This window comes from Micromonospora coriariae (assembly GCF_900091455.1).
Classification (GTDB): domain Bacteria; phylum Actinomycetota; class Actinomycetes; order Mycobacteriales; family Micromonosporaceae; genus Micromonospora; species Micromonospora coriariae.
The window spans coordinates 3866031-4092269 of sequence record NZ_LT607412.1; the positions used below are offsets into that span (position 1 = coordinate 3866031).

At 71.7% G+C, this 226239-nt stretch carries 216 protein-coding genes, 3 tRNA genes, 3 rRNA genes and 1 pseudogene (2 of these 223 running past the window's edge); 132 read left to right on the forward strand and 91 right to left on the reverse strand.

Annotation, left to right across the window (positions count from 1 at the left end; translation table 11 throughout):
* Positions 1 to 3266 carry the 3' portion of an NAD-glutamate dehydrogenase gene (locus GA0070607_RS18115; RefSeq protein ID WP_089019262.1) on the forward strand. It extends 1816 nt beyond the left edge of the window, so 3266 of the gene's 5082 nt are visible here — the last part of the coding sequence; its start codon lies beyond the left edge, outside the window; it ends in the stop codon at positions 3264 to 3266.
* 70 nt (positions 3267 to 3336) lie between these two features.
* Here GA0070607_RS18115 and GA0070607_RS18120 read toward each other — a convergent pair whose 3' ends face one another.
* Both GA0070607_RS18120 and GA0070607_RS18125 read right to left on the reverse strand, forming a co-directional pair.
* Positions 3337 to 4035, reverse strand: a complete 699-nt coding sequence (locus GA0070607_RS18120) for a class F sortase (protein ID WP_089019263.1) — start codon at positions 4033 to 4035, stop codon at positions 3337 to 3339.
* Position 4036: 1 nt separating this feature from the next.
* Positions 4037 to 5251 (reverse strand): putative sodium/potassium/calcium exchanger, encoded by a 1215-nt coding sequence (locus GA0070607_RS18125; RefSeq protein WP_089021920.1) that lies wholly within the window; start codon positions 5249 to 5251, stop codon positions 4037 to 4039.
* 591 nt (positions 5252 to 5842) lie between these two features.
* Here GA0070607_RS18125 and GA0070607_RS18130 point away from each other — a divergent pair.
* Complete coding sequence (locus GA0070607_RS18130; protein ID WP_089019264.1) at positions 5843 to 7621, forward strand: glycoside hydrolase family 6 protein; 1779 nt, start codon at positions 5843 to 5845, stop codon at positions 7619 to 7621.
* A 119-nt stretch (positions 7622 to 7740) separates the two neighbouring features.
* Here GA0070607_RS18130 and GA0070607_RS18135 read toward each other — a convergent pair whose 3' ends face one another.
* The 5 genes from GA0070607_RS18135 to GA0070607_RS18155 all read right to left on the reverse strand — a co-directional run bounded on the left by GA0070607_RS18135 (position 7741) and on the right by GA0070607_RS18155 (position 11957).
* Positions 7741 to 8127, reverse strand: a complete 387-nt coding sequence (locus GA0070607_RS18135) for a hypothetical protein (RefSeq protein WP_089019265.1) — start codon at positions 8125 to 8127, stop codon at positions 7741 to 7743.
* A 117-nt stretch (positions 8128 to 8244) separates the two neighbouring features.
* Positions 8245 to 8553, reverse strand: a complete 309-nt coding sequence (locus GA0070607_RS18140; protein ID WP_089019266.1) for a hypothetical protein — start codon at positions 8551 to 8553, stop codon at positions 8245 to 8247.
* A gap of 15 nt (positions 8554 to 8568) precedes the next feature.
* Entirely contained in the window at positions 8569 to 10230 is a 1662-nt protein-coding gene (locus tag GA0070607_RS18145) for a sodium:solute symporter family protein (RefSeq protein WP_089021921.1), read from the reverse strand.
* 192 nt (positions 10231 to 10422) lie between these two features.
* Entirely contained in the window at positions 10423 to 11352 is a 930-nt protein-coding gene (locus GA0070607_RS18150) for a hypothetical protein (protein WP_089019267.1), read from the reverse strand.
* A gap of 11 nt (positions 11353 to 11363) precedes the next feature.
* Complete coding sequence (locus GA0070607_RS18155) at positions 11364 to 11957, reverse strand: hypothetical protein (protein ID WP_089019268.1); 594 nt, start codon at positions 11955 to 11957, stop codon at positions 11364 to 11366.
* 250 nt (positions 11958 to 12207) lie between these two features.
* Here GA0070607_RS18155 and GA0070607_RS18160 point away from each other — a divergent pair, with 250 nt between their 5' ends.
* From GA0070607_RS18160 to GA0070607_RS18195, 8 genes are all read left to right on the forward strand, one after another.
* Positions 12208 to 13698, forward strand: coding sequence for a catalase (locus GA0070607_RS18160; protein WP_089019269.1), 1491 nt, complete (start codon positions 12208 to 12210; stop codon positions 13696 to 13698).
* A gap of 241 nt (positions 13699 to 13939) precedes the next feature.
* Positions 13940 to 16573, forward strand: coding sequence for a nitrate- and nitrite sensing domain-containing protein (locus GA0070607_RS18165; RefSeq protein WP_408630838.1), 2634 nt, complete (start codon positions 13940 to 13942; stop codon positions 16571 to 16573).
* Positions 16573 to 16995 carry a roadblock/LC7 domain-containing protein gene (locus GA0070607_RS18170; RefSeq protein ID WP_089019270.1) on the forward strand — a complete coding sequence of 141 codons (423 nt, stop codon included), beginning with the start codon at positions 16573 to 16575 and terminating at the stop codon, positions 16993 to 16995. The genes GA0070607_RS18165 and GA0070607_RS18170 overlap by 1 nt, the downstream gene beginning before the upstream one ends.
* Positions 16985 to 17374 carry a DUF742 domain-containing protein gene (locus GA0070607_RS18175; protein WP_089021922.1) on the forward strand — a complete coding sequence of 130 codons (390 nt, stop codon included), beginning with the start codon at positions 16985 to 16987 and terminating at the stop codon, positions 17372 to 17374. The genes GA0070607_RS18170 and GA0070607_RS18175 overlap by 11 nt, the downstream gene beginning before the upstream one ends.
* Positions 17355 to 17957: a GTP-binding protein gene (locus GA0070607_RS18180; protein ID WP_089019271.1), complete on the forward strand. Its 603-nt coding sequence runs from the start codon at positions 17355 to 17357 to the stop codon at positions 17955 to 17957. Before GA0070607_RS18175 ends, GA0070607_RS18180 begins: the two co-directional genes overlap by 20 nt.
* A 138-nt stretch (positions 17958 to 18095) precedes the next feature.
* Positions 18096 to 19133, forward strand: coding sequence for a lactonase family protein (locus GA0070607_RS18185; RefSeq protein ID WP_089019272.1), 1038 nt, complete (start codon positions 18096 to 18098; stop codon positions 19131 to 19133).
* A gap of 165 nt (positions 19134 to 19298) precedes the next feature.
* Complete coding sequence (locus GA0070607_RS18190; RefSeq protein WP_089021923.1) at positions 19299 to 21056, forward strand: substrate-binding domain-containing protein; 1758 nt, start codon at positions 19299 to 19301, stop codon at positions 21054 to 21056.
* A gap of 218 nt (positions 21057 to 21274) precedes the next feature.
* On the forward strand, positions 21275 to 22759 hold the full coding sequence (locus GA0070607_RS18195) for a sugar transferase (protein ID WP_089019273.1): 1485 nt from the start codon (positions 21275 to 21277) through the stop codon (positions 22757 to 22759).
* Positions 22760 to 22777: 18 nt separating this feature from the next.
* Here GA0070607_RS18195 and GA0070607_RS18200 read toward each other — a convergent pair whose 3' ends face one another.
* Positions 22778 to 23908 (reverse strand): PP2C family protein-serine/threonine phosphatase, encoded by a 1131-nt coding sequence (locus tag GA0070607_RS18200; RefSeq protein WP_089019274.1) that lies wholly within the window; start codon positions 23906 to 23908, stop codon positions 22778 to 22780.
* A 97-nt stretch (positions 23909 to 24005) separates the two neighbouring features.
* Between GA0070607_RS18200 and GA0070607_RS18205 the strand changes: the two genes are divergently transcribed.
* On the forward strand, positions 24006 to 24608 hold the full coding sequence (locus GA0070607_RS18205; RefSeq protein ID WP_089019275.1) for a MarR family winged helix-turn-helix transcriptional regulator: 603 nt from the start codon (positions 24006 to 24008) through the stop codon (positions 24606 to 24608).
* 58 nt (positions 24609 to 24666) lie between these two features.
* Here GA0070607_RS18205 and GA0070607_RS32400 read toward each other — a convergent pair.
* Both GA0070607_RS32400 and GA0070607_RS18215 read right to left on the reverse strand, forming a co-directional pair.
* Positions 24667 to 24822, reverse strand: a pseudogene (locus GA0070607_RS32400) (SpoIIE family protein phosphatase); the annotation flags it as partial.
* Between the two features lie 269 nt (positions 24823 to 25091).
* The gene (locus GA0070607_RS18215; protein WP_172899058.1) at positions 25092 to 26330 is read right to left on the reverse strand and encodes an ROK family transcriptional regulator; all 1239 of its coding nucleotides are present in this window, start codon (positions 26328 to 26330) and stop codon (positions 25092 to 25094) included.
* A gap of 75 nt (positions 26331 to 26405) precedes the next feature.
* Between GA0070607_RS18215 and xylA the strand changes: the two genes are divergently transcribed.
* Genes xylA through GA0070607_RS18230 form a run of 3 tightly spaced genes read left to right on the forward strand, consistent with a single transcriptional unit; the run spans position 26406 to position 30514 of the window.
* On the forward strand, positions 26406 to 27593 hold the full coding sequence (gene xylA / locus GA0070607_RS18220; protein WP_089019278.1) for a xylose isomerase: 1188 nt from the start codon (positions 26406 to 26408) through the stop codon (positions 27591 to 27593).
* An 8-nt stretch (positions 27594 to 27601) separates the two neighbouring features.
* Positions 27602 to 29032, forward strand: coding sequence for a xylulokinase (gene xylB, locus GA0070607_RS18225; protein ID WP_089019279.1), 1431 nt, complete (start codon positions 27602 to 27604; stop codon positions 29030 to 29032).
* A 57-nt stretch (positions 29033 to 29089) separates the two neighbouring features.
* Positions 29090 to 30514 (forward strand): MFS transporter, encoded by a 1425-nt coding sequence (locus GA0070607_RS18230; RefSeq protein ID WP_089019280.1) that lies wholly within the window; start codon positions 29090 to 29092, stop codon positions 30512 to 30514.
* Between the two features lie 57 nt (positions 30515 to 30571).
* Here GA0070607_RS18230 and GA0070607_RS18235 read toward each other — a convergent pair whose 3' ends face one another.
* The 5 genes from GA0070607_RS18235 to GA0070607_RS18255 all read right to left on the reverse strand — a co-directional run bounded on the left by GA0070607_RS18235 (position 30572) and on the right by GA0070607_RS18255 (position 36875).
* Positions 30572 to 32245: a glycoside hydrolase family 13 protein gene (locus GA0070607_RS18235; RefSeq protein ID WP_089019281.1), complete on the reverse strand. Its 1674-nt coding sequence runs from the start codon at positions 32243 to 32245 to the stop codon at positions 30572 to 30574.
* Positions 32246 to 32338: 93 nt separating this feature from the next.
* Positions 32339 to 33385, reverse strand: a complete 1047-nt coding sequence (locus GA0070607_RS18240) for a LacI family DNA-binding transcriptional regulator (RefSeq protein ID WP_089019282.1) — start codon at positions 33383 to 33385, stop codon at positions 32339 to 32341.
* Between the two features lie 66 nt (positions 33386 to 33451).
* Complete coding sequence (locus tag GA0070607_RS18245) at positions 33452 to 34417, reverse strand: carbohydrate ABC transporter permease (protein ID WP_089019283.1); 966 nt, start codon at positions 34415 to 34417, stop codon at positions 33452 to 33454.
* A 1-nt stretch (position 34418) separates the two neighbouring features.
* The gene (locus GA0070607_RS18250) at positions 34419 to 35465 is read right to left on the reverse strand and encodes a carbohydrate ABC transporter permease (protein WP_089019284.1); all 1047 of its coding nucleotides are present in this window, start codon (positions 35463 to 35465) and stop codon (positions 34419 to 34421) included.
* A 66-nt stretch (positions 35466 to 35531) separates the two neighbouring features.
* On the reverse strand, positions 35532 to 36875 hold the full coding sequence (locus GA0070607_RS18255; RefSeq protein ID WP_089019285.1) for an ABC transporter substrate-binding protein: 1344 nt from the start codon (positions 36873 to 36875) through the stop codon (positions 35532 to 35534).
* Between the two features lie 275 nt (positions 36876 to 37150).
* Here GA0070607_RS18255 and GA0070607_RS18260 point away from each other — a divergent pair, with 275 nt between their 5' ends.
* A complete protein-coding gene (locus tag GA0070607_RS18260; RefSeq protein WP_089019286.1) occupies positions 37151 to 37924 on the forward strand; it encodes a M23 family metallopeptidase in 774 nt (257 codons plus the stop codon).
* A gap of 55 nt (positions 37925 to 37979) precedes the next feature.
* Here the strand turns inward: GA0070607_RS18260 and GA0070607_RS18265 are convergent, their stop codons facing one another.
* The 5 genes from GA0070607_RS18265 to GA0070607_RS18280 form a co-directional block, all read right to left on the reverse strand.
* Positions 37980 to 38474 carry a TspO/MBR family protein gene (locus GA0070607_RS18265; RefSeq protein ID WP_089019287.1) on the reverse strand — a complete coding sequence of 165 codons (495 nt, stop codon included), beginning with the start codon at positions 38472 to 38474 and terminating at the stop codon, positions 37980 to 37982.
* A gap of 189 nt (positions 38475 to 38663) precedes the next feature.
* Positions 38664 to 38807, reverse strand: coding sequence for a GPGG-motif small membrane protein (locus GA0070607_RS32785; protein WP_007464364.1), 144 nt, complete (start codon positions 38805 to 38807; stop codon positions 38664 to 38666).
* Positions 38798 to 39574: a metallophosphoesterase family protein gene (locus GA0070607_RS18270; protein ID WP_089019288.1), complete on the reverse strand. Its 777-nt coding sequence runs from the start codon at positions 39572 to 39574 to the stop codon at positions 38798 to 38800. Before GA0070607_RS18270 ends, GA0070607_RS32785 begins: the two co-directional genes overlap by 10 nt.
* 10 nt (positions 39575 to 39584) lie before the next feature.
* Positions 39585 to 39860 (reverse strand): BON domain-containing protein, encoded by a 276-nt coding sequence (locus GA0070607_RS18275; protein ID WP_089019289.1) that lies wholly within the window; start codon positions 39858 to 39860, stop codon positions 39585 to 39587.
* Positions 39857 to 40669, reverse strand: a complete 813-nt coding sequence (locus tag GA0070607_RS18280) for a nucleotidyltransferase family protein (protein WP_331716422.1) — start codon at positions 40667 to 40669, stop codon at positions 39857 to 39859. Before GA0070607_RS18280 ends, GA0070607_RS18275 begins: the two co-directional genes overlap by 4 nt.
* Here GA0070607_RS18280 and GA0070607_RS18285 point away from each other — a divergent pair.
* Positions 40605 to 41357 (forward strand): dTMP kinase, encoded by a 753-nt coding sequence (locus tag GA0070607_RS18285; RefSeq protein ID WP_231929971.1) that lies wholly within the window; start codon positions 40605 to 40607, stop codon positions 41355 to 41357. The genes GA0070607_RS18280 and GA0070607_RS18285 overlap by 65 nt on opposite strands.
* On the opposite strand, the gene GA0070607_RS18290 is transcribed toward GA0070607_RS18285, so the two are convergent.
* Positions 41342 to 42034 carry an SDR family NAD(P)-dependent oxidoreductase gene (locus GA0070607_RS18290; protein ID WP_089019291.1) on the reverse strand — a complete coding sequence of 231 codons (693 nt, stop codon included), beginning with the start codon at positions 42032 to 42034 and terminating at the stop codon, positions 41342 to 41344. The two genes, GA0070607_RS18285 and GA0070607_RS18290, sit on opposite strands and share 16 nt — an antisense overlap.
* 320 nt (positions 42035 to 42354) lie before the next feature.
* Here GA0070607_RS18290 and GA0070607_RS18295 point away from each other — a divergent pair, with 320 nt between their 5' ends.
* The 3 genes from GA0070607_RS18295 to GA0070607_RS18305 all read left to right on the forward strand — a co-directional run bounded on the left by GA0070607_RS18295 (position 42355) and on the right by GA0070607_RS18305 (position 45622).
* Positions 42355 to 43269, forward strand: a complete 915-nt coding sequence (locus tag GA0070607_RS18295; RefSeq protein WP_089019292.1) for a MurR/RpiR family transcriptional regulator — start codon at positions 42355 to 42357, stop codon at positions 43267 to 43269.
* On the forward strand, positions 43266 to 44222 hold the full coding sequence (murQ, locus tag GA0070607_RS18300; RefSeq protein WP_172899059.1) for an N-acetylmuramic acid 6-phosphate etherase: 957 nt from the start codon (positions 43266 to 43268) through the stop codon (positions 44220 to 44222). The genes GA0070607_RS18295 and murQ overlap by 4 nt, the downstream gene beginning before the upstream one ends.
* A gap of 410 nt (positions 44223 to 44632) precedes the next feature.
* Positions 44633 to 45622, forward strand: a complete 990-nt coding sequence (locus tag GA0070607_RS18305; RefSeq protein WP_089019293.1) for a sigma-70 family RNA polymerase sigma factor — start codon at positions 44633 to 44635, stop codon at positions 45620 to 45622.
* Between the two features lie 73 nt (positions 45623 to 45695).
* Here the strand turns inward: GA0070607_RS18305 and GA0070607_RS18310 are convergent, their stop codons facing one another.
* Positions 45696 to 46670 carry a C40 family peptidase gene (locus tag GA0070607_RS18310; protein ID WP_089019294.1) on the reverse strand — a complete coding sequence of 325 codons (975 nt, stop codon included), beginning with the start codon at positions 46668 to 46670 and terminating at the stop codon, positions 45696 to 45698.
* A gap of 541 nt (positions 46671 to 47211) precedes the next feature.
* Here GA0070607_RS18310 and GA0070607_RS18315 point away from each other — a divergent pair.
* A complete protein-coding gene (locus tag GA0070607_RS18315) occupies positions 47212 to 47694 on the forward strand; it encodes a DUF6232 family protein (RefSeq protein WP_231929972.1) in 483 nt (160 codons plus the stop codon).
* Positions 47695 to 47743: 49 nt separating this feature from the next.
* On the opposite strand, the gene GA0070607_RS18320 is transcribed toward GA0070607_RS18315, so the two are convergent.
* Positions 47744 to 48070, reverse strand: a complete 327-nt coding sequence (locus GA0070607_RS18320) for a DUF3817 domain-containing protein (RefSeq protein ID WP_089019296.1) — start codon at positions 48068 to 48070, stop codon at positions 47744 to 47746.
* A gap of 26 nt (positions 48071 to 48096) precedes the next feature.
* Positions 48097 to 48531: a hypothetical protein gene (locus tag GA0070607_RS18325; RefSeq protein WP_197701106.1), complete on the reverse strand. Its 435-nt coding sequence runs from the start codon at positions 48529 to 48531 to the stop codon at positions 48097 to 48099.
* Between the two features lie 130 nt (positions 48532 to 48661).
* On the opposite strand from GA0070607_RS18325, the gene GA0070607_RS18330 reads away from it, so the two are divergent.
* The 3 genes from GA0070607_RS18330 to GA0070607_RS18340 are packed head-to-tail and all read left to right on the forward strand — an operon-like array spanning position 48662 to position 49938.
* The gene (locus GA0070607_RS18330) at positions 48662 to 49006 is read left to right on the forward strand and encodes a DUF6158 family protein (RefSeq protein ID WP_089019298.1); all 345 of its coding nucleotides are present in this window, start codon (positions 48662 to 48664) and stop codon (positions 49004 to 49006) included.
* A complete protein-coding gene (locus GA0070607_RS18335) occupies positions 49006 to 49341 on the forward strand; it encodes an SRPBCC family protein (protein ID WP_089019299.1) in 336 nt (111 codons plus the stop codon). The genes GA0070607_RS18330 and GA0070607_RS18335 overlap by 1 nt, the downstream gene beginning before the upstream one ends.
* Before the next feature lie 57 nt (positions 49342 to 49398).
* Complete coding sequence (locus GA0070607_RS18340; RefSeq protein WP_089019300.1) at positions 49399 to 49938, forward strand: DUF1360 domain-containing protein; 540 nt, start codon at positions 49399 to 49401, stop codon at positions 49936 to 49938.
* Positions 49939 to 49993: 55 nt separating this feature from the next.
* On the opposite strand, the gene GA0070607_RS18345 is transcribed toward GA0070607_RS18340, so the two are convergent.
* The 3 genes from GA0070607_RS18345 to GA0070607_RS18355 all read right to left on the reverse strand — a co-directional run bounded on the left by GA0070607_RS18345 (position 49994) and on the right by GA0070607_RS18355 (position 51852).
* Positions 49994 to 50188: a hypothetical protein gene (locus GA0070607_RS18345; protein WP_089019301.1), complete on the reverse strand. Its 195-nt coding sequence runs from the start codon at positions 50186 to 50188 to the stop codon at positions 49994 to 49996.
* 23 nt (positions 50189 to 50211) lie between these two features.
* Complete coding sequence (locus tag GA0070607_RS18350; protein ID WP_408630914.1) at positions 50212 to 50445, reverse strand: hypothetical protein; 234 nt, start codon at positions 50443 to 50445, stop codon at positions 50212 to 50214.
* 312 nt (positions 50446 to 50757) lie between these two features.
* Positions 50758 to 51852 carry a 3-deoxy-7-phosphoheptulonate synthase gene (locus GA0070607_RS18355; RefSeq protein ID WP_089019303.1) on the reverse strand — a complete coding sequence of 365 codons (1095 nt, stop codon included), beginning with the start codon at positions 51850 to 51852 and terminating at the stop codon, positions 50758 to 50760.
* 263 nt (positions 51853 to 52115) lie between these two features.
* Between GA0070607_RS18355 and GA0070607_RS18360 the strand changes: the two genes are divergently transcribed.
* Positions 52116 to 52331, forward strand: a complete 216-nt coding sequence (locus GA0070607_RS18360; RefSeq protein WP_089019304.1) for a hypothetical protein — start codon at positions 52116 to 52118, stop codon at positions 52329 to 52331.
* Here GA0070607_RS18360 and GA0070607_RS18365 read toward each other — a convergent pair.
* Complete coding sequence (locus GA0070607_RS18365; RefSeq protein WP_089021925.1) at positions 52298 to 53053, reverse strand: phosphodiesterase; 756 nt, start codon at positions 53051 to 53053, stop codon at positions 52298 to 52300. The two genes, GA0070607_RS18360 and GA0070607_RS18365, sit on opposite strands and share 34 nt — an antisense overlap.
* Before the next feature lie 101 nt (positions 53054 to 53154).
* Here GA0070607_RS18365 and GA0070607_RS18370 point away from each other — a divergent pair, with 101 nt between their 5' ends.
* The 7 genes from GA0070607_RS18370 to GA0070607_RS18400 all read left to right on the forward strand — a co-directional run bounded on the left by GA0070607_RS18370 (position 53155) and on the right by GA0070607_RS18400 (position 60898).
* Positions 53155 to 54447: a M16 family metallopeptidase gene (locus tag GA0070607_RS18370; RefSeq protein ID WP_089019305.1), complete on the forward strand. Its 1293-nt coding sequence runs from the start codon at positions 53155 to 53157 to the stop codon at positions 54445 to 54447.
* Positions 54444 to 55787, forward strand: a complete 1344-nt coding sequence (locus GA0070607_RS18375) for a M16 family metallopeptidase (protein WP_089019306.1) — start codon at positions 54444 to 54446, stop codon at positions 55785 to 55787. The genes GA0070607_RS18370 and GA0070607_RS18375 overlap by 4 nt, the downstream gene beginning before the upstream one ends.
* Before the next feature lie 241 nt (positions 55788 to 56028).
* The gene (locus GA0070607_RS18380) at positions 56029 to 57054 is read left to right on the forward strand and encodes an aspartate-semialdehyde dehydrogenase (RefSeq protein ID WP_089019307.1); all 1026 of its coding nucleotides are present in this window, start codon (positions 56029 to 56031) and stop codon (positions 57052 to 57054) included.
* Positions 57055 to 57188: 134 nt separating this feature from the next.
* Positions 57189 to 57629: a PPOX class F420-dependent oxidoreductase gene (locus GA0070607_RS18385; protein ID WP_089019308.1), complete on the forward strand. Its 441-nt coding sequence runs from the start codon at positions 57189 to 57191 to the stop codon at positions 57627 to 57629.
* A gap of 180 nt (positions 57630 to 57809) precedes the next feature.
* Entirely contained in the window at positions 57810 to 58226 is a 417-nt protein-coding gene (locus GA0070607_RS18390; protein WP_074313909.1) for a CBS domain-containing protein, read from the forward strand.
* Between the two features lie 240 nt (positions 58227 to 58466).
* A complete protein-coding gene (locus GA0070607_RS18395) occupies positions 58467 to 58838 on the forward strand; it encodes an SCP2 sterol-binding domain-containing protein (RefSeq protein WP_089019309.1) in 372 nt (123 codons plus the stop codon).
* Complete coding sequence (locus GA0070607_RS18400) at positions 58838 to 60898, forward strand: amylo-alpha-1,6-glucosidase (RefSeq protein WP_089019310.1); 2061 nt, start codon at positions 58838 to 58840, stop codon at positions 60896 to 60898. The genes GA0070607_RS18395 and GA0070607_RS18400 overlap by 1 nt, the downstream gene beginning before the upstream one ends.
* 53 nt (positions 60899 to 60951) lie before the next feature.
* On the opposite strand, the gene GA0070607_RS18405 is transcribed toward GA0070607_RS18400, so the two are convergent.
* Positions 60952 to 61593, reverse strand: coding sequence for an alpha/beta hydrolase (locus GA0070607_RS18405; RefSeq protein WP_089019311.1), 642 nt, complete (start codon positions 61591 to 61593; stop codon positions 60952 to 60954).
* A gap of 123 nt (positions 61594 to 61716) precedes the next feature.
* Between GA0070607_RS18405 and GA0070607_RS18410 the strand changes: the two genes are divergently transcribed.
* The 3 genes from GA0070607_RS18410 to GA0070607_RS18420 all read left to right on the forward strand — a co-directional run bounded on the left by GA0070607_RS18410 (position 61717) and on the right by GA0070607_RS18420 (position 64147).
* Positions 61717 to 62469, forward strand: coding sequence for a lysophospholipid acyltransferase family protein (locus GA0070607_RS18410; RefSeq protein ID WP_089019312.1), 753 nt, complete (start codon positions 61717 to 61719; stop codon positions 62467 to 62469).
* Positions 62470 to 62553: 84 nt separating this feature from the next.
* Positions 62554 to 63162 (forward strand): isochorismatase family protein, encoded by a 609-nt coding sequence (locus GA0070607_RS18415; RefSeq protein ID WP_089019313.1) that lies wholly within the window; start codon positions 62554 to 62556, stop codon positions 63160 to 63162.
* A 4-nt stretch (positions 63163 to 63166) separates the two neighbouring features.
* Complete coding sequence (locus GA0070607_RS18420) at positions 63167 to 64147, forward strand: GlxA family transcriptional regulator (protein ID WP_089019314.1); 981 nt, start codon at positions 63167 to 63169, stop codon at positions 64145 to 64147.
* Here GA0070607_RS18420 and GA0070607_RS18425 read toward each other — a convergent pair.
* From GA0070607_RS18425 to GA0070607_RS18445, 5 genes are all read right to left on the reverse strand, one after another.
* Positions 64029 to 64751 carry a hypothetical protein gene (locus tag GA0070607_RS18425; protein ID WP_157743175.1) on the reverse strand — a complete coding sequence of 241 codons (723 nt, stop codon included), beginning with the start codon at positions 64749 to 64751 and terminating at the stop codon, positions 64029 to 64031. The two genes, GA0070607_RS18420 and GA0070607_RS18425, sit on opposite strands and share 119 nt — an antisense overlap.
* A 72-nt stretch (positions 64752 to 64823) precedes the next feature.
* A complete protein-coding gene (locus tag GA0070607_RS18430; protein WP_089019315.1) occupies positions 64824 to 65537 on the reverse strand; it encodes a response regulator transcription factor in 714 nt (237 codons plus the stop codon).
* On the reverse strand, positions 65510 to 66730 hold the full coding sequence (locus GA0070607_RS18435; RefSeq protein WP_089019316.1) for a hypothetical protein: 1221 nt from the start codon (positions 66728 to 66730) through the stop codon (positions 65510 to 65512). Before GA0070607_RS18435 ends, GA0070607_RS18430 begins: the two co-directional genes overlap by 28 nt.
* A complete protein-coding gene (locus GA0070607_RS18440; protein ID WP_089019317.1) occupies positions 66720 to 67898 on the reverse strand; it encodes a sensor histidine kinase in 1179 nt (392 codons plus the stop codon). Before GA0070607_RS18440 ends, GA0070607_RS18435 begins: the two co-directional genes overlap by 11 nt.
* Before the next feature lie 118 nt (positions 67899 to 68016).
* Entirely contained in the window at positions 68017 to 68412 is a 396-nt protein-coding gene (locus GA0070607_RS18445) for a VOC family protein (protein ID WP_089019318.1), read from the reverse strand.
* Between the two features lie 170 nt (positions 68413 to 68582).
* Here GA0070607_RS18445 and GA0070607_RS18450 point away from each other — a divergent pair, with 170 nt between their 5' ends.
* From GA0070607_RS18450 to GA0070607_RS18465, 4 genes are all read left to right on the forward strand, one after another.
* Positions 68583 to 69557: a hypothetical protein gene (locus tag GA0070607_RS18450; protein ID WP_089019319.1), complete on the forward strand. Its 975-nt coding sequence runs from the start codon at positions 68583 to 68585 to the stop codon at positions 69555 to 69557.
* 98 nt (positions 69558 to 69655) lie between these two features.
* The gene (locus GA0070607_RS18455; protein ID WP_197701107.1) at positions 69656 to 70498 is read left to right on the forward strand and encodes an MBL fold metallo-hydrolase; all 843 of its coding nucleotides are present in this window, start codon (positions 69656 to 69658) and stop codon (positions 70496 to 70498) included.
* A gap of 289 nt (positions 70499 to 70787) precedes the next feature.
* Positions 70788 to 71222 carry a VOC family protein gene (locus tag GA0070607_RS18460; protein WP_089019320.1) on the forward strand — a complete coding sequence of 145 codons (435 nt, stop codon included), beginning with the start codon at positions 70788 to 70790 and terminating at the stop codon, positions 71220 to 71222.
* Between the two features lie 51 nt (positions 71223 to 71273).
* Entirely contained in the window at positions 71274 to 71819 is a 546-nt protein-coding gene (locus GA0070607_RS18465) for an alpha/beta hydrolase (RefSeq protein WP_089019321.1), read from the forward strand.
* Between the two features lie 105 nt (positions 71820 to 71924).
* Here GA0070607_RS18465 and GA0070607_RS18470 read toward each other — a convergent pair whose 3' ends face one another.
* On the reverse strand, positions 71925 to 72602 hold the full coding sequence (locus tag GA0070607_RS18470) for a peptidase associated/transthyretin-like domain-containing protein (RefSeq protein WP_157743176.1): 678 nt from the start codon (positions 72600 to 72602) through the stop codon (positions 71925 to 71927).
* A gap of 390 nt (positions 72603 to 72992) precedes the next feature.
* Complete coding sequence (locus GA0070607_RS18475; protein WP_089019323.1) at positions 72993 to 73523, reverse strand: hypothetical protein; 531 nt, start codon at positions 73521 to 73523, stop codon at positions 72993 to 72995.
* A 177-nt stretch (positions 73524 to 73700) separates the two neighbouring features.
* On the opposite strand from GA0070607_RS18475, the gene GA0070607_RS18480 reads away from it, so the two are divergent.
* Entirely contained in the window at positions 73701 to 73934 is a 234-nt protein-coding gene (locus GA0070607_RS18480; protein ID WP_231929974.1) for a GntR family transcriptional regulator, read from the forward strand.
* A gap of 260 nt (positions 73935 to 74194) precedes the next feature.
* Here the strand turns inward: GA0070607_RS18480 and GA0070607_RS18485 are convergent, their stop codons facing one another.
* Together GA0070607_RS18485 and GA0070607_RS18490 are read right to left on the reverse strand one after the other, a co-directional pair.
* Positions 74195 to 74539, reverse strand: coding sequence for a hypothetical protein (locus tag GA0070607_RS18485; protein ID WP_089019325.1), 345 nt, complete (start codon positions 74537 to 74539; stop codon positions 74195 to 74197).
* Between the two features lie 519 nt (positions 74540 to 75058).
* Positions 75059 to 75131, reverse strand: a tRNA-Arg gene (locus tag GA0070607_RS18490).
* 158 nt (positions 75132 to 75289) lie between these two features.
* Here GA0070607_RS18490 and GA0070607_RS18495 point away from each other — a divergent pair.
* Positions 75290 to 75997: a hypothetical protein gene (locus GA0070607_RS18495; RefSeq protein ID WP_089021927.1), complete on the forward strand. Its 708-nt coding sequence runs from the start codon at positions 75290 to 75292 to the stop codon at positions 75995 to 75997.
* Between the two features lie 45 nt (positions 75998 to 76042).
* Here the strand turns inward: GA0070607_RS18495 and GA0070607_RS18500 are convergent, their stop codons facing one another.
* Both GA0070607_RS18500 and GA0070607_RS18505 read right to left on the reverse strand, forming a co-directional pair.
* Positions 76043 to 77110 carry an alpha/beta hydrolase gene (locus GA0070607_RS18500; RefSeq protein ID WP_172899060.1) on the reverse strand — a complete coding sequence of 356 codons (1068 nt, stop codon included), beginning with the start codon at positions 77108 to 77110 and terminating at the stop codon, positions 76043 to 76045.
* A 98-nt stretch (positions 77111 to 77208) separates the two neighbouring features.
* Positions 77209 to 77640 carry an HPF/RaiA family ribosome-associated protein gene (locus GA0070607_RS18505; protein ID WP_089019327.1) on the reverse strand — a complete coding sequence of 144 codons (432 nt, stop codon included), beginning with the start codon at positions 77638 to 77640 and terminating at the stop codon, positions 77209 to 77211.
* A 306-nt stretch (positions 77641 to 77946) separates the two neighbouring features.
* On the opposite strand from GA0070607_RS18505, the gene ssb reads away from it, so the two are divergent.
* The 3 genes from ssb to GA0070607_RS18520 all read left to right on the forward strand — a co-directional run bounded on the left by ssb (position 77947) and on the right by GA0070607_RS18520 (position 81693).
* Positions 77947 to 78738, forward strand: a complete 792-nt coding sequence (gene ssb, locus GA0070607_RS18510) for a single-stranded DNA-binding protein (RefSeq protein WP_089019328.1) — start codon at positions 77947 to 77949, stop codon at positions 78736 to 78738.
* Positions 78739 to 79090: 352 nt separating this feature from the next.
* Positions 79091 to 80155: a cobalamin biosynthesis protein gene (locus tag GA0070607_RS18515; protein WP_089019329.1), complete on the forward strand. Its 1065-nt coding sequence runs from the start codon at positions 79091 to 79093 to the stop codon at positions 80153 to 80155.
* Entirely contained in the window at positions 80152 to 81693 is a 1542-nt protein-coding gene (locus GA0070607_RS18520; protein WP_089019330.1) for a cobyric acid synthase, read from the forward strand. Before GA0070607_RS18515 ends, GA0070607_RS18520 begins: the two co-directional genes overlap by 4 nt.
* 48 nt (positions 81694 to 81741) lie before the next feature.
* On the opposite strand, the gene GA0070607_RS18525 is transcribed toward GA0070607_RS18520, so the two are convergent.
* Positions 81742 to 82143 (reverse strand): rhodanese-like domain-containing protein, encoded by a 402-nt coding sequence (locus GA0070607_RS18525; RefSeq protein WP_089021928.1) that lies wholly within the window; start codon positions 82141 to 82143, stop codon positions 81742 to 81744.
* A 358-nt stretch (positions 82144 to 82501) separates the two neighbouring features.
* On the opposite strand from GA0070607_RS18525, the gene GA0070607_RS18530 reads away from it, so the two are divergent.
* From GA0070607_RS18530 to GA0070607_RS18550, 5 genes are all read left to right on the forward strand, one after another.
* Entirely contained in the window at positions 82502 to 83158 is a 657-nt protein-coding gene (locus GA0070607_RS18530; protein ID WP_172899201.1) for a uridine kinase family protein, read from the forward strand.
* 74 nt (positions 83159 to 83232) lie between these two features.
* Positions 83233 to 84378 (forward strand): M48 family metallopeptidase, encoded by a 1146-nt coding sequence (locus tag GA0070607_RS18535; protein WP_089019332.1) that lies wholly within the window; start codon positions 83233 to 83235, stop codon positions 84376 to 84378.
* A 36-nt stretch (positions 84379 to 84414) separates the two neighbouring features.
* Positions 84415 to 85767, forward strand: a complete 1353-nt coding sequence (locus GA0070607_RS18540; protein WP_172899202.1) for a dipeptidase — start codon at positions 84415 to 84417, stop codon at positions 85765 to 85767.
* Between the two features lie 77 nt (positions 85768 to 85844).
* A complete protein-coding gene (locus GA0070607_RS18545) occupies positions 85845 to 86051 on the forward strand; it encodes a hypothetical protein (RefSeq protein WP_074313863.1) in 207 nt (68 codons plus the stop codon).
* A gap of 84 nt (positions 86052 to 86135) precedes the next feature.
* Positions 86136 to 87728, forward strand: coding sequence for an ATP-dependent DNA ligase (locus GA0070607_RS18550; protein WP_172899062.1), 1593 nt, complete (start codon positions 86136 to 86138; stop codon positions 87726 to 87728).
* A gap of 28 nt (positions 87729 to 87756) precedes the next feature.
* On the opposite strand, the gene GA0070607_RS18555 is transcribed toward GA0070607_RS18550, so the two are convergent.
* A complete protein-coding gene (locus GA0070607_RS18555; RefSeq protein ID WP_089019335.1) occupies positions 87757 to 88578 on the reverse strand; it encodes an SURF1 family cytochrome oxidase biogenesis protein in 822 nt (273 codons plus the stop codon).
* A gap of 172 nt (positions 88579 to 88750) precedes the next feature.
* Here GA0070607_RS18555 and GA0070607_RS18560 point away from each other — a divergent pair, with 172 nt between their 5' ends.
* Both GA0070607_RS18560 and GA0070607_RS18565 read left to right on the forward strand, forming a co-directional pair.
* On the forward strand, positions 88751 to 90154 hold the full coding sequence (locus GA0070607_RS18560; RefSeq protein WP_089019336.1) for a cobyrinate a,c-diamide synthase: 1404 nt from the start codon (positions 88751 to 88753) through the stop codon (positions 90152 to 90154).
* The gene (locus GA0070607_RS18565) at positions 90151 to 90720 is read left to right on the forward strand and encodes a GNAT family N-acetyltransferase (protein ID WP_089019337.1); all 570 of its coding nucleotides are present in this window, start codon (positions 90151 to 90153) and stop codon (positions 90718 to 90720) included. The genes GA0070607_RS18560 and GA0070607_RS18565 overlap by 4 nt, the downstream gene beginning before the upstream one ends.
* Before the next feature lie 10 nt (positions 90721 to 90730).
* Here the strand turns inward: GA0070607_RS18565 and GA0070607_RS18570 are convergent, their stop codons facing one another.
* On the reverse strand, positions 90731 to 92863 hold the full coding sequence (locus GA0070607_RS18570; RefSeq protein ID WP_089019338.1) for a transglycosylase domain-containing protein: 2133 nt from the start codon (positions 92861 to 92863) through the stop codon (positions 90731 to 90733).
* A 121-nt stretch (positions 92864 to 92984) separates the two neighbouring features.
* Here GA0070607_RS18570 and cobC point away from each other — a divergent pair, with 121 nt between their 5' ends.
* The 3 genes from cobC to cobA are packed head-to-tail and all read left to right on the forward strand — an operon-like array spanning position 92985 to position 96408.
* Positions 92985 to 94088 carry an Rv2231c family pyridoxal phosphate-dependent protein CobC gene (gene cobC, locus GA0070607_RS18575; protein ID WP_089019339.1) on the forward strand — a complete coding sequence of 368 codons (1104 nt, stop codon included), beginning with the start codon at positions 92985 to 92987 and terminating at the stop codon, positions 94086 to 94088.
* A complete protein-coding gene (gene cobT, locus GA0070607_RS18580; protein WP_089019340.1) occupies positions 94088 to 95182 on the forward strand; it encodes a nicotinate-nucleotide--dimethylbenzimidazole phosphoribosyltransferase in 1095 nt (364 codons plus the stop codon). The genes cobC and cobT overlap by 1 nt, the downstream gene beginning before the upstream one ends.
* Entirely contained in the window at positions 95179 to 96408 is a 1230-nt protein-coding gene (gene cobA / locus GA0070607_RS18585) for a uroporphyrinogen-III C-methyltransferase (RefSeq protein ID WP_089019341.1), read from the forward strand. Before cobT ends, cobA begins: the two co-directional genes overlap by 4 nt.
* A gap of 88 nt (positions 96409 to 96496) precedes the next feature.
* Here cobA and otsB read toward each other — a convergent pair whose 3' ends face one another.
* Entirely contained in the window at positions 96497 to 99058 is a 2562-nt protein-coding gene (gene otsB, locus GA0070607_RS18590) for a trehalose-phosphatase (protein ID WP_089021929.1), read from the reverse strand.
* A gap of 41 nt (positions 99059 to 99099) precedes the next feature.
* Positions 99100 to 100500, reverse strand: a complete 1401-nt coding sequence (locus GA0070607_RS18595; RefSeq protein WP_089019342.1) for an alpha,alpha-trehalose-phosphate synthase (UDP-forming) — start codon at positions 100498 to 100500, stop codon at positions 99100 to 99102.
* 318 nt (positions 100501 to 100818) lie between these two features.
* On the opposite strand from GA0070607_RS18595, the gene ettA reads away from it, so the two are divergent.
* The 4 genes from ettA (at position 100819) to GA0070607_RS18615 (ending at position 104410) form a co-directional block, all read left to right on the forward strand.
* On the forward strand, positions 100819 to 102495 hold the full coding sequence (ettA, locus tag GA0070607_RS18600; RefSeq protein WP_089021930.1) for an energy-dependent translational throttle protein EttA: 1677 nt from the start codon (positions 100819 to 100821) through the stop codon (positions 102493 to 102495).
* A 12-nt stretch (positions 102496 to 102507) separates the two neighbouring features.
* A complete protein-coding gene (locus tag GA0070607_RS18605; protein ID WP_089019343.1) occupies positions 102508 to 102954 on the forward strand; it encodes an acyl-CoA thioesterase in 447 nt (148 codons plus the stop codon).
* A complete protein-coding gene (locus GA0070607_RS18610; protein WP_089019344.1) occupies positions 102951 to 103694 on the forward strand; it encodes a serine/threonine-protein kinase in 744 nt (247 codons plus the stop codon). Before GA0070607_RS18605 ends, GA0070607_RS18610 begins: the two co-directional genes overlap by 4 nt.
* A gap of 131 nt (positions 103695 to 103825) precedes the next feature.
* Positions 103826 to 104410 (forward strand): type III secretion system chaperone family protein, encoded by a 585-nt coding sequence (locus GA0070607_RS18615; RefSeq protein ID WP_089019345.1) that lies wholly within the window; start codon positions 103826 to 103828, stop codon positions 104408 to 104410.
* A 33-nt stretch (positions 104411 to 104443) separates the two neighbouring features.
* Here GA0070607_RS18615 and GA0070607_RS18620 read toward each other — a convergent pair whose 3' ends face one another.
* The 6 genes from GA0070607_RS18620 to GA0070607_RS18645 all read right to left on the reverse strand — a co-directional run bounded on the left by GA0070607_RS18620 (position 104444) and on the right by GA0070607_RS18645 (position 111421).
* Positions 104444 to 104872, reverse strand: coding sequence for a globin (locus GA0070607_RS18620; protein ID WP_089019346.1), 429 nt, complete (start codon positions 104870 to 104872; stop codon positions 104444 to 104446).
* Between the two features lie 97 nt (positions 104873 to 104969).
* Positions 104970 to 106346: an MFS transporter gene (locus GA0070607_RS18625; protein WP_089019347.1), complete on the reverse strand. Its 1377-nt coding sequence runs from the start codon at positions 106344 to 106346 to the stop codon at positions 104970 to 104972.
* A gap of 234 nt (positions 106347 to 106580) precedes the next feature.
* Complete coding sequence (locus GA0070607_RS18630; protein WP_231931175.1) at positions 106581 to 107603, reverse strand: mechanosensitive ion channel family protein; 1023 nt, start codon at positions 107601 to 107603, stop codon at positions 106581 to 106583.
* Positions 107604 to 107727: 124 nt separating this feature from the next.
* Positions 107728 to 108915, reverse strand: a complete 1188-nt coding sequence (locus tag GA0070607_RS18635) for an MFS transporter (protein WP_089019349.1) — start codon at positions 108913 to 108915, stop codon at positions 107728 to 107730.
* Positions 108915 to 110342 (reverse strand): hypothetical protein, encoded by a 1428-nt coding sequence (locus GA0070607_RS18640; protein ID WP_089019350.1) that lies wholly within the window; start codon positions 110340 to 110342, stop codon positions 108915 to 108917. The genes GA0070607_RS18635 and GA0070607_RS18640 overlap by 1 nt, the downstream gene beginning before the upstream one ends.
* A complete protein-coding gene (locus tag GA0070607_RS18645; RefSeq protein ID WP_157743177.1) occupies positions 110342 to 111421 on the reverse strand; it encodes a substrate-binding periplasmic protein in 1080 nt (359 codons plus the stop codon). Before GA0070607_RS18645 ends, GA0070607_RS18640 begins: the two co-directional genes overlap by 1 nt.
* A gap of 334 nt (positions 111422 to 111755) precedes the next feature.
* Here GA0070607_RS18645 and GA0070607_RS18650 point away from each other — a divergent pair, with 334 nt between their 5' ends.
* Positions 111756 to 112292, forward strand: coding sequence for an HNH endonuclease (locus GA0070607_RS18650; RefSeq protein ID WP_074313833.1), 537 nt, complete (start codon positions 111756 to 111758; stop codon positions 112290 to 112292).
* 3 nt (positions 112293 to 112295) lie between these two features.
* On the opposite strand, the gene GA0070607_RS18655 is transcribed toward GA0070607_RS18650, so the two are convergent.
* From GA0070607_RS18655 to GA0070607_RS18665, 3 genes are all read right to left on the reverse strand, one after another.
* Positions 112296 to 113132 carry a class F sortase gene (locus GA0070607_RS18655; RefSeq protein WP_089019352.1) on the reverse strand — a complete coding sequence of 279 codons (837 nt, stop codon included), beginning with the start codon at positions 113130 to 113132 and terminating at the stop codon, positions 112296 to 112298.
* Between the two features lie 12 nt (positions 113133 to 113144).
* Entirely contained in the window at positions 113145 to 113666 is a 522-nt protein-coding gene (locus GA0070607_RS18660; protein WP_089019353.1) for a hypothetical protein, read from the reverse strand.
* A 105-nt stretch (positions 113667 to 113771) separates the two neighbouring features.
* The gene (locus tag GA0070607_RS18665; RefSeq protein ID WP_089019354.1) at positions 113772 to 114236 is read right to left on the reverse strand and encodes an Lrp/AsnC family transcriptional regulator; all 465 of its coding nucleotides are present in this window, start codon (positions 114234 to 114236) and stop codon (positions 113772 to 113774) included.
* Positions 114237 to 114383: 147 nt separating this feature from the next.
* Here GA0070607_RS18665 and GA0070607_RS18670 point away from each other — a divergent pair, with 147 nt between their 5' ends.
* The 14 genes from GA0070607_RS18670 (at position 114384) to GA0070607_RS18735 (ending at position 127270) form a co-directional block, all read left to right on the forward strand.
* Positions 114384 to 115286, forward strand: coding sequence for a tryptophan 2,3-dioxygenase (locus GA0070607_RS18670; protein WP_089021931.1), 903 nt, complete (start codon positions 114384 to 114386; stop codon positions 115284 to 115286).
* Positions 115262 to 116584, forward strand: a complete 1323-nt coding sequence (gene kynU, locus GA0070607_RS18675; RefSeq protein WP_408630839.1) for a kynureninase — start codon at positions 115262 to 115264, stop codon at positions 116582 to 116584. Before GA0070607_RS18670 ends, kynU begins: the two co-directional genes overlap by 25 nt.
* Complete coding sequence (locus tag GA0070607_RS18680) at positions 116581 to 117918, forward strand: FAD-dependent oxidoreductase (RefSeq protein WP_089019356.1); 1338 nt, start codon at positions 116581 to 116583, stop codon at positions 117916 to 117918. Before kynU ends, GA0070607_RS18680 begins: the two co-directional genes overlap by 4 nt.
* A 23-nt stretch (positions 117919 to 117941) precedes the next feature.
* Entirely contained in the window at positions 117942 to 119423 is a 1482-nt protein-coding gene (locus GA0070607_RS18685) for a 2-hydroxymuconic semialdehyde dehydrogenase (RefSeq protein ID WP_089021932.1), read from the forward strand.
* Between the two features lie 22 nt (positions 119424 to 119445).
* Positions 119446 to 120243 (forward strand): 2-keto-4-pentenoate hydratase, encoded by a 798-nt coding sequence (locus GA0070607_RS18690; protein WP_089019357.1) that lies wholly within the window; start codon positions 119446 to 119448, stop codon positions 120241 to 120243.
* Entirely contained in the window at positions 120240 to 121172 is a 933-nt protein-coding gene (locus GA0070607_RS18695; protein ID WP_269458385.1) for an acetaldehyde dehydrogenase (acetylating), read from the forward strand. Before GA0070607_RS18690 ends, GA0070607_RS18695 begins: the two co-directional genes overlap by 4 nt.
* Positions 121169 to 122242, forward strand: coding sequence for a 4-hydroxy-2-oxovalerate aldolase (gene dmpG / locus GA0070607_RS18700; protein ID WP_089019358.1), 1074 nt, complete (start codon positions 121169 to 121171; stop codon positions 122240 to 122242). The genes GA0070607_RS18695 and dmpG overlap by 4 nt, the downstream gene beginning before the upstream one ends.
* The gene (locus GA0070607_RS18705; protein ID WP_089019359.1) at positions 122239 to 123012 is read left to right on the forward strand and encodes a 2-keto-4-pentenoate hydratase; all 774 of its coding nucleotides are present in this window, start codon (positions 122239 to 122241) and stop codon (positions 123010 to 123012) included. Before dmpG ends, GA0070607_RS18705 begins: the two co-directional genes overlap by 4 nt.
* The gene (locus GA0070607_RS18710; RefSeq protein WP_089019360.1) at positions 123009 to 123431 is read left to right on the forward strand and encodes a RidA family protein; all 423 of its coding nucleotides are present in this window, start codon (positions 123009 to 123011) and stop codon (positions 123429 to 123431) included. The genes GA0070607_RS18705 and GA0070607_RS18710 overlap by 4 nt, the downstream gene beginning before the upstream one ends.
* A complete protein-coding gene (locus tag GA0070607_RS18715) occupies positions 123428 to 123952 on the forward strand; it encodes a 3-hydroxyanthranilate 3,4-dioxygenase (RefSeq protein WP_074313809.1) in 525 nt (174 codons plus the stop codon). Before GA0070607_RS18710 ends, GA0070607_RS18715 begins: the two co-directional genes overlap by 4 nt.
* Positions 123952 to 124953: an amidohydrolase family protein gene (locus tag GA0070607_RS18720; protein WP_089019361.1), complete on the forward strand. Its 1002-nt coding sequence runs from the start codon at positions 123952 to 123954 to the stop codon at positions 124951 to 124953. The genes GA0070607_RS18715 and GA0070607_RS18720 overlap by 1 nt, the downstream gene beginning before the upstream one ends.
* A 90-nt stretch (positions 124954 to 125043) precedes the next feature.
* Positions 125044 to 126507 (forward strand): amidase, encoded by a 1464-nt coding sequence (locus tag GA0070607_RS18725; RefSeq protein WP_089019362.1) that lies wholly within the window; start codon positions 125044 to 125046, stop codon positions 126505 to 126507.
* Between the two features lie 48 nt (positions 126508 to 126555).
* Positions 126556 to 126876: an aa3-type cytochrome oxidase subunit CtaJ gene (ctaJ, locus tag GA0070607_RS18730; protein WP_456299219.1), complete on the forward strand. Its 321-nt coding sequence runs from the start codon at positions 126556 to 126558 to the stop codon at positions 126874 to 126876.
* The gene (locus GA0070607_RS18735) at positions 126863 to 127270 is read left to right on the forward strand and encodes a DUF5130 family protein (RefSeq protein ID WP_089019364.1); all 408 of its coding nucleotides are present in this window, start codon (positions 126863 to 126865) and stop codon (positions 127268 to 127270) included. The genes ctaJ and GA0070607_RS18735 overlap by 14 nt, the downstream gene beginning before the upstream one ends.
* A gap of 81 nt (positions 127271 to 127351) precedes the next feature.
* On the opposite strand, the gene GA0070607_RS18740 is transcribed toward GA0070607_RS18735, so the two are convergent.
* Positions 127352 to 127915: a Uma2 family endonuclease gene (locus tag GA0070607_RS18740; RefSeq protein ID WP_089021934.1), complete on the reverse strand. Its 564-nt coding sequence runs from the start codon at positions 127913 to 127915 to the stop codon at positions 127352 to 127354.
* An 83-nt stretch (positions 127916 to 127998) separates the two neighbouring features.
* Positions 127999 to 130545, reverse strand: a complete 2547-nt coding sequence (gene pepN, locus GA0070607_RS18745; RefSeq protein WP_089019365.1) for an aminopeptidase N — start codon at positions 130543 to 130545, stop codon at positions 127999 to 128001.
* A gap of 221 nt (positions 130546 to 130766) precedes the next feature.
* Here pepN (GA0070607_RS18745) and GA0070607_RS18750 point away from each other — a divergent pair, with 221 nt between their 5' ends.
* From GA0070607_RS18750 to GA0070607_RS18765, 4 genes are all read left to right on the forward strand, one after another.
* Positions 130767 to 131393, forward strand: a complete 627-nt coding sequence (locus GA0070607_RS18750; protein ID WP_089019366.1) for a mycothiol-dependent nitroreductase Rv2466c family protein — start codon at positions 130767 to 130769, stop codon at positions 131391 to 131393.
* A 195-nt stretch (positions 131394 to 131588) separates the two neighbouring features.
* Positions 131589 to 132203 (forward strand): hypothetical protein, encoded by a 615-nt coding sequence (locus GA0070607_RS32405; protein WP_157743178.1) that lies wholly within the window; start codon positions 131589 to 131591, stop codon positions 132201 to 132203.
* An 84-nt stretch (positions 132204 to 132287) separates the two neighbouring features.
* On the forward strand, positions 132288 to 133487 hold the full coding sequence (locus GA0070607_RS18760) for a DUF1015 family protein (protein WP_089019368.1): 1200 nt from the start codon (positions 132288 to 132290) through the stop codon (positions 133485 to 133487).
* An 88-nt stretch (positions 133488 to 133575) separates the two neighbouring features.
* Positions 133576 to 134043: a ribose-5-phosphate isomerase gene (locus GA0070607_RS18765; RefSeq protein WP_089019369.1), complete on the forward strand. Its 468-nt coding sequence runs from the start codon at positions 133576 to 133578 to the stop codon at positions 134041 to 134043.
* A 198-nt stretch (positions 134044 to 134241) separates the two neighbouring features.
* On the opposite strand, the gene GA0070607_RS18770 is transcribed toward GA0070607_RS18765, so the two are convergent.
* Positions 134242 to 134583, reverse strand: coding sequence for a hypothetical protein (locus tag GA0070607_RS18770; RefSeq protein WP_089019370.1), 342 nt, complete (start codon positions 134581 to 134583; stop codon positions 134242 to 134244).
* Positions 134584 to 134721: 138 nt separating this feature from the next.
* On the opposite strand from GA0070607_RS18770, the gene GA0070607_RS18775 reads away from it, so the two are divergent.
* Entirely contained in the window at positions 134722 to 135267 is a 546-nt protein-coding gene (locus GA0070607_RS18775) for a hypothetical protein (protein ID WP_089019371.1), read from the forward strand.
* A 184-nt stretch (positions 135268 to 135451) separates the two neighbouring features.
* Here GA0070607_RS18775 and GA0070607_RS18780 read toward each other — a convergent pair whose 3' ends face one another.
* The 3 genes from GA0070607_RS18780 to GA0070607_RS18790 form a co-directional block, all read right to left on the reverse strand.
* Positions 135452 to 135790, reverse strand: a complete 339-nt coding sequence (locus GA0070607_RS18780; RefSeq protein ID WP_089019372.1) for a hypothetical protein — start codon at positions 135788 to 135790, stop codon at positions 135452 to 135454.
* A 10-nt stretch (positions 135791 to 135800) separates the two neighbouring features.
* On the reverse strand, positions 135801 to 137948 hold the full coding sequence (locus GA0070607_RS18785; RefSeq protein WP_089019373.1) for a M14 family zinc carboxypeptidase: 2148 nt from the start codon (positions 137946 to 137948) through the stop codon (positions 135801 to 135803).
* Between the two features lie 595 nt (positions 137949 to 138543).
* Positions 138544 to 139491, reverse strand: a complete 948-nt coding sequence (locus tag GA0070607_RS18790; protein WP_089019374.1) for a hypothetical protein — start codon at positions 139489 to 139491, stop codon at positions 138544 to 138546.
* Positions 139492 to 140636: 1145 nt separating this feature from the next.
* Between GA0070607_RS18790 and GA0070607_RS18795 the strand changes: the two genes are divergently transcribed.
* From GA0070607_RS18795 to GA0070607_RS18800, 3 genes are all read left to right on the forward strand, one after another.
* Positions 140637 to 141047 carry a hypothetical protein gene (locus GA0070607_RS18795; protein WP_089019375.1) on the forward strand — a complete coding sequence of 137 codons (411 nt, stop codon included), beginning with the start codon at positions 140637 to 140639 and terminating at the stop codon, positions 141045 to 141047.
* Positions 141048 to 141491: 444 nt separating this feature from the next.
* Positions 141492 to 142211 carry a hypothetical protein gene (locus GA0070607_RS32410; protein WP_157743179.1) on the forward strand — a complete coding sequence of 240 codons (720 nt, stop codon included), beginning with the start codon at positions 141492 to 141494 and terminating at the stop codon, positions 142209 to 142211.
* Between the two features lie 550 nt (positions 142212 to 142761).
* Positions 142762 to 143946 (forward strand): epoxide hydrolase family protein, encoded by a 1185-nt coding sequence (locus GA0070607_RS18800; protein ID WP_197701299.1) that lies wholly within the window; start codon positions 142762 to 142764, stop codon positions 143944 to 143946.
* Between the two features lie 279 nt (positions 143947 to 144225).
* Here the strand turns inward: GA0070607_RS18800 and GA0070607_RS18805 are convergent, their stop codons facing one another.
* Positions 144226 to 145116: a DUF1963 domain-containing protein gene (locus GA0070607_RS18805; protein ID WP_089019377.1), complete on the reverse strand. Its 891-nt coding sequence runs from the start codon at positions 145114 to 145116 to the stop codon at positions 144226 to 144228.
* Between the two features lie 11 nt (positions 145117 to 145127).
* Between GA0070607_RS18805 and GA0070607_RS18810 the strand changes: the two genes are divergently transcribed.
* Complete coding sequence (locus GA0070607_RS18810; RefSeq protein ID WP_231929975.1) at positions 145128 to 145556, forward strand: tyrosine-type recombinase/integrase; 429 nt, start codon at positions 145128 to 145130, stop codon at positions 145554 to 145556.
* 91 nt (positions 145557 to 145647) lie between these two features.
* Here the strand turns inward: GA0070607_RS18810 and GA0070607_RS18815 are convergent.
* Positions 145648 to 145721: transfer RNA gene (locus GA0070607_RS18815), tRNA-Gly, on the reverse strand.
* A gap of 289 nt (positions 145722 to 146010) precedes the next feature.
* Here GA0070607_RS18815 and GA0070607_RS18820 point away from each other — a divergent pair.
* The 5 genes from GA0070607_RS18820 to clpX all read left to right on the forward strand — a co-directional run bounded on the left by GA0070607_RS18820 (position 146011) and on the right by clpX (position 150591).
* A tRNA-Pro gene (locus GA0070607_RS18820) sits at positions 146011 to 146084 on the forward strand.
* A gap of 145 nt (positions 146085 to 146229) precedes the next feature.
* On the forward strand, positions 146230 to 147576 hold the full coding sequence (gene tig, locus GA0070607_RS18825) for a trigger factor (protein WP_089019379.1): 1347 nt from the start codon (positions 146230 to 146232) through the stop codon (positions 147574 to 147576).
* A gap of 194 nt (positions 147577 to 147770) precedes the next feature.
* A complete protein-coding gene (locus GA0070607_RS18830) occupies positions 147771 to 148412 on the forward strand; it encodes an ATP-dependent Clp protease proteolytic subunit (RefSeq protein ID WP_074313787.1) in 642 nt (213 codons plus the stop codon).
* Between the two features lie 10 nt (positions 148413 to 148422).
* Positions 148423 to 149085, forward strand: a complete 663-nt coding sequence (locus GA0070607_RS18835) for an ATP-dependent Clp protease proteolytic subunit (protein ID WP_074313786.1) — start codon at positions 148423 to 148425, stop codon at positions 149083 to 149085.
* A gap of 210 nt (positions 149086 to 149295) precedes the next feature.
* Entirely contained in the window at positions 149296 to 150591 is a 1296-nt protein-coding gene (gene clpX / locus GA0070607_RS18840) for an ATP-dependent Clp protease ATP-binding subunit ClpX (RefSeq protein ID WP_074313784.1), read from the forward strand.
* Between the two features lie 24 nt (positions 150592 to 150615).
* Here clpX and GA0070607_RS18845 read toward each other — a convergent pair whose 3' ends face one another.
* A complete protein-coding gene (locus GA0070607_RS18845) occupies positions 150616 to 151242 on the reverse strand; it encodes a helix-turn-helix domain-containing protein (RefSeq protein WP_089019380.1) in 627 nt (208 codons plus the stop codon).
* 41 nt (positions 151243 to 151283) lie between these two features.
* Here GA0070607_RS18845 and GA0070607_RS18850 point away from each other — a divergent pair, with 41 nt between their 5' ends.
* Both GA0070607_RS18850 and GA0070607_RS18855 read left to right on the forward strand, forming a co-directional pair.
* Positions 151284 to 152117: an EamA family transporter gene (locus GA0070607_RS18850; protein ID WP_089019381.1), complete on the forward strand. Its 834-nt coding sequence runs from the start codon at positions 151284 to 151286 to the stop codon at positions 152115 to 152117.
* Positions 152118 to 152155: 38 nt separating this feature from the next.
* A complete protein-coding gene (locus GA0070607_RS18855; protein ID WP_089019382.1) occupies positions 152156 to 152953 on the forward strand; it encodes a carbon-nitrogen hydrolase family protein in 798 nt (265 codons plus the stop codon).
* A 4-nt stretch (positions 152954 to 152957) separates the two neighbouring features.
* Here the strand turns inward: GA0070607_RS18855 and GA0070607_RS18860 are convergent, their stop codons facing one another.
* A complete protein-coding gene (locus tag GA0070607_RS18860) occupies positions 152958 to 153182 on the reverse strand; it encodes a hypothetical protein (protein ID WP_089019383.1) in 225 nt (74 codons plus the stop codon).
* Positions 153183 to 153815: 633 nt separating this feature from the next.
* On the opposite strand from GA0070607_RS18860, the gene GA0070607_RS18865 reads away from it, so the two are divergent.
* The 3 genes from GA0070607_RS18865 (at position 153816) to rrf (ending at position 159018) form a co-directional block, all read left to right on the forward strand.
* A 16S ribosomal RNA gene (locus tag GA0070607_RS18865) occupies positions 153816 to 155332 on the forward strand.
* 375 nt (positions 155333 to 155707) lie between these two features.
* Positions 155708 to 158816: ribosomal RNA gene (locus GA0070607_RS18870) — 23S ribosomal RNA — on the forward strand.
* 85 nt (positions 158817 to 158901) lie between these two features.
* Positions 158902 to 159018 (forward strand): 5S ribosomal RNA (gene rrf / locus GA0070607_RS18875).
* Together the 16S, 23S and 5S rRNA genes form the textbook arrangement of a ribosomal RNA operon.
* Before the next feature lie 90 nt (positions 159019 to 159108).
* Here the strand turns inward: rrf and GA0070607_RS18880 are convergent.
* On the reverse strand, positions 159109 to 159795 hold the full coding sequence (locus GA0070607_RS18880; protein WP_089019384.1) for a hypothetical protein: 687 nt from the start codon (positions 159793 to 159795) through the stop codon (positions 159109 to 159111).
* A 71-nt stretch (positions 159796 to 159866) separates the two neighbouring features.
* On the opposite strand from GA0070607_RS18880, the gene GA0070607_RS18885 reads away from it, so the two are divergent.
* From GA0070607_RS18885 to GA0070607_RS18895, 3 genes are read left to right on the forward strand one after another with little or no spacing between them, the layout of a single operon-like run.
* Complete coding sequence (locus tag GA0070607_RS18885; RefSeq protein WP_089019385.1) at positions 159867 to 162485, forward strand: valine--tRNA ligase; 2619 nt, start codon at positions 159867 to 159869, stop codon at positions 162483 to 162485.
* Complete coding sequence (locus GA0070607_RS18890) at positions 162482 to 163816, forward strand: bifunctional folylpolyglutamate synthase/dihydrofolate synthase (RefSeq protein WP_089019386.1); 1335 nt, start codon at positions 162482 to 162484, stop codon at positions 163814 to 163816. Before GA0070607_RS18885 ends, GA0070607_RS18890 begins: the two co-directional genes overlap by 4 nt.
* On the forward strand, positions 163813 to 164250 hold the full coding sequence (locus GA0070607_RS18895) for a DUF4233 domain-containing protein (RefSeq protein WP_089019387.1): 438 nt from the start codon (positions 163813 to 163815) through the stop codon (positions 164248 to 164250). The genes GA0070607_RS18890 and GA0070607_RS18895 overlap by 4 nt, the downstream gene beginning before the upstream one ends.
* 24 nt (positions 164251 to 164274) lie before the next feature.
* On the opposite strand, the gene GA0070607_RS18900 is transcribed toward GA0070607_RS18895, so the two are convergent.
* Complete coding sequence (locus GA0070607_RS18900; protein ID WP_089019388.1) at positions 164275 to 165690, reverse strand: VOC family protein; 1416 nt, start codon at positions 165688 to 165690, stop codon at positions 164275 to 164277.
* Positions 165691 to 165831: 141 nt separating this feature from the next.
* On the opposite strand from GA0070607_RS18900, the gene ndk reads away from it, so the two are divergent.
* A complete protein-coding gene (ndk, locus tag GA0070607_RS18905; RefSeq protein WP_089019389.1) occupies positions 165832 to 166257 on the forward strand; it encodes a nucleoside-diphosphate kinase in 426 nt (141 codons plus the stop codon).
* 16 nt (positions 166258 to 166273) lie between these two features.
* Here ndk and sigJ read toward each other — a convergent pair whose 3' ends face one another.
* The 7 genes from sigJ to GA0070607_RS18935 all read right to left on the reverse strand — a co-directional run bounded on the left by sigJ (position 166274) and on the right by GA0070607_RS18935 (position 171592).
* Entirely contained in the window at positions 166274 to 167200 is a 927-nt protein-coding gene (gene sigJ / locus GA0070607_RS18910; RefSeq protein WP_331716423.1) for an RNA polymerase sigma factor SigJ, read from the reverse strand.
* Positions 167149 to 167580 carry a carboxymuconolactone decarboxylase family protein gene (locus GA0070607_RS18915; RefSeq protein WP_408630915.1) on the reverse strand — a complete coding sequence of 144 codons (432 nt, stop codon included), beginning with the start codon at positions 167578 to 167580 and terminating at the stop codon, positions 167149 to 167151. The genes sigJ and GA0070607_RS18915 overlap by 52 nt, the downstream gene beginning before the upstream one ends.
* A gap of 350 nt (positions 167581 to 167930) precedes the next feature.
* Positions 167931 to 168719 carry an ABC transporter permease gene (locus GA0070607_RS18920; protein ID WP_089019391.1) on the reverse strand — a complete coding sequence of 263 codons (789 nt, stop codon included), beginning with the start codon at positions 168717 to 168719 and terminating at the stop codon, positions 167931 to 167933.
* 10 nt (positions 168720 to 168729) lie between these two features.
* Positions 168730 to 169503: an ABC transporter permease gene (locus GA0070607_RS18925; protein WP_231929977.1), complete on the reverse strand. Its 774-nt coding sequence runs from the start codon at positions 169501 to 169503 to the stop codon at positions 168730 to 168732.
* Positions 169500 to 169700, reverse strand: a complete 201-nt coding sequence (locus tag GA0070607_RS33415) for a hypothetical protein (protein ID WP_231929978.1) — start codon at positions 169698 to 169700, stop codon at positions 169500 to 169502. The genes GA0070607_RS18925 and GA0070607_RS33415 overlap by 4 nt, the downstream gene beginning before the upstream one ends.
* A 32-nt stretch (positions 169701 to 169732) precedes the next feature.
* Positions 169733 to 170509, reverse strand: coding sequence for an ABC transporter ATP-binding protein (locus GA0070607_RS18930; protein ID WP_231929979.1), 777 nt, complete (start codon positions 170507 to 170509; stop codon positions 169733 to 169735).
* Between the two features lie 60 nt (positions 170510 to 170569).
* On the reverse strand, positions 170570 to 171592 hold the full coding sequence (locus tag GA0070607_RS18935; protein ID WP_089019393.1) for an ArsR family transcriptional regulator: 1023 nt from the start codon (positions 171590 to 171592) through the stop codon (positions 170570 to 170572).
* A gap of 377 nt (positions 171593 to 171969) precedes the next feature.
* Here GA0070607_RS18935 and ileS point away from each other — a divergent pair, with 377 nt between their 5' ends.
* Both ileS and GA0070607_RS18945 read left to right on the forward strand, forming a co-directional pair.
* On the forward strand, positions 171970 to 175116 hold the full coding sequence (ileS, locus tag GA0070607_RS18940) for an isoleucine--tRNA ligase (RefSeq protein ID WP_089019394.1): 3147 nt from the start codon (positions 171970 to 171972) through the stop codon (positions 175114 to 175116).
* 163 nt (positions 175117 to 175279) lie between these two features.
* The gene (locus tag GA0070607_RS18945) at positions 175280 to 175969 is read left to right on the forward strand and encodes a lysophospholipid acyltransferase family protein (RefSeq protein ID WP_089019395.1); all 690 of its coding nucleotides are present in this window, start codon (positions 175280 to 175282) and stop codon (positions 175967 to 175969) included.
* Between the two features lie 55 nt (positions 175970 to 176024).
* Here the strand turns inward: GA0070607_RS18945 and GA0070607_RS33420 are convergent, their stop codons facing one another.
* Positions 176025 to 177401, reverse strand: coding sequence for a hypothetical protein (locus GA0070607_RS33420; protein WP_231929980.1), 1377 nt, complete (start codon positions 177399 to 177401; stop codon positions 176025 to 176027).
* Positions 177402 to 177508: 107 nt separating this feature from the next.
* On the opposite strand from GA0070607_RS33420, the gene GA0070607_RS18955 reads away from it, so the two are divergent.
* The 8 genes from GA0070607_RS18955 (at position 177509) to GA0070607_RS18990 (ending at position 187042) form a co-directional block, all read left to right on the forward strand.
* Positions 177509 to 179485, forward strand: coding sequence for a TIGR03960 family B12-binding radical SAM protein (locus GA0070607_RS18955; RefSeq protein ID WP_089019396.1), 1977 nt, complete (start codon positions 177509 to 177511; stop codon positions 179483 to 179485).
* Positions 179486 to 179652: 167 nt separating this feature from the next.
* Positions 179653 to 180372 (forward strand): TIGR03936 family radical SAM-associated protein, encoded by a 720-nt coding sequence (locus tag GA0070607_RS18960; RefSeq protein ID WP_089019397.1) that lies wholly within the window; start codon positions 179653 to 179655, stop codon positions 180370 to 180372.
* 131 nt (positions 180373 to 180503) lie between these two features.
* Positions 180504 to 183548: an Rne/Rng family ribonuclease gene (locus GA0070607_RS18965; protein ID WP_089019398.1), complete on the forward strand. Its 3045-nt coding sequence runs from the start codon at positions 180504 to 180506 to the stop codon at positions 183546 to 183548.
* Between the two features lie 133 nt (positions 183549 to 183681).
* Positions 183682 to 184200, forward strand: coding sequence for a hypothetical protein (locus GA0070607_RS18970; RefSeq protein WP_089019399.1), 519 nt, complete (start codon positions 183682 to 183684; stop codon positions 184198 to 184200).
* Positions 184201 to 184366: 166 nt separating this feature from the next.
* Positions 184367 to 184681 carry a 50S ribosomal protein L21 gene (gene rplU, locus GA0070607_RS18975; protein ID WP_074313742.1) on the forward strand — a complete coding sequence of 105 codons (315 nt, stop codon included), beginning with the start codon at positions 184367 to 184369 and terminating at the stop codon, positions 184679 to 184681.
* 11 nt (positions 184682 to 184692) lie between these two features.
* On the forward strand, positions 184693 to 184947 hold the full coding sequence (rpmA, locus tag GA0070607_RS18980; protein ID WP_074313740.1) for a 50S ribosomal protein L27: 255 nt from the start codon (positions 184693 to 184695) through the stop codon (positions 184945 to 184947).
* Positions 184948 to 185040: 93 nt separating this feature from the next.
* Complete coding sequence (obgE, locus tag GA0070607_RS18985) at positions 185041 to 186522, forward strand: GTPase ObgE (RefSeq protein ID WP_089019400.1); 1482 nt, start codon at positions 185041 to 185043, stop codon at positions 186520 to 186522.
* Between the two features lie 70 nt (positions 186523 to 186592).
* Positions 186593 to 187042 carry a GNAT family N-acetyltransferase gene (locus tag GA0070607_RS18990; protein ID WP_089021937.1) on the forward strand — a complete coding sequence of 150 codons (450 nt, stop codon included), beginning with the start codon at positions 186593 to 186595 and terminating at the stop codon, positions 187040 to 187042.
* Between the two features lie 24 nt (positions 187043 to 187066).
* Here the strand turns inward: GA0070607_RS18990 and GA0070607_RS18995 are convergent, their stop codons facing one another.
* Together GA0070607_RS18995 and GA0070607_RS19000 are read right to left on the reverse strand one after the other, a co-directional pair.
* Entirely contained in the window at positions 187067 to 187726 is a 660-nt protein-coding gene (locus GA0070607_RS18995) for a DUF6766 family protein (RefSeq protein WP_089019401.1), read from the reverse strand.
* Positions 187727 to 187798: 72 nt separating this feature from the next.
* Complete coding sequence (locus GA0070607_RS19000) at positions 187799 to 188290, reverse strand: DUF4383 domain-containing protein (RefSeq protein ID WP_089019402.1); 492 nt, start codon at positions 188288 to 188290, stop codon at positions 187799 to 187801.
* 230 nt (positions 188291 to 188520) lie between these two features.
* Here GA0070607_RS19000 and GA0070607_RS19005 point away from each other — a divergent pair, with 230 nt between their 5' ends.
* From GA0070607_RS19005 to GA0070607_RS19015, 3 genes are read left to right on the forward strand one after another with little or no spacing between them, the layout of a single operon-like run.
* Complete coding sequence (locus GA0070607_RS19005; RefSeq protein WP_089019403.1) at positions 188521 to 189291, forward strand: hypothetical protein; 771 nt, start codon at positions 188521 to 188523, stop codon at positions 189289 to 189291.
* Between the two features lie 31 nt (positions 189292 to 189322).
* Entirely contained in the window at positions 189323 to 189790 is a 468-nt protein-coding gene (locus GA0070607_RS19010) for a phage holin family protein (RefSeq protein WP_089019404.1), read from the forward strand.
* Positions 189787 to 190437 (forward strand): DUF3618 domain-containing protein, encoded by a 651-nt coding sequence (locus GA0070607_RS19015; RefSeq protein WP_089019405.1) that lies wholly within the window; start codon positions 189787 to 189789, stop codon positions 190435 to 190437. Before GA0070607_RS19010 ends, GA0070607_RS19015 begins: the two co-directional genes overlap by 4 nt.
* A gap of 64 nt (positions 190438 to 190501) precedes the next feature.
* Here the strand turns inward: GA0070607_RS19015 and GA0070607_RS19020 are convergent, their stop codons facing one another.
* Complete coding sequence (locus tag GA0070607_RS19020; protein WP_231929981.1) at positions 190502 to 191572, reverse strand: glycosyltransferase; 1071 nt, start codon at positions 191570 to 191572, stop codon at positions 190502 to 190504.
* A gap of 246 nt (positions 191573 to 191818) precedes the next feature.
* Here GA0070607_RS19020 and GA0070607_RS19025 point away from each other — a divergent pair, with 246 nt between their 5' ends.
* Positions 191819 to 192457: an SRPBCC family protein gene (locus GA0070607_RS19025; RefSeq protein WP_089019406.1), complete on the forward strand. Its 639-nt coding sequence runs from the start codon at positions 191819 to 191821 to the stop codon at positions 192455 to 192457.
* Positions 192454 to 193623: a zinc-dependent alcohol dehydrogenase gene (locus tag GA0070607_RS19030; protein WP_089019407.1), complete on the forward strand. Its 1170-nt coding sequence runs from the start codon at positions 192454 to 192456 to the stop codon at positions 193621 to 193623. Before GA0070607_RS19025 ends, GA0070607_RS19030 begins: the two co-directional genes overlap by 4 nt.
* 55 nt (positions 193624 to 193678) lie before the next feature.
* Here GA0070607_RS19030 and GA0070607_RS19035 read toward each other — a convergent pair whose 3' ends face one another.
* Complete coding sequence (locus GA0070607_RS19035) at positions 193679 to 194926, reverse strand: cytochrome P450 (RefSeq protein ID WP_089019408.1); 1248 nt, start codon at positions 194924 to 194926, stop codon at positions 193679 to 193681.
* Positions 194927 to 195187: 261 nt separating this feature from the next.
* Here GA0070607_RS19035 and GA0070607_RS19040 point away from each other — a divergent pair, with 261 nt between their 5' ends.
* Positions 195188 to 195595 (forward strand): hypothetical protein, encoded by a 408-nt coding sequence (locus GA0070607_RS19040; protein ID WP_089019409.1) that lies wholly within the window; start codon positions 195188 to 195190, stop codon positions 195593 to 195595.
* 105 nt (positions 195596 to 195700) lie between these two features.
* Here the strand turns inward: GA0070607_RS19040 and GA0070607_RS19045 are convergent, their stop codons facing one another.
* Positions 195701 to 195919 (reverse strand): DUF397 domain-containing protein, encoded by a 219-nt coding sequence (locus tag GA0070607_RS19045; protein WP_089019410.1) that lies wholly within the window; start codon positions 195917 to 195919, stop codon positions 195701 to 195703.
* Between the two features lie 69 nt (positions 195920 to 195988).
* Here GA0070607_RS19045 and pepN (GA0070607_RS19050) point away from each other — a divergent pair, with 69 nt between their 5' ends.
* Complete coding sequence (pepN, locus tag GA0070607_RS19050; protein WP_089019411.1) at positions 195989 to 198505, forward strand: aminopeptidase N; 2517 nt, start codon at positions 195989 to 195991, stop codon at positions 198503 to 198505.
* A 46-nt stretch (positions 198506 to 198551) separates the two neighbouring features.
* Here the strand turns inward: pepN (GA0070607_RS19050) and GA0070607_RS19055 are convergent, their stop codons facing one another.
* Together GA0070607_RS19055 and GA0070607_RS19060 are read right to left on the reverse strand one after the other, a co-directional pair.
* Positions 198552 to 199766, reverse strand: a complete 1215-nt coding sequence (locus tag GA0070607_RS19055; protein WP_089019412.1) for an FAD-dependent monooxygenase — start codon at positions 199764 to 199766, stop codon at positions 198552 to 198554.
* Between the two features lie 160 nt (positions 199767 to 199926).
* A complete protein-coding gene (locus GA0070607_RS19060) occupies positions 199927 to 200589 on the reverse strand; it encodes a PadR family transcriptional regulator (protein ID WP_089019413.1) in 663 nt (220 codons plus the stop codon).
* Positions 200590 to 200781: 192 nt separating this feature from the next.
* Between GA0070607_RS19060 and nadD the strand changes: the two genes are divergently transcribed.
* The 5 genes from nadD to GA0070607_RS19085 all read left to right on the forward strand — a co-directional run bounded on the left by nadD (position 200782) and on the right by GA0070607_RS19085 (position 204238).
* Positions 200782 to 201378 (forward strand): nicotinate-nucleotide adenylyltransferase, encoded by a 597-nt coding sequence (gene nadD / locus GA0070607_RS19065; protein WP_089019414.1) that lies wholly within the window; start codon positions 200782 to 200784, stop codon positions 201376 to 201378.
* A 110-nt stretch (positions 201379 to 201488) separates the two neighbouring features.
* Positions 201489 to 201896 carry a ribosome silencing factor gene (gene rsfS / locus GA0070607_RS19070; protein WP_089019415.1) on the forward strand — a complete coding sequence of 136 codons (408 nt, stop codon included), beginning with the start codon at positions 201489 to 201491 and terminating at the stop codon, positions 201894 to 201896.
* Positions 201893 to 202522 carry a histidine phosphatase family protein gene (locus GA0070607_RS19075; protein ID WP_089019416.1) on the forward strand — a complete coding sequence of 210 codons (630 nt, stop codon included), beginning with the start codon at positions 201893 to 201895 and terminating at the stop codon, positions 202520 to 202522. The genes rsfS and GA0070607_RS19075 overlap by 4 nt, the downstream gene beginning before the upstream one ends.
* A gap of 83 nt (positions 202523 to 202605) precedes the next feature.
* Positions 202606 to 203460: a DegV family protein gene (locus GA0070607_RS19080; protein ID WP_089019417.1), complete on the forward strand. Its 855-nt coding sequence runs from the start codon at positions 202606 to 202608 to the stop codon at positions 203458 to 203460.
* Positions 203461 to 203464: 4 nt separating this feature from the next.
* Positions 203465 to 204238, forward strand: a complete 774-nt coding sequence (locus GA0070607_RS19085; RefSeq protein ID WP_089019418.1) for an SDR family NAD(P)-dependent oxidoreductase — start codon at positions 203465 to 203467, stop codon at positions 204236 to 204238.
* 25 nt (positions 204239 to 204263) lie between these two features.
* On the opposite strand, the gene GA0070607_RS19090 is transcribed toward GA0070607_RS19085, so the two are convergent.
* Together GA0070607_RS19090 and GA0070607_RS19095 are read right to left on the reverse strand one after the other, a co-directional pair.
* Positions 204264 to 204509: a flavin reductase gene (locus tag GA0070607_RS19090; protein ID WP_089019419.1), complete on the reverse strand. Its 246-nt coding sequence runs from the start codon at positions 204507 to 204509 to the stop codon at positions 204264 to 204266.
* Entirely contained in the window at positions 204506 to 204775 is a 270-nt protein-coding gene (locus GA0070607_RS19095) for a hypothetical protein (protein WP_089019420.1), read from the reverse strand. Before GA0070607_RS19095 ends, GA0070607_RS19090 begins: the two co-directional genes overlap by 4 nt.
* Before the next feature lie 280 nt (positions 204776 to 205055).
* Here GA0070607_RS19095 and GA0070607_RS19100 point away from each other — a divergent pair, with 280 nt between their 5' ends.
* The 6 genes from GA0070607_RS19100 to GA0070607_RS19125 all read left to right on the forward strand — a co-directional run bounded on the left by GA0070607_RS19100 (position 205056) and on the right by GA0070607_RS19125 (position 211095).
* Positions 205056 to 205823 carry a DUF5753 domain-containing protein gene (locus GA0070607_RS19100; protein WP_089019421.1) on the forward strand — a complete coding sequence of 256 codons (768 nt, stop codon included), beginning with the start codon at positions 205056 to 205058 and terminating at the stop codon, positions 205821 to 205823.
* Positions 205820 to 206014 carry a DUF397 domain-containing protein gene (locus GA0070607_RS19105; protein WP_089019422.1) on the forward strand — a complete coding sequence of 65 codons (195 nt, stop codon included), beginning with the start codon at positions 205820 to 205822 and terminating at the stop codon, positions 206012 to 206014. Before GA0070607_RS19100 ends, GA0070607_RS19105 begins: the two co-directional genes overlap by 4 nt.
* A 208-nt stretch (positions 206015 to 206222) precedes the next feature.
* Positions 206223 to 207038 carry a ComEA family DNA-binding protein gene (locus tag GA0070607_RS19110; protein ID WP_089019423.1) on the forward strand — a complete coding sequence of 272 codons (816 nt, stop codon included), beginning with the start codon at positions 206223 to 206225 and terminating at the stop codon, positions 207036 to 207038.
* Between the two features lie 41 nt (positions 207039 to 207079).
* Entirely contained in the window at positions 207080 to 209455 is a 2376-nt protein-coding gene (locus GA0070607_RS19115) for a ComEC/Rec2 family competence protein (protein ID WP_089021939.1), read from the forward strand.
* A 240-nt stretch (positions 209456 to 209695) separates the two neighbouring features.
* On the forward strand, positions 209696 to 210676 hold the full coding sequence (holA, locus tag GA0070607_RS19120) for a DNA polymerase III subunit delta (RefSeq protein WP_089019424.1): 981 nt from the start codon (positions 209696 to 209698) through the stop codon (positions 210674 to 210676).
* Positions 210673 to 211095 (forward strand): hypothetical protein, encoded by a 423-nt coding sequence (locus tag GA0070607_RS19125; RefSeq protein ID WP_089019425.1) that lies wholly within the window; start codon positions 210673 to 210675, stop codon positions 211093 to 211095. Before holA ends, GA0070607_RS19125 begins: the two co-directional genes overlap by 4 nt.
* Before the next feature lie 87 nt (positions 211096 to 211182).
* On the opposite strand, the gene rpsT is transcribed toward GA0070607_RS19125, so the two are convergent.
* The gene (gene rpsT, locus GA0070607_RS19130; protein ID WP_089019426.1) at positions 211183 to 211449 is read right to left on the reverse strand and encodes a 30S ribosomal protein S20; all 267 of its coding nucleotides are present in this window, start codon (positions 211447 to 211449) and stop codon (positions 211183 to 211185) included.
* 185 nt (positions 211450 to 211634) lie between these two features.
* Positions 211635 to 212621, reverse strand: coding sequence for an aminoglycoside phosphotransferase family protein (locus GA0070607_RS19135; RefSeq protein WP_231929982.1), 987 nt, complete (start codon positions 212619 to 212621; stop codon positions 211635 to 211637).
* Positions 212622 to 212682: 61 nt separating this feature from the next.
* Between GA0070607_RS19135 and GA0070607_RS19140 the strand changes: the two genes are divergently transcribed.
* The 7 genes from GA0070607_RS19140 (at position 212683) to GA0070607_RS19170 (ending at position 219850) form a co-directional block, all read left to right on the forward strand.
* Positions 212683 to 213219 carry a DUF4240 domain-containing protein gene (locus GA0070607_RS19140; protein WP_089019428.1) on the forward strand — a complete coding sequence of 179 codons (537 nt, stop codon included), beginning with the start codon at positions 212683 to 212685 and terminating at the stop codon, positions 213217 to 213219.
* 123 nt (positions 213220 to 213342) lie between these two features.
* Positions 213343 to 215220, forward strand: a complete 1878-nt coding sequence (gene lepA, locus GA0070607_RS19145) for a translation elongation factor 4 (RefSeq protein ID WP_089019429.1) — start codon at positions 213343 to 213345, stop codon at positions 215218 to 215220.
* Between the two features lie 429 nt (positions 215221 to 215649).
* On the forward strand, positions 215650 to 215934 hold the full coding sequence (locus GA0070607_RS19150) for a GlsB/YeaQ/YmgE family stress response membrane protein (RefSeq protein WP_074313648.1): 285 nt from the start codon (positions 215650 to 215652) through the stop codon (positions 215932 to 215934).
* A gap of 298 nt (positions 215935 to 216232) precedes the next feature.
* Entirely contained in the window at positions 216233 to 216517 is a 285-nt protein-coding gene (locus GA0070607_RS19155; protein ID WP_089019430.1) for a GlsB/YeaQ/YmgE family stress response membrane protein, read from the forward strand.
* Between the two features lie 233 nt (positions 216518 to 216750).
* Entirely contained in the window at positions 216751 to 218040 is a 1290-nt protein-coding gene (locus tag GA0070607_RS19160) for a sugar ABC transporter substrate-binding protein (protein WP_089019431.1), read from the forward strand.
* Positions 218037 to 219023: a carbohydrate ABC transporter permease gene (locus tag GA0070607_RS19165; protein ID WP_089019432.1), complete on the forward strand. Its 987-nt coding sequence runs from the start codon at positions 218037 to 218039 to the stop codon at positions 219021 to 219023. Before GA0070607_RS19160 ends, GA0070607_RS19165 begins: the two co-directional genes overlap by 4 nt.
* Complete coding sequence (locus tag GA0070607_RS19170) at positions 219020 to 219850, forward strand: carbohydrate ABC transporter permease (RefSeq protein WP_089019433.1); 831 nt, start codon at positions 219020 to 219022, stop codon at positions 219848 to 219850. Before GA0070607_RS19165 ends, GA0070607_RS19170 begins: the two co-directional genes overlap by 4 nt.
* Before the next feature lie 34 nt (positions 219851 to 219884).
* On the opposite strand, the gene GA0070607_RS19175 is transcribed toward GA0070607_RS19170, so the two are convergent.
* The gene (locus tag GA0070607_RS19175; RefSeq protein WP_089019434.1) at positions 219885 to 220199 is read right to left on the reverse strand and encodes a winged helix-turn-helix domain-containing protein; all 315 of its coding nucleotides are present in this window, start codon (positions 220197 to 220199) and stop codon (positions 219885 to 219887) included.
* The gene (locus GA0070607_RS19180; protein ID WP_231929983.1) at positions 220196 to 220675 is read right to left on the reverse strand and encodes a hypothetical protein; all 480 of its coding nucleotides are present in this window, start codon (positions 220673 to 220675) and stop codon (positions 220196 to 220198) included. The genes GA0070607_RS19175 and GA0070607_RS19180 overlap by 4 nt, the downstream gene beginning before the upstream one ends.
* Positions 220676 to 220810: 135 nt before the next feature.
* Here GA0070607_RS19180 and GA0070607_RS19185 point away from each other — a divergent pair, with 135 nt between their 5' ends.
* Complete coding sequence (locus GA0070607_RS19185) at positions 220811 to 221446, forward strand: MOSC domain-containing protein (RefSeq protein WP_089019435.1); 636 nt, start codon at positions 220811 to 220813, stop codon at positions 221444 to 221446.
* 58 nt (positions 221447 to 221504) lie between these two features.
* Here GA0070607_RS19185 and GA0070607_RS19190 read toward each other — a convergent pair whose 3' ends face one another.
* The 4 genes from GA0070607_RS19190 to GA0070607_RS19205 all read right to left on the reverse strand — a co-directional run bounded on the left by GA0070607_RS19190 (position 221505) and on the right by GA0070607_RS19205 (position 225442).
* Positions 221505 to 222416, reverse strand: a complete 912-nt coding sequence (locus GA0070607_RS19190) for a hypothetical protein (protein ID WP_089019436.1) — start codon at positions 222414 to 222416, stop codon at positions 221505 to 221507.
* 127 nt (positions 222417 to 222543) lie between these two features.
* On the reverse strand, positions 222544 to 223446 hold the full coding sequence (locus GA0070607_RS19195; protein WP_089019437.1) for a phytanoyl-CoA dioxygenase family protein: 903 nt from the start codon (positions 223444 to 223446) through the stop codon (positions 222544 to 222546).
* A gap of 223 nt (positions 223447 to 223669) precedes the next feature.
* Positions 223670 to 224524 carry a hypothetical protein gene (locus GA0070607_RS19200; protein WP_408630840.1) on the reverse strand — a complete coding sequence of 285 codons (855 nt, stop codon included), beginning with the start codon at positions 224522 to 224524 and terminating at the stop codon, positions 223670 to 223672.
* A gap of 132 nt (positions 224525 to 224656) precedes the next feature.
* On the reverse strand, positions 224657 to 225442 hold the full coding sequence (locus GA0070607_RS19205; RefSeq protein WP_089019439.1) for an enoyl-CoA hydratase-related protein: 786 nt from the start codon (positions 225440 to 225442) through the stop codon (positions 224657 to 224659).
* A 19-nt stretch (positions 225443 to 225461) separates the two neighbouring features.
* On the opposite strand from GA0070607_RS19205, the gene hemW reads away from it, so the two are divergent.
* Positions 225462 to 226239: the 5' portion of a radical SAM family heme chaperone HemW gene (gene hemW / locus GA0070607_RS19210; RefSeq protein WP_172899203.1), read on the forward strand. 446 nt of this gene lie beyond the right edge of the window; 778 of the gene's 1224 nt are visible here — the first part of the coding sequence; it begins with the start codon at positions 225462 to 225464; its stop codon lies beyond the right edge, outside the window.

Genomic DNA, 226239 nt, shown 5'->3' on the forward strand with positions numbered 1-226239 from the left:
CGCCGTACGAGGCGATGAAGGACCTGGCCAAGCTGGAGCTGCTGGAGGAGCCCGGCCAGCTGGAGATGCACCTGTTCCGCAAGCAGCTCGCCCCCCGGCCCGGCACCCGCGTCCCGGGCGCCGACCTGGTCGAGGCGATGGACGTCCGGTTCAAGGTCTACCGGTACGGCGAGCCGATGATGCTCTCCGCGGTACTGCCGGTGCTGCACTCGCTCGGCGTCCGCGTGGTCGACGAGCACCCGTACGAGGTGGACCGGGTCGACGGCCGGGTGTACCTGTACGACTTCGGCCTCATGCTGCCCGAGGGGCACCAGGAGCTGGCCGAGGTGCGCCCGCACGTGGAGAACGCGTTCGCGGCGGCCTGGCGCGGCGAGGCCGAGGTGGACCGGTTCAACGAGCTGGTGCTGCGCGGCGGGCTGACCTGGCGACAGGTGGTGGTGCTGCGGGCGTACGCGAAGTACTTGCGGCAGGCCGGCACGGTCTTCTCGCAGGACTACATGGAGCAGACCTTCATCGCGTACCCGAAGGTCGCCGCGCTGCTGGTGGAGCTCTTCGAGACCCGGTTCGCGCCGGGTGAGCTCAGCACGGAGCAGCGCCAGCAGCGCAGCGGTGAGCTGGTGGAGACGATCCGGGCCGCGCTGGACGACGTGGCCAGCCTCGACCAGGACCGGATCCTGCGCTCGTACCTGACGCTGATCGAGGCGACCCTGCGGACCAGCTTCTACCAGAAGCCGGTCGGCGGGCGGCCGAAGGCGTACGTGGCCTTCAAGCTCGATCCGCAGGCCATTCCGGACCTGCCGGCCCCGCGGCCGAAGTTCGAGATCTTCGTCTACTCGCCCCGGTTCGAGGGCGTGCACCTGCGGTTCGGGCCGGTGGCCCGGGGCGGGCTGCGCTGGTCCGACCGTCGGGAGGACTTCCGCACCGAGGTGCTCGGCCTGGTCAAGGCGCAGATGGTGAAGAACACAGTGATCGTGCCGGTGGGCGCCAAGGGTGGCTTCGTGCTCAAGCAGAAGCCGGGCGACCGGGACGAGGCGGTTGCCTGCTACCAGGAGTTCGTCGGCGCGATGCTGGACGTCACGGACAACATCGTCAGCGGGCAGATCGTGCCGCCCGTCGACGTGGTCCGCCACGACGGCGACGACCCGTACCTGGTCGTGGCGGCGGACAAGGGCACCGCCACGTTCTCCGACATCGCCAACGAGATCTCCAAGGCCCACAACTTCTGGATGGGCGACGCGTTCGCCTCCGGCGGTTCGGCGGGCTACGACCACAAGAGGATGGGCATCACCGCCCGGGGCGCCTGGGAGTCGGTCAAGCGGCACTTCCGTGAGCTTGGCCTGGACACCCAGGCCCAGGACTTCACGGTGGTGGGCGTCGGCGACATGTCCGGTGACGTGTTCGGCAATGGGATGCTGCTCTCCGAGCACATCCGGCTGGTGGCCGCCTTCGACCACCGGCACATCTTCCTGGACCCCGATCCGGACGCGGCCACCTCGTACGCCGAGCGCAGGCGACTGTTCGAGCTGCCCCGGTCGTCCTGGGAGGACTACAACCCCGAGCTGATCTCGGCCGGTGGCGGCATCTTCTCGCGTACCGCCAAGTCCATCCCGATCACTCCTCAGGTCCGGGCGGCGATCGGCCTGGACGACGACGTCACGCAGATTTCGCCACAGGAGCTGATGAAGGCGATTGTGACGGCGCCGGTGGACCTGTTCTGGAATGGCGGCATCGGCACGTACGTCAAGGCGTCCAGCCAGACCAACGCCGAGGTGGGCGACAAGTCCAACGACGCGATCCGGGTGGACGGGCGCAGCCTGCGCTGCCGGGTGGCCGGCGAGGGCGGCAACCTGGGCTGGACCCAGCTCGGTCGGATCGAGTACGCGTTGACCGGTGGCCGGATCTACACCGACTTCATCGACAACGCGGCCGGCGTGGACACCTCCGACCACGAGGTGAACATCAAGATCCTGCTGAACACCGCGGTCGCCGACGGGGAGCTGACCACGGCCGCCCGGGACGAGCTGCTGGCCGAGATGACCGACGAGGTCGCGGAGCTGGTGCTGCGGGACAACTACGACCAGGCCCGGGCGATCAACAACGCCCAGGCCCAGGCCGCCTCGCTGCTCCCGGTGCACCGACGGATGATCAACGATCTGGAGCGCTCCGGTGCGTTGGACCGGTCGCTGGAGGCGCTGCCGCCGGACGAGGAGTTGGCGGTCCGCAGCGAGTCCGGGCTCACCGCGCCGGAGTTCGCGGTGCTGCTCGCCTACGTGAAGATCGTCCTGGAGCGGGAGATCCTCACCGAGGGGCTGGCCGACGAGGAGTGGACGACCGATGTTCTGGTCAACTACTTCCCGACCCCGATGCGGGAGCGGTTCGCCGACCGGATGGGCCGGCACCGGCTGCGCCGGGACATCGTCACCACGGTGTTGGTCAACGAGGCGATCAACCGGGGCGGCATCTCGTTCGTCTTCCGAGTGGTCGAGGAGACCGCGGCCAGCGCCGCCGACGTGATCCGCGCCTATGTGGTGGTCAGCGAGGTCTTCGGTCTGCGTGAGCTGTGGGACGCGGTCGAGGCGCTGGACAACAAGGTCGCGCCGGAACTGCAGACCAGCGTCTACCTGGACACCCGGCGGCTGCTCGACCGCGCGGTGCGGTGGCTGGTGTCCAACCGGCGCTCGCCGATCGACGTACCGGGTGAGATCGCCCGCCTGCGGGACGGTGTCGCCCGGTTGCTGCCGGGCCTGGAGGAGCTGTTCTACGGCAGCGAGCGGCAGTCCATCGCGGCGCACATCGACTCGATGACCGAGCGTGGGCTGCCCCGGGAACTGGCCGAGCAGGCGACCCGGCTGATGTACAGCTTCGGCCTGCTGGACGTGGTGGAGACCGCGACCCGCAGCGGTCGGGACGTGGGCGAGGTGGCCTCGGTCTACTTCGTGCTCTCCGACCTGTTCCGGGTGGACTCGCTGCTGTCGAAGATCTCCCTGCTGCCGCGCGAGGACCGCTGGCAGACGCTGGCCCGGATGGCGCTGCGCTACGACCTGTACGCCGCGCTGGCCGCGCTCACCGCGGAGGTGCTCGACTCCACCCCGGATGAGCTGCCGCCGCACGAGCGGGTGCAGCAGTGGGAGCAGTCGAACGCCACCTCGATCCACCGGGCACGCCGGGCGATGGGGGAGTTCGACGAGTCGCGGGCGGATCTCGCCGCCCTGTCCGTGCTGCTGCGCCAGATCCGCACCCTGGTGCGGACCTCCGCCGCCGCCTGAGTCGGTACGCCGGACACGGTCCGGCCGATCGGGGTGACCCGATCGGCCGGACCGCTTCCGCTGGTGCCGGTCACTCCGCCAGGGTGGCGAAGACGACCACGTTGTCCGGGTAGCTCTTGACGGCCTGGTCGAACTGACCGCCGCAGGTCACGACCCGCAGGCCGGGCCGGTCGTTCGGCCCGTACACCAGCTCGGTGGGGAAGGACGTCTTCGGGTACGACTTCACCGAGTCGACCTTGAAGGCGACCGGTTGGTTGTCCGCCCGCCGCACGGTGATGGTGTCGCCGGGGACGAGAGAGCCGAGGTCGAAGAAGACGGCCGGACCGAGCTTCGCCGAGTCCACGTGCCCGACGATGACAGCGTTACCGGTTTCGCCGGGGCTCGGGCCCGGTTCGTACCAGCCGGCCCGGTCGGCCTGCTCCAGCGGGGGGACCTGGACTGTGCCGTCCGGGTTGGTGCCCAGCGACATGAGCGTCGCGTTGACGCCGATCTTGGGGATCTCGATGCTGGTCGGGGCCGAACGCTTCAGTCCGGTTGGAACGTCCCCGTCGACGGGCTCCCCGTCGGCCGGTGGGACGGTGCCGGTGACCGCCGGCCCGGTGACCTCGGGACCGGCCTGGGCCAGCGGCTGCGGCGGGCGGGGAGGTGGCGTGGTCTTCAGCGCGGCGCCGATCATGCCGGCACCGATCATGGCCAGGGTGACGACGACGACCGCGCCGGCGGCGCGCCACGGTTTCCCGTGACGGCCGCCGGCCCGTGTCGTCGTCACGTCAGACGAGCGAACCATCGGTCCGCCGACGACGCATCAGCACGATCCCGCCCAGCGCGGCAGCGCCGAGCAGGCTCGCCCCACCGGTGGCCAGGCCACGGTCGGTGCCGGTGCTCGCGCCACCGTCACCACCGTCGACCCCGCCGTGGGGCAGCACGACGAGCTCACCCTCGCCGCACGAGCCCTTGAGCTCGTAGCGACCCGGGCGGGCGTCCTTGTCGACCTTGGCCTCGCCGTAGTAGACGAAGTCCCGCTTGTTCTCCCAGCGGTCCTCGTCCCGGCTGTCCTTGCCGTAGTCGCCGCCCTCGTCGTGGCCGTTCTCCTTGGACTCCCAGCCCTTGTCCGAGCCGTACTCGTCGGAGCCGCCCTTGTCCGAGCCGTACTCGTCGGAGCCGCGCTCGTCCGAGCCGTACTCGTCGTGGCCCTTGGAGTCCGAGCCCTTGTCCGAGCCGTACTCGTCGGAGCCGCGCTCGTCCGAGCCGTACTCCTCGTGGCCCTTGGAGTCCCAGTCCTTCTTGTCCTCGTCCTTGGACTCCCAGTCCTTCTTGTCCTCGTCCTTGGAGTCGCGGCCTTCCTGGCCGTGCTCCTCGCCCTTCCAGTCCTTGCTGTCCTCGTCGCCGTGAGCGTCGGCCGCGGCGCCGCCACCCTGGCCGCCGTTCTCGTCCTTGCCCTCGTAGTCCTTGCCGTTCTCGTCCTTGCCGTGCTCGTCCTTGCTGTTGTCGTCCTTGCCCTTGTCGTCCTTGCCGTGCTCGTCCTTGCCGTTCTCGTCCTTGCCGTTGTGGTCCTTGCCCTTGTCGTCCTTGCCGTGCTCGTCCTTGCCGTTCTCGTCCTTGCCGTTGTGGTCCTTGCCCTTGTCGTCCTTGCCGTGCTCGTCCTTGCCGTTCTCGTCCTTGCCGTTCTCGTCCTTGCCGTCGTGGCCGGAGGAGTTCTCCTCCTCGCGCCAATCGCCCTTGTCGTCGTGCACCGGCTTGAGCTTCACCTTGCCGGTGACCTTGGACCACACGAACGCGTGCTCCTGGCGATCCGGGCAGATCTCGAGGAGCTTGACCTCTTCGCCGGCCTTGACGACGTGCGGCTTGGCGAGAACCTTGCCGTCACGGTCCTTGCCACCGTCGTGGTGCCCATCGGCGAACGCGATCCCCGGCGTGAACACCAAGAGCGCCGCACCGCCGAGCGCGGCGCCCGCAACGACCTTCCCGAGCATCTTCTTAGCCATGACCTGCGTCACTCCATCCCTGTTGTCCTGAGCCCGGCGACAACCGAGCTAAGACCGACGTTAGACCGTTTCATGAACTATGAAGGGAAACATTCGTGTTTTGACCTTTACTGCTGGTAAGCGGTAAAGGGGTGCTACGCGGCTTTCTCCCCGCCGAACGCGGTGTGGGAGCGCAACATCGGGTTGTGGGTGAGAGAAGGGGTTCCGCGCCCGCCGTGTCGGCCCGGCCGCGTCATCCGGTAGCGGCGGCGCGGTTCCGCTCGTGCCGGTCGCGCGGTCTCGCAGGTATCGTCCGAGTCGGGCCTCCGAATACATCGAGCCATTGCCATGGAAGCGCTCCCATGCAAGAATCGGCGCACGCGGTTCGGGGAGCCCCACCGCGCAGGCAGCGGAGTCGAGGGCAACCGGTCCGCCGGACGACATCCCGCCGCCGACCGACCGCTTGCCGGTCGTTCACCACCACCACCGCCCGTCCGGGTCGGGCACCCCCGAAGAATCCCGTTGGCGCCGGCGGCCGTCCGTGCAGGACGCCCACCGGGCCGTCTCGCCGGGCCGTACGCGAGCCCGGTCTCGCCCAAGGAGATCAGTGGCATGAATGTGTGGAGAAGGCTGTCCGGCCCACGCCGGGCAATCGCGCTCGCCGGCGCGGGCGTCCTGGTCGCCGGCGGGTTGGTGACGATCCCCGTCACCGCGGCGCAGGCCGCGACCCAGTGCGACATCGCCTACTCGGCGAACGAGTGGCCCGGTGGCTTCACCGCGAGCATCACAATCAAGAACGTCGGCGACCCGATCAACGGCTGGACGCTTGGGTGGACCTTCCCGAACTCCAGCCAGCGGGTGCAGCAGGGCTGGTCGGCCGAGTTCACCCAGTCCGGCAGCCAGGTCACCGCGCGCAGCCTGTCCTACAACGGCAGCCTCGCCACCGGCGCGTCGACGAGCATCGGGTTCAACGGCGCGTGGAGCGGCAGCAACCCCAAGCCGACCTCGTTCACCCTCAACGGAGTGACCTGCAACGGTGGCACCACGCCGCCGACCACACCCCCGCCGACGACCCCGCCCCCGACCACGCCTCCGCCGACCACACCCCCGCCGACCACGCCGCCGCCCACCGGTAGCAAGGTGGACAACCCGTACGCCGGGGTCCGGGGGTACGTGAACCCCGAGTGGAAGGCCAAGGCGGACGCCGAGCCGGGCGGCAGCCGGGTCTCCAACAACCCGACCGCTGTGTGGCTGGACCGGATCGCCGCCATCAACGGCACCCCGGACAGCAGCTCCAACGGCGCCTTCGGTGTGCGCGACCACCTGGAGGAGGCGCTGCGCCAGGGCGCCGGCTACATCCAGTTCGTGATCTACAACCTGCCCGGCCGGGACTGCGCCGCGCTCGCCTCCAACGGTGAGCTGGGCCCGGACGAACTGCCCAAGTACAAGGCCGAGTACATCGACCCGATCGCCGCGATCCAGGGCGATCCGAAGTACCGGAACATCCGGATCATCAACATCATCGAGATCGACTCGCTGCCCAACCTGGTGACCAACACCTCCGGGCAGGCCGGCGGCACGGTCATGTGCGACACGGTCAAGGCCAACGGCGCATACGTCAACGGCGTCGGTTACGCCCTGGCGAAGCTGGGCGCGCTCGGCAACGTCTACAACTACATCGACGCCGCGCACCACGGCTGGATCGGCTGGGACAGCAACTTCGGCCCGACCGCCGACATCCTGAAGTCCGCCGCGGTCGCGTCCGGCAGCACGGTCAACAACGTGCACGGGTTCATCGTCAACACGGCGAACTACTCGGCGCTGCGCGAGCCGTACGTCAAGATCACCGACTCGGTGAACGGCACTTCGGTGCGACAGTCCAAGTGGGTCGACTGGAACTTCTACGTCGACGAACTGTCCTTCGCCCAGGCGTTCCGCGACAAGCTGGTCCAGGTCGGCTTCAACTCCGGCATCGGCATGCTGATCGACACCTCCCGCAACGGCTGGGGCGGCACCGCCCGGCCCACCGGACCGGGCGCGACGACGAGCGTGGACACATACGTCAACGGCGGTCGGATCGACCGGAGGCTCCACCTGGGCAACTGGTGCAACCAGGCCGGCGCCGGCCTCGGCGAGCGGCCCCGGTCCAACCCGGAGCCGGGCATCGACGCGTACGTCTGGGTGAAGCCCCCGGGCGAGTCGGACGGCTCCAGCCGGGAGATCCCGAACAACGAGGGCAAGGGCTTCGACCGGATGTGCGACCCGACGTACGGCGGTAACGCCCGCAACGGCAACAGCCCATCCGGAGCGCTGCCTGACGCGCCGATCTCCGGCGCGTGGTTCTCCGCCCAGTTCCAGGAGCTGATGCGCAACGCGTACCCGGCGCTCTGACCGGATCGCTCCCGCACCCACCCGCCGCGGGCGGTAGGTGAGGCACTGCCGGCGGCAGGTTCCCCGGGTCCCCGGTCCGACCGTGACGGTCGGACCGGGGACCCCCTCGTGGGCCCTGCTCAGGGCACTGTGCGCTCGATCGCCGCCCGACCCTGCTCGGCCAGGTCGTGGCGGGCCTTGTCCAGGTTCTCCGGGGTGAGGTCCTGCCCGCGGGCCATCACCAGATCCTCCGGCTCCCAGGGCTGTTCCGCGCCCGTGCGGATGTTGTCCCCGCCGGCGCCGGTGCCCGTTCCGGTCGCCCCGGTGCCGGCAGCGTACGGGTCGCCGAGCAGGTCGTCGGTGCCAGGCGCGAGGTCGTCCGGCCGGGTGCGGGGCTCACCGAAGGCCGGGGTGTCCCGGTCCGGGCCGCCCCCGGTCCGCAGCTGCGGGACGGTGCTGTCATCGTCCGCCGCCGCGGCCATCTCCGGGCTCTCCTCCAGCGGCGGTCGGCGGTCGCGATCGGTCATGGTGCTGCCTCCTGTGTCCGACACGTTGCCTGATCCCCCTCGCGTACCCCCTCGGGCCGCGCCCATGCCCCCCGGGTGGCCGACGCGCGCTGACCACCCGGCGCGCGGGGCTGCCCGTCAGCTACCGGGATCCTTCTCGTTCGGGGCCGGCGGCTCGGCCGGGCGCAGCCACTGCCAGAGCAGCATGAGCAGACCGAAGGCGAGCATCACCAGGCCGGCCCACAGGTTGATCCGGACGCCCTCGGCCTTGTCGATCTCGGCCCGGCTGTCGAAGACGCCGATCAAGGTCACGATGACCCCGTACGCCACGAAGAGCCCACCGATCACCCGGCGGATGTCGAACAGTCGCGCGGCGGCGGAGCGGCGCTGCTCCGCCTGGGTCTCGTCGATCAGCGGGTCCTGTGCCGGCTGGCCTTGGTTGTCCATCTGCCGACCCCTTTCCTAGAAGACCGGGATGTAGAAGAGGGCGGCCAGCACGACCGCGATCACACCCAGCAGCACGGGGGAGCGGTACCAGGCGGCATCCCCGGCGAGCACGTCGCCCTTCAGGTCGACACCGCCCATGCCGTAGACCAGCCCGCGCAGCTCCTCGTCGCGTTTGGGTGCGGTGAGCGGGGTGATGATCGCGGCGACCACCACCGCCGTGACGAACGCGAGGCCGGCACCCCAGAAGCTCTCCTCCAGGTCGGAGTTGAAGTCGACCACGCCGCCCTTGTAGAGCAGGTAGAGGCTCAGCGACACCAGGGTGCCCAGCAGCAGCGACCAGAAGCCGGCCAGCGCGCTCATCCGCTTCCAGAACATGCCGATGATGAAGGTGGCGAACAGCGGCGCGTTGAAGACGGAGAAGAGCGCCTGGATGTAGTTCATGATGTTGCTGAACCCGGCCGCGATGAACGCGGTGCCGATCCCGATCACCACGGCCGCGACGGTCGCCCACCGGCCGATCCGGAGGTAGTACTCGTCCGACCGGTCGCGGCGGACGTACGCCTGCCAGATGTCGTAGGTGAAGACGGTGTTGAAGCCGCTCACGTTGGCCGCCATGCCGGCCATGAACGAGGCGAGCAGGCCGGTGACCGCCACGCCGAGCACGCCGTTGGGGAGCAGGTCGCGCATCAGCAGCGGGATCGCGTTGTTGTACTGCAGGTCGCCGCTCTCCGCGCCGAGGCCCTTCACCGTCACCAGGGCCACCAGGCCGGGGATGACGGTGACCAGGGGGATGAACAGCTTCGGGTACGCGGCGATGATCGGCGTACGCCGGGCGGCGCTCATGTTCTTCGCCGACAGCGCCCGCTGCACCTCGGCGAAGTTCGTCGTCCAGTAGCCGAAGGAGAGCACGAAGCCGAGACCGAAGACGATGCCCAGCCAGTGCGCGCCGAGCGGGTTGTTGGTGGTGCCGGTGTCCTGCCAGGCGTGCAGGCCCGCCTCCCCGAGCTTGGAGTCGCGGACCGCGTCCATCAGCCCGGACACCCCGCCCACCTTCACCAGGCCGATCACGGTGACCGGGATGAGGCCGGCCAGGATGACGAAGAACTGGAGCACCTCGTTGTAGATCGCCCCGGACAGGCCGCCGATGGTGATGTACGCCAGCACGATGGCCGCGCCGACCACGATCGCGGTCCAGAGCGGCCAGCCGAGCAGGGCCTGCATCACCAGGGCCAGCGCGTACAGGTTCACCCCGGCGATCAGCACCTGGGCGGCCGCGAAGCTGAGCGCGTTCAGCAGGTGGGTGGGGCGGTTGAACCGCAGCCGCAGGTACTCCGGCACGCTGCGGACCTTGGATCCGTAGTAGAAGGGCATCATGACGATGCCCAGGAAGACCATCGCCGGCACCGCGCCGATCCAGTAGTAGTGGACAGTCATCGCGCCGTACTGGGCGCCGTTCGCGGCCATCCCGATGATCTCCAGCGCGCCCAGGTTCGCGGAGACGAAGGCCAGCCCGGTCACCCAGGCCGGCAGGGACCGGCCGGAGAGGAAGAAGTCGACGCTGGTGCGGATCGCCCGGCGGGCGGCGAAGCCGACCCCGAGGACGGTGAGGAAGTAGAGGGCCAGGATGAGGTAGTCCAGGCCGTTCATGTCGAGCCGAAGACCTCCGCCGTCGTCCATCACCGTCACCCCTAATCCGCCCGTTTGATGCGCGCGCCCTATTACCCCGGACGGGCGATTTCACGCCTGCTGTCGTGTCCCGCCGTGTTCCGGCCCCCTCGGGCGATCCGGCGCGGCGAACGCGTGCGGATGAACCGCCCGGCCGTACGCGGGCACCCCGGCCGGCTGGCCGGGGTGCCCGTGGTGTGTCGCTCAGCGACCCAGCACGCGGTCCAGGAAGTCCCGGTAGCGGCGTACCGCCATCCGCAGCTGCTCGGTGTCCGCCGAGCCGGCGTCCTGCCATCCGCCCAGCGCGTTCTTCTGCGCGGCCAGCGCCGACGCGAGCGCCTGGATGGCCTCCTCCACCAGCGACTGCGCCTCGCCGGCCGCGGCCTGCGGATCGTCCACGAAGCGCAACTGCACGTCCCGCCAGCGGTCCCGGAAACGCTGCGCCGCGTCCGCGTCGAGGAGGGTGGCGGGCTCGGCCGCCACGGTCGACCCGGCGGGTCGCGACGTACCGGCCGACTCCAACGAGGTGCCGGTGCCACCGGCGGCGAGCACCGGGTCGGCGTCCGGCGAGACGGCGTCCGGGTCGACCATCTCCGGCGTGGCGCTGCCGTAGGCGGCCGCGTCCGGGTCACCGCCCGGCGGGGTCAGATCACTGCGCCGCTCGGGACCGTTGTCCGTGCTGCCCGGCGGGACGACGGTCCGGGTGGACGTGTCCGCGTCGGCCCGGGCGTCGTCGGTCTCCGCATCGGTGCCCCGGCGGTGCAGTTCGGCGGTGGGGTCGGCACGCAGACCCTCACGCTCGCCGCCCTCGGCGCCGTCGCCGGGCTGGGCGGTTCGCTCGGCCCGGGGGTCCGGCTGGTCCTCCGGGCGCGGGCTGGCCAGCGCGGACGCCGCCACCGCATCGGCCACCGTGGTGGCGCCGAAGGTGGTCGGCAGCGGCCCCGGCTCATGGAACCCGCCCTCGTCGGTGCGGTCGTCGGCGGCGGACGGGTCGTCGAAGGTGCCCCGGTCGTCCAGCGCGTCCTCGGGCACGTCCGCGCGACCGGCCCGGTCGCCGGCCGGCGGCACCGGCACGGGCCCGGACCGGACGGCCTCCGGATGGTCGTTGCTCACCTGCTGCTCTTCCTGGCGCATCGGTGGCCTCCTCAGCGGCTCGTGGCGTCGTGCGGGGTGTCCGGGTGGCGCTGTTCGGGCGGGCGGTGGCCGACCGGCTCCTCGCCGAGCAGGTCGGCGAAGAGTGCCCGGTAGTGCACGACCGCCTGACGCAGCTCCTCGGTGCTGGCTTCGCCCCGGGAATTACGCAGGTGGATCTCGTGCGCGTCCCGGTAGTTGGTCAGCGTGCGGGCGTGGTCGACGGAGAGATGGGCGATCTGGTCGGAGAAATCCCCTGTCGGATAGCCCTGTTCCTCGATGAGCCGGGTGACCAGCTCATCCGCGTCGCCCACGGTCTCGCGCGGCGAGTCGACGAAACGGACCTGAAGCTCCTCCCAGGCGGCGGCGTAGCGGGCCCGGGACTCCAGGCTGAGCGGCGTGAGCGTGAGCTCGGCGTGCCGGCGTTCGCGGTCGCGCAGCTCGCGCTCCGCTGCGGACCGGCTGTCCTGCTCCGCCACCACCCGGTCGTACTCCGGCCCGAAACGGCCGCGGAGCGCGCGGCGCCGGCCGAGCGTCCGGACGGCCACGACCAGTGCCGCGATGGCCAGCACGACGAGCACGATGACGACTATCTGCGTGGGCGACATGGCTCCTCCTTCGTCACCTCGTATTCCCTCGGCGCACTGATCGCCAATCCCGATCCGGGGCACTTTCCTCATCGGTCCGTGTCCGGTGTCGTGGGAGGTGCCTGGGATCGGGCGATAACGAGGGCCACAGCACGGGATCCGGCCGAAACTTGACTCGTTCCAGAAAACGCGCTTGGGTGGGTTGGCGGGGCCTGCTGCGCCGGTCCGCCCCGGCCGGGGGCCCGGCGCACCACAGATCTGGAGGAGAGCGATGAGCGACCCACAGGACAGCAAGCCGACCCTCACCACCCGGCAGGGTCACCCCGTGCACAACAACCAGCAGCAGCGGACGGTCGGTTCGCGCGGCCCCGCCACGCTGGAGAACTACCACTTCCTGGAGAAGATCAGCCACTTCGACCGCGAGCGCATCCCGGAACGTGTCGTGCACGCGCGCGGCTTCGTCGCGCACGGCGAGTTCGTGGCGTACGGGACGATCGGTGACGAACCGGCCGCGACGTACACCCGCGCCAAGCTGTTCCAGACCAAGGGCAGGAAGACCCCGGTCACCATCCGGTTCTCCACCGTCATCGGCGGCCGGGACTCCTCCGAGGCCGCCCGCGACCCGCGCGGCTTCGCTGTCAAGTTCCGCACCGAGGACGGCAACTGGGACATGGTGGGCAACAACCTGCAGGTCTTCTTCATCCGGGACGCGATCAAGTTCCCCGACGTGATCCACGCGCTGAAGCCGGACCCGGTGACCTTCCGTCAGGAGCCGAACCGGATCTTCGACTTCATGTCGAACACGCCGGAGTCGATGCACATGCTGACCTGGCTCTTCTCCCCGTACGGCATCCCGAAGAACTACCGCACCATGCGGGGCTCCGGGGTCAACACCTACCGTCTCGTCAACGCCCAGGGCGAGGGCGTGCTGGTCAAGTTCCACTGGATGACCCAGCAGGGCGAGCACAACCTGACCCAGGCCGAGGCGGACGCCATCCAGGCCACCGAGCTGGGCCACGCCTCCAAGGACCTCTACGAGGCGATCGAGCGCGGCGAGTACCCGCAGTGGGAGCTCAACGTGCAGATCATGAGCGACGACGAGCACCCGGAGCTGGACTTCGACCCGCTCGACGACACCAAGATCTGGCCGGAGGAGCAGTTCCCCTACCTGCCGGTGGGCATGATGACGCTCAACCGCAACATCACCGACCACCACAACGAGAACGAGCAGATCGCCTTCGGCACCGGTGTGCTCGTCGACGGAATCGACTTCTCCGACGACAAGATGCTGGTCGGCCGCACCTTCTCCTATTCGGACACCCAGCGCTACCGGGTCGGCCCGAACTACCTTCAGCTGCCGGTCAACCGGCCCCGCGAGGATGTCCAGGTCAGCACCAACCAGGGTGGCGGCCAGATGGCGTACGGGGTGGACAACCGGGGTGGCAACCCGCACATCAACTTCGAGCCGTCCTCGGTCGCCGGTCTCCAGGAGGCCGACGAGTCCTACCGGGAGTACCGCCCGTTCGTCTCCGGGCAGGTCATGAAGGCCCCGATCGAGCGGCAGAACAACTACTCCCAGGCCGGCCGGCGCTTCCGCGAGATGGCGGACTGGGAGCGCGACGACCTGATCCTCAACCTGACCACCCTGCTGGCCCAGTGCGACAAGCACATCCAGGAGAAGATGGTCTGGCACTTCAGCCAGTGCGACGAGAACTACGGCCGGCGGATCGCCGAGGGGCTCGGCATCGCCGCCGACGCCTGATCCGTACCGCACCACCACGAGCGCCCCGCCGGTCCGCCGGAGGGGCGCTCGTCGTACCGGGTGGATCTCATGTCGGAGCGTCCATGTTGGCGCGACAGGCGGTAGTGCAACGCCGCGTGATTACGTATCCTGCCCAAGGCGCCCGCGCCGGTGCCCGGCCACCATGGCCGGGCGCAGCCGGCCGGCGCGTTGCCCGGCGGTGCCGGCGCTACTCCTGCCACCCCTGCACGGGCGAGGTCTGATGAGAACCCGCGACTGGCCGATCCGCTCGAAGCTGACCGCATTGGTCGTCGCGCCGGTGACCGCGCTGCTGGCGTTGTGGATCTTCGCCACCACACTGACGTTCGGTCCCGCCCTGAACCTGCTCTCCGCCCGCACCCTGCTGTACGACCTGGGCCGCCCCGGCGAGGTCGTGGTCACCGAGCTGCAACGCGAGCGCCGGCTCTCGGTGGTGCAGCTCGCCGGCACGACCGAGCTGCCAGCCCTGACCGAGCAGCGGCAGCGCACCGATCGGGCGGTCGCCGAGCTGCGCCGCCGGGTCGACGGGGAGGAGCTGCGCGACGCCGCCGACGACCTGCTCGACGCCCGGGTCGACCAGCTGGTCACCGCCCTTGCGGCGCTGCCGGCCGGCCGGGACTTCATCGACGACCGCGAGGTGGACAGGGCGGGCGCGATCGGCCTCTACAGCGGCATGATCTCCTCGGCCTTCCAGGCGTTCGCCGGCATGGCGAACCTGACCGAGCCCAACCTGAACCGGGAGGCGCTGGCGCTCACCGCGCTGGGCCGCTCGCGGGAGCTGCTCGGCCAGGCCGACGCCCTGCTGGCCGGCGCGCTGGCGGCGGGCCGGTTCGCCGAGGGGGAGCACACCCAGCTCGTACAGGCCATCGGCAACCAGCGGTGGCTCACCGAGAGCGCGGTGGCCGACCTGCCCGAGGCGGGCCGGGCCGCGTACCAGCGGCTGACCGAGGGCGCGGCGTTCACCCGCCTGCGCACCATGCAGGACGCGCTGGTCGTGGCCAACCGGTCCGGCCGGCCGCCGGTGGACGCGGCGACCTGGCAGGCCAGCCACGACGCGGTGCAGCAGCAGCTCCGCGACTTCGAGCTGGCCGAGGCCGACGGGCTCACCGACCGCTCGGTGCCGATGGCGGTCCGGATCCTGGTCCGGCTGGCCGCCGCCGGGGTGCTCGGGCTCGTCGCCGTGGTGATCTCGGTCCTGGTGGCGCTGCGGGTCGGCCGGACCCTGGTCCGACGGCTCAGCGGGGTCCGCACCGCCGCGCTGGAGCTGGCCGAGCACCGGCTGCCGGACGTGGTGACCCGGCTGCGTCGTGGTGAGCAGGTCGACGTCGCCCGGGAGGCGCCCCCACTGGAATACGGCCACGACGAGATCGGCGAGGTCGGACGAGCCTTCACCGAGGTGCAGCGCACAGCGGTCCAGGCCGCGGTCGACGAGGTCACCCTGCGCCGGGGGCTCAACGAGGTCTTCCTCAACATCGCCCGGCGCAGCCAGAGCCTGGTGCACCGGCAGCTGCACCTGCTGGACCGCATGGAGCGGCGCGCCGAGGACCCGGACGAGCTGGCCGAGCTGTTCCAGGTGGACCACCTGGCCACCCGGCTCCGCCGACACGCCGAGGACCTGGTCATCCTCGCCGGCTCCGCGCCGGGCCGGGGCTGGCGCAACCCGGTCGCGATGGTGGATCTGATCCGGGGCGCGAGCTCCGAGGTCGAGGCGTACGACCGGGTGGACATCGCCGCCGTGCAGCCGGCCGGCGTGCTGGGCCGGGCCGTCGGCGACGTCATCCACCTGCTCGCCGAGCTGATCGAGAACGCCACTGCCTTCTCACCGCCGGACACCCGGGTCACCGTCACCGGGGAGCAGGTGGCCAACGGGTACGCGCTGGAAATCACCGACCAGGGGCTGGGGATGTCCGCGGCGGCGCTGGAGAGCGCCAACGTCCGGCTCGCCAGCTCGCCCGAGTTCGACCCGGCGCAGAGCGCCCGACTCGGTCTCTTCGTGGTGGCCCGCCTCGCCGCCCGGCACGGGGTGCGGGTGCGGCTGCGCCCGTCCGGGGAGGGCGGGGTGACCGCTGTGGTGCTGGTCCCCACCGACCTGATCACCAGCGAGCCGCCGGCCGGCCCCGATCCGGCCGGGTTGGGCGCCGCGCCAGCCGGCCCGGACCGGCGGCTGACCCGGACCGGTCGGCGCGCTGCCGTGCCCCGGCCCCGCGCCGGCCGCAACCGGTCACTCACCGCCCCGCTCACCGCCGGAGCCCCGCCCGCCCGACCCACCGGCACACCCGTGCCGGACCCGGCGCACGCGAACGGGTCGGGCGCCAACGGGTCAGGCGATGGCGGGCCGCCGCCGACCGGGCCGGCCACGTGCCGCGGGTCAGATGACGGCGCGGACGACCGGGTGCCATCCGAGGGCGAGGCGGTGGACGAGCTGGACGGGTTGCCTCGCCGGGTGCGGCGGCGTACCCCCGCGACCCGGCCCCGGTCGACTGTCACCGACACCCCGACGCCCCGATCACCCGAGGAGGTGCGTCGGGTGATGGCGGCTCTCCAGGCCGGCACCGCCCGGGGCCGCGCCACCGTCGTCACCCCGGCCGCCCCGGCGGGCCCGGTCACCGCCCCGGCAGGTCCCGCCTCGGCCGGTCCCGACCAGGCGACGCCGGGAGACCCCGCCAGCCCGGCCGGCGCGGGTCCGGGTCTCGGGCCGGTCGCCGGCCCGGGGCCGGACCCAGCCGCCGGCCCGGGGCCGGACCCAGCCGCCGGCCCGGGGCCGGACCCAGCCGCCGGCCCGGGGCCCGCCCCCGCCGCCGCCCCCGCACCCGAGGCGGCCTCCGAACCCGTGACCGCGACTGAGAGGGACGCCTAGTGCCGCATTCGACGAAGCAGAGCGCCGGCCTCGACTGGCTGCTCGACGAGTTGGTGGAACGGGTACCAGCGGCCCGGGAGGCGGTGGTGCTCTCCGCCGACGGGCTGCTGCTCGGCTCCTCCGCCGCGCTGGAGCGCTCCGACGCCGAGCACCTCTGCGCCCTCGCCGCCGGCTTCTCCAGCCTGGCCCGGGGCGCGAGCCGGCACGTGGACGGTGGCCCGGTCCGGCAGACCGTTGTGGAGATGGAGTCGGCGTACCTCTTCGTCACCGCCGCCGGACAGGGCACCTGCCTGGCCGTGGTGAGCGACGCCGACGCGGACATCGGCCTGGTCGCGTACGAGATGGCGATGCTGGTGATCCGGGTGGGGGAGAATCTCACCGCGCCGGCCCGATCGTCGGCGGGTGCCGGTGATGCGAACTGAGCCGCCCGGGCCGCAGCACGAGTGGCTGGACGGCGACGCCGGCCCGGTAGTGCGCCCGTACACCCTCACCGGCGGCCGGGTACGCTCCGCCGTCGATGGCTTCGACCTCGTCGCGTTCGTCCTGGCCGGGTCGGATCTCGACCCGGCGGCAGACCCGCAGCTGCTCCCGGAGCACCGGCGGCTGGTCGCGCTGGCCCGCCGGCCGGTGTCGGTGGCCGAGCTGGCGGCCGAGCTGGACCTCGCGGTCGGGGTGGTCCGGGTGCTGCTCGGCGACCTCCACGCCCGGGGCCTGGTCGCGGTGCACGAGCCGCCGGCCGCCGGCCACCTTCCCGACAACGACATCCTCAAGGCGGTGGTCAGTGGACTTCGTGCGCTATGACCATGCGGGCTCCGGCACCACCATCCCGCTGGCACTGAAGATCCTCATCGCCGGGGGCTTCGGGGCCGGCAAGACGACGCTGGTGAGCGCGTTGAGCGAGGTCCGGCCGTTGCAGACCGAGGAGGTGCTGACGGGCGCCGGGATCGGCACCGACGACATCTCCGGGGTGGAGGGAAAGTCGACCACCACTGTGGCGATGGACTTCGGCCGGATCACCATCAACGACGATCTCCAGGTCTACCTGTTCGGCACCCCGGGCCAGGACCGGTTCTGGTTCCTCTGGGACGAGCTGGCCTTCGGCGCGCTCGGCGCGGTGGTGCTCGCCGACACCCGGCGGCTGGCCGACTGCTTCCCCTCCATCGACTACTTCGAGCAGCGGGGCATCCCGTTCGTGGTGGGCGTGAACTGCTTCGACGACTCCCGCCGGTTCAACCTGGAGACCGTACGCCGGGCGCTGGACCTCGACCCGGACGTGCCGATGGTCCTCTGCGACGCGCGGGACCGGCAGTCCGGCAAGCTGGTGTTGATCTCCCTGGTCGAGCATGTGGCCCGGCAGCGCGGCGAGCCGGTGCCGGCCGCCTGAGTCGCCGCCGCCCACGACCGGGCGGTGCCGGCCGGGTTCTGCACGGCACGGATCCCGGGCCGGAAAGCCGGTTAACGGGCCGGCAGCGCGGGCAGCCTCTGGTTGGATCGACGCAGGAAGCCGGCGGAGGGGTTGGACGTGAGTGGTCAGGTCGAGGTCGTCCACATCGGGAGTTACACCGGGCAGAGCGGAGGGCGGGGCAGCGGCATCGTCGCGGCCCGCCGTGACCCGGCCACCGGGGAGCTGACACCGCTCGGCACGGTCGCGGTCACCCCGTCCCCCTCCTTTCTGGCCCGGCACCCCACCCACCCGGTGCTCTACGCCGTCAACGAGCTGACGGACGGGGAGGTCAGCGCCTGGCAGGTCGGCCCCGACGGGGCACTGGATCCGCTCGGCAGCTGGTCGACCGGCGGCGCCGAGCCCTGCCACCTGGCCGTGCTGCCCGACGGAGGGCACCTGGTGGCGGCCAACTACGGCGGCGGCAGCGTCGCGGTCTTCCCGCTCGACGCGCGGGGCGTGCCCGGAGAGCGCACGGACCTGGTGGTGCACGAGGGGCACGGCGCCGACCCGGAGCGCCAGGAGCGGGCGCACAGCCACATGGTCTCCCCGGGCCGGGGCGGAGGGCCGCTGCTCGCGGTCGACCTCGGCACCGACTCGGTCTACCGGTACGACCTGGACGGCGCGAGCGGGCGGCTGGTGCCCCGCGGGCCCCGGATCCGCACGGCGCCCGGCACGGGCCCCCGGCACCTGGCCCGCCACCCCGACGGGCGGCGCTGCTACCTCGTCGGCGAGCTGGACGCCTCGGTCACCGCGTACGAGCTGACCGACGACGGCGCGCTGCACCAACGCGGCCGGGTCGAGGCGAGCGAGCGCGCCGGCCATGTCCAGCCGTCGGAGATCGCTGTCGCCCCGGACGGCCGGTTCCTCTACGTCGCCAACCGGGGAGTGGGCACCATCGCCGTCTTCGACCTGACCGGCGAGCTGCCCGAGCTGGTGGCCGAAGTGGACACCGGTGGCGAGTGGCCCCGGCACTTCGCGTTGATCGGGGAGCACCTCTACGTCGCCGATGAGCGGGCGGACATGGTGCGGGTCTTCCGGCGCGACGCCGACACCGGCGTCCCGGCGCCGATCGGCGAGCCCGTGCCGGTGCCGAGCCCGACCTGCGTGCTGCCGTGAGCCGCGCAGACGCGAGGGCGAGACGCGAGGGTGACACCGATTTGGCAACACCACGGGGCTGCCTCATCACTCTGTGTTGCTAAACAGCGATCAACTGTTTCTCCTCCGTAACTTTCGTCCGAACGGATGTGGCAGACAGGGCCCCTTGTACGCAAGATGGTCACCGTGTCAGCAGGCCGCCATCGCATGCGTTCGAAACTCCATCTAGCAGCCGCCGCCGCTACGGCGACGGTGCTGGTCGTCACGACCGGCGTCTGGTTCGGCTATCGGGAGCTGATTCAGCCCAGCTGTTCGGGGGAGATTCGGCTCGCCGTGGCAGTCGCCTCCGAGCTGGCGCCGGCGGTGGACGCCGCCGCGTCGCAGTGGGTCAAGGACGGCGCCGCGGTAGGCGGTACCTGCATCCGGGTGGACGTCTCCGCGTCCGACCCGGTCGACGTGGCCGCCGTGGTGGCGGCCAAGCACGGTGCGGTTCTGGCCGGCGTCGGGCAGGCCAGCGGCACCGCCGTCACCCCGGACGTCTGGGTACCGGACTCCTCGACCTGGCTGCTGCGGTTGAAGAAGGACGCCACGGCGTTCGCTCCGACCAACAGCGCCTCCATCGCGCGCAGTCCCGTCGTCGTGGCGATGCCCGAGCCGGTGGCCGGCCGGCTGGGCTGGCCCAAGAAGAAGTTCACCTGGACGGACCTGCTCAAGCAGGTCAACAACCCGGGCACCCCGCTGCGCACCGGGATCGTCGAGCCGACCCGGGACGCGGCCGGCCTGTCCGGCCTGCTCTCGCTTACCGCGGCGGCCAGCGCCGCCGGTGGCGACGCCCAGCGCAACACCGTCGGTGCCCTGCGGGCGCTGGCCACCGGGCGTTCCTCGCTCCGCAACGACCTGCTGGCCCGTTTCCCGACCGCCACGGACCCGACGTCCATCGCCAGCGGCCTCGGCGCGGCGGCTCTGTCCGAAGAGGACGTGATCGCCTACAACAGCAAGGAGCCGCCGGTAAAGCTCGCCGCGCTCTACATGGAGCCGGCGCCGATGCCGCTGGACTACCCGTACGCGGTGCTGCCCGGCATCGAGCCCTCCAAGGCCTCGGCGGCCCGGGTGCTGTACGAGCTGCTCACCACCCGCGCGTTCCGTGACCGGCTGGCGGCGCAGTCGCTGCGCGCGCCGGACGGCAACTGGGGCGCCGGCTTCAAGGCGCCGCAGGGTGCGCCGAGCCCGGCCGGCGGCGCCTCGACCGCGCCGGCCGCCGGCGGCACCGCCGCGGGTGGCCTGGACCCGTCCGCGATACAGCGGGTCGTCTCCAGCTGGTCGATCGCCACCCAGTCCGGCCGGATGCTGGCCGTCGTCGACGTCTCCGGCTCGATGAAGGCAGCGGTGCCCAGCGCCAACAACCGCAGCCGGGAAGAGGTCACAGTGGACGCGGCCCGCCGCGGCCTCGGCCTCTTCGACGACTCCTGGTCGATCGGCCTGTGGACCTTCTCCACAAAGCTGGTCGGCAGTCGGGACTACAAGCAGCTGATCCCCATCGGCCCGCTCTCCGCCCAGCGGGCCCAGCTGGAGGGGGCGCTCGGCGCGATCAAGCCCTCCAGCGGCGACACCGGCCTCTACGACACCACGCTCGCCGCGTACCAGGCGGTGCAGGAGGACTGGCAGCCCGGCCGGGTCAACTCCATAGTGCTGTTCACCGACGGCAAGAACGAGGACACCAACGGCCTCAGCCAGGCCCAGTTGCTCGCCAAGCTGAAGCAGATCGCCGACCCGGAGCGGCCGGTCCAGGTCATCATGATCGGTATCGGCGAGGGCGTCAGCAAGGCCGAGCTGGAGTCGATCACGAAGGTGACCGGTGGCGGCAGCTTCGTCACCAAGGACCCGAGCGAGATCGGCAACATCTTCCTCAACGCCATCGCGCTCCGCCCGCCGGCGCCGCGCTGACTCGAGGCACAGGCAGGAAGGGGTCCGCCGTACCGCCAATCCGGTACGGCGGGCTCCTTCTCGCAGCCCTCGACAGTTGAAGAAAAGTGACGGCAATACGTCGGAAGTAATCGGCGGTCATAGTTGTCAGGGCAGGATGGCGACGTGTTCCGGCACTGTCGGTCCGCCTCCGGTCCGACCCGTCGGCCGGGGCCGTCCTGAACAGAGTGGGAGGGCCGGTGACCGCAGCGACACTGTCGACCCCCGCGAGCAGGTCGGGAAAGCCTGCCGGCCGTCCGGCCGGGCTGGTGACGCGCGCCGACGAACGGTCGTACGTCCGGGTCCTGGTGGTGCTGGACACCACCGTTCTCATCGTCGCGCTGCTCGTCGGGTACGTCACCCGGTTCGGTGACGACGAGCCGAGCGGCTCGGACATCCCGTACGTGCTGGTCGCGCCGGGCCTGGTGCTGGCCTGGCTGATCTCGCTCAAGGCGCTCGGCTGCTACGACGACCGGGTGATCGGCTACGGGGCGGACGAGTACCGGCGGGTCAGCTCGGCCAGCCTGCGGCTCGCCGGTGCGATCGCCATCGCCGGGTACATCGCCGACGTCGGCGTCTCCCGGGGCTTCCTCGGCATCTCCTTCGCGGTGGGCACCGTCGGGCTGGAAGTCGCCCGCTTCGCCGCCCGCAAGCGTCTGCACCGGGCCCGTTCACGTGGTGCCGGCTGGTCCCGGAAGGTGCTGGTGGTCGGCGACACCGCGCACGTGCTGGAGCTGGTGCACACGTTGCGCCGGGAGCCGTACGCCGGCTACCACGTGGTCGGCGCGTGCATCCCGGACGCGCTGCTGGCACCGGTGGCGCAGCGGTTGGGCGACGTGCCGGTGGTGGGATCGTTCCGTGGCATCCCGGAGGCCGCCACCGCGATCGGCGCGGACACGGTCGCGGTGACGGCCTCGGGAGAGCTGACCGCCGCCCGGTTGCGCCGGCTCGGTTGGCAGCTGGAGGGGACAGGCGTCGACCTGGTCGTCGCGCCCGCGCTGACGGACGTCGCCGGCCCGCGGATCCACACCCGCCCGGTCGCCGGGCTGCCGCTGATCCACGTCGAGGCACCCGAGTTCCGTGGTGCACGAAAGCTGGTCAAGGGCTTCGTCGACCGGTTCGTCTCGTCGCTGGCGCTCGCGCTCCTGCTGCCGCTGATCGCGATCATCGCCTTGGCCATCAAGCTGGACAGCCGGGGCCCGGTGCTGTTCCGGCAGGTCCGGGTCGGTCGGGGCGGCCAGGAGTTCGGCGTGTTCAAGTTCCGGACCATGGTGGTGAACGCCGACGCGCTGCTCGCCGAGCTGGCCGCCCGCAACGAGACCGACGGCCTGATGTTCAAGATGCGCGACGATCCCCGGGTCACCCGGGTCGGCCGGCTGCTGCGCAAGTGGTCGCTCGACGAGCTGCCCCAGCTGGTCAACGTGCTGCTGGGCCAGATGAGCCTGGTCGGGCCGCGCCCGCCGTTGCCCTCCGAGGTGGCCCGCTACGACGGCGACGTGGCCCGGCGGCTGCTCGTCAAGCCCGGCATGACCGGTCTGTGGCAGGTCAGCGGCCGGTCCGACCTGAGCTGGGAGGACGGCATCCGGCTCGACCTCTACTACGTGGAGAACTGGTCCCTCGCCGCCGACCTCACCATCCTCTGGAAGACCTTCGGCGCCGTGGTGAACAGCCGCGGCGCGTACTGACCGTCGGCCGCCGGCCGGTCACGGCTGCGGGCCGGTCCAGTCCAGGCAGACCACCACCGCGTCGTCGACCAGGTCACCGGAGACGAACGCGCGCAGGTCACCGATCAGCGACCGGACGGCGTCCAGCGGCTCCATCGGGCCGGTCCGGCGCAGGAACCGGTCCAGCGCCGTCTCGCCGTAGCGCGTGTGCTGCCCGGTGGCCTCCACCACCCCGTCGCTGACCACGAAGATCCGGTCGCCGCGCTCCAGCGGGAACCGCTGCTCGTGGTAGTCGGTCGCCTCGAACATGCCGAGCGGGAACTGTGCCTCCAGCGGCTGCTCGGTGACCTTTCCCTCGCGCAGCAGGACCAGCCGGGGTGAGCCGGCGTCGACCACCGTCAAAATCCCGGAGCGCAGGTCCAGCTCCATCAGCAACGCGGAGAGGTGCCGTTCACCCCGGTACTCGTCGTAGAGCGCCTGGTCGGCGAGGGCGGCCTGGTCGGCCAGGCCGAGCCCGGCCCGGCGGGCGTTGCGCAGCGCGTGGGTGGCCAGCGAGGTGAGCAGGGAGGCCGCGACGCCCTCACCGGTGCCGTTGATGGTGGACAGCCAGAGCCGCTGCCCGTCGTCGGACCAGTCGAAACTGTCGCCGCGCACCGTGTACGCCGGCTCCAGCTGCCCGGCCAGACTGAACGAGGGCCGGATCCGGCTGCGGCCCGGCAACAGGTCCCACTGCATCTCCGCCGCCAGGGTGAGCCGCTGGCTGCGCCGCGCCGCGCGGTAGACGTCGGTGCCGGCGGCGACGGCGGCGAGCTCGTGGGCGAGCGCCGTGGCGATGTCGGCCAGTTCGCCGAGGATGGCCGTGTCGTCCGGGACCGGTGCCACTCGCAGCACCCCCCGACGTTCGCCGCGCATGCTGATCGGGAGCCAGGCGGTGCCGGCGGCGAGCACCGGCGACTGGTGGTCGAACGCACGCCAGGCGGGGTGCCCGGGACCCGTGACGGGGTCACCCTCGGTGAGGGGCAGCAGCTCCGAGAGCCGGTAGTCGACCTGGTACAGCTCCGTCTCGGTGATCCCGTACGACCGGGCAAGAACGTCGCCGACGCCGCCGACGAGACGGTCGGCAGGTGTCTCGTTCAGGGTACGTCGTGCCCGATTGACCGGTTCGCTCATCACCGCTCCCTTGATCAAAGCTCGACCACCAGTGGGTTCGGAGTAGTCTCGGGCCACCATGGCCGAACTGCACGGTCCGCCGGACCCTGAGACGAGTATGGCTGCCGCTCTGGACGCGGCGGCTGCTGCCCTGTTGACCCTGTGGGAGTCGGCTCGGGAGGGGACCGCCAGCCGAGTGTCCGGAGCGCAGCTACGGGCTGTGATGGTCGTCGAGCTGTACGACGGGATCAACCTGCGCCGGCTCGCCTCCCGACTCGGCATGCTGCTCAGCTCCGCCAGTCGGCTCTGCGACCGGTTGGTCGCCGCCGGAATGCTGGAGCGTGAGCCGGGCCGTTTCGACCGGCGGGAGATCGCCCTGCACCTCACCCCCGAGGCCCGCCGGCTCCTCGCCGAGCTGCGGGCCGAGCGACAGGCGCAACTCGCCGTCGTGCTGGACGGGATGAGTCCCGCGGGTCGCACCGCACTGCTGCACGGGATGCGGGAATTCGACGAGACCGCCCGCCGGCAGCAGGCGCAGACGTCGGCGCCGGGCGGGCCGGACGACCTGGATCGCCCCAGCGGGCGGGCGGGCGACTGGTCGGAGGACCCGGACCGGCCGGGCCGGGCGGTGTGGACGAACGCGGCGGATGGCCACGACCGGACGGTGGACACGCATCGGGAGTCGTCGACCGGGGAACCGCCGGTGGCACGGACCGCCTGACCCGGCGGGCCGAACGGTCTACCCACGTCGAGTGTCCGGGCGCCGGGGCTGCCGTCGGTCACGCCGACGCGCACACGGCCAGCATCGCGACATCGTCGTGGGCCTGCCCGTCCTGCCATTCGTCGACCAGCTGAAGCAGCCGGTCGACCAGCGCGGCCGGTGGCAGCCCGCTGGCCGAGGCGAGCGCGGCGCGCAGCCGGTCCTCGTCAGCACGGCCTCGGCGAGCCCGTCGAGCAACTCGCGGGCCAGCCGGGGGTCGGCCGGCAGCGGGTGGTCGGTGGGCTGCCGGGCCGGTTGACGGGAGGAGGCCTGATCGCCGCCGACCGGACCGGCGATGCCGCCCCGCCGGGTCGTGGTCACCGCCCGACGCCGGCCCGCGTTTGACGACCTGTACGCATGCTGTTCGTGGACTCCTCGCCCGGGATCATTTGCCTGAGAGCAAGCGTACCGAGCCCCGGTGACGGACGCCCGAGCGAACGCCGGTCAGCCGGAGCGGGACAGCCAGCCGGCGGGTCGAGCGACGATCTGGCGTACCACCGAGCCGGCCGCGCCCACCACGGCGGCCTCCGCGCCGAGCGTCGCCGGTCGGACCGTTACCGGCGACCAGGCGGCGGTGAGCACGCGGCTGGCGATCTCGGCGAGGACCGGGGGGCACAGCCAGGGCGCCAGCGGGGCGTAGCCGCCGCCGAGCACGACGGTGTCCAGGTCCAGCAGGTTGACCACGCCGGCCACCGCGACACCGAGCGCCGTCCCGGCGTCGTGCAACGCCCGCAGCGCGTCCGCGTCGCCAGCCTCGGCAAGCTCGGCCAGTCGCACCGTCGCGGTGTCCGCGGGAAGCTCCGCACGGGCCAACCCGGCGGCGGCCACGATCGCCTCCTGGCCGGCGTACTGCTCCAGGCAGCCCTGCCCGCCGCACCGGCACGGGCGGCCCTGCGGGTGGACCGGGAGGTGCCCGATCTCACCGCTCCACCCGCGTACGCCGCGGAACAGCGCACCGTCCAGCACGATTCCGGCGCCGATGCCGACCTCGCCGGAGATGTGCAGGAAGCTGGCCGGGCCGGGTGGCCGGGAGTGCAGCTCGCCGAGAGCGGCGAGGTTGGCCTCGTTGTCCACCACCAGCGCCGGTACGCCGGGCACCCGCTCGGTCAGCGGCGGATGCCCGGCGAGCAGCGCCGGCACCGGCACGTCACGCCAACCGAGGTTCGGTGCGAGCCGGACCAACCCGGCACCGTCCACCAGGCCCGGCACGGCGAGCGCCGCCCCGGCCAGGGTGAGGCCCTGCCGGGCGGCGTCGGCGCGGGCCTGCGCGGCCATCTCGACCAGTCGGGCGAGTGCCTCGGCGGGGGCGACCGGGCGCAGGTCGGCCCGGTGCACTGTGCGGTGCCGGACCTGGCCGGAGAGATCCACCACGCAGACCGCCAGGTAGTCGACGTTGACCTCCAGGCCGAGTCCGGCCGGCCCCTCGTCGGCCAGCACCAGACCCCGGGCCGGGCGGCCGGCGCCGGCCCGGGGCGCCGGGTCGGCCTCGCCGACCAGCCGGCCGGCGAGCAGGTCCTCGACCACCGCGGAGACGGTGGCCCGGGTCAGGCCGGTCGCCGTAGCGAGGTCGGCCCGGGACGGGGGACGGTCGGCGGCGGCGATCCGGCCGAGTACCAGGGCGAGGTTGAGTTCGCGCAGGCTGCCCTGACGGACCGCGCCGGCCGGAGCGTTGGTGGGGCTCACCCCTTGACAGTGCCACAGGCCGCGCAAATAATTCAATCGTTGAACAAATAGTGGACGACACACCCGGAGGCCCTCATGGCACCCCGTCCCACCCCCGCCGACAAGTTCTCCTTCGGGCTCTGGACCGTGGGCTGGCAGGCCCGTGACCCGTTCGGTGACGCGACCCGCCCGGAGCTGGACCCGGTCGAGGCAGTCAACCGACTCGCCGAGCTGGGCGCCTACGGGGTCACCTTCCACGACGACGACCTGGTCCCGTTCGGGGTCGACGCCGCCACCCGCGACCAGCACATCGCCCGGTTCCGCAAGGCCCTCGACGAGACCGGCCTGGTGGTGCCGATGGTCACCACCAACCTCTTCAACCACCCGGTCTTCAAGGACGGCGGCTTCACCAGCAACGACCGCGACGTCCGCCGGTACGCGCTGCGCAAGGTGCTGCGCAACGTCGACCTGGCCGCCGAACTGGGTGCGAGCACCTTCGTGATGTGGGGCGGCCGGGAGGGCTCGGAGTACGACGTCGCCAAGGACGTCCGCGCCGCCCTGGACCGCTACCGCGAGGCGGTCGACCTGCTCACCCAGTACGTCATCGACCGGGGCTACAACCTGCGCTTCGCGCTGGAGCCCAAGCCGAACGAGCCGCGCGGCGACATCCTGCTGCCGACCGTCGGGCACGCGCTCGCCTTCATCTCCCAGCTGGCCCACCCGGAGCTGGTCGGCCTCAACCCCGAGGTCGGGCACGAGCAGATGGCCGGGCTCAACTACGCCCACGGCATCGCCCAGGCGCTCTGGCAGGGCAAGCTGTTCCACCTGGACCTCAACGGCCAGCGCGGCGTCAAGTACGACCAGGATCTGGTCTTCGGCCACGGTGACCTGATGAACGCGTTCGCCCTGGTGGACCTTCTGGAGAACGGCGGCCCGAACGGCGGCCCGACCTACGACGGGCCCCGGCACTTCGACTACAAGCCCTCCCGCACCGAGGACATGGACGGGGTGTGGGCGTCGGCGGCGGCCAACATGAGCACGTACCTGCTGCTCAAGGAGCGGGCCGCGGCGTTCCGCGCCGACCCCGAGGTGATCGAGGCGCTGGCCGCCAGCAAGGTCGGCGAGCTGGGCACCCCGACGCTGAACCCCGGCGAGGGGTACGACGACCTGCTCGCCGACCGGTCCGCCTTCGAGGAGTTCGACGTCGACGCGGTGGCCGCCCGGGGCTTCGGCTTCGTCCGGCTCAACCAGCTCGCCGTCGAGCACCTGCTCGGCGCCCGCTAAGGCCCGCCATGCCGCTGGTCGCGGGCGTTGACTCGTCCACACAGTCCTGCAAGGTGGTGATCCGGGACGCGGAGACCGGTGCCCTGCTCCGGCAGGGCCGGGCGCCGCACCCGGACGGCACCGAGGTCGACCCGGAAGCCTGGTGGCAGGCGCTGCGCAGCGCCGCTGACCAGGCCGGCGGTTTGGCCGACGTGGCGGCGGTCTCCGTCGCCGGCCAGCAGCACGGCATGGTCTGCCTCGACGAGGACGGCCGGGTGGTCCGCCCGGCGCTGCTGTGGAACGACACCCGCTCCGCCGACGCCGCCGCCGATCTCGTCGAGGAGGCCGGCGGCGGCGCGGCGGGGCGCCGCTTCTGGGCCGAAGCCTCCGGCAGCGTGCCGGTGGCCAGCTTCACCATCACCAAGCTGCGCTGGCTGGCCCGGCACGAGCCGGAGCTGGCGGCCCGGGTGGCCGCCGTCTGCCTGCCGCACGACTGGCTGACCTGGCGGCTGGCCGGCGCGCCCGGGCTGGCCGCGCTGCGGACCGACCGGGGCGACGCCAGCGGCACCGGCTACTGGTCGCCGGCCACCGGTGGCTACCGGCTGGACCTGCTGGAGCGGGCCTTCGGCCGACGGCTGGCGGTGCCCGAGGTGCTCGGTCCGGCCGAGTCGGCCGGCACCCTGGCGGCCGGGGAGCTGGGTGGGCCGGGCGGCGCGTTGCTCGGCGCGGGCACCGGCGACAACGCCGCCGCCGCGCTCGGTGTCGGTGCCGGCCCGGGTGACGTGGTCGTCTCGATCGGCACCTCCGGCACGGTCTTCAGCGTCGCCGACGTTGCGGCGGCCGACGACAGTGGCGCGGTGGCCGGCTTCGCCGACGCTGCCGGCCGCTTCCTGCCACTGGTCTGCACGCTCAACGCCGCCCGGGTGCTGGACGCCGCGGCCGCGATGCTCGGCGTCAACCTGGACGAGCTGGCCGAGCTGGCGCTCTCCGCTCCGGCCGGGGCGGACGGGCTGGTGATGGTGCCGTACCTGGAGGGGGAGCGGACGCCGAACCGCCCGTTGGCCACCGGCGCGGTGCACGGGCTGACCCTGCGCACCTCGACCCCCGCGCACCTGGCCCGGGCCGCCGTCGAGGGCATGCTCTGCGCGCTCGCCGACGGCCTGGACGCGTTGACCGCGCAGGGCGCCACCGTCCGCCGGGTCATCCTGGTCGGCGGCGGGGCCCGGTCGGCCGCGGTGCGCCGGATCGCGCCGCAGGTCTTCGGCTGCCCGGTGGTCGTCCCGCCGGCGGGGGAGTACGTCGCCGACGGCGCCGCCCGGCAGGCCGCCTGGGTCGCCCTCGGCGGGGACGCGCCACCTCAATGGACGCTCCAGGGCACCGAGGAGTACGTCGCCGAGCCCGTGCCCGCCGTCCGTGACCAGTACGCCGCCGCCCGGGGGTTGGTTCTCGACCGCCGCTGACCGGCGGCACCCACCCGCGTGACGACCTCGTCGGCCCGGTCTGGTTGGCTGCCGGTCATGACCGTGACCAGTGCCGGGCCCCGGCGGGCCCGTGGCGGCGGCCCGGCGCACCGGTTGTACAGCGTCGTGGTGTTCGTGCTGCTCGCCTCGCTGGACAACGTGGCGATCGGGCTGGTCCCGCCGCTGTACGGGCCGATCGCCGACGCGTTCGACGTGTCCGGGCGGCTGCTCGGCCTGGTCACCGCTGTCAGCTTCCTGGTCAGCGCGGTGGCCGCGGTCGGCTGGGCGTACGTCGGTGACCGGACCAACCGCAAGCCACTGCTGATGGTGGGCACGCTGCTCTGGGCGGCGGGCACCGGCGGGAGTGCGCTCGCCGGCGGCTACCTGACGTTCCTGGCCGCGCAGCTCGTCGCGGCGGTCGGTCTCGGCGCGGTCGGCTCGGTGGGCTTCTCGGTGGTCACCGACCTGATCTCGCCGACCCGGCGGGGGCTGGTGATGAGCTTCTGGGGGCTCTCCCAGGGCGTCGGCACGCTGGCCGGCACGCTGGTCGGTGGGCTGCTCGGGGCGACCGACTGGCGGCGACCGTTCCTGGTGTTGACCGGTGTGGGCCTGGCCGCCACGGTGGCCTACCTGTTCACGTACGACATCCGGCGCGGCCAGAGCGAGCCGGAGCTGGCCCACGCCCTGCACGAGGGCGCCGAGTACGACTACCGGATCAGCCGTGCCGACCTGCCGCGGATCCTGGCCCGACGGACCAACCGGTGGCTGATCCTGCAGGGCCTGACCGCGCAGGCGGCCTTCGGCTCGCTGGTCTGGCTGCCGGTGCTCTTCGCCGAGCGGGCCGAGGCGCAGGGCTACTCGGAGTCGACCGCTGTGGTGGTGGGCAGCGTCTTCGCCACGCTGTTCCAGCTCGGAGGGGTGCTCTCCATCGTCGGCGGGCTGATCGGTGACGCGGTGCAGCGGCGTAACCCGGGGGGCCGGGCGCTGGTCGCCGCGGTCGGCATCCTCGCCGCGCTGCCGTTCTACCTGGTGCTGTTCTTCGTGCCGGTGAGCATCGACGTGCCGGACGGCGGCAGCACCGGATCGGTGGTCGGTGCGGTCCTGTCGAGTGTGTTCACCGAACCGTCGGTCGGGCTGAGCCTGCTCACCGCGGTGGTGGCGCTCGCGCTGACGTCGGCCAACTCGCCGAACTGGTTCGCGCTGATCGCGGACGTGAACCCACCGGAGCACCGGGGGACGGTCTACAGCCTGGGCAACCTGGTCAACGGGGTCGGTCGGGCCGCCGGCAACGGGTTGGTCGGGGTGGCGTTCCAGGGCCTGAAGGTCGCCTTCCCGCCGCCGCTGAACTTCGCCGTCGGGCTGGCCGCGTTCCAGCTCTTCTTCATTCCCACCGGCGTCATGTACTGGCTCGCCTCGCGGACCTCACCGGCCGACATCGAGAACGTGCACGACCTCCTGCACACCCGCGCCGACCGCCTGTAAGGAAGGGCCCCCTGTTAACGCCAGGCGTTGTACAGGGGACCCTTCCTAACGTCTGGGTCAGGCGCGCACCCAGACCGTGACGTCGGTCGGGACCGCGCCGTCGTCGTCCAGCGGTGCGCTTGTGGCGAGCAGTTCGGCGCCGGCCGGAACCGGCACCGGGGCGGCGCCGAAGTTGGTCAGCACTGTCAGCTCGCCGTTGCGGAAGGTCAGCACCTCGTCGCCGGAGGACAGCCACTCCAGCGTGCCGCGGCCCAGCCCGTAGGCGCGGCGCAGCCGCAACGCCGTGCGGTACAGCTCGTACGTCGAGCCGGGCACGTCGCGCTGCCGGTCCAGCGCGTACTCCGCGAACAGCGGGGGTTGCGGCAGCCAGCTGGCGTCGGTCGGCCCGAAGCCGTACGACGGGGCGTCGGCCTCCCACGGGATCGGCACCCGGCAGCCGTCCCGGCCGCGCTGAGTGTGCCCACTGCGCGCCCAGGTCGGGTCCTGCCGGGCCTCGTCGGGCAGCGTGGTGTGCTCGGGCAGGCCCAGCTCCTCACCCTGGTAGAGGTAGGCCGAGCCGGGCAGGGCGAGCATCAGCAGGGTGGCCGCCCGGGCCCGGCGCAGGCCGAGCGCGGCGTCCGGCTGCGGGTCGCCGATGCCGATGCCGTTGGGCCGGGCGGTGCCGATCGGCAGGCCCAGCCGGGAGGCGTGCCGCACCACGTCGTGGTTGGACAGCACCCAGGTCGTCGGCGCGCCGACCGAGTCGGTCGCCTCCAGCGAACGGGTGACCACCGCGTACTGGGCCGGCGCGGTCCAGGCGGCCAGCAGGTACTCGAAGTTGAACGCCTGATGCATCTCATCCGGGCGGACGTAGCGGGCCAGCCGCTCGGCCGGCTCCACCCACGCCTCGGCGACCAGTACCCGCTCACCCGGGTAGCTGTCCAGGAGCTGCCGCCACTGACGGTAGATCTCGTGCACGCCCTCCTGGTCCCACATCGGCGGGCGCGGCTTGTCCACCTCGTTGCCGGACAGAATCTCCTGTGGCTCCTGCCAGTCGGCCAGGTCTGCCTGCTTCACCAGACCGTGCGCCACGTCGACCCGGAAGCCGTCCACCCCACGGTCCAGCCAGAACCGCAGCACGTCCAGGAACTCCGCGTGCACCTCCGGGTTGTCCCAGTTGAGGTCCGGCTGCCCCGTGTCGAACAGGTGCAGGTACCACTGGCCGGGCTTCCCGTCCGGGTCGACCGTCCGGGTCCAGGCCGGGCCGCCGAAGACGCTCTGCCAGTCGTTCGGCGGCTGGTCGCCGGTCGGGCCCAGGCCGTCGCGGAAGATGTACCGGGACCGTTCCGGGCTGCCGGGCGCGGCGGACAGCGCGGCCTGGAACCAGCGGTGCGCCGAGGAGGTGTGGTTCGGGACCAGGTCGACGATCACCCGCAGGCCGCGGGAGCGGGCCTCCGCGATCAGCTTGTCCGCGTCGGCGAGGGTGCCGAACAGGGGGTCGACGTCCCGGTAGTCGGCCACGTCGTAGCCGGCGTCGGCCTGGGGGGACGGGTAGAACGGGGAGAGCCACACCGCGTCCACGCCTAGTTCGACCAGGTGGTCGAGGCGGGCGGTGATGCCCGGCAGGTCGCCCACGCCGTCGCCGTTCGAGTCGGCGAACGAGCGGGGGTAGATCTGGTAGATGGCGGCCTCAGTCCACCAGCCGGTGACCGGGTGACCGGAGGGGGTCTGCTGCGTCGGATCGGTGTTCAGGGTCGTCTCCCGTGTCGAGCCGTGTGTGGACTGCCGGGTGCTGCTGCCGGCCGCGTCGCCGCCAGCCGCCGGCCGGCGGCGGATGGTTGGAGTTCAGTGTGCCCGGGGCGGTGCGGTCGATTCCCGGACCACCAGCCGAGTGGGCAGGATCACCGGGGTGTCGCAACCGGGGGTCCGTTGACCGACGATCGGGCCCAGGTTCCGGGCCCCGAGCGGGTCGAGCAGCATCCGGGCGGCCAGCCGGCCCTGCTCGGCGGCGGGCTGGGCGATGGTGCTGAGCCCGAGGACGCCGGCCAGGTCGTGATCGTCGATGCCGATCACGCTGACGTCCTGGGGTACGCGCAGCCCGGCGTCGCGCAGCGCGGTCATCGCGCCCATCGCCATCTCGTCGCAGGCGGCGAGGATCGCGGTGGGCGGTTCGCCCCGGGACAGCAGTTCGGCCGCCGCCCGGTTGCCGCCGTCGATGGTGAAGGTCGACTCGACGTCCAGGCTCGGGTCGGGGCGCATGCCGGCGGCCCGCAGCTCCTCCTGATAGCCCCGGCGTCGGTCCAGGTGGGTGGTGAAGGCCAGTTCGTCGTCGGGGTCGCCGGAGATGTGCGCGATCCGGCGGTGGCCGAGGTCGAGCAGGTGGCGGGTGGCGGTACGGGCGGCAGCGACGTCGTCGATCCGTACGCATGGCCAGTTGGCCACCCTGGTCCCCGAGCTGATGGTCACGCCGGGCAGGTCGAGGGCGGCCAGCGCGGTCAGGTCGGCGGGGCGCAGCGGCGTGGCGACCAGCATGATGGCGTCCACCCGCTTGTGCAGGTTGGCGGTACGCAGCACCCGCTGGCGGACCTGCTCCCGGCCGCCCAGGTTGTAGAGCAGCAGGTCGTACCCGGATTCGTGGAGGAACTCCTCGACGGCCTCGACGACCGTGCTGAAGAACCATCGGGTGATCCGGGGGACCACCACCGCGACCGTGCCGGTGCGTCCACCGGCGAGCCGGGACGCGCTCGGCGAGACCTCGTAGTCGAGCTGCTCGGCGGCTGCCAGGACCCGGCGCCGGGTGGCGGCGGAGACCGTCGGCAGCCCGCGCAGCGCCCGAGAGACGGTGGCCGTGGACACTCCGGCCAGCCGGGCCACATCATCAATCTTCGTCACGGTTCCCCCGCTCGGTACCCGGCGCCCGCCGCCGCCCGAGGGGCCAGGCGGCGGCGGGCGAGCGGGTCAGCCCTTGACGCTGCCGGCGAGCAGGCCTCGCACGAAGTAGCGCTGCAGGGACAGGAACACGATGAGCGGTACGACGATCGACACGAACGCCCCGGCGGTCAGCCGCTGCCATTCGTTGCCCCGGGTGCCGGCCATCTCGGCGAGCCGGACGGTGAGCGGGGCGGTCTCGTCGCCACCACCGGCGAAGATCAGCGCGACCAGCAGGTCGTTCCAGACCCAGAGGAACTGGAAGATGCCGATCGCCGCCAGCGCCGGGGTGATCAGTGGCAGCACGATGGTGCGGAAGATCTTCGGGTGGGTGGCGCCGTCGACCCGCGCCGCCTCCATCAGGTCTCCGGGTAGCTGCGAGATGAAGTTGTGCAGCAGGTAGACGGCGAACGGGAGCGCGAAGCAGGTGTGCGCGAACCACACCTGGGCGAACTTCTGTTCGTCGACCAGGTCCCAGGCCGGCATCAGGGTGACGCCGCCGAGGGTGACGCCGGTGGAGAAGAACTTCAGCAGCGGCACCAGCGCCATCTGCAGGGGCACGATCTGCAGCGCGAAGATCGCGATGTAGGCCCAGTCCCGACCCCGGAAGTTGATCCAGGCCAGCGCGTACGCCGCCAGGGAGGCGAAGGCGAGCGGGAAGAGCACCGACGGGATGGTGATCGCCAGGGAGTTGATGAAGTAGCTGGCCAGCTGCCCGGACGACGATGACCGGCCGAACAGGACCTGCTGGTAGTTCTCCAGGGTGAACTGCGGGTTGGTGAAGGCGGTCCACCAGCCGGTGGTCTTGATCTCGTCCTCGGGCCGGAGCGAGGAGATGAAGAGGCCGAAGGTCGGGATGGTCCAGACCACCGCGATGACGATCGAGATGAGGGTCGCGGTGCGGCTGTTCAGCCGCTTGCGGACCCGCCCGGCGGTGGTCTTCGGTCCGTCGGTCTGCTGGGTGCCGACGGCGATCGTGGGCGTGGCAGTGGTCATCTCAGCCCTCCCGCTGCTGACGGAGGTTGCGGATCTGGTAGATCACGATCGGGATGACCAGGATGAAGAGGAAGACCGCGAGCGCGGAGCCCTGCCCGTTCTCGCCGTACCGGAACGCCTGGTTGTACATCTCGTTGGCGATCACGCTGGTGTCGTAGTTGCCGTTGGTAGCGGTCCGGACGATGTCGAAGACCTTGAGCGTGGCGATCGAGAGGGTCACCACCACCACGATCAGCGCCGGTCGGATGGTCGGCATGGTGATCTGCCAGAACATCTGCCACGGGCTGACTCCGTCGAGCCGGGCGGCCTCCACGATGTCGCCGGGGATGGCCTTGATCGCGGCGGAGAGCACCACCATGGCGAAGCCGGCCTGGATCCAGACCATGATGACGATCAGGAGCAGCGTGTTCAGCGGTGATTCCAGCAGCCACTGCTTGGGCTCGCCGCCGAGGCTGACCACGATGTGGTTGAGCAGGCCGATCTGGTCGCCGTCGCCGCGGTAGGCGTAGACGAACTTCCAGATGATGCTCGCGCCGACGAACGAGATCGCCATCGGCAGGAAGATCAGCGACTTGGCGACGGCCTCGAACCGGGCCTTGTCCACAAGCACGGCGTAGATCAGGCCGAAGCCGGTCGCCACCAGCGGGACCAGGATCACCCAGATCAGGCTGTTGGTCAGCACCCGGATGATCGAGCTGTCGGAGAACATCCAGCTGTAGTTGGCCAGGCCCACCCACTCGTTGCTGTCCTTGTCCATCAGGGAGAGCAACGTGGTGCGGATGGCCGGCACGACCAGCCCGATGGTGAGCAGCAGCACCGTCGGCAGCATGAAGAAGAGCGCGAAGAGCCCTTCCCGTTGCTTCGGGCGCCGGGGGAGCGGGGCGCCGCTGGCGGACGCGGCGACGAGCTGCGCCTCCCGACGGCGGGCGAACCAGGCCGGCACCACGTCGAGGAGCAGGAGCAGACCGCCCACCACCGCGACGAAAGCGATCAGCCCGTACATCAGCATGAGGAACTTCGGCTGTTCCTCCGCGAAGTCGAACTCCATCGACCCTCCCAGGTCCAGATCCGCCGGTGGGCCGGTCCGCGGGTGCGGACCGGCCCACCGTTCAGATCACTTCCAGCTGCTCTCGATGCCCTGGAGCACCGACGCGGTGTCCTTGCCGTTGATCCACTCGACCATGCCCTTCCAGAACGTCCCCGCGCCGACGGCGGCCGGCATCAGGTCGGATCCGTCGAAGCGGAACGTGCCGGTCTTGTCCTGCAGGATCTGGACGGACAGCTTGTCGATCGGGCTGGCGACGTTGGCGATGTCCAGCTTGTTGTTCGCCGTGACCCAGTTGCCGAGCTTCGCGCGGCTGTTGACGTACTCGCTGGAGGCGAGGTAGGTCTGCACCGCCTGGACCTCGGGACGGTCGGCGTACGCGACGACGAACTCGCCCGCGCCCAGCACCGGCTTGCCCTTGGCCGGGTCGATGGCCGGGAAGTAGAAGGCGAAGGCGTCGCCGTCCTCGGCCACCTTGGTGCCCTCAGGGAACTGGTTGGCGTAGAACGACGCCTGCCGGTGCATCGCGCACTTGCCGGTGGTGACGGGCAGGCCGGCCTCACCGAAGGCGGTGGTGCCGATGCTCTTCACACCGCCGAAGCCGCCGTTCATGTACTTCTCGTTCTTCAGGATGGCGCCGGCGCGGTTGACCGCGTCGACGATCCTCGGGTCGTTGAACGGGATGGCGTGGGTGGTCCACTGGTCGTAGACCTCGGGGCCCTGCGTACGCAGGACCACGTCCTCGATCCAGTCGGTGGCCGGCCAGCCGGTGGCGTCACCGGACTCGATGCCGGCGCACCACGGCTTGATGCCGCTCGCCGCGATCGTGTCGCTGAGCTTGATCATGTCGTCCCAGCTGGTCGGGACCGTCCAGCCCTTCTCCTTGAAGAGCTTCGGCGAGTACCAGACGAAGGACTTCACGTTCGCGCCGAGCGGCACGCCGTAGAGGGTGCCGTTGACGGTGCCGTACTTCAGCCAGTCAGCCGGCAGGTTCTGCTCGGCCATGGTCTTGGTGTCGGCCCCGAGGGACTTCAGCTTGCCGGCGTCGGCGAACCGCTTGACCAGACCCGGCTGAGGCACGAACGCCAGGTCGGGCGCGTTGCCGCCGTCGACCCGGACGGGGAGCTGCGCCTCGAACTCGGCGTTGCCCTCGTAGTCGATCTCGATGCCGGTGCAGTCGGTGAACTGCGACCACGACCGCTCCAGCAGGTCGGCCTCGGCGTCACGGATGGACGCGTAGATGGAGACCTTCTTGCCGTCGTGGCCCTCGTACTTGTCGTATGCGGCGCACTCCGCGGAGCTCGCGTTGCTGCTCTTCTTGTCGTCGCCGGTACCGCAAGCGGTGGCGCTGAGCGCCAGCCCCAGTACGCCGGCGATCACGAAGGCCTGGCGTGGTCTGGTAAAGACCGCCATGCCGTCCTCCTTTCTAGCCGGCGCGGTCGTGCTCAGAGGCCCGGCGCCGGTCCCGATGGGCGTGCACACATGTAAGCGCTTGCATCCGGTCCGGTCCAGCCCCTGTCAGACACGAGCGAGTAACAATCCGGAAACCTCCCGGCCGCCCTCCCGGCCGCCCTCCCGGCCGCCCCGTGGGCGCGCTCCCGGGCCAGATCTCCGACTCTTTCGAAGAATGACGATATCTGTCAGGCTGAGCCCACTGCATCGAAGGTTTTCGACATAGGAGGAGCTGTATGCGTAAGCGGTGGATCAGCCTGCTGGTGACGGGCCTGCTCGTCGGGGGAGTCCTGGCTCCGGCCAGCCCGGCGCTGGCCGCGCCGACATTCAAGGTGCCGTTCCCATGCGGCCAGTCCTGGTCCGGGCAGACCCGGTCGGACCACAGCCCGGCGTACGCCGTCGACTTCAACCGCACCGACGACCTCGGCGACCCGGTGGTGGCCAGCGCCCCCGGCACCGTCGACCGGGTGACCGACCTGGGCGGCACCAGCTACGGCAAATACGTCCGAATCAACCACGGTGGCGGTTACAGCACGTACTACGCCCACCTCAACGGTTTCAACGTGTCGGTCGGCCAGACGGTCGGCTACGGCAAGGTGCTCGGCTGGGTCGGCAGCACCGGCGGCTCCACCGGCCCGCACCTGCACTACGAGCAGCGCCTCAACGGCAACGACATCCAGGTGCGGTTCAACGGCACCCTCGGCCTGTACTGGGGCACCAGGAGCTACACCAGCGACAACGGGTGCGGCTCGGGCACCGGCAACGGCACGGTCAACACCAGCGGCACCCCGCTGACCGTCCGCTCCGGCCCGGGCACCGGGTACGCCTCCGTCGGCACCGTCGCCGACGGCACCCGGGTGACCATCGCCTGCCAGACCAGCGGCACCACGGTCACCGGCACCTACGGCACGAGTTCGATCTGGGACCGGATCGGCGCCGGTCGCTTCATCGCTGACGCGTACGTGTACACCGGTCACGACGGCTACATCCCGGGCGTGCCCCGCTGCTGAGCGGTTCGACGACCACGGTTCCCCGGCGGGTGCCGCCCGCCGGGGAACCCGTCGGTCAGGAGTTCAGCCGCCAGATCGACAGGTTCAGTGCGGCGGCGAACGTGACCCAGGCCCAGTAGGGCAGCAGCAGCGCCGCCGCGACCCGGGAGACCCGGGCGAACAACGCCACGGTGAGCCCGATCGCCAGCCACATCGCCACGATCTCGGCGAACGCCAGCCCGTACTGCCCCGCGCCGAAGAACAGCGGGGTCCAGATCGCGTTGAGCACCAGCTGGGCGGTCCACGCCCAGAGCGCGGGCCCGAAGCCGACCCGACGCCAGACCAGCCAGCCGGCCACCGCGATCAGCGCGTACAGCACCGTCCAGACCGGGCCGAACAGCCACGAGGGCGGCGCCCAGCCGGGCTGCCGCAGGCCGGCGTACTCGTCGGTGGTGCCCCGCACCCCCAGCCCGCCGATCGCGGCCGCGACGAAGACCGCCGCCGCGAAGCAGGCGAGCGCCCAGCGGGACCGTCGACCGGAGGTCGGCGGCACGTCCTGCGATGTCTCCACGGTCGAGATATTTCCGCCTGGCCGGCGGTCAAACCGTCGCGCGGACCCCGCTCGGCCCGCAAGGGCATCCCGGGGCCGGCGCCCTTGGACAGCACGGCGCCGGGACCGCCACGTCCGGTGCTCCTGTCGGGAGGACGGAGCTCCGGCCGCGGCGACCCCGGCGGGTCCCGGTATTACGAGGTACGGACGTCAATTGAAGATGCTGACACCACCCGGGCCGACCAACAGCCCGACGACGATGAGGACGATGCCCCACAGGATCTGCCGGCGGAACAGCGCGAGGATGCCGGCGACCACGAGTACGACTGCGAGAATCCAGAGAATCAGCTCCATGACCTCTGACTACCCGAGCGTCCGATCGGAGAAACCTGGTCGCTCTCGTGATGATCGCCGACATGGAAGACGCTGTAGGCCTGCTTGATCACCGGGTGCGCGACGTTACGTACCCGTACCCCACCGGGAGTTGTGCCGCGCTCGGTGCCGGCGTGCGCGTGCCCGTGCAGAGCCAGCGCGGTGGGCGCCGAGTCGATAGCCTGCCCGAGCTGGTACGAGCCGAGGAACGGGTAGATCTCCAGGGGCTCGCCGGCCAGCGTGTCCGGCACCGGTGAGTAGTGGGTGAGCGCCACCAGCAGGTCGCAGTCGAGCGACCGCAGCGCCGTACCGAGGCGGTCCGCGCTGTCATTGGTGGTGTGGACGAACGCCTTCATCTCCGGCTCGCCGAAGTCGCTCGCACACCGCCCGGCGAATCCGCCGCCGAAGCCCTTGACGCCGGCGATGCCGAGTCGGCCGCCCGCGCAGTCCAGCACGACGCCGTTGCCCTCCAGCACGGTGATGCCCGCGTCCTCGAGCACCTTGACCACCTGCGGCACCTGGTCACACTGATGGTCGTGGTTGCCCAGCACGGTCACCACCGGCACGTCCAGCCCGCCGAACTCCTGGGCCACGCAGCGCGCCTCCGACTCGGTGCCGTGCCGGGTCAGGTCCCCGGCCAGCAGGAGCACGTCGGCGCAGTCCGGCAGCTCCTCCAACGCCGGGCGGAACCGGCCGACCACGTCCTCGTCCAGATGCACGTCGCCCACAGCGGCGATCCGGATCACCATGAAGCCTCCCTCAGGGCAGTTGCTCGATCTCCGTGGGCGCCTGGGCGCGGATCACCCCGATGTCGCTGGTGATCGGCACGTCCGGGAAGCGCTCGGCCACTCGGCGCAGGATCTCCTCGCGCCGGTGCGGGCTCTCCACCTCGCCGTAGAGCACGAGGGCGCGTTCCCGACGGACCACTGTGATTCCCTGTTCGGCCACGGCGGGATCCTCGGCGAGCAGCCGGTGGATCTCGGCCTCGACGTACTCGTCGGGTGGTCCGGCGCCGCTGTCGCGATGGTGGGTCACGGTGTCCCCTCTCCTGCCGGGGTGCCGGTTTCCGGCACCACCTCCAGCCGGTCCAGCAGCACCAGGAACGCCTCGGCGTACGGCGAGTGCTGCGTCTCCTTGCGTACCCGTTCCCAGTCGATCTGCTCCCGCAGTGACCGGGCCAGTGGCAGGCCACGGGCGAAGTCGCAGTAGTGCTGGGAGAAGCTGAGGAGCTTGTGCACCATCAGCTGGGTGGCGGACAGGACCGGCATGTGAATCGCGTCCACCGGCCGGACGACCGTGTCGGCGAACGTCTCCTCGGTCACCGGCGTCTCGATCGGCCGGTGGATCAGATCGACCATCCGCCCGTCGTCGAAGACCTTCACCAGCCAGTCCTCCGGCGGACGCTCAGCGACGAAGCCGGCGGCCACCAGGGCCTCCAGGGCTCGCTCGACGTCGGCCTCCCGGATCAGGAAATCGACGTCGTGATCGCTGGAGTGACCACCGTGGGCGTAGACGGCGAAGCTGCCACCCAGCGCGAACGGGATCTCGGACTGCTTGAGCACGGCGGCGACCTTCTTCAGGGTGTGCACCAGACTCTCGTCCCCGCGCTCAGCCATCTGGTTCTCCCGTCGGTCGTGTTGGTGGACAGGCGGTTGGATTCGAACTCCCGTACCCGGCATTCCGGTCGTCCACACCTGGCCCGGTCGCGGGCGGGTGCGAACAGGGATCAAGCACCACAAACTGCGCAGGCTGGAGCGCAGGTCGGATAACCTGTCGAGGGTGGCGAGATCATCGGGGACGCGACGCGGCAGGACCCGGTTGCGCACAGTGGCCCTGATCGGCATCGACGGTTCGGGCAAGACCACACAGGCGCACCGGCTGGCCGCCGCGTTGACCGCCGCGGGCCGCCCGGCCACCTACCGCCGCAACGCCAGCGGGCGCCGCTGGCTCGGACGGCTCGCCCACCGGCTCGGCCGCCCCGACGCCCAGCGACTCGTCGGGCGCGACGGCGTGCTGGCGGTGGAATCCGTGCTGCGCTGGCTCGCCATCGCCGCCGCCCTGCTCAGCTGCCTGCTCACCGGCCGGACGGCGGTGATGGATCGCTACTCGGCCTGCCAGTACGCCAGCATCCGCGCGCACGGGGGGCACCGCTGGGAGCGGCTGGCCCGGGCCGGTTACCGGTTCTTCCCCACACCGCAGGTGACCTTCCTGCTCGCCGTCGACCCGGCTGAGGCGTACCGGCGGATCGAACAGCGGGGCACCGACCACGAGACGATGGGCTGGCTGACCGCCGCCGACACCGCCTACCGCGCCCTACCCGAATATCCGACCTTCGTCCTGGTGGACGCGGGCCGCCCGGCCGAGGAGGTGACCGAGCAGATTCAGGCGCACCTGGCGACCTGGCTGCCGCCGTCCGCCCGCCCCGGCCCGAGCCGTCCGCCCGCCGAACCGCCGCCGTCCGACGTGCCGGCGGCGGGGGAGCGGACCAGCCGCACGGCTGCCGGGCCGCTGGTGGGTCAGGCCCGTCCGTAGACCGGGACGGTGGCGCCGCTGGTCGGCGCGGACTCCCCGGACGCCAGGAAGCGGATCACCGGGGCGATCTCGGCCGGGGCCACCCAGCGGGAGTGGTCGGCGTCGGGCTGAGCGGCACGGTTCGCCGGTGTGTCGATGATGCTGGGCAGCACGGTGTTGCAGCGCACGTTGCGGGACCGGTACTCGACCGCGACCGCGTTGGCGAAGGCGAGCACCGCGGCCTTGGCCGTGACGTAGCCGGCCGCGCCGGGGAACGGGGCGACCGCCGCGCGGGCCGAGACGCAGACCACGGCCCCGCCACCGGCCGCCACCAGGTGGGGCAGCGCGGCCTGGGTCACCAGGTAGGTGGGCCGCAGATTGGCGGTGAGCATCCGCTCGAACTCCTCGACCGGCGTCTCATGCACCAGCCCGCCGCTGGCGTAACCGCCGACCAGGTTGACCACCGCCCGCAGCGGCGCCGCCGGTTCGCCGGCGGCGGCCTCGACGGCCCGCGCCGCGCCGGCCGGGTCGGTCAGGTCCGCGACGAGCCGGACCAGCCCGTCGGCCGCCGGCTCCGACCGGGGCCGGGCTCCCCGCTCCGGTACGACCACCCGCCAGCCGGCCGTCAGGAAGGCGGTGGTGACCGCCCCGCCCAGCCCGCCCGTGCCCCCGGTGACCAGCACACTGCGCTCCGCCATGCGGCACACGCTAGCGCCGCCCCGGTCCGTTGACCGCCCCGACCCGCTCCGCCGCGTCCACGCCGTCCGGTCGGCTCGGGTCGACGCGTCGGCGGGGGAGCCCTGCCCGGTGTGGCTGGTCGGGGACGCCGTACGGTCTGGCCAGGCCCGGTTTTCGGTGCGCCCCGAGCCGTCCGGCAGGTTGACCGGGCCCGGCGGGGGAGGTGGCACGGTCCCGGCGGTGGCACGCTTGGCCTGACGGGCTCGCCCGATCGGCGGTACTTTCCCCAACACGTGGAGTCATGGTTGACGCTCACGCCTCGTGAAAGTAAGTTTCATCCGTGGCGAAGAGTCCGAAGATTTCTGCGAGTCACGAGCCCGGTGGGCTGATCGTCCACATCAGCGGGCTGCTGCCGTCGCTGTCGCCTGCTGAGCAGCGGGTCGCCCGGTTGGTCGTCGCCGACCCGGCTGCCGCCGCCCGCCGGACGATCACCGATCTCGCCACCGCAGCCGAGACGTCCGAGGCGACGGTCATCCGGTTCTGCCGTTCGGTGGGCATGGACGGTTACCCGCAGCTGCGCATCCGGCTCGCCGCCGAGGCCGCCCGCCGGGTCGAACCACCGGACGCCCGGGTCGTCGGCGGTGACATCCCGCCCGGCGCCGACCTCGCCCAGATCATCGCCACCATCGCGTTCAACGACGCCCGCGCGGTCGAGGAGACTGCCGAGCAGCTCGACCCGGCCATCTGTGAGCAGGTGGTCGAGGCGATCGCCGGCGCCGGCCGGATCGACATCTACGGTGCCGGCGCCAGCGGCTTCGTCGCCTCCGATTTCCAGCAGAAGCTGCACCGCATCGGCCGGATCGCCTTCTACTTCCCGGACGTGCACACCGCGCTGACCTCGGCCGCGCTGCTCGGCCGGGGCGACGTGGCGGTCGGCATCTCGCACACCGGCACCACCTCTGACGTGATCGAGGTGCTGGAGCAGGCCCGGACGCGGGGCGCCGTGACCGTCGCGCTGACCAACTTCCCGCGCTCGCCGATCACCGACGTGGCCGACTTCGTGCTGACCACCGCCGCCCGGGAGACCACCTACCGCTCCGGCGCGACGGCCAGCCGATTGGCCCAACTCACCGTGGTCGACTGCCTGTTCGTCGGAGTGGCCGCGCGCAACCGGTCCCGGGCGCGCAAGGCGCTCGAAGCGACCGCCGAGGCCGTCCTGTCGCACCGGGTGGGTGCGAATCGGAGGCGGGGATGACGGCCGGTGCGGTGGAGCCGGACGAGGACATGCCAGCACCGCCCGCCCGCCCGACTGTCCGGGTGGGCGCCCCCACCGAACGGCGCAACCCGCTCAGCGCCGACCTCGACCTGATGTCGACCCGGGACGTACTCACCGTGATCAACGAGGCCGATCGGCGCGTGCCCACGGCGGTCGCCGCGGTGCTCGACGAGATCGCCGCCGCAGTCGACCTGGCGGTCGCGGCGCTGCGCGACGGCCACCGGGTCCACTACTTCGGTGCCGGCACCTCGGGCCGGCTGGCTGTGCTCGACGCGGCCGAGCTGGCCCCCACCTTCAACTCGCCTCGGCACTGGTTCTGCTCGCACCTCGCCGGCGGGCCGGACGCCATGTGGCAGGCCGTGGAGGATGCCGAGGACGACGACCGGGGCGGCGCGGCCGATGCGGCCGGATGTGTGCGCGCGGGTGACCTCGTGGTCGGTCTCGCCGCCAGCGGACGCACCCCGTACGTCCTCGGGGCGCTCGCCGCGTCCCGCGCCAAGGGCGCCTCGACCGTGCTGCTCTGCGCCAATCCGGAGGCGGAGGCGGCCCGATCGGTCGACGTGTTCATCGGGGTGGACACCGGACCCGAGGTCGTCACGGGGTCGACGCGCATGAAGGCGGGCACAGCGCAGAAGTTGGTGCTCAACGCGTTCTCGACCGCCGTCATGGTGCGCCTGGGTCGCGTCTACTCGAACCTCATGATCGACATGGTGGCGACGAACGCGAAGCTCCGGGGGCGGATGATCTCGATCCTGGTCGAGGCCACCGGCTGCTCGGAGGAGGTCTCCCGGCGGGCCCTCAACGAGGCCGACGGCGATCTGAAGACCGCCCTGGTCTCACTGGTCTCCGGCGCCGAGGTCGCTGCCGCGCGGGCCGCGCTGGCCCGCTCCGCCGACCAGGTTCGCGGCGCCCTCGCCCTGCTCGCCACCTGACCCCAACCGCCCGAGTCGACGGCGGGAAGCGAACCGGGCTTCGGATTGTTCATCTTGCCGAGGGGTAATAACACCCTCGTGGATGAACCGACCGGTCCACCGGTGCGTATCTGGCAGTGACCAGGATCGCACCGCGGTGGTGACCCGGGTCGCTGTGCCCCCGCGGCGGGCGGTGTTGCCATGGTGCGGGCGTTCGGCGATTCGTCGACCCGCCAACCCGTACGTGGTGCCCAGCGGCGAGCCACCCGACGGGTGCTGACAGCAAACATGGACCGTGCTCTCAGCTACTACTCAGGCATTCGTGACACTTTCGACTCACGACATGGAATCCCCGACACGTCTCATCTGTTGTGTAGGTGTCAGCGCCGGTGGGCACAGCGGAAGTTACCGGGGGGCTGACGGACGTGGGGATGGCAAGGAACCGGGCAACCGGCGCGAGCGAGGGGACCGTGGGCAACGTGGACAAGAACATCGGCATGCGCACCGATCAGGTGGCCGAGGAGCGCGACCTGGTCGGCGTCTACCTGCACGAGATCTCCCGGACGCCACTGCTGGACGCCGCCCGGGAGGTCGATCTCTCCAAGGCGATCGAGGCCGGCCTCTACGCCGAGCACCTGCTCGCTGAGGATCGCGTCCCGGCCGGTGTCGACCGGGACGACCTGGAGCGGCTGGTCGTCGAGGGTGACCGGGCGAAGGATCTCTTCATCCGCGCCAACCTGCGGCTGGTCGTGTCGATCGCCCGCCGCTACGTGCGCTCGGGCATGCCCATGCTGGACCTGATCCAGGAGGGCAACACCGGCCTGGTCCGGGCGGTCGAGAAGTTCGACTACGAGCGTGGCTACAAGTTCTCCACCTACGCCACCTGGTGGATCCGCCAGGCGATCAGCCGGGCGATCGCCCAGCAGGAGCGCACCGTCCGACTGCCGGTGCACCTGGTGGAGGACGTCAACCGGATGCGCAACGTGGCCCGCCAGCTCACCCGTGAGCTGGGCAGCGACCCGGAGCCGGAGCAGATCGCGGCATCGCTCGGCGTCACCGTCGAGCGGGTCAACGAGCTGCGCCGCTGGTCGCAGGACACCGTGTCGCTGGACACGCCGGTCGGCGACGACGGCGACACCAAGCTCGGCGACCTGGTCGCCGACACGGACGCCCCGTCGCCGGAGGACATCGTCCTCTCCGGGCTGGAGCGGCAGCGCATCGAGGGGCTGCTCAACCACCTCGACGACCGGTCGGCCGGCATCATGCGGGCCCGCTACGGGCTGGAGGACGGCCGCGAGCACTCGCTCACCGAGGTCGCGTCCCGGTTCTCGCTGTCCCGCGAGCGGATCCGGCAGCTGGAGATCCAGGCCCTCGGCCGGCTCCGTGAGCTGGCCCGCGCGGAGGGCCTGCAGGCAGCCTGACCCGGTAGTAATGAACGGCGAACGGCCGGCGTCCGATAGGGGGACGCCGGCCGTTCGCCGTATCCGCTCGCGGCTACCGGACCCGGCCGTAGCCCTGGATGGGCATCATGTTCATGCCCCGCTTGAGCACGTTGCGGCCGGCACTCGGTGCGTCGATAACCTGGTTGCCGCCCACGTAGAGGGCGACGTGCCCGAGCCCGCTGTAGAAGACCAGGTCTCCCGGGCGCAGGTCACTCCGGCCGATGTGGGCGACCGCCCCCCACTGCATCCGGGTGTTGTGCGGCAGCGACTTCCCGGCCGCCCGCCAGGCGGCGGAGGTCAGCCCGGAGCAGTCGTAGCCGTTCGGCCCGTCGGCCGCCCAGACGTACGGCTTGCCCAGCGCGCCGTAGGCGTAGCGCACCGCGGTGCCGGCCGCGCCGGCGATGGCGGGAACGTCTCCGGCCTCGGCCGCCGGCTTGGGCGAGGGGCGCTCGGTGGGCGCCCCGTACGCCTGCCGGCGCAGCTCGTACAGCCTGGTCAGGTCCCTCTCGATCTGCTTCTTGGCCGTCCCGAGCTGACGGGCCTGCGCGGCCTGCCGGGTCAGCGTGGCGTCCAGGCGGTGCTTCTCGTCGAGCAGCCGCTTCTGGCTGGCGGTGAAGCCGGAGATGCGTTCCTGCCGCTGACGGGTGAGCTGGTCGAGCGCTCCGAGCCGATCCAGCAGCGCGGCCGAGCCGCCGGGACGCAGCAGCGCGTCCGCGGTACGCAGCTCGCCGCTCTTGTAAGCGGTGTTGGCCAACTCGGCGACGTCGGCCCGGCTCTGCTCGGCCTGCTGTTCCAGCGGGCCGATGCGGGCCTGTAATCGGGCTGCCGAGGTCTTGTTGGACTTGATCTCCTCGGCGAGCTTGTTGTACGACTCGACGACCCGCTCCAACTCGGCCGAGGACGTCTCGATCCGGCGGGTCAGGTCGGCGGGGGACGGCTCCGCGTGGGCCGCCGCCGACGGGGCGATCAACGCGGCCGACATGCCGGCGAGCGCCATGGTGCGCAGCAGGGTTCTCAGGGATGACAAGAGCGAAAGGCCCCTCTCCCACGGCCGCCGACGGGGCTGCTGACGCCCTCGGCGACACCGGCCGGGGCCATCCGGGCGGACGGCACTGGGCCGGACCGGCTCGCCCAACCTAACCCGGGACGGCTGTCGCCCGCAGTTGAAGTAGTGGCGAATGTTGGCGTTGTGGCCGGTAGTGCCGCTGCGCTCGATGAAATCCAGCGAGGCTGCTGGCGCTGCACGGACCGATCGATATGCCGCTCTCGTCGCCAAATGGCAGGTTTGTGACCTTCGTCGTTCTCGGCGTATGCCGCCGGATACCTGCGCTCCATAACCGATAAAACCTGAAATGGATGCTGTTTCTCGACGATGTCCGCCGGACGAGCGAGCTGTCGGAAGCCGGTAAATGGCCCGGCGGGCTGGCGGCGCCCGAACACAATGAACACCGGAGCCGGGAATCCCGTCGACAGGCAGCGATGCCTGCGACCTGCGGGCCAGCCCGGCGAACCGCCCCACGGGAGGAACCGTGAATCGTGAAGGCGCAGCCACGCGACCGCAGCGAACGGTGCCCGGTGCCAGGTCCACCCTGCTGTACGCGCGGCCCGGCATCATCGTGACCGTCGACCGGTTCACCGTCGGCCGGACCAGTTACCGGATCGCCGACCTGACCCACCTACGCACCACCCGGGGTCCACACGACCGGATCGCCGTCCGGGCGGTCGCGATCACCGCCGCCATGCTCGGCGGCGTCGGGCTGCTGCTCGGCTTCACCGGCGGCCTGCAACGGCTGACCGCCGGGGCGTACCTCATCCTCGGGGCGGTGTTCCTGCTGCCCGCGGTGCTGGCCCTGGTCGGCGATCGCTGGCGCCCGCCCCCGCACGAGCTGTGGGGATGGCACCGGGGCGCGGAGGTGCTTCTGTTCAGCGCCGACGACGAGCGCCAGTTCGGCCAGGTCACCCGGGCGCTGCTGCGAGCCCGGGAAGTGAACCGGTACGGCGGCTGGGCGGATCCGCTCGCCTCGGCGGACCCGTGGCGACCCAGCCGCTGACCCGCCTGCCCCGACACGGGCCCGTGCCGGGGTGCCGACGATCGGCCGCTCAGCTGGCGACCGGCTCCGGCGTACGCTCCGTCGGGCGGGCCAGCCACCCGGTGACCCGGCGCTCGGCGTAGAACGAGACGAACGGCACAGTGCCGGCCAGCATCACCAGGAGCATCCGCTTCAGCGGCCAGTCGGCCCGGCGGCTCAGGTCGAACGCGGCCACCAGGTAGATCATGTAGAGGAAGCCGTGTGCCGGCCCCACCGTCTCCACCACGACCGGGTTGTCGAACGCGTACTTCAGCGGCATGCCGATCACGACAAGCAGGATCAGCACCACGCCCACGATCCAGGCGATCACGCGGTACCGGGTAAGGGCTGCGCCCACCTTCGTCCGTCCTTCCGAGCCCCGGCTCAGCCGGGATAGTCACCGGGCCGGGCGCCCGGATTGGCGTTCAACCATGACAGGTAGTCGTTGTAGGCGGCCAGGTCCGTGTCGTCGGCAGCCTCGCCGCCCGCGGCGACCCGGGCGACCCGCACCGGTCGGCGTACCGCCGGACGGGACCCTGCGGTCCCGGCCGGCACCGCCTCGGCGACCGGCGCGTCGGCGGGGTCGGCCGGCGGTTCGGCGGCGACCGCCGCCTTCCGGCGGGCCAGCCGCACCTCGCGCCACCAGACGTAGACCACGAAGCCGGCGAAGATCGGCCACTCGACCGCGTATCCCCAGCTCAGGCTGTTGCCGGCGGTGGCCCGGCTGATCTGCCACCAGCCCAACCCGAGGAAGCCCACGACCAGCACGACCATGGCCACGTGACGCGCGATCCACGCCGGGGTCCAGAGCCACCTCATGGCGTCGAGGGTACCGGGGAGCGGGCGCGTCTCCGACACCGTGTCGTAGTTGTCGCGCGTCCGGGATGGTTTGGCGACACCCGGTGTGGGCATCCGTCTAGACGCCAGCCCAAACGAGACCAGGGGGGCGATGATGACCGGATCGGTACGCGAGGACGGCTTTCCGTCCAGTGGCGGCAGGGACATGAGCCCCGAGCAGCGGGTGCCGGAGTGGGGCGGCGACCAACTCGCCGACCCGGCGGACGTCGGCGGGGAGCTCGACGGTGACGCGCTCGGCGTCGACCCGACGGAGCTGAGCGACGAGGATCTGACCCGCGAGATGCACAGCCTGCACCGCACCCGGCTGGACACCCTCCGGCACGCGGCGGACTCCGCGCTCGCCAACCACCTGCGACGCACGGCTGAACTCGAGACCGAGTACCTGGCCCGCCACCCGGGCCGGGAGGTGGACCCGAGCCGCCTGCGGGACGCCTGATGGCGGCGCGTGCCGTGCGTGGCATGTCCGCCCCGCCCGAGGTGGTCTTCAATACGGCCACCGACCCGGCCCGGGCCTCGGCGTGGCTGCCCGAGCCGTTGCGCGGCGATGGCAGCCCCGCCACGGAGATCAGCAATGAGGAGCTGCGGGCCCGCTGGGGCGGCGACGACGCTGACTGGTCCGCGGAGATCCGGGTGGAGCCGGCGGACTCCGGCGGGGCCCGGATCCAGCTCGACCTGGCCGACGCCTCGGGCGGCGCTGCACTGGACGAGCTGGCCGACGAGGCGCTGAGCAACCTGCTGCGCGAGGTCGCCGACAACCTCCAGGCCGGCTGAGATCGCGGCCACGCGGGAGGGCTGCTCCCGCACCACAACGACACGTGAGGAGACCGGGTGACCGGCATTGGCCTGCGACAGAAGGCGGCCCGGCTGCGCCGGGCGTACGCGCCGCACGAGCACCGCCCACTCGGCGGCTACCTGGCGGCGATGGGCACCTACGCCGGGGTGACCGGTGCCATCGCCGGCCTGGTCAAGGTGACCGGGCGGCCGGTGCCCGAGCGGCCCGCCCCGGCCGACGTGGTGCTGCTCTCCATCGCCACGCACAAGCTGAGCCGGCTGCTGTCCAAGGACGCGGTGACCAGCCCCTTGCGGGCGCCTTTCACCCGGTACGACCACCCGATCGGCAGCGGGGAGGTGATGGAGCAGGTCCGTGACTCGGGCAGCTCCACCCGGCACGCCATCGGCGAGTTGCTGAGCTGCCCGTTCTGTCTGGCGGTCTGGGTGGCCACCGGGCTGACCGGTGGCCTGGTCCTCGCGCCCCGGCTGACCCGGCTGGTCGCCACCGCGCTCACCGCGGTCGCCGCGTCCGACTTCCTGCAGATGGCGTACGCGACCGCGCAGCAGGCCGCCGAGGGCGGCCACGACGACGACTGATCCGCGGACGAACGAAGAGGGGGCCGGCGGATGCCGGCCCCCTCTTCCGTAAGCGTCAGCGCTGCATGCCGGACCAGCCGTGCGGCGACTCCGGCTCCCGTTCGTCCTCGTCCGCCCCGGTGATGATGTCCCGGTCCACCGCCGTGCGGTCGTGTTCGTTGGCGAAGTCCGGCTCGGGCGTGGTGTCCCTGCCCTTCGGCGGTTGACCCAGCGCCGGCACCTTCCCGTCGTGGTCCTCGTGATGCGTCATGTCGGTGTCCCTTCTGCGGTCGCTCACGCGACGGAACCGCCCAGCAGGTCACTGGCCTCGTCCACCGCATACTCGCCCTCGGGCAGCGAGTCGATCCGGGCGAGCAGGTCCGCGGGGAGGTCGGCGGCCACCGCCCGGCGGTAGATGTCCGCCTGGGTGACCCGCTCCTGACCCCGGTAGATGTCGTCGAGCAGGTCGTCGAGAGCCCGGGTGTCCGGCTCGCCGGCCACGGATGCGTCGTCGGTCACGCTGATCAGCTACCCGGGCCGGATTCGGTCAAACGTCACGCCAGTGACCCGTCCGCGGCCTCCCGGCCGTCGCGATTCTGGCCGGCCAGGTCCGGGTGTGGAGACAGCGCCGCCCCCGGCCGGTGGCCGGGGGCGGCGCTGGTGTCGGTGTGCAGGTCGCCTCTCGGCGAGTGGCACTACGCGGCTCCAGCCGGACGGTATTCCGCGAAGGCTATTTGGGTGAGGCCCGGGGACACTGGACACACCGACACCTCAGTCAACGGGCCGACCCCCGAAGCTGTTCCGTCCACCGCCGTGTCCGCCGTCACAACACCTGGCGGGTCAGGCGGGGGTCGGCAGGGTGGCCCGGCGGGCCCGGACGGCGGTGGCCAGGTGGTCGAGCACCTCGGCGGTGTCGTCCCAGCCGAGGCAGGCGTCGGTGACCGACTGGCCGTACACCAGCTCCCGGGTGGGGTCGAGGTCCTGCCGGCCGGGCAGCAGGAACGACTCCAGCATCACGCCGGTGATCCCACGTTGGCCGCCGGCCAGCTGGGCGGCCACGTCCGCGGCGACCAGCGGCTGGTTGCGGTGGTCCTTGCCGCTGTTGGCGTGGCTGGCGTCGATCACCAGACGCTCCGGCAGCCCGGCCGCGCGGAGCAGGTCCAGGGCGCCGGCCACCGACTCCGCGTCGTAGTTGGGCCGGCCGCCCCCGCCGCGCAGCACCAGGTGCCCGTCGGTGTTGCCCCGGGTGTGCATGATCGCCGGGGTGCCGGAGAAGTCGATGCCGGGGAAGACGTGCGGTACCCCGGCCGCGCGGATCGCGTCCACGGCGGTGCCGATGCTGCCGTCCGGGCGGTTCTTCATGCCGATCGGCATGGACAGGCCGGAGGCGAGCTGCCGGTGCACCTGGCTCTCCACAGTGCGGGCACCGATCGCGCCCCAGGCCACCGTGTCGGCGATGTACTGCGGCGTGATCGGGTCGAGGAACTCGCAGCCCACCGGCAGTCCGAGGCGTAGTACGTCGAGCAGCAGCGCCCGGGCCCGTCGCAGGCCGGTGTTGACGTCCCCGCTGCCGTCCAGCCCCGGGTCGTTGATCAGCCCCTTCCAGCCCACCGTGGAGCGCGGCTTCTCGAAGTAGACCCGCATGACGATCAGCAGGTCGTCGGCGAGCCGGTCGGCGGCGGTACGCAGCCGCTGCGCGTAGTCGAGGGCGGCGGCCGGGTCGTGCACGGAGCACGGGCCGACCACCACCAGCAGGCGGTCGTCCTCGCGGTCCAGCACCCGACCCACCGCGCGTCGGCCGGTCAGCACGGCCGAGGCGAGCGGGGCGTCCAGAGGCAACTCGTGGTGCAGCAGCGCGGGCGTGGTCAGCGGCACGACACGGTCGATCCGCTGATCGCTGACCCGATCGGTCTCCGGGGTCGTCACGGTGGGCATCCTTCCGCCGACCGTGCCCGGGGCCGGTGCCCGGGACGAGCCGGCTGCTCGTACGCAAAAGGGCAGGAACGACAGCTCCTGCCCAGCCGGCTCGGTCCGTGGTGACGTCAGATCATGGTGAAGTCACCGGCGTGCGAGCCGGCTGCCTAAACCATCGATACGAACGCGTCACGAGGTCAGCCTACCCGACGGGCGGCGGGACCCGCACAACCGAGCGGCGGAACACCGCGTGCCGGGGCCGGGGTCGGGGTAACAGGGGTGCCATGACTGACGAGCAGAGCGACCAGGACCGGGTGGAGTCCCGTGCGCACCTCCTGCCGGAGGAGGCCGCGGTCGGCAGCGACGACCCGGAGGCGCAGGCCGACGCCATCCTCACCGAGTCGGACATCCGCGAGGAGGACCAGAACGCGGCGCCGGACACGGTGCTGGAGCACCGCACCTCCGATCAGACGGTGGTCGCGTCCGAGCCACCGGACTGAACGGTTGCTCCGCGCCCTCGGCGTGACCCCCGGTAGGTCTGCTCCCGCAGCCAGGCCAGCGGGCCGGCCGCCCACAGCCCGGGCGGCAGGTTGCGCACCGGGTCGAAGGCGAGCGCGGCGTCCTCCCGAGCGCTGAGCTGCGCACCGATGCTGACCTGCCCGACCGGCCGCCACGGTCCCACTGCGGACGCGACCGCGAGCACCAGGCGCGGCGCGTCCGCCCGGGTCGCGGCGGCCACCGCGGCCAGGCTCCGGCCGAGGTCGACCGAGTCGGGGTCGGCCAGCGCGGCCAGCCAGAGCCGGCGCCGACCCGCCCGGTAGCACATGATCGTGCTGTACGTCCCGGCGAAGCGACGTCGGGGCAGCGGCAGGTTCCGCAGCGCCGGGGCCGCGCCGCTGGAGCTGACCAGCAGGTCGAACGGGCCAGCGTCGGCGTGCACGCGCACCGCCAGGCCCAGCACGTCCGGCCAACTGCCGGGCGTCGGCACCCCCTTGGAGAGCCGAACGGTGGCCCGGTAGCGGCCGGGGTCGTCGAGCAGGCCGACCCCGGTGGGAGGTCCGGGCGTACCCCAGATCATCACCTCGCCGGAGAACGAGCGACCGGCCGGATGCAGCAACCGGCCGCGGCGCAGCCGGGTCAGTGCGGCGGTGGCGCGTACGACGGCGGTGGCGACCCGGCCGGCGGTGCGGGACGCGGGCGGGGGAACGGGCGGCGCGGGCATGCCCCACCGGTACCCCGAACGGCCGGCTCGATGCCGGCGGGTCGGCTCGCCGACCGACCGCACGTCACCTTTCCACCCGCGAGATCGGATAGCGTCGTCCCATGCCCGACAGCGGTTACCCCTGGCCCATCGAGACGTCCCGACTGGACAACGGCCTGCGCGTGGTGGTGAGCGAGGACCGCACCGCCCCGGCGGTGGCCGTCAACCTCTGGTACGACGTCGGCTCCCGGCACGAGCCGGCTGGGCAGACCGGCTTCGCCCACCTCTTCGAGCACCTGATGTTCGAGGGCTCGGTGAACGTGGCGAAGACCGAGCACATGAAGCTCATCCAGGGCTCCGGTGGTTCGCTCAACGCCACCACCAACCCGGACCGGACCAACTACTTCGAGACGGTCCCGGCCGAGCACCTGGAACTGGCGCTCTGGCTGGAAGCCGACCGGATGGGCGGCCTGGTCCCCGCGCTGACCCAGGAGACCCTGGACAACCAGCGTGACGTGGTGAAGAACGAACGCCGGCAGCGCTACGAGAACGTCCCCTACGGCGACGCCTGGCTGCGGCTGCTGCCGCTGCTCTACCCGCCGGGTCACCCCTACCACCACGCGACGATCGGCTCGATGGCCGACCTCAACGCCGCCGACCTCGCCACCTTCCAGGCGTTCCACCAGACGTACTACGCGCCGAACAACGCGGTGCTCACCGTGGTCGGCGACGCCGAGGCCACCGAGGTGTTCGCGCTGGCCGACAAGTACTTCGGCGCGCTGCCCGCGCGCGACGACATCCCGCCGGCACCGGACGGCCGGACCGTCCCGGCGACCGGGCGGCCGGCCGTGGAGAAGGTGACCGCCGACGTGCCGGCACCCCGGGTGTACGTCGCGCACCGCGGCTACCCGTTCGGCAGCGCGGGGTACGACGTGCTCACCGTGCTCGCCACCGTGCTCGGCAGTGGCCGGGGCAGCCGGCTCTACCAGCGGCTCGCCGACGGTGAGCGGATCGCCCAGCCGGACCTGGTCGGCGCGTACGGGGTGGACCTGGCGCACGCCCCGGCGCCGCTGATCGCCACCGCCACCGCCCGCCCCGGCGTGAGCGCCGAACGGCTGGCCGAGGGGCTGACCGAGGTCGTCGACGAGCTGGCGACCGTGCCGGTGACCGCAGCCGAGCTGGACCGCGCGAAGGCGTTGCTGAGCACCGCGTGGTGGCGTCAGATGTCGACAGTGGATGGTCGTGCGGACACGCTCGGCCGGTACGCCACCCAGTTCGGTGACCCGGCCCGGGCCGCTGACCGGCTGCCCGCCTGGCTCGCGGTGACCGCCGAGCAGATCGCCGAGGCGGCCGTCGACGTGCTCGGCGCGGCCGACCGGGTGACCCTGACCTACCTGCCCGAGGAGACCCCATGACGCTGATCGCCGACCGTCCCGGCCCGGGTGCCGCCCGCCCGTACCGGTTCCCGCCGGTGGTTCGCCGCGCCGTGGCCGGCGGTCAGGTGGTCGCCGCGCACCTGCCCGGGCAGAACCTCGCCGTCGCGCTGCTGCTGCTCGACGCCGGCGCCGGTCGGGAGCCGACCGGCAAGGAGGGGCTGGGTGGGGTGCTGGCCAAGGCACTGGAGGAGGGCACCGCGCAGCGGGACGCGACCGCGTACGCGCTGGCCATCGAGGCGCTCGGCACCGAGCTGGTGACCGGGCTGGACTGGGACTCGTTCCAGGTCAGCGTCCAGGTGCCGGTCGACCGGTTGACCGCCGCGGTGCAGCTGCTCGCCGAGGCCGTGCGGACGCCCCGACTGGACCCGGCCGACGTCCGGCGGGTTCGCGACGACGAGGCCAACGCGCTGCGGATGGACTGGGCGAACCCGGGCCCGCGCGCCGACGCCGCGTTGCGCGCGGACCTGTTCGGGGCCCAGAACCGGTGGGGGCGCCCGATGTACGGCGACCCGGAGTCGGTGGCCGGGCTGGACGTCGAGGACGTGACCGTCTTCCACTCCGAGTGGTTCCTGCGGCCGGGCACCCTGGTCGTCGCCGGTGACCTGGACCGGATCGACCTGGACGCGCTGGCCGCCGCGGTGTTCGCCGGCACCGGCGGGGGCCCGGCGGACCGGGGTGGCCCGATCGAGGTGCCGGTGCGCACCGGCCGGCGCATCATTCTGGTGGACCGTCCGGGCTCGGTGCAGTCCACGCTGCGACTGGGCCACCCGGCGCCGCACCGGGCACACCCCGACCACGTGCCGATGACGCTCGCCGGCACGGTCCTCGGCGGGGCGTTCACCTCCCGGCTCAACCACCTGATCCGCGAGGTGCACGGCTACACGTACGGCATTCGGGGTGACTTCGCCTCGTCCCGCCAGTTCGGCCGGTTCGCGGTCAGCTCCGGGGTGCAGACCGCGGTGACCGCGCCGGCCCTGGTCGAGGCGGTGGGCGAGATCACCCGTACCCAGGTCGGCGGGGTGACCGAAAACGAGCTGGCGGTGGCCCGCTCCTGGCGGGCCGGGCAGCTCTCGGTCGAGTTGCAGAGCCCCCGGGCGATCGCCTCCGCGCTGACCACGCTGGTGGTGCACGACCTGCCGGACGACTACCACGCCCGGCTGCGCGAGGAGTTGCTCGCCGCCGACGTGGACCAGGTCTCCGCGGCTGCCGCCATCCACCTGCACCCGGACGCGTTGACCCTGGTCATCGAGGGCGACGCCGCCATCATCCGCGACGACCTCACCGCCGCCGCCCTGGGCGAAATGATCACCCCCGCCTGACCCCGCCCTCCTCCTCCCCCTCGTGCCCCCTCGTCCTTCTCGTTGATCATGAAGTTGTTGTCACCCGGTACGGCGTGTCGTGACAACAACTTCATGATCAACGGTGGGAACGCGGGGGGAGGGTGGAGGAGGGGGGTGGGTGGGTGGGGGCGGGGTGGGGGTGGGGTGTGGGTGTGATGCGGGACCCGGGGGGTGGGAAAGGGCTCCCGGTTGTGGGTGCGGGCTGGGTAGCCTCGCGGGCATGAGGATCGGCATTGTGGGGGCCACCGGCCAGGTCGGTGGCGTGATGCGGCGGGTGCTGGCGGAGCGGGATTTCCCGGCGGAGCAGGTGCGGTTGTTCGCCTCGGCGCGGTCCGCCGGGCGTACGCTGCCGTGGCGCGACGGCGAGGTCACCGTCGAGGACGCCGCCACCGCGGACTACGCCGGGCTGGACATCGTGCTCTTCTCGGCCGGCAAGGGCACCTCGCTCGAGCTGGCGCCCCGGGTCGCCGAGGCCGGTGCCGTGGTGATCGACAACTCCTCGGCGTTCCGGATGGACCCGCTGGTGCCACTGGTGGTCGCCGAGGTCAACCCGCACGCCGCCGCCGATCGCCCGAAGGGCATCATCGCCAACCCCAACTGCACCACGATGGCCGCGATGCCGGTGCTGCGCCCGCTGCACGCCGAGGCCGGCCTGGTCGGCCTGGTCGTCTCCACCTACCAGGCGGTCTCCGGCGCCGGGCTGGCCGGCGTCGCCGAGCTGGACGAGCAGGTTCGCAAGGTCGCCGAGCACGCCTCGGGGCTCGCGTTCGACGGGTCGGCCGTGGAGTTTCCCGCGCCGCGCTCGTTCGCCGAGCCGATCGCCTTCAACGTGCTCCCGCTGGCCGGCTCGATCGTCGACGACGGCTCGTTCGAGACCGACGAGGAGCAGAAGCTCCGCAACGAGAGCCGCAAGATCCTGGAGATCCCCGACCTGAAGGTCTCCGGCACGTGCGTCCGGGTGCCGGTCTTCACGGGCCACTCGCTCCAGATCAACGCCCGGTTCGCCCGGCCGCTCACCCCGCAGCGGGCGCACGAACTGCTCGAAAGCGCGCCCGGAGTCGCGCTGACCGCCGTGCCGACGCCGTTGCAGGCGGCCGGGCAGGACCCGACCTACGTGGGCCGGATCCGCGCCGACGAAACCGTCGAGTACGGCCTCGCGTTGTTCTGCTCCAACGACAACCTGCGCAAGGGCGCCGCGCTCAACGCCGTGCAGATCGCCGAGCTGGTCGCCGCCGAGCGTCGCTGACCGCCGCCGTCACGTCGGGCCCCCGCCGGCTGCCGGCGGGGGCCACCGGGTGCGTGAGCCGTGGCTCGGCGGCCGCGGCAGCCCCCCGGTCGTGCTTGGATGGACGAAGCCGACCCTGCCACCTGGAGGATGCCGTGCCGGACGACCGGACCCAGCAGGCGTTGACCGACCTTATCGCCGGCCGCTCGATGGGCGTGCTCGCGACGATCAAGCGGGACGGGCGGCCACAGCTGTCCACTGTGATCTACTCCTTCGACCGCGAGGCGGGGCTGATCCGGGTCTCCGTCACCGACGGTCGCGCCAAGACCGCCAACCTGCGCCGCGACCCCCGAGCCAGCTTCCACGTGGGCAGCGAGGACGGCTGGGCGTACGCGGTGGTCGAGGGGCGCGCCGAGCTGACCCCGCCGGCCGCCGAATCGGGCGACGCCACAGTCGAGGAGCTGGTGGGGCTCTACCGGTCGCTGCGCGGCGAACACCCGGACTGGGATGACTACCGTCGGGCCATGGTCGCCGAGCAGCGGCTGGTGCTGCGCCTGCACGTCGAGCGCATCTACGGCATGCCGCCCCGCGGCTGACTGGCTGTCCCTTCCCGGTCGGCCCGGCTCGACAGGCGAGGTCGCGCCGACGGTGTGGGGCGGGCCCGCCGTACCCGGCGCAGGGCAGCGGCGTCGGAACCATTGCCCGGTGGGTAGCACGTGTTACCCCGCCCCGGGCCGCGGGTAGACGGGCCGTGCCGACACCGAGAGGGGAGCACCATGACAACGGTCGGAGAGTTCATGACGACCCGGTTGGTGACGATGGACGGCAACGACACACTCATCGCGGCCGCGCAGGAGATGCGTGACAGCGCGATCGGTGACGTGGTGGTGACCGACGGCGACAGCGTGGTCGGGATCGTCACGGACCGGGACATCACGGTCCGGGGTGTCGCGGAGAACATGGATCCGGGCTCGACCCGGCTGAACCAGATCACCACCCGCGATGTGGTCACGGTGAGCCAGTACGACGACGCGGTCGCGGCTGCGGACCTGATGCGCACCTACGCCGTACGCCGGTTGCCGGTGATCGACGACGGGCGCCTGGTCGGCCTCGTCTCGATGGGTGACCTCGCGGTCGAGCGTGAACCGCAGTCGGTGCTGGCGGACATCAGCGCCGACGATCCGAACAACTGACCCGTCCGCCGCGGGCGCGCCGGCTCTCCCCTTTCGGGGAGGGCCGGCGTTGCGCTGGCTGGAGCACCCCCGGCGCGAGCGCGGCGACAGCGGCCGCCTCGGCGGCCTCACCCGATTCGGGCGAGGTTGATCGGAGAACCGGCGGGGACCCGTGCCGGGACGTGCAACGCCGGTCCTGCGCGCCACGCGAGCGCGGCGGGCGGAATCCCGGGCGGCGCAACTGGGGGAGGAGTGGACCCGATGGTGGACGCGACCACGAGGTTCTTCGAGGACCTGGACCGGCGGGGGTACGAACCTCGGCTGGCGAAGGCCTCCGGGACACTGCGCATCGATTTGCACCAGGGGGCGCAGACCCGGCACTGGCTGCTGAGGATCGACCACGGCCGGCTGGACGTGAGTCAGGAGGATCGGGAGGCCGACACGGTCATCGGAACCAGCCCGGAGCTCTTCGACGACATCGCCACGGGCCGCGAGCACGGCCTTGCCGCCCTGCTGCGGGGGGACATGACGGTGGTGGGTGACGCCCGGTTGGTGGTTCAGGTGGAGCGGATCTTCCCGGGTTCCCCGGACGCCATCGGGCCGCGCCACCGATTCGCCGGGGAGGTGCACTGATGGGACAGAGCAACACGATCCGGATCCTGGACGGCAACACCTTCGTCGTCTGCGAGGACACCGGCGACATCGAGGCGACACCGAGTGAGCCGACCGGGCTGTTCTCCATCGACACCCGCTTTCTGTCCACCTGGGTGCTGACCGTGAACGGCGAGCGGCTCAACTCGCTCTCCTTCGACGACCTCCAGTACTTCGAATCGCGGTTCTTCCTGGTGCCCGGGATGGCCACGCACTACATCGACGCAAAGTTGTCGATCATCCGGGAACGTGCGGTCGGCGGCAGCTTCCGGGAGCAGATCACCATCCTCAACCACGACGAGAAGCCGGTGGATCTGGAGATCCGGATGGAGGCGGCGTCGGACTTCGCCGACCTGTTCCAGGTCAAGGACGAGATCCTGAACAAGAAGGGCGAGATCTACAGCGAGGTCGAGGCGGACCGGTTGCGGTTGGGCTACCGCCGGGGCAACTTCCGACGGGAGACGATCATCTCCTCGTCCGTGGCGCCCCGCTACGACAGCAAGGGATTCGCGTACACCGTCCACCTGGAACCCAACGAGCAGTGGGACACCGCGATCGACGTCCAGACGCAGGCGATCGGGCCCGGGGACCGGGACCTGCGGATCGGGCTGCGGGTGCACGGCGGCGAGCGGCTGGCCCTCCAGCACGACCTGGAGAAGTGGATCGCGGACGCGCCCAAGGTCAACAGTGAGCATGGCCGGGTGTCCAGCACGTACCAGCGCAGTCTGATCGACCTGGCGGCGCTGCGCTTCTCGCCGCTGTCGCTCGGCGGCGCCACCCTGCCGGCCGCCGGCCTTCCCTGGTTCATGACGATGTTCGGCCGGGACAGCATCCTCACCTGCCTGCAGACGCTGCCGTTCACCCCGCAACTGTCGAAGACCACGCTGCGGATCCTGGCCGCACTCCAGGGCAGCCGGTTCGACGACTTCCGCGACGAGGACCCCGGGCGGATCCTGCACGAGATGCGCTACGGCGAAACCGCCGCCTTCGAGGAGCAGCCACACTCGCCGTACTACGGCTCGGTGGACGCGACACCGCTGTTCGTCGTGCTGCTCGACGAGTACGAGCGGTGGTCCGGGGACGTCGCACTGGTCAAGGAGCTGGAGCAGGAGTCCCGGGCGGCGCTGAAGTGGATCGACAGCTACGCCGACCTGATCGGCAACGGCTACATCTGGTACGAGCGGCGCAACACCGACACCGGCCTGGAGAACCAGTGCTGGAAGGACTCCTGGGACTCGATCTCCTACTCCGACGGCACGCTGCCGCCGTTCCCCCGGGCCACCTGTGAGGTGCAGGGGTACGCGTACGACGCGAAGGTCCGCGGGGCGCGGCTGGCCCGGGAGTTCTGGGGTGACCCGGAGTTCGCCGACCAGTTGGAGCGGGAGGCGGAGGAGCTGAAGCAGCGGTTCAACCGCGACTGGTGGGTGGCCGACGGCGAGTACTACGCCCTGGCCCTGGACCCGGACGGTCGCCAGTGCGACGTCCTCAGCTCGAACATCGGTCACCTGCTGTGGAGCGGGATCGTCGAACCCGAGCGGGCCGAGAAGCTCGCGCAGCACCTGGTCGGGCCGCGTCTCTTCACCGGGTGGGGGGTGCGGACGCTGGCCGAGGGAGAGGCACGGTACAACCCCATCGGCTACCACAACGGCACGATCTGGCCGTTCGACAACTCCTTCATCGCCTGGGGTCTGCGCCGGTACGGCTTCACCGAGGAGGCCGCCACTATCGCCAGCGGCATCCTGGACGCGGCAACCTACTTCGACGGGCGGTTGCCGGAGGCGTTCGGCGGCTACCCGCGGGAGCTGACGAAGTTCCCGGTGGAGTACCCGACGGCTTGCAGCCCGCAGGCATGGTCGACAGGTACGCCGCTGCTGCTGCTGCGCACAATGCTCGGCCTGGAACCACACGAGGGGCACCTGGCGGTCGATCCACAGTTGCCGAGGGGAATGGGCCGTATCGAGGTGCTGGACATCCCGGGCCGCTGGGGGCGGGTGGACGCGTTCGCCCGGGGCCGGATCGACCTCCAGGAGCTCTCCGACTGACGCGCCGCGCCCGGGCCGGTCCCCGTCGGGGGCGGCCCGGGCGGTCAGTGTGGTCAGCCGGGCGGCAGCACGGTGTCCAGGAAGGCGGCGGCCACCGCGAGCAGGTCCGGTCGGTCCAGCTCGAGCGCGTGGCCACCGTGTGTCACCCAGCTGTGCACCGCGTGCCCGGCGGCGAGCAACGCACCGGTGAACCGGACGGTCTGGCTCACCGGGACCGCGCTGTCGGCCGTTCCGTGCACCAGCAGCACCGGCACCCGGTTGCCGACATGGGTGCCGACCGTGGCGTCGACGGTGGCCGGGTCGCCGGTCGCGGGCGGGTGGCCGAGCAGGTCGACCCACGGATCGTTGCCGGCGCGCAGCCGTACCCATTCGGGGTCGAGCGGGTCCACGGCCGGCCAGTACGCCAGCACCCCGGCCACGTCGTCCGGCCGGTCGATGCCACGCAACCCCGCCTGGAGGGCGAGCATGGCCCCGGCCGAGTCGCCACCCACCAGCAGTGGCAGGCCGTCGTCGCGGGCGCGCCGGGCCTCCTCGCGTACGTCGGCCAACTGGGCCGGCCAGTGCGCCTCGTGCACCAGTCGGTAGCGGGCCGGCACCACCCGCAGCCCGTGCACGGCCAGAGCCGCACCGTCCTCGTCCGCCCGCCCGCGCCAGCCACCGCCGTGGATCCAGAGCAGCACCGCTCGTTCCGTCATTCCGCCATCCTGCGACCAGGTCCGACGGGCGGCCAAGGGGATCCGCCGAGGGCAGAATGAACAGCGCCGTTCCGACCGGTCTCCACCCAGGCGCCCCTCAGTCGGGCAGGGTAGATTCTGCGAATGCCGGAGTTCGTGTACCCGCCCGTTATCGCCGTCGCCAAGACGATGTTTCGTGTCCTCGACCTGAAGATCACGATCGAGGGCGCCCACCACGTACCGCGTACCGGCGGGGCGGTGCTGGCCAGCAACCACGTCAGCTACCTCGACTTCATCTTCGCGGGGTTGGGCGCGAACGCGTCGGGTCGTCTGGTCCGGTTCATGGCCAAGCAGTCGGTCTTCGCGCACAAGATCTCCGGTCCGCTGATGCGTGGAATGCGGCACATCCCGGTGGACCGGCAGGCCGGGGCCGCCTCGTTCCGCGCCGCCGTGGCCGCGCTCAAGCGTGGCGAGGTCGTCGGCGTCTTCCCGGAGGCGACGATCAGCCAGTCCTTCACCGTCAAGGAGCTCAAGAGCGGCACCGTCCGGATGGCCCGGTCGGCGAAGGTGCCGGTGCTGCCGGTCGCGCTGTGGGGCACCCAACGCCTCTGGACGAAGGGACGCCCGCGCACCCTCACCCGCCGGCACACGCCGATCAGCATCCTGATCGGCGAGCCGATCGACCCGGCGGATTTCCCGGACCCGAACGTGCTGGCCGCCGAGTTGACCACCCGCCTCAGTGCGCTCGTCGACCGGGCGCAGCGGGAGTACCCGGACGCGCCGGCCGGCCCGGACGACACCTGGTGGCTGCCGGCGCACCTGGGCGGCAGCGCGCCGACTCCGGAGGAGGCCGCTGCCCTGGACGCCGCCGCCGAGCACCGCACTCCCAGCGCCTGACTGCCTCGGCGGTGGCCGGATCGTTCCGCATCCGGGCATGATGGTGTCTGCCGTCGGGGCGGTCCTGCGGTCAGGATCGGAGCCATGAGCAGAGCAGCACTCGTCGTGATCGACGTCCAGGAGTCCTTCCGTCAGCGCCCGATCTGGGCGTACGGCTCCAACCCCGACCTGGTCCGGCAGGTAGACCGGCTGGTCGCCGCCGCCCGTGAGCGTGGCGACCTGGTGGTCTGGGTCCTGCACTCGGAGCCCGGCACGGGCGGGCTCTTCGACCCGGCCCTCGGGCACGTGCGGCTGATCGACGGGCTGGTCCCGGTCGAGGGCGAGCCGACGTTGGTCAAGACCGCGCACAACGCCTTCACCACCACCAACCTTCAGCAACTGCTCACCGTGGCCGGCGTGCACGACCTCACCGTCTGCGGCATCCGCACCGAGCAGTGCGTCGAGACCACCACCCGGGTCGGCGCCGACCTCGGCTACCGGATGACCTTCGTCACCGACGCCACGCTGACCTTCCCCATTCCGCACCGGGATCTGCCGGAGACCGCCACCGTCGAGGAGATCCTCGCCGACCCGCGCACCCTGACCAACGAGGAGATCGTCACCCGCACCGAGTACGCGCTGGCCGGCCGCTTCGCCACCATCGCGACGGTGGACGAGTTGACCGGCGCGACCTACGCCGGCGCCCGGGGCTGACCGAGTGACCCGGGTCGTCTTCCTGCTGGTCCCGCAGTTGCACCTGCTGGACCTCGCCGGGCCGGCCCAGGTCTTCTCCAGCGCCGCCGACCTCGGCTACGACTACCGGCTGCACTACGTCGCCGAGCGGGAGCAGGTGCCCACCGTGCAGGGCGTACCGCTGGTCGCCGACACCCGTTGGCCCGAGCTGACCCCGGACGACCTGGTGCTGGTGCCGGGCTGGCGGCCCGCGGCGCACGGGCCGCAGGGGCCGGTTTCGCCCGTCGACCTGCGGCGGTTGGCCGATCATCACGCCGCCGGCGGCACCGTGGCCAGCGTCTGCGCCGGCGCGTACGCCCTCGGCCGGGCCGGCCTGCTCGACGGCCGGCGCTGCACCACTCACCACGAGGTGCAGGACGACCTGGCCCGTCGGCATCCGGCGGCGCGGGTGGTCCGCGACGTGCTGTACGTGGTCGACGACCGGGTGGTCACCTCGGCCGGCATCGCCAGCGGCATCGACGTGGCGCTGCACCTGGTGGCCACCCGGCACGGCCCGGCGGTCGCCGCCCGGATCGCCCGCACGCTGGTCGTCTACGCGCGGCGCAACGGGCACGAGCAGCAGGCCAGCGCGATGATGCGACACCGCTCGCACCTCTCCGACGCTGTCCACCAGGTGCAGGATCTGATCGACAGCCGGTACGCGGAGCCCCTGCCCCTGGCCGAGCTGGCCGCCGCCGGTGGCGTGGCCGAACGGACGTTGACCCGGCTGTTCCGCGCGACCACGGGGCTCACGCCGCTCGGCTACCAGCAGTTGCTGCGGGTGGAACGCGCCGAGCACCTGATCGGGCACGGCGCGACGGTGGAGGCCGCCGCGCGGACCGTCGGCTTCACGGACGCCCGGATGCTGCGCCGCCTGCGAGCCCGCCCCACCGGGTCGGCTCCGGCCCGGAACGGTAGTAGTCGTCCCGGGATCGGAACTCCACCGGCAGCGAGCCGGGCAGCGTGACCCGGGTTTCTCCGGTGAGCAACGCGGCGCCTTCCCGCAGCAGCAGCACGTCACGCTCCTGCGCGGAGAGGTCGACCAGTTGCGGGCGGGTGAGCCGGAACATGGCCACCGCCCGGCGGACCTGCCGGGCCAGCGCGATGACCTCTTCGGCCGGGCCGCCGAGGGCCAGCGCCGGTTGTTGGATGGTGCGCAGCGCGTCGCAGACGATCAGCAGCTGCTCCGGCCCGTCCGGGCCTCCCGGCGGCAGCTCCAACCGGGACGGCCACTGCCAGCGGATCTGCCCGCTCATCAGGCCGGCGGGCCGGCCCGCCGGCCGGCGCGGGGGCGTCTCGTCGGCGACCAGGGACAGCTGCGCCCCGGTGCCGACCCAGCAGATTCGTTGGTCGGTGACGGTCACCGACACCGGCCCCGGGAGCCGCCAGCCGCGCCGCGCCTCGGTCGGCCCGAGCAGGTAGCCCGAGACCAGCAACCGGTAACGGCCGAGCACCTTCTCGCCGGGCACCGGTCGCAGGGCGTAGCGGCGGTCCAGGATGGGCCCCGCATCGTCGTCCGGCGCGTCGAACCGGTGGGGACCGATGAAGAAGGGGGACGCGTCGGCGTGCATCGTCACGACCTCCCGGGTCAGCTTGGTGTGCGTTGAGCCTCGCGGATCCGGGGGGCCGTGTCATGACGCCCGTTAGGGGGTCGGCCGGTCGTGCGTCGCCTGTGACCGGTAGATGCCGATCTCCTCCGGGCGGACGAGGCCGTCCTCGATCGCCCGGGCGAGCAGCGCCGCCTTTGTGGCGGCCGGCCGCCCCGCTCGGGTGTACTTGATCCGCGCACGGTCGACGTACTGCTTCACGGTGTGTTCGCTGATCTGCATCCGGCGGGCCACCGACGCCTTGGACATCGACTGGAACCAGAGCAGCAGCGCCTCGCGCTCCTTGTCGGACAGCATCGGCCGGTCCGGCCGCGGGTCGCCGACCATCGCGCCGGCCAGCGCGGGCGGCACGTACGGGCGGTCGCTCGCCGCGGCCAGAACGGTCGCCACGCAGTGCTCGCGGCCCTCGTGCTTGGCCAGGAAGGCCACCGCCCCGGCGTCCAGCGCGGCGAGCATCGTCTCCGGGTCGGTGTGCTCGGAGTAGACCACCACCCGCCGTCCGGTGGCGCTCAGCTCGGCCAGCTTGTCCAGCGCCATCCGGCCGTGCAGTCGCAGGTCGAGCAGGACCACGTCGGCATCCGGCGCCGCCCGCAACACCTCGTCCGGGTCGTCCCCGGTGGACAGCACGGTCAGCCTCGGCTCGCTGGCGAGCCAGGCGCGGACGCCCTCGACAACCACCGGGTGGTCGTCGACGATCGCCACGCCGACCGGTCGGTCGCCGATCATCTCCGCCACCGGGTCTGCGCCCATCTGATGTCCCCGTCCCGTTCGTAGAGGTGCCGCACCGGCCCGTCGTCGTGCTCCCCGGGCGGCGGCCCGGTCGCCTCCGGCCCGTCCCGGTCCGGTGTGACCAGGCTGACCACGACCTCGTCCCGACCGGAGACGACTGTCAGTCGGGCCCAGCCCCGGGCGTCGGCGAGGATGCCGGTGAGCGGGTCGGCGAGCCGGCGGCGGATCTCCACCGGCAGTGGTGGCGGGTTGCCGATGGTGACCAGATCGATCGGCAGCCCGTTGCGTTCGGCCAGGTCGGCGGCCGCGCGCAGCTCGTGCAGCAGCGGGTCGGGCACGTCGTCGGATTCGGCGATCAGGCGGCGCAGCCGGGCCGCGGCCAGCACGCACCGGCGCTGCACCTCCGGGTCGTCCGGGTCGGCCTGCCCGTCGGCCAGTTCGCCGAGCACCCGCCCGGCCGCCGCACCGACCAGGGCGAGCCGGTTCCGGCGCTCCCGCAGGCCCTGTTCGGCGGCGTCCCGTTCCGCGGCCATCGCGTGCATGGCGGCCGCCGAGGCGGCCCGTTCGCGGGCCAGGCCGACGATCGTCACGCCGCCCACGAAGACCGCCACCGGCAGTGAGAAGGTGCCGTAGACGTACATCGCGTAGCGGGCCAGGTCGGCCGGCTCGTGGCCGTGCCCGAGCACGGCGACCAGGGCGATCAACGCGTGCGTGGTCAGCAGCGCGACGAGCCCGGTGACCCGCCGACCCCACATCGCCAGCAGGAAGAACCAGCCGAGGGTGCTCCACACCCAGTTGGCAGCGGCGAACAGTTGTCGTTCACCAACCGCGGCGAAGACCGCCGCGTCGACGGCGAGCAGCAGCCCGGCGAGTGGCCACGGCGGCAGCTGCGCTCCGCGCAGCAGCCGCATCCCGGCCACCACCCCGGCGACGGCGACCAACAGCCAGCCGCCGAGCACCACCGCCGGCGCGGCGAAGTCCGCGCGGGCACCCAGCACCGCCGGCAGCCCGATCGCGACGTGCCAGGCCAGCGCGATCGCGACCGAGACGATCCGGGCACCCCGGTCGGAGGCGTGCGCCACGGCGGCCGGCGCGGCGAGCACAGCCGTGGGTGCCGGGCCCCGGGGCGCCGGCACGCTGGCCCGGCCCGGCTGCGGATCCGTGGCCCTGGGTGCCGTGGTGCGGTCCGTCGAGGCGCCGAGGTCAGCCGACACCGGGCCACTCCAGCCGGATCGTGGTGCCCGCGCCGGGGGCGGAGCGGACCTCGGCCCGCCCGCCGACCGCCGCCATCCGGCCGCGGATCGACTCGCGCAGCCCGTACCGATGTGGAGGGACGCCGGCCGGGTCGAAGCCGGGGCCGTCGTCGATCACCTCGACCACGACGGCGATTCCGTCTCGGGTCATCCGCAGCGTGACGTGCGCGCCCGGCGCGTGCCGGACCACGTTGGACAGCGCCGCGTAGGCGCTCTCGGCGACCGCGTCGGCCACACCGGCGGGCACCGCGCACGGCGCCAGCTCCAGGCTCACCCGCAGCTCGGCGAGGCGGTCGGGCACCGTCCGCAGCCGCCCGTCCAGGGGCACCGGGCCGTCGCCGGGCACCGGGCCGGCGTCGGTCAGCGCGACGAGGGTACGCAGATCGGCCGCGCACCGCTCGCGCAGCGCGGCGGACGGCCCGGGCACCGCACCGAGCCCCACCATGGTCAGCGTGCCGAGGACCGTGTCGTGCAGGTCGCGGTTCTGCCGCCGCTCGGCCTCCCGGGCGGCCCGGGCGATCAGGGTGTCCCGGGTCAGCCGCTGGTGCTCGGCGAACGCCCGGTCCGCCCGCCCGATCCTGCGGCGCATCACCGCCACCATCATCGCCGTGCAGGCGGTCTGCACCAGCAGGGTGGCCGCATGCGCCCGGGCCTCGGCGGGATTGCCCGCCGCGTGCGCCCCCGCCGCGTACGTGGCGGTGACCAGCAGCCCGGCCGGGACCGACCAGCGTGCCGGGGCGGTGGCCTGTGCGTTGATCACGGTGGTGCTGGCCAGCACCGCGATCCAGCTGCCCTCGCCGGGCAGCACCCCGGGCGCCACCAGGCGGGGGATGAGCAGGCAGGCCACCGCTGTGACGGCGACGTCACCGGCGACCAGGGCCGGGGTGATGCCGTGGCGCATCGCGCGGCCGGCGTACCAGAGCGACCAGCCGGTCAGCGCGGCCACGCCGGGCAGGAGCAGGGCGGGCTCGACCGGTGGGGTACGCACCGACAGCGCCACCACCGCGCCGACCAGCCCGCAGGTGAGCCGCAGCAGCGCCGGCAACGTGGTGAAGATGAGGCTCAACGCGCCGCCGGCTGGATTGTCCAGCGCGGGCGGCGACGCGGTCGGGGTGGCAACGGCCGGCATCGGGAAGTGTCCTTCCGACAACGACCCGATCCGGGTCCGCGGGGCGGAGATCGACATCGGAGAATAGCATGGCCGATGGCAAGCAATCACCCCTTGTGCCCGGAGTGTCGCCGATGTGTCACTCCGTGCTGCGCGGCTGGAGCAGGTCCCACCGATTGCCGTACAGGTCGGCGAAGACCGCGACCGAACCGTACGCTTCGTGCCGCGGCTCCTCCAGGAACCGCACCCCGGCCGCGACCATCCGGGCGTGGTCCCGAGCGAAGTCCTCGGTGTACAGGAACAGGCCGACCCGACCGCCGGTCTGGTCGCCGATCCGCGCCCGCTGCTCGGCGCTGCTCGGCCGGGCCAGCAGCAGCGCCGTCTCCCGGGCACCCGGCGGGCGGACCACCACCCAGCGCGAGCCGTCCGGGCGCGCGGTGTCCTCCACCAGCTCGAAGCCGAGGCCGCCGACGTAGAAGTCGATCGCCTCGTCGTACTCCCGCACCAGCAGCGCGACAAGTCCCAGATGTGCCATCGGGTCATCATGCCGGGCGGTCGCAGGGCAATCCCGATCAGCGTTCGGCGGATGTGAGCTGGCACGCCGGCCTCGGTCGCCCCTTCGGAACCGGACGCTGTTCAAGCCCGTCCCATCACTGGTGGAGAGGCGGTGAGAGCCGGATGCGCTCGGGCGGGACGGTACTGGCTGTGGGGCTGCTGGGCGTGGCGCTGGTCGGCTGCGCGGGCCGGGACACCGGGCGTGGCGCGGGAGACGATCCCGGCCCGGCCCGGATCATGGGGAAGTGGACCTCCTGCGCCGAGGCGGCCCCACGGGCCGGCGCCGGGGTGGTGCTTCCGGCGCCGGACAGCGCTGAGCCGGTGCCGACCGCTGAGGATCCGGCGATCGGGCGGATCGACCCCGCGTTCACGCCGGTCGCCGTGGTGCTCTGCGGCCGCGAGATTCGACCGCGCCCCGGTGGCGGTGCGGAACAGGTCGTTACCGAGCGGCGTGCCGACGAGATCGGCGCGCTGGTCGGCGCGCTGCGCCTGCCGGACCGCCGGCCGGACGGAGAGATCATCTGCACTGCCGACATGGTCGTCCCGCCCTGGTTGGCTCTGCTCGACGAGCGGGGTCGGTGGCTGCGCCCGTACCTGCCGACGGACGTCTGCGGCAAGCCCCGCGCCGAGGTGCGCGCGGCGCTGGACGGGCTGCGGCTGACCACGGTGGACAGCCGTACCGTCGGGCCGGTCGGATCCCCGGCGGCCGAGGCCGCCGGCTGCGCGCAGCGGTGGGCGGACATGGTGTGGGTGGAGACCACGACCGGGCGAACCGCACCGCCCGCGCCGGCGACGGTCCCGGCCGCGGAGCCGCTGCGCCTCTGCGTCTATGAGGTGCCCGCGTCGGAGCGGGGCGGTGGCAAGCCGGCGGGTGAGTTCGCGTACGGCGGGCCGCTGGCGCCCGAGCGGCAGGCGGCGGTGCTCCGCGCACTGGCCACCGCCGGACCGGCGACGGCGTGTGTCACCGCGGCGTCCCGCTTCGCGGTGCTGCGGCCACTGGGCGGCACCGGCGGTCCCGACCGGTACGTGGAGCTGGACGGCTGCCGACGCTTCCTGGTCGTGCCGCCCACCGGTGGGGCGCAGCTCGGGCAGGGCGACGCCACGCTTGTCGAGCTGCTGAGCTGAGCGGGCCCAGGTTGGCTCTTTCCGTGATCCCGCCCGGAGCGGCGTGGCGGTCTGCTGGACTGGGACGGGGAGCGTGCCGGGTGGGGTGAGGAGCAGCCGTGGGTTCGTTGGCCTGGACAACCTATGTCGCCCCGGCCAAGCCGGTCGTGTCCACCGACCTGCCGCCCGGCGAGAGCCGCGAGATGTGGTCGCCCACCAGCTCCACCCTGATCTACGGAGACCGCGACGCCGTCCTGGTCGACGCGTTGCTGACCCTCGACGAGGGCCGGGCCCTGGCCGACTGGGTCGCGGCGTGCGGCAGGAACCTCACGACGATCTACATCACCCACGCCCACGGTGACCACTTCTTCGGCGCGGCCGCCGTGCTGGAGCGCTTTCCCGGGGCGCGGATGGTGGCGCCGGTGAGCGTGGTGGACAAGATGCACGACCAGTTGGGGGAGCGGTGGCTCAACGGTGTCTGGCGCAAGGGTTTCCCCGAGCAGATCGCCGAGCTTCCACCCGTCGCCGAGCCGCTGGAGGACAACACCATCGACCTTGAGGGGGAGCAGTTGGTGGCGGTCGAGACCGGCCGCACCGACACCAACGGCACGAGCGTGCTGCACGTACCGTCGCGCGGTCTCGTGGTGGCCGGCGACGTGGTCTACAACGACGTCCACATATACCTCGGCGAGGCCGGACACGGCGGGATCGCGGCCTGGCTCGACGCCCTCACCATCGTGAACTCGTTGCGGCCGTGCGTGGTGATCGCCGGCCACAAACCCAGTGGTGCCGACGACGACCCGCACGACGTCGAGGAGACCGCCAGCTACCTGCGGGAGGTCCAGGCCGCCGCGGAGCGGACGAAGAGCGCCGAGGAGTTGTACGACGCGATCATCGAGCGCTACCCGGACCGGATCAACCGCGCCGTGGCCTGGAAGTCCGCCCACGCGCTCAAGAGCTGACCCGTTCGACCGAGGCCGCCGGCTCCACCTCAGGTTGGGCCGCGCGGCCAGGGCACCGCCAAAGGTGCCAACGGTGATCGACTCGACATCGGCGATATGGGGATATCCCCGCGCCGCGACACCCCAACGTCGGCGATACGGAGTCGATCAACCTCGCAGCGGCCGATGCGAGGCCGCGAGAAGGAACGAGACGGAGGCCGGCGTCGAGATCCTCAGCTCCTCAGCGCCGATGCCGGTCTGGCGAGGCGCGTCTCCGGTGAAAGTCAGAGGAGCCGACTACGGTCGCGGCATGGGAGCCAGCATTGACCTGACGCTCGACTCCACCGACGCCCAGGTTCTCGCCACATTCTGGAAGACGGCCCTGGGCTACGTCGACGAGCCGCCGCCCGCGCCCTTCGCCACCCGTGCGGAGTGGCTCGCGCAGTTCGACCTGCCAGAGGATGACGTGGCCGATGACGGCGCGTGGCTGTGCGATCCGGACGGCATCGGTCCCCGCCTTTCGATCCTCAACGTTCCCGAGCCCAAGACGGCGAAGAACCGGCTGCACATCGACATCCGGGTGCCCGGCCACGGCGGCCCCGACGAGCGGTGGGCGCGGATCAGGGCGGAGTCGGAGCGCCTGGTGAAGGCGGGCGGGAGTGTCCAGGAGATCGTCGATGGCCACCACGTGGTGATGGCCGACCCGGAGGGCAACGAGTTCTGCGTGGCCGCGGCCTCAGCGTGAAGGCTGGCTCCAGCGCCACGCGCCAGCACCGTTCCGGGTAGCGTCGGCGGCGTGGCTGACGCAGTCGTGATTCCCGGCCGCATGTTCGGACCTGGTGCGCCTCTCCTGATGTATGCCGGCGACGTCGCCGAACAGCGCGGTGCGACGGTGCACAGACACGCGTGGTCCGAGGAGCCGGCACGGCCGGACGCCCCGGAGATCGAAGGCTGGGTACGCGGCCAGATCGCCCCGCTGATCGACGCCGTCGGTGGTCGCACACTGCTGATCGCCAAGTCGCTCGGCACCAACGCGGCAGCCATCGCCGCCGAGAGGTCCCTGCCCGCGGTGTGGCTCACGCCCGTGCTCACCCTGCCGTGGGTGGTCGAGGCACTCAGCCGGGCGACCGCACCGTTCCTCCTCGTCGGTGGCACGGCCGACAAGCTGTGGGACGGTGACACCGCCCGCCGGCTGTCACCTCACGTGCTGGAGGTGCCCGAAGCGGATCACGGGATGTACGTACCCGGTCCGTTGACGGAGTCGATCGCTGTGCTCAGCCGGGTAGTGGTCGCCGTGGACGAATTCCTCGACGGGATCGGCTGGCCGGGTGCCCCGACCTAGCCTTGTCGCCCCCGCTCCGGGTCAGGACCGCACAATGCCGGAGGCAATGGCCCCGGCGCTCAGCGCCGGGGCCATCAGGTAGGTCGATCTAACCGCTACCGGTCGTCAGTTCACCGACTCGGGGAACAGGTACAGGTCGAACCACAGTCCCTGACCGTCAACCTCCAACTGCTGGCTGCTGCCCGAGAGGCTGGGCGGGCCGGCGTACGTGCCGGTGAGCGTGTAGAGGCCCGGGTCGACGGCGAACTGAAAGCCGCCGTCGGGGCCGGTGACAGCCTCGATCCCGACCGGCTCCAGCCGGATCGTCGCCCCCGCCAGCGGCAGCCAGGTGGAGGTGTCGATCGCCTGGCCCCGGAGGCTCCACATGACGGACACCGTGAAGGATCCCTGCGCCAGGGGACTGAGCCGGCCCCGGCGGTCGACCGCCACCGCGTACACCGGACGCTCACCGCTCACGTTGCCGACGTCGATCGTCACAGTGGCCGCACCATCACGCCCCGACCGGACCACGCTGCTCAGGTCGGTGCCGCCAACGCTGTACCGGTAGCTGGCCACCGAGGTGTCACCGTTCGCGTCGAACCTGATGGCAAGCTGGCCGCCTTCCACCACGCTGTCCCCGTTCGGGAAGCTGATCGACGGCTGGAGGGGAGCCTTCGTCTTGACCGAAAGCGTGACGGCCGCAGATGCGGGCGGCGCCAGCAGCGTCGAACCGACGGCCAACAGCACCAGTGACGCGGTCATAGCAACGAGCCCACGGCGAGTAGAACGCTTACGCGTACCCATTCAAGCTCCCGAATTCTCAGAATGTCACAGCGTGGTCAAGCTAGTCGGCAAGATGATCTCCGTCAACGTCTTCGCAATCCGGGAGTGGCCCGCTGTTTCCGGCTGTACGGAAGGCTGTGCGGCCGGCCGAGGGGCGTTGATGTGCACCTCGGGGTCGTCCGGCCGTGGCCACGGAAACCCTAGGCTGACGCCACGTCGGTCGGGCACAACGTGATTGACCTAGACGAGCACGATCGCCAGCCGGCGCTGTCGGGCCGAACCGCCCCTGTCCGCCTCGGGACCAAACGACGGTGGAACGTAGGGCGCAGTTGCAGTACGCGAACCGCAGGTACCGGGGCCGCCTAGCTCACCACCTGCGGCCCCGAATGCTGTGCGGGTCGGTTAAATGCGCTACGTCCAGCGCCCGCCGTTGCGGGTGGCCTTGGTCATGTCGATCAGGTTGCCCAACCGGTACCGCAATACCCGCGCCTGCCCCACGGAGAGCAGGAGGCAGGCCGTGGCGCTGCCCTCCACGCTGGTCAGGGCAACCATGGGCGCGGCGGCCGGGTGCAGGGCTTGCACCAGGGCCACGTCAACGATGAACGCCTCCGGCCGGTTGGTGTCCAGGTGCAGGGCTGGCGAACGGTGTCGGCCCCTGCGCGCGCAGTCGCCCCGGTCGCACCAGCGCGGGTGGGTCAGGTCGGCGGGCTCGGTGGCAAGGGTGCCGGTCGGATAGACGTGCACGTAGCCGCAGGGCCGATCCACGTCCGGTGCCATGCCGACCGGATGGGCGTCCATCCCGGCCTTAACCACCACGGCGGTGACGTGGATCGTGTGCGCGGCACAGGTGTACGCGCAGGCGTCGAGGGAGTCGGCGGTGTACAGCTCGATGCGGACGGTCGCTGGTTCTCCGCAGGCGGGCGGGGTGGGTAGGGTGCTCACGGGTCGCCTCCTAGCTAGGCGATCAAGGCCCTCGGTCAGCGGCGCAATCGCTGGTCGGGGGCCGCCTTGGTTTTGGCCATGACAAACGTACAGTCGATGTACGTCTAGTGACTAGACGTCTAGAGGCTGGACAACCCCGAACACGTACAGATCATGTGCGTGTCTACGCTCCCGCCCATGACGAGCCCGCTGTCCAATGTGCCGATCTATCGGCAGTTGGCGGACCTGCTCGCGGAGCAGATCGAGGAAGGCAAGCTGCGCCCCGGGCAGCCGTTGCCGAGTGAGCTCCACTTGCAGCAGACCTACGGCGTAGCGCGAGGCACGGTGCGGATGGCCATGCGCGAGCTACGCGACAGGGGCTTGGTCGTCACCGTGCACGCGCGGGGCACCTTCGTTGCCGAACAGGGCTGACCACTGCTGACGCGGTTGTACCGGGGCTGTACCGGGCGATATCGGAGATCATCCATGAAGGGGTTTCCGCTGGTGGCGGGTGCGCCGGGCAGGATTCGAACCTGCGGCTTTGGGATTAGAAGAAGATCGCGGATGGCTGATTGGGTGGCTGCACACCTGGTCAGCCCATCCGTCGTTGTCGGGTGGCGTCGGCGTCAGCCGGTGGTCTTGGCTGTACGACTGGCTGTACAGCGCTCAGTCCTCGCGGCGGCCGCAGGGCACTAGGTGCGCTCGTAACCGCAGATGTCGTGCAGCCAGTGATCGAGATAGCGCTCGACCGCACAGCGGTCCGCCTGGTCCACGCCAAGCCAATCCTGCGCTGCCTGCCTCATTGCGGCTTCAGCCTGGTCCGCCTCGTCCGGCTTCAGCTCCACCCAGTCGGTCAGGGCTCCCCATAAAGCGCAGAGATTCCCCGCAAGCTCCCCCGCCTCGACTGCGCGTCCAGCCTCCTCCCACAGCCGCAAGCCAGCCGCGTACACGTCACTCGCCTCGCCCACTTCTGTTGCCAGGAGGTGCATGCGAGCAAGGAACGCCGGCTGCTCGGGGATCGGAGGGACCTGCATCATGCGGGAACCATAAGGTCTTAAAGCGGATCTCCTCGTCGGGCAGTCGTAGACCTTCCAGGGAGGCTGGTAGCCCTTGTGGTGTCCGTCGAGGTGATCTGCGGCGGCATCTCTGAGGAGGGCCGGGGTTTGGGGCAGAGCCCCGAGGTCCTCTCATCGTGTCGTCCCTCAGCGTGGCCGGCTGGCCCGGCCGATGCCGGCCGGAGGTCGCCAGCAGGCCGGGGCCGGGCCGTCGCGGCCCGCTTGCGGGCCGCCTTGATTGGTTGCGTCTGCACGACCTGCGGCACGCCGCCGCCACATTCCTGCTCGTCTCCGGTGCCTCGCCCCGGACCCGTGACGAAGGTGCTCGGTCACAGCCAGATCGGGCTGACGATTGAACACCTACGCCCACGTCCTGCCGGAGATTGAGCGGGCGGCCGTGGACGAGGCCGCGAAGCACCTCTTCGGGTGACTTGGCTGTACGGGAGCCGTGATGATCGCTAGGACCCGGAGCGGAAAGCCGCTGACCTGCGGTGAGGTGGGTGCGCCCGGCAGGATTCGAACCTGCGGCCTTGGGATTAGAAGTCCCCTGCTCTATCCGCTGAGCTACGGGCGCGCGGCGTGGGTGTCGCGCCCAGAGGGTACCGCCGACCCGCCGGCCGACGGGGAAAAGGGTGCCCGCGTCCACGTTGCCGAGCAGGGTCTCACGGGGACCCGGTGACCGGCATCCGGGTTCCCACGGACCGACCCGGCGCGGGCCCGTACCCTCGGCTGGTGCTGCTGGACCCCGACGCGGAGAACGACGTCGCCTACGAGCTGTGCCAGATCGTGGGCCGTGCCATCCTGCCGTACCGGTCGTCGGACGCCACCGACCGGCGCTTCGGCACCGCGTTCTTCTTCCAGGGCACCGAGGACCCGGTGGGGGAGTCGCTGCTGACGGCGGCCGACCTGGTGGGCACCCCCGGCGGGGAGCTGAGTCTGCGGGCGAGTGTCACCGAGCCGGCCGGGGTCGCACCGGACGCCGTCGCGGAGGCCGAGATCAAACCCGGCTGGGCGCGCTTCCCCGGCGACGGCATCGCGGTGCTGCCCACCGGTGGGTTGCACCGGTACGCCGGTGACGGCGGCTGGCGCTGGCGGGTGCAGCCGGTGCCCGCCGGGATCGCCGCCGGGCCCGAGGTGGTCGCCCGCCTCGGCACCGACGCCAGTTCCGCTTTCGTGCTGGCCCATGGGGTACGCGAAGACGGGTCGCGGCCACTGGAGGTGGCCATCGAGCGGGTGGTCCGCGACGGGGACGCCGTGCGGATCACCACTGAGCTGCCATCGGGGTACGTCGGGGCGCCGGTCTTCGTCGTGCAGGCGGACGCGGCCGGGGAGGCGTCGCTGTACTGCCTGGGCCTGGTGCTGCCCGGTGTCGGCGGTCACCCGGTGGCGACCTTCGACCGGATCAGCGCCGTCCTCCCGCCCGCGTCCGGCGACGACTGAGGCACGCCGCTCGGCGGGTGGTGTGGCGGGCGTGGTCGGGCCGGGTCAGCCGCCGGTCGTCGCCGCACCTTCTGGATCGGACGCCGGACGCCGGCTCTCCGGCAGCTGCACGGCGTCCTCGCTCGACTCGTCCTCGGCCGCCACGTCGTCGGCCGGGGCGGTGGGGCCGGCGGCGAGGAACGCCTCGGCCCACCTGCCGACCTCGTCGAAGACCTTCGCGCGTACGGCGGGGCCGGAGAGCGTGAGGTCGTGCAGCCCGCCGTCGAAGCGGGCCAGGGTGACGTGCCGGCCGAGGCGGGGCGCATACCGGACCATGTGCTCCACGTCCAGCACGGCGTCGGCAAGGGTGGCGTTGTCGTGCCACTTGGTGCCCCGGAACGAGCGGGTCGAGCAGGCCAGCAGCACCGGCACCTGGATGTCCAGCCCGGCGCGCAGGCGGCGTTGGCCGGTGCGGATCGCGTTCAGCCAGCCGGCCCGGACCGGGAACCCGGCCAGCGGCTTCCACGCCAGGTCGTAGGTCCACTCGCCCCGGTGGTCGGCGTGCAGGCTCTCGCCGTACACCGTGCCCAGCCCGAACGGCACGATGCGGTGCGGCGCCCTGCGGCCCAGCCGGGAGACGGCGGCCGCGAGGGGTCGGCGCACCGCCCAGGGGGCGTTCAGGTCGAAGAAGGGGCTGTTGAGCACGAGGCCGTCGACGGTGCCGGCGTCGCGGCGGGCGTCCGCCCAGAGCGAGGTGATCAGGCCGCCGGTGGAGTGGCCCATCGCCAGCAGGGTGTCGTGCCCGTCGTCCTTGCGGATGATCTCGGCGGCGGCGTCCAGCTCCGGGAAGTAGTCGCTGATGTCGCTGCAGAAGTTCGGGGTCTGGTGCGGGAGCAGGCTGCGACCGTACTTGCGCAGGTCGAGGGCGTAGAAGTCCCAGCCCCGCTCGGCGAAGAAGTCGGCCAGGTGGGTCTGGAAGAAGTAGTCGACGAAGCCGTGCACGTAGAGCACCGCCCGCCCGGTGGGGCGCTCGGCCCGCCGCCGGACCACTGTCGCGACGACCGGGCCCTCGTCGTCGGTGCCCAGGTCGATCGTCTGCCGCTCGTACGGCGGCCCCAACACGTCCGGTTCCACGTTCGCGACGCTACGCCGCCAAGCTACCCGGCGGTAGCCCCGGGATCCGGCCGCCCCGACCGGCCATGCCAGCCGGCCGGGGCATACCGGGGTACGCGTCAGACGGTTTCCGCGTCGGCACGGCTCGGGTCGGCGTCGGGGAGTGCCTCAGCCGGATCGACCTCATCCTGCGGCTGGCTGACGTCGCGCAGGTGCTTGTTGTGCCGAGGCTCCTGACGGGTCTTGGCGTCGTTGAGCCGCCGGCGCAGGTCGTCGCGGACGTCGTTGAGCGCCGCGTGCAGGTCCTCCTCGCCAGAGGTGGTGACGATCTTCTGCCGGCCGGCGATCCAGCACTCCAGGGTGACCTTCTGCCCCCGCGCCTCGCGGTCCTTCACCGACACCTCCAGCTCGGTGGCGTCGGCGTGGAAGCCGGCGAGCCGGGCATCGAGGGTGGCGAACTGCTCGGCGATCCAGGCGCGGTCGCCCTGTGAGAACCCGGCGCCCACCCGCAGGCACTCGGCCACGGTGGCCGGGTTCGTCACGGCGCTCATCGCCGCGCCTCGCAAGCGGTTGCGGAGCCGATCGTGGTGATCATCATGGCGCTGACCTCTCGTCGACGTGGAGCTGTTCGGTCGTGCTTGATCAAGTCCATACCCAGTTCGGTCGGACCCGGAAACCGCTGACGCCCCTCCGGGCGGGTCGGCCGTACCACATCCGGGCCTGATCAGGGAGTTGTCCACAGGTGGCGTCGTTGTCCACAGGCCGTGGGTTGGGTGCTGGCGAGGACCGTCCGCAGCGCCGAGGCTCGGTGTCGAGTCGACTCGCGCTGGCAGGCCCCCGATCCCCCTGGAGGGACGATGTTCGACACTTACGTGACAATCGTCGGCAATGTGCTGACCACGCCCGAGTGGCGGCGTACCACCCAGAGCAACACCCTGGTGGCCAACTTCAAGGTCGCCTCCACCGCCCGCCGGCTCGACCGCGACAGCGGCCGCTGGGTCGATGGCAACTCGCTTCGGGTCCGCGTCAACTGCTGGCGCAGGCTCGCCGAGGGGGTGGCCTCCTCCGTGATGGTCGGCGACCCGGTGGTGGTCTGCGGCCGGCTCTACACCCGCGACTGGACCGACGACGCCGGCAACCACCGCACCCTCTACGAGCTGGAGGCCGTCGCCGTCGGCCACGACCTGTCCCGGGGTCGGGCCCGGTTCCTGCGCAACCGCCCGAGCATGACCACCAGCACGACCGAGGACGCGGAGGCCGAGAGCCGGGTGCACGGTGAGCCCACCGAGCCGGTGCCGGCCGGGCAGACGCCCGTCCTGCCCGACCCCCGCCCGCTGGACGACGACTTCGAGCTGCCCGACTTCGGCGCGGCGCAGTCCGGTCCGTTCACCGCGGTGGGCCCGGTCGACGACGACGCTTCCCTCAGCGCCGGCGGCGCGCGGGGCGGCGACGCCGACGGCCCGGCGGGGCTCGACGACGACGAGTTGGCCCTCCCGCCCGGGGCGGACGACGAGCAGCCGGACGACGACCAGCCGGACGACGACCAGCCGGACGACGAGTTGGGGCCGGTGCCGGACGAGGGCCGGCCGGAGCCCACGCCCTCCGGTCGGGGGCGGCGTGGCCGGGGGCGGGTCCCGCAGCCGGCGTGACCTCTCGGCTCCGCCATCCCGGCTGTCTGGGACGACGGCCGGGATGGCGGCCAGGCGGCGGCGCGACCGCTTGGCGGCGGCGCGACCGGTGTGCGGGCGGCACCGGTGCGCGGGTGCTCCGGCGGCACGTCACGAACGGGGGCGGGGTGGCGACGCGATCGGCGTTGTCACCCCGCGTGACGCCCGTGGCTCGGCCGCCAACGCCCGGCGCCGCCCTGCGGCCGGCCTCTGCCGCACCCGCGACCGCCCGCTGCCCGGCGCGGCGAGCAGGTTGGGCGGGGTGGTCGGGGCGTGCCGGGCCGGGCTGGTTCACGGGACGCTCGTCTAGGCTGGCCGGCCGGAGGTGGTGCGCGTGCGACGGACAGCGCCGGTGGCGAACGCGGTGGGGCTGCTGGCCGGGTACGCGCTGGACAGGCTGCTCGGCGACCCACGCCGGTGGCACCCGGTGGCCGGCTTCGGGCAGGCCGCCGGCGCGCTGGAGCGGCGGCTCTACCGACCGGACCGGACGGCCGGGGTGCTGTTCACCGCGCTGGCCGTTGGTGGGCCGGTGCTGCTCGGGGCAGCCGCCGCGGTTGCCACCCGACGCCGGCCGGTGACCCGGGCGGTGCTCGTGGCCGCCGGCACCTGGACCGTGCTGGGCGGTCGCACCCTGCGGCACGAGGCCACCGTCATGGGTGCGGCGCTGCGCGACGGCGACCTGCCCGCCGCCCGGCGACGCCTCGGTCACCTCTGTGGCCGGGACCCGTCGACCCTGGGCGAGTCGGAACTGGCCCGGGCCACCGTCGAGTCGGTCGCGGAGAACACCTCCGACGCGGTGGTCGCCCCGCTGGTCTGGGGCGCGGTCGCCGGCCTGCCCGGGCTGCTGGGCTACCGCGCGGCCAACACCCTCGACGCGATGGTCGGGCACCGGTCGGCGCGCTACGCGCGGTTCGGCACCCCGGCCGCCCGGCTGGACGACCTGCTCAACCTGGTGCCGTCCCGGCTGACCGGGCTGCTCACCATCGCGGTCGCGCCGGTCGCGAACGGCGACCGGGAACGCGCGTGGCGGGTGTGGCGGCGCGACCGCAACGACCATCCGAGCCCCAACGCCGGTCAGTGCGAGGCGGCGATGGCCGGCGCGCTGGGGGTACGCCTCGGCGGCCGCAACGTCTACTTCGGGCGCTCCGAGGTGCGCCCCTTCCTGGGCGACGGTCCCCGCCCCGAGGCGCGGCACCTCAGGCGAGCCGCCCGGATCTCCGGCGCGGTCGGCCTGGCCGCCCTCGGGCTGGCCGCCGCGTACCCGTTGACCGTCGGACGTCTGGCCGCCGCCGTCGGGCGACGCGGGTTGAGCGCGGCCGCCGGGCGGCGCGGGCCGGCCGGTGCTGTTGCCCGGCGCGGGCTGCGAGCCGTCGTGGCGGGCCAGGGGAGCGGGCGGTGAGCGGTGGGCTGCTGGTCGCCGGCACCACGTCCGACGCCGGCAAGAGTGTGCTCACCGCCGGCATCTGCCGCTGGCTGCACCGGCAGGGCGTGAAGGTGGCGCCGTTCAAGGCGCAGAACATGTCGAACAACTCGGCGGTGGTGGTCGGGCCGGACGGGCGTGGTGGCGAGATCGGCCGGGCCCAGGCCATGCAGGCTGCCGCCTGCGGCATCGCCCCCGACCTGCGCTTCAACCCGGTGCTGCTCAAGCCGGGCAGCGACCTCGCCAGCCAGGTCGTGCTGCTCGGCGAGGCGGTCGACACGATCACCGCCGGCACCTTCCGGCAACTGCGTCCCCGGCTCGCCCAGACCGCGTACGCGGCGTTGGCTGAGCTGCGGGATGCGTACGACGTGGTGATCTGCGAGGGTGCCGGCAGCCCTGCCGAGATCAACCTGCGGGCCGGGGACTACGTCAACATGGGCTTGGCCCGGCACGCCAACCTGCCCGCGATCGTGGTCGGCGACATCGACCGGGGTGGCGTCTTCGCCTCGATGTTCGGCACTGTGGCCCTGCTCGACCCGGCCGACCAGGCGCTGATCGCCGGCTTCGTGATCAACAAGTTCCGGGGCGACCTCGGCCTGCTCCAGCCGGGGCTGGACATGCTGCGCCACGTCACCGGCCGCCCCACGTACGGGGTGCTGCCCTGGGCGCTCGACCTCTGGCTCGACGCCGAGGATTCGCTCGCCTACGGTCGGGTGCTCGGTCGCCCGGCCGCCCCGCACGGCACCGAGTGGCTGGACGTGGCCGTCGTCCGGCTGCCCCGGATCAGCAACGCCACCGACGTGGAGGCGCTGGCCACCGAGCCGGGCGTCCGCGTACGCCTCACCGTCGAACCAGCCGAGCTGGCCGCCGCCGACCTGGTCGTCCTGCCCGGGTCCAAGTCGACAGTGGCGGACCTCGCCTGGCTGCGCGAGACCGGCCTCGCCGACGCGGTCCTGGCCCACGCGGCGGCCGGCAAGCCGCTGCTGGGTCTCTGCGGCGGTTTCCAGATGCTCGGGCGCGCGATCCACGATCCGGTGGAGAGTCGCCAGGGCAGTGTGCCGGGCCTCGGCCTGCTGCCCATCGAGATCACCTTCGATCCGCGCAAGACCGTCCGGCAGTCGGTGGGCACCGCCCACGGCGACCTGCCGGTCCGGGGCTACGAGATCCACCACGGGTACGTCTCGCAGACCGACCCGACCCTGACCCCGCTGCTGACCGGGAGCGACGGTGCCGGCGAGGGCGCGGTGCTCGGCGTGGTGCACGGCACGCACTGGCACGGGGCGTTCGAGTCCGACGGCTTCCGCCGCCGCTTCCTCACCGAGGCGGCCCGGCTGGCCGGTCGCACCGGGTTCCGGGTCGCACCCGACACCAGCTTCGCCGCCGCCCGGGAACGCTCCCTCGACCTGCTCGGCGACCTGGTGGAGGAGCATCTGGACACCGACGCCCTCTGGCGCCTCATCGAGACCGGCCCGCCCCCCGGCCTCCCATTCATCCCACCCGGTCCGCCACCGGCCTGACCGGCGACGCCGCCCGCCCGGTCACCGCGTCCCCGACTCGCACCGCCGTCAGTGGCGGACGTCGGCGGGGCGGTCGGTGGTGGGAAGGCCGGCGGCGAGCCACGCGTCGACACCACCGATCATGTCGGTGGCCCGGAGCAGCCCGAGCGTCTGCAGGCTGGCGGCGGCCAGGCTGGAGCTGTACCCCTCCCGGCACACCAGCACGATCTCCCGGTCGTAGCCGGTGGCCTCCGGGATGCGCCATTCGCTGGCCGGGTCGAGTCGCCACTCCAGCACCGTCCGGTCGATGACGACCGCCCCGGGCAGGTCCCCCTGGTCGCGGCGCTGCGTCTCGGTACGGGTGTCGACCAGCAGCGCGCCGCCGCGGACCGCCTCGACGGTCTGCTGCGGAGTCAGTCGGTGCAGCCCGGCGCGGGCCTGTTCGAGCAGGGCGTCGACGCCGGGGCTCATCACGTCTCGGAGCACCACCCGATCATGCCGATTCGGGTGCGCGTCGGGCGGCGAACGGGCCCCGCATCACCCGTCGTCGCCCCAAATCCCTCGGACGTGACGGTGCCCGGCCGTGGCGGTCAGCCGGACGTGTCAGCCCGGCCCAACCTGGCCGCTGATTCGGCGTGATCGACTCGGTTTCCCCGATCTCGCGGTATCCCTGTCGGCGGACACCGCGATATCAGCGATCTGGAGTCGATCACCCTGACCTGCGCCGGCGGCGGCATACTTCGGTGGTGTCCGAACCAGCCGGCCGAGGGCCGCTCCTCGACGGCATCCACCATCCCGCCCTGAGGCGGCCGGAACACGCGAGGCTGCGCTGAGCCCCGAAACCGGCCGGCCGGAAGCAAGCCCGCCCGTGGCGGTCGTCGAGGCGTACGCCGAGCTGGCGCGCCGGGTGCTCGCAGGCCCGGCACGGTTGGGTCGGACCCGGCTGGTCGCGGTCGACGGGCCGAGCGGCGCGGGCAAGAGCCGGTTCGCCGCGCACCTCGCGGACGCCCTGGCGGCGCTGCCCGGCGCTGCCCGACCGCCTGTGGTGCACACCGACGACCTGCTCGACGGCTGGGACGACCAGCTCACCTTCTGGCCCCGGCTCGACGAGTGGGTGCTGGGCCCGCTGCGTGCGGGGCGGCCCGGCTCCTACCGGCGCTACAGCTGGGTGCGGCGATGCTTCCTGCCCCGCCCGGTCCCGGTGCCGGCCGCGCCGGTGCTGATCCTGGAGGGGGTCAGCGCGGCGCGCGCCGCCGTTCGGCCGGAATTGACTCTGGCCGCCTTCGTCACCGCCCCCGCCTCGTTGCGGCTGACCCGCGCGGTCGCCCGCGACGGGCCGGAGATCCTGCCCGAGCTGCGCCGCTGGCACGCCGGGGAACGTGCGCACTTCGCCGCCGACGACACGGCCACCCGGGCCGACCTGGTGGTCGACGGCGCGCCGAGGTTGCCGCACGACACGGACCGGTACTACGTGCGCATCCGCTGAGCGGGGCATGGACGTGTGCCACCGGCTGCGGCACGATGCGAGGAGACTCAGGCGCGGCGAACGGGGGACTTCTCATGTCGACAGCGGATTCGCCCGCGCGGCGCCGCATCACCCTCACCGGCATCAGCTCGCGGGCCTGGGAGCATCCGGCCGACCGGGGCGCCCTTGTCGCGTTGCGTGAGCTGCGGGGTTTCGACGACGTGGTGCGGGCGTTCTTCGGCATGTGGAACGAGCGCGGCTTCCGGCTCTCCGTGCTGGCCTCGGGCATCCGGGTCGACCACCGGCAGTACCCGGCGGTCTGGCAGCGCTACACCGAGGCCGCCGCTGCGCTCGACGTCGCCGAGCTTCCTGAGCTGTACGTGACGCATTCGCCCTGGCTGGGCGCCGAGGCGGTCGGCCTGGACCGGCCGTTCATCGTGCTGAACTCCGCCTGCGTGCAGCAGTTCGACGAGGACGAGCTGCGCTGTCTGCTCGGCCATGAGCTGGGGCACGTGGGCAGCGGGCATGCCGTCTACAAGACGATGCTCATGATCCTCACCCGCTGGGCGGCCAACCTGAGCTGGTTGCCGGTCGGCGCGTTCGCGCTGCGCGCGATCATCGCGGCGATGCTGGAGTGGTGGCGCAAGGCGGAGCTCTCCGCCGACCGGGCCGGTCTGCTCGCCGGGCAGGACCCGGCGGCCGCCCTGCGGCTGCTGATGAAGCTCGCCGGCGGGGGCGACCTGTCCCAGATCGACACCACCGCATTCCTCGAGCAGGCGGCCGAGTACGCCGGTGGCGGCGACCTGCGGGACAGCCTGCACAAGATCCGGATGACCGCGTGGAGCACGCACCCGGTGCCGGTGGCACGCGCCGCCCAGCTGCGGCAGTGGATCGACTCCGGGGCGTACGGGCGGGTGCTGGCCGGGGACTACCCGCGCCGCGACGACGACGGGTCGACCAGCGTCTCGGAGGAGATCAAGGCGGCGGCCGAGTCGTACCGGGAGGAGTTCAGCCGGTCGACCGATCCGCTGGTCGGGCTGCTGCGTCGGCTCGGCGACGGCGCCAGCGACGTCGGCGAGTGGGTGGGCGGCACCGCGGGCCGGGCCCGTTCCTGGATGGACGCCGCCACCGAGGCCGCAGGCCGCGCGCACCGGGCCGGCCGGACCGCGCCCGGCGCGACGGCGGGCGCCGGCCCGGCGGGAGCCGGTGACAGTACGGGCTCGGCCGGCACGTCGGGGTAAGGCCGGCATACGATGCCGGTCATGACCACACCGATCATGTCCGAGTCCCAGGTGCGGGCCGCCGTCGAGCGGGAGATGCCCGGCGTCCGGGCCGACCTGGAACGTCTCGTCCGCATCCCCGGCATCGCCTTCGAGGGCTTCGACCACTCGCACGTGGAGCGCTCCGCCGAGGCGGTCGCCGAGCTGCTGCGCGGCTGTGGCCTGGACGTCGACATCGTGCGTTCCGGCGGGCAGCCCGCGGTGATCGGCCGCCGTGCCGCGCCGGCCGGTGCGCCCACCGTGCTGCTCTACGCCCACCACGACGTGCAGCCGGTAGGCGACCGGTCGCTGTGGGAGTCCGACCCGTTCGAGCCGGTCGAGCGGAACGGCCGGCTCTACGGTCGCGGCGCGGCCGACGACAAGGCCGGCATCATGGCGCACATCGCGGCGCTGCGCGCGTACGGTGACGCGCTGCCGGTCGGCGTGGTCCTCTTCATCGAGGGCGAGGAGGAGTACGGCTCCGACTCGCTGGAGCGGCTGCTCGCCGAGCACCGCGACGAGATCGCCTCGGACGTCATCGTGATCGCCGACTCCGGCAACTGGGACATCGGCGTACCGGCGCTGACGACCTCGCTGCGCGGCATCGTCAACTGCTTCGTCGAGGTCCGTACGCTGGACCACGCGGTGCACAGCGGCATGTTCGGCGGTGCCGTCCCGGACGCGCTCACCGCGTTGGTCCGGCTGCTGGCCACCCTGCACGACGACGCCGGTGACGTGGCGGTGGACGGGCTGGTCGGCCGCGAGGGCGCCACCGTCGACTACCCGGAGGACCGGATCCGGGGCGAGGCCGGGCTGTCCGAGGGCGTGCAGTTCATCGGCACCGGCCGGATCACCGACCGGCTCTGGACCAAGCCCGCGCTGGCGGTGCTCGGCATCGACGCGCCGTCCACCGGCGAGGCGCCGAACGCCCTGGTCCCGTCGGCGAAGGCGAAGCTGAGCATCCGCCTGGCCCCGGGCGACGACCCCAAGCGGGCGTACGCGGCGGTGCGCGCGCACCTGGAGAAGCACGCGCCGTGGGGCGCGCAGGTGACGGTCTCCTTCGAGCACGACGGTGACCCCTGCGTGATCGACGCGTCCGGGCCGATGTTCGACGCCGCCCGCTCGGCGTTCCGGGAGGCCTGGGACGGCACCGACCCGGTGGACATCGGCGTCGGCGGGTCGATCCCGTTCATCGCCACCTTCCAGGAGATGTTCCCGAAGGCGGCGATCCTGGTCACCGGTGTGGAGGACCCGCACGCCCGGGCGCACGGCCCGAACGAGAGCCTGCACCTCGGGGAGTTCGCCCGGGTCTGCCTCGCCGAGGCGCTGCTGCTGGGCAAGGTGGCCGCGGCGGGCTCGAACACGCCATAGGTGTCGGAACCGTAACTTCCGGTCTGATCTGGGAGTTTGCGGTGTGTCGGGCGCGGGGCTGTTATAGCCTTTCGAACATGAGTACGAACGAGGTGATGGCCCGGTTGGGGGCCGCCGTCAGCGCCCTGGGGGATGTCGACGTCTCCGCGTGGTCCGAGGACACGCTCAAAGAACAGCTCGGCGAGCTCTCCGCCGCCCTGGTCGCCCTCGACTCGGTGCTCTCCCGGGTCGCCGGCGAGGTCCGCGCCCGGGGGCTGCGCATCGAGGAACCCGTCTCCGCCTGATCCGCCGTCCACGTGGTCGGCGGCGTCCTGCCGACACCGCCCGGGCACGGCAATGCCCGGGCGGTGTCGGGGGCGACTGGCAGGATGAGTCTCGTGCGGTTCCTCGACCTGGCAGCCACGTCCGCCGCCGTCGGCGCCACCAGCGGCCGGCGTGCCAAGGTGGAGTTGCTCGCCGACGCGCTGCGCCGTCTCGACCCGACCGAGGTGGAACCCGGCGCCGGCTATCTCGCCGGCGAGCTGCGTCAGCGACAGACCGGCGTGGGTTATGCGAGCCTGCGTGACCTGCCGCCGCCGGCTGCCGAGCCGACGTTGACCGTGGCCGCCGTCGACGCGGCCATCGAGCAGATCGCCGCTGTGCGGGGCGCGGGCTCGCAGGCCCGACGCCGAGCGCTGCTCGGGGCCCTCTACGCGGCGGCGACGGCCGAGGAGCAGCGGCTGCTCACCAACCTGTTCAGCGGTGAGCTGCGGCAGGGCGCCCAGGCCGGGCTGCTCGCCGACGCGGTGGCGCGGGCCGCCGAGGTGCCGGTGGCGGCGGTCCGTCGAGCCCTGCTGCTCGCCGGTGACCTGCGCGCGGTGGCGGTGGCCGCGCTGGCCGGAGGTGCCGCCGAGCTGGCCGGGTTCGGCCTGCGGGTCGGCCGGCCGCTGGCGCCGATGCTCGCCCAGAGCGCCCCTTCGGTCGATGAGGCGCTGGCCGCGACCGGCACGCCGGCGGTGGTCGACGTGAAGCTCGACGGCATCCGCATCCAGGTCCACCGGTCCGGCGCCGACATCGCCGTCTTCACCCGCAGCCTCGACGAGATCACCAGCCGGGTGCCCGAGGTGGTCGCCGCGGTCCGCGCCCTGCCCGGCCGGGAGCTGGTGCTCGACGGCGAGGCGATCGGCCTGGACGAGACCGGCCGCCCGCTGCCGTTCCAGCAGACGTCCAGCCGGGCCGCCCGGCGCACCACGCCCAGCACCACGGGGCGCACACCTGTCGCCCCGGCGGTGCTCGCGGCCGCCGCCAGCGCCGGCGAGACCGTGCTGACGCCGTACTTCTTCGACCTGCTGCACCTCGACGGCGAGGATCTGATCGACCTGCCCGGCCGGGAGCGGTGGGCGGCCCTCGCCGGTGCGGTGGACGCGTCGCTGCTGGTCGGGCGGCTGGAGGTCGACAACCCGGAGCAGGCGGGGGCGGCGTTCGCCGCCGCCATCGACGCCGGCCAGGAGGGCGTGGTGGTCAAGGCGCCGGACGCGCCCTACGACGCCGGTCGGCGCGGCTCGGCCTGGGTCAAGGTCAAACCCCGGCACACCCTCGACCTGGTGGTGCTCGCCGTCGAGTGGGGCAGCGGCCGGCGGCAGGGTTGGTTGTCCAACCTGCACCTCGGTGCGCGGGACCCGCGCACCGGCGACTTCGTGATGCTCGGCAAGACGTTCAAGGGGCTCACCGACGAGCTGCTGCGCTGGCAGACCGAGCGCTTCCTCGACCTCGCGGTGGAGCGCGGCGACTGGGTGGTCCGGGTCCGCCCCGAGCAGGTGGTGGAGATCGCCTTCGACGGGGTGCAGACGAGTTCGCGCTATCCGGGCGGGATGGCGCTGCGGTTCGCCCGGGTGGTGCGGTATCGCGACGACAAGTCCGCCGCCGAGGCGGACACCATCGACGCGGTTCGCGCCATCCACGCCGGCCGTCCCACCGGCTGACCGGCCGCACCGGCCGCAGGCCAGGCGGTCAGCCGGACGCGCTCGGCGCCGGCTCGGCGGCCCGGTCCACAGGTGTCGAGGTGGTGCCGATGCCGGCGGCCCGGCGGGCCTCCCGGCGGGCCACCCAGCCGTAGCCGAACAGGGCCATCACGGCGAAGAGCCACCACTGCACGACGTAGCCGAAGTTCTGCCAGTTGTTGGTGTGCCCGACCGGCACCGCCTTGAACACCGGGTCGGCCGCCGGGGTCTGCTCGTCCAGCAGCAGGTAGGCGCCGTACACCGGGTAGGGCAGTTCGCGGGCCAGCTGAGACACCCCGACCCGCCGGGTCTCCAGCCGCCCGTCGCGGCGGTTCACCGCGCCGGCGCCGCTCTCGGTCTCGTGCACCCGGCCGACCACCGTCACGTCACCGGTCGGCGTGGCGGGCACCGTCGGCTGGGCCATCGCCCCACCCGGCGCCGGCGGGACCCAACCCCGGTCCACCAGCAGCGCCGTGCCGTCGGCGAGCACCAGCGGGGTGAGCACCTCGAAGCCGACCCGGCTGTCCACCGTCCGGCCACGGACCAGGACGATGTTCGTCGGGTCGTACCGGCCGCTGACGGTGACCCGCGTCCACACCTTGTCCTCGGCGGGGGCCGGGCCGGCCGTCCCCGGGCCGCCGGCGGGAGCGCGCAGCGCCTCGGCCAGCGGAGCCGCGGCCATCCGCAGGCCGGCGTCGATCCGCTCGTTGATCTCGGTGCGCCCCCGGTAGCGGTCCAGCTGCCAGTTGCCGAGCAGGACCATGACCGCGGACGCGACCAGGGTCAGGGCGAGAGCGCCCAGCCAGCGTGGGCTCAGCAGGAACCGGTACACGCACCGAGGCTACCCGTATGACCGGCGCCACTGACCTGGACCGGGCCGTGACGGCCGAACCGGCCCCGATCGGCGGTGCTCGCGTGTCGCGCGGGGCGGGTATCGTCACGCGGACGGACCGGTCCAACCGGTCCGCCGTCGCGTACCCGCCGCCGCCCGCGAGGAGTCGATGATGACCGTCGTGCCGCGCCTGGTGCTCAGCGCGCCGTCCTCCGGGCACGGCAAGAACGCGCTGGCTATCGGGCTGCTCGCCGCCCTCGCCGAGCGGGGTGTCGACGTCGCCGGGTTCAAGCTCGGTCCGGACCACGTCGACGCCGCCTACCTCGGCCTCGCCTCCGGTCGGCCGGGCCGGGTGATCGATCCCCGCCTGGTCGGCGTCGACCGGCTCGCTCCGCTGGTCGCGCACGGCGCCGAGGGCGCCGGGCTCGCCGTGGTGCAGGGCAGCATGGGCCTGTACGACTCGGTCGGCGGACGCCCGGAGCAGGAGTCGACCGCCGCCGCGGCGGCCGCGCTGCGCAGCCCCGTGGTGCTCGTGGTCGACGTGGCCGCGATGGGCCAGTCGGTGGCCGCCCTGGTGCACGGTTTCCGCTCGTACGACGAGCAACTCTGGCTCGGCGGGGTGATCCTCAACCGGGTGGCGTCGTCGCGGCACGAGGGGATGCTGCGCGAGGCGCTGGATGACGTGAACGTGCCGGTCTACGGCGCGCTGCGCCGGCAGGACCTGCCGGCGGTACTGCCGTCGCGCCGGCACGGTGTGGTGCCGGTGGTCGGCGGGTCCGCCGACGCCGCCCGCGCGGTCCGCCGGCTGGGCGAGGCCGTCGCCGCCACTGTCGACCTGGAACGGCTGCTGGGGCTGGCCCGCTCCGCTCCGCCGCTGCCGGCCTCGGCGTGGTCGCCGGAGGAGGCGCTCGGTCCGGTGACGGCCCCGGCGGACCGCCCGCTGGTGGCGCTCGCGGGCGGGCCGGGCGGCAGCTTCAGCCACCCGGAGACCGCCGAGCTGCTGCGGGCCGCCGGCGCCGAGGTGGTCACGATCGATCCGCTGCGCGACGAGGCGCTGCCCGCCGGCACCCGCGCGCTGGTCGTCGGCGGCGCGCTGCCCGAGGCGTACGCCGAGCAGCTGTCCGCCAACCGGCGGCTCTGCATCGCCGTGGCCGAGTTGGCGCGCACCGGGCGTCCGGTGGTCGCCGAGGGCACCGGCCTGCTCTGGCTGGCCCGGGAGCTGGACGGGCTGCCGATGTGTGGCGTGTTGGACGCGGTAGGCGTCAGCCGGGACGGCCTGGTGGTGGGCTACCGCGAGGCCACCGCCCAGACCGACAGCGTGGTCGCCGCGCGCGGCACTGTGCTGGTCGGGCACAAGGAGCACCGGGCGGTGCTCACCCCGCGATCCGGTCAGCGCCCGGCGTGGAGCTGGGACGGCGGCACGCCGGAGGGTTTCGTCTGGCGCAACGTGCACGCCTCGCAGCTCACAGTGCACTGGGCCGGCCACCCGGCGACCGCCGCCCGGCTGGTCGCGGCGGCGGCAGCCGACCCGGCGGCCGAGCCGGTGCCCGTGGAGCCCGGCGGGGTGCCGGCGTGATCGGTCAGGTGGCGGTGCGCCGCTTCCCGGCGCTGACCGTCTCCACCCCGCGCACCGAGGTGCGGCGGCACACCGCGGCCGACGCGGCGGCGGTCGGGGAGATCTTCGCCGACAAGCTGACCCGGCGCTGGCTGCCGCTGGCCGACGACTCCGGGCCGATCGACGGGCACGCCTGGTGCACCGACCTGGCCCGGCAGCGGCGCGACAGCGGTGACGGGGACCACTGGGCGGTGCTCCGCCGGGAGGACGGCCAGGTGGTGGGCTCGCTGTGGACCCGGCGCACCGACTGGGGCGCCCGGGCCACCGAGATCTCCTACGCGATGGCGCCGCACGCGCGCGGCTTCGGCCTGGCGGCCGAGGCGGTGGACGCGGTGGCCATCGCGCTGATCCTGGAGCACGGCTTCCAGCGGGTCGAGCTGCGGGTGGCCCCCGGCAACCTGGCCTCCCGCCGGGTCGCCGAGAAGGCCGGCTTCAGCTACGAGGGCCTGCTGCGCAACGCCGGTTTCGTCCGCGGCGGCCGGGTGGACCTCGAACTCTGGTCGTTCGTCGCCGCCGACCTGCGCTGACCCTCGCCGGTCACCCGACGATGGCGTCCGAGGGTGGGGTGAACTGGCGGGTCGGTTGACCCTTCAGACCGTCGCGCAGGGTCTCCGCGACCGCCGCGATCGGGATCTGGGACTGCCCGTCGCCCACCGCGTTGAACGGGTTGTCCGGGTCGGAGATGAAGCTCGCCGCGGCCAACTCCGGGGTGTAGCCGACGAACCAGGCGGACCGGGTGCTGTCGGTGGTACCGGTCTTGCCGGCCACCGGGCGGCCGACCGTACCCCGGACGCTGTCGGCGGTGGACCAGCCGCCGCAGCCCCCGCGCGCCGGGGTGTCCCCGGTCGGGCAGCGGGCGGCGTCGGTGGCCGCGCGGGCGGCGTCCGCGCTGACCACCTGCCGGCAGCGCGGCTTGGCCACCTCGCGCTCGATGCCGCTGGCGGTGGCGTATGTGGTCGGCGTGCCGTCCCGGTTCATGATCGCCTGCACCGGGATCGCCTCGCAGTACCGGCCGTCGGCGGCGATGGCGGCGTACGCGTTCGCCATCTCCAGCGGGGTGGCGTCGGAGACGCCCAGGGTGAACGCGCCCCACTTCTTCGCCTTGGTCGGGGACGCCTGCTCCCGGTCGACGTCGGTGCGCCAGCGCAGCCCGAGCTGTTCGGCCAGTCGGACCGCCCGGTCCGCGCCGACCTGCTCCTCCAGCCACACGAAGTACGTGTTGACCGACTTGCCGAAGCCGGACCACATGGTCTGCTGCCCGGTCATCGCGCCACTGGCGTTGGAGGGCGCCCAGCCGTCGTAGACGGCCGACTTGTAGCGGTACGGAGCGTTGAACGATGTGGAGAGCGTCATCCCCGAGTCCAGCGCGGCCAGCATCGGGAACATCTTGAACGTCGACCCGGCCTGGTAGCCCGGCAGGTCACCGCCGCCGAGCAGCGGCGCCACAGTGTTCGGGTAGTTGGCCTTCACCTTCGGCCCCGCCTCGGGGTTGGAGCTCTGCGGATTCTCGCTCAGGTCCAGCGAGTACGTCCGGTTCACCGCCATCGCCTTCACCCGCCCGGTGCCCGGTTCGGAGACCACTATGCCGTTGGCGAACGGGCTGCCGGTGCCCTCCTTGGCGCCGACGTTCTTCTCGGCCGCCTCCTGGATCTTCGGGTCGATGCTGAGCACGATCCGGTAGCCGCCCCGACGCAGCTTGTCCATCCGTTCCAGCCGGTTCGCGCCGAACGCGGGCTGCGCGCTCCACCAGTTCTTCAGGTAGTCGCAGGCGAAGCCCCAACTGTTGTACTTCTCCGACACCGCGGCGCAGTCGTTCGGGGGGCTGGTCAGCTTCAGCCGGATCGGCTCGGTCTTCGCGGCGGCGGCCGAGTCGGGGGAGAGGTAGCCGAGTTGGCTCATCCGGTCGAGGACGTAGTTGCGCCGCCCGGTGGCCTCCTTCTGGTCGGAGTCGGCCGGGTCGTACTCCGACGGCGACTTGACCAGCCCGGCGAGGGTGGCCGCCTCGACCGGGGTGAGGTCCTTCGGGGTCTTGGAGAAGAAGATCTCGCTGGCCGCGTAGATGCCGTACGCCCGGTGCCCGAAGTACGCCGAGTTCAGGTAGCGCTCCAGGATCTGCTCCTTGCTCATCTCCTTCTCCAGGTCCAGCGCCATCCGCATCTCCTTGACCTTGCGCAGGCTGGTCTGCTGGGTGGCCTCCTGGACCTCCTTGGGTGTGGTAGCGCTGTCCCGCAGGGCCATCCGGACGTACTGCATGGTCAGGGTGGAGGCACCCTGCGAGACGCCGTTGGAGCGGGTGTTGGCCACGAAGGCCCGTGCCACGCCCTTCGGGTCGACGCCGTGGTGCTGGTAGAAGCGGGAGTCCTCGGCGGCGACGATCGCCTGCTGGATGTTCGGCGACATGTCCGACAGCTTGGTGTACTGCCGGTACTCCTCGTAGAACATCGTCAGCACGGTCTTGCCGTCCGGGGCGTAGAGGTACGAGGTCTCGGCGGGCAGGGCGGTGGCCAGCAGCCGGGTCTTCTGCTCCACGGCGTGCGCTGTGGCCTTCGCGCCGAGCCCGGTGACGGCGACCAGCGGGTACGCGGCGGCGGCGATCACGATGCCGGCGATCAGCCCGGCGCGGAGGAGAGGGACGAGTCGACCAGCGGCAGCAAGGGGTCGGTTGCTCACGTGGCCAAGTTATGACATTTCCGATTCGTACATGAGAAGAACTCATAAACCGGCGGGTGGTGACGCGGCTTACGCGGAGATCAGCTGTCCCATCGGCGACCTTCCCGGCAGGATCGCGGACATGCGTGATCAGCCGAGCGGAGTGGCACCGGACGCCGGGACCGGACCGGCCGCGGTTCCCGAGCCGGACCTGGGGCACCACGGCGACGCGGAGGTCGGTGCCGGCCTGGTCGACCTCGCCGTGAACGTCCGCCAGGCACCGCTGCCGGACTGGCTGGCCGGGCCGATCACCGCCACCCTCACCGACCTGGGCCGCTATCCGGACCCGGCGCCGGCCCGGGCCGCGGTCGCCGCCCGGCACCGGCGTCACCCGAACGAGGTACTGCTCACCGCCGGCGCCGCCGAGGGGTTCGTGCTGATCGCCCAGGCGCTGCGCGGCGTCCGTCGGCCGGTCGTTGTGCACCCCCAGTTCACCGAGCCGGAGGCGGCGCTGCGGGCCGCCGGGCACCGGGTGGAGCGGGTGCTGCTGGACCCCGCCGACGACTTCCGGCTCGACCCGGACCGGGTGCCCGCCGACGCCGACCTGGTGATGATCGGCAACCCGACGAACCCGACCTCGGTGCTGCACCCGGCGCGCACCCTGGCCGCGCTGGCCCGACCGGGCCGGGTGCTGGTGGTCGACGAGGCGTTCGCCGACACCACCGCCGTACCCGGGCGACCCGGCGAGCCGGAGTCGCTGGCCGAGCGGCGCGACCTGCCCGGGCTGCTCGTGGTGCGCAGCCTCACCAAGACCTGGGGCCTGGCCGGCCTGCGCATCGGCTACCTGCTCGGCGCGCCGGAACTGCTGTCCCGGCTGGCCGCCGTCCAGCCGCTCTGGGCGGTCTCCACGCCGGCGCTGGCCGCCGCGTCGGCCTGCGCCACCCCCGTCGCGGTCCAGGCCGAGCGCGCGATCGCCGCCGAACTCGCCGCCGACCGCGACCACCTGACCGCCCGCCTGGCCGACCTGCCCGGCGTACGCGTCGTCGGCCGCCCGGCCAGCGCGTTCGTGCTGCTGCACCTGCCCGGAGCGGACCGCGTCCGGGCGGCCCTGCGCGCGCGTGGCTGGGCGGTACGCCGGGGTGACACGTTTCCCGGGCTCGGCCCGGACTGGCTACGCGTGGCGGTGCGCGACCGGACCACCACCGACGCGTTCATCGAGGTGCTGCGCGAGACCATGGAGGCATGATGCTGGAGACCACGATCGCGGCGATCCAACCGCCGGACGAGTCAGCGATGGCCGACGCCCGCGCGCTGCACGGCCGGCTCACCAAGCCGGCCGGCTCCCTGGGCGCGCTGGAGGAGCTGTCGGTACGCCTCGCCGGCCTGGCCGGTGCCTGCCCGCCGCCGCTGCCCGAGCCGGCCGCGGTGGCGATCTTCGCCGGGGACCATGGGGTGCACGCCCAGGGGGTGACCCCCTGGCCGCAGGAGGTCACCGGGCAGATGATCGGGAACTTCCTGGCCGGCGGTGCGGTGGTCAACGCGTTCGCCCGGCAGGCGGGCGCCTCGGTCACCGTTGTCGACGTCGGCGTGGCCACGCCGCTGCCCGTCCAGCCGGTCGTTGAGGCGTCCGGCCCGGTCGTCCTCGACCCGTCCACGCCCCGGCTGGTCGCCGCGTCGGTTCGCCGGGGCACCCGGGATCTCGCGGTGACCGCCGCGCTCACCCGGGACGAGGCGCGGGCGGCGGTACAGACCGGCATCCGGATCGCCGACGGGTTGATCGACGCCGGGGCGGGCATCCTGCTCACCGGCGACATGGGTATCGGCAACACCACCCCGGCCGCCGCGCTGATCGCCGCCTTCACCGGCGCCGACCCGCTCGACGCCACCGGCCGGGGCACCGGGGTCGACGACCCCACGTACGCCCGCAAGGTGGCGGTGGTGCGGGCCGCGCTGGCCCGGCACGCGCCCGACCCGGCCGACCCGCTGGGTGTGCTGGCCTCCGTCGGCGGCCTGGAGCACGCCGCGCTGGCCGGGCTGATCCTGGGCGCCGCGGCGCGCCGTACGCCGGTGCTGCTCGACGGGGTGATCGCGGTCTCCGCCGCCCTCGCCGCCGCCGCGTTCGCCCCGGACGCGGTCAGCGCCATGGTCGCCGGCCACCGCTCGGCCGAGCCGGGCGCGACGGTGGCGCTGCGCCACCTCGGCCTCGACCCGCTGATCGACCTGGGGCTGCGCCTCGGCGAGGGCACCGGGGCGTTGCTGGCGCTGCCGGTGGTCACCGGCGCGGTCCGGGTGCTGCACGAGGTGGCCACCTTCGACTCGGCGGGCGTGGCCGAGAAGTGAGCGCCAGCCCGTACCCCCTCGGCCTGCGGCTCGACGGGCGGCGGGTGGTCGTGGTGGGCGGTGGCGCGGTCGCCACCCGGCGGGTGCCCGCGCTGCTGGACGCCGGCGCGGACGTCCTGCTGGTGGCACCGGAGCTGACCCCGGCGCTGCGCGCCCGGGCGGACGCGGGCCGGTTGCGCTGGGTGCCCCGCCGATTCGAGCCGGATGACCTGGACGGGGCGTGGCTGGTCCAGGTGGCGATCGACGACCCGGTCGCGGCCGCCTCGGTGAGCGCCGTCGCCGCCGAGCGCCGGATCTTCTGCGTCCGGGCCGACGACCGCCTGGCGGCCACCGCCTGGACTCCGGCGGTGACCCGGCACGGCCCGGTCACCGTGGCGGTGCTCGGCGGCGGCGACCCACGCCGCGCGATGACCGTCCGCGACGCCATCCGTGACCTCCTGAGTGCAAGGAAGGGCCCCCTGTTAACGCCTGCGGTAGAGGAAGGGTCCCTTCCTAACACTGGCGGGCGGGTGGCACTGGTCGGGGCGGGACCGGGTGACCCGGAGCTGATCACTGTGAAGGGCTGGCGGCTGCTGACCGAGGCGGACGTGGTGGTCGCCGACCGGTTGGTGCCCGGACTGCTCCTGGACGAGCTACGCGCCGACGTCGAGCTGGTGGACGCCTCGAAGATCCCCTATGGACCGTCCCGGGCCCAGGAGGAGATCAACCGGATCCTGGTGGACCGCGCCCGGTCCGGCGCCCTGGTGGTCCGGCTCAAGGGCGGTGACCCGTACGTCTTCGGCCGGGGCGGCGAGGAGCTGTTGGCCTGCGCGGCGGCCGGCGTACCGGTGACCGTGGTCCCCGGGGTGACCAGCTCGATCGCCGCCCCCGCCGCGGCCGGTATCCCGGTCACCCACCGGGCGGTGGCGCACGAGTTCACAGTGGTCTCCGGGCACGTCGCGCCCGACGCACCGGCCTCGCTGGTGCGCTGGGAGGCGCTCGCCGGGTTGCGAGGCACCCTGGTGATCCTCATGGGGTTGAAGAACCTCGCCGCCATCACGGCCACGCTGATCGCACACGGCCGGTCTCCGCAGACGCCAGCCGCCGTCGTCCAGGAGGCCACGACGGGCGCCCAGCGGGTGCTGCGGTCGACGCTCGGCGCGGTGGCCGCCGACCTGCTCGCCGCCGACCTGCGCCCGCCGGCGGTCGTCGTGGTCGGCGACGTGGTGCACGCGCTGGACACCTGACGGCAGCCGGCCTCAACCAGTCGCAGCCCGGGGACGGACGACGGGCCGGAGCAGAACAGCTCCGGCCCGTCGTTGAACTGGCTGTCGACTACTGCTTGAGCATGTTGTCCAGCAGCAGGGCGCACCGGATCAGACCGAGGTGGCTGTACGCCTGCGGGTGGTTGCCCAGCCCGCGCTCGGCGAGCGGGTCGTACTGCTCGGGTAGCAGCCCGGTCGGGCCGGCGGTGAGCACCATCTGCGCGAACAGCTCCTCGGCGTCGGTGCGGCGGCCGGTGCGCAGGTACGCCTCGATCAACCACGCCGTGCAGATGTGGAAGCCGCCCTCGCGGCCGGGCAGGCCGTCGTCCCAGTGGTAGCGGTAGACGACCGGGCCGCTGCGCAGGTCGGCCTCGATCCGGAGCACAGTGGACAGGAAGCGCGGGTCATCGCCCGGAAGCAGGCCGGAGAGCCCGATCCAGAGCGACGAGGCGTCCATGTCCTCGTCGCCGTACGCGACGCTGTACGCCTCGACCTCCTCGTGCCAGCCGTGCTCCAGGACGTTGGCGGCGATCCGGTCGCGGAGTTCCTTCCAGTCGGGCCGGTCCTCGCCGCCGTGCTGGCGCATCACGTGCAGCGCCCGGTCGACGGTCATCCAGCACATCACCTTGGAGAAGACGTGGTGCCGGGGTGGCAGACGGGCCTCCCAGATGCCGTGATCGGGCTCGTGCCAGCGGCGGCGGACCGCCTCGACCATGTTCTCCAGCACCCGCCACTCGTCCTCGCGGACCGAGCCGCGGGCATCGGCGACGGCCGCGATCAGGTCGGAGATCGGGCCGAAGACGTCCAGCTGGAGCTGGTGGTTGGCGAGGTTGCCGACCCGGACCGGCCGGGAGCCGGCATACCCGGGCAGGGTGTCGATGACCGCCTCGGCGCCCAGCTCGTAGCCGTCGATGGTGTAGAGCGGGTGCAGCCGCTCGGGGTGACCGCCGGTGCGTTCGATGCAGCCGTCCACCCAGAGCAGCAGCGCCTCGGCCTCCTCGATGGAGCCCAGGTCGACCAGCGCGCGGGCGGTCAGCGCCGCGTCGCGGAGCCAGCAGTAGCGGTAGTCCCAGTTGCGGACGCCGCCCAGCTCCTCGGGGAGCGAGGTGGTCGCCGCGGCCAGGATCGATCCGGTCGCCTCGTGGCACAGCCCGCGCAGGGTGAGCGCGCTGCGGGCGACCAGGTCGCGGGCGGTGGACGGCAGCCGCAGCGAGGCGACCCAGTCCTTCCACGGCTGCTCGGCCGCGGCCTGCCGGTCGTGGATCGGCACCCGATGGTGCTCCAGGCTGTGCGTGGCGAAGCGCAGCTCCAGCACGACCTGCCCGCCGGCGGCGGAGAGGTCGACGACCGCCTTGGCGGTCTCGTAGCCGCCGTCGTTGTTGACCTGCCACTCCACCCCGGGGGAGTAGAGCGCGACCGGCTCGTTGGAGCCGAGCACCAGCAGGCCGTCGCCGAGTGGCTGCAACTGCACGGCGACCTGACCGAACTCGGGCCGCGGGGCGAACTCCAGCCGAACCCGGCCGCTGCCGGTGAGCACCCGGACCAGCGTCGAGTCGCCGGTGATCACCGCGGGGCCGTCCGGGGTGGTCTCCCGGGCCGGCTTGTCCAGCCAGTCGGTGACGGTGAGCCCGGACCAGCGGGTCTCCACGGTCATCGTGCCGGAGCGGTAGCGCTGGCCCAGCGGGATGCCGCCGCGTTCCGGGACGATGCTGAAGTGGCCGGCAGGGCTGCCGCCGACCAGGTCGGCGAAGATCGCCGCCGAGTCCGGCTTGGGGTGGCACAGCCAGCTGACCTTGGCATCGGGGGTGAGCAGCGCGACGGTGCGGCCGTTGGCCAGCATGGAGTGCCGCTCGATCGGCACCGCCCGCTCGCCGAACAGCCAGTGCCGGCGGGTCTCCAGCAGCAGCCCGAGCGCGCGGGCCGCTTCGATCGGCTCGGCCACCCGGTAGCCGGCCTGGGTCTCCCCGGGGCCGATCTTGATGCCGAGGTCCGGGCCGTGCAGGTTGCCGAACGCGTTCTCGTCGGTCACGTCGTCACCGATGAAGAGCACCGCGCTGGCCGCGAGCTGGGTCCGCAGCTGGTCGATCGCTGTGCCCTTGTGGGTGGCCACCACGGAGAGCTCGATGACCTCCTTGCCCTGCGTGACCGTGACGCCGTCGAAGGTGGCCGGCCCGTTGCGTACCGCCTCGATGGCAGCGGCGGCGATCTGCGGAGCGACCCCCCGGGTGTGCACGGCGACGCTGGCCGGCTTGCGTTCCAGCCGGATGCCGGGGTGCTCGGCGGCGATCTCGCGCAGCGCGTTTCGCACCCGGGTGCGCACCGCGACCAGCTCGGGGGACAGCCGCTCGACGAAGCCGATGTCGAACTCGGAGCCGTGGCTGCCGACGAGGTGCACCTCGCTGGGCAACCGGGAGAGTGCGGCCAGGTCGCGTAGCGCCCGGCCGGAGATCACCGCCACGGTGGTCTGCGGCAGCGAGGCGAGCGCGCGGATCGCGGCCACCGACTCGGGCAGCGGTACGGCCGTGCTCGGATCCTCCACGATCGGCGCCAGCGTGCCGTCGTAGTCGCAGGCGATCAGGAGCTGGGGGACCCGGGCGATCCGGCCGATGGCGGAGCGCAGCTCGGGGTCCATCACCCCGGTGGCCGTCGCCGCTCCGTCGTTGACGGACGTGTTCACGCGGCCTCCGCCTCGGAGACTCCAAGCTCGGAAAGGAAAGACTTGGCCCAGTGCCCCACGTCGTGGGTACGCAGGTGGCGTTGCATTGTCCGCATCCGGCGGCGTGCCTCGGTTTTCTCCACGTGCACGGCCCGGAGCAGGGCGTCCTTGACCGCGTCCGGGTCGTGCGGGTTACACAAAAAGGCCTGGCGCAGCTCGGTGGCGGCGCCGGCGAATTCACTGAGCACGAGCGCGCCACCCTGGTCGGCGCGCGATGCGACGTACTCCTTGGCCACCAGATTCATTCCGTCTCGCAGCGGGGTCACCATCATGACGTCGGCAGCGACGTACATCGCGGCCAGTTCACTGCGACTGTACGACTGATGCAGGTAGTGCACCGCCGGCACGCCGACCCTGGCGAATTCACCATTAATCCGACCGACTTCGCGCTCCACCTTGACCCGAAGCGCCTGGTAGTGCTCGACGCGTTCCCGACTCGGCGTGGCCACCTGCACCATAACCGCGTCCGGGACTGTCAACTTTCCGTCAGCCAGCAGCTCGCGGAAAGCCTTGAGCCGCAACTCGATGCCCTTTGTGTAATCCAGCCGGTCCACGCCCAGGATTATCGTCTTCGGGTCGCCCAGCTCGGCCCGAATCTGCTTGGCCCGGGCCTGTACCGCCGGGTCGGCGGCCATCCGCTCCATCTCCTGGGTGTCGATCGAGATGGGGAAGGCGCCCGCCTTCACCTGCCGACCGTCGACCTGGATCATCTGCCCCTCGTAGCGGAGCCCGAGCAGGTGCCGGGCCAGCCGGACGAAGTTCTGCGCGGCCAGCCGCTGCTGGAAGCCGACCAGGTCGGCGCCGAGCAGGCCGCGAAGGATCTCGGTGCGGAACGGCATCTGCATGAACAGCTCGATCGGCGGGAACGGGATGTGCAGGAAGAAGCCGATCCGCAGGTCCGGTCGCAGCTCCCGGAGCATCGCCGGGACCAACTGGAGCTGGTAGTCCTGCACCCAGACCGTCGCGCCCTCGGCCGCGACGTCCGCCGCGGCCTCCGCGAACCGCGCGTTGACCAGGCGGTACGCCTCCCGCCAGCGGCGCTTGTAGGCCGGCGTCTCCACCGCGTCGTGGTAGAGCGGCCAGATCGTCGCGTTGGACTGGCCCTCGTAGTAGCGCTCCAACTCCTCGGCGCTCAACGGGACCGGGTGCAGCCGGATGCCCTCCAGGTCGAACGGCTCGGGGGCGGCACCTGTGCCGCCGGCCCAGCCGACCCAGGTCCCCTGGTGCTCGGCGAGCACGGGATGCAGCGCGGTGACCAGCCCGCCGGGGCTGCGTCGCCACTGCCGTCCCTCGGGTGTGCTCACCTCGTCGACCGGCAGGCGGTTCGCCACTACGACAAAGGAGCTACGGACGGTCACGATCGGCCACCTCCGGGTACTGACGGGTCCACCGCGATGAGCGTACTGAGCGTAGCTGCGGCCTCTGTTGCCTCGTGCCGGAGTTCCGTACCCGCTCCGCGAGGGCTGAATCGGAATCGTGATCTTGTTGACAGGGTGGTTCGGTGAGCGGCACGACGTACTCCTGGGGCGGGGTGATGTGGGCGAAGCGGGCCGTACCTGTCAGGATTGACGATGGCGTGCGCGCGGCCGGCTTCCGGCCGGCGGCGGCGGGCGGAGGTCGCAGCCCGCGCCGCGCCGCCGATCATGCGACAGCAACCGACGGAGGTAGCCCGCACCGTGGCCCAGTACATCTACGTCCTGGAAAAGGCGCGCAAGGCGCACGGCGACAAGGTCGTGCTCGACAACGTGACGTTGAGCTTCCTGCCGGGGGCCAAGATCGGTGTGCTCGGCCCGAACGGCGCCGGTAAGTCCAGCCTCCTCAAGATCATGGCAGGGTTGGACAAGCCGAGCAACGGCGAGGCCCGGCTGATGCCCGGCTACACCGTCGGAATGCTCGCGCAGGAGCCCCCGCTCAACGACGCCAAGACCGTGCTCGGCAACGTCGAGGAGGCGGTCGCCGAGACCAAGGCCAAGCTGGAGCGGTTCAACAAGATCGCCGAGCAGATGGCGACCGACTACTCCGACGAGCTGATGGAGGAGATGGGCAAGCTCCAGGAGGAGCTGGACCACCTCGACGCCTGGGACGTCGACTCCAAGCTCGAACTGGCCATGGACGCCCTGCGCTGCCCGCCGCCGGACGCCGACGTGACCCAGCTCTCCGGTGGTGAGCGCCGCCGCGTCGCGCTCTGCAAGCTGCTGCTGGAGGCGCCCGACCTGCTGCTGCTCGACGAGCCCACGAACCACCTGGACGCGGAGAGCGTCTCCTGGCTGGAGCAGCACCTGGCCAAGTACGCCGGCACCGTCATGGCGATCACGCACGACCGGTACTTCCTCGACAACGTGGCCAACTGGATCCTGGAGCTGGACCGCGGCCGCACCTACCCGTACGAGGGCAACTACTCCACGTACCTGGAGAAGAAGGCCGCCCGGCTGGCCGTCGAGGGTCGCCGCGACGCCAAGATGAAGAAGCGCCTCACCGAGGAGCTGGAGTGGGTCCGCTCCAACGCCAAGGCCCGGCAGACCAAGTCCAAGGCACGCCTGGACCGGTACGACGAGATGGCCACCGAGGCGGAGAAGACCCGGAAGCTGGACTTCGAGGAGATCCAGATCCCGCCGGGTCCGCGCCTGGGCAGCACGGTCATCGAGGCGCACAGTCTCAGCAAGGGCTTCGGCGACCGGCTGCTGATCGACAACCTGTCGTTCTCGCTGCCCCGCAACGGCATCGTCGGCATCATCGGCCCGAACGGTGTCGGCAAGACCACGCTGTTCAAGACCATCGTCGGGTTGGAGGAGCCGACCAGCGGCGAGGTCCGGGTCGGTCCCACCGTCTCGCTGTCGTACGTCGACCAGAACCGGCAGGGCCTCGACGGCGACAAGACCGTCTGGGAGGTCGTCTCCGACGGGCTGGACTACCTGATGGTCGGCAAGGTCGAGATGCCGTCGCGGGCGTACATCGCCGCGTTCGGCTTCAAGGGACCGGACCAGCAGAAGCCGACCAAGGTGCTCTCCGGTGGCGAGCGCAACCGGCTCAACCTGGCGCTGACGCTCAAGATCGGCGGCAACGTCATCCTGCTCGACGAGCCGACGAACGACCTGGACGTGGAGACCCTCTCCAGCCTGGAGAACGCGCTGCTGGAGTTCCCCGGCTGCGCCGTGGTCATCTCCCACGACCGGATGTTCCTGGACCGGGTCGCCACGCACATCCTGGCGTGGGAGGGCGACGACCAGAACCCGGCGAAGTGGTTCTGGTTCGAGGGCAACTTCGAGGCGTACGAGAAGAACAAGATCGACCGCCTCGGCGCGGAGGCCGCCCGGCCGCACCGGGTGACCTACCGCAAGCTGACCCGCGACTGACCGGCCGAGACGGTGTCTGACCGGTTCGTCTACCACTGCACGCTGCGCTGGTCCGACCTGGACGCGTACGGCCACGTCAACAACTCGCGCTTCCTCACCCTGTACGAGGAGGCGCGGGTGGCGTTGATGTTCGCCGGCGGCCGGGCCTGGGGGGTCGGGTCGTTCGCCGACGGGGTGGTGATCCGCCGGCACGAGGTCGACTACCTGCGCCCGGTCGACTACGCGCTGGGCCGGGCCACCGCGGAGGCCGCGCCCACGGTCCGGATCGAGCTGTGGGTGGAGGAGATCCGGGCCTCCCGGTTCACCGTCGCCTACGAGCTGTACGACGGCGAGGTGCTGGCCAGCCGGGCCCGCTCGGTGCTGGTGCCGTTCGACCTGACCCGCCAGGTGCCCCGGCGGATCACCGCCGAGGAGCGGGAGTTCCTGCTCACCTACGCTCCGCAGGGCGGCGTGGCGTGACCCGGCCGGACACGGCTGGGCCGGACCGGGCGGCGGCGTCGCCGCCCGGGCACGGCCTCACCGGGGTGGCCGACGCGGGTGCCTTCCTGGCCCGGCTGGTCCGGCTGGATCCGGTGGCGCCGGTCCGGCTGCGGCCGGCCGGTGCCGCCGGCCGGGTCGCCCTCTGGGCCCGGCTGCCGTGGCAGGTGCTGGTGGTCCGGACGGTGGACGGCGGTCCGGCCGACGGCGCGTCCACGGACGTCACGGTGGCGGCCCCGGAGCTGCTGGCGGAGCTGGAGCGTGGCGGCGCGGCCCTGCCGGCCCGCCGGGACGCGCAGTGGCGGTGGCCGCTGCCGCCGGCCCGCAGCGAACCGGTGGAGGCGCTGCCCGCCGCCGACCTGTGGCGGATCGCGGGCGCGGCGGCCGGCACCCTGCGTGCCGCGAGCGAGCACGGCGTCGCCGGTCGCGCGGTGGGCCAGCGCGCGCTGCGCGACGCGCTGCTCGACCACGTGGCCGTGCTGGTCACTCCGGACGACCCGCCTGCTCCGCCGGTGGAGGTGCCGCAGCGACTGGTGCAGGGGCTGATCCGGATGGGCTTCCTGGGCACGGCCGACCGCCCGACGGGCGCGCCCGCCGAGGCCGCCGTCCAGGTGCGGGTCGCCGGCCGTTGGGTCGGCCTGGTGGGACCATACGGAGCGGCTTGGTTGCAGAAGGCCACGGATCTCGCCGTCACGCCCCTGGTGACTCGTCCGAACGGATGACCCCTGGTCATTCTTCTGGGCTGGTGCGGTCGTTGGGGGGATGCTTCAACCCGGCTGTCCGGGTACCGTCCATCCTCGGATCCAACGCACCGTAGGCGGCTGGATCCGCTGGGGAGTGAGGTGCGCGAGCGATGCCGTGGTGGTCATGGCGCCCGGGTCCCGCTGAGGGCGGCGATCCGGAAACCCGAAGCGGGATCACAGTGGAGAGCGCGGTCCGGGTCGGGCCGCCCAGCCCTCGCCAGCCGGGGGACGACTGCCCGAGCAACGAGCGGCCCGTGCTGACCGAGATGCCGGCCACCGTCGAGCCGGTGAGCCTGCGCCGGGTGTGCGACGCGCTCGATCTGCTCGACGTGCGGTACCTGGCCGACGGCGACGGCAACCTGCTGGCCATGTGGGAGCGGCACGCCGTGCTGGTCACCCTCGAGGGGCCGGAGGACGAGATCCTGGTGATGCGGGCCCGTCCGCACGCCACTGTGCCGCCGGACTGGGCTGACCGGGCCTACCGGGTGGTCAACGAGTGGAACCACACCCGTCGGTTCTGCAAGGCGTACATCGGTGATCCCACCGAGCGCGGGCAGTTACCGATCTACGCCGAGCTGCAGGTGCCGCTCGCTGCCGGCACCCACGACGCACTGCTGGTCGAGATGCTCGACTGCGGCGCTGCGGTGGCCACCAGCTTCGTGGACTGGCTGCACGACGAGGGCGCGCTGCTCTGAGGCTTCCGCCCGGCGGGCGCCTTGACGGGCCCGTCAGGCGCCGTCGGCCGGTTCGTCCATGGCGTTGACCATGAAGTGCGCGGCCCGCTCCAGGTAGTCCCAGAGCGCGCCGGCGATCTCCGGCTCCAGGTCGAGCCGGTCCACGGCGCGGCGCATGTGCCGCAGCCAGGCGTCCCGCTCGGCCAGGCCGATGCGGAACGGCGCGTGCCGCATCCGCAGCCGGGGGTGCCCCCGCTGGGCGGAGTACGTGTTCGGGCCGCCCCAGTACTGCATCAGGAACAGGGTCATCCGGTCCGCCGCCGGGCCCAGGTCCTCCTCCGGGTACATGGGCCGGAGCAGGGGATCGGTGGCGACGCCGGCGTAGAACTCGGCCACCAGCTTGCGGAAGGTGGGCTCGCCGCCGATCGCCTCGAAGAGGGTTGTCGACGCGCCGGGACGGTCGGATTCGCCTGCGGGGTTCACCGTTCCATCCTGCCAGGTGTGGGTCGCGCCAGCCCGACCCGGACGCCGTGGGTCGGGTCACGCCGGCCCGCTCCCGTTGGCGCCCGCAGGGGCCGGCTCAGGTGACCGCGTGCCGGCGACGGCCGTCGCCGGCACGCGGCTCGGGGCCCGCCCCCGTGCCGTCGGCGCTCGGGCTGTCCGGGCCCGGCGACCCGGCGTTGGCCGCGGTCGCTGCCGCGATCGTCCCGTCCACCGTCTCCTTGTCCGGCCACCGCAGCGCGGCCACCGTCATCAGCAGCACCCCGGCCGCGCTCCACAGACCGACCACCAGCGGGATTTCGAACCGTTCGGCGAGCAACCCGGTGAGCAGTACCGCCACACCCTGGATGACCTGCACGCCGGTGGCCATCACGCCGAATGCGCGGGCCCGGAAGATGGCGGGCAGCGCCTGGACGAACAGCCCGTTGGCCATCGGCAGCATGCCGGCGACCGCGAACCCGCAGAGGGCCGCGAGTAGAGCCACCACCAGCGGCGGCGGGTCGAACAGCGCCGGCACGAGGACCAGTGGGGCGAACACGGCCAGCGGCCGCATCAGGGCCAGCCGGCGGGCCGGGCCGAACAGTCGGCTCACCAGCAGCCCGCCGAGGATGAAACCGACCGGGTTGGCCGCCATGATCACCGCCTGCGCCACACCCGCGTCCAGGTCGCCGCCGGCGTCCTTGTTGGCCCACGCCGCGGCCAGCCCCTCCGGAACGATCGAGAAGAGCATCGCGCTGAAGACCAGCACCGCGATGGCCCGCAGCACCGGTGTGCCGAACACGATCTGGAATCCCTGGGCGGTCTCGCGGAGCAGGTGGCTGCGGTGCGCGGTGGTCATCAGTGGGGCCCGGTCGCGGACGCCCAGGCGGACGATCAGCGCCGAGGCGGCGAAGGTCACCGCGTTGATCAGCAGCGCGAGGGCCGGGTCGATCGCTGCGACGGCGGTGCCGAGCAGGTAGCCGACGACCTGGGCCGCCTGCCCGATGCTGCTGTTCAGCGACAACCCGACCACCAGCCGGTCACCGGCGAGGATCTGCGGTATCAGGGCGGACTTCGCCGCCTGGCTGGGCGGGTTGGCCAGCGTAGCGGCGAAGATCAGCAGCAGCACCGCCGGGACGGGCAGGTTCGGAATGGCGATGAGCAGCATCAGCGCCATCCGGATCACGTCACACGCCACCATCACCCGCCGGTACGGGTACCGCTCGGCCAGCGCGGCGAGCAGAGGCCCACCGAGCAGCCAGGGCAGGTAGCTGACCGCGAAGGCGGCGGCGGAGAGCGCGACGGATTCGGTCTGCTGGTAGACGAGCAGGGTGACGGCGGCCTTGGCGACGTAGTCACCGATCCACGAGAGGGTGCCGGCCGTGAGGACCGTCCGGAACTCGCGTTGGTCGAACACCTCGCGGAAAGTGGCCGGGCCTTCCGCGGAAGGTCGCTCGTCGGGCACCGTCGCCTCCATCGGTCCCCGGAGAGACCGCTCGTGGCAGCCCGGCCGGGAACACTCGTCAGATCTACGGATCAGCGAGGATGTGATCACGCTCCGGCGGGAACGCGTGCTCCGGATTTTGCCCGATCGTCTGACAACTAGCTAGCGCGAACGGATCGTTCGTCGCATCCCCGACTGAACGAACGGACGATACCTGAGGGGCCGGGTGGCTCGCGACCCCTGGATTCGCGGGCATTACCCGCCGGGTCAGGTCGCACCGCCCTGACCAGTTTCGCCGTCGGCCAACGGCCGGTTCGGTAGACCCGGGTAAATGCGCGAGGAGGCGATCTGCGCGGTGATCCCCGAGTTCTCCAGCGCCTCCGCCAGCCGCTGGCGCAGTTCCCGTCCCACCGCGAACTGCCCGTCGGCGGTGGTCTTCACCACAGTCCGGATCACGGCGCCGTCCACCGTCATCTGTTCGACGCCCAGCACCTCCGGCGCCTCCACGATCTCCGGCGACAGCTCCGGGTCCACCGCCACCGAGGCGGCCGCGGTCCGCAGCACGGCGGTCGCCTCCTCGGTGCCGCTGAAACCGATCGGGAGGTCCACCACCACCAGGGCCCACCCCTGGCTCTTGTTGCCCACCCGGACGATCTCGCCGTTGCGGATGTACCAGAGCACGCCGCGACCGTCGCGCACAGTGGTGACCCGCAGCCCGACCGACTCGACCACACCGGTCGCCTCGCCCAGGTCGACGGTGTCACCCACGCCGTACTGGTCCTCGATCAGCATGAACAACCCGGCGATCAGATCCTTGACCAGGCTCTGCGCGCCGAAGCCCAGCGCGACGCCGGCGATCCCGGCGCTGGCCAGCAACGGAGCCAGGTCGAAGCTGAACTCGCGCAGGATCATCAGCAGCGCGATGCCGAAGACGAACGCGGTGGTCAGGCTGCGTAGCACCGAGCCGATCGCCTCGGCCCGCTGTCGACGCCGCTCCGGCACGAACTCGGTCGGGTTGGCCGCGGCGGTGGGCACCCGTTCGCGCAGCGGCCGCAGCATCGTCGGCACCGCGCCGTCGGTGGTGGTCCGAACCAACCGGTTGATCGTCCGGTGCAGCGCCCAGCGGGCGACCATCGCCAGCGCCACGATCAGCAGCACCCGCAGCGGCTTGAGCAGGATCCAGTAGCTGCCCTCGGCGAACCAGGCCGAGTGGGTCATGCGGTACAGGAACTCGCAGGACGTGCTGCCCTGACAGTTCACCGACCTGGTGGTGGACAGGGCAGGGGGCATCAGGCTGGCGGCACTCACCCTGTCTTCGTACCGCAACGGGTCGGCGCGGCCACCGGCGACCCACCGGCCGGGTGATCTGCCGCAGCCCGCTACGGACGGGCGTCCGCCGTGCCGGTGCCGCCGCTCAGCGGTCGGCTGCGGGGCGGGCGGCCACCCGGATCCGGCGGATTCCCGGCACCGCCAGGCCGATCAGCAGCACCCCTATGCCGGCCCAGATCCCGAACGCGAAGGTCGTGGAGTGCCGTTCCGCCAGCATCCCGAGACCGGGGCGGGCCACGGCGATGCCGACACCACCGACACAGGCGATCACCCCGAAGATCGTGGCGCGTACCGCTCGCGGGGTGACCTCGTTGGTGAAGACCTCCAGCACCGTCAGGCCGAGGGTGTAGCCGAATCCCATGATCGGCAGGAAGAGGAACGGGCCGAGCCGGTCCATCTGGTTGGTCGCCACCAGCGCGGCGAGGATGAGGAGGAACGCGGCGCTCAGCGCACCCGCGCGGTACGCCGGGCGGACGTATCCGGCGACCAGCCCACCGAGCGCCGAGGCGGCCGCGAACACCCCGTACATCCATCCGGTGACCTGCGCGGACAGACCCAGATGCAGCGCGAGTGGCTGGAAGAGGATGCGAGCGCTCCAGCCGAACAGCAGCAGCAGCGCGCCCAACCGCACGGCCCGGCGTACCCGGGGGTCGGCTGCCGCGCCCCGGATGTCCGCCAGCACCGAGGAGAGCGTGGCGACCACCCGTGAGCCGGCGATCTCCGGCAGCGTGTACGCGAGCAGGAACGCGACCGCGGCCAGTACGGCGGTGACGGCGAACGGGAGCCGGTGGTCCACGTCGTACAGGTAGCCCGCGGCCAGCAGCGAGACGAGGACGGACACGTTGCCGACAGCCCGCACCAGCCCGATCGCCCTGGCCGGGTCGATGTCGAGCGGGTCCTGGGCGCACAGTTCGTACAGATAGGTGCTGGCGGCGCCGGACGACAACGCCCACAGCACACCCCAGAGCACCCATGCTCCGAACAGCACCTGCACGGACCGGATCTGCGTGATGACGGTGAAGGTCAGCACCGTCGCACCGGCCAGCGCCAAATAGGTGGCGCGCCGCCCGACCCGGTCGGCGACCAGCCCCACCGGGAACTCGCAGATCACCGAGACGATCCGGAACGCTCCGTCGGCGAGTACCGCAGTTGCCAGAGGGAAGCCCAGGTCGAGCAGGTAGATCAGCCAGATGGGAAACCAGAACTGCACTTCGAGCAGGAACTGGGTGATCGCCAGCGTCCGGATCGGGCGGCTGCGCAGGGCTGTTCGCATCAGGTCCGGTCGCGCCGGAAGAACAGATACATGATCACCAGGAGCAGCGACACCATGCCGGATGTGATCAGGACGGCGTCCGCCGGCTGCCCGGCGATCCACGCCATGATCGACGAGCGGCCCAGGTCGTGGACCGCCATGCCCGGGTCGCTGGTCATCGAACGCCCGAACTCGGTCACCGCGAGCGCCGTACCCAGGATCGACGTCACGCCGATACCCAGCAGGATGAGGTCGGTGAACATCGCCGAACGAGCCGTACGCCGTGTGGCGAGCTCGGCCAGACGCCGGTCGCAGACCTCGATCTTGAACCGGACCGGCTGGGCCAGCAGGCTCTCGTAGTCCCAGAACTCGAGGATGGCGTCCATCTCCGCCCGTACCGCGCGCTTGAGGTACTTCGACAGGTCCTGGCGCTCCATGATGATCAGCTCTGCGCGCCGGCTCAGCCCCAGCAGGTTCCCCTTCAGCTGTTCCAGTTCCCAGCGCGAGTCTGCCGCCGCCGAATCCGCGAGGATCTTCGACAGTCGGGTGTCGATCCGATCCAGCGCGCCGTAGAACACCTGCGCGTAGCGCAGGGCGTCCCACTGGTCGCGGAACGGGTCACCGGGCAGCATCCGGCCGCCCACCCCGGTGCGGTCCAGGAAGATGTAGTTCAGCCAGCGGACCAGGTGCTCCAGGTCGCCGTCGAGCAGCCGGTCCGCCGGGTCACGGACGTCGTCGGCGATCACCACGTCTTTGATCCAGTGCCGGGTCACCGCATCGGCTCCCGGTTCGGCCGGGTCGAGTACGAGGCTGCGGGTGACCCAGAGCGGTTCGCCGAACTCCGCCGTCAACGGGTCGCCCTCGGGGGTCGCCGCGGCCAGGATCCGGTTGTCCCGGTCGGCCGCACGCAGCAGGCGCAGCAGCGGGTCCAGGTACCGCGCGACGATCTCGCGCGCTGTCCGCTCACCCATCGCCACCGCTCGGGCCTGGAGTTCGTCGAGGCGGCTCGCCAGGCCATCGGTGTGCTCGGTGGGCCGCGGATCAACGTCCGCCAGCATCTCCAGCAACATCAGGCCGTGGTCGTACAGCCGGAAGCTGATCTCGATGACCCCGGCATGCGGGGCGGTGGTGACGCCGCCGAACACACCCGGCAGGTGCTCCGGGTCCAGCGTGCCGGTGAGGACGTGCATCGTCCGCCCGATGGCATGGTCATCGATGGTGCGGTAGAGGTTCAACGAACGTGTGGCCCGGGTGTGTTCCAGCACGACGGACGGGGGACGCCAGGGCACGTCCGCCACCGGGCCCGGGGCCAGTCCCGCCAGCAGCTCGTCCACCGCCGGCTGCTGGTCGGCCCAGAAACCCGCGTACCCGTGCGGATCGCGCAGAGACGCACCGGGTACGGCGTAGTAGTCCACGACGACCGGAGCCAGGATCCGTAGCTGGATCATCACGTTCCCGGATCGAGCTGGAGTGCACGGGCATCGACGTGCAGCACCCGGCCCTGCGCGGGGCCGTTGGTGATCTTCACCTGGACGAGGACCTTCGCCGGCGGCGGGCCGCCGGTTCCGACGAACGCCTCGGGCCAGGCCAGCACTCGGGCCCTGGTGCCCTTCGGGGCGAGCAGAACCGTCCTGCCCTCCTGGTCGAGGAGTTCCACCAGACCTGACGGGCCGACCGGAGTCAGGGTCACCTCGTGGAACGCGGACGGTTCGAGCCCGGCGACGATGTCCTCGTACTCCTGGCTCTGGCGCATCTTCGCGAGCACTCCGTTGAACTTCGCCATCACCGAGGCGGCCTCGTTGGTGTCCGCCATCATGAAGTGCAGGCCCTGCACCGAGTGCACCAGCCGGTTGTCGCCCGGAAGGTGACCGAAGTCGTCGGCGTCGGCGGCGAAGGACGGGTCGGCGAGCACCGCCTGACCGGGGAGCAGCCCCTCGGCGAGCAGGTCGATCCGGCCGTCGGCGAGCGCCCGGAAACCCTCCAGGGTCGATCCGAACTCCACGAATTCCGGAACCGCCGACTCCAGCTCGTCCCAGTAGTCGTACCCGGCGATGCCGCCCACCCGTAACGCACCGAGGTCGCCGGCGGACGAGACCTTCGGCTCGCCGTTGCGGCGGTTGTAGAACAGCACGTACTCGAAGTCGATCAGCGGGTCGGAGAGGAGGAACCTGGTACGCCGTGACTCGCTGGCCACCAGCGGAAACGCCCCGATGGAGGCCGCGGAGGAGACATTTTCCTCGGCCAGGGACCAGGACGTGTACCTGACCTCGGGGGAGTATCCGGACCGGCTGAGCAGTTCCACGACCAACTCCGTGACCGGCCCGCCGCCGGGCAGATCGGGACCCACGAACGGTGCCCACGCACCGCTGGAGACCAGCACGGCCCGGGACGGTGCGGCGGGGGAACCGCGCAGTCCGACGGCCACGATCCCCGTGGCCGCGACCACCGCCCCCAACAGGACCAGCGTCGGCGCCCAGCCCCGAAGCGGCCGCAGCAGGGCGGCCAGTCGGCGCGAGTTCGGGGTCACGACCGGCGATCTTATCCGGGCCGATCCATACCCGGGCACCGCCGACCAGGCCGGGCCCCGGTGCGCGTGGTGGCTCTGAGGGCCCGCCCGGCGTAACGGTATGAGTACGACCGTCGGGCAACGGAGGGTTCGCCCAGGCCGGAGCGCCGATGCGTCCCGGTCCGGGTGATCCGCCTACCAGATGCAAGATTAGTACGTGCAATCCGGGGTCCGATCAGGGACTATTGGCGCAACGGACGTCGGTGATCGGACCGGCGTCGACCGTGTGGGTCGTCGTGCCCCACTCCGGTCGGCGGCGGCGCCCAGCAGCCGCTGAACCGGGAGGGTGAGCGCGATGCCTGACATACGACCCACTGTGGGCTCCGGCGCGTTGGTCCTCAACGCCACCTACGAGCCGCTGTGTGTCGTCTCGGTGCGTCGAGCCGCGATCCTCGTTCTGTCCGCCAAGGCGGTCTGCGTCGCCGATGGTGACGGCATCCTGCACAGCGCGCGGGACGCGCTCCCAGTGCCGTCGGTCGTCCGGTTGACCCGCTTCGTCCGGGTTCCCTACCGCACCCACGTCGGGCTGTCCCGCCGAGCGATCTTCGCCCGGGACGGGTGGCGGTGCGCCTACTGCCGAGGCCCGGCGGAGACCATCGACCACGTCTTCCCGCGGAGCCGGGGTGGCCGGCACGCCTGGGAGAACGTGGTCGCCGCGTGCGCGCGGTGCAACCACACCAAGGGCGACAAGACCCCGGCCGAGCTGGGTTGGCGGCTGCACGCCCTGCCGGCCGCGCCGAAGGGCACCGCGTGGCGGGTGCTCGGACACCGCGCCCCCGACCCGCGCTGGGCCGACTGGCTCGACCTGCGAGAGCCCGAAGCCGCCGCCTGACCCTCAACCAGACCGAGCCTTGACCAACGAAGCGAACACCACCACGTTGTCCGAGTAGCCGGTCTCACCGCCGACCCAGCGGCCGCCGCAGGTGATCAGCCGGAGGCTCGGGCGGCTGAAGTCGCCGTACACCTCGTCCACCGGCAGCCGCCCCTTGTCGAACCGCTCCACCGAATCGACCTCGAAGACGGCGACCCTGTGGTCGGAGCGGGTGACCTCGATCTGATCGCCGGAACGCAGCTCCCGCAACTGGTGGAAGACCGCCGGCCCGCTGGTGGTGTCCACGTGCCCGACGATCACCGCCGGGCCGTACTGGCCGGGCGTGGGGCCCTGGTCGTACCAGCCGGCCTCCTGGGCACGGCCCGCGTCCGGCACGGCGATGGTGCCGTCCGAGGCGATGCCCACGTCATGCACCGGCGCCTGCAGGTCCAGCGTGCGGATGGCCAGACCCGTCGGGCGGCTGGCCGGCAACACCGGAAACTTCTTCGGCGGCGGCCGCAGGCCGGCGCTGAGCCGGTCGGGCAGCATGTTGATCCCGGTCACCTGCTCGACGCCGAGCATCGCCACGATCAGCACCATCAGCGCGGCGACGGCCAGCACCGGCACTCCCGGCCCGGTGCCCAACCGCCGCCGGGCCAGCGGCGAGGAGGCCGGGCGGCGTGGCGGCAGCGGGCGGGCCGCCGGGTCGGTGGTGGTGACGCTGGCCGACACCGCCTGCCCCGCGACCCGACGCAGCCGGCCGGAGGCGCGGGCCAGCAGCCGGCCGGAGGCACGTAGCCTCGCCCCGGCCCGGCTGCGGGCACCGCGGTCCGGCCGCGCACGCGCGGTTCTGCGGCTCATGGCTGATCCGGCTCAGGAGCCGGCCCCGGTCCGGCGCCGGCCCCCGGTCATGCCGAGCACGATCGCGGTGGCCACGAGCGCGACCCCGCCGAGCACCAGTAGCGATCCGGTGCCGCGACCGCCGGCCGTGCCGCCGCCCCCGGTCGCCGGCCCCTTGCTGGGTGAGGCCATGTTCAGCACGGTCAGCATGGCCGAGGCCGTCTGGCCGTTCTGGCAGCGCAGTTCGACCGGGTAGTCGCCGGGCTGCTTGTTGCCCGGGACTGTCACCTCACCGGTCAGGAACCCCTTGTCCGGTCTGAGCATCACGTGCCCGAACGCGTCGGAGTGCACGTTGGCCTGCTCGTTGTTGTTGTTGTCGCAGCTCGCCCGGATGTTGACCCGGCTACCGGCCTGGACGCTGTTCGGCGTCACCTCGATGAAGGTGTTCTCGCCGGCACGTGCCGGTGAGACCGACATCAGGACGAATGCCCCGACCAGCCCGACAAGTGTCAGGGCGGCCGAGAGCGCGCGGTTGATCGTGCGAAGACCCTGCATGATTTCCCCCTCCCGGCGACAACCGCCGGAACCCTCCCCTGGGCACCGCGCTGATTTCCCGCTGGCCCGGGGGCAAACCCGCAGGCGGGCAGGGTGCGGGCGGGGTCAGCGGTGGCGAGAGGTGGTGCCGGCGGACGGCAGCGGGGTGATCGGCTGCCAGTCCAGTGGGGAGGACAGGACCATCGTGCTCGACGGCTGGCCGTACGGGGCGAGTCGGTCGATGACTGCCTCGAACTCGCCGATCGAACCGGCCGCCACCTTGAGCATGCTGCACGCGTCCCCGGTGATCCGGTGGATCTCCAGGATCTCCGGCCAGCCGGCGACCGCGGGGTCGTGCAGGATGCATCGCGCGCCGTAGCAGGACATCCGGATCAGGGCGACCACTGTGCGACCGGCCCGGGTCAGGTCGACCTGGGCGTGGTATCCGGTGATCACCCCGGCCTCCTCCAGCCGTCGGACCCGCTCGGCGACCGCGGGTGGGGACAGGTGCACCCGCCGGGACAGCTCGCTGAAGGAGAGCCGCGCGTCGGCCTGCAACTCACGCAGCAGCGCCCAGTCCATGTCGTCCACGCTCAGACCTTACTTTCGTGAACCTAATTCGCCCAGCTGCCTTTGGTTCGGCAGATGAACTCGGCAAGAGCCGTTGATCCGGCATTCCGCAGGCCGGTCTGGCCACGAGATCATGACGTCGGCCAGTCCGGGGGAGGGAGACGAATGGTGGATCAGACGGAGCGGCGGGCGCCGAACCGCGCCGCCACGGTACGACCGGTGACCCCGCGGCAGCGGGCCGCCCGCGCCGCGCGCAACGGCGGTGAGCCGACGTTGGAGTTCGCCGAGTTGGTGCCGTACGACGCGTACGTGCAGGCGAGCGCCCTGCACCAGTTGCAGCGCCCGCTCAGCACCGACCCGGGTGAGATGTCCTTCCTCATGGTCAGCCAGATCATGGAGCTGTACTTCGGGCTGACCTGTCACGAGCTGCGGGAGACCCAGCGACTGCTGCGCGCCGACCGGGTCTGGGACGCGCTGGCCCCGCTGCGGCGCGCCACGCTGCACCTGGAGGGGCTGAACGCCGCCTGGCAGGGCCTGCGCTGGATGACGCCGGCCGACTTCAACCGGTTCCGCAACCTGCTCGGCGAGGGCTCCGGCTTCCAGTCGGCGATGTACCGGCAGTTGGAGTTCCTGCTCGGGCTGCGCGACCCGGCGCTGATCCGGCCGTTCCGCCGGCAGGCCGAGGTGTACGCCGAGCTCAGCGCCGCCCTCGCCAGCCCGAGCCTCTGGGACGACGTGCTCGCGCTGCTCGCCCGGCGTGGCTTCGACCTTCCCGCCGACCTGCTCGACCGGGACGTCGCGGTCGAGCACGACCCGCAGCCGTCGGTCGAGGCGGCCTGGGTACGGATCTACGCCGACGCCGGCCCGGACAACCACCTGCGGCTGCTCGGCGAGGCGTTGAGCGCTGTCGCCGAGGAGTTCGGCGACTGGCGGTGGAACCACGTCAAGGCGGTGCAGCGGACAATGGGCGCCAAGGTCGGCAGCGGCGGCTCCGCCGGACTGGCGTGGTTGCAGCGCAGCATGGCCCGGGTGGTCTTCCCGGAGCTGTGGTCGGCCCGCACCGCGATGTGACCGGAGAGCGAGACACCCCTGTGCACACCCCTGAAGGAGAGGCGTACCGCCTCGACGAAGCCGACCCGGGCCATCGGCACCTGTTCCACGTGCCGCCGGCCGACGGCGGCAGCCATCCCGAGTCGGCGTACCTCGCCGGCAACTCGCTCGGCCTGCAGCCCCGGGCCACCCGCGACGAACTCCTCGCCGACCTGGACGCCTGGCGGCGGCTCGGCGTCGAGGGGCACCTGGAGGCGGAGCGGGCCTGGCTGCCGTACCACGAGCTCCTGACCGCTCCGGCGGCCCGACTGGTCGGCGCCCGGCCCGCGGAGACCGTGGTGATGAACTCGCTCACGGTCAACCTGCACCTGCTGATGGTCAGCTTCTACCGCCCGGCCGGCGCCCGCACCCGCATCGTCATCGAGGACGCCGCGTTCCCCTCGGACAGCTACGCGGTGCGCAGCCAGGCGCGGTTCCACGGCCTGGACCCGGACGAGACCGTGGTCCGGCTGCGCCCGCGCCCCGGCGAGGACGCCCTGCGCACCGAGGACGTGACCGGATACCTGGCCGCCGAGGGCGACCGGGTGGCGCTGGTGCTGCTCGGCGGGGTCAACTACCTGACCGGCGAGCTGCTGGACATTCCGGCGATCACGGCCGCCGGCCGGGCGGCCGGAGCGGTGGTCGGTTGGGACCTGGCGCACGCGGTCGGCAACGTGCCGCTGGCCCTGCACGACTGGGACGTCGACTTCGCCGCCTGGTGCTCCTACAAGTACCTGAACTCGGGCCCGGGCGCGCTGGCCGGTGTCTTCGTGCACGAGCGGCACCTCGGCGACCCTGACCTGCCCCGCTTCGAGGGTTGGTGGAGCACCGCGGCGGCCACCCGGTTCGAGATGACCCCGGTGTCCCGGCCGCCGGCCACGGTGGAGGCCTGGCAGATCTCCAACCCGCCCATCTTCGCGATGGGCCCGGTGCGCACCTCGCTGGAGCTGTTCGACGCGGTCGGCATGCCGGCGCTGCGCGCCCGCAGCCTGCGGCTCACCGGCTGGCTGGAGCGGCTGCTCGACGAGGTCACCGCCGACCGGCCGCTGCGCGTCATCACCCCGCGCGACCCGGCCCGGCGGGGCTGCCAGCTCTCGGTGCGGATCGGCGCCGGCAGCGCCGCCGAGCTGACAAAACGCCTGCGGTACGAGCACGGCGTGATCGCCGACGCCCGGGAGCCGGACGTCGTCCGGTTCGCCCCGGTGCCGCTCTACTCCACGTACCTTGACTGCTGGCGAGCCGCGGCCGCGCTGGCCGCGACGGTCGGGGCGACGTCATGACCGCCCGGCGTGACGAGATCGCGATCATCGGCGCCGGGCTTGCCGGTTGCCTGGCCGCCTGCTTCCTGGCCCGGCGCGGTCACCCGGTGGCGCTCTACGAGCGCCGACCGGACCCGCGCACCGGCACGGCGGAGCGGGGCCGCTCCATCAACCTGGCGCTCTCCGAGCGGGGGCTGGACGCGCTGCGCCGGATCGGCCTCGACGAGCAGGTGATGACCGACGCGCTGCCGATGCGCGGCCGGATGATCCACCCCGTCGAGGGGGAACCGCAGTTCCAGTCGTACAGCGCGGCCGGCGACCGGGCGATCAACTCGATCAGCCGGGGTGCCCTGAACAACGCCCTGCTGGACGCGGCCGCCGAGCTGCCCGGCGTGCGGATCGTCTTCGACCACCGGCTGGTCGGGCTCGACCCGACCGACGGCGGCCTGACCTTCGACACCCCGCACGGCCCGGTCACCGCCAAGGCGTCGGTGGTGCTCGGAGCCGACGGCGCGGGCTCCGCGGTACGCGGGCAACTGCTGGCGCACGGCCTGCTGAGCGAGAGCGTGGACTTCCTCGACTACGGCTACAAGGAGCTGACCCTGCCCCCGTTGGGCGGGGATTTCGCGCTGGAGGAGGACGCACTGCACATCTGGCCGCGCGGCACCTCGATGATGATCGCGCTGCCCAACCCGGACCGCTCCTTCACCTGCACGCTGTTCTGGCCCAACCAGGGCGCCGGCAGCTTCGCCTCGCTGGACCGCCCGGACGCGATCGAGCGGCACTTCGCCCAGCACTACCCGGACGTGATCCCGCTGGCGCCGGACCTGGTGGACGACTACCAGCACAACCCGGTGGGCGTTCTCGGCACGGTCCGCTGCACACCCTGGCAGGTCAACGGGACGGTCGGCCTGCTCGGCGACGCCGCGCACGCCATCGTGCCGTTCTACGGCCAGGGCGCCAACTGCGCCTTCGAGGACGTGGTGGAACTGGACCGCTGTCTGGACGAGTGCGCCGACGACTGGGCGGCGGCGCTGCCACTGTTCCAGCGGCGGCGGCAGGAGAACGCCGAGGCCATCGCGAGGATGGCGTTGACCAACTTCGTGGAGATGCGGGACAAGGTCGCTTCCCCGGTCTTCCAGCTCGGCCGGCGGGTGGAGCACGCACTGGAACGGGCGCTGCCCGGCCGGTACGTTTCCCAGTACGAGCTGGTGTCCTTCTCCACCACCCCGTACGCCGAGGTTCGCCGCCGGGTCCGCCGGCAGCACCGGGCGCTCGGCGTGCTCGCCGGCGGCGCCGCGTTGCTGCTGGTCGGCGCGATCGGCGCGGCGCTCAGCCGAGGGAGGCGCGCATGACCGGCAACTGGGATCCGCGACTGATGGACGGCCGGGCGCCGGCCGGGCCACCGCGGCTGCGCAACTTCGTCGCCGGCGACTTCGTCGACGGCGGGTCGACGTTCAGCAAGGTGAGCCCGGTGACCGGCGAGCAGGTCTTCGAGGTGGTCGAGGCGTCGAAGTCCACAGTGGACGACGCGGTGGCCGCCGCCCGGGCCGCGCTGCGCGGGCCGTGGGGCCGGATGGGCGAGCGGGAGCGCGCCGAGGTGCTGCGCCGGGTCGCCGACGAGCTGGAACGCCGCTTCGACGACCTGGTCACCGCCGAGGTCGCCGACACCGGCAAGTCCATCGCACAGGCCCGCACGCTGGACATCCCTCGGGGCGCGGCGAACTTCCGGGCGTTCGCGGAGATCGTGGCGACCGCGCCCACCGAGTCGTTCACCACGGTCACCCCGACCGGCGGTCGGGCGCTCAACTACGCGGTCCGCAAGCCGGTCGGCGTGGTCGCGGTGATCGTGCCGTGGAACCTGCCGCTGCTGCTGCTCACCTGGAAGGTGGCCCCCGCGCTGGCCTGCGGCAACGCCGTGGTGGTCAAGCCCAGCGAGGAGACGCCGGCCTCGGCGACGGTGCTCGCCGAGGTGATGGCCGCCGCCGGCGTACCGGCCGGGGTGTTCAACCTGGTGCACGGGTTCGGGCCCGACTCGGCCGGAGAGTTCCTCACCCGGCACCCCGGGGTGGACGCGATCACCTTCACCGGCGAGTCGGCCACCGGCGGCGCGATCATGCGGGCCGCCGCCGACGGGGTGAAGGCGGTGAGCTTCGAACTGGGCGGCAAGAACGCCGGCCTGGTCTTCGCCGATGCCGACCTGGACGCCGCGGTGGCCGGTTCGGTGCGCTCCAGCTTCACCAACGGCGGGCAGGTCTGCCTCTGCACCGAGCGCATCTACGTCCAGCGTCCGATCTTCGAGGAGTTCACCGCCCGGCTGGCGAAGCGGGCCGGCGAACTGGCGTACGGCTGGCCGGCCGACGAGGCGACCGCCACCATGCCGTTGATCTCCCATCAGCATCGGGCCAAGGTGCTCGGCCACTATGAGCTGGCCCGCGCCGAGGGCGCCCAGGTGCTGACCGGCGGCGGCACGCCCACGTTCGGTGACGCCCGCGACGGCGGGTCGTACGTGCAGCCGACGGTGCTCACCGGGCTCGGCGCGGACGCCCGCACCAACCGCGAGGAGATCTTCGGCCCGGTGGTGCACGTCGCGCCGTTCGACACCGAGGACGAGGCGTACGCCCTCGCCAACGGCACCGAGTACGGACTGGCGGCGACCGTGTGGACCCGGGACGTGGGCGTCGCGCACCGCGCCGGCGCCCGGCTGGACGCCGGCATCGTCTGGGTCAACACCTGGTTCCTGCGCGACCTGCGCACCCCGTTCGGCGGGGTGAAGGCGTCCGGCATCGGCCGTGAGGGCGGCGTGCACTCGTTGAACTTCTACTCCGAACTCACAAATGTCTGCGTGGACCTGTCGTGAGCCACCGCAGCGAGGAGCGGGCATGAAAGCTGACATCGAGGCCGCGAACCGGGAACTGGCCGAGGCCCGCACCACCGGCAAGCCGTGCCCACCGCTGCGCGGCCGGCTGCTGGCGGAGGGCGACGTCGAGTCCGCGTACCGCGTGCAGCAGCTCCAGGCGCGGGCCTGGCAGGGCCAGGGCGAGCGCCGGGTCGGCGCGAAGATCGGGCTGACCTCCCGCGCGGTGCAGGAAAATTTCGGGGTCTTCCAACCGGACTTCGGCATGCTGACCGACGCGATGGCCGTCGCCGACGGTGCCGAGGTGGCCATCGACCGGCTGCTCCAGCCGCGGGTCGAGGCCGAGATCGCGTTCGTGCTCGGCAAGGACCTGCCGGACCCGCGGATCACCACCGTCGACCTGGTCCGCGCCGTTGACCACCTGCTGCCGGCGATCGAGATCGTCGACTCGCGGATCGCCGCCTGGGACATCTCCATCGTGGACACGGTCGCCGACAACGCCTCCAGCGGGCTCTTCGTGCTCGGCACCACGCCGCGCCGGCTCGCCGACGTCGACCTGCGGCTCTGCGGGATGGTGCTGGAACACGCCGGTGAGCCGGTCTCGGTGGGCGCCGGCGCGGCCTGCCTGGGCAACCCGCTGCACGCCCTGCACTGGCTGGCCGGCACCCTCGCCCGAGCCGGTGACCCGCTGCGCGCCGGAGACGTGGTGCTCTCCGGGGCGCTCGGCCCGATGGTGCCGGTCACCCCGGGCGCCGCGTACGAGGCGCGGATCTCCGGGCTCGGCTCGGTGCGCACGAGTTTCAGCAAGGGAGACAGCCAGTGACCGGCGTGGCGGTGCTCGGTTCCGGAAACATCGGCACCGACCTGATGATCAAGGTGCTGCGGCTCAGTGACCAGCTGCGGATGGTGGCGATGGCCGGCATCGATCCGGCCTCCGACGGCCTGGCCCGCGCTCGCCGGCTCGGCGTGGCCACCACCGCCGACGGAGTGGACGGGCTGGTCGCGATGCCCGAGTTCGCCGACGTCGAGCTGGTCTTCGACGCCACCTCGGCCGGCGCGCACCGGCGCCACGACGAGGTGCTGCGCGCCCACGGCCGCACGGTGGTCGACCTGACCCCCGCCGCCCTCGGCCCGTACGTGGTGCCGCCGGTCAACCTGGACGAACACCTGCACGAGCCGAACGTGAACATGGTGACCTGTGGCGGGCAGGCGACAGTGCCGATCGTCGCCGCGGTGCGCCGGGTCACCCCGGTGGCGTACGGGGAGATCGTCGCGTCGATCGCGTCCCGCTCGGCCGGGCCGGGCACCCGGGCCAACATCGACGAGTTCACCGAGACGACGGCCCGGGCCATCGAGGTGGTCGGCGGCGCCGAACTGGGCAAGGCGATCATCGTGCTGAACCCGGCGGACCCGCCGCTGCTGATGCGCGACACCGTCTACTGCCTCTGCCCGGACGCCGACGCCGACACCGCCGCCATCGCCGCCTCGGTCGCGGAGATGGTGGCGACCGTGCAGGAGTACGTCCCCGGCTACCGACTCAAGCAGGACGTGCAGTTCGACCGGGTGCGGGCGTACCTGCCGACGCTCGGGCGTCAACTCACCGCCCTGCAGGTGTCGGTCTTCCTGGAGGTCTCCGGTGCCGGTCACTACCTGCCGGCGTACGCCGGGAACCTGGACATCATGACCTCCGCCGCGCTGCGTACCGCGGAGCGGCTGGTCGCGCTGCGCTCGTCGGAGGTGACCGCACGATGACGGACCTGTACATCCAGGACGTGACGCTGCGCGACGGCATGCACGCCATCGCCCACCGGTACACGGTCGAGCAGGTGCGCACCATCGCCGCCGCGCTGGACGCCGCCGGGGTGGCCGCGATCGAGGTGGCGCACGGCGACGGGCTCGCCGGCTCCAGCGTCAACTACGGCCACGGCGCCGCGAGCGACGCCGAGTGGATCTCCGCTGCCGCCGAGGTGCTCACCACGGCGAAGCTGACGACCCTGCTGCTGCCGGGCATCGGCACCATCGCCGACCTGAAGGCCGCGAAGGCCCTCGGGGTGACAAGCGTCCGCATCGCCACCCACTGCACGGAGGCGGACATCTCCGCGCAGCACATCTCCTGGGCGCGGGAGAACGGCATGGACGTGGCCGGGTTCCTGATGATGTCGCACATGAACGACCCGGCCGGGCTGGCCGGGCAGGCCAAGCTGATGGAGTCGTACGGGGCGCACTGCGTCTACGTCACCGACTCGGGTGGCCGGCTGCTGATGTCCGACGTGGCGCAGCGCGTCGACGCGTACCGGCAGGTGCTGGAGCCGGAGACGCAGATCGGCATCCACGCCCACCACAACCTGTCCCTCGGGGTGGCCAACAGCGTGCTCGCCGTCGAACACGGCCGGGTCACCGGGTCCGCCCCGGCCGGCGCCGACGCGGCGCACGGCCGGACCGTGCGGGTGGACGCCTCGCTGGCCGGGATGGGCGCCGGTGCCGGTAACGCCCCGCTGGAGGTCTTCGTCGCGGTCGCCGAACTGCACGGCTGGCGGCACGGCTGCGACGTGTTCGCGCTGATGGACGCCGCCGACGACCTGGTCCGTCCGTTGCAGGACCGGCCGGTCCAGGTGGACCGGGAGACGCTCTCCCTGGGGTACGCCGGGGTCTACTCCAGCTTCCTGCGGCACGCCGAACGGGCCTCGGCGAAGTACGGCGTCGACGTCCGGTCGATCCTGGTCGAGCTGGGCCGGCGCCGGATGGTCGGCGGCCAGGAGGACATGATCGTGGACGTGGCGCTGGACCTGGCTGGTCAGCGCGAGGAGGAAGTGACCCGATGATCGGCGTGGACACCGCGGGTATCGCCGCGAAGCTCGGCGCGGCGGCGGACACCGCCACCCCGATTCCGCAACTCGCGGCCGAGGTGGGGCTGGACGTGCCGGGCGCCTACGGGGTGCAGGCGGCGCTGGTGCAGCGCCGGCTGGACGCCGGCGAGCGGCTGGTCGGGTTGAAGATGGGCCTGACCAGCAAGGCGAAGATGGCGCAGGTCGGCGTGGACGAGGTGATCTGGGGGCGGCTCACCGACGCGATGCGGGTGCCGGACGGCGGCGTCGTCGACCCGGCCGCGTACATCCACCCCCGGGTCGAGCCGGAGGTGGCGTTCCTGCTGGACCGGCTACCCGAGCCGGGCGAGCAGGTCGGCGACTTCGCCTCGGCGGTCCGCGCGGTCGCCCCGGCGATCGAGCTGATCGACTCCCGGTACGCCGACTTCCGGTTCTCCCTGCCGGACGTGATCGCCGACAACACCTCGGCCGCCGCGTTCGTGATCGGGCCGTGGTCGCCGGTGCCGGACGGGCTGGACAACCTCGGCGTGTTGCTGGAGGTCGACGGGCGGGTCGTTCAGGTCGGCTCGACGGCGGCGATCCTCGGTGATCCGCGCCGGGCGCTCGACGAGGGCATCCGGCTGGCCGGCCGGCACGGCGTGCGCCTGCAGTCCGGCTGGGTCTTCCTGGCCGGCGCCGCCACCGCCGCGGTGCCGCTGCGTCCCGGTGCGCATGTGCGGGCCGTGGTGGAGAAGCTCGGCACGGCGTCGCTGCGGGCTTCCTCATGACCGCCCGGGTCGTGGCCGGCAAGGCCACGCCGCGGGGGGCGTTTCCGCACGTCAAGGTCGCGGGCGGGTTCGTCTTCGTCTCCGGTACGTCGTCGCGGCGGGCGGACAACTCGTTCGCCGGCGTCGAGGTGGACGAGTTCGGGACGACGAACCTCGACATCCGGGTGCAGACGCGCGCGGTCATCGAGAACGTCCGGGACCTGCTGCGCTCGGTCGGTGCCGACCTGCCCGACCTCGTCCAGGTGACGTCGTACCTGGTCAACATGAATGACTTCGGTGGTTACAACGAGGTGTGGGCGGAGTTCTTCGACGCGTCGGGGCCGACCCGCACCACTGTGGCGGTGCACCAGTTGCCGCACCCGCACCTGCTCATCGAGATTCAGGCCGTGGCCCTTCTTCCCTCGGGAGGTCAGTCGTGAGTGAGATCGCCGAGCCGTTCAGTTTTCCGGGCTGGATCGCGGAGAACCAGCACCTGTTGAAGCCGCCGGTCGGCAACAAGGAGATGTTCCCCGGCGGCGACGACTTCATAGTGATGGTGGTGGGCGGGCCCAACCAGCGCACCGACTTCCACGTGGACCCGTACGAGGAGTTCTTCTACCAGGTCAAGGGCAACATGCACATCAACCTCATGACCCCCGAGGGGCCGCGTACGGTGCACGTGCGCGAGGGGCAGATGTGGATGCTGCCGCGCAACACCCCGCACTCGCCGCAGCGGCCCGAGGCCGGTTCGATCGGTGTCGTGGTCGAACGGGTCCGCGAGGAGGGCACGCTGGAGACGTTCCAGTGGTACTGCCCGGAGTGCGGGCACAAGGTGCACGAGGTGGAGTTGCAGGTCCGGGACATCGCCGCCGACCTGCCGCCGGTGTTCCAGGCGTTCTACGCCGATGAGGCCGCACGCACCTGCGCCAACTGCGGCACGCTGCACCCGGGCAAGGGCTGATGCCCGCAGGCATCGTCGACGTGCACACGCACGTCGTACCGAAGGGATGGCCGGACCTCGGCGCCGCGTGCGGCGGGTCCGGCTGGCCCTGGCTGCGGGTCGACTCCGAGCGGGCCGCGATGATCATGGTGGGGGAGTCGGAGTTCCGCCCGGTCGGCGCCGAGTGCTGGGACGCGGCGAGCCGACTGGCCGACATGGACGCGGACGGCGTGGACGTGCAGGTGGTCTCGCCGACACCGGTCTTCTTCAGCTACGACCGCCCCGCCGACCAGGCCGTGAAGGTCGCCCGGATCTTCAACGACCTGACCCTGGAGGTCACCGCGGGCGGCGGCGACCGGCTGCTGCCGTTCTGCCAGGTGCCGTTGCAGGACCCGGACGCCGCCTGCGCCGAGCTGGACCGCTGCCTGGCCGCCGGGCACGTCGGCGTGGAGATCGGCAACCACGTCGGCGACCGGGACCTGGACGACGCCGGCGTGGTCACCTTCCTCCAGCACTGCGCCGAGGTGGGCGCGCCGGTCTTCGTCCATCCGTGGGACATGCCGGGCGGCCCCCGGCTGGACCGGTGGATGGCCCGCTGGCTCACCGGGATGCCCGCCGAGACGCACCTGTCGGTGCTGGCGATGATCCTGGGTGGCGTCTTCGACCGGGTGCCGGAGACGTTGCGGATCTGCTTCGCGCACGGCGGCGGCAGCTTCCCGTTCTGGCTCGGCCGCGCCGACAACGCCTGGCACCGCCGTGGCGACCTGGTCCGTGGCGCGTCGGCAGCTCCGCCGAGCAGCTACGTCGACCGGTTCAGCGTGGACTCGGTGGTCTTCGCGCCGCCCGCGCTGCGCCTGCTGGTCGACACGATGGGAGAGGACCGCGTGCTGGTCGGGAGCGACTATCCGTACCCGTTGGGCGAGCGGCCGGCCGGCGCGGTGGTCCGCGCGGCCGACTTCCTCACCGCCGGCCAGCGCGACAAGCTCCTCGCCACCAACGCCCTGCGCTTCCTGCACGGCTGAGCGCGGTCGCCCTCCCCACTACGGCGGCCGGTAGCCGATCGTCGGCGCGTGACGAGTGCACCGGAGGCCGGCGGCCGGCAGGATGACGGCATGGCCGACATGCACGACCTGACCGCGTTGGAGCAGGCCGCCGCGATGGCACGCGGCGAGCTGTCCAGCGTCGACCTGGTCGAGCACCACCTGCACCGGGTGGCGGCGATCGGCGACACCGTGGGCGCGTTCGTCACTGTCACTCCGGAACTGGCCCGGGAGGCCGCTCGCGCGGCCGACGCCGTGCCAGCCGAGAGCCGTGGCCCGCTGCACGGCGTACCGACCGCGATCAAGGACCTCACACTCACCGCCGGGGTCCGCACCACCTTCGGGTCGGCCGCCTTCGTCGACTTCGTCCCGCCGGTCGACGCCGACGTGGTCCGGTTCATCAAGGCCGCCGGTCTGGTGAGCCTGGGCAAGACGACCACCTCCGAGCTGGGCTGCTCGCTCTACTCGGAGGGCCGGGTCGCGCCGCCGGCCCGCAATCCGTGGCAGCTCGCGTACACCGCCGGTGGGTCCAGCGGCGGCGCGGCGGCGGCTGTCGCGGCCGGGTTGGTCCCGGTCGCGCAGGGCTCCGACGGCGGCGGCTCACTGCGTATCCCGGCGTCGCTCTGCGGCCTCGTCGGCTACAAACCCAGCCGCGGCCTGGTCTCCGGCGGGCCGCTCGGCTCCGGCGCTTTCGGCCTGCCCACCAGCGGGCCGCTCGGCCGGACCGTGACGGACGTCGCCGCGCTGCTCGACGTCATGGCCGTGCCGGTGCCCGGCGAGCCCTACCTGCCGCCGGCCGCGCCGCCCGGCGGCTACCTGGCCGCCGCCCGCCGGGCCGAGCCCGGCCGGCTGCGGATCGGCCGGTTCACCACCCCGATGCTCGCCGACGAGCCGGTGCATCCGGACTGCGTGGCCGCCGTGGACCGGGCTGCCGCGCTGCTCACCGCGGCCGGTCACGAGGTGGTCGAGGTGCCCGCGCCGCTCGGGCCCGAGGCGTGGCCGCTGTTCGAAGTCATCTGGTACGTGCTGGCGCTGGCTCCGGTGCCACCGCAGCGGGAGTCGGAGCTGCTGCCGCTGACCCGCCTGCTGCGGGCCCGGGGCGCCGAGGTCTCCGCCGGCGCCCTGGCCGCCACCCTCGGTGAGTTGCAGGCCCAGGTTCGCCTGGGCGCCCGCCGCACCGCCGGCTGTGACCTGCTGCTCTGTCCCACCCTGGCCACACCGCAGGCACCCGTCGGCTGGTTCACCGCGGACGGCGACCCGGCGGCCGATTTCGACAGGCAACGCCGGTTCTCGCCCTACTGCGCCATCTTCAACGTCACAGGCGATCCCTCCGTGTCTCTGCCGCTGGGCACCACCACCGACGGTCTGCCCGTCGGGGTGCTGCTCACCGGCCGGTACGGCGACGACGCGCGACTCATCGCGGCCGCTGCGCAACTGGAGAACTCGAGTGACCAACGGGATCGGCACCCCGCAATCTGGCGGGCCGTCGACTCCGCTAACGTGAATGGCGACGGAGTCGACCGATCGCCATCATGATCGTTCATCCGACCCGGTTGTTCGAGGTCCTTCTTCCGCCTGGGGGCGTTGGGATTGTCTGTTACCGAGACGTTGCTGGTCTTCGTCGGCATCCCGGTGGCCGCGGTGCTGGTGATCGCCGGCCTGGCGTACGCCGGTGGCCGCGGCGGTGGTACCGGCGGTGGTGGTGGCTCCAAGCGCTACCGCCCGGGCCGACCCTTCGACTTCACTCCGGTCTGGTTCCTGGGCCGGCCGGAGCAGCTGGCCGACTCGGCCGGCACCGCGCTGGCGGCGGGCGCGCAGGCGCCCGCGCTGACCAGCCACAAGCTTGAGCAGGCCAGCGTTGAGGCGCCGGCCGGTGGAACCGGAGGCGCAAGTGACCGTTGGTGAGGAGCAGGCCGGGACGGGAAATCCGCCCGAGGTGCTGGACGGGCCGTTCTCGACCCGCCAGTTGCTGCGCATCGACGAGGCGCTACGCCTGGCCGACCAGGGCACCGGCCTGGTCTTCTCGATCTTCGTCGGCAGCCTCGACGAACCGGTCCGGGAGCACGCCCAGCGGCTGCACCGGCAGCTCGCCAACCCGGACAGGTCGGTGCTGATCGCGGTGTCGCCCAACCAGCGGCAGCTGGAGATCGTGACCGGACGGCACGCCCGCAAGCGCATCCCCGACACGTACGTCAAGCTGGCCGCGCTCTCCATGGTCGGCGCGTTCAGCGGGGGCGACCTGGCCGGCGGCATCATCAACGGCCTCGACCAGCTCGCCAGCCACGCCGGCAAGGGCTGACCCGCGTACGACGAAGCCCGGCCCGCGATCATCGGGCCGGGCTTTCGTGTTTCCGGGTGCACTTTCGTGTTTCCGGGTGCATCAGCGCGGCCAGGCGCTCGGGTCCAACCTCATAGTCCACGGCTCATCCACGGTCACCGCGTCGTCCGGACCAATGGTGCCGACCAGGTCGTAGTGCACGTCCTTGACCAGGCGGTAGCGGTAGATGATTGGGCCGAAGTCGCCTCGCTCCACACGCCAGTAGTGCGGAATCCCCGCTTCAGCGTAGAGACCGGGTTTGGTGAAGCGGTCATGCCGGCGGCTCGTCGGCGACTCCACTTCGACAACGAGACTGACGCCCTGCGGTTGATGCCAACGCACACCACGTGGGGTGTTTGGCTTCAGCACCGTCACATCCGGGATCAGGTTGCCCGACGGGAGCCCCAGCCCGATCTCACGAATAATCCGCCACCCATCTGGTGCCGCAGACCCGATGGCCGTCCGAATGCTGTCGGCCAGCTCGTGGTGATCGTCGTCGGCCGGTGGGGTCACGTGCAGGCTCCCGTCGATGATCTCGTAGCGGTTCCCATCCTCGGGAAGGTTGAACAGGTCCTGCTCGCGCCACGCGCGCGCAAGGGGCCGCCACTCGTCGGTCGGCTGTGCCATCACGTCCACCTCCTACCGTCACGATAACGTCAGGGGCCGGCGCGGGCTCACACCCACGCCGGCCCCGGGCCGGACAACGCTGCTCAGGCGATCTGGGCGTCCTTCGCGCGGGCCTTGAGCGCCCGCATGACACCGTCACGGCCCTCGGCGACCAGTCGGCGCAGCGGGCCGGGGTGCCCGTCGCCGGCCAGCCACGCGTCAGTGGCCGCCACCGTGTCGTCCTCCACCAGGTAGGTCGGGTACGCCAGCTGGGCGAACTCCTGCGCCGGCTCGCTGTCCCGGGTGGCCCACACCTGGCCGACCGCCGCGAAGTACCGCTCCCGGTACGGGGCGACCAGCTCCACCTGCGCCGGGTGGGCGAAGCCCTGCAGCAACGCCCGGTGCCGCCAGTTGGGCAGCGCGTCCGGGCCGGTCAGCAGCGCCCACACGGCGGCCTTGTTCTCGGTGGTCGGCACCAGCGCGTGCGCGTACGCGGCCTCCCGCTCGCCGCTGGCGGTGCGGTCACCGGCCAGCTCCGCCTCGATCTCGGCCGCGCCGGCCGCGCCGTTCGCCACCAGCGCGCCGAGCACCGTCCACCGCAGCTCGGTGTCCACGGTCAGCCCGGCCGGCACGCCGGAGCCGTCCAACCAACCGCGCAGGGTGGCCAGGTCCTCCTCGGAGCGAGCCGCCGAGGCGTACGCCCGGGCCCAGGCCAGCTGGAACCCGCTGCCCGCCTCGGCCGCCGCGAGCGCGTCCCGCGCCGTACGGGCCAGCTCGGCCCAGCCGGTCGGCGCCCAGGCGGGGTCGGCGTACAGGGTGAGCGTGGTGGTCGCCTGCCGCAGGGTGGCGGTGACCAGGTTGATGTCGGTCTCGGCGGGCAGCCCGCTGACCACCAGCGCCACGTAGTCCCGGGCCGCCAGCTCGGCGTCGCGGGTCATGTCCCACGCCGCGGTCCAGCACAGTGCCCGGGCCAGCGACGACTCGAAGCCACCGATGTGCTGCACCACAGTGGCCATCGACCGGTCGTCGAGGCGCAGCTTGGTGTAGCTCAGGTCGTCGTCGTTGAGCAGCAGCACGTCGGCCGCGCGGACGCCGCGCAGCTCGGCGAGGTCGGTCCGCTCGCCGGTCACGTCCACCTCGTGCCGCTCGCGGCGGACCAGCCGCCCGTCGGTCAGGTCGTACAGGCCCACGCCGATCCGGTGCGTCCGCATCGTCGGGTACGCGGCCGGCGCCTCCTGCCGGACGACGACCTGCTGGTACGTGCCGTCCGCGCCGATCGTCACCTCCGGGCGCAGCGTGTTGACCTGCGCGGTCTCCAGCCACTGCGCGGCGAACTTGCGCAGCTCCCGGCCCGAGGCCGCCTCCAGCTCGGTGAGCAGGTCGTCGAAGGTGGCGTTGCCCCAGGCGTGCTTGCCGAAGTACGCCCGCAGCCCGGCCACGAACGGCTCCTCACCCACGTACGCGACGAGCTGCTTGAGCACGCTCGCGCCCTTGGCGTAGGTGATGCCGTCGAAGTTGACCTCCACGGCCTCCATGTCCGGCATCTCGGTGTAGACCGGGTGGGTGGAGGAGAGCTGGTCCTGCCGGTAGCCCCAGTTCTTCCGGATGGACAGGAACGTCGTCCACGCCTCGGTGAAGCGGGTGGCGTTGGTGTTGCACCAGTGGCTGGCCCACTCGGCGAATGACTCGTTCAGCCACAGGTCGTTCCACCAGCGCATGGTGACCAGGTCGCCGAACCACATGTGGGCCATCTCGTGCAAGATCGTGTTGGCGCGCTGCTCGTACTCGAAGTCGGTGACCTGCGAGCGGAACAGGTAGTGCGACTCGGCGTGCGTCACGCAGCCGAAGTTCTCCATCGCGCCGGCGTTGAAGTCGGGCACCCAGAGCTGGTCGTACTTCGGCAGCGGGTAGCGCACCCCGAACTTCTCGTGGAAGAAGTCGAAGCCCTGCTTGGTGATCAGGAACAGGTCGTCCGTGTCGAGGTAGGGCGCCATCGACGCCCGGCAGAACGCGCCCAGGTCGATGCCGTCGTGGGTGTCGCGCACCTCGTGGTACGGCCCGGCGCAGAGCGCAGTGATGTACGTGCTCATCCGGGGCGACTCGGTGAAGTGGAGGGTCTTGAGCCCCTCACCCGCCGGCTCCTCACGCTGCACCGGCATGTTGGACACCACCCGCCAGTGCGCCGGCACGGTGGCGTGCCAGGTGTACACGCTCTTCAGGTCCGGCTGGTCGAAGCAGGCGAAGACCCGCTGCGCGTCGGCCGTCTCGAACTGGCTGTAGAGGTACGTCTCGCCGTCCACCGGGTCGACCGTGCGGTGCAACCCCTGACCGCTGTTGGAGTAGCCGAAGTCGGCCTCGACCACAAGGGTGTTCTCGCTGCCCAGCCCGGACAGGGTCAGGCCCTTCTCGGCCGACCAGTCGGACAGGTCGACCGGAGCCCCGTTCAACGTGGCGGAACGCACCGCGTCGGCGGCCACCTCGATGAACGTGCTCGCGCCCGGCTCGGCGCAACGGAATCGGACCTCGGTCGTCGACCGGAACGTGCGGCCGCCGGCCAGCACGGCGGTCGACAGGTCCAGACTGATGTCGTACCCCGTCACGTCGAGCAGGCGTGCCCGCTCGGTCGCCTCCACCTGCGTCAGGTTGCGCACTCCCGGCACTGTTCGTCTCCATCCCACATCTCGCCGTACGCCCGGCGGCGCCCGTTTGCCGACCGCTCGTGGCGGCCGGTCCGGATCCGAGTCTTCCACGTACCGGCAGCCGGCGGTGGCCGAGGTCACGCTCTGATTCGGGTGCCAGCCGGAGCGGGCCGGGGTGAAGATTCGTGGAGACGCCGGATCGCCGGCGCCACCTGTCGCGAAGGGACCTCACCGTGACCGAACGTGTCGCCGTGGACATGTGGTTCGACCCGGCCTGCCCGTGGGCGTGGATCACCTCGCGCTGGCTGCTCGAGGTCGAGAAGGTCCGTGACGTGGACATCCGCTTCCACGTGATGAGCCTGGCCGTGCTCAACGAGGGCCGGGACGAGTTGCCCGAGGAGTACAAGGAGTTCCTGAAGACCGCCTGGGGACCGGTGCGGCTCTGCATCGCCGCCGAGCAGCGGTACGGCGGGGATGTCCTCCGCAAGCTCTACACCGCGCTCGGCACCCGGATCCACCTCGACAAGGAGGAGCGGGGTCGGGAGCTCTACGTCGCCGCGCTGGCCGACGCCGACCTGGACCCGGCGCTGGTCGAGGCCGCCGACAGCACCGAGTACGACGAGGCGCTGCGGGCCAGCCACGAGGCCGGTATGCGGCCGGTCGGGCAGGACGTGGGCACCCCGGTGATCCACGCACCCGGCCCGGACGGCGGGCAGGTCGCGTTCTTCGGCCCGGTGATCACGCCCGCCCCGAAGGGGGAGGCCGCCGGCCGCCTCTGGGACGGCGTACTGCTGGTCGCCGGCACGCCGGGCTTCTACGAGCTCAAGCGCACCCGCGAGCAGGGCCCGATCTTCGACTGATCCACGACCACCACGCGCCCCCGTTCCGGACACCGTCGGCTGCCCGGGCGGGGGCGCGTCGCGTCGGACGCGGGGTGCGCCGCCGGGGGCCGGGAACGGTCACGGCGTCACCGGTGGGCGGGCGGCCTCGTTTCCCTCGGTGTCCGCCGCAGCGACCCGCAGGGCCGCACCCCGCAGCTCGTGGAGGCAATCCCGATGGCCAAGCACCGTGCGTCCGGTGACGATCAACTGACCCGGCAGGGGGTGATCGAGACTCCCGGCGCGGCCTACTGGTCGGTCGACGACTCCCGCTGGCGGGTGGTCCGTCCCGACCTTCCCGCCCACCTGGTGGACCTGCTCGCCCCGCCCATCGTGGTCGGCGTGGCCCGGGTCCCGGTCACCTCCCGCCTGACCCCGCCCGCCGACAGCACGCCGGCGGATGGTCCGGCGCCGCTCGCGGTGCCCGTGCTGGACGTCCAGGTCACTCCCGCGCCGTCGTCGGCCGCGCCGGCCGTACCGTCGCCGGCCGTACCGTCGTCGCCCCCGCCGGCCCTGCCGTCGTCGCCCGCGCCGTCCCTGCCGTCGGCGGCCGCGCCGGCCGAACCCGCGCCGCCTCCGCCGGCACCCGCCGCCCCGCGTCCGGTACCGACGCCGCCGCCGAACCCGCGACCCGTCCCCGCGCCGCCGCACGAGCCGCGCCCCGTGCCGGGGCCGCCCGCCGCGCCGCGCCGCAACGCGACCACCGGGCCCGCCGCGTCCGGCCGGCGGGGCAACGGCGGGTCCGCCGTCGCCGGCCGGCACCGTCGGGGCGCATCCGGCCGCGCCGGCTGACCGCTGCGGCCCGGCGCTTTCATCTGGTGGACGCCGCGCGGGTCCCCGCTACCGGCGACACCGTCGCCGGTAGCGTCAGCGGACATGACGGTCGTACATCCGATCGCCCGGGCCTGGATCACCACCGGCGGCACCGGCGCGCAGAACTACGACGAGTTCGCCGACGACGCGGAGATCACCGCGATCATCGAGGCGAACCCGCACAGTGCCCTCGGCATCGAGATGCCGCACCGAGCGCCGGAGAGCCAGGGGAAGTCCTTCCTCGACGCGCTGCCGGACGCGGTGGCCCGACTCGCCGAGGCGAAGGCCGACGGCAGTTACACCCCCGCCGAGCAGGTGGTGGTGCTCTACCGGATCAGCGCGCCGGACGACGACCCGGCGTACGGGCTGTTCGCGATGGTGGACACCGACCAGATCTCCACCCGGGCCGACGAGCCCGGCCTGGTCATCCGCAACGAGGACGTCTTCATCGCCAAGGTGCGTGAGCGGGTGGCGCTGGCCGAGTCGCTCGGCCACCTGCTCTCACCCGTACTCCTGCTCCAGACGGGGCGCGGCGACGAACTGCACGCCGCGCTCGCGGCCGCGACCGAGGCGGCCGGCGCGCCCGCCGCCACGGACACCGACCAGGCCGGGCGCACCCACGCCATCTGGCTGCTCGGCCCCGGCCCGGAGCAGGACGAGCTGACCGGCCTCGCCGGCGGCGGGGACCTGGTCGTCGCCGACGGCAACCACCGCAGCCTGGCCGCCCAGACCGGCGGGCTGCCGCGCTTCCTGGCCGTGGTGACAACGCCCGCCTCGGTCGCCATCCAGCCGTACAACCGGCTGGTCAGCGAGCTGACCACCACGCCGGACGAGCTGCTGGACCGGCTGCGCGCGGCGGGCGCCGAGATCGAGCCGATCGACGGCCCGGTCGAGGTCCCGGCGGCCGGCGGCACCGTCCACCTCCGGCTGCCCGGCCAGGGGTACGCGGTGCGCCTGCCCGGCACCGCCGGCGACCGCCTGGAGAACCTGGACCACGCCCTGGTCGAGCGGCTGCTGCTGCGCGACGCGCTGGGCCTGGACCCGGGCGACAAGCGGATCACCTACGTCGGTGGCGACTACCCGGCGAGCTGGCTCACCGGGGAGGTCGACGCCGGGCGGGCCGAGCTGGCGATCCTGATCGCGCCGGTGACCGTCGCGGACTTCGTCGCGGTGAACCTGGCCCGGGAGAAGATGCCGCGCAAGAGCACCTGGTTCACCCCGAAGGCGCGCGGCGGCCTGGTGGTCGCCGAACTGCCCCGCTGAGCGACCGGCCGCACGGCCGTGTGACGAACCCGGCTCGGGGACGCCGCCCCTGCGGCGTCCCCGCCCACGGCCTGACAGACTTCCCGGTATGCGCGTCTACCTGGGATCCGACCACGCCGGTTTCGAGTTGAAGGTGCACCTGGCCAACCACCTGGCCAAGCAGGGGTACGACGTGGTCGACGTCGGCCCGCACAATTACGACCCGGACGACGACTACCCGACGTTCTGCCTGCACACGGGCGACCGGGTGGTGGCCGACGAGACCGGCCTCGGTGTGGTCATCGGCGGTTCCGGCAACGGTGAGCAGATCGCCGCGAACAAGGTCGCCGGGGTCCGGGCCGCGCTGGCCTGGAACGTCGAGACCGCTCAGCTGGCCCGCCAGCACAACGACGCGAACGTGGTCGCGGTGGGCGCCCGCCAACACACCCTGGACGAGGCCACCGCCATCGTCGAGGCGTTCCTGAACACCCCGTTCTCCGGCAACGAGCGGCACGCCCGCCGGATCGCCCAGGTGGCCGCGTACGAGCAGACCCGCCAGCTACCCGACCTGCCCTAACCACCGCCCCTCCCGCCCCCGCGCCCCCGCCCGCGCCCCGCGGCGCTGCCCACGCTCCCTTGCGCGTCGATCTAGGGCCAATCGCTGTGGATGGAGATCCACTAGTGACGATTCCCCCTAGATCGGCGTGCGGTGGGCGCGCGGCGGGCGGCGCGGCGGGCGGCGTGCGGCGGGTGGCGGGTGGGGGTGGGGCACGCGTCAGCGTGGCGAGCGGGGGAGGTCTTCGCGGGGCACCCAGTTGCGCCGGACGACCACCACCCGGGCCTCGGCCTCAGCCAGGTCGTCGTCGGTGGGGCGGGCCCCGTCCCGGGCGCGCAGCGCGGCGCTCAGCCCGACCTGCGACGAGCCGGAGCCGACCAGCCCGCGCAGACCCCGCTCACCGTCGCGCTCGTCGTTGGCCGGGCCCCGACGGCGGGGCGGTGGATCAGCGCCGTCGTGCACCGCGGCGGTGCTGGCCGTCGGGCCGTCGGCACCCTGCCCGGCCGGCTCGGAGCCGGGGTGGTGGCGCAGCCGCCGTCGTCGTCGGTCCGGGTCGCCCATCAGCCGACCGTACCTCGTCGGGTGTGGGATTCGGCACCGTCGTGCCGGCCCGCGTCAGACGGGCTCGGCGACCGATTTGCCGGCTGGCTACCCTCGGATCCAGGCGCCGGTGGTGTCGCCGGCCAGGGGGAGGACGAGATGGCAGACCAGACGCAGCCGTGGGCGGAGCGGACCGTGGAGGTGCCACCGCAGGCCGGCGTCGGGGTGCCGCCGCAGCGGGACGGGTTCCGCCGGGGCGTCGCTCCGGTGGGTCAGCCGCGCGACCCGCGCACCGAGCCGTTCCCGACCGTCGAGCAGACCCCGACCGGCACCGGCTGGGCGGACGGCCCGGAGCCGCGCCGGCCGCTGAGCTGGCGTCTCGCGCAGCTGCGCCGCGGCGGCGAGTGGAGCGCGGCGGCCGGGCTCTTCGCGTTCGTGTGCTGGGGGATCTGGGCGCTCTCCGGCCAGGGCGACCTGACCGGCCCGCTGCTGGTGCTGGTGCTGAGCCTGCTGGTGGCGGTCGGTCTGTTCGCGCTGGCCCGGCTGGTCGGCAGGGTGGTGCTGGAGCGGCAGCTCGGGCGGGTCCGGCGCAGCGCGCGGGGCGCGCATCTGGCCACCGCGGTCTTCCTCGCCGGCCTCGGGGTGGCCTGGCTCCAGCAGACGGAGTGGGTCGTCTCGGTCTGGAACTGGATCTCCTCGAACTGATTCGGGTACGCCCGGGCGGGTCGGCCAGCGCCGCCCGCCCGCGCGTCCGTTCGCGGCACGCCGCGACACCGGTCGTCTCCCCACCAGGCTGGGCCGCTGCTTACCCGGCCGGCCACGGTTCATCCGTGGCCGGCCGGTCCGACTGACGCGACGGAGGGACCTGCTCGGTCCGGCGGTGCGGCGGTCAGTGGGTGCCGCCGTGCCCCTGGGCGTCGGCACGCGGCGAGGCGACCCGAGCGGCAGGGTCCTCGACGCCGGGCTCGCCGCCGTCCGGGGCGACCATCCCGTCGTAGTTGTAGAGCGGTCGGCCGTCCTCGTGCTTGGTGGTCTTGATGTAGCGGTGCATCATGCCGTCGATCTCCAGCTCGACGAGGGCGTCGCCGCCGGTGTCGTGGGTGCTGCCGTCGCGGGGCCCGCCAACCAGGTGTGCCGTGTTGTTCGTGTCCATGAAGAGGCCGTACCCGGCGGTCACGGACCGGAAACGGCCGGCGGTGCCGCGCCCGAGGACACCCGGGCGCGGCACCGGCGGAAGGTCAACGGGCGGCGGGTTGGGCGGCCGCGTAGTCGCGGGCCACCCGGACCAGCTCGACCAGGCCACCGGCGTACTCCTGCGACTCGCCGTGTGCCTCGTCGAACGGCGGCTGGAAGCCGACGCCCTCCCACTGGCCGGTGGTCGGGTTCCACCGGTCGTTGCCGACCTCGAAGTCCCAGGCGAAGATGCCCAGCTCGTAGTAGAGCTGGTCGGCCGAGTTACCGGCGGCCGAGTAGAGCACGTCGGCGACCGGGCCGGTCTGCGACGGCCAGGTGACCGTCCCGCGCTCCTGCGCGATGGCGCCGACGATCCGTCGCGCGCTGTCCAGGAACATCTTCGACTCGTCGATCGACGGCCGCGGGAGGGTGACCCGCCCGTCGGCCCGGTACGCCCCCGGCGGCCACATGAAGTACCCGCCGTAGGAGTGCACGTTCATCGCGAACTTGATGTTCGGGTGGGCCTGGGCGAGCGCGACCACGTTGCGGCTCTCCGCCTCGGACAGCTCCGCGCTGCCCGCGTAGTTGCCCGAGAGGCAGTTGGCGCTGGCGCCCACATAGCCGTCGAAGTAGGACCCGACGGTGTAGTTGCGGTTGACGTCGACGCCCCACGAGGTGCGGTACCGCGGGTCCCGGGTGGGCCCGGTGCAGTGGTTGACCAGGTTCTTGCGCTGGAAGTTGTAGTCGTTGAACGAGTAGTTCGCGCCGTCCGGGTTGACCGTCGGGATGACGAACACGTCGACCTGCTCCAGCAGTTCGCGGGTGGCCGGATCGGTGCGGGCGTTGGCCAGCATCCGCTCGGCGAACTCCAGCGTCACCAGCGGCGTGGCCCACTCCCGGGCGTGTTCCTGGGAGTACGCCAGCACCCCGACCCGGGAGCCGTCCCGGTGTACGCCGAGGCGCAGCGCCTGGACCGTCCACGGCTTCGCCGGCACCTCGGTGCCCTGGAGCCCGTCGTCGAGCCGGGCCGGACCGGCGACCGGCATCGGCAGCCCGGCAGAGCCGTCCTCGACGGTGGCCCGGAACCGGTTCGGCTGGCGGGCGTTGATCGCCGCCGCGACCTCGTCGGTGGTGCTCACCGTCTTGCCGGCGGTGTCGGTGGCGAGCGTGACCGTGAGGACGCGGTCGCGGTAGCTGACGGTCAGCGGCCGGTTCCGCCGGCCCGGGTCGACCGTCCGTACCTGCACGCCGTTCATGCCCTGATCGCCGAAGCGGACCGACTCGACCACCACGGCGGACACCGCCGGGTCGCCCAGGTACGCGACGGCGTTGCGCCGGTACCCCTGGGTCCGGTTCGGCAGGTTGATCACGTCCACCAGGCCCCGGTACTGGCGAGCCAGCCGCTTGATCCGCGCCTGGATGTCCACCGGCGTCAGGTACGCGTCGATGAAGTCCTTCTGGTAGCCGGCTGGCAGCGGCGGCGGGGTCGCGTTCGGCCAGAGGGCCGGTGTGACCGCGCGGCTGACCCCGCCGAGGCTGGAGGTGGCGGTCAGCTGGACCGGCCGGTTCGGCACCGGCTGGGGGAGCGCGTAGTGGTACTGGTACTCGCCGGAGTCCTCGAACCGGGACAGCGGGAACGACCCGGTGGTGCCGTCCGCCGTACGCCAGCTGACGGTGATCTCCACGTCCGGGTCGTCGGTGGCGGTGGTGGCCACCTGCGCCTGCAGGAACGTCTGCCCGCTCGTGGTCCACCAGTACGCCTGCTGCACCTGGAGGGTGTCCACCGCGGCGGCGGCCGTGGTCCGCTGGCCGGAGGCGGAAGCGCGCAGCCCGGCGGCGGTGCGGGCCTGAGCCGCGCGGACGCTCTCGGCGTGGTGCCGGCTGCCGTCCCCGGCGCGCTGCACGATCTGCACGGCGGTCGCGCCCTGCGCGGTCAGGTCGGCGAGCTGGGCGCCGGTCAGCACCAGGTCGGCGAGGATCCGTCCGTCCCGGGCCCGGGGTCGGTTGGCCAGGTCGGCTCCGGTGGCGACCAGGCGGTCGAGCTGAGCCTGATCGCGGAGCTGCACCCGGACCAGGGCGGTCTCGGTGGCGGTCAGGGTGATCGGTGTGGCCGGGGCGGCGGGTGCCGCGGTGCCCTGGCCGGGATGGGACAGTACCGCGCTGACCAGGATCGCTGTGGTCGCGGCAGCTGTCCACCGTCGTCGGACGATCATGTGCCCTCCTGACGGACGTCAATGGGTCTGGTCCTTACACCAGTCCATAGATCGACAGCTGTCAAGGGAATGATCGGTAAGTACCACGTACGGGCGTCGCTCCGGACCGCCGCCGAAATCCAGGGACAGCGTCGCGGCGGGAAGCGTCGTAGGCTGTGCGGCCGGCGGTCGGGCAGAGCATGAGACGTTCAAAGCCTCTGCCCGTTCCCCAGGGCGAGCACCTGATGGAGTGACGCGACGTGGCATCTCAGAGGACACTCACGAACCGGGCTGGTCGTCGTCGGCCGGCGATCGCCGTCGCGCTGTGCGGAGGCCTCGCCGCGATCATCGCCCTCCTGGTGGGAATCCCCAGCGTGACCGGTGGCGGCTGGGGTGTCCTCAACTCCCCGCAGTCATCCTCTTCAGCTGCGCCCCAATCAGGGCCGACCGCGCAAGCGGCCTCCGACAGGCCGGTGCCCGCGGCGCAGGTCATCAAGGCTTGCGTCGGGGGCAGGCTTGACTCAGCATAAGGTGACGCTGATGAATGCCATACCGGACTGTCTAGTCCTGGAGGTCATCCGCGGCGGTGGCGGGCGGTGGGTTGAGCGCAGCGTGCTTAGAACGCGGCGAGCAGCGCCGGCAGGTCGGAATCGGCCTGGGTCAGTACGTGTATACCGCCGACGACGGTGAGCATGCGCATGCAGCCGTCGACCTCGATGTAGACGTAGTCGCCTCGGTTGACCACCGCGGATAGCGACACGAATCTCGTTGCATGGGCCGTGCAGGGTTTGGCGGGTGTCGACCACACCAACCTTCCGTTGAGTTCGGCCACACGATCGGACGGCACCTTGCTGCCACGCTCGAACTCGGCGATCGTGGGGTCGCCCTGCCGCGTGTCCGACATCCGATAACGGCAGACCACGGTCAACGTTGCGAGTTCGGGGGCGGGCAGGCCCACCGGCGGAGACGGCAGATACTGGCCGTCCTCACGCTCCTGCGGGGACGGCCGGAACTCGTCACGCCAACGCTGCTGGCAGCCGGCCTTCGCCGCCGCCCCAGAGATGATCTGTTCGACGACCCTGGTGCGAACCACCGTCAACCGCAGCGCCTCGCCGGCGTCGAGCACCTCGACCCTGGGCAGGCCGCAGTCGTTGACCGGGACACCAGGCCGCAGCCAACGCCCGTCCCGATCGAGCAGAACCAACCACGGCGGGTTTCGGCTGCCGTCCCCACAACCTTCGCCCGATCGCGGCTCGTCCGGCAGACGCAGCGCCCCAACGATCGCACCGATATCGTCGACGCGGCTCTCAACCTCGACGCGGTCACGGCCGCCATCTGGCTGGTCTCGCTCCTCTCGCGCGCAGACCACCGCGGACACCGGGTGGAACCCGTCGCCGAGCAGCGCCGGATACCGACCCCAGTCGTCGGCGTTCGGCTCGAACTCCTCCGCACACGACGTCCAGGCAGCATGGATCACCGGCTCGCGATCCCGAGGCGGAGAGTAGCCGGTACTGGCCGGAAGGTTGCCGCAGCCGGCGAGGATGGCCACGGCGAGCACGAGCACAGGGGCACATCTCAGCACACCGCTAAGACGCGACCCGGCACGCATCCGTTCCAACCTCCCACCCGATGCCTCCGGCGGCAATGGCCGGGGAGCAAACAGGCGTACGCCACGCGGGTCGCGCAACCCTGGCCGCTTCCTCCTTGCCGTGGTCACGTCCAACAGCATCGGGTAGGCAGCAGACGATCTGCAACAGTGACTGGCGTTCCTTTCCCAGCTCGCCGGACGATCGCATAGACCTAGGCATTACGAGATCAAGTTTCCGACTCGCCTACCTGGCCAACCGTTGGTTGAGCTGCGATTTGCCTTCCGGCATCTCTCAGGTCGGGCGCTCATCTGACCTGGGCCTTCGTGTGTCAGTGGGCGACGAGAATCGAACCCGCACCGTCGGTTTGGAAGAGCGTGCTCAACCGGTCGTGATGCCCGAAACGCCTGCGGCCGGCGGCGGAGCTGGTTGCCCCTCGTGCCCGCTCATGACCGCTGGGCGCCACGGTTACTGGCCCATGGATGGCCCGTGATGGCCTTGGGATTAGAAGAAGATCGCGGATGGCTGGTCGGGTGGGGACCTCCCTGGCCAGGCAGTCCGTCGTCGTCCGTTGGTGTCGGCGGTTGGCGGCGGTCTTGGCTGTACCGAAGGCTGTACGGCCACACGGTTTAGGAAGTGTGGACACGGATGGAAGTCATTCGGCAGCGACCCGGATTGACCTGCATCGCCATTCCGGCAGTCACGTCCAGGAGCTGACCGGAGTTACCCCTCGGGTCCCGTGCCTACGGGCACGCACGCACGGGCACGACGATCAAAGCGCCAGCAGTACCGGGTTGGGGCGGAGTACCGGGCGAATGTGCGCTGTAACGTGCGCGTCATGACGTTGCCGTTCCGGCCCGCCGTGCCGGCCGTCGCCGATCCTCCAGTCGCCAGTGCGGGTGCTACCAGAAGGGGAGGCGGCCGCCGACTTGCCATGCCCGATGCTCGTCCCCCGCGGACGCCCCCTTCGAGGGGCCGTTGGCGGCTCCTGGTCGCCGGGACGCTAGCTGTCGCACTGTGCGCTGGGTATCTGTCGGCCACCCTCGGCCATCGCCTCGATCACGGCAGCTCGTGGTGGCACGGGGCTGACGCGGAGTCCCGCACGGAAGGGCCGAGGACGGAGGTGCGGTTCTCGTTCAATCCGGGAGGGCAGATCACGTTCGGCGCGTCCATCCGCAATCCCGGTCCGTCGCCGGTCACGATCACCGGCATCGCGGTCGATGACGGTCCTGCCGATCAGCATGTGTTCAAGGTCGCGCGCTTGGCGGCAAACCATGCCGTCGACGACTCCACTGCCGTCGCGTTCTACCCGGCTACGGCGGCACCGTTCCGGTCGATCAGGGTGGGAGCGGGCATGGAACTGCCGGTCTTCGTAACGATCACGATCCCGGACGTAGAGCAGTCTCCCGGAGGAGGGCTGTTCTTCGATGACCTCGCGGTCGACTACGACGTGCTCGGACTGCCTCGCCACCAGCGGGTGCCGATGGGCTTCCGCTTGTTTGTCCACTCTCCAAAGGGCTATGTCCCCGGCTGACCGGCGAAGGCCGGAAACCGCCCTGGGAGGTGGCAGGGTGATTGCGGCCTAAAGGGATCTCCTCGTCGGGCAGTCGTAGACCGTCCAGCCTCCTCGGGCGGGGACAAGGTGGAGCGCAAGGGGCGGCCATAGCAGCTAATGGCCCACGGATGGCCCGCAAGATCGGGGCGGGGGGAGTGGCCGACCGGCCCAGGATCGGGGGACGCAGCCTCTGACCTGGGCCGGAGGCTGTTGGAGCGGGCGACGGGAATCGAATCCGCACCGTCAGTTTGGAAGGACGAAGATCATGGCCGACAAGGACCTGGTGGGCCAGGCCAGCCGCAGGGCGTGGGGACCGTTCGTGCCCGCTGATGACCGCCGGGGGTACGGGCTACTGGCACGTGGATGGCACGGCAACCTACGGACAACTACTCGTGGGCAGTTCCCCCTGGCATACTGCCGGCCGTGAAACCGATCCTTCGCCGTTGGCTCGCGGTAGGGCTTCTGGTTGCCGCCGCGGTGATTGTTGCTGTGACGGTCATCGCGAACCTGGACGGGGTCGGAGGGTTCGCTTGGCGTTGCGACGAAGGAGGGCAGCTGTGCTTGAGCCCCAAGCGAGGGGGGCACATCTACCTGCGGCCATTGGCCCATCCGCTTCTGGGTACCGCGCTCGCCGCCGGCCTAGTTGCGGCAGCCGCTCAACTGGCTGTTAAGCACCGCATTTCACGTCTCGCCTCACAGACAGTCGCGGCGGTCGTAGCTGTCGCAGCTCTGCTTCTCGGTCTGCCCGAATCCCTCGGTCCCCGGCTCGAAGCGTCCAGGGATGCGGTCGTGGCAACCTCTCCCAACTTCACGCTCGTGTCGTACCGAGTGCCCGGCCTCTTCAGTTCGGGAAGCGTATTGCTGAGACTGCAAAGCCGGGAGGGCATCGCCAGCCGCGAGAGTAGCGAAAGTCTGGCCTGCTTCATGGCGGAAAGGTCTGATGCCGGACCGGAATGGCTGTTCGGCCGGGCCAGCTTCGTGGACAACGACGAGATTGCACTGTCTGCCAAGGACGGGACCACGTGGCGGGTTCACTTCGACACGAAGGCCCTCTCATCGGTGAACCCGGTCGACAGATGCACCGATGCACCAGATCCTGCAGCTGACTATGACGGTTCTGGCAGTAACACCAGCGAGGATTAGAGCGGATCTCCTCGTCGGGCAGTCTCCGACCGTCCGGCCTCCCCGGACGGGGACCAGGTGGAGCGCCCTACCGGACGAACGACCTGGGCCCCGTCCGGGGAGGCTGGTAGCCCATGTGGTGCCCGGCGAGGTGATCCGCGGCGGCATCTCTGAGGAGGGTCGGGGTTCGGGGCGGAGCCCCGAGGTCTTCAAGGTCCTGTCGTCCCCAAGCGTGGCCGGCCGGCCCGGCCGATGCCGGCCGGAGGTCGCCAGCAGGCCGGGGCCGGGCCGGCGCGGCCCGCTTGCGGGCCGCCTTGATCCTTAAGAGGTTAATTCGGCAACGCGACGCGGTCGAGCCTTGTCCTCCGTCGACTGATGGCGACACACGTCCGCCAACTGATCCGCCACGGCCGGCACGCGGAATGCGGCAGATCCGTGCATCTGATCTTGGTTGAACGGCCGGCGTGCCGCGAGTGCCGGTCGACGGTTGGTCTGGGGCGAGGATGCCCTGCGCCGGCGGGGACATGTCCGACATACCATGCACGATATGATCACCGCAGCCGACGACGCGATCCATTCGTTTCGCATCGCCATCTCACAACGCGATCTGGACGATCTCCACGAGCGCCTCGACCGCACCCGCTGGCCCGACGAACTGCCCGGTGTGGGCTGGGCATACGGGGTCCCGCGCGACTACCTCAAGGAACTCGCGCGCTACTGGCGGCACGACTACGACTGGCGGTCTGCGGAGGCCGAACTGAACCAATGGCCCCAGTACACCACCAGCATCGACGGTGCGACCATTCACTTCGCTCACCTCCGCTCACCCGAGCCGGACGCGACCCCGCTGCTCATGACGCACGGCTGGCCCGGCTCAATCGTCGAGTTCGCCAAGGTCATCGGCCCGCTCACCGACCCGCAAGCGCACGGCGGCGATCCCGCTGACGCCGTACACCTCGTGCTCCCGAGCATCCCGGGCTTCGGCCTGTCCGGGCCGACGACGCAGACAGGCTGGGAGTTCAAGCGGGTAGCCGCCGCGTTCGCCGTGCTCATGGAACGTATCGGATACGAGCGGTACGGGGTGCAGGGTGGCGACTGGGGAGCAACCATCTCCCGAGAGCTCGGCCGCACCCGACCCGACCGGGTCATCGGCGTGCACCTCAACCTGCTGCCCAACTCGTTCCAGGCTCAGGAACCCGTCCCGCACGAGCTGGCGGCCCTGAGCCCGAAAGAGCGCGAACGCACGCTGGCCTCCTGGGAACGCATAAAGGCCTGGAGCCGCGAGCGCCAGGGATATGCCGACCTTCAGTCCACCCGCCCACAGACGCTGGCATACAGCTTGACCGACTCGCCAGTGGGCCAACTGGCCTGGATCGTCGAGAAGTTCAAGGAGTGGACCGACTCGAAGGACCGCCCAGAGGACGCCGTCGACCGCGACCAGATGCTCACCAACGTGATGCTCTACTGGCTGACCGGCACAGCCGGCTCCTCCGCCCGCATCTACTACGAACGGGCACACGCCGACTACTGGGGAAACCCCCCGGAACCGTCGACCGCACCAACCGCGCTGGCAGTCTTCCCGCAGGACAACTTCATCCCACTACGGCACATCGCGGACCGTACGAACGACATCGTGCAATGGACGGAGCACGACCGCGGCGGACACTTCGCAGCGATGGAGCAACCGGGACTCCTCGTCAACGACATACAACGGTTCTTCCGGACGCTTCGCGAGACCGAGACCGCACCCGTCTGACGGCCCCCAAAATCACTACGAGCGATAGGCCTCGACCCTTGACTCCGTGAGGCTCAAGGCGCCGGCGGGGCACTGGCCGACCGCCGTCAGCCGGCAGCGCAGGAACGAATCAACCGGCGGCTGTACCTGCCAGCCCCCGATCAGCACTTGAGTTACCAACTGGATCGGCGAACGGACTCTGGCGGCGCTGCACGCACATCGGCAATAGCGGATGCCCAGCAATTGACGTCGGCATCGCCGGCAACGCAGATCGTGGCCGTACACGGCGCCGCCGGTGTTCTATGGAATCAACTCAGCCACGGAAAGTGCTTCGTCCAGTCGACCAGCGGCCAGGTCGTCGTGACGGATCACGAAACTCCCGTCACTTCGGTAATAGAGCTCGTTATCTACGGGAAAGTGGGCGAGCGACACCCACTCACTCGTCAGCCGGTGCGTTTCCTTCTCCACATGGGAATACCATTTCGCGACCGGGATGACGATCTCGCCAGTCTTCTCGCGCCACGCGAGGGTCTGCTCCGCAAAACTCTTGATTACCTCCTCGTCGGCATACCCGCCGATATAGGCGCTGGCGTACCCGTTGTCAGGCGGCCAGAGATCGTTGGCCAGAGCACAGAGTTCGTCCAGGTGCGGCAGGTCACGCTCGAGGTCACGGGCCAACTGCTGCTGGAAGGGCGACAGGTCGTCCTCGTCCTCATCCTCCTCGTCCTCGTCGTCCGCCCCGAACCAATCGGGGAACTCCGCGCGCAGCGTGGCGACGATGTCGTACTGCTTGCCGACGAACGCGTCGTCGGTGGATCCTGTCGCCACCTCGGTATCGGTACCGGCCGGCACATACACGACTCGCCCGCACCTTCGCTCCCCGGTGGCAGCGGCCTGCTCGTGGTTCAGGAAGAACAGCAGCGAGCCGTCTGCCGGCAGGCCGAAGCCGTCGACTCTTGGCAGCGCCGCACAGTCGACCGAGAAGATGAACGGCAACGGACTGACCCCGTCGGACGGCCAGTCCATGCCCACCGGCAGCCGGGGCAACCCACCGAACTGCCCGACCGGAACACCGCCGGATCCCCCGCTCAACCGGATCGACAAACGGAGGTGCTGGATGAACCGGCTGACCTCGTCGTCCGGGATGCCCAACGCGAGCGCTGCACGACGAAGCTGCCCCTGATGATCCATAGCGCAACATGGTGCCACGAGGGCGAGCCCGGCGACCGGGTGCCCCACGGCCCGCACGCGACGTTGTCGCGCTGCCGGCTGCCGCGGTTGAGTCCCTGCGCGAGCACCTGGCCGACCATGTCGAAGACGGCCCCGATGCGCTGATCTTCACTGGTGCGAAGGGTGCGCCGCTGCGTTCCGGCAACTTCGGGCGGGCCGTCAAATGGGCCAAGACGGTCGACTCGGTGGGCCTGGCCGGCTTTCACTTCCACGACCTACGCCATACCGGCAACACCCTCGCCGCCGCCTCCGGGGCCAGCACACGAGAGCTGATGCACCGCCGGGGACACGCGACCATGCGGGCAGCCCTGATCTACCAACACGCCACCAGCGAGCGGGACCGCGAGATCGCCCAGGCGATGGATCGGCGCATAGCCGGAAGTGGTCGACGTCGGCCGTGAATGGCACGCGGATGGCACGCAAGATCCAGAGTGGGAGAGAAGCGACCGGCCCAGGTGCCGCGATCATGCGGTCTACCTGGGCCTTCGTGGATGGAGCGGGCGACGGGAATCGAACCCGCACCGTCAGTTTGGAAGACTGAAGCTCTACCATTGAGCTACGCCCGCGCTCAGCCCCGCCGAAGCAGGACGCGCCGACAGCGTACCCAATCGCCGTGCCGCCCGCGCAGCCGCCACCGCCGCGCGCCGCCCCCGCGTGCCGCGCTCCAAGATCCGCGCAACATCAGGGATTTAGGGGCCTCAGCGCGCCGGGAGGCAACGCTTTCCCTGAAGTTGCGCGGATCTTGGCTCGGGAGACCGGCGGGGAAGCGGACGGGGGGTTTTGGGGAATGTGTCCGGGTGAGAGGTGGCCCCGGCACGTCCGGGGCACGCCGACGGCATAGACTGCACGTCGCCACGGGGTGTGGCGCAGCTTGGTAGCGCACTCGCTTTGGGAGCGAGGGGCCGTGGGTTCAAATCCCGCCACCCCGACTGTCGTCCGCGGCCGGGTCGCCCCGGGTGCCGCCGAGTTTTCCGCGCGGTCCCCGGGCGCTGCCGGAGCGTCAGGCCGGCTCACCTACACTCGATGGGCTGAATCACGCCCAGACTCAACTGAGATCCGTCAAGGAGTACGCCTGTGAAGAGCACCGTCGAGACTCTGAGCCCGACGCGCGTGCGGCTCGCCATCGAGGTGCCGTTCGTCGAGCTCGAGCCGAGCCTCAAGAAGGCGTACCGGGAGATCGGTTCGCAGGTCCAGGTTCCCGGCTTCCGCCGGGGCAAGGTGCCGACCGCGGTGATCGACCAGCGGGTGGGCCGGGGCACCGTCCTCAACGAGGCGGTCCAGGACGCCATCCCGGACAACATCCTCACCGCGGTGCGCGAGCACGACCTGAAGACGCTGGGGCGTCCCGAGGTCGAGATCACCGAGTTCAACGACGGTGACTCGCTGAACTTCACCGCCGAGATGGACGTCCGTCCGGAGATCACCCTGCCCGACGCGTCGACCATCGAGGTGACCGTCGACGAGCTGCAGATCGACGAGAGCGAGATCGACGAGCAGGTGAAGAACCTGCGGGAGCGGTTCGCCACCCTGAAGACCGTCGAGCGGGCCGCCGCCGAGGGCGACTACGTCCAGATCGACCTGAACGCGACGGTCGACGGCGAGGACGTGCCGGGCGGCCAGGCGAGCAACATCTCCCACGAGGTGGGCAGCAAGCAGCTTCTGCCGGGCCTCGACGAGGCCGTGGTCGGTCTCGCCGCCGGCGAGAGCACCACCTTCACCACCCAGCTGGTCGGCGGCGACTTCGCCGGCCGGGACGCCGAGGTGGCGGTGACCGTGCGGACGGTCAAGGAGAAGGAGCTGCCCGAGCTGAACGACGAGTTCGCCCAGATGGCGAGCGAGTTCGACACGATCGAGGAGCTGCGCGGCGACCTGCGCGCCCGGGTCACCCAGGGCAAGCAGGTCGAGCAGATCTACGCGGCTCGGGACAAGGCCCTGGCGCAGCTGGTCGAGGCCGCCGAGGTGCCGGCGCCGGAGGGTGTCGTCCGCGAGGAGGTGGCCAGCCGCAAGCAGGCGATGGTCGACCAGCTGGAGCGGATCGGCGCCTCCATGGAGGAGTACCTCGCCGCCGAGGAGAAGACCGAGGAGCAGATCGACGCCGAGCTGACCGAGGCGGCGACCGAGGGCGTCAAGGTGCAGCTGCTGCTGGACACCCTGGCCGACGCCGAGGACGTGCAGGTCTCCGACGACGAGTTCGGCCACGAGATCGTGCACCGGGCCCAGCGGGCCGGGATGGCCCCGCAGCAGTACTACGACCAGCTGGTGCGCTCCGGCGCGGCCGGCGCGGTCTTCGGTGACGTGCGGCGGGGCAAGGCGCTCGCGGCCGTCATGGAGCGGATCACGATCAAGGACTCGGCCGGCAACGAGGTCACCCTCGACGCGCTGCGCGCCGCCAACGAGGCGGAGCACAACCACGAACACTGATCGTCGGGTGCGGCCGCCGTCCGCCGCTGTGCGGTGGACGGCGGCCGAGTCCATTCCGGGGTACGCCCGGAAGCCCGCGCCGCGGGTACGCCCGACGCAGCTGCGCTGAGAGCGAACAGTGCCCCGACCGGGACTCTGCCGCCCCGTACAGCGGTTAGTGTCGGGAAAGACGGTACGGAGAGCGAAGGGCTGCCATGACCGACATGCACATCCCCAAGAAGTCGCTCCGGGCGATTGACGCGCGCGGTGGCGACTCCATTGGCAACCTCGACGACTCGGTCTACAACCGGTTGCTCAAGGAACGCATCATCTTCCTGGGCAGTGAGGTGACCGACCAGGTCGCCAACCGCATCTGCGCGCAGCTGCTGCTGCTCGCCGCGGAGGACCCGGACCGCGACATCAACCTGTGGATCAACTCGCCGGGTGGCTCGGTCTACTCCGGCATGGCGATCTACGACACCATGCAGTTCATCGACAACGACGTGTCGACCGTGGCGATGGGCATGGCTGCCTCGATGGGCCAGCTGCTGCTCTGCGCGGGCACCAAGGGCAAGCGGTACGCCCTGCCCCACGCCCGGATCATGATGCACCAGCCGTCCGGTGGTCTGGGTGGTACGGCGTCCGACATCGCCATCCAGGCGGAGCAGATGCTCTACACGAAGCGGATGTTCCAGGAGCGGGTCGCACACCACACCGGTCAGAGCCAGGCGCAGATTGAGGCGGACTCGGACCGGGACCGTTGGTTCACCGCCCAGGAGGCCATGGACTACGGCTTCATCGACAAGGTGATCATCGGGGCCGCTCAGGTTCCGGATGGCGCCGGGACCCTGAGCTGAGGAGCTGACGATGACCGATCTGAGCTTGCCGCCCCAGTTCGCGGCCGTGCACAACCGTTACGTGCTTCCGTCGTTCGTCGAGCGCACGTCGTACGGGGTCAAGGAGTCGAACCCGTACAACAAGCTCTTCGAGGACCGGATCATCTTCCTCGGCGTCCAGGTGGACGACGCGTCGGCCAACGACGTGATGGCCCAGCTGCTGACGCTCGAGGGCACCGACCCGGACCGCGACATCATCATGTACATCAACTCGCCGGGTGGCTCGTTCACCGCGATGACGGCGATCTACGACACCATGCAGTACGTCCGTCCGGACATCTCCACCGTCTGCCTGGGGCAGGCGGCCAGCGCGGCGGCGGTCCTGCTGTCGGCCGGCACTCCGGGCAAGCGGATGGCGCTTCCGAACTCGCGGATCATCATCCACCAGCCGGCCACCGAGGGCGGCTACGGGCAGGGTTCGGACATCGAGATCCAGGCCCGGGAGATCCTGCGGATGCGGACTCAGCTGGAGGACATGCTCTCCCGCCACTGCAACCGCCCGATCGAGCAGGTCCGCAAGGACATCGACCGGGACAAGATCATGACGGCCGAGGAGGCCAAGGAGTACGGCCTGGTCGACACGATCCTGACCAGCCGCAAGAAGGGTCTGCTGGCGGCCAACGCCGCCCGCTGAGCAGTACCGGGTCAGAGGTTGGCCGGGGCGTCGTTCCCGGCCGACCTCTGACACACCCGTTTTGGGGGTCGGAGAATGCCCCGCCAGCGGGTAACGTCGGGTCCGTACCGCTTCGCCGGTTGGGCCGGTGGGGTGAACGAAGCCGGACGGCGCGCAGCGTCCGCAGGGTCAGGGCCGGGTCTCCGGCCGATGAGTGCAGGGAGAACGTAGGTGGCACGGATCGGTGACGGCGGCGACCTACTGAAATGCTCCTTCTGCGGCAAGTCGCAGAAGCAGGTGAAGAAGCTCATCGCGGGGCCTGGGGTCTACATCTGCGACGAGTGCATCGATCTCTGCAACGAGATCATCGAAGAGGAGCTGGCCGAGTCCGGCGAGGTGAAGTGGGAAGAGCTTCCCAAGCCGATGGAGATCTGCCAGTTCCTCGACAACTACGTGGTCGGGCAGGATCAGGCCAAGAAGGCGCTCGCCGTCGCGGTCTACAACCACTACAAGCGGATCCAGGCCGAGGCGGCCGGCGCGCCGGGCTCCGGCAGTGACGCCGTCGAGCTGGCCAAGTCCAACATCCTGCTGCTCGGCCCGACCGGGTGCGGCAAGACCCACCTGGCGCAGACGTTGGCCCGGATGTTGAACGTCCCGTTCGCGATCGCCGACGCCACCGCGCTGACCGAGGCGGGTTACGTCGGCGAGGACGTGGAGAACATCCTCCTCAAGCTGATCCAGGCCGCGGACTACGACATCAAGCGCGCCGAGACCGGCATCATCTACATCGACGAGGTCGACAAGATCGCCCGCAAGTCGGAGAATCCGTCGATCACCCGGGACGTCTCCGGCGAGGGTGTGCAGCAGGCCCTGCTCAAGATGCTGGAAGGCACTGTGGCCAACGTGCCGCCGCAGGGCGGGCGCAAGCACCCGCACCAGGAGTTCATCCAGATCGACACCACAAATGTGCTGTTCATCTGCGGTGGCGCGTTCGCTGGTCTGGATCAGATCATCGAGTCCCGCACCGGGCAGGGTGGCACCGGCTTCGGTGCCCGGCTCCGGTCGGTGTCCGACCGGTCGACCGATGACATCTTCAGCCAGGTCATGCCGGAGGACATGCTCAAGTTCGGGTTGATCCCCGAGTTCGTGGGCCGGCTGCCGGTGATCACCAACGTGCGCAGCCTGGACCGCAGCGCCCTGGTGCGGATCCTCACCGAGCCGCGCAACGCCCTGGTCCGGCAGTATCAGCGTCTCTTCGAGCTGGACGGGGTCGAGCTGGAGTTCGACGAGCCGGCACTCGAGGCGATCGCCGACCAGGCCATGCTGCGGGGCACCGGCGCCCGCGGCCTGCGGGCCATCATCGAGGAGGTTCTGCTCTCCGCGATGTACGAGGTGCCGAGCAACCCCGACGCCGCCCGTGTGCTGATCACCCGCGAGGTGGTCCTGGAGAACGTCAACCCGACCATCGTGCCCCGCGAGTTCACCGGCCGTCGTGCCCGGCGGGACCGCGAGGAGAAGTCGGCCTGATCGTCCTCGCGTCGCGCCGGCCGCTCAGTCCTGACGCGGCCGGCGCGAGCGGGTCCGGCGATCCCACTCGCCCGACGGGGTGACGGTCACCATCATCAGCCGGGCCGGTTGGTCGGTGTCGTTGCGGTAGCCGTGCTCCCGGTCGGCGTGGAACTCGATCGTCTCGCCGGCCCGGACGGGGTGGTCCTGCCCGTCGACGCGGACGACGATCGCGCCGATCAGCACGTGGAGGACTTCCCGGGTGCCGCGCGGGTGGTCGGGGGAGCGGTGTGCCTCGCCGGGTTCCAGCCGCCAGTCCCAGAGCTCGACCAGGTCCGGTTCGCCCAGCCCACTGAGCAGGTGGGCGGTGCCACCTCGTTCGCCCTGCCAGAGCACGGGCGCGTCGGCGACGGGGGTGATCTTGACGGGCCGTTCCTCGTCCGGCTCCAGCAGGCGGGCGATGTTGACCCCGAACGCGTCGGCGACGCGGCAGAGCGTGCCGACGCTCGGGTTGGTGCGCGCGCTCTCGATCTGCACGAGCATCCCCTTGCTCACCCCCGACCGGCCGGCCAGCTCCTCGAAGGACCAGCCGCGTGTGGCGCGTAGCTCGCGTACCTGCCGGGCCACCGCGGCGGTCACCGCGCCGATGCGGCCCGCTCCGGTCTCGGTCATTGAACTATCCTTCACGGTCAGTATTGTGATACGACTGTCGCATGCTACCCATTCTCCTGGCAGCGGTGTCCGCCGTTGCATTCGGCACGGCCGACTTCTCCGGCGGGAAGGCGTCACGGCGGGCCGATCCGATCGCCGTCACGGTGGTCTCCCAGCTGCTCAGCGTCCCGCTCTTGATCGTTCTGGTGCTGGTCGTGCCCGGGACCCCCACCGTCGGCGACATCGCCTGGGGGCTGGTCGCCGGGGTGGCCGGCGCGGCCGGGGTCATGCTGCTCTACCGCGCTCTTGCCGGCGGGATGATGGCCGTGGTGGCGCCGGTCACCGCGATCACCGCGGCGGTGGTGCCGATCGTCGCCGGCCTGTTCACCTCGACGTTCCCCGGCGCTGCCGCGCTCACCGGCGCCGGCCTCGCCGTGCTGGCGATCGCACTGGTCAGCCTGGGCGAGGGTGGTAGCCGGCGGGCGGTCCCGGCGCGGCTGGTGGGGCTGGCGCTGGCCGCCGGGGCGCTCTTCGGCGTCTTCTTCACGCTGCTCGGCCAGGCTGGCGAAGGGGCCGGCATGTGGCCGGTGGCGGCCGTACGGGCCAGCTCGATCGCGTTCGGCCTCGCGCTGGCCGCAGGCACCGGCGTGCGACTCCGGCTCGGGCGACGCGTCCTGGTGTGGGCCGCGGTAGCCGGCCTGCTCGACAGTGCCGCGAACGCGCTCTTCCTCGCGGCCGCCGCCCGGGGTCACCTGAGCATCGTCGCGGCGATCGCCGCGCTCTACCCGGCCAGCACGGTGCTGCTCGCGCTCGCCGTCGATCGGGAGAGATTGCGACCGGTGCAGGTCGCCGGGCTCGGCTTCGCCGCCGGAGCCCTGGTGCTGGCCAGCATCTGAGGCTGCCGGTGCGGCCCCTTCGGCCGTACCCTTGGCCCATGCGCGTCGCCGTCTGCCAGCTGAACGCCCGGGATGACCGCAAGGCCAATCTGGCGGCCGCGGAGGTCCTGCTGGAACGCGCCGCCGCCGGCGGCGCGGACCTCGCGGTCCTGCCGGAGTACGTCGACTACCTGGGCCCCGCCGCCGGGTTGCCCGAGCCGGAGCCGGTGGACGGCGAGGTGGGCAGCTTCTTCGCCGGGATCGCCCGGCGACTCGGCATCTGGCTGGTGGCCGGGTCGTTCCACGAGGCCGGCCCCGACCCGGAGCACACCTGGAACACGTTGCTGGTCTTCGACCGGTCCGGCAGCCTGGCCGCGAGCTACCGCAAGATCCACCTGTACGACGTGGAGATACCCGGCCGGGTCTCCTACCTGGAGTCGGCGAGCGTCGCCGCAGGTGACCAGCCGGTGGTGGTCGACATCGAGGGGCTCCGGGTGGGCCTGTCGATCTGTTACGACCTGCGCTTCCCGGAGCTCTACCGGCGCCTGGCCACCGAGGGTGGCGCCCAGTTGCTCGTGGTCCCGGCGGCGTTCATGCTGCACACCGGGCGGGACCACTGGGAGGTCCTGCTGCGGGCGCGGGCGATCGAGAACCAGTGCTTCGTCGCGGCCGCCGGCCAGACCGGTGACCACGAGCCCGGCCGCACGTGTTTCGGGCGCAGCATGGTGGTCGACCCGTGGGGCACCGTCCTCACCCAGTTGCCGGACGGCCCCGGAGTGTCCGTGGTCGACCTCGACCTCGACCGGCTCGCCCAGATCCGGGCCGAGCTGCCCAGCCTGGCCAACCGTCGGCTCTGAGCCCTCAGCCCTCCAGCAGGACGCCGATCGCCGCGAAGCCCGCGATGACCGCGGCGGTCACCAGCAGTGCGGTGGTCATCCGGGAGCGGCCCCGCCGGGCCAGCCGCCCCACCGAGAGCACCAGGACGACCAGGACGACCGCGCCGATCACCACCTGCCAGAACGGCAGGAGGAGGCCGAGCAGCGCCTCCTCGGCGTGCACCGTGACGCCGAGCCCGGGCTCATCCATGCCTGACACTCTGGCACGCCGGTGGTCCCCGCGTCGCGGGCTACGCGGGGACCACTGCCACCCCTTCGGCCAAACCAGTGATGAACCCTGATTTGCCTTCTCCGGGCCGTCCGCGTAACTTTCTCTCTGCACGGGGGAGGCCGGACAAACCGGCCGAGAGCGGGCGCCAGGCTCGTGGCGGAAACGCCGAGCGAGACTGAGGATCGGGCGGTGCGGATTCACTCCGGAGACGGGGTTGCAGACGCGAAGCCGACCGGGTAGAGTTCTGAAGCCGGCAGGAGCCGGGCGGAGAGCCGCGAAGCGGTGATCGGCCGGTCTGCGGCTTCCCACGACAGTAACGACCGCCGGGTACGGCGTGCGTCATCGTGGATCAGGACGAACCAAGTTGATCACCTCGGACACGAGGTTGACAATGAAAGTTCGACCAAGTAAGTTTTAGCGGTTGCCCCGAAACGGGGCCCCACGAGTGGGGCTTTTGATCGGTGTGTGGTTGTTCTTTGAGAACTCAACAGGGTGCTTGAAAAGCCAGTGCCAATTATGATTTATACCCCGGACTGGTGATCCTTTTGGATTGCTGGTTGGGATTCCTTTGGCAACATTTGTTTGTTGTCAGGATGCTGTTCAACTAATTTTTTGTTGGAGAGTTTGATCCTGGCTCAGGACGAACGCTGGCGGCGTGCTTAACACATGCAAGTCGAGCGGAAAGGCCCTTCGGGGTACTCGAGCGGCGAACGGGTGAGTAACACGTGAGCAACCTGCCCCAAGCTTTGGGATAACCCCGGGAAACCGGGGCTAATACCGAATATTACCTGGCCTCGCATGAGGTTGGGTGGAAAGTTTTTCGGCTTGGGATGGGCTCGCGGCCTATCAGCTTGTTGGTGGGGTGATGGCCTACCAAGGCGACGACGGGTAGCCGGCCTGAGAGGGCGACCGGCCACACTGGGACTGAGACACGGCCCAGACTCCTACGGGAGGCAGCAGTGGGGAATATTGCACAATGGGCGGAAGCCTGATGCAGCGACGCCGCGTGAGGGATGACGGCCTTCGGGTTGTAAACCTCTTTCAGCAGGGACGAAGCGTAAGTGACGGTACCTGCAGAAGAAGCACCGGCCAACTACGTGCCAGCAGCCGCGGTAAGACGTAGGGTGCGAGCGTTGTCCGGATTTATTGGGCGTAAAGAGCTCGTAGGCGGCTTGTCGCGTCGACTGTGAAAACCCGCAGCTCAACTGCGGGCCTGCAGTCGATACGGGCAGGCTAGAGTTCGGTAGGGGAGACTGGAATTCCTGGTGTAGCGGTGAAATGCGCAGATATCAGGAGGAACACCGATGGCGAAGGCAGGTCTCTGGGCCGATACTGACGCTGAGGAGCGAAAGCGTGGGGAGCGAACAGGATTAGATACCCTGGTAGTCCACGCTGTAAACGTTGGGCGCTAGGTGTGGGGGGCCTCTCCGGTTCCCTGTGCCGCAGCTAACGCATTAAGCGCCCCGCCTGGGGAGTACGGCCGCAAGGCTAAAACTCAAAGGAATTGACGGGGGCCCGCACAAGCGGCGGAGCATGCGGATTAATTCGATGCAACGCGAAGAACCTTACCTGGGTTTGACATGGCCGCAAAACTCGCAGAGATGTGAGGTCCTTCGGGGGCGGTCACAGGTGGTGCATGGCTGTCGTCAGCTCGTGTCGTGAGATGTTGGGTTAAGTCCCGCAACGAGCGCAACCCTCGTTCGATGTTGCCAGCGCGTTATGGCGGGGACTCATCGAAGACTGCCGGGGTCAACTCGGAGGAAGGTGGGGATGACGTCAAGTCATCATGCCCCTTATGTCCAGGGCTTCACGCATGCTACAATGGCCGGTACAATGGGCTGCGATACCGTGAGGTGGAGCGAATCCCAAAAAGCCGGTCTCAGTTCGGATCGGGGTCTGCAACTCGACCCCGTGAAGTCGGAGTCGCTAGTAATCGCAGATCAGCAACGCTGCGGTGAATACGTTCCCGGGCCTTGTACACACCGCCCGTCACGTCACGAAAGTCGGCAACACCCGAAGCCGGTGGCCCAACCCCTTGTGGGAGGGAGCCGTCGAAGGTGGGGCTGGCGATTGGGACGAAGTCGTAACAAGGTAGCCGTACCGGAAGGTGCGGCTGGATCACCTCCTTTCTAAGGAGCACCATCCGGTGAAAGCCGGTATGGAGCCCGCGCTGCCCGACTGTGGTGGCGGGGTGCTCAGATGGCGGAGACACTGGTGAGTTTTCTGCCGGCAACGGCCGGGACTGCTTAGTACAGCCACCTTCGGGTGGTGGGAACGGTGGGTTCTGGTGCGGCTGGGGGATGGCGTAGAGCACCCTGTTGGGTCCTGAAAGAACAACCATTGGTTGTCTCTTTCGGAGAGCCTGAAGCGAAACGTGTGTTTCGTGGGCTGCCAGGCATGGCCTGGTCTCGCATACCGATCACTGTGGTGGTGCTGGTGTGGGGCTGTGGGGTTGTGGGTTGGTCGTTTGTTGAGAATTGCACAGTGGACGCGAGCATCTTTGTGGTCAAGTTGTCAAGGGCGAACGGTGAATGCCTTGGCACCAGGAGCCGATGAAGGACGTGGGAGGCCGCGATAGGCCTGGGGGAGCTGTCAACCAAGCTGTGATCCCAGGGTGTCCGAATGGGGAAACCTGGCACCAGTCATGTGGTGTCACCCACACCTGAACACATAGGGTGTGTGGAGGGAACGCGGGGAAGTGAAACATCTCAGTACCCGTAGGAAGAGAAAACAATTTAGTGATTCCGTGAGTAGTGGCGAGCGAAAGCGGATTGAGGCTAAACCGGCTGCGTGTGATACCTGTCAGGGGTTGCGTGGTCGGGGTTGTGGGACCCTGCTGAACAAGCTGACACTTGTTCGAGAAGTTACAAAGTCAGTGGCTAGTCGAACAGTCTGGAATGGCTGACCGTAGACGGTGAAAGTCCGGTAGGTGAAAGTTGCTGACCTTCTGTGGGTGTTCCCGAGTAGCGGCGGACCCCTGAAATCTGCCGTGAATCTGCCAGGACCACCTGGTAAGCCTAAATACTTCCTGGTGACCGATAGCGGACGAGTACCGTGAGGGAATGGTGAAAAGTACCCCGGGAGGGGAGTGAAATAGTACCTGAAACCGTTCGCCTACAATCCGTCGGAGCCTTGCGGGGTGACGGCGTGCCTTTTGAAGAATGAGCCTGCGAGTTAGTGGCATGTGGCGAGGTTAACCCGTGTGGGGGAGCCGTAGCGAAAGCGAGTCTGAATAGGGCGATTCAGTCGCGTGTCCTAGACCCGAAGCGGAGTGATCTAGCCATGGGCAGGCTGAAGCGCGGGTAAGACCGCGTGGAGGGCCGAACCCACCAATGTTGAAAAATTGGGGGATGACCTGTGGTTAGGGGTGAAAGGCCAATCAAACTCCGTGATAGCTGGTTCTCCCCGAAATGCATTTAGGTGCAGCGTCGCGTGTTTCTTGCCGGAGGTAGAGCACTGGATGGTCTAGGGGGCCCACAAGCTTACCGAAATCAGCCAAACTCCGAATGCCGGTAAGTGAGAGCGCGGCAGTGAGACTGCGGGGGATAAGCTTCGTAGTCGAGAGGGAAACAGCCCAGATCACCAGCTAAGGCCCCTAAGCGTGTGCTAAGTGGAAAAGGATGTGGGGTCGCATAGACAACCAGGAGGTTGGCTTAGAAGCAGCCACCCTTTAAAGAGTGCGTAATAGCTCACTGGTCAAGTGGTTCCGCGCCGACAATGTAGCGGGGCTCAAGCACACCGCCGAAGCTGTGGCATTCACATTTTAACCTCGCTTGGACTTGATTCCTTGTGCAGGTGTGTGGATGGGTAGGGGAGCGTCGTGCCGCGAGTGAAGCAGCGGGGTGACCCAGTTGTGGACGCGGCACGAGTGAGAATGCAGGCATGAGTAGCGAAAGAAGGGTGAGAAACCCTTCCGCCGGATGACCAAGGGTTCCAGGGCCAGGCTAATCCGCCCTGGGTGAGTCGGGACCTAAGGCGAGGCCGAGAGGCGTAGTCGATGGACAACGGGTTGATATTCCCGTACCCGCGAAAGAGCGTCCCTGATGAACCTCGTTGTGCTAACCACCCGAGCTGCCTGATGTCTTCGGACGGATGGTGGTGAGCGTGGGAACCTGATGGGTAGTAGTCAAGCGATGGGGTGACGCAGGAAGGTAGCTGAGCCCGGCCGGTGGTTGTGCCGGGGTAAGCGTGTAGGCCGTGGTGTAGGCAAATCCGCACCACATGAAGGCTGAGACGTGATGCCGAGCCGATTCAGGTGAAGTCAGTGATCCTATGCTGCCGAGAAAAGCCTCTAGCGAGTTCTTAGCGGCCCGTACCCCAAACCGACACAGGTGGTCAGGTAGAGAATACCGAGGCGATCGGGCGAACTGTGGTTAAGGAACTCGGCAAATTGCCCCCGTAACTTAGGGAGAAGGGGGGCCGGAGACGTGAAGCCCCGCGCGGGTGGAGCGTTGTATGGCCGCAGAGAGCAGGGGGAAGCGACTGTTTACTAAAAACACAGGTCCATGCGAAGAAGTAATTCGATGTATATGGACTGACGCCTGCCCGGTGCTGGAACGTTAAGGGGACCTGTTAGCTCTTCGGGGCGAAGCGGAGAACTTAAGCGCCAGTAAACGGCGGTGGTAACTATAACCATCCTAAGGTAGCGAAATTCCTTGTCGGGTAAGTTCCGACCTGCACGAATGGCGTAACGACTTCCCCACTGTCTCAACCACAGGCCCGGCGAAATTGCAGTACGAGTAAAGATGCTCGTTACGCGCGGCAGGACGGAAAGACCCCGGGACCTTTACTATAGCTTGACATTGGTACTCGAATTAGCTTGTGTAGGATAGGTGGGAGCCGGTGAAGTCCATACGCCAGTATGGGTGGAGGCAATCTTGAAATACCACTCTGGTTGATTTGGGTATCTAACTTCGGACCGTTATCCGGTTCAGGGACAGTGTCTGGTGGGTAGTTTAACTGGGGCGGTTGCCTCCTAAAAGGTAACGGAGGCGCCCAAAGGTTCCCTCAGCCTGGTTGGCAATCAGGTGTTGAGTGCAAGTACACAAGGGAGCTTGACTGTGAGACTGACAGGTCGAGCAGGGACGAAAGTCGGGACTAGTGATCCGGCACTTGCGAGTGGAAGCGGTGTCGCTCAACGGATAAAAGGTACCCCGGGGATAACAGGCTGATCTTCCCCAAGAGTCCATATCGACGGGATGGTTTGGCACCTCGATGTCGGCTCGTCGCATCCTGGGGCTGTAGCAGGTCCCAAGGGTTGGGCTGTTCGCCCATTAAAGCGGTACGCGAGCTGGGTTTAGAACGTCGTGAGACAGTTCGGTCCCTATCCGCCGTGCGCGTAGGATACTTGAGAAGGGCTGTCCCTAGTACGAGAGGACCGGGACGGACGAACCTCTGGTGTGCCAGTTGTCCCGCCAGGGGCACGGCTGGTTAGCTACGTTCGGAAGGGATAACCGCTGAAAGCATCTAAGCGGGAAGCCTGCTTCAAGATGAGGTATCCCACCCACTTTGTGGGGTAAGGCCCCCAGCTAGACGACTGGGTTGATAGGCCGGAAATGTAAGCCCGGTAACGGGTTCAGTTGACCGGTACTAATAGGCCGAGGACTTGACTACTAAGCTGCTACGCGTCCACTGTGCAACTCTCGATGAACGAACAACAGACCCGTGGTATGGGTGTTGTTTGATATGTCGATAGAGTTACGGCGGTCATGGCGGAGGGGAAACGCCCGGTCACATTCCGAACCCGGAAGCTAAGCCCTCCAGCGCCGATGGTACTGCACTCGTGAGGGTGTGGGAGAGTAGGACGCCGCCGGACAAACATTGGTCAGGGCCACCCCCTTTCGGGGGTGGCCCTGACGCATATCCGTACCCAAAAAGCACCTCAGCCGGCGACGCCGGCCAAGGTTCAGTCCCGGGTCTGCATGCCGGCGCGCAGGTTGCGGAGCAACGCCCCGGCGTCGGTGACCGACCGCCCCGGGAACATCGCCATCACCACGCTGCCGTGGTCCGCCCAGCCACACACCGCGAAGTCGCCGCCCTCGCCGCTGGTGTTGCCGCACTTCATCACGCCGCCCAGCTCGCCCGCGGACACCTCGCGCACGCCGGTCACCGTGCCGGTCTCGTCGGACATCAGGCCGAAGAGACTGTCCAGGTCCCGCTCCGGCTGCCAGAGCAGGGTGGTGCCCCCGAAGATGAGCACCGACCGCTTGTCGTCGGCCGGATCGCGGTAGACCGTGCCGAAACTGCGGTCCAGCTCGATGTCCGCGGCCAGGCCGCTGCGCAGGTAGTCCGCAGTGCTCTTCGCGCGTTCGCTGTCGTCCCGGGTCAGGCCCGCCACCCGGTCCGGCGAGGTCAGCCGGGTGTCCTTCTGCTGCACCATCCTCCAGCCGCCGGCGCCCAGCACGCCCGCACCGGCCAGGCCGACGACCAGCGCGACGGCCCAGCCGATCCGGCGCCGGCGGGACCACCCGCCACGCGGCTCGTCGGGGTCGCCCCCGCGGTCCCGGGTGCTCAGCTGGATCGGCTCCTCGGTCAGCTCGACCGGCTCGCGACCGTCGTCGAGCGGGCGCTCAGTGAGATGTGCGTCGGACATAGCCGACACCGTAACGCGAATGGCAGGTGGCGCACGTCGGGTCCGCGGAAGCCCTCCGTAGACTTTCACGGGTGACCGACAGACTCGATGCCCGACGCCCCGACGCCCCCACCCTGGCCGGCCAGTACCAGCCCACCGAGGTAGAGCAGCGACGGTACGAGCAGTGGGTAGCCGCCGGACACTTCCGGGCCTCCGCCGACAGCGACAAGCCTCCGTTCACCATCGTCATCCCGCCGCCGAACGTCACCGGCTCGCTGCACATGGGCCACGCCTTCGAGCACACGCTCATGGACGCGCTGACCCGGCGTAAGCGGATGCAGGGCTTCGAGGCGCTCTGGCTGCCCGGCATGGACCACGCCGGCATCGCCACCCAGAACCTGGTCGAGCGTCAGCTCGCCGGCGAGGGCCTCTCCCGGCACGACCTCGGGCGGGAGAAGTTCGTCGAGCGGGTCTGGCAGTGGAAGGCCGAGTCCGGCGGGGCGATCCTCGGCCAGATGCGGCGCCTCGGCGACTCGGTCGACTGGGACCGCGAGCGCTTCACCATGGACGAGGGCCTGACCCGCGCCGTCCAGACGATCTTCAAGAAGCTCTTCGACGAGGGCCTCATCTACCGGGCCAACCGGATCATCAACTGGTGCCCGCGCTGCCTGACCGCGCTCTCCGACATCGAGGTCGAGCACACCGAGGACGACGGTGAGCTGATTTCCATCCGGTACAGCGACGAGGTCGTGGTGGCCACCACCCGGGCCGAGACGATGCTGGGTGACACCGCCGTCGCGGTGCACCCGGACGACGAGCGGTACCAGCACCTGATCGGCACCGAGGTCGAGCTGCCGCTGACCGGGCGGCGCATCCCGATCGTCGCCGACGCGCACGTCGACCCGTCGTTCGGCACCGGCATGGTGAAGGTGACCCCGGCGCACGACCCGAACGACTTCGAGATCGGCCAGCGCCACGACCTGCCGGCGCTGACCGTGATGGACGAGCGCGGCGTGATCACCGTGCCCGGCCCGTTCGAGGGGCTGGACCGCTTCGAGGCACGTCCCGCGATCGTGGCCGCGCTGCGCGAGCAGGGCCGGATCGTGGCCGAGAAGCGGCCGTACGTGCACGCGGTCGGGCACTGCTCGCGGTGCAAGACGACAGTCGAGCCGCGGCTGTCGTTGCAGTGGTTCGTCAACACCGCGCCCCTGGCCCAGGCCGCCGGCGACGCGGTCCGCGACGGCCGGGTCCGGATCGAGCCGGCCGAGCTGGCGAAGCGCTACTTCGCCTGGGTCGACAACATGCACGACTGGTGCATCTCCCGCCAGCTGTGGTGGGGGCACCGGATTCCGGTCTGGTACGGCCCGGAGGGCGAGATCGTCTGCGTCGGCCCCGGCGAGCAGCCCCCGACCGGGGACGGCTGGCGGCAGGACGAGGACGTGCTGGACACCTGGTTCTCCAGCGCGCTCTGGCCGTTCTCTACCCTCGGCTGGCCGGAGCAGACCCCGGACCTGGCCAAGTTCTACCCGACCAGCGTCCTGGTCACCGGCTACGACATCCTGTTCTTCTGGGTCGCCCGGATGATGATGTTCGGCCTGTACGCGATGGACGGCCGGCAGCCGTTCGACGTGGTGGCCCTGCACGGCATGGTCCGCGACGAGCACGGCAAGAAGATGTCCAAGTCGTTCGGCAACGTGGTCGACCCCCTGGACTGGATCGACCGGTTCGGCGCCGACGCCACCCGGTTCACCCTGGCCCGCGGTGCCAACCCCGGCCAGGACGTCCCGGTCAGTGAGGACTGGTGCCAGGGCTCGCGCAACTTCTGCAACAAGCTCTGGAACGCCACCCGGTTCGCGCTGATGAACGGCGCGCACACCTCGGGTGACCTGCCCGCCGCCGAGCAGCTCTCCACAGTCGACCGGTGGATCCTGTCCCGGCTCGCGCACGTCACCGCGGAGGTCGACGAGCAGTTCGAGGCGTACGAGTTCGCGAAGGTGTGCGACCTGCTCTACCACTTCGCCTGGGACGACGTCTGCGACTGGTACGTCGAGCTGAGCAAGCCGGTGCTCGCCGAGGGCGGCGAGCGGGCCGAGACCACCCGCCGGGTCCTCGGGCACGTGCTGGACCAGTTGCTGCGGTTGCTGCACCCGGTCATCCCGTTCGTCACCGAGGAGTTGTGGCTCGCGTTGACCGGTGGCGAGACGGTGCAGACCGCCGCCTGGCCGGTGGCCGACCGTTCGCTGATCGACGACGCCGCCGAGGCGGAGCTGGTCAGCGTGCAGCGCGTGGTCACCGAGATCCGCCGGTTCCGTTCCGACCAGGGGCTGCGCCCGACCCAACGGGTGGCCGCCCGGCTGGACGGGCTCACCGACGCCGGCATCGCGGCCCACGAGCCGCTGATCCGCTCACTGGTGCGACTGGACCCGGCCGGCGAGGGCTTCCAGGCCAGCGCGACGCTGGCCATGCCCGGTGCGGTCGGTGTCGCGTTGGACACCCGGGGCTCGATCGACGTGGCCGCCGAGCGGGCCCGCCTGACCAAGGACCGCGCCGCGGCCGAGAAGGAGGTCGGGCAGGCCCGGGCGAAGCTCGACAACCCGGCCTTCGTCGGCAAGGCCCCCGAGCCCGTCGTCGCGAAGATCCGCGAACGGCTGGCCACCGCCGAGGCCGACCTGGTCCGGATCGACGCTGCTCTGGAGACGCTGCCCTCGTGACCGACCGTACCGATTTCGCCGCCGTCGAGGCCGAGTTGGCCGCCCGCGGCTTCACCCGCATGGTCTTCGAGCTGGACCGGATCGAGTCACTGCTCGATCTGCTCGGCAGCCCCCAGCGGGCGTACCCGGCGATCCACCTGACCGGCACCAACGGCAAGACCTCCACCGCGCGAATGATCGACTCGCTGCTCCGGGCGTTCGGGCTGCACACCGGCCGGTACACCAGCCCGCACCTGGAGACCGTCCGGGAGCGGATCAGCCTGGACGGCGAGCCGGTCAGCGAGGAGCGGTTCGCCGCGGTGTACCGGGAGATCCGACCGCTGGCCGAGCTGGTCGACGCGCGGTCGGACGAGCCGCTCACGTACTTCGACATGACCACCGCGCTGGCGTTCGCGACGTTCGCCGACGCGCCGGTCGACATCGCGGTGGTCGAGGTGGGCCTCGGCGGCGCCGAGGACGCCACCAACGTCATCCAGGCCGGGGTTTGCGTGATCACTCCGATCGGCCTGGATCACACCGAGTGGCTCGGCGACACGCTCCAGGACATCGCGCTCGCCAAGGCCGGCATCATCCACCCGGGCGCCACAGTGATCGCGGCGGCGCAGGAGGAGGAGGCGGCGCGCCCGCTCCTCGAACGCTGCGCCGAGGTGGGCGCGACCATCGCCCGCGAAGGCGCCGAGTTCGGCGTGCTGAGCCGGGCCATCGCGGTCGGCGGCCAGGTGCTCACCCTCCAGGGGCTCGGCGGCATCTACGACGACGTGTTCATCCCCCTGCACGGCGCACACCAGGCGCAGAACGCCGCGGTGGCGCTCGCCGCGGTGGAGGCGTTCCTGGGTGCCGGAACCACGCGGCAGTTGGACATCGAAGCGGTCCGGGAGGGCTTCGCCGAGGCCAGCTCCCCGGGTCGGTTGGAGCGAGTCCGGAACGCCCCGACCGTCCTGTTGGACGGCGCGCACAATCCGCACGGGATGGCTGCCACGGTCACCGCGTTGCAGGAGGAGTTCGCCTTCAGCAAGCTGGTGGCGGTCGTCGGCGTGCTCGCCGACAAGGACGCGTCCAGCCTGTTGGAGCTGCTGGAGCCGGTCGTCGACCTGGTGGTGGTCACCCGCAACAGCTCGCCGCGGGCAATGCCGACGGCGGAACTCGCCGCGCTGGCCGTGGAGATCTTCGGCGAGGAGCGGGTCGAGGTGGCCGAGGAGATGCCGGACGCGATCGAGGTGGCGGTGGCACTGGCCGAGGAGGACGTCCCGGGTGAACTCAGCGGGGTCGGGGTGCTGATCACCGGGTCGGTGGTGACGGTGGCCGACGCCCGTCGGCTGCTCAAGCGATGACCGGCCCGGAGCGGGACCGCCGCAGCACCGAGCACCCGCCAGCGGACCAGCCCACGACCGGGACGCCGGGCGAGCAACCCGCGGGCGAGCAGCCCCGGCGGTCCGGGCTGCGCAACCCGGAGCGGGCGGTACGCGGCCTGGGCGCCGGCACCCTCAGCCTGGAGGCGCTGGTGCTGGTGCTGGCCATCCAGCCGATCCGCGTGGTCGGTGGTGACCTGGGCGGGGCCGCGATCGCCGCGGTGGTGGCCCTGGCGGTGGCCGCCATCGGGCTCGCCGGGATGATGCGCCGCCCGTGGGCCTGGCACGCCGGTACCGTGCTCCAGGGCCTGCTGCTGCTGGCCGGCCTGCTGCACTGGTCGCTGTTCGCGCTGGGCGTCATCTTCGCGCTGGTCTGGGCATACGCGCTGCACGTCCGCCGGGTCATCCTCGGCTGACGGCCGACCGCGCAGCGCTCGCGGTCAGGCGTCGGCGCGTTCGCGCCACTGGGTGAGGGCGATGCCGTGGCCGTCCGGATCGCGGAACGCCGCCGCCCATACCTCCAGCCTGGTGCCCCGGTTGACGACGCGGGGCGCGTACGTGAAGCGCACACCCGACCCGCGCAGCCGCCCGTACGCCGCCTCGATGTCGTCCACCTCGAGGTTGACGTGCACCAGCCGGCGGCTGATCGGCGCTGCCCCGGTCACCTCCCGCAGCACCAGGCGGGTCGTGCCGGAGGCGAGCACGGCGTTGCCGGCGCCCTGGTCGACCTCGGTGAAGCCGAGCACGTCGCGGTAGAAGCCGAGCGACCGGGCCAGGTCGGTAACCAGCAGCGTGAGGCCCACCCCGCTGATCGGGGCGGCCGGGTCGGCGGCGGCCTCCGTGTCGTACCCGAAGATCGCCTCGTCCAGTTCCTCGGCGGTGACGGTCTCGCGTGCGGCGCCGGGCGGGATGGGATCGTCCAGTGGCAGGTCGAGCGGGTCCAGCGGGTCCGTCATGCCCGGACCGGACCGCTGCGCCGGAGGTGGGTCGAAGCGCCGTTCGGTGGGCGGGTCGAAGCGGTCCTCGGCGGGTGGGGCGGGCCGGTCGTCCTCCGGCTGGTCGAAGCGCTCCTCGGCGGGTGGACGTGGGGCGGGGGTGGGACGCCGGGGCAGGCGGCCGGCGGCCGGCTGGGCGCCGGTTGCCTGCTCGACCACGACACCCTCCAGCACCACCGGGCCGCCGGGGCTCTGGTGCACCACCACCGGCTCGCGTTCCTCGGGGGGCGCGACGCCCGGGTCGTCACGGAGCGGGTCGGGGCCGGGCGGGTCGCGAAACGGGTCGCCGAGCGGATCGCCGAGCGGGTCGCGGAAGTCGTCGTCCGGCGCACGGTCGGCCCACGGTGGGGCGTCCTGCTGGATCAGCACCTCGTCCAGGGCCTCGGCGTCGGCGAACTCGGGTGGCAGGTCGGCGACGGCCGCGGCGGTCTCGGCGTGGGTGGGCACCTCGTCCCAGAGGACCTTGACGTGCCGCTGGTCGTCCAGCGCGACGCGGATCGGCAGGGTCTGGCCCAGCGACGGCCACTTGGAGACCGGCACCCGAGGCTCGATGATCTTCTTGGACCGGGGCGGCAGACCGGGGGCGTCGATCACCAGTTGCAGCTCGCAGCGGCCGAACGCGTACTGGGTGGGTGGTTCGGACGCGCTGTGCACGTGCCCGACGCCGACCACCCAGGTGCGTCCACCACCGCGCACGGTGGCCAGCGCGATCGCCAGGACCAGCAGGGCGACCCCGAGCGCCACGATGGCCCAGCTGGTCATGCCCAGCCCGAAGAGGATGACGAACGTGGCCACGGTGCCCAGCACCGCGCCGATCAACTTGCGTACCGGCGCGATGGTTCGATTCCCGCCATTCGCCACAGTGGACCTCCCGGGGTCAGGGCCAGGCTAGGCCGGATAGGCCACCGGGGGAAAGACCGGCCGCCGCGCCGGCGCCGGGACCGGGTCGCTAGGCTGACCGTACCGATCCCGAGCGTTCAGCGCGTACAGGAGGAACCCAGCGTGTCCAGCAACAGCCCGGATGAGCGCAGCCTCGTTCTGATCAAGCCCGACGCGGTTCGCCGCGGCCTGGTCGGCGAGGTCCTCTCCCGCTTCGAGCGCAAGGGGCTGCGGATCGACGCGATGGTGCACCGGACGATGGACGCCGCGCTCGCCGACGAGCACTACTCCGAACACGTCGACAAGGCTTTCTACCCGCCGCTGAAGGACTTCATGACCGGCGGTCCGCTGGTCGCCCTGGTGCTCTCCGGCGACCAGGTCATCGACGTGGTCCGTGGGCTGGTCGGCGCGACCGACGGGCGCAAGGCCGCCGCCGGCACCATCCGGGGCGACCTGTCGCTGTCCAACCGGGAGAACCTGGTGCACGCCTCGGATTCGCCGGACAGCGCCAAGCGCGAGATCGCGCTCTGGTTCCCCGAGCTGGGTTGAGCCGCACCGTCGGCGCTCACCCCGCCGGTGGCAGCTTCTCCGGGTTACCCACCACGTAGACGCCGGTGATCCGGCCGTCGGCGGCGCTGAGGGTCAACGTGTACCGGCCGCCGTCCGCACGGGTCAGCACGGCGGCTGGTTCCCCGTTCAACTCCACCCGGCGGATCGTCCACTGGCGGCCCGGGCCGTAGATCCCGGCGAAGAACCGGGCGATCCGGTCCGCGCCGGTGACCGGGTTGCGGGCCGCCCGTGCCCGACCGCCGCCGTCGTTCCACGCCGTGGCGTCCGTCGCGACCAGGTCGGTGAGCGCCGCCAGGTCACCGTCGCGGGCGGCGGCCAGGAACGCGTCCAGCAGACGTTCCCGCTCGGCCCGGCTGGCGGTGAAGCGGCGCTGCTCCTGTCGCACCCGGGCGGTGGCCCGGTGGTGCAGCTGCCGGCAGTCCTCGGGAGTCCGGTCCAGGATCTCGGCGATCTCCGCGTACGGCAGGTCGAAGGCGGTGTGCAGGACGTACACCGCGCGCTCCGGCGGGGTGAGCCGCTCCAGCACGTGCAGCAGCGCGGTGGAGAGCGAGTCGCGCAGCTCCGCGCGGTCCAACGGCCCGAACGGCGAGGGCGCGGTCGGTACCGGCTCGGGCAGCCACGTCCCGACGTACGTCTCACGGGCCGCCTGCCGGGCCCGCAGCCGGTCCAGCGCCAGGCGGGTGACCACCCGGGACAGGTACCTCCGCGGCTCGTCGACAGTTGACCGGTCCACGCCGAGCCAGCGCAGGTACGTCTCCTGGAGCACGTCCTCCGCGTCGTGCAGGCTGCCCAGCAGCCGGTAGGCAAGCCCAAGCAGCATGGGCCGGTGCGCCTGGAGCGCACCGGCCGCCTCTGCCGCCTCGGTCGTCGTCACACCTGCGCCGGCGGCTCCAACCGCAGGGTCACCCCGATCCGATTCCACACGTTGATTGTGGCGATCGCGAAGACGAGGTCGGCCAGTTCCTTCTCCGACCAGACCTTCGCGGCGGCGTCCCACACCTCGTCCGGCACCCCGTGCTCGCCGAGCCGGGTGACCGCGTCGGTGAGCGCCAGCGCGGCCCGCTCCCGCTCGTCGAAGAACGGCGCCTCCCGCCAGGTGGCCACCGCGAACAGCCGTCGGCTCGACTCGCCCTCGGCGAGCGCGTCCCGGCTGTGCATGTCCACGCAGTACGCGCACCCGTTGAGCATCGACGCCCGCAGCTTGATCAGCTCCAGCACGGTGTGGTCGACGTTCGACTGGACGTACTTCTCCATCCCCATGACGGCCTGGTACGCCTTCGGCGCCACCTCGCCCGGGTTCATCCGCTGCATGACTACCTCCCCTGATCGGTTCGACACCCCATACGACGGGCGGGCCGGGGTGTGCCGTGACAGCTGTCGCTGTGACTCCGCTCATGCCGACCGGACAACCGGCGTTCCGGCCCGCAGCCCCCCGACCCCCCGGGGGCGCTCGCGGTGCTCGCGGTGCTCACGGTGCTCACGGTGCTCACGGTGCTCACGGTGCTCACGGTGCTCACGGTGCTCACGGTTGATCATGAAGTTGTTGTCACGACACGCCGTGGCGACGGGCAATAACTTCATGATCAACGGGGGCGGCCGGGGGCGGCCGGGGGCGGCCGGGGTCGGCCGGGGGCGGCCGGGGGGTGGGGTGGTCAGAGGGTGTCTAGGGAGGCTCGGCGGCGGGACTCGGCTTCGAAGAGCTTGAGCAGGAGTGCGGCGAGGACGGCGTAGGCGGCGCCGACGGCGAGTTCGGCGGCGAGTTGGGGTGCGGCGGCCCGGAAGCTCTCACCGGCGACCAACCGGCGGGCCGCCTCGGCGGCGTGGGTGATCGGTAGCAGCTCGCCGATGACGCGCATCCAGGCCGGCAGGCCGGCGGCGGGCACGTTGACCCCGGTGAGCAGGAGCAGCAGCGCCACCGAGACGTTCGAGACCAACCAGACGTCGCGGAAGCGCAGCCCGATCGCGCCCAGGGTCAGGCCGAAGAAACCGCAGGCGAGCGCCGCGACCGTCAGGGCCAGCAACAGTCCCGGCAGCGCGCCGACCGGCACCCGCAGGCCGAGCAGCAGCGACGCCGTGGTCAGTGTGGTGACCGCGATCAGCAGGCCGTTCGCGGCGTACGGGAGGACGCGGCCGAGGAAGACCGCGGTGCGGCTGCGCGGTGAGAGCAGCACGTGTCCGAGCGTGCCGAAGCGCCGCTCGTTGGACACGGCCATCGTGCCGCCGAACACGCACGCTACCGAGGCCGCCAACACGGCGTTGCCGGTGATGTAGAAGCCGTCGTCGGCGACGCCGAGCTGCCGGCCCAGGTAGGCGAAGAACAGTAGCTGGAACAGTGGGCCGACGAGCAGCGTGCCGACGAACATCGCCGGGGTGGTCCAGTTGAACAGGGCACGGTAGGCGATCACGCCACCGATGCCGATCAGGCGGAACAGTGCGGGCATCGTCGCCTCCTCAGGCCAGCGCGAGGGTGGCCGCCGCGCGGGCCCGCCGCTCGACGTGGGTCATCATGATCGCGCCGAGCGCGAGGCAGGCCAGGCTGATCGCGAGGCAGACGCCGAGCGACGGCCAGACCGGCCCGCTGCCGGTGGCCGCCTCGCGGACTGCCCGCGCTCCCCAGGTGGTGGGCAGCACGGCGGCGATCGGGCCGGTCCAGCCGGGCAGCGCGGTGATCGGCACGAGCATCCCGGAGACCAGCCAGATCGGGTACTCCAGCGTGTTGGTCAGCGCGTTGGCGTTGCGCAGCAGGACGAACGTGGAGGCGAGCAACAGCCCGAACATGCCGAGCCCGATGATGCAGCCGGGTACCGCGACCGCGAAGGCCAGCGGGTGGGCGAAGGACAGCGGAATGCCGTACAGCAGCCGGCCCCAGGCCAGCGTGGCGAGCATGGCGTACGTGCCGGTGAGGGCGGTGGCCAGCGTGATCGGCAGCACCACCAGGGCCGGTGGCCGGGGCGCCAACATGATCATTTCCAGAGTGCCCTGCCAGCGCTGGTTCTGGATGGCGCCACCCGACCCGAACAGCACCGACGACCAGATGCCCATCAGCCCGGCCCCGACCGCGGCCTCCAGCAGCCGGCCCGGGTCGCCGCCGGCCCGGAACAGGTGCACGGCCAGGGTCGCCTGCACCACCGGCACGATCAGCGCGGTGGCGATCTCGAACGGCGACCGGCTGAGCTGCTTGGCGTGCAGCAGCGCCCCGACCGCGATCATCCGCAACGTCCTCACGCCGCCACCGCCTCGACCGGGCGGGTCTGTGCGTCGACCCGGTTCACGATCGCCACGTACGCGTCCTCCAGGGTGGGCTGCCGGGCGGTGACCCGGCCCAGCCGGACCCCGTCCAGCGCGCGCAACACGTCGGCCTGCACGTCCACCCCCGCGTCGGACTGCACGGTCAGCACCTGCGCCGCGCCGGTGACGACCACGCTCGCCTCGCGTACGCCCGGCAGGGTGTGGATCAGGGCGAGTTGGCCACGGCCACCCCGTACGCCTCCACCTCCAGCACCTGCCGGCCGTCGGCGTGGTGCCGCAGCTCGGCGGGAGTGCCGAGGGCCTGGATCGTGCCGTTCGCGATCACCGCGATCCGCCCGCACAGGTCGTCCGCCTCGGCCATGTAGTGCGTGGTGAGCAGCACCGTGGTGCCGGTGGCGGCGAGGTCGGCCACCGTCTGCCGCAGCTCCCGGGCGGCCACCGGGTCCACCCCGATCGACGGCTCGTCGAGGAAGAGCACCCGCGGCCGGTGCAGCAGTCCCCGGGCGATGTGCAGCCGCTGCCGCATGCCCCGCGAGTAGCCCTCCACCCGGTCGTTCTCCCGGCCGGTCAGCCGGACCAGCTCGAACAGCTCGGCGATCCGCCGCTTCTGCTCCCGCCCCGGTACGCCGTACAGCTCCGCGAAGTAGCGCAGGTTGTCCCGCGCGGAGAGCCGGTCGTAGAGCCCCCGGTCACCGCCGAAGACGTACCCGATCCGCCGGCGTACCTCCCGGGTCTGCCGGACCACGTCGAAGCCGCAGATCCGGGCCTCCCCGGCGGTCGGGATGAGCAGCGTGTTCAGCAGCTTGATGGTGGTGGTCTTGCCAGCGCCGTTCGGCCCGAGCAGGCCGAACAGCTCCCCGTTGCCGACCGTCAGGTCGACACCGCGGACCGCCTCCACCTCCCGGCGCTGTGGTCGTAACCATCCGGTCCGGCTGCGGTACGTGCGGCGCAGCCCGACCGCCTCGATCGCGTGTTCGCTCATGGCCCGGAGGCTAGGAGTGGCCGGGGCGGGTGGGAAACGAATTCGGAACGGGCCGAATGCTCAGGCCGAGGCGGCCGCCCGCTCGTCGCCGATCAACTGCACCAGGGCCGCGCCGGCCGGTTCCAGGCCGTACAGCACCCGCCGGCCCACCCGCCGGCGATGCACCACGCCGGCGGTGAGCAGCGCGGACAGCTGCTCCGAGACGGTGCTCGGGGCCAGCCCCAAGGTCGCGGCGAGGCCGGCGGTGCTCGCCGGTCGGGTCAGTGCCCGCAACACCTGGGCGCGCCCCCGCCCGACCAGCACCGCCAGCCGGTCGGTGGCCGGATCAGGTGTGGGCCTGTCGGCGCCCGGCCGATCGGCCAGCAGCACCGAGCCGCGGGCCTGGTACGAGACCGCGAGTATCTCGGGGTGATCGGTGGAGTGGGTGAGCGCTCCTCGGGAGAAGATCAACGGGATCAGCAGCAGCCGCTGGTCGACCGCGGTGAACCGCGCCTCGGACGGCTTGACCAGGGTCAGCACCGGCTTTTCCCAGCGCACCCGCTCGTGCAGGTCGGCCAGCAGCGCGTCGGGGCCGTGCGCGGCGAGCGCCCGCGCCCGGTGCAGCACCTCCTCGTCCAACGCCGCCCGCATCGCCGGCCACCAGGGCGCGATCGCCGCGTCCCAGTACGCCTGGAGGCCGTCGGCGAGCCGGTCCAGGGCCGCCTGCCGGTCGGTGACGAATGGGCGCAACCAACCTGGCAGGTCATCGGGACGGTGGTAGCGGGGGATCTGCTCGGCGATCACCGAGGCCGGCGTGGCCCGCAGCACGGTTAACTCCTCGGCGATGGTCGGGCTGGCGGTGGGCGGTACCGGGCCGAGGAAGTCCGGGTACCACGGGCCGGTGGCCGAGTAGAGCTTCAGCGAGGCCGGGTCGGGCAGCTCGGCGAGCGCCCGGCGGGCGTGCCGGGCCCAGCCCGTGTAGGGCCAGGGCGCCTCGTCCGGGTACCGGTCGAGCAGGTAGAGGCTGCACTTGGCCTCCCAGAGCGGGCTGGTCGCGATCCGGGTGCGGGTCAGCGTCGGCTCGTCCAGCTCGATACGGATCACGCCGGTGAGGCTAGCCCGGTCGCGGAACGCCCCTGGACGTTAGGAAGGGACCCTTGTACAACACGAGGCGATAAGAAGGGGCCCTTCCTTCGCGGGATTACTTGGCGGCGGGCCGGTGGGTGGGTCGAGTATCGTTGAGCACCGTAAGGCGATGACCCGGCCATCACCGGTGAGCCTCCGGAAGAACAGCCGGGCAACCGGCCCAGTAGAACCGGACGGGTCCGGCCCGTCACAGCCGGCCAATGAGCGGGCGGTCGATCCAGACCGCCAAGCGGGGTGGTACCGCGGGCCACCCGGGGAGCGTCGTCGAGGCGTACCCCGGAAGGTTCGTCCTCGCAGACCCACCGATGAGTGAGCTGCGAGGAGAGCGACCCCCGATGGCCTATCCGTTGCACGACCCGACCGCCGCCGGTGTCCCGGCGAGCCCGGACCTGCCCGCGGTCGAGCGCCGGGTGCTGGAGCACTGGACGGCCGACAAGACCTTCGAGGCCAGCATCGAGGCCCGTCCCGCCGGCACGGACGGCAAGAACGAGTACGTCTTCTACGACGGACCGCCGTTCGCCAACGGCCTGCCGCACTACGGCCACCTCTTCACCGGCTACGTCAAGGACGTGGTGCCGCGCTACCAGACCATGCGCGGTCGGCACGTCGAGCGGCGCTTCGGCTGGGACTGCCACGGCCTGCCCGCCGAGGTGGTGGCCGAGAAGCAGCTCGGCATCACCAGCAAGGCGGAGATCATCGACCTGGGCGTGGCCCGGTTCAACGAGGCCTGCCGCACCTCGGTGCTGGAGTTCACCCAGGACTGGGAGCGGTACATCAACCGGCAGGCCCGCTGGGTCGACTTCGCCAACGACTACAAGACCCTCGACCTGGACTACATGGAAAGCGTCATGTGGGCCTTCAAGACCCTGCACGACAAGGGTCTGATCTACGAGGGCTTCCGGGTGCTGGCGTACTGCTGGCGCTGCGAGACGCCACTGTCGAACACCGAGACCCGGATGGACGACGTCTACCGGGACCGGCACGACCCGACCCTGTCCGTGTGGTTCGGGCTGACCGCCGACGAGTCCGCGCCCGAGCTGGTGCGCGGGCCGGTCAAGCTGGGCGTGTGGACCACCACGCCGTGGACCCTGCCGTCCAACCTGGCGCTCGCCGTGGGCCCGGACATCGAGTACGCGGTGCTGGAGCGCGACGGGGACCGGTTCGTCGTCGGCGCGGCGCGGCTGGCCGCGTACGCCAAGGAGCTGGAGGGGTACGAGCAGGTCGGCACGGTGTACGGCCGTGACCTGGTCGGCCGCCGCTACACCCCGCTCTACGACTTCCTCGTCGAGCAGGCCGGGGACAACGCCTACCAGGTGCTCGGCGCGGAGTTCGTCACCACCGAGGACGGCACCGGGATCGTGCACCTGGCCCCGGCCTTCGGTGAGGACGACCAGAACGTCTGCAACGCCGCCGGCATCCCCACCATCGTCACGGTGGACGACCACACCCGGTTCACCGCGTTGGTCCCGCAGTACCAGGGCGAGCAGGTCTTCGACGTCAACAAGCTGGTGATCCGGGAGCTCAAGGAGCGGGGGGTGGTGCTCAAGCAGGACACCTACACCCACTCGTACCCGCACTGCTGGCGCTGCGAGACCCCGCTGGTCTACAAGGCGGTGTCGTCGTGGTTCGTGGCGGTGACCCGTTTCCGGGACCGGATGGTCGAGCTGAACCAGCAGATCAACTGGACGCCGGGGCACATCAAGGACGGCTCGTTCGGCAAGTGGCTGGCCAACGCCCGGGACTGGTCGATCAGCCGGAACCGGTTCTGGGGCTCGCCGATCCCGGTGTGGAAGTCCGACGACCCGAACTACCCGCGCCTGGACGTGTACGGCTCGCTGGCGGACATCGAGCGGGACTTCGGCGTACGCCTGAGCGACCTGCACCGGCCGGCGGTGGACGAGCTGGTCCGCCCCAACCCGGACGACCCGACCGGGCAGTCGATGATGCGTCGGGTGCCGGAGGTGCTGGACTGCTGGTTCGAGTCCGGCTCGATGCCGTTCGCCCAGGTGCACTACCCGTTCGAGAACGCGGACTGGTTCGAGCACCACTACCCGGGTGACTTCATCGTCGAGTACATCGGGCAGACCCGCGGCTGGTTCTACACGATGCACGTGCTGGCCACCGCGCTGTTCGACCGGCCGGCGTTCCGTAACTGCCTGAGCCACGGCATCCTGCTCGGCTCGGACGGGCGCAAGATGTCCAAGAGCCTGCGCAACTACCCGGACGTCTACCACGTCTTCGACGCGTACGGCTCGGACGCGATGCGTTGGATGCTGATGTCCTCGCCGGTGCTGCGCGGCGGTGACATGGCGGTCACCGAGACGCTCATCCGGGACGCCGTACGGCAGGTGCTGCTGCCGCTGTGGAACGTCTGGTACTTCTTCTCGCTCTACGCCAACGCGGACGGGCACCAGGCGCGGCGCCGCACCGACTCGACGCACCTGCTCGACCGGTACGTGCTGGCGAAGACGAACGAGTTGGTGTCGACGGTTCAGGCGCAGATGGAGGCGTACGACATCTCCGGCGCCTGCGCCACCGTCCGGTCCTTCCTGGACGCGCTGACCAACTGGTACGTGCGCCGGTCCCGGGACCGGTTCTGGTCCGGTGACGCGAACGCCTTCGACACCCTGTGGACGGTGCTGGAGACACTCTGCCGGGTGGTGGCGCCGTTGGCGCCGCTGACCGCGGAGGAGATCTGGCGCGGGCTGACCGGGGAGCGCTCGGTGCACCTGACCGACTGGCCGGAGGCGACCGAGTTCCCGGCCGACCACGAGCTGGTCGCCGCGATGGACGCCACCCGGGCGGTCGCCTCGGCGGCGTTGTCGCTGCGCAAGGCGAAGGGGCTGCGGGTGCGGCTGCCGCTGTCGAAGCTGACAGTGGCCTCGCCGGCGGCGGAGCAGCTGCGCCCGTTCGCCGACCTGGTCGCTGACGAGGTCAACGTGAAGTCGGTGGAGTTCAGCGCGGAGCTGTCCGCGTACTGCCAGCAGGTGCTGACCGTGGTGCCCCGGGCGCTCGGCCCACGGGTCGGCAAGCAGGTCCAGCAGGTGATCAAGGCGGTCAAGGCGGGCGACTGGGAACTGGTCGACGGCGCTCCGGTGGCCGCCGGTGTCACCCTGGCCGAGGGCGAGTACGAATTGCGACTGGTCGCCGCCGACGCCGAGCACTCCGCGCCGCTGCCGGGCGGTGAGGGCGTGGTGGTGCTGGACACCGAGGTCACACCGGAGTTGGCCGCCGAGGGGCTGGCCCGCGACGTGGTCCGGGTGGTGCAGCAGGCCCGTCGGGACGCCGACCTCGACGTCTCGGACCGGATCGTGGTGTCGGTGTCGGCGTCCGAGGAGGTGCGGGCGGCGGTGGCCGCGTACATCGACTTCGTCGCCGGGGAGGTGCTGGCCGACTCGGTCGACTTCGCCGAGGGCCTCGACGGCTTCGCCGGTGAGGTCGGTGAGGGCGACCGGGTGACGGTCGTCGTCCGCAGGGTATGACGGTGTTAGGAAGGGGCCCTTCCTAACGCCTCGTGTAGAGGAAGGGCCCCTTCCTAACGGGAGCGCCGCCGGGGAGCGGGCGCCTCGCCACCTCCGTCCGGGGAGTGTGGCGGCGTCCGCTACCGTGACACCGCCTGTTCGCACCTCATCTGCCGGAGGACCAGTGCCCCTGCTCTACACCATCGGCAAGCTCACCGTGGCGCCCACGCTGCGGTTGGCGTTCCGCCCGACCGTGGAGGGGCTGGAACACGTGCCGGACACCGGCGGCGCGGTCTTCGCCGGCAACCATCTCTCGGTGGCCGATGAGCTGTTCCTCGGCACGGTGGTGCCCCGGCACCTGGCGTTCTGGGCGAAGTCGGAGTACTTCAAGGGCACCGGGGTGAAGGGGGCAATCTCCAAGTTCGTCCTCACCGGCCTGGGCGCGATCCCGGTCGAGCGGGCCGGCGGGCGGGCGGCACTGTCCGCGTTCGACGCGGCCATCCCGGCGCTCAAGGGTGGCGACCTGGTGGTGGTCTACCCGGAGGGCACCCGTTCACCGGACGGCAAGCTGTACCGGGGGCGGACCGGCGCGGCCCGGCTGGCGCTCTCGGCTGGAGTGCCGGTCATCCCGGTCGGCATGATCGGCACGGACAAGGCGCAGCCGATCGGGGCCCGGGTGCCCCGCCCCGGCACCGCCAAGATCACCGTCCGGTTCGGCAAGCCCCTGGACTTCACCGGCCGGCCGGACGACCGCACCTCACTGCGGCAGATGACAGACGAGATCATGAGCGAGATCCAGAAGCTCACCGGCCAGGAGTACGTCCCCCGCTACGCCCCGCCGCGCGCCCACCCGGACCCGACCCGCGACGCCTGATTGGTCGTCCGGGCGGGGCGTGACGCTGTGTCACGCCAGCCGTCGTGGGTGCGGCTCAGCCCCGCTCGGGCTGGACGATCTGGGCGCGCAGCCTGTCCAGCAGGGCGGCGCTGTCGGAGACCGACAGCCGGGTGAACACTCCGGTGGCGATGCTGCCGTGGTCGACCGAGGTGCAGACCACCACGTCGCTGCCGTCCGCCCGGCCGACCGCGCAGCGCTCGTGCCGGCCGCGTACACCGGTGTCCACGGTCTCCGGAGCGGCCAACGCGTAGCGGTCGGTGAGCCGGCTGATCTCGGCCTCCGCGTCCGACTCCGGGCTCAGTCGGAAGCCGGTGCCGCCGAAGACGGTCACCCGTTTACCGCTCGTCGTGGAGTAGACGCCGGCGAAGATGTCCTCGGCCAGCCAGTGCTCTTTGCGTACCTCGCTCTCCAACTGCCGGGCGGTCTCCGCGCTGCGGTTGTCCTGACGCAGGCTGAGGTCTTCGACCTGATCGGGCAGTGCCGCGCGGGCCGGGTACTGGGCCGAGATCGGGAACCCGTAGTAGGCGGGGCACCCGCAGCAGCAGGCCAGCGTGAGCAACAGCAGCCACGGCCAGCGGCGTCGCCGCCGGACCGGGACCGGCACGTACCCCTTGGGGGCCTGCCAGCCCGGAGGGGCCGGTGGTGGCATGTCGGAGCGCCGGCCCCGACGCTGCTTCGGCACCGGGGCCGGCACGGGCGGTGACATGGGCCGGTTCGGCGGCGGCGCGGGCGGCATCGGCCGGGTCGGCGGGTTGGGCCGCGCGGCGTGCGGTGGCATGGGCGCGGCCGCCGGCGACACGGGGTGCGAACGGACAGGGGCAGCGGGTGGACCGGACCACTGCGGAGTCGTCGGCGGCGTGGGGTAGGGCAACGTCGGGGGCAGCGCAGGCAGGTCGGCGTGCGAAAGGTCCCAGCCGCCGGTGTCCACGCCCGCCCACGGGTCGACCGGGGTGCGGTGTTCCGGAGGTTCGTCCGGCACCGGCGGCGGCGGGGTCGGCTCGGTCGACGCGCCCCAGGTCCGCCGACGTGGCAGCGGGGGAGGCACCGGCGCGGAGCCGCTCCACCTGGGCGCGGGAGCCTCCGCGGTGGCGGCCGCGCCACCCTCAGTGGCGGGCGCCTCGACGGTGGCGGGCGCCTCGGCGGTGGGCACCTGGGAACCGGCCGGGGCCTCGGCGGCGACGGGCGAGCCCGCCGGTTCGGGCTGGTCCGGCGGTTGGGCCTGGTCCGAGGTCTGGGCCTCGTCCGCGGGGCCCGGCTGGTCCGAGGTCTGGGCCTGGTCCGCGGGGCCCGGCTGGTCCGACGGTACGGGTGGGGAGGTCGGCTCGTCGGCGACCGCCGGATCCCGGTCCGGCTCCGTGCCCGGGGTGCTCCCGTCGGCCGGACGGCCTGCTCCCGGCTGGGACTCCGGCATCGCGGCAATCTCCTCTCGCGCCGGTCCGAGGTTAGTACCGCGCCGCCACCACCGCAGACCGGGCGTGCGCGCGGTCCCCGCCGGATGGGCGCGTACCCTTGGGCATCATGAGTGCCCCGTCCACGACGCCGCGCGCGGCCGCGACCAATTCCGTCTGGCCCCGGCTGGAGCCACTGCTTCCGCAGGTCTCGAAGCCCATCCAGTACGTGGGTGGTGAGCTGGGTGCGGTGGTCAAGGACTGGGACGCGGCGACCGTGCGCTGGGCACTGATGTATCCGGACGCGTACGAGGTGGGCCTGCCCAACCAGGGCGTGCAGATCCTCTACGAGGTGCTCAACGAGCTGCCCGACACCCTCGCCGAGCGGACGTACGCGGTCTGGCCGGACCTGGAGAGCCTGATGCGCACGCACGGCGTGCCGCAGTTCACCGTCGACGCGCATCGGCCGGTGCGCGACTTCGACGTGTTCGGCATCTCCTTCTCCACCGAGCTGGGCTACACCAACCTGCTCACCGCGATCGACCTGGCCGGCATCCCGATGCTGGCCGCCGACCGCACGGACGCCGATCCGGTGATCGTGGCCGGCGGGCACGCCGCGTTCAACCCGGAGCCGATCGCCGACTTCATCGACGCCGCAGTGCTCGGCGACGGCGAGGAGGCGGTCCTGGAGATCACCGCGATCGTCCGGGAGTGGAAGGCGGAGGGTTCCCCGGGTGGCCGCGACGAGCTGCTGCTGCGGTTGGCCCGCACCGAGAGCGTCTACGTGCCGCGCTTCTACGACGTGGACTACCTCCCGGACGGGCGGATCCAGCGGGTCGTGCCGAACCGGGCGGACGTGCCGTTCCGGGTACACAAGCGCACGACGATGGACCTGGACGCCTGGCCGTACCCGAAGAAGCCCCTCGTTCCGCTCGCCGAGACGGTGCACGAGCGGTACGCGGTGGAGATCTTCCGGGGCTGCACCCGGGGCTGCCGGTTCTGCCAGGCGGGCATGATCACGCGACCGGTGCGCGAGCGGTCGATCACCACGGTCGGGCAGATGGTGCGCGAGGGGCTGGAGTTCTCCGGCTTCTCCGAGGTGGGTCTGCTGTCGCTCTCCTCGGCCGACCACTCGGAGATCGGCGACATGTGCTCCGGCCTGGCCGAGCAGTACGAGGGCACCAACGTCTCGCTGTCGCTGCCGTCGACCCGGGTGGATGCGTTCAACATCGACCTCGCGCAGGAGTTGTCCCGCAACGGGCGGCGCACCGGCCTGACCTTCGCCCCGGAGGGCGGGTCGGAGCGGATCCGCAAGGTCATCAACAAGATGGTGTCGAAGGAAGACCTGATCCGTACGGTCGTCACCGCGTACACCAACGGCTGGCGGCAGGTGAAGCTCTACTTCATGTGTGGCCTGCCCACCGAGACCGACGCCGACGTCCTGGAAATCGCGGACATGGCGCACGAGGTGATCAAGGCTGGTCGGGCCGCCACCGGCTCGAAGGACATCCGCTGCACGGTCTCCATCGGCGGGTTCGTGCCCAAGCCGCACACCCCGTTCCAGTGGGCCCCGATGGAGCGCCCGGAGGTCATCGACCACCGACTCAAGATCCTCAAGCAGGCGATCAACTCGGACCGTTCGCTGGGCCGGGCGATCGGCTACCGCTACCACGACGGCGAGCCGTCCCTGATCGAGGGGCTGCTCTCCCGGGGCGACCGCCGGGTCGGCTCGGTGATCCGCAGGGTGTGGGAGAACGGCGGCCGGTTCGACGGTTGGAGCGAGCACTTCTCGTACCAGCGCTGGGTGGACGCGGCGGCCGAGACGTTGCCCGCCTTCGGGGTGGACCTCGACTGGTACACCACCCGGCAGCGCGATGAGCTGGAGGTCCTGCCCTGGGACCACCTGGACTCGGGCCTGGACAAGGACTGGCTCTGGCAGGACTGGCAGGATTCGCTCAGCGAGTTCGAGCAGGACGACTGCCGGTGGACGCCGTGCTTCGACTGCGGCGTCTGCCCGTCGATGGACACCGAGATCCAGATCGGCCCCACGGGCAAGAAGCTCCTGCCCCTGACCCCCGTCCAGGGCCTCAAAACCCCCACCGCCTGACCCGGCCCCACCGGTCGCCCGCGTTGATCATGGAGTTGTAGCCAGCCGTACGGCGTGTCGCCGGCGATAACTTCATGATCAACCGGTGCTGAGTTCCGAGGAGCGAGACGATCAGTAAGAAACCACAGCCCGAGGGTGGGCAGGCGCCGGTCGTCCAGCGCGTCCGCATCCGGTACGCCAAGCGCGGGCCGCTGCGGTTCACCTCGCACCGGGACTTCGCCCGGGCCTTCGAGCGGGCGCTGCGCCGGGCCGGCGTGCCGATCGCCTACTCCCAGGGCTTCACCCCGCACCCGAAGATCTCCTACGCCAGCGCCGCGCCCACCGGGGTGGCCAGCGAGGCGGAGTACCTGGAGATCGGGCTCCAGGCGTCGGTCGAACCGGAGGCGCTGCGGGCCGCGCTGGACGCCGCGCTCTCACCCGGGCTGGACGTGTTGGACGCCGTGATCGCCGTCGGCGGCAGCCTGCCGGACCGGATCGAGGCGTCGCACTGGCACATCGAGCTGCCCGAGGTCGACCCCGCCGTGCTGCGCGCCGCCGTGGACGCGTTCACCGCCGCCGAGGAGGTGCTGGTCGAGCGGATGACCAAGCAGGGCCGACGTACCTTCGACGCCCGCGCGGCCGTGATGTCGATCGATGTCCTCGCGCCGACGCCGACGCCTTCCGGGGCGGCGGCCGTACCGTGTGCGATACTCGAACTGGTCGTGCGGCAGGTCACCCCGTCCGTACGGCCCGATGACGTCCTTTCCGGCCTCCGCGTGGTGGCCGACCTGGAGCCGCCGGTCTCGCCGAGGGTGACCCGGCTGGCTCAGGGCACGCTGACCGCGCAGGGTGCGATCGTGGATCCGTTGGATGCGGACCGCGACGGGGCAGCCATCGTTGGGCACTGACCGACGGTCAGTGCTCTGGCAGGCAGACTTCGGCGGTCGCGCACCACGCGCGCCCGGCGGAAACACTTTTGCGGCGACCCTGCGTGGCAGCGCTCACCCGCGCCCGGGGCAGCCAGAACTGGAGAACGTCCATGCTCGAGAACGAGCCCGAGGGCGGCGAACGGACCGGTTCACAGCCGGCCGGCGAAACCGCTGACCAGAGCACCACCGCCGACGGCGCCGCCGTCGCGAACCCCACCGCTGCCGGATCGGCCGCGCTGGAACCGGCCGGCGCGGACAGCGCCGAGCCCGCCGCGCCCGCGCGGCGTGCCCGGACGACCCGCCGTCGGGCAGCACCGCTCAACCAACCGGAGCAGGCCGAGGCGCCGGTCGAGGCGACCACCGGTGGGGCCGGCACCGGCGAGTCGCCACAGGCGGAGGTCTTCGCCCCGATCTCCGGCGACCTGGACACCGCCCCGAAGGCCCCCCGGCGTCGCCGCAAGGCCGCCCCGGTGGAGAAGGTCGCCGAGGAGCCGTTGGTCGCGGCCTCCGCCGAGGAGGCCTCCCCCGAGGTGGTCCCCCCGGTCAAGGTGACCCGCACCCGGCGGAAGAAGGCCACGCCGGCCGCTGTCGAGGAGCCCCCCGCCGCCGAAGAGCCCGCCGCTGTCGAGGAGCCGGTCGCCGAGACGCCGGCGGAGTCCGACCTGCGCGAGGCGGAGGCCGAACTGAACGAGGCGGAGACCGCCGCCGAACCGGCCCGGACCAGCGGCGCGCAGGAGCGCTCCGGCGAGGTGCCGCCGGGCGTGGCCGTGGCCGGTGTGGCCAACGAACTGATCGAGCCGGCCGAGATCATCGAGCCGGAGCAGCCGCGGACCCGCCGCCGGCGCGCGGCGCTCTCCGCGCCCACCGTGCTGTTCATGGCGCCGCAGCCGGACGCCGTGCCGGTGACCCGGCCGGCGGAGCCCACTCCGTTCGCCGAGGAGCCGGCTGCCGAGGAGGCCGCCGAGCCGTCCCGCCGGCGGCGGCGCGGTCGCCGCGACGCCGAGCCGGTGGAACCGGTCGAGGCGGTCGAGGCCGAGGAGGAGCCGACCGAGGAGGCCGACGAGGCCGCCGAGGTGGATGAGGACGACGAGGACAGCGCCGCCGCGCGCCGCCGCCGCCGGCGTGGTCGCCGTGGCCGTGGCCGGGGCAAGGGCGGTGCCGACGACGCCGAGGACGAGGAGTCCGACGAGGCCGCGCAGGCCGAGGAGGAGGAGACCGCCGAGGCCGAGGTCGACGAGGACGAGGAGTCCGAGGGCGGGGACGGGCTGACCCGGCGCCGCCGGCGTCGCCGCCGCCGGGGTGCCGGCGACACGGAGGGTGCCGCCGACGACGGCGTGCCGACCGTGGTCAAGATCCGCGAGCCGCGCCGGACCGTCGACGAGGTGCAGGGCGTGTCGGGCTCGACCCGGCTGGAGGCCAAGCGCCAGCGCCGCCGGGACGGTCGGGAGCAGCGGCGTACCCGGCCGCCGATCCTCAGCGAGTCGGAGTTCCTGGCCCGCCGGGAGGCGGTCGACCGGGTGATGGCCGTGCGTCAGCGCGGTGACCGTACCCAGATCGCCGTCCTGGAGGACGGCGTGCTGGTCGAGCACTACGTCACCCGCAACTCCTCCGGCACCATGGCCGGCAACGTGTACCTGGGCAAGGTGCAGAACGTGCTGCCCAGCATGGAGGCTGCGTTCGTGGACGTCGGCCGGGGCCGCAACGCGGTGCTGTACGCCGGCGAGGTCAACTGGGACACCTCCGGCCTGGAGGGGCGTGCCCGTTCGATCGAGCAGGCGCTGCGCTCCGGCGACTCGGTGCTGGTCCAGGTCACCAAGGACCCGATCGGGCACAAGGGCGCGCGGCTGACCAGCCACATCGCCCTCTCCGGCCGGCACCTGGTCTACGTGCCCAACGGCAACGCCTCCGGGATCAGCCGGAAGCTCCCGGACACCGAGCGCAAGCGGCTCCGCGACGTGCTCAAGAAGCTCGTCCCGGACGGCGCGGGCGTGATCGTCCGGACGGCCGCCGAGGGCGCCAGCGAGGACGAGCTGGCCCGCGACGTCAAGCGCCTCCAGGCCCAGTGGGAGGACATCCAGGCCAAGGCCGCCGAGGGCGGCGCGCCGGTGCTGCTCTACGAGGAGCCCGACCTGGTCATCCGGGTGGTCCGGGACCTCTTCAACGAGGACTTCCGCGAGCTGGTGATCGAGGGCGAGCAGTCGTACGACATGGTCGAGTCGTACCTGTCGCACGTCTCCCCGGACCTGGTCGACCGGGTGCGCCGGCACGTCGGCACGAGTGACGTGTTCTCCGAGTACCGGATCGACGAGCAGATCATCAAGGGTCTGGACCGCAAGGTCTTCCTGCCCTCCGGCGGCTCGCTGGTGATCGACCGTACCGAGGCCATGACTGTCGTCGACGTCAACACCGGCAAGTACACCGGCTCCGGGGGCAACCTGGAGGAGACGGTCACCCGTAACAACCTGGAAGCGGCGGAGGAGATCGTCCGCCAGCTCCGGCTGCGCGACATCGGCGGCATCGTGGTGATCGACTTCATCGACATGGTCCTGGAGTCGAACCGTGAGCTGGTGCTGCGCCGGCTCACCGAGTGCCTGGGCCGGGACCGCACCAAGCACCAGGTCACCGAGATCACCTCGCTCGGCCTGGTGCAGATGACCCGTAAGCGGATCGGCGCGGGCCTGCTGGAGGCGTTCAGCGAGACCTGCGAGTGCTGCAAGGGTCGGGGCGTGATCATCCACACCGAGCCGGTGCCGGAGAAGCCACGCGCCAACGGGGCGGGGGAGAAGGTCAAGGCGGTCGCCTCGTCGGTCGCCGCCGCCCCGCCCGCCGAGCAGGGCAGCGCGTCGTCCCGCCGTCGGGCGCGCAAGAGCGCCTCGGCCGAGAAGGCCGTGGCCGAGGTCGTCGAGAGCGACACCGGCACCGAACCGGACGCCGACTACGTGGACACGATGGGCTACGACCTGTCCCGCTACGAGGCGGACACCGCGGCCGCGCCGGCGGTCTCCGACAGCCAGCAGGGCGAGTCCGCCCGGCTGGCCGCCGCGGACGACCCGGACGCGCTCGCCGACGGCGACGCCGACGAGGACAGCACCGAGGGCGGCGCGGGCCGGCGTCGTTCCCGCCGGGGTGGCGCCCGCCGACGGACCCGCCCCTGAACGGCTGACCGGCCGGTCCGACCGGCCCGGTGTTTGTTGACGAGGTCCCTTCCCCGGCAGAGTGACGGGGGAGGGACCTCGCCGGTCCGGCCACCCCGGTCCGCGATCGGCCACCCCCGGTCAGGAGAAGAAGATGCGTCGTCTGCTCGCCGTCACAGTGCTGGTCGCCGCGCTCTTTGCCGGGGCGGGTTGCTCCACCGACCGGCCGGGCGGAGAGCCGGGCCCGACCGCCACGACCACCGGGGGCTCCGGCCCGACGGCAGGGCCCGGGGGCGGGTCGGCCGGTACGTCGGTGGGGTCGCCCGGTACGCCGGTGGTGGGTGGCAACGCCGCGCAGGTGTGTGCCGCCGCACAGCAGGCCGGCGCCACCGCGCTCGAGACCTACGTGGCGGCGGTGGGCCAGATGATCGCCGCGGTGGGCGCCGGGGACAGCACCGCCGCCGAGGCGGCACGCAAGCGGGCCGAGGCCGCGTTGGCCGGCTGGCGGACCGTGCTGCGGGAGCAGTCGGCCCGGGCCACCGACCCGCAGCTCAAGACGCTGCTCACCGACATCGGCGCCGAGGTCGCCGCGCTCGGCGCCGACGTCGATTCGATCGACGAGACCGAGCTGGATCGGCTCCAGCAGCGCCTCGACCAGCTCTGCGCGCGCTGACCAGGGCGGGCCGGTTTGGGGTCCGGGCCTGCGATGGCGTACTCTTGCCTGCGGCGCACTTTTGGTGTGCCGAGTTCCCGTGTGCCCGCGCCGCCGTGCACTGCTACCCGGCGAGCCGCCGCGGGGACGACCGCCAGCAGCCTCAACGACAGGGAGTCCGCCTCCGATGTACGCGATCGTCAAGACCGGCGGCAAGCAGTACAAGGTCGCCGAGGGCGACGTGATCGAGGTCGAGAAGCTCACCGGTGCTCCCGGTGACGCGGTGAAGCTCACCGCGGTGCTCCTCGTCGACGGTGACGACCTGGTGACCGACGCGGCGAAGCTTGCCGAGGTCGCGGTGTCCGGCGAGATTGCCGCGCACACCAAGGGCCCGAAGATCAAGATCCACAAGTTCAAGAACAAGACTGGCTACCACAAGCGCCAGGGTCACCGCCAGCCGCTGACCCAGGTCAAGGTGACCGGCATCTCCAGCGGGAAGTAGGTCGTCCTCCAATGGCTCACAAAAAGGGTGCGTCCAGCTCGCGTAACGGTCGTGACTCCGCGGCCCAGCGACTCGGCGTGAAGCGCTTCGGTGGTCAGGTTGTCAGCGCCGGTGAGATCCTCATCCGGCAGCGCGGCACCAAGTTCCACCCCGGTGACCTGGTCGGCCGTGGCGGCGACGACACGCTGTTCGCGCTGTCCGCCGGTGCGGTCCTGTTCGGCACCAAGCGCGGTCGCAAGACCGTCAGCATCGTTCCGCAGCAGTAGCTCTCAAGCGTTGCGGGCCGCGGACCTCCGGGTCCCGGCCCGCTTCGCTTTTTTCGCAGTGCGGGGTCGGACCTCGCTGGAAGGATTGACGCCGTGGCGACGTTCGTTGACCGGGTCGTGCTGCATCTGCAGGCCGGCGATGGCGGGCACGGTTGTGCCTCGATCCACCGCGAGAAGTTCAAGCCCTTCGGTGGGCCGGACGGCGGCAACGGCGGGCACGGTGGCAGCGTGTCCCTGGTGGTCGACCCGCAGGTGACCACGCTGCTCGACTTCCACTTCCGCCCGCACGTCAAGGCCGACAGCGGCAAGGGTGGCGCGGGGTCGAACCGGGACGGGGCCAACGGCCACGACCTGGTGCTCAAGGTGCCCAACGGCACAGTGGTGCAGACCCTCGACGGCACGGTGCTGGCCGACATGGTCGGCGCCGGCACCACCTTCGAGGTGGCCCGTGGCGGGCGTGGCGGGCGGGGTAACGCCTCGCTGGCCAACGCCAAGCGCAAGGCCCCCGGCTTCGCCGAGCTGGGTGAGCCCGGCGACCAGCTGGACGTGGTGCTGGAGCTCAAGAGCGTCGCCGATGTGGGCCTGGTGGGCTTCCCCTCGGCCGGCAAGTCGTCGCTGATCTCGGTGATCTCCGCCGCGAAGCCCAAGATCGCCGACTACCCGTTCACCACCCTGGTGCCCAACCTCGGCGTGGTCCGGGTGGACAACCACACCTTCACCGTCGCCGACGTGCCCGGCCTGATCCCCGGCGCGGCCACCGGCAAGGGGCTGGGCCTGGAATTCCTGCGGCACATCGAGCGCTGCGCCGTGCTGGTGCACGTCATCGACTCGGCGACGATGGAGCCGGGCCGCGACCCGGTCGCCGACATCGAGACCATCGAGGCCGAGCTGAACGAGTACGGCGGGCTGGCCGACCGGCCGCGGCTGGTGGCCGTGAACAAGGTCGACGTGCCGGACGGCCGCGACCTCGCCGAGATCGTGCGCCCCGACCTGGAGGAGCGCGGCTACCGGGTGTTCGAGGTCTCCGCGGCCACCCGGGAGGGGCTCAAGGAGCTCACCTACGCGATGGCCGAGCTGGTCGACGCGCAGCGCAAGGCCGCGCCGCCGGCCGAGCCGACCCGGATCGTGATCCGGCCGACGGCCGTGGACGACGAGGGCTTCACCATCACGGCCGAGACCGACGGTTCGTTCACCGTCCGGGGCGTCAGGCCGGAGCGGTGGGTCAAGCAGACCAACTTCGACAACGACGAGGCGGTCGGCTACCTGGCCGACCGGCTGGCCCGGCTCGGGGTCGAGGACAAGCTGGCCAAGGCCGGCGCGCAACCCGGCGACCTGGTCCGGATCGGTGAGCGCGAGTTCGACTGGCAGCCGACCCTCTACGCCGGTGTGGAGTTCACGCCCGGCAACCGGGGCACCGACGTCCGGCTGGAGGCGAGGTCGAACCGGGCGCGTGCGGCCGAGCGGCTCGCCGCCCGCAAGGCCCGCCGGGTGCGCTCGGGGGACGAGGTGGGCGACGGGGTGGGCGCCGACGCGTCCGACGACATCGTCGACATCGACGAGGACGACGCCGAATAGCCCGTTGCGCTCCGTGATCGGGTTGACTGCCGGAAACCTCCGCGAAATCCGTCCCGCCTAGCGTGGGGTGATGCTGATCGAAGCTCGGCCCGCCATCGATCCGGAGATCGCCGCCCTGGTCACCGCGCAGCAGCGTGAGCTGCGCGAGGCCGATGGCGGGTTGGACGGGCAGGTCACCGTCACCCACGACGACATCCGCTACCTCGCCGTGGTGGTGAACGGCCGGGCGGTCGCCTGCGGTGGGCTCCAGTCGATCGACGCCGCCACCGGCGAGGTCAAGCGGATGTACGTCCGGCCGGCGTACCGGGGTCGGGGCATCGCCCGCCAGCTGCTGGCCGCGCTGGAGGAGCTGGCGTTCCGGCAGGGGCATTCGGTGGTCTGCCTGGAGACCGGCACCTACCTGCCGGCCGCGATCGGGCTCTACACCTCGTGCGGCTACGACCGGATCCCGGTGTACGGCGAGTACGTGCACAACCCGTACAGCGTCTGTTTCGCCAAGCGGCTGCCGGTCGCGGCCTGACGGCCCGCGCCGCGGTGCCGGCGCTCAGGCGCCGGTGCTGGCGTGCGCGACGGTGACCGGCTTCGACTCCGGCGAGGCGTGCTGGCGCAGGACGATGCTCAGCAGGATCAGGGCGCCGACCGCGAGGAACTCGCTCTGCCAGTTCTGCATGGACTGGAACCAGAAGTCGCTGGTGCCGAGGAAGTCCCACACCCCGATCGGCGGTGCCCCGCTCTGCAACGCCTGCTCCTGGTTGTACGCGGCGGTGCCACCGAGCAGGTGCCCGACGAACGAGCCGGCGAAGATCAGCAGCAGCGCGATGGAGAGGCTGTTGCGGTAGACGACAAGCGGCAGGCCGCCGACGCGCACCGGCCAGGGCGATTGCGCTGTCGCCCGGCGCTCGTCGTCCTCCGGCCGGTCGGTCTGGTCCACCGGCTTCGACTCGGCCGAACCCCGCTGCACCAGGTGCGCGGTGAGCAGCACGTACCCGCCCATCTGGAGGAACTCGGACTCCCAGTTCTCGAAGACCGCCTCCGCGAAGTGCCCACTGGTCAGGTAGGCCGGCCAGCTCAGCGGCGTCGCGCCGAACTCGGTCAGCTCCTCGTTGTGGGTCTGCCAGCCGAAGACGCTCTGCAACAGCAGGAAGACGAGGAACGCGCCGAGCATGGCGACGGTCAGGGCGTTGTCGCGTAGCCAACGGGGCATCTCGCACCTCTTTCGCGGATCAGCCCTGCGATACCCACGCCGGGATGACCGCCAAACCGGTGGAGCGCCAGTTCAGGGCCGGTCGGTCGGCGTGTCGAGGCGTCCGCCGGTGCCCACCTGGTTGGAGAGCAGCAGCCCGAGCGCGAGCATGCCGAAGCCGAGCGCGAGGTGCAGCCAGTTGTCGGCGGCGTTGATCGGCAGGATGTTCACCCCGCCGTCCTCGTCGATGGCCTCGACCGCCAGGCCGTACAGCCAGAGGGCGAGGTAGATCGCACCGCCGCCGGCCAGGAAGAGCCGGGCGCCGGCGATGCTGCGGGCCAGCACCAGGCCGGCCAGCCCGAACAGCAGGTGTACGGCGTTGTGCAGGATCGAGATCTGGAACAGCCCGAGCAGCAGGGCGTCCGAGTGGTGAGTGGCGAACCGCAGGTCGCCGTAGTCGGTGGTGATGCCGGGGATGAAGCCGAGGATGCCGATCAGCAGGAAGACCCCGGCCACGATCAGCGCGGCCACCTGCACCCGGGGGCGATGGCCGGTTGGTCGGCCGCCTCGCGCGTCTCGTGCCATCGCTGCCCCCTCCGTGGATCTGCCGGCCCCGCGAACCTCGCTGTCCGCAGCGGCGACGTGACGCAGCCCGACGATCCTCCATTTTGAAGTCGATCCCACCGGCCGCGCAGTGAAATGCACGAAGAGGCATGGAAGCCCGAACGCAGGGTAGGTGAATTGTCAGCGGCCGCGGCAGCGCGGTCGCATCCCCCCAGCACAACCGCGACGACTTTCCGAGCGGAAGGGAAATCATGACTTACGATCTGTCACCCACGTCTTCCACGTACGGGCAGGAGTCGACCAACGGCGGAGGCGTCCGCGAGCAGGCCCGCCAGGTCGGATCGGAGGCCGCGCACGCCGGTGGCGCGGTCGCGCAGACCGCCAGGGAGCAGGGCACCGAGGTCGGCCGCGAGGCGGCCCGGCAGGCCCGCAACCTCTACGGCGAGGCGCGGAACCAGCTCGCCAGCCAGACCGGCGAGCAGCAGCGCCGCGCGGCCGGTGGGTTGCGGTCGCTCGCCGACGAGATGCGCTCGATGGCCGAGCAGGGTGGCCAGGCCGGCCCGGTGAGCGAGCTGGCCCGTCAGGCCGCCGACCGGGTGCACGGCGTGGCCGGCTGGCTCGAGGAGCGCGAGCCCGGTGACCTGATCACCGAGGTGCGCGACTACGCGCGGCGCAACCCGGGCACCTTCCTGGTCGGCGCGGCGGTGCTCGGCGTGCTGGCCGGCCGCCTGACCCGCAGCGTCTCCGCCGCCGGCGACGACTCCGGCAACGGCTCGGCGAGCTACCGCGGCAGCGGGGCGTACGACCCGGAGCAGACCGCCGTGATCCCGACGCCGCCGGCGCCCCGCGCGGTGCCCGACGCCGTTCCGCCGGCCGGCTACCTCGACCCGACCCCCGGCACGTACGCCGAGCCGAACCCCGGCACCTACGCCGAGCCGACCGGCACCGGCCAGCCGCTGCCGCCGGTGAGCCAGACCGACCCGCTGCCGGGCGTGCCGTCCAGCGGCAACACCCGTCCGTGAGCCACCGAGTCATCCGAAGGGAGGTGACGGCATGACCATGCCGACGCAGGGGTCCGGACTGGACTCCGGTTACCACCCCGACGCGGGTGCCCCGCACACCGCGGCGGAGGTGAAGGGCAGCTCGCTGGGTGAGCTGATGCGCCAGGTCACCAGTGACCTGTCGACGCTGATGCGCCAGGAGGTCGAGCTGGCCAAGGCCGAGATCCGCCAGGAGGGCAGGAAGGCCGGCAAGGCTGCCGGACTCTTCGGCGGCGCCGGCTTCGGCGGCTACATGGTGGCGCTGTTCGTGTCCATCGCCGTGTGGCAGTTCCTGGACAACGTCATGGACTCCGGTCTGGCCGCACTGATCGTGGCCGTGATCTGGGCAGTGGTCGCCGGGGTCCTCTACTCCATGGCCAAGAAGAACGCCCAGCACGTACGCGGCCTCAAGCAGACCAACGACAGCGTGCAGCGGATCCCCGACGCGCTCAAGCCCCACCCGGAGGGAGTAACCCGATGAGCACCGATCCCGACCAGATCCGCCGGGAGATCGAAGCCACCCGCAACAACCTGAGTTCCGACGTGGACGCGCTGGCGTACAAGGTCAGCCCCAGCCGCATCGTCGACGACCGTAAGCAGCGGGCCCGCTCCGCGCTGCAGAATGTGAGGGACAAGGTCATGGGAACCGCGTCTGACCTCGGCCACGGCACCGGCCACGCCGCCCACTCGGTGGGCGACCGCACCTCGTCGGCGGCCTCCAGCGTCAGCGACGCCGCGCAGTCGGCGGCCTCCACCGTCAGCGACGCCGCCCACAGCGCGCCGCGGGTCATCCGGCAGAAGTCCGAGGGCAACCCGCTGGCCGCCGGCCTGATCGCGTTCGGCGTCGGCTGGCTCGCCTCGTCGCTGATCCCGGCCAGCCGCCGGGAGCAGCAGGCCGCGACCCAGCTCAAGGAGAAGGCCAGCGAGCACGGCGGGGTGGTGAAGGAGAAGCTGGGCGAGGTGGCCAGCGAGCTCAAGGAGGAGCTGCGCGAGCCGGCTCAGCACGCCGCCGAGTCGGTGAAGTCCACCGCCCAGGACGCGGTGCACGCGGTCAAGGACGACAGCAGGTCGGCCGCGCAGGACGTCAAAGACCAGGCGCAGCAGTCCCGCCAGCAGGTCAGCCCCTGACCCCACCCCGGTTATCACCCCCGACAGCTCGCGGCCACCTCGGTGTCCGCGAGCTGTCGCGTTGTCAGCGGGGCCGCAGCGCGCGGGTCGAGTGGGCGGCCCGGCGCAGGCGGGTGTCGCCGTAGCGGACTCCGCCGAGCAGGAACCGCTGACCGACCGCGAGCCAGCCGCACACGGCACGTTCCAGCAGCCAGAGCGGGGCCGCCAGCGCGGTGCTCGGCGGGAAGACCGCGTCGCCTCCGGCGCGGCGGCGGCCCAGCTCGGCCACGGCTGCGGCGCCGGCCGCCGCGCCCAGCAGCAGCCCGGGTCGGCGGGCCGCGACCGCCGCCGCCAGCGCCGGCAGGACCGCGAGTGAGGTCAGCAGGCGAGCCGGCTGGGCCAGATCGTCGTACGCCTGGCGGACCCGTTGGCCGCGGAAGTGCGCGGCGTCCGGTGGCAGCCGGCGTACGTACAGCCAGGCCGGCGCGGCCTCGGTGCCGCCGTACGCCCGCACGGTGCGGATCAGCTCCAGGTTCTCGAAGAGCACGTCCGGGTCGTACCCGCCCATGCCGAGGAAAGTGCTGCGGCGGACTGCCAGGGTGCCCGGGTAGTCCGCCCCGAGCGCCCTGTTGAGCAGCGTCCGACCGGTGTCCCACCAGGCGTGCCAGGGCAGCGGGGCGAAGTAGTTCTGCGGCCGGACCAGATCCACCCGGCCGAGCAGCCGGTGCACCGCGCGCAGTCCGGCCTCGTCGTACCGAACGTCGTCGTCGGCGATCACCACGTGTTCGTGGCCGGCCGCGCGAACGCCGGTGAGCACCCCGGTCACCTTGCCGTTCAACCCGCGCAGGGTGGGGTCGGGCGGGAGGTGCCGGCGGACCAACCCGCGCCACGCCGCGGCGTGCCGGGCGAAGACGTCCGGCGCGGAGCCGTCGACCACGATGACCTCGACGCGGCCGCCCAGCCAGCGCAGGTAGTCGGTCAGCTCGGCCAGGCCGGTGTCGGCGGCCCAGCGCAACGGCAGCACGTACGCCATCGGCAGCGGCGGCGCGCTACCGTGCCGGCCGCGGTCGGGATCAGCACCGACCCGCTGGGAGCCCGGGGCCTCGCCGAGGTGCGGGTCGTCGGGTCCGCCGGCCCGGCGGGTCGGCGCGCTCACTCCGCCACGGACCGGCGGTGCGGCGGCGGTTGGCCGCGTCGGCCAGCGTGCCGGCCGTACGCGCTGGTGTCGAAGGGCAAGGGTGCCTCCCGGACAGGCGGTCAACGGCCGCCGGGCGGACGGCCGCCCGCAGCACGTGCCCGCGATCCGGCCGGTCAAACCGGTACGTCGTTTCGACGGGCCGAGTCCGGGTAGCGCTGCCGGTGTGGGCTGTCTGTCCCCGGACGCCCGGGTGAAGGAGACGAGATGACCAGCAACGGAACGAGGTGGGCGGTGCTCGGCGTCACCGCGGCGACCGCGGTCGGCGTCGGGCGGGCGGTGGCCCGCCGTCGGCATCGGCACCAGCCCGAGCGGCAGGACGGCTGGTACGTGGTGCGCCGCGGGGTGACTGTGGACCGGCCCCGGGACGCGGTGGTCGGGTTCTGGACCGACCGGGAGCGGCTGGACCGCGCGCTGGCCGAGTGGGCCACCCTGGAACAGCTCGACGACCGGCGCTGGCGGTGTGTCGCCCGCGACCCGAGCGGCGGTGACACCGAATGGCGGGCGGAGATCACCGTGGACGGGCCCCGCACGCTCCGCTGGGGGGTCGAGGACGGCCCGGTGCCGCAGGAGGGGCGGATCGAGCTGACCGATGCCCCGCAGGGCCGGGGCACCGAGATCCGCGCCGAGCTGCGCTACCGCTCCGGCCGGCTGCGCCGGGTGGTCGGCCTGGCCACCGGCGACGAACCGGACCTGGCTCTGCGGGACACGCTGCGCCGGGTGAAGTCGCTGATCGAGTGCGGCCAGGTGATCGACACCCGGCGCGACCCGTCCGGCCGTAGCCCGGCCCAGGAGAAGGCGACCGACAGGATGCGGGAGAAGCTGATGACGGGAGGACGGGCGTGAGGGCGCTCTGCTGGGAAGGCGTCGGCAAGCTGGCGGTCCGGGACGTGCCGGAGCCCCGGATCCGCGCCGAGGGGGACATTCTCGTCCGGGTCCGGGCCAGCAGCGTCTGCGGCTCCGACCTCCACCTGATCAACGGATACCTGCCGGCGATGCGGGAGGGCGACATCCTCGGCCACGAGTTCATGGGCGAGGTGGTGGAGACCGGGCCCGGCGTACGGCGGCACCGGGTGGGCGACCGGGTGGTGGTCGGTTCGGTGGTCGCCTGCGGTGGCTGCTGGTACTGCCGGACCGAGCAGTACTCGCTCTGCGACAACTCGAATCCCCAGCCGGTGTTCACCGAGAAGCTGTGGGGGCACTCGCCGGCCGGCATCCTGGGCTACTCGCACGCGGCGGGCGGCTACGCCGGCTCACACGCGGAGTACATCCGGGTGCCGTTCGGCGACGTCGGCGCGTTCGCGGTGCCCGACGGGGTGCCGGACGACTCGGTGGTGTTCGCCTCCGACGCGATGCCCACCGGCTGGATGGCCACGGACTTCTGCGGGCTGACCGGCGGGGAGGTGGTCGCCGTCTGGGGTGCCGGCGGGGTCGGTCAGATGGCGGCCCGGTCGGCGCAACTCCTCGGCGCCGAGCGGGTCATCATGATCGACCGTTTTCCGGACCGGTTGGCCACGGCGGCCGAACGGGTGGGCGTCGAGACGATCAACTACGCGGAGACCGACGTGCTGGAGGCGCTGCGTGAGCTGACCGCCGGGCGCGGGCCGGACGCCTGCATCGAGGCGGTGGGCATGGAGTCGCACGACGTCGGGCCGACCTACGCGTACGACCGGGTGAAGCAGTCGGCGCGGTTGCAGACCGACCGGCCCACGTCGGTCCGCCAGGCGATCATGGCCTGCCGCAAGGGCGGCACGGTGAGCATCGTCGGCGTGTACGCCGGTCTGATCGACAAGTTCCCGCTCGGCGCGGCGATGAACAAGGCCCTGGTCCTGCGGATGGGGCAGATGCACGCGCAGCGTTACATCCCGATGCTGCTCGACCGGATCGCCGCCGGCGAGATCGACCCCGGCTACCTGGCCACCCATCCGCTCCCCCTGGAGCAGGGCGCACGCGGCTACGAGCTGTTCGAGAAGAAGCAGGACGGCTGCCTCCGCAGCGTCCTGCACCCCTGACCCGCTGACCGCACCCCGCCCCGCCGGTCACCAGCACGGTCGGTGGGGCGGTGGGTCAGTCGGTGCGGCGGATGTTGGTGAGGGTGAGACCGCTGGGGGGTAGTGCCGGCATCCGGCGCAGGTCCACTGCCAGGTCCTGTGGCGGGACCTCGTAGCGCATGGCGCTGGTCAGGTTGGTGACCGCCCGTTTCATCAGGTCGATGGTGATCCACTCGCCGGCGCAGCGGTGCCCGGTCCAGTGGTCGCCGCCGCCCTGCGGGATCAGGTGGAACGGGTCCACGGGACGGCCGGCGAACCGCTCCGGGCGGAACAGCTCCGGCTCGGGCCAGAGCGCGGGGTGGTGGTTGGTGCCGTACAGGTCGAGAAGCACCCGCCGGCCGCGCGGGAAGTGGTGGCCCTGCCAGTCGAAGGAGCGCCGGACCTGAGCGGCGGCGGCCGGGAAGAACGGGTAGTACCGGCGTACCTCCTGCACGAACTGCTCGGTGGCCTCGTCGTCGCCGCGGACCCGCTGCCGCCAGGCGGGATGGTCGTGCAGGGCGAGCGCGGCGAAGACGATGAACCGGTCCACGGCGACCGTCGGCCGCAGCACGTTGAGCAGCTCGACCGCGGCGATCCTGCGGGGGAGCAGCCTGCCCTGTGCGTCGCGGTGCTCGGCGATCACCTTGAGCGCGCTGCCGGCGGGGGCCGGGAGGGTGCCGATCCGCGTCCGCTCGATGATGTCGGCGATCCAGCGTTCGGCCCGACGGCGGGCGAGCAGGCCCCGCCAGTGCCGGGGGCCGACGATCGCCGGGGCCTCGATCATGGCGTGCAGCTCGACGGTACGGCGGTCGACCTGCGACGCGGCCAGCGGCACCCCGGCCCAGGAGCAGACCACCCGGGTCAGCAGCCGGCCCAACTCGTCGTAGAGCGTCACCGGCGCGGCGCCCTCCCAGGCCGGAATCCGGGCCTGCCACTCGTCGTCGAAGAGCTGGCCGAGCTGTCCGATGGCGGCCGGCGTCATGATCGACATGAGCATCGCCTTGCGGTCCCGGTGCTCCGGCCCGTCCAGCCCCTGCACGCCGCCCCGGCCGGTCAGGGTCCGCTGTACCCGCAGCGGCATCGCCTCCCGTCGACGGAAGCGCTCGGTGTCGTAGAACAGCGTCGCCGCCGGCCGGCCCCGCAGGCAGATGGTCGGGGCCAGCAGGATCCGGGTCCGGAAGATGTCGCTGCCGTACCGGTCGCAGCGCTCGCCGATGAACCGGTAGCCGGCGCGGAGGAACGCGAGCGTGCTGTCGGGGCCGCGGTCGGCCGGCGTGGTCGCCATCGGGTCTCCTCACGTGCGGATGCCGGCCGGTCTGCTCGGCCGGGTGCGTCTACCCGGGTCAGGGCTCCTGAATCGCACCGCCGACATCGGTCGCGCGCCGGGGCGGGTGCGGCGCGGCCATCGGATCGGCGTCCGCTGGCCCCTCCCACCGGCGCGGCAACCTGGTTGAGTTTCGGGTGGGTGGCCGGCGGCGACGAGGGCCGGGGCGGCTGGGGTCGATGTTGCGGCCGGGCCACGGACGAGGGACCACGGGGAGGGCGTATGCGGGACAACAGATCGCCGCACTGGCGGCAGCGGCGGGCGGTCGGGGGTCTCGGCGCGGACCGGATCCGGGACCGGGCGGCGCTGATCGGGCCGCCCCGGCGGCCCACCCGGCCGCACCGGTTCTTCACTGTGCACCTGGGCTTCACGGCGGCCGGCATGGTCGACGCCCGCGAGCTGGCGGTGGCGTACGCGGAGGCGCTGAGCCTGCTCCGTCCGGAGCTGGCGCTCGGTGCGGCGGCCCTGTCGCCGGCCGATGCCTGGCACCGGGCCGAGCGGCTGTTCTGCGGGGCTGTCGGCCCGGACGGCGAGCGCTGCGTCGACGTGGCCGAACATCCTGGCTTCCACCACGCCCCGGGCCCCGGCGGCCTCGGCTGGGGCGACGGCGACGGCCCTGGAGATGGTTGACCGATGGCCCATGACCGGCGACGGGCGGGCGATGTGGGGGCGTCGCGGGCACCGAGACACCCCCACGTCGCCGATCCGGCACCGGCACCGGGCCGGCGTACGGGGTCAGTCCAGGTCGAACTCGCCGTCCTGCGCGCCGGCGACGAACGCGTCCCACTCGGCCTGGGTGAAGACCAGCACCGGCCCCTCCGGCTGGCCGGAGTTGCGCATCCCGATCAGGTCATCGACGAACGCGACCTCGACGGCGCTGTCGGAGGTGTCCCCGTCGGCCCGCTGCCAGACCGCCCGAGAGAGGTCGAAGTCGCCCTTGGGGTGCTGCGCCATGGTTCTTTCCTCCAGTGCCGAGGGTCGTGTGGTGACCGCGTGCGGATCCCCATCGGGCAGGATAAGCGGATGCCCAGCCTGACCCGTGTAGAGGCGACCGCGCGTGGCGCGGCGATTACCGTCGAGTCCTATCAGGTGGACCTCGACCTGACCGGTGGCGGTGAGCTGTTCCGCTCCCGCGTCGAGATCCGGTTCCGGGCGACCCCCGGCGCCGCGACCTTCGCCGAGGTCAAGCCCGCCGCACTGCTGGCGGTACGCCTCAACGACCGTGACATCGACCCCGCAGCGTTGACCGACAACCGGCTGCCCCTGGGCGACCTGGGCGCGGAGAACACGCTGGTCGTCGAGGCGGACATGGCGTACTCCAACACCGGTGAGGGGATGCACCGCTTCGTCGACCCGGCCGACGGCGAGACCTACCTCTACGCCATGTCCTTCCTCGACGACGTGCAGCGCATCTTCGCCGCCTTCGACCAGCCCGACCTCAAGGCGTCGATCACCCTCGCGGTCACCGCCCCGCCGGAGTGGACGGTGGCCAGCAACGCCGAGGTGGCCGCCAACCCCGCACCCGGCCGTTGGGAGTTCGCCCCGACCGCGCCGCTGGCCACCTACTTCTTCTCGCTGATCGCCGGGCCGTACCACGTGCGGCGGGCCGAGCACGACGGCGTGCCGCTGGGCATCTACTGCCGCCGGTCGCTCGCCGAGCACCTGGACGCCGACGCCGAGGAGATCTTCACCGTCACCCGGCAGTGCCTGGACCGGTTCCACCAGCTCTTCACCGAGCGCTACCCGTTCGGCAAGTACGACCAGGCGTTCGTGCCGGAGTTCAACGCCGGCGCGATGGAGAACCCGGGCATCGTCACCCTCCGCGACGACTACGTCTTCCGCTCGGCGGTCACCGACTCACAGCGGGAGCTGCGGGCCACCACCATCGCCCACGAGATGGCGCACATGTGGTTCGGTGACCTGGTCACCATGCGCTGGTGGGACGACCTGTGGCTCAACGAGTCCTTCGCTGAGTACCTGGGCACGCGGGTCACCGCCGAGGCGACCCGCTTCGACCAGGCGTGGACCACCTTCGCCATGCGCCGTAAGGCCTGGGGGTACGCCGCCGACCAGCGCCCCTCCACCCACCCCGTCGCACCGGAGGAGGTGGCCGACGCCGACGAGGGCCTGCTCAACTTCGACGGCATCTCGTACGCCAAGGGGGCCAGTGTGCTGCGGCAGCTGGTCGCGTGGCTCGGCGACGACGCGTTCCTCGCCGGCCTGAACGCGCACTTCGCCGCGCACCGCTTCGGCAACGCCACCCTCGCCGACCTGCTGGCCAGCCTCAGTGCCGCCAGTGGACGGGACCTTTCCGGCTGGGCCGACGTGTGGTTGCGCCAGGCGCAGGTCAACACGCTGCGCGCCGAGGTCGCCGTCGACGCCGATGGCCGCTACACCGAGGTGGCCGTCGTGCAGACCGCGCCCGAGTCGCACCCGGTGCTGCGTCCGCACCGGATCGGCGTCGGCCGTTACTCGGCCGACGGCGCGGTGGAGCGCGACGAGGTGGACCTCGACCCGGGCATCGACGGCGGGCGGACCGTGCTCGACGGGCTGACCGGCGTCCCGGCGGCCCGGCTGCTGCTGCCCAACGACGGCGACCTCACCTTCGCCAAGGTGCGCCTCGACCCGGCGTCGGCGGCCGCCGTACCGCTGGTGCTGCCCGGGCTGGCCGACCCGCTGGCGCGGGCGGTGCTCTGGAGCGAGGCGCTGGACGCGGCGACCGACGGGGAGCGGCCGGTCACCGGCCTGGTCGACCTGATGGTCGCCGCGCTGCCGGCCGAGACCGAGGTGATCATCGCGGAGGACGTGCTCACCCTCAGCCGGTCGCTGATCGACCGCTACCTCGACCCGCTGACCCGTTCCGCGGCGCTGACCCGGGTCGCCGGGGCGTGCCGGCAGTTGCTCGACGGCGCGACGGCGGGGGAGTCGTTGCAGCTGGCCGCCGCCCGGGGCTGGATCGCCGCGACCACCGACGCCGACCTGCTCACCGGCTGGCTCGCCGGCCGCGACGTGCCGGCCGGGCTGAAGGTCGACGCCGAGCTGCGCTGGTTGGTGCTGCGCCGGCTGGTGGCGCTGGGCGCGGCCGGCGCGGCGGAGATCGACGCCGAGGTGGCCGCCGACCGCAGCGCCACCGGTGCCGAGCGGGCCGCCCGCTGCCGTGCCGCGTTGCCCGACCCGGCCGCGAAGCAGGCGGCGTGGGACATCATCGTGCGGGACACCGAGCTGTCCAACCGGCTGCTGGAGGCGACCGCCGAGGGGTTCTGGCAGCCCGAGCAGGCCGAGTTGACCGCCGCGTACGTCGAGCGGTACTTCGCGGACATGCCGGTCGCGGCTCGACGGCGTACTCCGTGGACGGCCGAGCGGGTGGCCGCCCTGGCGTTCCCCCGCTACGCCGTGGCACAGCCGACCCGGGAGGCGGCCGCGACGCTGCTGGCCCGCGACGACCTGACCCCCGGCCTGCGGCGGGTGGTCACCGACGCCGACGACGACCTGCGTCGCGCGCTGGTCGCCCGGACGGCGGTGGCCGCCGCGGCGGCCTGAGAGCGGGCGGGCGCGGGGTGGCCGACGGGCCACCCCGCGCTCCGGCTCAGCGCAGCGCCGGCTCGGTCGTGACCGGAGCGTCCCAGTCGATGACGTAGCGCTGTTCGTGTGCGACGGTCCTCTCCGGGTCCATCGCGGTGCGCGTCAGCAGCGGCATCAGCAGCGGCATGAGCGTTCGGGCGACGGGCCCCGGCGCCTTGGCGTGGTTGATCCGCGCCGCTCGGGCGGCGATCTTCTCCACCCTCGCGCGGCGCAGCCGCTCGAACGCGGTGAACGCCGACGCGACGTCCGGCAGGTCACGCAGGCAGCGGGCGAGCTGCACCGCGCTCTCGATCGCCAGCGACGCGCCCTGACCGGAGCTGTTCGACGGCGCGTGCGCCGCATCGCCGACCAGCACCATCCGGCCCCGGTGCCAGTGCGGAACCGGCGGCATGATCTGCAACGCGCCGACCACCTGGAGCTCGTCGGCGCTGCTGGTGGCCATCAGGTCGCGGCCCGGATCGTCATCGCCGTAGCTGGTGCGCAGCGTGTCCAGCCATCGGGCCGCCGGCACCGCGCGGGCCTCGACCAGGCTCAGCGGCCGCTGGTACGGCAGGTTGGCACCCCAGCGGGTGCCACCGCCGGGCTCCGGCCAGTAGAGGTAGTAGCCGCGTCGCCCGAACGCGAAGGTCATAGTGCCCGGCTCGACGTCCACCTCGTGCCGGGCCACCGCCTCGAAGCCGAGCAGCCCGGTGAACCGGGGGGCGGGCGCGGCCGGGTCGATGAGACCGCGGACCGTCGAGCGGATGCCGTCGGCGCCGACCAGGACATCGGCGGTGGCGCTGGTGCCGTCCTCGAAGCGGGCCGTCACGCCGCTCTCGGTCTGCTCGGCGGCGACCAGCCGCTTGCCGTACGCGAACGGGACGCCCTCGGCGACCGCCCGGTCGTGCAGCACCCGGTGCAGCTCGGCCCGGTGCACCACCCGCAGCGGTGGCACCCCGGCAAGCGTGGGCAGGTCGATGCTGCGGCTGCCGACGGCCATCACTGTGCGTTCGATCGGGGTGGCGATCGCTGTCACCGCCTCGTCCGCGCCCACCGTGCGCAGGGCCGCCACGCCGTTCGGCGCGAGCGCGAGGGTGCCTCCGATGCCGCCGACGCCGCTGGCGGTGGCGGGGTACGCCTCGTGGACGGTGGCGGTGATGCCGGCGCGGCGCAGCGCGAGCGCCGTCACCGGACCGGCGATGCCGCCGCCGATGACGATCGCGGTTCGTACCGTGGTCATGCTCTCTCCCTGGGTGTCGTCGGTCCGTGCGCGTGCGAACCGACCTGGGAGGGAGCGCGGTTATCCTCGTGGTTGCCGCTTCGGGCCGGGCGCCTTCCCAGGTGTCGGTTCGAGGTATGGGCTCCGGCGGGGTGTTGGCGCACCCCGCCGGAGCCGTCCGTCAGTCGGGGGTGTCGGGGGTCGGGGTGCTGGTCCTTCCGGCCAGCTCGGTCAGCTCCGCCGGCATCTCGCCGGTCTCGTGGAAGGCCCGCCAGGTGTCCAGACCCGGGTAGCTGCCCGAGGTCAGCTCGGCGAGCAGGGTCCGCAGCCACGCCGCTTCCGCGGCCCGCATGGCCAGGTCGTACTCCGACTCCACCAGGAACAGCCGAGGGATCTCCCGCAGGTGCTCGTCGAGCGTTGCGCGGTCCTGGCGGATCGCGTCGTTCAGCAGGTTGAGCCGCTGCCGCAGCAGGTCGGTGGCCACGTCGGGATGCAGCGCGGCGAGCACGGACAGGCCGGCCCGGAAGCGGGGATGCTCCGGCATCGGGGTGGAGACCAGCTCGCGGGCCCAGTCGACCAGCTCCGCCCGCCCCACGTCGGTGATCCGGTAGACGGTGCGTTCGGGGCGTCGGCTGTCACGGACGCTCTCCACGGCCTCGATCATGTCGTGTTTGTCCATGTTGCGGATCACGGTGTAGAAGGATCCCCACTTGAACTCCATGTCCTGGTCCTTGCCCCAGGCGCGTAGCGCGGTGGCGATCTCGTACGGGTGCATCGGCCGCTGGACCAGGGCGGACAGCACGGCCAGCGCCAGCAGATTGCCGACCTTGCGCCGCTTCGGCACGACGCCCTCCTGTCCTCGTTCCCAATTACTTGTCGACGAGTATACGCATGCGAGCGCTCGTGCCGCGACCCCGAATGCCGCTGTGGATCCCGGGTGGTGTCCGGCCGCCTGTAGAGCTGCCCCACGTCTGGGGCGGCGGCGCCGCCACCGGGCCGGAGTGGTGGCCCGCGATGCCCGGCCTACGATCACGGGGTGGAGGAAGACATCCGGCGGATCGGGATCATGGGTGGCACCTTCGACCCGATCCACCACGGGCACCTCGTCGCGGCCAGCGAGGTGGCCGACCGTTTCGGCCTGGACGAGGTGGTCTTCGTCCCCACCGGGCAGCCGTGGCAGAAGGCCGACGAACCGGTCAGCCCCGCCGAGGACCGGTACCTGATGACTGTCATCGCGACCGCCTCCAACCCCCGATTCCAGGTCAGCCGGGTCGACATCGACCGCAGTGGGCCGACCTACACGGTCGACACGCTGCGCGACCTCCAGGCCGAGTACGGCCCCAAGGTGCAGCTGTTCTTCATCACCGGCGCCGACGCGCTGCAACGCATCCTGTCGTGGAAGGACCTGGACGAGATCTTCGAGCTGGCCCACTTCATCGGGGTGACCCGGCCCGGCTTCCAACTCACCGACAAGCACCTGCCCGCCGACACCGTCAGCCTCATCCAGGTGCCGGCCATGTCCATCTCGTCGACCGACTGCCGTGCGCGGGTGGCCCGGGGCGAGCCGGTCTGGTACCTGGTGCCCGACGGTGTGGTGCAGTACATCGCCAAACGGAACCTGTATCAGCGCTGACCGTGCCCGGTTCACCCCCATTCATGCGGCTAATCGACCAGAACTGACAAGTCGAGACGACGCCGGGTATGAGACGCTTGGAGGATCGCACGGTTGATCGAAGGAGAACGGTGACAGTTTCCGAACGCGCTCACGAGCTGGCGATCGCCGCCGCCCAGGCCGCCGCCGACAAGAAGGCGCAGGACATCACCATCATCGACGTCGGCGACCAGCTCGCCATCACCGACGCGTTCCTGCTCGCCGCCGCCCCCAACGAGCGTCAGGTGCTGGCCATCGTCGACGCCATCGAGGAGCGCCTGCTGGAGCTGCCGGAGAAGGCCAAGCCGGTGCGGCGCGAGGGTGAGCGTGGTGGCCGCTGGGTGCTGCTCGACTACGTCGACATCGTGGTGCACGTCCAGCACACCGAGGAGCGCGAGTTCTACGCGCTCGACCGGCTCTGGAAGGACTGCCCCACGATCCCGTTCGTCGACCGCGACCTGGTCGAGGCCGATGCCAGCGGGTCCGCCACGGCCGAATGACCCGGCTGATCATCTGGCGGCACGGCAACACCGACTGGAACGCCGCCAACCGCGTCCAGGGGCAGACCGACATACCCCTCAACGAGTTGGGTCGCGACCAGGCCCGCGACGCCGCCCCGCTGCTCGCGTCGATGCGTCCCGACGCCATCGTGTCCAGCGACCTGAGCCGCGCCGCGGAGACCGCCGCCGCGCTGGCCGCGCTGACCGGTCTGCCGGTGCGCACCGACGCCCGGCTGCGCGAGCGGCACTTCGGGCAGTGGCAGGGCCTGCACCTCACCGAGGTCGCCGAGCGCTTCCCCGCCGAGTACGCCCGCTGGCGGTCCGGCGACCCGGCCCCCGGCGCGGACCTTGAGCCCCTGCACGACCTGGGCCAGCGGGTCGCCGCCGCGTTGCAGGAGGCCGCCGACGCGGCACCCGGCGGCACCGTGGTGATCGCCACCCACGGTGGCGGCTCCCGGCAGGGCGTCGGTTCCCTGCTCGGCTGGGACGCCGGCGTGCTGCGCAGCATCGGCTCGCTGGCCAACTGTCACTGGACCGAGCTGCGGCACGACGACGTCCGGGGCTGGCAGTTGCGGGCGCACAACGTCGGCCTGATCACCGTCCCGGCCGTCGTCGACGCGGTCTGAACGCCGTCCGTCCCGGCCGTCCCCGCCACCTGGCGCACGATCGCGCCTCGGCGTTCACCGCCCCGATCGACTAGCGTGCGGGCATGCCCGTCGCGGTCGTCACCGACTCCACCGCCTACCTTCCACCCGACCTGGTGCAGGCGCACCGGCTGACAGTCGTGCCGTTGACCGTCGTGCTCAACGGCGCAGAGGGACTGGAGGGCGTGGAGACCCAGCCGGCCGACGCCACCCGGGCGCTGAGCGGCCGGCGGGTCACAGCCAGCACCTCCCGGCCGGCGCCCGAGCAGTTCGCCCAGACGTACCGCCGGCTCCTCGACGCCGGCGCCGACGGCGTCGTCTCGGTGCACCTCTCCGCCGGCCTGTCCGGCACGGTCGAGGCGGCCCGGCTGGCCGCCGCCGACCTGGACGGCCGGGTCGAGGTCGTGGACAGCCGCTCGGCCGGCATGGGGCTCGGCTTCCCGGCCATCGCGGCCGCCACGGCCGCCGAGGCCGGCGCCGACCTGTCCGGTGTACGCGACGCGGCCCTCGCCGCCGTCGCCCGGACCACCGTCTGGTTCTACGTCGACACGCTGGAGTTCCTCCGCCGGGGCGGCCGGATCAACGCCGCCGAGGCACTGCTCGGCACCGCCCTGTCGGTCAAGCCCATCATGCACATGCCGGACGGTTCGATCGTGCTGCGGGAGAAGGTGCGCACCGCCAGCCGGGGAGTGGCCCGGCTGGTCGACCTGGCCGTCGAGGCGGCCGGCGACGACGAGGTGGACCTCGGAGTGCACCACCTGGCCGCGCCACAGCGGGCCGAAGCGCTGCTCGCCGCGCTCACCGAGCGGCTCGGCGACCGGCTGCACGACACGTACGTCTCCGAGGCCGGCGCAGTGGTCGCCGCGCACGCCGGCCCGGGGTTGGCCTGCGTCGTCGTCCACCGCAGACCGGGCGACTGAGCCGGTGTCCACGTCGTTCGTGGTGACCGGGGGCGGCCGCGGCGTCGGCCGGGCCGTTGTGCAACGACTCGTGGCGACCGGCGCCACCGCCGTCGTCGTGGAGCGTGACGCCGACGCGGTCGACTGGCTGGCCGGTCACCCGGCCGCCGACCGGCTGGTCGCGGTCATCGGCGACGCCGGCGACGAACAGGTGGCCCAGCACGCCGCCGACCTGGCCGAGCGTTCCGGGCCGCTGACCGGCTGGGTGAACAACGCCGCGGTGTTCCGGGACGCCGCGCTGCACTCGGCGTCGGCCGACGCGGTGCTCGACCTGATCGCGCAGAACCTACGCCCGGCCGTGGTGGGCGCCGCCGTGGCCGTGCGCCGGTTCCTGGCCGCCGGCTCGGGTGGCGCCATCGTGAACGTCTCGTCGCACCAGGCCCGCCGGCCGGTGTCCGGCGCCCTGCCGTACTCGACGGCGAAGGCCGCCGTGGAGGGGCTGACCCGTGCGCTGGCCGTCGAGTACGGGCGGCACGGCATCCGCGCCAACGCTGTCGCGCTCGGCTCGATAGCCACCGAGCGGCACGGCGACTTCCTGGCCGCCCAGGAGCCCACCCAGGCCCAGTGGATCGACGCCGAGCTGACCCGGCTGCACCCGGTGGGTCGGATCGGGACGGTCGACGAGGTGGCGGAGGCGGTCGCGTACCTGCTGTCGCCGGCGGCGAGCTTCATCAACGGGGTGACGCTGCCGGTGGACGGGGGACGGGCCGTGCTGGGCCTGGACCCGGAGGCGTGCTGACCCTGGGTTGGCTCGCGTGCTGGCGTCAGCGGACACGAGCCCAGTCGACGAAGCGGTCATCGAGGTTGGTCGGCCGGTTGCTCGGGTTCAACGCGCTGAGGTCAGCCGCGGCTTCCTCCTGAAGGGCCGCCAGGTGAACCAGCAGCGCCGGGCGGTCATCGCGGTACTCGCCGAGGAGACGCAGCTTCGCGGCCGAGCAGGGCCAGGCGATTCCGCAGGTCCGGCAGCGCCACGAGGGCTTGATCACGGGGTGTTCCGAGCGGCCGGTCATCCGCCGACCTTCACCAGGAGGCGACGTTCCGGAGCGAGCGACCGGGGCACCACCCACTGCGCACCCACTGGCATGAAGTACAGGGATCGTCGGTCCAGTGCCATCCCGTCCGGCCTGAGCCGGTAGGCGTCGATCCACCGCCAGCCGTCGTACGTGATCCAGTCCAGGACCCGGATGACCCGGACCGTGATGGGCCGTACGAACTGCGGGCTTGCCGCGCGGGTCAGGAGCAGGACGTCGCCGGACTGAATCTTGCGCAGGGTCATCGCGCCTGCCGGCGACGGCGCCGGAGGTCGCACCGGTGGTGGGTTCGCCTGCTTTGGCTGTGGTTTGTCGTTCGGCACGGTCTTCCCCTGAACGCTGTTGGGAAGGGGCCGCCCCTGTGAGTGCTCGCCATCGGGGCGGCCCCGCTACGAACGCGTCCGCCGGGTTCGGGTTCCCTGCCGGCCGCGCCGTCTACGAAGCACCTTGCCGAGAGCGATGGGATCAGTACACAACGTTGATGTATGGTGCCGTGATGTCCGGGACGTCCACAGGGGAGGTGGGATGAACCACGTACTCCAGGCGGCGATGGCTGAGGCTGGGCAGACTGCGGAGAGTCTCGCAGGCCAGACCGGCGTAGATCCGAAGACGGCAGCGCGATGGATCTCGCCGGGACGTGTGCCTCAACCTCGTCGACGCGCACAGGTGGCCGCGATCCTTGGAAGGGACGTTAGTGACCTATGGCCCGATGTCCTGAAGCGACGTGAGCCCCAGTGGTTGCGCGAGTGGGTTGACTGGGAGCGCGAGGCGCTCGCACTGCGCTGGTTCGAGCACACCTGGAGACCAGGAATGCTTCAGACCGAGGCGTACGCGCGGGCGACGCTCGCGGGGGAGGCCCTAACCCCAGCCGAGGTCGACGAGTTGGTCGCCTCACGTATCGAGCGTCAGGCAGTCCTTCGCCGGGAACGCCCGCCGCTACTGACGACCGTCATCTTCGAGGGCGTGCTGTACCAGTCGGCGTATGGCAACCGCGAGCTGATGCGCGAGCAGGTCCAGCATCTTTCCGAGTGTGCAACCCTCACTGCGGTGCAGGTGCACGTCGTGCCCAAGGACGTCGGCATGTATCCGGGGCTTGGTGGGGGATTCATCATCGCCGAATTGCCCGGCGGTGAACACGTCGCTCACGTCGACAGCCAAGCGTCAGCGCAGATCCTTAATCAGGCTGCGGACGTTGCTACGCTCAGTCGTAGGTGGGAGCGCATCAGGGGCGAGGCCCTCTCCCGAACCCAGTCTCTAAACCTGATCAGGGAAGCGGCAGGATCATGGACATGACCGGTGCGCGGTGGCGCAAGAGCACGAAGAGCGGCAACAACGGTGGCTCGTGCGTCGAGGTCGCCGACAACCTGCCCGGCGTCGTGCTCGTCCGTGACACGAAGGACCGTGACGGCGGAACGTTGACCTTCGGGCCGGCGGCCTGGCAGAGCTTCGTGAACCTGGCCAAGGGGATCGACACCGCAAGCTGACCAGACGCAAGCACAAGCCCCGGTCACCCGTGATGGGTGTGCCGGGGCTCAGTTGTTGCAGGTCACGTTTCTCGTCGCACCAGGCCCGCCGTGCGCTGACCCATAGCACAACCGGGCATGATCAGGGCTTTGTCCACAGTGGCGTCGGTTGTCCACAGGGCGATGCCAGCGCACCCCGCCAGGCCGTCCGTCGCCATAGCGTCGCGCTGTGTCGCACGACGAGGAGACAGAGGTACGCCTGCGCCGGCTGACGGCAGAGCCGGTTGGCGCGCCGCCGCCCCCGGCCGAGGCGCCGCCGGCGGGCGTACCTCTGTTTGGCGCGCTGCCACCCGGGCCCGGGGTGCCGCTGGCGGAGCCGGAGGCGGACGTACCCCCGAGCCAGCAAGGCCCTGCGGCGCGGCTGTCCGGGCCCGGGGCGTTCGACCCCGGGCGGCGCGGCGTGCGGGCGCTGGCGGTCGTCGCTGTCGTGGTGGTGCTTGCCGCCGCCGGTTGGGCCTGGCGGTCCCGGCCGCACGCGGAGCCGGTCGCCCCGCTGGCAAGCGAGGCCGCGCCGGCCACTCCGGCGGTTGACGCCAGCGCGTCCGGCGCGGCCGAGGTGGTGGTGGCGGTCGCGGGCAAGGTCCGCAAGCCGGGTCTGGTGCGGTTGCCGGCGGGGGCCCGGCTCGCCGACGCGGTGCAGGCGGCCGGGGGCGCGCTGCCGGGCGTCGACGTGGCGCTGCTCAACCCCGCCCGCAAGGTCACCGACGGGGAGCTGATCGTGGTCGGGGTGACGCCACCGCCACCGCCGGCCGGTGCGGCCGGGCCGGCGGCGGGTGGGGCGGCACCGGCCGCCGGGCCGCTGAACCTCAACACCGCCACGCTGGCCCAGCTCGACGCGCTGCCCGGGGTGGGGCCGGTGCTCGCCCAGCGGATCCTCACGCACCGCGATCAGCACGGCGGGTTCAAGTCCGTCGGTGACCTACGCCAGGTCGACGGAATCGGCGACGCACGCTACGAGCAGCTCAAGGACCTGGTGACGGTGTGAACACCCACGTCGCAGCCGGTGACCGGTCGCCGTCGGCCGGCCTGAACGCCGGCCAGACGCAGACCCAGCCGCCGGACCTGCGGCTGGCCGGGTTGGCTGTGGCCGCCTGGCTCACGGCGCTCGCCGGCCTGCACATCGGTGCCCGTCCGCTCCTGCTGGTGGCCGGGTCGGCCACCGGCCTGACGGCGGTCGGCGCCCTGCACCTGCTCGGCCGCCTGGGCCGTCCGCGGGCCGCCGTCCGTCGCTATGGCTGGATCGCCGTCGCGGTCGGCCTCGGCGTGGTCTGCGGCGGCGCGGCCACCGCCGCCCGGCTCGTCGTCCGGGACGCGCCACCGATCCGCGCCCTCGCCGAGCAGCGCGCCCCGGTCACCGCCGACCTGATCGTCCGGGACGACCCGCGCCCGATCCGGTCCGCCGGGCGTCCGGGCATGCTGCTGGTGCCGACCGAGCTGGTCCGGCTCACCGGGCCGGACGACCGGCCGGTCCGCGCGTCCGTGCGGCTGCTCATCCTCGCCACCGATCCGACCTGGCGAGGGCTGCTGCCCGGGCAGCGCCTCACCGCCGAGGGGCGGCTGGGCGTCCCGCGCGGCGGTGACCTCACCGCGGCGGTGCTCAGCACCAACGGCCCACCGGTGCGGCACGGCGTCTCGTCCTGGGCTCAGCGCGCCGCCGGGACGCTGCGTGCCGGGCTGCAACGGGCCTGCGCGCCACTGCCCGACGAGCCCGGCGGCCTGCTGCCCGGGCTGGTGGTGGGAGACACCAGCAGGTTGCCGCCCGCAGTCGAGCAGGACTTCCAGGCCACCGGCATGACCCACCTCAACGCGGTCTCCGGGTCCAACGTGGCCATCGTGGTCGGCGCGGTGCTGCTGCTCGCCCGGTGGGCGCGAGCCGGCCCGTGGCTCGCCGCCGGTCTCTGCGGGGTGGCGCTGGTGGGCTTCGTCATCCTGGTCCGCCCCTCGCCAAGCGTCGTGCGGGCCGCCACGATGGGCGCGATCGGGCTCGCCGCGCTCGCCGCCGGCCGTCCCCGGGCCGCGCTGCCGGCGCTGGCCGCCGCCGTCACCGTGCTGGTGCTGGCCGACCCGGAGCTGGCCGGCGATGCCGGGTTCGCGCTCTCCGTGCTGGCCACCGGAGGTCTGCTGCTGCTCGCGCCCCGCTGGCGGGACGGGCTGCGCCGCCGGGGCGTACCGGCCGGGCTGGCCGAGGCTCTGGCCGTGCCGGCGGCCGCGCAACTGGCCTGCGGGCCGGTCGTCGCCGGCATCTCCGGCACGGTCAGCCTGGTGGCGGTGCCGGCCAACCTGCTTGCGGTGCCGGCCATCGCGCCGGCGACCGTGCTGGGCGTACTGGCGGCCACCGTGTCGCCGCTCTGGCCGGCGGGCGCGGAGTTCGTCGCGTGGCTGGCGAGCTGGCCGGCCTGGTGGCTGGTGGTCATCGCCCGGCAGGGCGCCCACCTGCCGGCCGGCAACCTGCCCTGGCCGGGCGGGGTGTGGGGTGCCCTGCTGCTGGCCGGGCTGACCCTGGCGCTGCTGGTCGCGGTGCGCCGTCCGCTGGTACGCCGGCTGGTGGCGGTGGTCGCCGTCGCCGCGCTGCTGGGCTCCCTCCCGGTCCGGCTCGTGGCCGTCGGCTGGCCGCCGTCCGGCTGGGTGGTGGTGGCCTGCGCGGTGGGTCAGGGCGATGCGCTGGTGCTGCCGGTCGCCTCCGGCCGGGCGGTGGTGGTCGACGCCGGACCGGAGCCGGCGGCGGTGGACGCCTGCCTGCGCCGGCTCGGCGTACGGGAGGTGCCGCTGCTGGTGGTCAGCCACTTCCACGTCGACCACGTGGGCGGGGTGGCAGGGGTGTTCCGGGGACGCCGGGTGGGTGCCGTGCTGACCCCGCCATCGACGGATCCGGAGAGCGGCCGGGAGCTGGTCCGGTCGGCGGCGACCACCGGGCGGGCCGCGCTGCTGACCACCGTCGCCGGTGCCCGCCATCCGGTCGGCCGGGTCGACCTGCTCGTGCTCGGTCCGCCGTACCCGCTGGCGGGGACCAGGTCCGACCCGAACAACAACTCCCTGGTGCTGCTCGCCACGGTGGCCGGGGTACGGATCCTGCTGCCCGGCGACGCGGAGACCGAGGAGCAGCACGCGGTGCTGGCGCGAGCGGCGCCGGGGCAGCTGCGCGCGGACGTGTTGAAGGTCGCCCACCACGGTTCGGCCTACCAGGATCCGGGCTTCCTCGACGCGGTTCGGCCGGCCGTCGCGCTGGTGCCGGTGGGCACCGGCAACACCTACGGGCACCCGAATCCGGGGCTGCTGGCCCGGCTCGGCAGGGGCGGCGCCCGGGTGTTGCGGACCGACACCGACGGTGATCTGGCGGCGATCCGTGCGGGGGCGGGCCTGGCGGTGGTCCGCCGGGGCGTACCGCCGGGTCGACGCTCCTGAGACGACGTCTCGACACCAGGTCGCTGATATCGCGGTATCACCGACGCCGGACACCGCGATATCGCTGACCTCGTGTGGATCAAGCGAGGGCGCCGACCCGCCCCGCCTCAAACCCGATTGGCGGGGTGACTCGCGGATTGTATGACGAATTGATGTTAATGTCGGGATTTGCACTGAGTGCGGGCTCCGCCGACCGAGCGGCGAATGACCAGGCACGATCCCGCCGTGGACCGTGCGAATATGGGCGACGTGACCCCCGCCAGCCTCGCCCCCATTCTGCTCGTCCTCGGTGATGAGGAACTCCTCGCCACGCGAGCGGTGACCGAAGCTGTCGCGACGGTCCGCGGCGTCGACCCCGACGTGGACGTCCGCGAGTATCAGGCCGGTGCGCTCACCGTCGGCGAGATCGCCGAGATGCTCAGCCCGTCGCTGTTCGGCGGGCGGCGGCTGCTCATCCTGCGTTCCGGCCAGGACGCCCGCAAGGACCTGGTCACCGCCCTGTTGGCGTACGCGAAGAACCCCGACCCGGAGGTCCAGCTGCTCGTGCTGCACCTGGGCGGCGCCAAGGGCAAGGCGTTCGCCGACGGGCTGCGGGCTGCCGGCGCGACCGTGGTCCCGGCGGCCAAGCTCAAGGGGCACCGCGACCGGGTGACCTTCGTCCGCGACGAGATCCGACGGGCCGGCGGCAGGTGCACCGACGACGCCGCCGAGGCACTGATCGCGGCGGTCGGCAACGACCTGCGCGAGCTGGCCGCCGCCTGCTCCCAACTGATCGCCGACACCGACGGCCGGATCGGCGCCGACACCGTGGCCCGCTACTACCGGGGTCGGGTCGAGGTGACCGGCTTCACTGTCGCGGACGCCACAATGGTCGGGGACGTGCCGGCCGCGCTGGAGGCACTGCGCTGGGCCCTGCACGTCGGGGTGGACCCGGTGCCCATCGCCGACGCCCTGGCCGACGGGGTGCGCACGGTGGCCCGGGTGGCGTCGGCCGGGCGGGGTAGCCCGTACCAGCTCGCCAGCAGCCTCGGCATGCCGGCCTGGAAGATCGAGCGGGCGCAGCGGCAGGGGCGCGGCTGGACACCGGAGGGGCTCGTCCGGGCCATGCAGGTCGCCGCCGAATGCAACGCGGCCGTCAAGGGCGGCTCGGACGACCGGGCGTACGCCCTGGAGCGCGCTGTCTTCTCGGTCGCGGCGGCCCGGCAGGGCAGCACGCGGTGACGGGGCCGAACCGTACGGCGTGGGCCACCATCCCCGCCGACGAGGAACGTTACCGGCCGCTCTACGCCCGGCTCCTCGGCCTGCGGTTCGTCAACCCCGGCGGGGTGCTCTGTTTCCTCTTCTTCGAGGGCACTGTCGCGCTGGCCGTACTGCTCGCCCTCGCCGAACTGGTCACCTGGTGGGCCGTGCTGGTGCTGCCCGCCGTGGTGGCGGTGATGGTGAAGCTCAACGACATGGTGGCCGCGATCGTGGTGCGTTCCGCGGCGCTCGTGCCGGAGCAGGAACGGGACCGCTTCCGCCGGCAGATGGAGCCGGTGGTCGGCCGGGCCCGGGTCGAGTGGATCTCGCACACCGTCCCCGGCGTGGTGATCAAGGCCGATCCGGTGCCACCCAACCGCCGCACCGACCCGTCAGACTGACCGGGGGCGGAGAGGTGCCCGCGGGTGGACACACGGAAGCCCCGGACCGGGGTCCGGGGCTTTCCGAATCAGTCTGACGGCGAGTCGTCAGGCGGAGAGCGACACCACGCGCTTGGCGATCGCGGACTTGCGGTTCGCGGCCTGGTTGGAGTGGATCACGCCCTTGCTGACGGCCTTGTCCAGCTTGCGCGAGGCATCCTGCATCAGCGCGGTGGCCTTCTCGACGTCACCGGCCTCAGCAGCCTCGTTGAACTTCCGGACGGCGGTCTTCAGCGACGACTTGACCGACTTGTTGCGCAGCCGGGCCTTCTCGTTCTGCCGGTTGCGCTTGATCTGGGACTTGATGTTCGCCACGCGACAGCCTCGTCTTGATAGCTCGGGTTGGTCAGCTTAGGTGCGCGGGATGACGAACATGCGTCATCGCTGCGCGAAGAGCCAGGTTACCAGGTCGCCCGGGACGAGCCAAAACGGCTCGACCACCGCGCGGCCGATCCCGGCCCGCCGAGGGCCAGACTACGCCCCCGCGTGCTCCGGCTGAGTCACCGCCAGCCCTGGCGGTGGGCGAGCCAGTCGAGCGCCTGCTCGCCACTCCACAGCTGGTGCGCGGGCAGGTGCGGCGAGGCCGTCGGCGGGGCGGCGGAGGCGCCGGTGAGGAAGTAGCCGGCCAGCGCGGCCAGGGTGGCGTCCAGCGCGTCCGGGGGTGCGCCCGCGGCCACCGGGTGGGCGGCGAAGATCCGGTCCGCGTCCAGGCCGCTGGCGTACGCGGTGAGCAGCAGGCCGGCCAGATCGAACCAGGCCGGCCCGTGACAGGCCCAGGTCCAGTCGCAGAACCAGGCCCGGCCGTCCGCGTCGATGAGGATGTTGTCCACCCGCAGGTCACCGTGGGTCAGACCGGTCGCCCCGGCGGCGTACCCGGGGAGGCGGGACTCCAGCGCCACCAGTTCGGGCAGCCGGCCCCGCACGGGCTCGGGCAGCGCCGGCGGTGGCTCCCGGCCGGCGGCGACCTCCTCCCACCAGAGGATGTCCGACCGGGCCAGGTCGGCCAGGTCCGGCAGGCCGAGCGCGGCCAGCCCGGCCGGCGGGTCGGCCAGCGCGGCGGCGATCTCGGCGTACCCGGTGAGCGTGGCGTCCAGCTCGGCCGGCGCCCAGGGCAGCCGCGGTGTGTGTCCGTCGACGGCGTCGGTGCAGAGCACGAACCAGCCGGCCTCGTACCGGGTCCACCGGGGGCGGGGCGCCGGCAGGCCGGCCGGCAGCCGGTCGAGGATCGCGGCCTCCCGAGCGTACGAGTCGACCAGGTGTGGTTGCTCGACGGCGGACGCGGCCTTCACGAAGGCCCGGCCGCCATCGGCGGTGGCGAGCACGGCGGCGAAGCCCCGGGTGAAGCCCGCGCCGGCGACCCGGGCGGTGACCACCGGCGCGCCGAGCCGGTCGGCGATCGCGGCCCGCAGCGCCGCCGGCAGCGCCGGCCAGGACGGGCGCAGCGCGCTCGCGTGGTACGGCACCGGGGGCAGCGGGGTCGGGGACACCCCACCATGCTGCCCCGGGGTACGTGCACAGCGCGCGGCGACACTGCCAGACTGCCAAGCCATGAGGACCGAGGACTTCTGGCAGCTGATCGACGAGGCGCGGGCCGGCGGCGGGGGAGAGCCGGGCCCGGTGGCCGCCCGTGCGGTGGCGCTGCTCGCCGCACGCGGCCCGGAGGACATCATCGGGTACGCCCGGCACCAGACCCGGGTGTTGGCCGCCTCGCACAAGGCGGATCTGTGGGGGGCCGCGTACCTGATCAACGGCGGCGCGTCGGCGGACGGCTTCGAGCACTTCCGGGGCTGGCTGATGGCCCAGGGCCGGGCGGTCTTCGCCCGCGCGGTCGCCGACCCGGACTCGCTGGCCGAGCTGCCCCAGGTGCGGGCCGCCTCGCTGAGCGGGGAGGAGTTCTCCGCCGAGCCGATGCTGGCGGTGCCCTGGGACGCGTACCGCAAGGCCACCGCGTCGGAGCTGCCCGCGGAGCGCGAGCCGGTGCGCGCGCCGGACCTCAACGACTTCTGGGACTTCGACGACGAGGAGGAGGCCCGTCGACGGCTGCCCCGGCTGGCCGCGCTCTTCGTGGAGCCGCCGGTGGAGTGACGGCGCGGGCGCTTCGCCGGCGTTCCATCGCCCGCGCAGCGGGGGCACCCCGGCGGCGTGGGATCATAGAAGGGGTCGGCGTCGCGCCGGCCTGCTCACGTCAGCCGATCAGAACGGACCGCTGTGCCACCGACGCCCGATTCCGCCCGGAACGCTCCCGGTGCCACCGACCCGGCAGTCATCCGGAACTTCGGCATCATCGCCCACATCGACCACGGGAAGTCCACCCTGGCCGACCGGATGCTGCAGCTCACCGGCGTGGTCGACCCCCGGCAGATGCGCGCGCAGTACCTGGACCGGATGGACATCGAGCGCGAGCGCGGCATCACCATCAAGAGCCAGGCCGTCCGGATGCCGTGGACCATCCGCGAGGGTGAGCGGGCCGGTGAGCACGCGGTGCTCAACATGATCGACACCCCGGGGCACGTCGACTTCACCTACGAGGTGTCCCGGTCGCTGGCCGCCTGCGAGGGGGCCGTGCTGCTGGTCGACGCCGCGCAGGGCATCGAGGCGCAGACCCTGGCGAACCTCTACCTGGCGCTCGAGAACGACCTGCGCATCATCCCGGTGCTCAACAAGATCGACCTGCCGGCGGCCCAGCCGGAGAAGTACGCCGAGGAGCTGGCCCACCTGATCGGCGGCGACCCCGCCGACTGCATCCGGGTCTCCGGCAAGACCGGCGAGGGCGTGCCGCACCTGCTCGACGAGATCGTCCGGCAGTTCATCCCGCCGACCGGCGACGCCGAGGCGCCCGCCCGGGCGATGATCTTCGACTCGGTGTACGACGTCTACCGCGGCGTCGTCACGTACGTCCGGGTCATCGACGGCCGGATCAGTGCCCGGGACCGGATCAAGATGATGTCCACCGGGGCGGTGCACGAGCTGCTGGAGATCGGTGTCATCTCGCCGGAGATGGTGAAGGCCGAGGCGCTCGGCGTCGGCGAGGTGGGCTACCTCATCACCGGCGTGAAGGACGTCCGGCAGTCCCGGGTCGGTGACACGGTCACCATCAACAGCCGGCCGGCGGCCGAGGCGCTGGGTGGTTACAAGGACCCGAAGCCGATGGTCTACTCCGGGCTCTACCCGATCGACGGGTCCGACTACCCCAACCTGCGCGAGGCACTGGACAAGCTCAAGCTCAACGACGCCGCGCTGGACTACGAGCCGGAGACCTCCGGCGCGCTCGGCTTCGGCTTCCGCTGCGGCTTCCTCGGCCTGCTTCACCTGGAGATCATCCGCGAGCGGCTGGAGCGCGAGTACAACCTCGACCTGATCTCCACCGCCCCGAACGTGGTCTACCGGGCGATCACCGACGACGGCGAGGAGATCGTCGTCACGAACCCCAGCGAGTACCCGACCGGCAAGATCGCCGAGGTGTACGAGCCGGTGGTCCGGGCCACCGTGCTGACGCCCAACGACTACGTGGGCGCGGTGATGGAGCTCTGCCAGGGCCGGCGTGGCAGCCTGCTCGGCATGGACTACCTCTCCGCCGACCGGGTGGAGCTGCGCTACACGCTGCCCCTCGCGGAGATCATCTACGACTTCTTCGACCAGTTGAAGAGCCGGACCAAGGGCTACGCCTCGCTGGACTACGAGCCCTCCGGCGAGCAGGCGTCCGACCTGGTGAAGGTGGACATCCTGCTGCACGGCGAGCCGGTGGACGCGTTCAGCGCCATCGTGCACAAGGACAAGGCGTACAACTACGGCGTCACCATCGCCGCCAAGCTGCGCACCCTGATCCCGCGCCAGCAGTTCGAGGTGCCGATCCAGGCCGCCATCGGCAGCCGGGTCATCGCCCGGGAGACCATCCGGGCGATCCGTAAGGACGTGCTCGCCAAGTGCTACGGCGGTGACATCAGCCGGAAGCGCAAGCTGCTGGAGAAGCAGAAGGAAGGCAAGAAGCGGATGAAGATGGTCGGCCGGGTCGAGGTGCCGCAGGAGGCCTTCATCGCCGCCCTCTCCTCCGACTCCGGCGACGGCAAGACCGCCGGCAAGAAGTGACACCGGCGCCGGTGCGCCGGCGCTGATCGACGAACACGGCCGGTGCCCCGGCCGGGCCGGTCGCGACGACCGATGGCCCGACGGGGTACCGGCCGTCGCCGTGTCCCGGCCGACGGCCCTGGCCATGTCCTCGCCGGCTGGCGGTCCTGGCAACGTGCCGACCCGGCCGGAGGGGGCGCGCTGGCGACTGGCGACTGGCGACTGGCGGAGATTTTTTTCGGGCCGCACCCGGTGGTGGGTGGCCGCCACGACAGGGCCGGTGACCTGTGTGGACGTGCCCCGTGCCAATCGACGCAGCCGTGGCGCATTGACGCTGACCGTTTGGCTCCGCGGATGAGTCGGTTTGGATTTTCGGCGCCTCGGGCACTTAGCGTTCACGACAGGAAACACACAGAGCGTGTGTCAGACATTGTTTGAAGGAGGGCGACCGTGGAGCTCACCGTGTGGGGCATTATCACTGCGCTTGTTGTTGGTCTCATCGTCGGCGCGCTGGGCCGCCTGGTCGTCCCGGGCCGGCAGAACATGCCGATGTGGCTGCACATGCTGATCGGTGTCGGCGCGGCCCTGCTGGGCACCGTGCTGGCGCGGGCGATCGGCATCGCGACCGAGACCAACGGCATCGACTGGGGCGAGCTGCTGGTGCAGGTCGTCGTGGCCGCGATCGCGGTCGCGCTGGTGGCGGGCGTGGGTCGCCGCCGCAGCGTCACCCGATAACACCCGGCATCACCCGCACCACCGCGACATCTCGAAGGGCGCCCGACCTCCCGGTCGGGCGCCCTTCGGCGTTCACCGCGCATGCCCGCCTTGATCCACTCCATGTCGGCGATCTCGGCCGTTCCCGTGGCCGCGATACCCCGATGTCGCCGATCTCGTGTCGATCAAGTCCCTGTCGTCCTGGTCGTGATCGTCTGGTGGGCAGAGTCGGTTTGGATTTTCGGCGGGTCGGGAACTTAGCGGTCACGACAGGAAACACACAGAGCGTGTGTCAGACATTCTTCGAAGGAGGGCGACCGTGGAGCTCACCGTGTGGGGCATCATCACTGCGATCGTTGTCGGTCTCATCGTCGGGGCCCTGGGCCGCCTGGTCGTCCCGGGCCGGCAGAACATGCCGATCTGGCTGCACATGCTGATCGGTGTCGGCGCGGCCCTGCTGGGCACCGTGCTGGCGCGGGCGATCGGCATCGCGACCGAGACCAGCGGCATCGACTGGGGCGAGCTGCTGGTGCAGGTCGTTCTGGCGGCCATCGCGGTCGCGCTGGTGGCCGGCGTGGGCCGGCGCCGCAGCATCACCCGATAACAACCCGGTATCACCTGGCGGCACCGCACGACTGGACAGAGCGCCCGGCCCTCGGCCGGGCGCTCTTTCGTGTGGGAGTGCCCGACTTCGGCCCGATGCCACAGCGCCTTTCGCCGCCCCCCTGCGGTACGGTCGCCACGCTTCCGCCAGCACGCCCACTGTCGTAAAGGAATTCTTCGTACTAAGGTGCGGCGGAGAAGGTTAGTTCCAGGCGGCGCGAGGGGAGAAGTGGCGTGAACAGGTGGAAACGGCTGGCCCCGGTCACCGCCGTGGTGGCCTCGGCCGCGATGGTGCTGACCGGTTGCGGCGGGGGCTCCGGCGACGACGCGGCAGACGACAGCAAGCTCACGGTCTGGATGATGGGCGAGGGCGGGGACGCGCAGAACACCTTCCTCGACGGGGTGGAGACCGAGTTCCGGCAGAAGCACCCCGACACCGACGTGGTGGTGCAGTACATCCCCTGGCTCGAGGCGCCCAAGAAGTTCCAGGCCGCGCTCGCCGGCGGTGAGGGACCGGACATCACCGAGCTGGGTAACACCGAGACCCAGGGCTGGGCGGCCCAGGAGGCGCTCGCCGACGTGAGCGGCCGGATGGGCGGCTGGGCCGACGGCAAGGACCTGCTGCCCGACCTCGTACGCAACGCGCAGCTCGAAGGCAAGCAGTACGGCGTGCCGTGGTACGCCGGCGTGCGGGCCATCTACTACCGCACCGACTGGTTCGCCGAGGCGGGCGTGCAGCCGCCGAAGACCTGGGACGACCTGGTCAGCGTGGCCAAGACCGTGCAGGCGAAGAAGCCGGGCACCTTCGGCATCGCCCTGCCGGGCAACTCCGAGCTGCCCTTCTACTCCTTCCTCTGGGGCGCCGGCGGCGAGATCGCCAGCAACCAGGGCGGCACCTGGAAGTCCGGCTACACGACGCCGGAGGCGCAGCGGGCCGTCAAGTTCTGGACCGACATGGTGACCGTCCACAAGGTGGCCCCGCCGGCCGCCGCGGGCTGGAACGAGATCGACGCGCGTACCCAGTTCGCGACCGGCAAGGCCGCGATGGCCTTCGCCGGCAGCTGGCAGCAGGGCGCCATCAAGAAGGACAACCCCGAGATCGAGAAGGTCTGGGGTACGTTCCCGATCCCCGGTCCGGACGGCAAGGCGGCGCCCGGTTTCGCCGGCGGGTCGGACGTGGCGATCTGGAAGGACAGCGAGCGCCAGGACCTGGCCTGGGACTACCTGACAGTGCTGCTGAACAAGAAGAACGCCCAGAGCTTCGCGAGCAGCCTCGGCTTCTTCCCGGTCTACAAGGACCTGGTCGCCAGCGACACGTACACCAACGACAAGGTGATGGCGGCGTTCGCCACCACCATGCAGAACACCAAGCTCACGCCGCTCACCCCGAAGTGGGTGGAGGTCAGCCGGACCAAGACGGTGACCCAGGCGATGAACAGCTCGGTCATGAAGGGTCAGAAGACGGTCGAGAAGGCCACCGCCGACGCGGCCGCTGAGATGGAAAGCATCCTCAACGCCAAGTGACCGCGCTGACCGAGGTGCCGGGGACGGCCGCCGCGCGGGAGACCCCCGCGCGGCGGCATCGCCGGGTCGACCGCCTGCCGTACCTGCTGCTGCTGCCCGCGCTGGCGATCATCGGGGTGCTGCTGCTCTGGCCGCTCGGCCAGGTCGTGGTCATGTCCTTCTACCGGCTGAACAGCGTCCGGCAGTTGCGCGGCGACCGGGAGTGGCCGTGGGTGGGGCTGGGCAACTACGCCGACATCCTCTCCGATCCGTTCTTCCTGACCGTGCTGCGCAACACGGTCCTGTTCGCCGCGGCCAACGTGCTGCTCACGATGGTCCTCGGCACCCTGGTCGGGCTGCTGCTCAACCGGCTCGGCCGCAAGATGGCCACCTTCGTGGCCAGCTGCGTGATGCTCGCGTGGGCGACCCCGGCGCTGACCGGGACGATCGTCTGGAAGTGGATCTTCGACGACACCAGCGGTCTGGTCACCTGGCTGTTCAACGCGCTGCCGGACGGCCTGTCCAACGCCCTGTTCGGCCACAGTGACTGGACCGGCTACGGCTGGTTCAACTCGCCGGTGCTCTTCTTCGCCATCCTCACCCTGGTGGTGGTCTGGCACTCGTTCCCGTTCATCGCGGTGAGCGTGCTCGCCGGCCTGAAGAGCGTGCCGAGCGAGCTGCACGAGGCCGCCCGGGTGGACGGCGCCGGCCCCTGGCGGGCGTTCTGGAAGATCACCTTCCCGCTGCTGCGCCCGGTCTTCGGGATCCTGATCGTGCTCTCCACGATCTGGGACTTCAAGGTCTTCACCCAGCAGTTCGTGCTGGCCGGAGGCACCCAGGACCGGCCGACGTTCATGCTCTCCATCTACTCCTACGCGGAGGCCTTCTCGCCGCCGCCGAAGTACGGCCTCGGTGCGGCGATCGCGGTGATCCTCACGTTGATCCTGCTCCTGGTCACCGGCTTCTACGTACGGATGGTGCTCAGGCAGGAGGACGAGTCGTGAAGAAGATCGCCCTCAACGGGGCCGGGCTGCTGGTCGCGCTCTTCGCGGCGTTCCCCGTCTACTGGATGATCTCCACCTCGCTGAAGCCGAGCAAGGAGATCTTCTCGTCCACCCCGCAGCCGGTGCCGACCCACCCGACGCTCGCGCACTACCGGGAGATCCTGACCGGCAACCTGATCCCCGGCGTGAGCTTCGCCGACTTCTTCCTCAACAGCGCCCTGGTCGCGGTCTCGACGGTGGTGCTCAGCGGCCTGGTCGCGCTGCTCGCCGCGACCGCGGTGGCCCGGTTCCGGTTCCGGCTGCGGACCAGCTTCCTGATCATGCTGCTGATCGTGCAGATGATCCCGCTGGAGGCGCTGGTCATCCCGCTGTTCCTGATGATCCAGCGGCTCGGGCTCTACAACACCCTGCCCAGCCTGATCCTCACGTACCTCGGTTTCTCGCTGCCGTTCGCGGTCTGGATGCTGCGCGGCTTCGTCGCGGCGGTGCCCAAGGAACTGGAGGAGGCTGCCGCCATCGACGGCGCCAGCCGGGCCCAGATCTTCCGGCGGATCCTGTTCCCGCTGGTCGCACCCGGCCTGGTGGCCACCAGCATCTTCTCCTTCATCACCGCGTGGAACGAGCTCATCTTCGCGCTGACGTTCATCAACGACCAGAGTCGGTACACGTTGCCGGTGGCGATGACCTTCTTCTTCGGCCGGGACGACACCAACTGGGGCCCGGTGATGGCCGCCTCCACCCTGTTCACCCTGCCGGTCATCATCTTCTTCCTGCTGGTGCAGCGGCGGATGGTCTCCGGCCTGGTCGCCGGCGCCGTCAAGGGCTGACCTGCCGGCCGCGCACCATCGCCGGCGCCGGTGGTCAACCGCCGGGCAGGACGGTGAGCCCCGACCGGGCGACGATTTCCTGTAACGCCGCCACGTGCCCGTCGAACGCCGCCCGGCCGGCCCGGCTCAGGGTCACCGAGGTACGCGGGCGCTTGCCCACGAAGCTCTTGCGGATCTCCACGTATCCGGCCTGCTCCAGCGTGGTGAGCTGCTTGGACAGCGCCGAGTCGGAGAGCCCGAGATGCTCGCGCAGGTAGCGGAACTCCGCCCACTCGGTGGCCGCGAGCAGGCTCACCAGGGACAGCCGGGTCGGCGCGTGGATCAGCTCGTCGAACCGGGCGGTGCTCACCGGCCGCCGCCCAGCGGTCGGGTGGTCATCATCCGGCGAAGGTAGCGCATCAGTGGCTCCCCGGTGGCGGTCATCGCGCCGCCGGCGATCGCCGTACCGACCGTCGCGGGCCAGCTCAGACCGACCGCCTCGGCGGTGAACCCGGCGCCGACGCCGAGCGCGACCAGGACGAGCGCGTAACCGGCGATGACGGAGGCCCCCCGTACGCCGATGATGTGTTTGTGGACCTGGGCGCGGTGCCGCGCCACGAGCAGGCCCACGACGGCGGCCAGGCCGATCGCGTACGCCACCGACCCGACCGCGACCAGCCACGGCCGGTGGCTCTCCACGGCGGCGGTGAAGGCCACCATGAGCCCGCCCACCGCGGGCCAGTACCAGCCTGGAACGAGGGCGGCTGCGACAGCCTGGTCGCGGCGGGCGTGGATCTCGGCGAGCGCGTCGGCGGCCGATGCGGGAGTGATGCCAGGCTCGGTCACGGCTGCTCCTTGAGTAGAAGGCAAACACTTGCCTGTTAGGCAAGTAGAACACTGCCTTGCCTAACAGGCAAGTACTTTCCTCTTCGGGCGCGAGGTGGCGCTCCCGGGCATCCACGCGCCGTTAGGCTGACGGCCATGACGGGCAGGGTGGCAGCGGTGAACCTCGGCAGGGTGACCGAGGCGGAGTGGGCGGGCGACGCGAGCGGACGCAGCGGCATCGACAAGCGGCCGGTGGACGCGCCGGTGGCGTTCCGCGTCGACGGAGTGGTCGGCGACTTCATCGGCGAGCGAGCCCACCACGGCGGTGAGGACCAGGCGGTCTACGCCTACGCGGAGGAGGACGCCGCCTGGTGGACGACCGAACTGGGGCGGGACATCCGGCCCGGCGGCTTCGGCGAGAACCTCACCACGTACGCGGTCGACGTCACCGGCGCGGTGATCGGTGAACAGTGGCAGGTCGGCTCCGCCCTGCTCCAGGTGACCAAGCCCCGAACGCCGTGCACCACCTTCGCCGGCTTCTGGGGCGTACCGGATCTGATCAAGCGGTTCACCGTCCGGGCACTGCCCGGGGCCTACCTGCGGGTGCTTCGCGAGGGGGAGGTGGGCCCGGGCGACCCGGTGGAGGTGGTGGACCGGCCCGCGCACGGGGTGACCATCGGCGAGGTGTTCCGGGCCACCAGCCTGGAGCCGGAGCTGTTGCCCCGGCTGCTTGACGCAGAGGACCTGCCGGAGTCGATCCGGGAGAAGGCCCGCCGCCGGCTGGGGCGCTGACGACCCGCCGACCGGAGGCACCGGTGGGGTCGGCCGGTGCCGGTCACCGACGCGGCGGTCACCGCACCAGGACGTCGTCGATGTGGGCGGTGGTGCCGCCCCAGGCGGCCAGCGTGAGCTTCCCGCAGCCGGCGCTCTCCGTCTCGGCGAACTGGCCGGCCGGGATCCCGTCCACCTTCACAAAGTAGGTCGAGCCCCGCGCCGAGACCACGACGTGGCGCGTCTGGCGCAGGTCCGCGACCGGGTATGAACCGCCGCCGACCCCACCGACGCCCGGCGTCGGCAGGGACGAGAACTTGGCGATGAAGGAGCCGTCGGAGTCCCGGTAGAGGATGATCGCGTCGCCGGTCGCCTGGTCGTTGTCGAGCCCACCGCGGGGGAGTACGGCCAGCCCGTAGTAGTCGACAGTGCCGGCGCCGAGCCGGACGTCGAACTCGACAGTGCCGTCGCACACCATGTGGTCCTTGAGGTAGGCGCCCCACTGGCTGTCGATGCTGTCCGGTGTGTCGATCCGCAGTGCTGTTCCCTCGGCGACCATTGTGAATGGCCCGTGGGTTCCGCCGAAGCGCTGGAAGTTGCTCGCGGCGACGTACGGCGACCGTGGTGGTTCCTTCTTGGCGCCGGTCTTCTGTGGGCCGGCGCTTGATTTCGTGGTGGATTCCGGAGTCGCCTTCGGACTGGTCGACGGCCGGGCCGACGCGGTCGGCGTGGGCGTGGCGCTCGCGGAGGCCGGCGGCGCCATCGTGGGGACCTGCGCCGGCACGGTCGCGGTGTCGGCCCGGGGCGGGGAGGACAGCCCGTCCGGCAGGCGGCCCTCCAGGAACGTGAAGATCGACGCCGCCACGAGGAGCAGCGTGAAGATTCCGACGACCCATCGCCCGCTCAGTTTCTGCGGTCGTTTGATCCAGTTGCCGACGACGCCGAGGGCCACTCCGAGAACAAGCAACGTCAGGGCGATGCCGTCGGTCATGCGCCACAGGGTACGGGCTGCCTATCGCTGTGCCCTCCAACTGTCGGCTAGCCGAAGCAGCACACCCGCGTTAAAAAGGGCCCCTTGTTATGCATGAAGCGATAACAAGGGGCCCTTCCTTACGTCGTCAGCGGAGCCAGGGGACGCTGCGGTCCAGCAGGCCGCGCTCCTTGAGCTCCTTGCGCAGCGGGATCTCGTCGTCGACGTACCCGTCCCAGTTGATGCCCCAGTAGTTCGCGGTGTGGGTGCCCTCACCGATCAGCTGGCGCTGCACCGGCGTGCGGTTGCGGTACCACTCGCCGTCCAGGTCCGGGTGCAGCTCGTCCAGCGGGCGGATCCACCGGTAGGTGTAGCCGACGAAGAGCATCTTGCGGGTGATGGACGACAGGTTCGTCGACCGCGAGTGCCACTGGCGGCGGTCGAAGATGAAGGCGTCACCCGGGTTGGCGGTGATCTCCACCGTGCCCTCCGGGTCGGGGTTCTGCACGGTGAGGTCCGCCGGCCGGGGCAGCGAGTTCTTCAGGTGGCTGCCCGGGATGACCTTGGTGGCGCCACGACCGGTCTCGGAGAGGTCGGAGAGCACGTACGCGACCTTGAGCGAGAACATCGGCCGGGGCAGGTTCGGGTCCATCGTCTCCGGGTCGGAGTTCTGGCGGTACCCGTCCTGGTGCCAGCCCCAGTACGGCTTCTCCGGCTCGAGCGCCGGCGGGGTGACGTCCAGGTGGTTGTGGTGGGTGTAGATGTTCCAGCCGGCCAGCCCCCACATGTACGGGAAGGCGATCGGGTGGGTGAGCAGCTCACCGAAGAGCTCGTCGCGCTCCAGGAAGCCCAGCAGGTGCAGCGTGCCGTCCTTCTTGGTGTTGCCCTTGGCCTGTTCCTCCGCGTAGACGCGGTCGACCGCCGCCTCCAGCGCCGCCCGGTGATCCTCGGTCAGGACGTTGCGCAGCAGGAGAAAGCCCTGCTCGTGGAACTCCTTGCGGTCAGTCTCGCTGATCGGTTCGTAGCCGGTCCGGTCGCCGTAATCGAACACCGCGTCGTACCCCTCCCCATGAGGTGAAACCCATTTGCTGGCACAGGCCGCCGATCGTAACGCGCACAACTCGGCATTGGGGAGGGCCAGCGGTGCGGGCGGAAGCCGACCGGACTGCACGCAGCGGAACCATCACAGATGGTCAGATTCGCGCGATCAATAGCGCTGTCTGTGAGGCGTTGCCCGATTGTGCGGTGACTGGCGGTTGCGGGATCAGGGCGCGTCACCCCTCGGCGAACACCTCGGCCACCACCTGACCGGCGGGGCCCTGCTCGCCGCTCACCCGCCCCCAGGTGCCGGCCCGGGCCGTCCACTCCAGGCCCCCGAAACGCACCCGCTTCACCCCGTGGTCCTGTGCGTGCGAGACCAGCCAGTGCGCATACCGCCAGCCGTCGCGCTGGTCGCCCGCGGCCACCGAGAGCCCGGTCTGGTCCGCCGGGTCGGTGCTCGACACCCCCCAGTCCAGCACCAGGTTGCGGGTCAACTGGGCGGCCGCCGTCGCGCCGCGCATCACCGGGGTACGCCCCACCGAGCAGGCGACCGCGCCGGTGGCGTCGCCCAGCAGCGCCCGGCTGAGCACCTCGGAGTCGTCGGCCCACTTCTGGTACGCCTCGGGGAACGCCGAGCGCTGCACCCGCTGGGCGGCGTCGGTGACGCGCATCGACTCCCAGCCGCGCACCTTCTTCAGCGCCGCGTAGAACCGCTTCGCCGCGTAGCGCGGGTCGCGGATCTGCTTCGGGGTGCCCCAGCCCTGGCTCGGGCGCTGCTGGAACAGGCCGACCGAGTCACGGTCGCCGTCGGCGAGGTTGCGCAGCCCGGATTCCTGGTACGCCGTGGCCAGCGCCACCACCACGGCGCGCTCGGGCATCCCGCGCTGGGCGCCGATCGCCGCGATGGTCGCCGCGTTGGCCATCTGGTCGGCGTCCAGGGCGACCCGACCATCGGCCTGGACCGTGCAGGTCCGCGACGACAGCGGCAGTCGCAACTCATTCCCGACCTGCCGCATGACGAGCCAGATTGCGATCACGGCGATGAGGACGAGGACCACGCCACCCGCCACGGTTGCCCGAGTTCGCACCCACACCCCCAGATCGACAGTCCGACAAGCGTACGTCCCCGTTGGCGTCGTCCGGGTCGTCCGACCGATTCACGCTTGAGGGGTGCGGGGAAGGTCAGGGTGGTGTTCCCCGCCGTCTCCAGGACAAACCGACTAATCCGTGGCGGGTACCCAGCTGGCGTCCCGCTTCTCCCGGAACGCGGTGACCCCCTCGCGTCCCTCGTCGGAGAGGAAGTACCGGGTCGACAGAGCGGACAGCCGGGCCAGCTCGGCGCGCAGCTCGGCGGTGCCCGGTCGGCGCAGCAACTCCTTCGCGCCGGCCAGCGCGCCGGGCGCGCCGCGCACCAGCGAGTCGCAGTACCGGCTGACCGCCGCGTCCAGCCCGTCCGCCGGGACAGCGGCGGTGACCAGGCCGATCTCGGCGGCCCGTCGCCCGTCGAAGGTGTCCCCGGTCAGGTACAGCTCGGCGGCGGCGCGCGGGTGCAGCCGGGGCAGCACGGTCGCCGAGATCACCGCCGGGATCACCCCGATCCGTACCTCGGTGAAGGCGAACGTCGCCTCGTCGGCGCAGACCGCCAGGTCGGCGGCCGCGATCAGGCCCAACCCGCCGGCCCGCGCCGGCCCGGCGACCCGGGCCAGGACCGGCTTCGGGCACTCCCAGAGCGCGGCGAGCACGTCACCCAGCATCCCGGCCGGCACCGTCCCGCTGGCGTACGCCGCGGCGGTCTCCTTCAGGTCCGCGCCCGAGCAGAAGACCGGACCGGTGTGGTCGAGCACGATCACCCGGACCGCGTCGTCGGCCACCGCCCCGGCCAGCCCGGCCAGCAGCTGGGTCATCAGCCCGGTGGAGAGCGCGTTGCGGTTGTGCGGGCTGTCCAGGGTGAGGGTGGTCACCCCGCGGGCCGTGGAGACCCGCACGAGGACGTCGGGAGAGGTCATGCCGGGCACACTAGTGGCCATGCCCGGCGTCCTTCCAGATGGTGAGACCGTCCCCGTCGACGGATCGTTGCCCGCCACCGCCACCACCGCGGTCGGCGCGCGCGGCTTCGGCGTGTACGTCCACGTGCCGTTCTGTGCCAGCCGCTGCGGCTACTGCGACTTCAACACCTACACCGCCGCCGAGTTGGGCGGCGGCGCCAGCCGCGAGGGGTACGCCGACACCGTGCTGGCCGAGCTGGCGCTCGCCGCCCGGGTGCTCGGCGACAGCCCACCGCCCCGGGTCGACACCGTCTTCGTCGGCGGTGGCACGCCCACCCTGCTCCCCGCCGACGACCTGGCCCGCATCCTCGAGGGCATCGACCGCACCTGGGGGCTGGCCGCCGACGCCGAGGTGACCACCGAGGCCAACCCGGAATCGGTCACCCCGGAGTCGCTGAAGCTGCTGCGGGCCGCCGGCTACACCCGGATCTCGCTCGGCATGCAGTCCGCCTCCCCGGGGGTGCTGGCGATCCTGGACCGCAAACACAGCGCCGGTCGGGCCACCGCCGCCGCCCTGGAGGCGCGCGACGCCGGATTCGAGCACGTCAACCTGGACCTGATCTACGGCACCCCGGGGGAGCGGGCCGAGGACTTCGCCGCCTCGCTGGAGCAGGTGGTCGCCGCCGGGGTGGATCACGTCAGCGCGTACGCCCTGATCGTGGAGGACGGCACCCGGCTGGCCGCCCGGATGCGTCGCGGCGAGCTGCCGTACCCCAGCGACGACGTCGCCGCGGACCGCTACCTGGCCGCGGAGGCCG

What these genes read in the sequence shown, in the direction of transcription:
- pepN (WP_089019411.1), top strand. Translation starts at nt 195,989, where the DNA reads ATGCCCAGCCTGACCCGTGTAGAGGCGACCGCGCGTGGCGCGGCGATT.
- GA0070607_RS18135 (WP_089019265.1), bottom strand. Translation starts at nt 8,127, where the DNA reads ATGACCGATCGCGACCGCCGACCGCCGCTGGAGGAGAGCCCGGAGATG.
- GA0070607_RS19045 (WP_089019410.1), bottom strand. Translation starts at nt 195,919, where the DNA reads ATGGCGCAGCACCCCAAGGGCGACTTCGACCTCTCTCGGGCGGTCTGG.
- GA0070607_RS18175 (WP_089021922.1), top strand. Translation starts at nt 16,985, where the DNA reads ATGCGAACTGAGCCGCCCGGGCCGCAGCACGAGTGGCTGGACGGCGAC.
- GA0070607_RS18725 (WP_089019362.1), top strand. Translation starts at nt 125,044, where the DNA reads ATGGCCGACATGCACGACCTGACCGCGTTGGAGCAGGCCGCCGCGATG.
- GA0070607_RS18125 (WP_089021920.1), bottom strand. Translation starts at nt 5,251, where the DNA reads ATGGCTAAGAAGATGCTCGGGAAGGTCGTTGCGGGCGCCGCGCTCGGC.
- GA0070607_RS18560 (WP_089019336.1), top strand. Translation starts at nt 88,751, where the DNA reads ATGACCGTCGTGCCGCGCCTGGTGCTCAGCGCGCCGTCCTCCGGGCAC.
- GA0070607_RS18155 (WP_089019268.1), bottom strand. Translation starts at nt 11,957, where the DNA reads ATGTCGCCCACGCAGATAGTCGTCATCGTGCTCGTCGTGCTGGCCATC.
- GA0070607_RS18740 (WP_089021934.1), bottom strand. Translation starts at nt 127,915, where the DNA reads ATGGCACAGCCGACCGACGAGTGGCGGCCCCTTGCGCGCGCGTGGCGC.
- ileS (WP_089019394.1), top strand. Translation starts at nt 171,970, where the DNA reads ATGGCCTATCCGTTGCACGACCCGACCGCCGCCGGTGTCCCGGCGAGC.
- GA0070607_RS19190 (WP_089019436.1), bottom strand. Translation starts at nt 222,416, where the DNA reads ATGACCGACGGCATCGCCCTGACGTTGCTTGTTCTCGGAGTGGCCCTC.
- GA0070607_RS18525 (WP_089021928.1), bottom strand. Translation starts at nt 82,143, where the DNA reads ATGAGCCCCGGCGTCGACGCCCTGCTCGAACAGGCCCGCGCCGGGCTG.
- GA0070607_RS19025 (WP_089019406.1), top strand. Translation starts at nt 191,819, where the DNA reads ATGACCAGCAACGGAACGAGGTGGGCGGTGCTCGGCGTCACCGCGGCG.
- GA0070607_RS18710 (WP_089019360.1), top strand. Translation starts at nt 123,009, where the DNA reads ATGACCGCCCGGGTCGTGGCCGGCAAGGCCACGCCGCGGGGGGCGTTT.
- xylA (WP_089019278.1), top strand. Translation starts at nt 26,406, where the DNA reads ATGGCACCCCGTCCCACCCCCGCCGACAAGTTCTCCTTCGGGCTCTGG.
- GA0070607_RS18805 (WP_089019377.1), bottom strand. Translation starts at nt 145,116, where the DNA reads ATGGATCATCAGGGGCAGCTTCGTCGTGCAGCGCTCGCGTTGGGCATC.
- GA0070607_RS18550 (WP_172899062.1), top strand. Translation starts at nt 86,136, where the DNA reads ATGAGTCTCGTGCGGTTCCTCGACCTGGCAGCCACGTCCGCCGCCGTC.
- GA0070607_RS18255 (WP_089019285.1), bottom strand. Translation starts at nt 36,875, where the DNA reads ATGGCGGTCTTTACCAGACCACGCCAGGCCTTCGTGATCGCCGGCGTA.
- GA0070607_RS18270 (WP_089019288.1), bottom strand. Translation starts at nt 39,574, where the DNA reads ATGGTGATCCGGATCGCCGCTGTGGGCGACGTGCATCTGGACGAGGAC.
- GA0070607_RS18160 (WP_089019269.1), top strand. Translation starts at nt 12,208, where the DNA reads ATGAGCGACCCACAGGACAGCAAGCCGACCCTCACCACCCGGCAGGGT.
- GA0070607_RS18365 (WP_089021925.1), bottom strand. Translation starts at nt 53,053, where the DNA reads ATGCCCGCGCCGCCCGTTCCCCCGCCCGCGTCCCGCACCGCCGGCCGG.
- GA0070607_RS18705 (WP_089019359.1), top strand. Translation starts at nt 122,239, where the DNA reads ATGATCGGCGTGGACACCGCGGGTATCGCCGCGAAGCTCGGCGCGGCG.
- GA0070607_RS18635 (WP_089019349.1), bottom strand. Translation starts at nt 108,915, where the DNA reads ATGCGAACAGCCCTGCGCAGCCGCCCGATCCGGACGCTGGCGATCACC.
- GA0070607_RS18230 (WP_089019280.1), top strand. Translation starts at nt 29,090, where the DNA reads ATGACCGTGACCAGTGCCGGGCCCCGGCGGGCCCGTGGCGGCGGCCCG.
- GA0070607_RS19015 (WP_089019405.1), top strand. Translation starts at nt 189,787, where the DNA reads ATGAGCACCGATCCCGACCAGATCCGCCGGGAGATCGAAGCCACCCGC.
- GA0070607_RS18410 (WP_089019312.1), top strand. Translation starts at nt 61,717, where the DNA reads ATGCCGGAGTTCGTGTACCCGCCCGTTATCGCCGTCGCCAAGACGATG.
- GA0070607_RS18460 (WP_089019320.1), top strand. Translation starts at nt 70,788, where the DNA reads ATGGGAGCCAGCATTGACCTGACGCTCGACTCCACCGACGCCCAGGTT.
- GA0070607_RS18355 (WP_089019303.1), bottom strand. Translation starts at nt 51,852, where the DNA reads ATGCCCACCGTGACGACCCCGGAGACCGATCGGGTCAGCGATCAGCGG.
- GA0070607_RS18260 (WP_089019286.1), top strand. Translation starts at nt 37,151, where the DNA reads ATGCGTAAGCGGTGGATCAGCCTGCTGGTGACGGGCCTGCTCGTCGGG.
- GA0070607_RS18760 (WP_089019368.1), top strand. Translation starts at nt 132,288, where the DNA reads ATGACGGTCGTACATCCGATCGCCCGGGCCTGGATCACCACCGGCGGC.
- GA0070607_RS18720 (WP_089019361.1), top strand. Translation starts at nt 123,952, where the DNA reads ATGCCCGCAGGCATCGTCGACGTGCACACGCACGTCGTACCGAAGGGA.
- cobC (WP_089019339.1), top strand. Translation starts at nt 92,985, where the DNA reads ATGCGTGATCAGCCGAGCGGAGTGGCACCGGACGCCGGGACCGGACCG.
- ssb (WP_089019328.1), top strand. Translation starts at nt 77,947, where the DNA reads ATGTTCGACACTTACGTGACAATCGTCGGCAATGTGCTGACCACGCCC.
- GA0070607_RS18690 (WP_089019357.1), top strand. Translation starts at nt 119,446, where the DNA reads ATGAAAGCTGACATCGAGGCCGCGAACCGGGAACTGGCCGAGGCCCGC.
- GA0070607_RS18630 (WP_231931175.1), bottom strand. Translation starts at nt 107,603, where the DNA reads ATGCCCCCTGCCCTGTCCACCACCAGGTCGGTGAACTGTCAGGGCAGC.
- GA0070607_RS18130 (WP_089019264.1), top strand. Translation starts at nt 5,843, where the DNA reads ATGAATGTGTGGAGAAGGCTGTCCGGCCCACGCCGGGCAATCGCGCTC.
- GA0070607_RS19095 (WP_089019420.1), bottom strand. Translation starts at nt 204,775, where the DNA reads ATGACCCTGCGCAAGATTCAGTCCGGCGACGTCCTGCTCCTGACCCGC.
- GA0070607_RS18655 (WP_089019352.1), bottom strand. Translation starts at nt 113,132, where the DNA reads ATGAGCCGCAGAACCGCGCGTGCGCGGCCGGACCGCGGTGCCCGCAGC.
- GA0070607_RS18845 (WP_089019380.1), bottom strand. Translation starts at nt 151,242, where the DNA reads ATGACCGAGACCGGAGCGGGCCGCATCGGCGCGGTGACCGCCGCGGTG.
- cobT (WP_089019340.1), top strand. Translation starts at nt 94,088, where the DNA reads ATGCTGGAGACCACGATCGCGGCGATCCAACCGCCGGACGAGTCAGCG.
- GA0070607_RS18145 (WP_089021921.1), bottom strand. Translation starts at nt 10,230, where the DNA reads ATGGACGACGGCGGAGGTCTTCGGCTCGACATGAACGGCCTGGACTAC.
- GA0070607_RS18835 (WP_074313786.1), top strand. Translation starts at nt 148,423, where the DNA reads ATGACCGATCTGAGCTTGCCGCCCCAGTTCGCGGCCGTGCACAACCGT.
- GA0070607_RS18280 (WP_331716422.1), bottom strand. Translation starts at nt 40,669, where the DNA reads ATGCCGATCAGGGCCACTGTGCGCAACCGGGTCCTGCCGCGTCGCGTC.
- GA0070607_RS19140 (WP_089019428.1), top strand. Translation starts at nt 212,683, where the DNA reads ATGAGGACCGAGGACTTCTGGCAGCTGATCGACGAGGCGCGGGCCGGC.
- GA0070607_RS18335 (WP_089019299.1), top strand. Translation starts at nt 49,006, where the DNA reads ATGGCGGCGCGTGCCGTGCGTGGCATGTCCGCCCCGCCCGAGGTGGTC.
- GA0070607_RS18540 (WP_172899202.1), top strand. Translation starts at nt 84,415, where the DNA reads ATGTCCGAGTCCCAGGTGCGGGCCGCCGTCGAGCGGGAGATGCCCGGC.
- dmpG (WP_089019358.1), top strand. Translation starts at nt 121,169, where the DNA reads ATGACGGACCTGTACATCCAGGACGTGACGCTGCGCGACGGCATGCAC.
- GA0070607_RS18770 (WP_089019370.1), bottom strand. Translation starts at nt 134,583, where the DNA reads ATGGGCGACCCGGACCGACGACGACGGCGGCTGCGCCACCACCCCGGC.
- GA0070607_RS18860 (WP_089019383.1), bottom strand. Translation starts at nt 153,182, where the DNA reads ATGGATGAGCCCGGGCTCGGCGTCACGGTGCACGCCGAGGAGGCGCTG.
- GA0070607_RS18895 (WP_089019387.1), top strand. Translation starts at nt 163,813, where the DNA reads ATGACCGGCCCGGAGCGGGACCGCCGCAGCACCGAGCACCCGCCAGCG.
- GA0070607_RS19055 (WP_089019412.1), bottom strand. Translation starts at nt 199,766, where the DNA reads ATGACCACGGTACGAACCGCGATCGTCATCGGCGGCGGCATCGCCGGT.
- GA0070607_RS32785 (WP_007464364.1), bottom strand. Translation starts at nt 38,807, where the DNA reads ATGGAGCTGATTCTCTGGATTCTCGCAGTCGTACTCGTGGTCGCCGGC.
- rplU (WP_074313742.1), top strand. Translation starts at nt 184,367, where the DNA reads ATGTACGCGATCGTCAAGACCGGCGGCAAGCAGTACAAGGTCGCCGAG.
- GA0070607_RS18930 (WP_231929979.1), bottom strand. Translation starts at nt 170,509, where the DNA reads ATGAGCGAACACGCGATCGAGGCGGTCGGGCTGCGCCGCACGTACCGC.
- GA0070607_RS18430 (WP_089019315.1), bottom strand. Translation starts at nt 65,537, where the DNA reads ATGGGCGCAGACCCGGTGGCGGAGATGATCGGCGACCGACCGGTCGGC.
- otsB (WP_089021929.1), bottom strand. Translation starts at nt 99,058, where the DNA reads ATGGACCCCGAGCTGCGCTCCGCCATCGGCCGGATCGCCCGGGTCCCC.
- GA0070607_RS18915 (WP_408630915.1), bottom strand. Translation starts at nt 167,580, where the DNA reads ATGAACCCGGGCGAGGTGGCGCCGAAGGCGTACCAGGCCGTCATGGGG.
- GA0070607_RS19105 (WP_089019422.1), top strand. Translation starts at nt 205,820, where the DNA reads ATGACCGGTGCGCGGTGGCGCAAGAGCACGAAGAGCGGCAACAACGGT.
- GA0070607_RS18775 (WP_089019371.1), top strand. Translation starts at nt 134,722, where the DNA reads ATGGCAGACCAGACGCAGCCGTGGGCGGAGCGGACCGTGGAGGTGCCA.
- GA0070607_RS18165 (WP_408630838.1), top strand. Translation starts at nt 13,940, where the DNA reads ATGAGAACCCGCGACTGGCCGATCCGCTCGAAGCTGACCGCATTGGTC.
- GA0070607_RS18955 (WP_089019396.1), top strand. Translation starts at nt 177,509, where the DNA reads ATGAGTGCCCCGTCCACGACGCCGCGCGCGGCCGCGACCAATTCCGTC.
- GA0070607_RS18850 (WP_089019381.1), top strand. Translation starts at nt 151,284, where the DNA reads ATGCTACCCATTCTCCTGGCAGCGGTGTCCGCCGTTGCATTCGGCACG.
- GA0070607_RS19205 (WP_089019439.1), bottom strand. Translation starts at nt 225,442, where the DNA reads ATGACCTCTCCCGACGTCCTCGTGCGGGTCTCCACGGCCCGCGGGGTG.
- GA0070607_RS18920 (WP_089019391.1), bottom strand. Translation starts at nt 168,719, where the DNA reads ATGCCCGCACTGTTCCGCCTGATCGGCATCGGTGGCGTGATCGCCTAC.
- GA0070607_RS18380 (WP_089019307.1), top strand. Translation starts at nt 56,029, where the DNA reads ATGAGGATCGGCATTGTGGGGGCCACCGGCCAGGTCGGTGGCGTGATG.
- GA0070607_RS18395 (WP_089019309.1), top strand. Translation starts at nt 58,467, where the DNA reads ATGGTGGACGCGACCACGAGGTTCTTCGAGGACCTGGACCGGCGGGGG.
- GA0070607_RS18325 (WP_197701106.1), bottom strand. Translation starts at nt 48,531, where the DNA reads ATGAGGTGGCTCTGGACCCCGGCGTGGATCGCGCGTCACGTGGCCATG.
- GA0070607_RS18685 (WP_089021932.1), top strand. Translation starts at nt 117,942, where the DNA reads ATGGACGGCCGGGCGCCGGCCGGGCCACCGCGGCTGCGCAACTTCGTC.
- GA0070607_RS18440 (WP_089019317.1), bottom strand. Translation starts at nt 67,898, where the DNA reads ATGCCGGCCGTTGCCACCCCGACCGCGTCGCCGCCCGCGCTGGACAAT.
- GA0070607_RS18205 (WP_089019275.1), top strand. Translation starts at nt 24,006, where the DNA reads ATGGCTGCCGCTCTGGACGCGGCGGCTGCTGCCCTGTTGACCCTGTGG.
- GA0070607_RS19080 (WP_089019417.1), top strand. Translation starts at nt 202,606, where the DNA reads ATGCCCGTCGCGGTCGTCACCGACTCCACCGCCTACCTTCCACCCGAC.
- GA0070607_RS18880 (WP_089019384.1), bottom strand. Translation starts at nt 159,795, where the DNA reads ATGTCCGACGCACATCTCACTGAGCGCCCGCTCGACGACGGTCGCGAG.
- GA0070607_RS19005 (WP_089019403.1), top strand. Translation starts at nt 188,521, where the DNA reads ATGACTTACGATCTGTCACCCACGTCTTCCACGTACGGGCAGGAGTCG.
- GA0070607_RS18305 (WP_089019293.1), top strand. Translation starts at nt 44,633, where the DNA reads ATGGCAAGGAACCGGGCAACCGGCGCGAGCGAGGGGACCGTGGGCAAC.
- GA0070607_RS18625 (WP_089019347.1), bottom strand. Translation starts at nt 106,346, where the DNA reads ATGGAGGCGACGGTGCCCGACGAGCGACCTTCCGCGGAAGGCCCGGCC.
- GA0070607_RS18485 (WP_089019325.1), bottom strand. Translation starts at nt 74,539, where the DNA reads ATGATGCAGGTCCCTCCGATCCCCGAGCAGCCGGCGTTCCTTGCTCGC.
- GA0070607_RS19040 (WP_089019409.1), top strand. Translation starts at nt 195,188, where the DNA reads ATGCGGGACAACAGATCGCCGCACTGGCGGCAGCGGCGGGCGGTCGGG.
- GA0070607_RS33420 (WP_231929980.1), bottom strand. Translation starts at nt 177,401, where the DNA reads ATGCCGGAGTCCCAGCCGGGAGCAGGCCGTCCGGCCGACGGGAGCACC.
- GA0070607_RS18375 (WP_089019306.1), top strand. Translation starts at nt 54,444, where the DNA reads ATGACGCTGATCGCCGACCGTCCCGGCCCGGGTGCCGCCCGCCCGTAC.
- GA0070607_RS18400 (WP_089019310.1), top strand. Translation starts at nt 58,838, where the DNA reads ATGGGACAGAGCAACACGATCCGGATCCTGGACGGCAACACCTTCGTC.
- GA0070607_RS18660 (WP_089019353.1), bottom strand. Translation starts at nt 113,666, where the DNA reads ATGCAGGGTCTTCGCACGATCAACCGCGCGCTCTCGGCCGCCCTGACA.
- GA0070607_RS18990 (WP_089021937.1), top strand. Translation starts at nt 186,593, where the DNA reads ATGCTGATCGAAGCTCGGCCCGCCATCGATCCGGAGATCGCCGCCCTG.
- GA0070607_RS18855 (WP_089019382.1), top strand. Translation starts at nt 152,156, where the DNA reads ATGCGCGTCGCCGTCTGCCAGCTGAACGCCCGGGATGACCGCAAGGCC.
- GA0070607_RS18680 (WP_089019356.1), top strand. Translation starts at nt 116,581, where the DNA reads ATGACCGCCCGGCGTGACGAGATCGCGATCATCGGCGCCGGGCTTGCC.
- GA0070607_RS19090 (WP_089019419.1), bottom strand. Translation starts at nt 204,509, where the DNA reads ATGACCGGCCGCTCGGAACACCCCGTGATCAAGCCCTCGTGGCGCTGC.
- GA0070607_RS19185 (WP_089019435.1), top strand. Translation starts at nt 220,811, where the DNA reads ATGACGGGCAGGGTGGCAGCGGTGAACCTCGGCAGGGTGACCGAGGCG.
- GA0070607_RS18995 (WP_089019401.1), bottom strand. Translation starts at nt 187,726, where the DNA reads ATGCCCCGTTGGCTACGCGACAACGCCCTGACCGTCGCCATGCTCGGC.
- xylB (WP_089019279.1), top strand. Translation starts at nt 27,602, where the DNA reads ATGCCGCTGGTCGCGGGCGTTGACTCGTCCACACAGTCCTGCAAGGTG.
- GA0070607_RS18415 (WP_089019313.1), top strand. Translation starts at nt 62,554, where the DNA reads ATGAGCAGAGCAGCACTCGTCGTGATCGACGTCCAGGAGTCCTTCCGT.
- GA0070607_RS18200 (WP_089019274.1), bottom strand. Translation starts at nt 23,908, where the DNA reads ATGAGCGAACCGGTCAATCGGGCACGACGTACCCTGAACGAGACACCT.
- GA0070607_RS18345 (WP_089019301.1), bottom strand. Translation starts at nt 50,188, where the DNA reads ATGACGCATCACGAGGACCACGACGGGAAGGTGCCGGCGCTGGGTCAA.
- GA0070607_RS18785 (WP_089019373.1), bottom strand. Translation starts at nt 137,948, where the DNA reads ATGATCGTCCGACGACGGTGGACAGCTGCCGCGACCACAGCGATCCTG.
- GA0070607_RS18425 (WP_157743175.1), bottom strand. Translation starts at nt 64,751, where the DNA reads ATGCACGCCGACGCGTCCCCCTTCTTCATCGGTCCCCACCGGTTCGAC.
- GA0070607_RS18370 (WP_089019305.1), top strand. Translation starts at nt 53,155, where the DNA reads ATGCCCGACAGCGGTTACCCCTGGCCCATCGAGACGTCCCGACTGGAC.
- GA0070607_RS18245 (WP_089019283.1), bottom strand. Translation starts at nt 34,417, where the DNA reads ATGACCACTGCCACGCCCACGATCGCCGTCGGCACCCAGCAGACCGAC.
- GA0070607_RS18290 (WP_089019291.1), bottom strand. Translation starts at nt 42,034, where the DNA reads ATGGCGGAGCGCAGTGTGCTGGTCACCGGGGGCACGGGCGGGCTGGGC.
- GA0070607_RS19010 (WP_089019404.1), top strand. Translation starts at nt 189,323, where the DNA reads ATGACCATGCCGACGCAGGGGTCCGGACTGGACTCCGGTTACCACCCC.
- GA0070607_RS18360 (WP_089019304.1), top strand. Translation starts at nt 52,116, where the DNA reads ATGACTGACGAGCAGAGCGACCAGGACCGGGTGGAGTCCCGTGCGCAC.
- GA0070607_RS18445 (WP_089019318.1), bottom strand. Translation starts at nt 68,412, where the DNA reads ATGGCACATCTGGGACTTGTCGCGCTGCTGGTGCGGGAGTACGACGAG.
- GA0070607_RS19035 (WP_089019408.1), bottom strand. Translation starts at nt 194,926, where the DNA reads ATGGCGACCACGCCGGCCGACCGCGGCCCCGACAGCACGCTCGCGTTC.
- GA0070607_RS18970 (WP_089019399.1), top strand. Translation starts at nt 183,682, where the DNA reads ATGCGTCGTCTGCTCGCCGTCACAGTGCTGGTCGCCGCGCTCTTTGCC.
- GA0070607_RS19100 (WP_089019421.1), top strand. Translation starts at nt 205,056, where the DNA reads ATGAACCACGTACTCCAGGCGGCGATGGCTGAGGCTGGGCAGACTGCG.
- GA0070607_RS18330 (WP_089019298.1), top strand. Translation starts at nt 48,662, where the DNA reads ATGATGACCGGATCGGTACGCGAGGACGGCTTTCCGTCCAGTGGCGGC.
- GA0070607_RS18480 (WP_231929974.1), top strand. Translation starts at nt 73,701, where the DNA reads ATGACGAGCCCGCTGTCCAATGTGCCGATCTATCGGCAGTTGGCGGAC.
- GA0070607_RS18140 (WP_089019266.1), bottom strand. Translation starts at nt 8,553, where the DNA reads ATGGACAACCAAGGCCAGCCGGCACAGGACCCGCTGATCGACGAGACC.
- GA0070607_RS18405 (WP_089019311.1), bottom strand. Translation starts at nt 61,593, where the DNA reads ATGACGGAACGAGCGGTGCTGCTCTGGATCCACGGCGGTGGCTGGCGC.
- GA0070607_RS19000 (WP_089019402.1), bottom strand. Translation starts at nt 188,290, where the DNA reads ATGGCACGAGACGCGCGAGGCGGCCGACCAACCGGCCATCGCCCCCGG.
- murQ (WP_172899059.1), top strand. Translation starts at nt 43,266, where the DNA reads ATGACGGCCGGTGCGGTGGAGCCGGACGAGGACATGCCAGCACCGCCC.
- GA0070607_RS18535 (WP_089019332.1), top strand. Translation starts at nt 83,233, where the DNA reads ATGTCGACAGCGGATTCGCCCGCGCGGCGCCGCATCACCCTCACCGGC.
- GA0070607_RS18650 (WP_074313833.1), top strand. Translation starts at nt 111,756, where the DNA reads ATGCCTGACATACGACCCACTGTGGGCTCCGGCGCGTTGGTCCTCAAC.
- GA0070607_RS18615 (WP_089019345.1), top strand. Translation starts at nt 103,826, where the DNA reads ATGCCGTGGTGGTCATGGCGCCCGGGTCCCGCTGAGGGCGGCGATCCG.
- GA0070607_RS18150 (WP_089019267.1), bottom strand. Translation starts at nt 11,352, where the DNA reads ATGCGCCAGGAAGAGCAGCAGGTGAGCAACGACCATCCGGAGGCCGTC.
- GA0070607_RS32405 (WP_157743178.1), top strand. Translation starts at nt 131,589, where the DNA reads ATGGCCAAGCACCGTGCGTCCGGTGACGATCAACTGACCCGGCAGGGG.
- GA0070607_RS18250 (WP_089019284.1), bottom strand. Translation starts at nt 35,465, where the DNA reads ATGGAGTTCGACTTCGCGGAGGAACAGCCGAAGTTCCTCATGCTGATG.
- GA0070607_RS18765 (WP_089019369.1), top strand. Translation starts at nt 133,576, where the DNA reads ATGCGCGTCTACCTGGGATCCGACCACGCCGGTTTCGAGTTGAAGGTG.
- GA0070607_RS19075 (WP_089019416.1), top strand. Translation starts at nt 201,893, where the DNA reads ATGACCCGGCTGATCATCTGGCGGCACGGCAACACCGACTGGAACGCC.
- GA0070607_RS18830 (WP_074313787.1), top strand. Translation starts at nt 147,771, where the DNA reads ATGACCGACATGCACATCCCCAAGAAGTCGCTCCGGGCGATTGACGCG.
- GA0070607_RS18505 (WP_089019327.1), bottom strand. Translation starts at nt 77,640, where the DNA reads ATGAGCGCCGTGACGAACCCGGCCACCGTGGCCGAGTGCCTGCGGGTG.
- GA0070607_RS18965 (WP_089019398.1), top strand. Translation starts at nt 180,504, where the DNA reads ATGCTCGAGAACGAGCCCGAGGGCGGCGAACGGACCGGTTCACAGCCG.
- GA0070607_RS18470 (WP_157743176.1), bottom strand. Translation starts at nt 72,602, where the DNA reads ATGGGTACGCGTAAGCGTTCTACTCGCCGTGGGCTCGTTGCTATGACC.
- holA (WP_089019424.1), top strand. Translation starts at nt 209,696, where the DNA reads ATGGGCGACGTGACCCCCGCCAGCCTCGCCCCCATTCTGCTCGTCCTC.
- rpmA (WP_074313740.1), top strand. Translation starts at nt 184,693, where the DNA reads ATGGCTCACAAAAAGGGTGCGTCCAGCTCGCGTAACGGTCGTGACTCC.
- GA0070607_RS18390 (WP_074313909.1), top strand. Translation starts at nt 57,810, where the DNA reads ATGACAACGGTCGGAGAGTTCATGACGACCCGGTTGGTGACGATGGAC.
- GA0070607_RS18640 (WP_089019350.1), bottom strand. Translation starts at nt 110,342, where the DNA reads ATGATCCAGCTACGGATCCTGGCTCCGGTCGTCGTGGACTACTACGCC.
- GA0070607_RS18545 (WP_074313863.1), top strand. Translation starts at nt 85,845, where the DNA reads ATGAGTACGAACGAGGTGATGGCCCGGTTGGGGGCCGCCGTCAGCGCC.